This is a genomic window from Kitasatospora sp. NPDC034035, assembly GCF_055575755.1.
The window spans coordinates 112,854-286,837 of sequence record NZ_JBVISA010000010.1 but is presented as its reverse complement, the minus strand read 5'-3'; the positions used below and the strand labels follow the sequence as shown (position 1 = coordinate 286,837).

The 173,984-nt window shown below is 74.0% G+C and carries 143 protein-coding genes and 3 pseudogenes (1 of these 146 only partly in view); 73 read left to right on the top strand and 73 right to left on the bottom strand.

Annotation, left to right across the window (positions count from 1 at the left end):
* Window positions 1-312: 312 nt before the first annotated feature.
* Window positions 313-780, bottom strand: a complete 468-nt coding sequence (locus ACZ52J_RS17295) for a hypothetical protein (protein WP_465619676.1) — start codon at window positions 778-780, stop codon at window positions 313-315.
* 117 nt (window positions 781-897) lie between these two features.
* Window positions 898-1,476 (bottom strand): MarR family winged helix-turn-helix transcriptional regulator, encoded by a 579-nt coding sequence (locus ACZ52J_RS17290; protein ID WP_465619658.1) that lies wholly within the window; start codon window positions 1,474-1,476, stop codon window positions 898-900.
* 232 nt (window positions 1,477-1,708) lie between these two features.
* Here ACZ52J_RS17290 and ACZ52J_RS17285 point away from each other — a divergent pair, with 232 nt between their 5' ends.
* The 3 genes from ACZ52J_RS17285 (at window position 1,709) to ACZ52J_RS17275 (ending at window position 4,549) form a co-directional block, all read left to right on the top strand.
* Window positions 1,709-2,908, top strand: coding sequence for a cytochrome P450 (locus ACZ52J_RS17285; protein ID WP_465619656.1), 1,200 nt, complete (start codon window positions 1,709-1,711; stop codon window positions 2,906-2,908).
* Between the two features lie 232 nt (window positions 2,909-3,140).
* Window positions 3,141-3,338, top strand: a complete 198-nt coding sequence (locus ACZ52J_RS17280; protein ID WP_465619654.1) for a ferredoxin — start codon at window positions 3,141-3,143, stop codon at window positions 3,336-3,338.
* Entirely contained in the window at window positions 3,335-4,549 is a 1,215-nt protein-coding gene (locus ACZ52J_RS17275) for an NAD(P)/FAD-dependent oxidoreductase (protein ID WP_465619652.1), read from the top strand. The genes ACZ52J_RS17280 and ACZ52J_RS17275 overlap by 4 nt, the downstream gene beginning before the upstream one ends.
* Window positions 4,550-4,634: 85 nt before the next feature.
* Here ACZ52J_RS17275 and ACZ52J_RS17270 read toward each other — a convergent pair whose 3' ends face one another.
* The 4 genes and pseudogenes from ACZ52J_RS17270 to murQ all read right to left on the bottom strand — a co-directional run bounded on the left by ACZ52J_RS17270 (window position 4,635) and on the right by murQ (window position 9,148).
* Window positions 4,635-5,150 carry a MarR family winged helix-turn-helix transcriptional regulator gene (locus tag ACZ52J_RS17270; RefSeq protein WP_465619650.1) on the bottom strand — a complete coding sequence of 172 codons (516 nt, stop codon included), beginning with the start codon at window positions 5,148-5,150 and terminating at the stop codon, window positions 4,635-4,637.
* Window positions 5,147-6,952, bottom strand: a pseudogene (locus ACZ52J_RS17265) (MFS transporter). The gene ACZ52J_RS17270 and the pseudogene ACZ52J_RS17265 overlap by 4 nt, the downstream one beginning before the upstream one ends.
* A 244-nt stretch (window positions 6,953-7,196) precedes the next feature.
* Window positions 7,197-7,766, bottom strand: coding sequence for a hypothetical protein (locus ACZ52J_RS17260; RefSeq protein WP_360491299.1), 570 nt, complete (start codon window positions 7,764-7,766; stop codon window positions 7,197-7,199).
* A gap of 383 nt (window positions 7,767-8,149) precedes the next feature.
* Entirely contained in the window at window positions 8,150-9,148 is a 999-nt protein-coding gene (gene murQ, locus ACZ52J_RS17255) for an N-acetylmuramic acid 6-phosphate etherase (RefSeq protein ID WP_465619647.1), read from the bottom strand.
* 60 nt (window positions 9,149-9,208) lie between these two features.
* On the opposite strand from murQ, the gene ACZ52J_RS17250 reads away from it, so the two are divergent.
* Window positions 9,209-9,832 (top strand): endonuclease, encoded by a 624-nt coding sequence (locus ACZ52J_RS17250; RefSeq protein ID WP_465619645.1) that lies wholly within the window; start codon window positions 9,209-9,211, stop codon window positions 9,830-9,832.
* Between the two features lie 61 nt (window positions 9,833-9,893).
* Here ACZ52J_RS17250 and ACZ52J_RS17245 read toward each other — a convergent pair whose 3' ends face one another.
* Both ACZ52J_RS17245 and ACZ52J_RS17240 read right to left on the bottom strand, forming a co-directional pair.
* Window positions 9,894-10,574: a DUF6445 family protein gene (locus tag ACZ52J_RS17245; RefSeq protein ID WP_360491290.1), complete on the bottom strand. Its 681-nt coding sequence runs from the start codon at window positions 10,572-10,574 to the stop codon at window positions 9,894-9,896.
* 179 nt (window positions 10,575-10,753) lie between these two features.
* Entirely contained in the window at window positions 10,754-11,401 is a 648-nt protein-coding gene (locus ACZ52J_RS17240; protein WP_465619643.1) for a TetR/AcrR family transcriptional regulator, read from the bottom strand.
* A 193-nt stretch (window positions 11,402-11,594) separates the two neighbouring features.
* Between ACZ52J_RS17240 and ACZ52J_RS17235 the strand changes: the two genes are divergently transcribed.
* Window positions 11,595-13,043: an MDR family MFS transporter gene (locus ACZ52J_RS17235; RefSeq protein WP_465619641.1), complete on the top strand. Its 1,449-nt coding sequence runs from the start codon at window positions 11,595-11,597 to the stop codon at window positions 13,041-13,043.
* 71 nt (window positions 13,044-13,114) lie between these two features.
* Entirely contained in the window at window positions 13,115-14,020 is a 906-nt protein-coding gene (gene mca, locus ACZ52J_RS17230) for a mycothiol conjugate amidase Mca (protein WP_465619639.1), read from the top strand.
* A 13-nt stretch (window positions 14,021-14,033) separates the two neighbouring features.
* Here the strand turns inward: mca and ACZ52J_RS17225 are convergent, their stop codons facing one another.
* From ACZ52J_RS17225 to ACZ52J_RS17180, 10 genes are all read right to left on the bottom strand, one after another.
* The gene (locus tag ACZ52J_RS17225; RefSeq protein ID WP_465619637.1) at window positions 14,034-15,032 is read right to left on the bottom strand and encodes a YdcF family protein; all 999 of its coding nucleotides are present in this window, start codon (window positions 15,030-15,032) and stop codon (window positions 14,034-14,036) included.
* Between the two features lie 76 nt (window positions 15,033-15,108).
* Entirely contained in the window at window positions 15,109-16,062 is a 954-nt protein-coding gene (pip, locus tag ACZ52J_RS17220) for a prolyl aminopeptidase (RefSeq protein ID WP_465619635.1), read from the bottom strand.
* 199 nt (window positions 16,063-16,261) lie between these two features.
* A complete protein-coding gene (locus ACZ52J_RS17215) occupies window positions 16,262-17,137 on the bottom strand; it encodes a lysophospholipid acyltransferase family protein (RefSeq protein WP_465619633.1) in 876 nt (291 codons plus the stop codon).
* Window positions 17,134-17,997, bottom strand: coding sequence for a GNAT family N-acetyltransferase (locus tag ACZ52J_RS17210; RefSeq protein ID WP_465619631.1), 864 nt, complete (start codon window positions 17,995-17,997; stop codon window positions 17,134-17,136). Before ACZ52J_RS17210 ends, ACZ52J_RS17215 begins: the two co-directional genes overlap by 4 nt.
* 311 nt (window positions 17,998-18,308) lie before the next feature.
* Window positions 18,309-19,694, bottom strand: a complete 1,386-nt coding sequence (locus ACZ52J_RS17205) for a serine hydrolase domain-containing protein (RefSeq protein WP_465619674.1) — start codon at window positions 19,692-19,694, stop codon at window positions 18,309-18,311.
* Window positions 19,695-19,854: 160 nt separating this feature from the next.
* The gene (locus ACZ52J_RS17200) at window positions 19,855-21,219 is read right to left on the bottom strand and encodes a M1 family metallopeptidase (RefSeq protein ID WP_465619672.1); all 1,365 of its coding nucleotides are present in this window, start codon (window positions 21,217-21,219) and stop codon (window positions 19,855-19,857) included.
* On the bottom strand, window positions 21,216-25,106 hold the full coding sequence (locus ACZ52J_RS17195; protein WP_465619629.1) for a Pls/PosA family non-ribosomal peptide synthetase: 3,891 nt from the start codon (window positions 25,104-25,106) through the stop codon (window positions 21,216-21,218). Before ACZ52J_RS17195 ends, ACZ52J_RS17200 begins: the two co-directional genes overlap by 4 nt.
* Before the next feature lie 415 nt (window positions 25,107-25,521).
* Complete coding sequence (locus tag ACZ52J_RS17190) at window positions 25,522-26,388, bottom strand: NmrA family NAD(P)-binding protein (RefSeq protein WP_465619627.1); 867 nt, start codon at window positions 26,386-26,388, stop codon at window positions 25,522-25,524.
* On the bottom strand, window positions 26,385-26,873 hold the full coding sequence (locus ACZ52J_RS17185; protein ID WP_465619625.1) for a hypothetical protein: 489 nt from the start codon (window positions 26,871-26,873) through the stop codon (window positions 26,385-26,387). The genes ACZ52J_RS17190 and ACZ52J_RS17185 overlap by 4 nt, the downstream gene beginning before the upstream one ends.
* A gap of 185 nt (window positions 26,874-27,058) precedes the next feature.
* Window positions 27,059-27,580 (bottom strand): MarR family winged helix-turn-helix transcriptional regulator, encoded by a 522-nt coding sequence (locus ACZ52J_RS17180; RefSeq protein WP_465619623.1) that lies wholly within the window; start codon window positions 27,578-27,580, stop codon window positions 27,059-27,061.
* A 108-nt stretch (window positions 27,581-27,688) separates the two neighbouring features.
* On the opposite strand from ACZ52J_RS17180, the gene ACZ52J_RS17175 reads away from it, so the two are divergent.
* The gene (locus ACZ52J_RS17175) at window positions 27,689-27,844 is read left to right on the top strand and encodes a hypothetical protein (RefSeq protein ID WP_465619621.1); all 156 of its coding nucleotides are present in this window, start codon (window positions 27,689-27,691) and stop codon (window positions 27,842-27,844) included.
* Window positions 27,845-27,893: 49 nt separating this feature from the next.
* Here the strand turns inward: ACZ52J_RS17175 and ACZ52J_RS17170 are convergent, their stop codons facing one another.
* The gene (locus tag ACZ52J_RS17170; protein ID WP_465619619.1) at window positions 27,894-29,099 is read right to left on the bottom strand and encodes an FAD-dependent monooxygenase; all 1,206 of its coding nucleotides are present in this window, start codon (window positions 29,097-29,099) and stop codon (window positions 27,894-27,896) included.
* A gap of 493 nt (window positions 29,100-29,592) precedes the next feature.
* Here ACZ52J_RS17170 and ACZ52J_RS17165 point away from each other — a divergent pair, with 493 nt between their 5' ends.
* Window positions 29,593-30,183, top strand: a complete 591-nt coding sequence (locus ACZ52J_RS17165) for a TetR/AcrR family transcriptional regulator (protein ID WP_465619617.1) — start codon at window positions 29,593-29,595, stop codon at window positions 30,181-30,183.
* A gap of 4 nt (window positions 30,184-30,187) precedes the next feature.
* Here the strand turns inward: ACZ52J_RS17165 and ACZ52J_RS17160 are convergent, their stop codons facing one another.
* Entirely contained in the window at window positions 30,188-30,862 is a 675-nt protein-coding gene (locus tag ACZ52J_RS17160; protein WP_465619615.1) for a TetR/AcrR family transcriptional regulator C-terminal domain-containing protein, read from the bottom strand.
* A gap of 129 nt (window positions 30,863-30,991) precedes the next feature.
* Between ACZ52J_RS17160 and ACZ52J_RS17155 the strand changes: the two genes are divergently transcribed.
* From ACZ52J_RS17155 to ACZ52J_RS17145, 3 genes are all read left to right on the top strand, one after another.
* Window positions 30,992-31,324 (top strand): hypothetical protein, encoded by a 333-nt coding sequence (locus ACZ52J_RS17155; RefSeq protein WP_465619613.1) that lies wholly within the window; start codon window positions 30,992-30,994, stop codon window positions 31,322-31,324.
* Between the two features lie 290 nt (window positions 31,325-31,614).
* The gene (locus ACZ52J_RS17150) at window positions 31,615-33,231 is read left to right on the top strand and encodes an alpha/beta hydrolase (protein ID WP_465619611.1); all 1,617 of its coding nucleotides are present in this window, start codon (window positions 31,615-31,617) and stop codon (window positions 33,229-33,231) included.
* A gap of 419 nt (window positions 33,232-33,650) precedes the next feature.
* Window positions 33,651-35,198 (top strand): FAD-binding oxidoreductase, encoded by a 1,548-nt coding sequence (locus ACZ52J_RS17145; RefSeq protein ID WP_465619609.1) that lies wholly within the window; start codon window positions 33,651-33,653, stop codon window positions 35,196-35,198.
* A 180-nt stretch (window positions 35,199-35,378) separates the two neighbouring features.
* On the opposite strand, the gene ACZ52J_RS17140 is transcribed toward ACZ52J_RS17145, so the two are convergent.
* Complete coding sequence (locus ACZ52J_RS17140; protein WP_360491228.1) at window positions 35,379-36,116, bottom strand: ABC transporter ATP-binding protein; 738 nt, start codon at window positions 36,114-36,116, stop codon at window positions 35,379-35,381.
* 407 nt (window positions 36,117-36,523) lie between these two features.
* On the opposite strand from ACZ52J_RS17140, the gene ACZ52J_RS17135 reads away from it, so the two are divergent.
* From ACZ52J_RS17135 to ACZ52J_RS17125, 3 genes are all read left to right on the top strand, one after another.
* Window positions 36,524-39,733: an FtsX-like permease family protein gene (locus tag ACZ52J_RS17135; protein ID WP_465619606.1), complete on the top strand. Its 3,210-nt coding sequence runs from the start codon at window positions 36,524-36,526 to the stop codon at window positions 39,731-39,733.
* Window positions 39,730-42,555 carry a hypothetical protein gene (locus ACZ52J_RS17130; protein WP_465619604.1) on the top strand — a complete coding sequence of 942 codons (2,826 nt, stop codon included), beginning with the start codon at window positions 39,730-39,732 and terminating at the stop codon, window positions 42,553-42,555. The genes ACZ52J_RS17135 and ACZ52J_RS17130 overlap by 4 nt, the downstream gene beginning before the upstream one ends.
* A 115-nt stretch (window positions 42,556-42,670) precedes the next feature.
* Window positions 42,671-43,672 carry an ABC transporter ATP-binding protein gene (locus ACZ52J_RS17125; protein ID WP_465619602.1) on the top strand — a complete coding sequence of 334 codons (1,002 nt, stop codon included), beginning with the start codon at window positions 42,671-42,673 and terminating at the stop codon, window positions 43,670-43,672.
* Window positions 43,673-43,696: 24 nt separating this feature from the next.
* Here ACZ52J_RS17125 and ACZ52J_RS17120 read toward each other — a convergent pair whose 3' ends face one another.
* Complete coding sequence (locus ACZ52J_RS17120; protein ID WP_360491216.1) at window positions 43,697-43,879, bottom strand: hypothetical protein; 183 nt, start codon at window positions 43,877-43,879, stop codon at window positions 43,697-43,699.
* A gap of 151 nt (window positions 43,880-44,030) precedes the next feature.
* The gene (locus ACZ52J_RS17115) at window positions 44,031-45,584 is read right to left on the bottom strand and encodes an AMP-binding protein (RefSeq protein WP_465619599.1); all 1,554 of its coding nucleotides are present in this window, start codon (window positions 45,582-45,584) and stop codon (window positions 44,031-44,033) included.
* Between the two features lie 228 nt (window positions 45,585-45,812).
* On the opposite strand from ACZ52J_RS17115, the gene ACZ52J_RS17110 reads away from it, so the two are divergent.
* The 7 genes from ACZ52J_RS17110 to ACZ52J_RS17080 all read left to right on the top strand — a co-directional run bounded on the left by ACZ52J_RS17110 (window position 45,813) and on the right by ACZ52J_RS17080 (window position 52,860).
* A complete protein-coding gene (locus tag ACZ52J_RS17110) occupies window positions 45,813-46,433 on the top strand; it encodes an AAA family ATPase (RefSeq protein ID WP_465619598.1) in 621 nt (206 codons plus the stop codon).
* A 261-nt stretch (window positions 46,434-46,694) separates the two neighbouring features.
* A complete protein-coding gene (locus tag ACZ52J_RS17105; protein ID WP_465619596.1) occupies window positions 46,695-47,447 on the top strand; it encodes a thioesterase II family protein in 753 nt (250 codons plus the stop codon).
* A gap of 96 nt (window positions 47,448-47,543) precedes the next feature.
* Entirely contained in the window at window positions 47,544-48,788 is a 1,245-nt protein-coding gene (locus ACZ52J_RS17100; RefSeq protein ID WP_465619594.1) for a styrene monooxygenase/indole monooxygenase family protein, read from the top strand.
* Window positions 48,789-48,889: 101 nt separating this feature from the next.
* Window positions 48,890-49,345, top strand: a complete 456-nt coding sequence (locus tag ACZ52J_RS17095; protein ID WP_360491201.1) for an archease — start codon at window positions 48,890-48,892, stop codon at window positions 49,343-49,345.
* A gap of 72 nt (window positions 49,346-49,417) precedes the next feature.
* Window positions 49,418-50,854 (top strand): RtcB family protein, encoded by a 1,437-nt coding sequence (locus ACZ52J_RS17090; protein ID WP_360491198.1) that lies wholly within the window; start codon window positions 49,418-49,420, stop codon window positions 50,852-50,854.
* A 159-nt stretch (window positions 50,855-51,013) separates the two neighbouring features.
* A complete protein-coding gene (locus tag ACZ52J_RS17085; RefSeq protein WP_465619591.1) occupies window positions 51,014-52,027 on the top strand; it encodes an ABC transporter ATP-binding protein in 1,014 nt (337 codons plus the stop codon).
* Window positions 52,024-52,860 (top strand): ABC transporter permease, encoded by an 837-nt coding sequence (locus tag ACZ52J_RS17080; RefSeq protein ID WP_465619589.1) that lies wholly within the window; start codon window positions 52,024-52,026, stop codon window positions 52,858-52,860. The genes ACZ52J_RS17085 and ACZ52J_RS17080 overlap by 4 nt, the downstream gene beginning before the upstream one ends.
* A 130-nt stretch (window positions 52,861-52,990) precedes the next feature.
* Here the strand turns inward: ACZ52J_RS17080 and ACZ52J_RS17075 are convergent, their stop codons facing one another.
* Window positions 52,991-53,917 (bottom strand): LysR family transcriptional regulator, encoded by a 927-nt coding sequence (locus ACZ52J_RS17075; protein ID WP_465619587.1) that lies wholly within the window; start codon window positions 53,915-53,917, stop codon window positions 52,991-52,993.
* A 174-nt stretch (window positions 53,918-54,091) separates the two neighbouring features.
* Here ACZ52J_RS17075 and ACZ52J_RS17070 point away from each other — a divergent pair, with 174 nt between their 5' ends.
* Window positions 54,092-54,763: a type 1 glutamine amidotransferase domain-containing protein gene (locus ACZ52J_RS17070; RefSeq protein ID WP_465619585.1), complete on the top strand. Its 672-nt coding sequence runs from the start codon at window positions 54,092-54,094 to the stop codon at window positions 54,761-54,763.
* A 73-nt stretch (window positions 54,764-54,836) separates the two neighbouring features.
* Here the strand turns inward: ACZ52J_RS17070 and ACZ52J_RS17065 are convergent.
* Window positions 54,837-54,965: pseudogene (locus ACZ52J_RS17065) on the bottom strand (hexameric tyrosine-coordinated heme protein); the annotation flags it as partial.
* A gap of 197 nt (window positions 54,966-55,162) precedes the next feature.
* Between ACZ52J_RS17065 and ACZ52J_RS17060 the strand changes: the two are divergent.
* Window positions 55,163-55,381 carry a hypothetical protein gene (locus tag ACZ52J_RS17060; protein WP_465619583.1) on the top strand — a complete coding sequence of 73 codons (219 nt, stop codon included), beginning with the start codon at window positions 55,163-55,165 and terminating at the stop codon, window positions 55,379-55,381.
* Here the strand turns inward: ACZ52J_RS17060 and ACZ52J_RS17055 are convergent.
* Window positions 55,359-56,892 (bottom strand): annotated as a pseudogene (locus ACZ52J_RS17055) (carboxylesterase/lipase family protein). The gene ACZ52J_RS17060 and the pseudogene ACZ52J_RS17055 sit on opposite strands and share 23 nt — an antisense overlap.
* Before the next feature lie 113 nt (window positions 56,893-57,005).
* Here ACZ52J_RS17055 and ACZ52J_RS17050 point away from each other — a divergent pair.
* From ACZ52J_RS17050 to ACZ52J_RS17025, 6 genes are all read left to right on the top strand, one after another.
* Window positions 57,006-57,602, top strand: a complete 597-nt coding sequence (locus tag ACZ52J_RS17050; protein WP_465619581.1) for a TetR/AcrR family transcriptional regulator — start codon at window positions 57,006-57,008, stop codon at window positions 57,600-57,602.
* Window positions 57,603-57,816: 214 nt separating this feature from the next.
* On the top strand, window positions 57,817-58,863 hold the full coding sequence (locus ACZ52J_RS17045) for a TIGR03617 family F420-dependent LLM class oxidoreductase (protein WP_465619579.1): 1,047 nt from the start codon (window positions 57,817-57,819) through the stop codon (window positions 58,861-58,863).
* Between the two features lie 300 nt (window positions 58,864-59,163).
* Window positions 59,164-59,592 carry a hypothetical protein gene (locus ACZ52J_RS17040; RefSeq protein ID WP_465619577.1) on the top strand — a complete coding sequence of 143 codons (429 nt, stop codon included), beginning with the start codon at window positions 59,164-59,166 and terminating at the stop codon, window positions 59,590-59,592.
* Complete coding sequence (locus ACZ52J_RS17035) at window positions 59,589-61,505, top strand: GMC family oxidoreductase (RefSeq protein ID WP_465619575.1); 1,917 nt, start codon at window positions 59,589-59,591, stop codon at window positions 61,503-61,505. Before ACZ52J_RS17040 ends, ACZ52J_RS17035 begins: the two co-directional genes overlap by 4 nt.
* A complete protein-coding gene (locus ACZ52J_RS17030; protein ID WP_465619573.1) occupies window positions 61,502-62,344 on the top strand; it encodes a hypothetical protein in 843 nt (280 codons plus the stop codon). Before ACZ52J_RS17035 ends, ACZ52J_RS17030 begins: the two co-directional genes overlap by 4 nt.
* 103 nt (window positions 62,345-62,447) lie before the next feature.
* Window positions 62,448-62,912 carry a hypothetical protein gene (locus ACZ52J_RS17025; RefSeq protein ID WP_465619571.1) on the top strand — a complete coding sequence of 155 codons (465 nt, stop codon included), beginning with the start codon at window positions 62,448-62,450 and terminating at the stop codon, window positions 62,910-62,912.
* Here ACZ52J_RS17025 and ACZ52J_RS17020 read toward each other — a convergent pair.
* The 5 genes from ACZ52J_RS17020 to ACZ52J_RS17000 form a co-directional block, all read right to left on the bottom strand.
* Complete coding sequence (locus tag ACZ52J_RS17020) at window positions 62,878-63,942, bottom strand: bile acid:sodium symporter family protein (protein ID WP_465619569.1); 1,065 nt, start codon at window positions 63,940-63,942, stop codon at window positions 62,878-62,880. The genes ACZ52J_RS17025 and ACZ52J_RS17020 overlap by 35 nt on opposite strands.
* Before the next feature lie 101 nt (window positions 63,943-64,043).
* Window positions 64,044-64,358, bottom strand: coding sequence for a hypothetical protein (locus ACZ52J_RS17015; RefSeq protein ID WP_465619567.1), 315 nt, complete (start codon window positions 64,356-64,358; stop codon window positions 64,044-64,046).
* Window positions 64,355-65,224 (bottom strand): isocitrate lyase/PEP mutase family protein, encoded by an 870-nt coding sequence (locus ACZ52J_RS17010; RefSeq protein WP_465619670.1) that lies wholly within the window; start codon window positions 65,222-65,224, stop codon window positions 64,355-64,357. Before ACZ52J_RS17010 ends, ACZ52J_RS17015 begins: the two co-directional genes overlap by 4 nt.
* A gap of 750 nt (window positions 65,225-65,974) precedes the next feature.
* Window positions 65,975-66,841 carry a class I SAM-dependent methyltransferase gene (locus tag ACZ52J_RS17005; protein ID WP_360491156.1) on the bottom strand — a complete coding sequence of 289 codons (867 nt, stop codon included), beginning with the start codon at window positions 66,839-66,841 and terminating at the stop codon, window positions 65,975-65,977.
* A gap of 197 nt (window positions 66,842-67,038) precedes the next feature.
* Complete coding sequence (locus tag ACZ52J_RS17000) at window positions 67,039-67,572, bottom strand: PadR family transcriptional regulator (RefSeq protein WP_465619565.1); 534 nt, start codon at window positions 67,570-67,572, stop codon at window positions 67,039-67,041.
* 224 nt (window positions 67,573-67,796) lie between these two features.
* Between ACZ52J_RS17000 and ACZ52J_RS16995 the strand changes: the two genes are divergently transcribed.
* Both ACZ52J_RS16995 and ACZ52J_RS16990 read left to right on the top strand, forming a co-directional pair.
* Complete coding sequence (locus ACZ52J_RS16995; RefSeq protein ID WP_465619563.1) at window positions 67,797-69,176, top strand: MATE family efflux transporter; 1,380 nt, start codon at window positions 67,797-67,799, stop codon at window positions 69,174-69,176.
* Between the two features lie 98 nt (window positions 69,177-69,274).
* Window positions 69,275-69,802, top strand: coding sequence for a DinB family protein (locus ACZ52J_RS16990; RefSeq protein WP_465619561.1), 528 nt, complete (start codon window positions 69,275-69,277; stop codon window positions 69,800-69,802).
* On the opposite strand, the gene ACZ52J_RS16985 is transcribed toward ACZ52J_RS16990, so the two are convergent.
* Window positions 69,789-71,171: an MFS transporter gene (locus ACZ52J_RS16985; protein WP_465619559.1), complete on the bottom strand. Its 1,383-nt coding sequence runs from the start codon at window positions 71,169-71,171 to the stop codon at window positions 69,789-69,791. The genes ACZ52J_RS16990 and ACZ52J_RS16985 overlap by 14 nt on opposite strands.
* Window positions 71,168-71,758 carry a TetR/AcrR family transcriptional regulator gene (locus tag ACZ52J_RS16980; protein WP_465619557.1) on the bottom strand — a complete coding sequence of 197 codons (591 nt, stop codon included), beginning with the start codon at window positions 71,756-71,758 and terminating at the stop codon, window positions 71,168-71,170. Before ACZ52J_RS16980 ends, ACZ52J_RS16985 begins: the two co-directional genes overlap by 4 nt.
* Before the next feature lie 73 nt (window positions 71,759-71,831).
* Between ACZ52J_RS16980 and ACZ52J_RS16975 the strand changes: the two genes are divergently transcribed.
* Window positions 71,832-72,026, top strand: coding sequence for a hypothetical protein (locus tag ACZ52J_RS16975; protein ID WP_465619555.1), 195 nt, complete (start codon window positions 71,832-71,834; stop codon window positions 72,024-72,026).
* Window positions 72,027-72,126: 100 nt separating this feature from the next.
* On the opposite strand, the gene ACZ52J_RS16970 is transcribed toward ACZ52J_RS16975, so the two are convergent.
* Window positions 72,127-72,306: an antitoxin gene (locus tag ACZ52J_RS16970; RefSeq protein WP_360491135.1), complete on the bottom strand. Its 180-nt coding sequence runs from the start codon at window positions 72,304-72,306 to the stop codon at window positions 72,127-72,129.
* Between the two features lie 250 nt (window positions 72,307-72,556).
* Between ACZ52J_RS16970 and ACZ52J_RS16965 the strand changes: the two genes are divergently transcribed.
* On the top strand, window positions 72,557-74,071 hold the full coding sequence (locus ACZ52J_RS16965; protein ID WP_465619669.1) for a M28 family metallopeptidase: 1,515 nt from the start codon (window positions 72,557-72,559) through the stop codon (window positions 74,069-74,071).
* 303 nt (window positions 74,072-74,374) lie between these two features.
* Complete coding sequence (gene lpdA / locus ACZ52J_RS16960) at window positions 74,375-75,781, top strand: dihydrolipoyl dehydrogenase (protein WP_465619553.1); 1,407 nt, start codon at window positions 74,375-74,377, stop codon at window positions 75,779-75,781.
* A 179-nt stretch (window positions 75,782-75,960) separates the two neighbouring features.
* Here lpdA and ACZ52J_RS16955 read toward each other — a convergent pair whose 3' ends face one another.
* The 3 genes from ACZ52J_RS16955 to ACZ52J_RS16945 form a co-directional block, all read right to left on the bottom strand.
* Window positions 75,961-76,296 carry a GNAT family N-acetyltransferase gene (locus tag ACZ52J_RS16955; protein WP_360491129.1) on the bottom strand — a complete coding sequence of 112 codons (336 nt, stop codon included), beginning with the start codon at window positions 76,294-76,296 and terminating at the stop codon, window positions 75,961-75,963.
* 109 nt (window positions 76,297-76,405) lie between these two features.
* Entirely contained in the window at window positions 76,406-77,461 is a 1,056-nt protein-coding gene (locus ACZ52J_RS16950) for an AI-2E family transporter (protein WP_360491126.1), read from the bottom strand.
* A 363-nt stretch (window positions 77,462-77,824) separates the two neighbouring features.
* The gene (locus ACZ52J_RS16945) at window positions 77,825-78,391 is read right to left on the bottom strand and encodes a DUF6328 family protein (RefSeq protein ID WP_465619667.1); all 567 of its coding nucleotides are present in this window, start codon (window positions 78,389-78,391) and stop codon (window positions 77,825-77,827) included.
* A gap of 213 nt (window positions 78,392-78,604) precedes the next feature.
* Between ACZ52J_RS16945 and ACZ52J_RS16940 the strand changes: the two genes are divergently transcribed.
* On the top strand, window positions 78,605-78,841 hold the full coding sequence (locus ACZ52J_RS16940) for a DUF6296 family protein (RefSeq protein WP_360491120.1): 237 nt from the start codon (window positions 78,605-78,607) through the stop codon (window positions 78,839-78,841).
* A gap of 142 nt (window positions 78,842-78,983) precedes the next feature.
* Here the strand turns inward: ACZ52J_RS16940 and ACZ52J_RS16935 are convergent, their stop codons facing one another.
* The 11 genes from ACZ52J_RS16935 to ACZ52J_RS16885 form a co-directional block, all read right to left on the bottom strand.
* Window positions 78,984-79,208 carry a hypothetical protein gene (locus ACZ52J_RS16935; RefSeq protein WP_465619551.1) on the bottom strand — a complete coding sequence of 75 codons (225 nt, stop codon included), beginning with the start codon at window positions 79,206-79,208 and terminating at the stop codon, window positions 78,984-78,986.
* A gap of 396 nt (window positions 79,209-79,604) precedes the next feature.
* A complete protein-coding gene (locus ACZ52J_RS16930; RefSeq protein WP_465619549.1) occupies window positions 79,605-81,431 on the bottom strand; it encodes an alkaline phosphatase family protein in 1,827 nt (608 codons plus the stop codon).
* 281 nt (window positions 81,432-81,712) lie between these two features.
* Window positions 81,713-83,251, bottom strand: coding sequence for a complex I subunit 5 family protein (locus ACZ52J_RS16925; RefSeq protein WP_465619547.1), 1,539 nt, complete (start codon window positions 83,249-83,251; stop codon window positions 81,713-81,715).
* Between the two features lie 51 nt (window positions 83,252-83,302).
* A complete protein-coding gene (locus ACZ52J_RS16920; protein WP_465619545.1) occupies window positions 83,303-83,971 on the bottom strand; it encodes an MnhB domain-containing protein in 669 nt (222 codons plus the stop codon).
* Window positions 83,968-84,237 carry a Na(+)/H(+) antiporter subunit B gene (locus tag ACZ52J_RS16915; RefSeq protein WP_465619543.1) on the bottom strand — a complete coding sequence of 90 codons (270 nt, stop codon included), beginning with the start codon at window positions 84,235-84,237 and terminating at the stop codon, window positions 83,968-83,970. The genes ACZ52J_RS16920 and ACZ52J_RS16915 overlap by 4 nt, the downstream gene beginning before the upstream one ends.
* Window positions 84,234-84,533 carry a monovalent cation/H(+) antiporter subunit G gene (locus tag ACZ52J_RS16910; RefSeq protein ID WP_465619541.1) on the bottom strand — a complete coding sequence of 100 codons (300 nt, stop codon included), beginning with the start codon at window positions 84,531-84,533 and terminating at the stop codon, window positions 84,234-84,236. Before ACZ52J_RS16910 ends, ACZ52J_RS16915 begins: the two co-directional genes overlap by 4 nt.
* Window positions 84,533-84,790, bottom strand: a complete 258-nt coding sequence (locus tag ACZ52J_RS16905) for a monovalent cation/H+ antiporter complex subunit F (protein ID WP_360491099.1) — start codon at window positions 84,788-84,790, stop codon at window positions 84,533-84,535. The genes ACZ52J_RS16910 and ACZ52J_RS16905 overlap by 1 nt, the downstream gene beginning before the upstream one ends.
* Entirely contained in the window at window positions 84,787-85,269 is a 483-nt protein-coding gene (locus ACZ52J_RS16900; RefSeq protein ID WP_465619539.1) for a hypothetical protein, read from the bottom strand. Before ACZ52J_RS16900 ends, ACZ52J_RS16905 begins: the two co-directional genes overlap by 4 nt.
* Before the next feature lie 221 nt (window positions 85,270-85,490).
* Window positions 85,491-85,685: a hypothetical protein gene (locus ACZ52J_RS16895; RefSeq protein ID WP_360491093.1), complete on the bottom strand. Its 195-nt coding sequence runs from the start codon at window positions 85,683-85,685 to the stop codon at window positions 85,491-85,493.
* A gap of 91 nt (window positions 85,686-85,776) precedes the next feature.
* A complete protein-coding gene (locus tag ACZ52J_RS16890) occupies window positions 85,777-85,950 on the bottom strand; it encodes a CsbD family protein (RefSeq protein WP_360491090.1) in 174 nt (57 codons plus the stop codon).
* 87 nt (window positions 85,951-86,037) lie between these two features.
* Entirely contained in the window at window positions 86,038-86,676 is a 639-nt protein-coding gene (locus ACZ52J_RS16885) for an SRPBCC family protein (RefSeq protein ID WP_465619536.1), read from the bottom strand.
* Between the two features lie 160 nt (window positions 86,677-86,836).
* On the opposite strand from ACZ52J_RS16885, the gene ACZ52J_RS16880 reads away from it, so the two are divergent.
* Window positions 86,837-87,508 (top strand): TetR/AcrR family transcriptional regulator, encoded by a 672-nt coding sequence (locus tag ACZ52J_RS16880; RefSeq protein ID WP_465619534.1) that lies wholly within the window; start codon window positions 86,837-86,839, stop codon window positions 87,506-87,508.
* A gap of 150 nt (window positions 87,509-87,658) precedes the next feature.
* Here the strand turns inward: ACZ52J_RS16880 and ACZ52J_RS16875 are convergent, their stop codons facing one another.
* From ACZ52J_RS16875 to ACZ52J_RS16865, 3 genes are all read right to left on the bottom strand, one after another.
* On the bottom strand, window positions 87,659-88,675 hold the full coding sequence (locus ACZ52J_RS16875; RefSeq protein WP_465619532.1) for an SDR family oxidoreductase: 1,017 nt from the start codon (window positions 88,673-88,675) through the stop codon (window positions 87,659-87,661).
* Window positions 88,676-89,123: 448 nt separating this feature from the next.
* Entirely contained in the window at window positions 89,124-90,077 is a 954-nt protein-coding gene (locus ACZ52J_RS16870) for a TIGR03557 family F420-dependent LLM class oxidoreductase (protein WP_465619530.1), read from the bottom strand.
* 122 nt (window positions 90,078-90,199) lie between these two features.
* Window positions 90,200-90,610 (bottom strand): nuclear transport factor 2 family protein, encoded by a 411-nt coding sequence (locus ACZ52J_RS16865; RefSeq protein WP_465619528.1) that lies wholly within the window; start codon window positions 90,608-90,610, stop codon window positions 90,200-90,202.
* Window positions 90,611-90,878: 268 nt separating this feature from the next.
* Between ACZ52J_RS16865 and ACZ52J_RS16860 the strand changes: the two genes are divergently transcribed.
* Window positions 90,879-92,417 (top strand): threonine/serine exporter family protein, encoded by a 1,539-nt coding sequence (locus ACZ52J_RS16860; RefSeq protein WP_465619526.1) that lies wholly within the window; start codon window positions 90,879-90,881, stop codon window positions 92,415-92,417.
* A 139-nt stretch (window positions 92,418-92,556) separates the two neighbouring features.
* Window positions 92,557-92,712, top strand: a complete 156-nt coding sequence (locus ACZ52J_RS16855; RefSeq protein ID WP_360491069.1) for a DUF6131 family protein — start codon at window positions 92,557-92,559, stop codon at window positions 92,710-92,712.
* 118 nt (window positions 92,713-92,830) lie between these two features.
* Here ACZ52J_RS16855 and ACZ52J_RS16850 read toward each other — a convergent pair whose 3' ends face one another.
* Together ACZ52J_RS16850 and ACZ52J_RS16845 are read right to left on the bottom strand one after the other, a co-directional pair.
* Window positions 92,831-93,124 (bottom strand): helix-turn-helix transcriptional regulator, encoded by a 294-nt coding sequence (locus tag ACZ52J_RS16850; RefSeq protein ID WP_465619523.1) that lies wholly within the window; start codon window positions 93,122-93,124, stop codon window positions 92,831-92,833.
* Window positions 93,125-93,225: 101 nt separating this feature from the next.
* Window positions 93,226-93,567, bottom strand: a complete 342-nt coding sequence (locus ACZ52J_RS16845; protein ID WP_360491063.1) for a hypothetical protein — start codon at window positions 93,565-93,567, stop codon at window positions 93,226-93,228.
* A gap of 206 nt (window positions 93,568-93,773) precedes the next feature.
* On the opposite strand from ACZ52J_RS16845, the gene ACZ52J_RS16840 reads away from it, so the two are divergent.
* The 3 genes from ACZ52J_RS16840 to ctaF all read left to right on the top strand — a co-directional run bounded on the left by ACZ52J_RS16840 (window position 93,774) and on the right by ctaF (window position 96,701).
* On the top strand, window positions 93,774-94,415 hold the full coding sequence (locus ACZ52J_RS16840) for an L-threonylcarbamoyladenylate synthase (RefSeq protein ID WP_465619520.1): 642 nt from the start codon (window positions 93,774-93,776) through the stop codon (window positions 94,413-94,415).
* 190 nt (window positions 94,416-94,605) lie between these two features.
* Window positions 94,606-96,309 carry an aa3-type cytochrome oxidase subunit I gene (ctaD, locus tag ACZ52J_RS16835; RefSeq protein ID WP_465619518.1) on the top strand — a complete coding sequence of 568 codons (1,704 nt, stop codon included), beginning with the start codon at window positions 94,606-94,608 and terminating at the stop codon, window positions 96,307-96,309.
* A complete protein-coding gene (gene ctaF, locus ACZ52J_RS16830; protein WP_465619516.1) occupies window positions 96,306-96,701 on the top strand; it encodes an aa3-type cytochrome oxidase subunit IV in 396 nt (131 codons plus the stop codon). The genes ctaD and ctaF overlap by 4 nt, the downstream gene beginning before the upstream one ends.
* Here the strand turns inward: ctaF and qcrB are convergent.
* The 3 genes from qcrB to ACZ52J_RS16815 all read right to left on the bottom strand — a co-directional run bounded on the left by qcrB (window position 96,667) and on the right by ACZ52J_RS16815 (window position 99,617).
* Window positions 96,667-98,376: a cytochrome bc1 complex cytochrome b subunit gene (qcrB, locus tag ACZ52J_RS16825; RefSeq protein WP_465619514.1), complete on the bottom strand. Its 1,710-nt coding sequence runs from the start codon at window positions 98,374-98,376 to the stop codon at window positions 96,667-96,669. The two genes, ctaF and qcrB, sit on opposite strands and share 35 nt — an antisense overlap.
* Before the next feature lie 127 nt (window positions 98,377-98,503).
* Window positions 98,504-98,923, bottom strand: a complete 420-nt coding sequence (locus ACZ52J_RS16820; RefSeq protein WP_465619512.1) for an SsgA family sporulation/cell division regulator — start codon at window positions 98,921-98,923, stop codon at window positions 98,504-98,506.
* 190 nt (window positions 98,924-99,113) lie between these two features.
* Window positions 99,114-99,617, bottom strand: coding sequence for an N-acetyltransferase (locus tag ACZ52J_RS16815; RefSeq protein WP_465619510.1), 504 nt, complete (start codon window positions 99,615-99,617; stop codon window positions 99,114-99,116).
* A 105-nt stretch (window positions 99,618-99,722) separates the two neighbouring features.
* Here ACZ52J_RS16815 and ACZ52J_RS16810 point away from each other — a divergent pair, with 105 nt between their 5' ends.
* On the top strand, window positions 99,723-100,298 hold the full coding sequence (locus tag ACZ52J_RS16810) for a hypothetical protein (RefSeq protein WP_465619508.1): 576 nt from the start codon (window positions 99,723-99,725) through the stop codon (window positions 100,296-100,298).
* A 51-nt stretch (window positions 100,299-100,349) separates the two neighbouring features.
* On the opposite strand, the gene ACZ52J_RS16805 is transcribed toward ACZ52J_RS16810, so the two are convergent.
* Window positions 100,350-101,264: a hypothetical protein gene (locus tag ACZ52J_RS16805; protein ID WP_465619506.1), complete on the bottom strand. Its 915-nt coding sequence runs from the start codon at window positions 101,262-101,264 to the stop codon at window positions 100,350-100,352.
* Window positions 101,265-101,465: 201 nt separating this feature from the next.
* On the opposite strand from ACZ52J_RS16805, the gene ACZ52J_RS16800 reads away from it, so the two are divergent.
* The 18 genes from ACZ52J_RS16800 (at window position 101,466) to ACZ52J_RS16715 (ending at window position 121,412) form a co-directional block, all read left to right on the top strand.
* Complete coding sequence (locus tag ACZ52J_RS16800; protein ID WP_360491039.1) at window positions 101,466-102,599, top strand: FAD-dependent oxidoreductase; 1,134 nt, start codon at window positions 101,466-101,468, stop codon at window positions 102,597-102,599.
* A 164-nt stretch (window positions 102,600-102,763) separates the two neighbouring features.
* Window positions 102,764-104,455, top strand: a complete 1,692-nt coding sequence (locus tag ACZ52J_RS16795; RefSeq protein WP_465619504.1) for a hydrogenase maturation protein — start codon at window positions 102,764-102,766, stop codon at window positions 104,453-104,455.
* 133 nt (window positions 104,456-104,588) lie between these two features.
* On the top strand, window positions 104,589-105,635 hold the full coding sequence (locus tag ACZ52J_RS16790; protein ID WP_465619502.1) for an NADH-quinone oxidoreductase subunit B family protein: 1,047 nt from the start codon (window positions 104,589-104,591) through the stop codon (window positions 105,633-105,635).
* Window positions 105,636-105,717: 82 nt separating this feature from the next.
* A complete protein-coding gene (locus tag ACZ52J_RS16785; protein WP_360491030.1) occupies window positions 105,718-107,502 on the top strand; it encodes a nickel-dependent hydrogenase large subunit in 1,785 nt (594 codons plus the stop codon).
* Complete coding sequence (locus ACZ52J_RS16780; protein ID WP_465619500.1) at window positions 107,499-107,966, top strand: thioredoxin; 468 nt, start codon at window positions 107,499-107,501, stop codon at window positions 107,964-107,966. The genes ACZ52J_RS16785 and ACZ52J_RS16780 overlap by 4 nt, the downstream gene beginning before the upstream one ends.
* A complete protein-coding gene (locus ACZ52J_RS16775; RefSeq protein WP_360491024.1) occupies window positions 107,963-108,610 on the top strand; it encodes a DUF5947 family protein in 648 nt (215 codons plus the stop codon). Before ACZ52J_RS16780 ends, ACZ52J_RS16775 begins: the two co-directional genes overlap by 4 nt.
* Window positions 108,607-109,251, top strand: a complete 645-nt coding sequence (locus ACZ52J_RS16770) for a DUF6084 family protein (RefSeq protein ID WP_360491021.1) — start codon at window positions 108,607-108,609, stop codon at window positions 109,249-109,251. The genes ACZ52J_RS16775 and ACZ52J_RS16770 overlap by 4 nt, the downstream gene beginning before the upstream one ends.
* The gene (locus ACZ52J_RS16765) at window positions 109,248-110,654 is read left to right on the top strand and encodes a hypothetical protein (RefSeq protein WP_465619497.1); all 1,407 of its coding nucleotides are present in this window, start codon (window positions 109,248-109,250) and stop codon (window positions 110,652-110,654) included. The genes ACZ52J_RS16770 and ACZ52J_RS16765 overlap by 4 nt, the downstream gene beginning before the upstream one ends.
* On the top strand, window positions 110,651-111,157 hold the full coding sequence (locus ACZ52J_RS16760) for a hydrogenase maturation protease (protein ID WP_465619495.1): 507 nt from the start codon (window positions 110,651-110,653) through the stop codon (window positions 111,155-111,157). Before ACZ52J_RS16765 ends, ACZ52J_RS16760 begins: the two co-directional genes overlap by 4 nt.
* Window positions 111,151-111,255: a DUF6893 family small protein gene (locus ACZ52J_RS16755; protein ID WP_396287881.1), complete on the top strand. Its 105-nt coding sequence runs from the start codon at window positions 111,151-111,153 to the stop codon at window positions 111,253-111,255. Before ACZ52J_RS16760 ends, ACZ52J_RS16755 begins: the two co-directional genes overlap by 7 nt.
* A 166-nt stretch (window positions 111,256-111,421) precedes the next feature.
* A complete protein-coding gene (hypA, locus tag ACZ52J_RS16750) occupies window positions 111,422-111,799 on the top strand; it encodes a hydrogenase maturation nickel metallochaperone HypA (protein WP_360491012.1) in 378 nt (125 codons plus the stop codon).
* Window positions 111,800-111,804: 5 nt separating this feature from the next.
* Entirely contained in the window at window positions 111,805-112,623 is an 819-nt protein-coding gene (hypB, locus tag ACZ52J_RS16745; RefSeq protein ID WP_465619493.1) for a hydrogenase nickel incorporation protein HypB, read from the top strand.
* The gene (gene hypF / locus ACZ52J_RS16740; RefSeq protein ID WP_465619491.1) at window positions 112,620-114,938 is read left to right on the top strand and encodes a carbamoyltransferase HypF; all 2,319 of its coding nucleotides are present in this window, start codon (window positions 112,620-112,622) and stop codon (window positions 114,936-114,938) included. Before hypB ends, hypF begins: the two co-directional genes overlap by 4 nt.
* Before the next feature lie 6 nt (window positions 114,939-114,944).
* Entirely contained in the window at window positions 114,945-115,352 is a 408-nt protein-coding gene (locus tag ACZ52J_RS16735) for a HypC/HybG/HupF family hydrogenase formation chaperone (protein WP_465619489.1), read from the top strand.
* A complete protein-coding gene (hypD, locus tag ACZ52J_RS16730; protein ID WP_465619487.1) occupies window positions 115,349-116,473 on the top strand; it encodes a hydrogenase formation protein HypD in 1,125 nt (374 codons plus the stop codon). Before ACZ52J_RS16735 ends, hypD begins: the two co-directional genes overlap by 4 nt.
* 103 nt (window positions 116,474-116,576) lie before the next feature.
* On the top strand, window positions 116,577-117,566 hold the full coding sequence (hypE, locus tag ACZ52J_RS16725) for a hydrogenase expression/formation protein HypE (protein WP_465619665.1): 990 nt from the start codon (window positions 116,577-116,579) through the stop codon (window positions 117,564-117,566).
* Between the two features lie 222 nt (window positions 117,567-117,788).
* A complete protein-coding gene (locus ACZ52J_RS16720; RefSeq protein ID WP_465619485.1) occupies window positions 117,789-120,458 on the top strand; it encodes an Ig-like domain repeat protein in 2,670 nt (889 codons plus the stop codon).
* Between the two features lie 225 nt (window positions 120,459-120,683).
* Window positions 120,684-121,412, top strand: a complete 729-nt coding sequence (locus tag ACZ52J_RS16715; protein WP_360490994.1) for a hypothetical protein — start codon at window positions 120,684-120,686, stop codon at window positions 121,410-121,412.
* Between the two features lie 57 nt (window positions 121,413-121,469).
* On the opposite strand, the gene ACZ52J_RS16710 is transcribed toward ACZ52J_RS16715, so the two are convergent.
* The gene (locus ACZ52J_RS16710; protein ID WP_465619482.1) at window positions 121,470-122,309 is read right to left on the bottom strand and encodes an ATP-grasp domain-containing protein; all 840 of its coding nucleotides are present in this window, start codon (window positions 122,307-122,309) and stop codon (window positions 121,470-121,472) included.
* 183 nt (window positions 122,310-122,492) lie between these two features.
* Here ACZ52J_RS16710 and ACZ52J_RS16705 point away from each other — a divergent pair, with 183 nt between their 5' ends.
* Window positions 122,493-122,984, top strand: coding sequence for a signal peptide protein (locus tag ACZ52J_RS16705; RefSeq protein ID WP_465619480.1), 492 nt, complete (start codon window positions 122,493-122,495; stop codon window positions 122,982-122,984).
* Between the two features lie 29 nt (window positions 122,985-123,013).
* Here ACZ52J_RS16705 and ACZ52J_RS16700 read toward each other — a convergent pair whose 3' ends face one another.
* The 7 genes from ACZ52J_RS16700 to ACZ52J_RS16670 form a co-directional block, all read right to left on the bottom strand.
* On the bottom strand, window positions 123,014-124,108 hold the full coding sequence (locus ACZ52J_RS16700) for an LLM class flavin-dependent oxidoreductase (RefSeq protein ID WP_465619478.1): 1,095 nt from the start codon (window positions 124,106-124,108) through the stop codon (window positions 123,014-123,016).
* Between the two features lie 40 nt (window positions 124,109-124,148).
* Entirely contained in the window at window positions 124,149-125,174 is a 1,026-nt protein-coding gene (locus tag ACZ52J_RS16695) for an LLM class F420-dependent oxidoreductase (RefSeq protein ID WP_465619476.1), read from the bottom strand.
* 73 nt (window positions 125,175-125,247) lie between these two features.
* Complete coding sequence (locus ACZ52J_RS16690; RefSeq protein WP_465619474.1) at window positions 125,248-126,864, bottom strand: ABC transporter substrate-binding protein; 1,617 nt, start codon at window positions 126,862-126,864, stop codon at window positions 125,248-125,250.
* Between the two features lie 69 nt (window positions 126,865-126,933).
* Window positions 126,934-127,887: an ABC transporter ATP-binding protein gene (locus tag ACZ52J_RS16685; RefSeq protein ID WP_465619472.1), complete on the bottom strand. Its 954-nt coding sequence runs from the start codon at window positions 127,885-127,887 to the stop codon at window positions 126,934-126,936.
* Window positions 127,884-128,666: an ABC transporter ATP-binding protein gene (locus ACZ52J_RS16680; RefSeq protein ID WP_465619470.1), complete on the bottom strand. Its 783-nt coding sequence runs from the start codon at window positions 128,664-128,666 to the stop codon at window positions 127,884-127,886. The genes ACZ52J_RS16685 and ACZ52J_RS16680 overlap by 4 nt, the downstream gene beginning before the upstream one ends.
* The gene (locus ACZ52J_RS16675; protein WP_465619468.1) at window positions 128,663-129,556 is read right to left on the bottom strand and encodes an ABC transporter permease; all 894 of its coding nucleotides are present in this window, start codon (window positions 129,554-129,556) and stop codon (window positions 128,663-128,665) included. Before ACZ52J_RS16675 ends, ACZ52J_RS16680 begins: the two co-directional genes overlap by 4 nt.
* Before the next feature lies 1 nt (window position 129,557).
* Complete coding sequence (locus tag ACZ52J_RS16670) at window positions 129,558-130,502, bottom strand: ABC transporter permease (protein ID WP_465619466.1); 945 nt, start codon at window positions 130,500-130,502, stop codon at window positions 129,558-129,560.
* Between the two features lie 716 nt (window positions 130,503-131,218).
* On the opposite strand from ACZ52J_RS16670, the gene ACZ52J_RS16665 reads away from it, so the two are divergent.
* The 7 genes from ACZ52J_RS16665 (at window position 131,219) to ACZ52J_RS16635 (ending at window position 139,020) form a co-directional block, all read left to right on the top strand.
* Window positions 131,219-132,136: a LuxR C-terminal-related transcriptional regulator gene (locus ACZ52J_RS16665; RefSeq protein WP_465619464.1), complete on the top strand. Its 918-nt coding sequence runs from the start codon at window positions 131,219-131,221 to the stop codon at window positions 132,134-132,136.
* A 261-nt stretch (window positions 132,137-132,397) separates the two neighbouring features.
* Window positions 132,398-133,297 (top strand): hypothetical protein, encoded by a 900-nt coding sequence (locus ACZ52J_RS16660; RefSeq protein WP_465619462.1) that lies wholly within the window; start codon window positions 132,398-132,400, stop codon window positions 133,295-133,297.
* Between the two features lies 1 nt (window position 133,298).
* Window positions 133,299-135,134, top strand: coding sequence for an asparagine synthase (glutamine-hydrolyzing) (gene asnB, locus ACZ52J_RS16655; protein WP_465619460.1), 1,836 nt, complete (start codon window positions 133,299-133,301; stop codon window positions 135,132-135,134).
* Window positions 135,131-135,697 (top strand): flavin reductase family protein, encoded by a 567-nt coding sequence (locus tag ACZ52J_RS16650; RefSeq protein WP_465619458.1) that lies wholly within the window; start codon window positions 135,131-135,133, stop codon window positions 135,695-135,697. Before asnB ends, ACZ52J_RS16650 begins: the two co-directional genes overlap by 4 nt.
* Window positions 135,694-137,193, top strand: coding sequence for a 4-hydroxyphenylacetate 3-hydroxylase family protein (locus ACZ52J_RS16645; RefSeq protein WP_465619456.1), 1,500 nt, complete (start codon window positions 135,694-135,696; stop codon window positions 137,191-137,193). The genes ACZ52J_RS16650 and ACZ52J_RS16645 overlap by 4 nt, the downstream gene beginning before the upstream one ends.
* Window positions 137,190-138,032, top strand: coding sequence for a class I SAM-dependent methyltransferase (locus ACZ52J_RS16640; protein WP_465619454.1), 843 nt, complete (start codon window positions 137,190-137,192; stop codon window positions 138,030-138,032). Before ACZ52J_RS16645 ends, ACZ52J_RS16640 begins: the two co-directional genes overlap by 4 nt.
* Window positions 138,033-138,144: 112 nt before the next feature.
* Window positions 138,145-139,020, top strand: a complete 876-nt coding sequence (locus ACZ52J_RS16635) for a helix-turn-helix transcriptional regulator (protein ID WP_465619452.1) — start codon at window positions 138,145-138,147, stop codon at window positions 139,018-139,020.
* A gap of 18 nt (window positions 139,021-139,038) precedes the next feature.
* Here the strand turns inward: ACZ52J_RS16635 and ACZ52J_RS16630 are convergent, their stop codons facing one another.
* The 5 genes from ACZ52J_RS16630 to ACZ52J_RS16610 all read right to left on the bottom strand — a co-directional run bounded on the left by ACZ52J_RS16630 (window position 139,039) and on the right by ACZ52J_RS16610 (window position 143,367).
* A complete protein-coding gene (locus tag ACZ52J_RS16630) occupies window positions 139,039-140,358 on the bottom strand; it encodes an MFS transporter (protein ID WP_465619450.1) in 1,320 nt (439 codons plus the stop codon).
* A gap of 211 nt (window positions 140,359-140,569) precedes the next feature.
* The gene (locus ACZ52J_RS16625) at window positions 140,570-141,004 is read right to left on the bottom strand and encodes a lasso peptide biosynthesis B2 protein (protein ID WP_465619448.1); all 435 of its coding nucleotides are present in this window, start codon (window positions 141,002-141,004) and stop codon (window positions 140,570-140,572) included.
* Window positions 141,001-141,258 carry a lasso peptide biosynthesis PqqD family chaperone gene (locus tag ACZ52J_RS16620; RefSeq protein ID WP_465619446.1) on the bottom strand — a complete coding sequence of 86 codons (258 nt, stop codon included), beginning with the start codon at window positions 141,256-141,258 and terminating at the stop codon, window positions 141,001-141,003. The genes ACZ52J_RS16625 and ACZ52J_RS16620 overlap by 4 nt, the downstream gene beginning before the upstream one ends.
* A 109-nt stretch (window positions 141,259-141,367) precedes the next feature.
* Window positions 141,368-143,071, bottom strand: coding sequence for an asparagine synthase-related protein (locus ACZ52J_RS16615; protein WP_465619444.1), 1,704 nt, complete (start codon window positions 143,069-143,071; stop codon window positions 141,368-141,370).
* Between the two features lie 146 nt (window positions 143,072-143,217).
* Window positions 143,218-143,367: a keywimysin-related RiPP gene (locus tag ACZ52J_RS16610; RefSeq protein ID WP_465619442.1), complete on the bottom strand. Its 150-nt coding sequence runs from the start codon at window positions 143,365-143,367 to the stop codon at window positions 143,218-143,220.
* A gap of 445 nt (window positions 143,368-143,812) precedes the next feature.
* Between ACZ52J_RS16610 and gltX the strand changes: the two genes are divergently transcribed.
* Window positions 143,813-145,183, top strand: coding sequence for a glutamate--tRNA ligase (gene gltX, locus ACZ52J_RS16605; protein WP_465619663.1), 1,371 nt, complete (start codon window positions 143,813-143,815; stop codon window positions 145,181-145,183).
* Window positions 145,184-145,290: 107 nt separating this feature from the next.
* Here gltX and ACZ52J_RS16600 read toward each other — a convergent pair whose 3' ends face one another.
* The 3 genes from ACZ52J_RS16600 to ACZ52J_RS16590 are packed head-to-tail and all read right to left on the bottom strand — an operon-like array spanning window position 145,291 to window position 158,776.
* Window positions 145,291-146,439 (bottom strand): nucleotide disphospho-sugar-binding domain-containing protein, encoded by a 1,149-nt coding sequence (locus ACZ52J_RS16600; RefSeq protein WP_465619440.1) that lies wholly within the window; start codon window positions 146,437-146,439, stop codon window positions 145,291-145,293.
* The gene (locus tag ACZ52J_RS16595; RefSeq protein WP_465619438.1) at window positions 146,436-148,229 is read right to left on the bottom strand and encodes a condensation domain-containing protein; all 1,794 of its coding nucleotides are present in this window, start codon (window positions 148,227-148,229) and stop codon (window positions 146,436-146,438) included. Before ACZ52J_RS16595 ends, ACZ52J_RS16600 begins: the two co-directional genes overlap by 4 nt.
* Window positions 148,226-158,776: an amino acid adenylation domain-containing protein gene (locus ACZ52J_RS16590; protein ID WP_465619436.1), complete on the bottom strand. Its 10,551-nt coding sequence runs from the start codon at window positions 158,774-158,776 to the stop codon at window positions 148,226-148,228. Before ACZ52J_RS16590 ends, ACZ52J_RS16595 begins: the two co-directional genes overlap by 4 nt.
* 652 nt (window positions 158,777-159,428) lie before the next feature.
* Here ACZ52J_RS16590 and ACZ52J_RS16585 point away from each other — a divergent pair.
* The 4 genes from ACZ52J_RS16585 to hppD all read left to right on the top strand — a co-directional run.
* Window positions 159,429-160,670: a cytochrome P450 gene (locus tag ACZ52J_RS16585; RefSeq protein ID WP_465619434.1), complete on the top strand. Its 1,242-nt coding sequence runs from the start codon at window positions 159,429-159,431 to the stop codon at window positions 160,668-160,670.
* Between the two features lie 90 nt (window positions 160,671-160,760).
* Complete coding sequence (locus tag ACZ52J_RS16580) at window positions 160,761-173,630, top strand: amino acid adenylation domain-containing protein (RefSeq protein ID WP_465619432.1); 12,870 nt, start codon at window positions 160,761-160,763, stop codon at window positions 173,628-173,630.
* The gene (locus ACZ52J_RS16575; protein WP_465619430.1) at window positions 173,627-173,860 is read left to right on the top strand and encodes an MbtH family protein; all 234 of its coding nucleotides are present in this window, start codon (window positions 173,627-173,629) and stop codon (window positions 173,858-173,860) included. Before ACZ52J_RS16580 ends, ACZ52J_RS16575 begins: the two co-directional genes overlap by 4 nt.
* On the top strand, window positions 173,857-173,984 hold the start of the coding sequence (gene hppD, locus ACZ52J_RS16570) for a 4-hydroxyphenylpyruvate dioxygenase (protein WP_465619428.1). Its footprint extends 919 nt past the window's final position; 128 of the gene's 1,047 nt are visible here — the first part of the coding sequence; the start codon lies at window positions 173,857-173,859; its stop codon lies off the right edge, out of view. The genes ACZ52J_RS16575 and hppD overlap by 4 nt, the downstream gene beginning before the upstream one ends.

Genomic DNA, 173,984 nt, shown 5'->3' with positions numbered 1-173,984 from the left:
CCCGTACTGGGAACAGCCCCTCGAACTGGGCATCGACGAAGACCGGCCCGAGTCTGTCCCGCACCCGCATCGCCAGACAGCCCTTCGGGAACACCGCGCGAGCCACCCGCACCGTCTCCAGCGGAATCTCCGCCAGCTCCACCCCACGCAACGACACCGGACCCCACCCCTGAACACGACAACGGCCTGCACAACCCCAACGGGGTCGTACAGGCCGACGTCACGCAGGCCCTCACCGATTAACCAACAGCATCCGCTGAGCGGTCGGGGCCTTCTTCGGCGCGCCGTTGGCCGTGCGCCGTGGGCCGTGGGTCAGCGCACGGTGACGGTGAAGACCGGGGAGGCGCTGTCCCCGCTGGTGATGCGCAGCTCGTTCAGGCCCTTGAGGCCGAGCTTCACGCCGAGCGAGTAGGAGCCGTCGCGGGTCGTGTGGACGGAGGCGGGCAGCGTGACCCAGCTGCCGTGCTGCTTCTGCTGCAGGGTCACCGTGCTGCCCGCCTTGAGGCCGGTGGTCGTGCCGGTGACGCGGAACAGCTGCCACGCCGGGACGGCGGAGACCGACGGCTTGGCGGTGATGGCGGCGTGCGCGGCGGCCGGCTGGGTGGCGGCCGACTGCACGATGCCCTGCTGCACGATGCCCTGCTGCACGATGCCCGGCTGTGTGGCGGCCGCGGGCTGGAGGGCGGGGGCGGCGGCCATGGCGGTGCCCGCCAGCCCGAGGGAGATCACGCTGAGGGTGGTCACGGCGGCCAGGCGCAGGGAGTTCCGCTTGGAGACGATCACGGGTGCACCCCTTTCGAGGGGAGGTGATTGTTTCGGCCCGAAGGCGGATGCCGCGCTTCGGGCTCTGCCATCTCCAAGGACGCCCTGTTCGGCGGATCGGTTGTGGACGGATCGTCACTGGCTGGTAACGGTGGGCGATGTGGCTGGATCCGGGTCGGCGCGGTCGGCCGCTCCGGTTTCCTCGGCCGGTCCGTCCGGGGGAGTGTCGTCCTCGGACAGTGCCGAGGTCCGGACCCGGTGGACGTAGCGGTCGATCAGGTGGCGCAGCACGGTGACGGTGGCGGCGACGTCCGACTCCGGGATTCCCTCCAGCGCGTCGGCGAGCCCGGCGATGTTGGCCCGTTTCAGGCGGTCGAGCATCGCCCGCCCCTCGGTGGTCAGTTCGATCTGGCGGGCCCGCCGGTCCGCCGCGTCCGGGGTGCGCTCCACCAGCTGTTGGCCCTGCAACCGGTCGATCTGCCGGGTGACGTGGGAGGGCTTGACCATCAGCCGGGTGGCGAGGTCGCCCACCCGGCTGGCGCCCTGCCCGTCGGCGAGCGCGCGCAGCAGGTAGACGTCCGAGCGGGCCGCTGTGATGCCCGCCCGGGCGGCCTGGCGTTCGTGCTCCTGGGAGCGGGTCAGCAGGTAGGCCAGCGAGGCCAGCACGGCCTCCAGGTCGGAGGTGGCGGTCCGATGATCGGTGGCGTCCGGCATGGGGGAACTGTAGCGATCCGGTGCGGGGCGCGGTGGCGCTGCGGGTCCCTGACCGGTTTTCGGACAGATCCGACCGTCGCCCGGTGAGCCCTTTCATCGCCACGGATCGCGAGTTAGCGTGACGGTGAGTTAGTTGCTTAGGGCATGTAAATGGTCCGGAACTGCTCCGCGGTGCCGCGGGCCCACCCGCCCGACGCCGTCGGCACCCGAAGCTCCGAGAAGGGAGCCCATGATGGCCACAACCGCTCAGACCCCCCGGTTCGCCCACCCCGCCGCCCGCGGTGGCTGCCCGTTCGACCCGCCGCCCGCCTACCGGCAGGCCCAGCAGGAGGAGCCGATCAGCCGCGTCTCCCTGTGGGACGGGGCCCCCAGCTGGCTGGTCACCCGCCACGAGGACGTCAAGGCGGTACTCGGCGACGCCCGCTTCAGCTCGGACGCCACCCGCTCCGGCTTCCCGTTCATCAGCGCCGGCGCCCGGCAGCTGAGCAGCGGTCAGCCCACCTTCATCAGGATGGACGGCCAGGAGCACGCCCGGCTGCGCCGGATGCTCACCGGGGAGTTCATGATCAAGAAGGTCGAGGCGCTGCGCCCCGAGATCCAGCGCATCGCCGACGACCTGCTGGACCGGATGACCGCCGGGCGCACCCGTGCCGACCTGGTTCGCGAGTTCGCCCTGCCGCTGCCCTCCCTCGTCATCTGCCTGCTGCTCGGAGTCCCGTACCAGGACCACGACTTCTTCCAGGAGTGCAGCCGGATCCTGCTGCGCCGTGACTCCTCGGCCGAGGAGGTGGGCGCCGCCCAGCAGAGACTGGCCGACTACCTGGTGAAACTCGCCGAGGCCAAGCGCGCCGAGCCCGACGGGAGCATCCTCAGCCGGCTGGTCGAGCGCGGCGAGCTGGACACCGAGGAGATCGGCGCGATGGGCCGGCTGCTCCTGGTGGCCGGGCACGAGACCACGGCGAACATGACCGCGCTCTCCGTCCTCGCCCTGCTGCAGAACCCCGACCAGCTCGCCCACCTGCGCGCGCACCCGGAATCCGTCGCCGGCGCGGTCGAGGAACTCCTGCGCTACCTGACCATCGTGCACTCAGGCCTGACCCGGGTCGCCACCGAGGACGTCACCGTCGGCGGGGTCCGGATCGGGGCCGGGGAGGGCGTGATCTGCATGATCAACACCGCCAACCGGGACGCGCGGGAGTTTCCGGACGGCGACGCCCTCGACCTGTCCCGTGACGCCCGCCTGCACCTGGCCTTCGGCTTCGGCGTCCACCAGTGCCTGGGGCAGCCGCTCGCCCGGCTGGAACTGCAGATCGCGCTGAACACCGTCCTGCGGCGGCTGCCCCGACTGCGCCTGGCCGTTCCGTTCGAGGACGTCCGCTTCCGCGGCGAGATGCTCATCTACGGCGTCCAGGAGTTGCCCGTCGGCTGGTGACCGACGGCTGGTGACTGAGGCTCGGTGCCCGACGGCTGGTGACTGAGGCTCGGTGCCCGACGCCTGGTGGCCGACGCTCGGTGCCCCGCGCTTGCTGGCCGATGCCTGGTGATCGTCGGCACCGCGACCGGGACGGGCCCCGGGCCCTGTCGGCCACCCGCCGCAACAGCCAACCACCCCAGTGCAGTTCGCCCCCGGCAGGCCGATCCTGCCGCGTCCCGAAAGGAACCCCATGCTCGTCCAGATCGACCAGGAGAAGTGCTGCGGCGCCGGACACTGCGTGCTCGCCGCCCCCGAGGTCTTCGACCAGCGCGACGAGGACGGCATCGTCGTCCTGCTCGACGCCCAGCCCCCGGCCCAGTCCCACCAGGCCGTCCGGGACGCCGCCGCGGTCTGCCCGGCCGCCGCGATCCGGCTGAACGAGGCGTGAGCACACCGCGCGCGGTGGCCGTCGTCGGCGCGGGCGCGGCGGGACTGCACACCGCCGAGGCGCTGCGCCGCGCCGGGTACGACGGCCGCCTCACCCTGATCGGGGCCGAGGAGGAGCCGCCGTACGACCGCCCGCCGCTGTCCAAGCAGCTGCTCGCCGGGCAGTGGCAGCCGGAGCGCCTGGCGCTGCGCGGCCCGCAGGCGCTGGACGAGCTCGGCCTCGACCTGCGCCTCGGGGTGCGGGCCGAACGCCTCGACCGGCGCGAGCGGACGGTGGAACTGTCCGACGGTCGGCGGGTGCGGTGCGAGGCCCTCGTCCTGGCCACCGGGGTCCGGCCGCGCCGGCTTCCGGGCGCCGACGCCACCACGCCCGGCGCCCACGTGCTGCGCACGCTCGCCGACGCGCTCGCGCTGCGCGCCGAACTATCCGCGGGCGTCCGGCTGTTGGTGGTCGGAGGCGGGCTGCTCGGCGCGGAGGCGGCGGCCACCGCCGTCGGGCTCGGGGCCGAGGTGACCTGGCTGACGTCCACCGCCACACCCCTGGCCGCCGTGCTGGGCACCGAGTCGGCCGCGCTGCTGACCGCCCTGCACCGCGAGCACGGGGTGCGGATCCGGCAGGGCGTGGCCGCGGCGGTCGTCCGGCGCGGCGACCGGGCCGCCGGGGTGCGGCTGGCCGACGGCACCGAACTGTCGGCCGATGTCGTGCTGATGGCCATCGGGTCGGTGCCGGACACCGAGTGGCTGGCCGGCAGCGGCGTCCGGCTGGACGACGGCGTGGTCTGCGACGCCCACTGCGCCGCGGGCCCCGGCATCTGGGCGGCGGGCGACGCCGCCTCCTGGCCTGACCCCCGCACCGGCCGTCGACGGCGCCTGGAACAGCGCACCAACGCCACCGAGCAGGCCCTGTGCGTCGCCCGGAACCTGCTGGCCGGCCAGGACGGCGGGCGACAGGCGTACGAGCCGGTCCCGTACCTGTGGACCGACCAGTACGGGCTGCGGGTCCAGGCCTTCGGCCGCCCTGGCGGCGCCGACCGCTTCGAGGTCGTCGACGGCGGCCTCGAGGAGCGCCGCTTCGCCGGCGCCTGCGTACGGGACGGGCTGGTCGTCGGCGCGGTGGGCATCGCCTCCGCCCGGGCGCTGCGGCAGTTGCGTGCGCAGGTCGCGGCGTACGGCCCGTGGCAGGGTGCGCCGTGGCAGGGCGTTCCGGCCTGAGGCGAGGCGACGTTCGAGGGGGCCGCCGCCGGAGCCCGTCGGCGGCCCCCGGCTGTCGGCGGCCCCTCCAGCCGTCCGCAGCCCCTCAGCTGTCCGCGTCTCCTCCGTGGGTGGTGGGCGGTTCGGCCCTCGGTGGGTGCGGGGGCGGCTCGGGTGTTCCGGGCTCGTTCAGCAGCAGTTCCAGCAGCGGGAGCGCCGCCTCCAACTCCCGGCACTGGCGCGCGCTGAGCCGGGTGCTGCGGCGGGCCAGGAGCGCGGAGCGTTCCCGACGGATCCGGGACAGCGCCTCCTCGCCCTGTGGCGCCAGGGCCAGCAGTTGGGACCGGCCGTCCAGCGGGTCCGGTGTCTTGGCAATCAGCCCGGCCGCGGTCAGCGGCGCGAGCGTGCGGACCATGGAGGGGACAGCCACCCCCTCGCGCGCCGCCAACTCCCCGAGCCGTAGCGGGCCGTGCTGCTCCACCCGGGCCAGCGCGGAGAGTTGGGCGGCGGTCAGGTCCTGGTCGTCGGCGGCGCGGGCCATCTGCCGGTTGAGCCGGCCGATCACCAGGCGCAGCCGGACCACCGCCTCGGCGGGGAGTCCGGCGCCGTCCGCCCCGGTCACGTCGCGTCCGCCGTGGTCGGGTCCGCCTTCGCTTCGGCCGCGTCGGCGTCCGCCTCGGCGGCGGCGACGGCGGCGGGCCGGGGGCGTTCGCGGGCCAGCGAGACGGCCGCCGCGACCAGCGACATCGCGATCGCCAGCCAGAAGACCACGACCAGGCCGTCGTGGAAGGGCCCGGAGATCAGCTGCGGGAAGAACTCCCGGCCGGTCAGCGTCTGCGCGTTGCCGGGCGGGAGCTGCCCGAGCACGTGCGGGCCCAGCAACTGCTGGATCGGGTTGTAGCCGAGGAAGGCGGCGAAGAGGGTGCCGACCGGTGGCAGGGCGGCGATGGCCCGGGCGTCGCCGACGGGGACGCCTTGCGCGGTCAGTCCCGCGGTGAGCGTGTGCGGAAGCGACCCGGCGAGGCCCGCCACCATCAGCGAGAAGAACACGCCGATCGACAGCACCATGCCGGCGTTCTGGAAGGTGGCCCGCATGCCGGAGGCGGCGCCGCGCGCCTCCGCGGGCACGCTCGACATGATCAGCGCGGTGTTGGGCGCGGCGAACAGGCCGCCCCCCAGACCGTTGAGGAACACCAGGACGGCGAACCAGGGGTAGCCGAAGTCGGTCGGCAGCAGAAGCAGTCCGGCGAAGGACAGCGCCATCACCACCAGCCCGCCGGAGGCGAACCGCCGGGCCCCGGCGCGGTCCGAGAGGTACCCGGAGGCCGACCCCGCGGCCAGGAAGCCGACGGTCAGCGGGACCAGGTAGATGCCGGCCCACAGCGGGGTGTCGGCGTAGTCGTAGCCGTGCAGCGGCAGCCAGATGCCCTGCAGCCAGATGATCAGCACGAACTGGAGCCCGCCGCGGGCGATCGAACCCAGCAGGGTGGCCGCGTTGCCCCCGGTGAAGACCGGGGCGCGGAAGATCCTCAGCGGGAACATCGGCTCGGCGACCCTGGATTCGACCAGGCAGAACACGGCCAGCAGCGCGACCCCGCCGATCAGCCCGGCCGGCACCCACGGGTTGGTCCAGCCCATGGTGCGGCCGCCGTACGGCTGGATGCCGTAGGTGATCGCCGCGAGCAGGACGGTCAGGCCGACCGCGAAGGTGACGTTGCCCCACCAGTCGACCCGGGCGGGCCGCCGTACCCCCGTGTCGCGCAGCGAGCGGTAGGCCCAGACCGTGCCGAGGACGCCGATCGGCACATTGACCCAGAAGATCGACCGCCAGTTCCACTCGGCCAGCAGACCGCCCAGCACCAGGCCGATGAAGGACCCGGCGATGCCCGCGACGATGTTCACCCCCAGCGCCGTCCCCCGGCGGTTCGGCGGGAACGCGTCGGTCGGCGGAGTTCGCCATCAGCATCGACCCGCCGACCGCCTGCACCACCCGCCAGACGATCAGCCACAGCGCCCCCGCCCCGCCGTGCAGCGGATCGAGGGAGAGCGCCACCGAGGTGAGGGTGAAGATCAGGAACCCGGCGTTGTAGATCCGCACCCGGCCGTGGACGTCGCCGAGCCTGCCGAGCGTCACACCAGCACGGCGGTGACCAGCATGTACCCCATCAGCATCCAGAGCAGGTAGCTGACGTTGCCCGGCTGCAACGGGTCCAGCCCGATGCCGTGGAAGATCGCGGGCAGCGAGATCAGCACGATCGACGCGTTGATGGTGGCGATCAGCGTGCCGAGGGTGGTGTTCGACAGGGCCACCCACTTGTACCGGGGGTGGTCCGGTTCCACACCGCCGCGGACCCGGCGGACGCGTCCGGTCCTGCCGCCCCCGGAAGTCGAGTCGCCACCGCTGCCTCCTGGTGAGGGGCCCATCGGGCCGCCGGGGTCGGAGAGGGGGATTTCGATAGCTTCCGCCAGCTAACGATAGGCCGACCGGGGTCGGGTCGGTAGGGCCCGGGAACACGCGGGGCGCGACCGGGGCACGGGCCGTACCCCCGCCGTCGCTGGGGCGCCAGGGGTACGGGCCGTGCTTACGGGCCCAGGCGTGCGGTCGTCCGAGTGGCAGGTGTGTGGGCCGGGCTCAGGTGCCCAGGCGTGCGGTCGTCCGGGCCGGGGGTCAGCTCGGGAACGGCCAGGTCGGGCACCACGGCCAGGTGACCTGACCCGGGTAGGGCGGGCCCCACGGTGGGCACGGGGGCAGGGTCGGCGTCGACTGGACGCTGCTCCACAGGGCCTTGCCGTTCAGCTGGACCGCGATGGCGCCCTCGTTGTAGATGACCAGCTCGGCGCCGGGGTGGCCGCCGGTGTTGCTGGCCCACAGCGGGGTGTTGTCGGCGGCGTACACGACGAGGTTGCCGTCGTCCTGCATGACCAGGATGTTGCCGTTGGGGATGGCGCCCTTGGCCACCCAGATCGGGGTGGTGCCGCGGTACAGGACGACATTGCCGTCGCCCTGCATGGCCAGCATGATCTGGCCGTTCGGCGAGTACCAGGCCTGGTTGCGGTTCAGCAGGCTGTTCATCGGGATGTGGGTGGGCTCGGTCAGCGCGGCGGCCGCGGCCGGAGCAGCAGCAGGAGCGGTGGCCGGAACAGCCGGGGCGGCGTCGGCGGTACCCGTGGTGAGGGCGCCGAACCCGATCGTGGCGAGGGCGGCCAGAGCGGCGACCCGGGAGCGGAGTCTGGACATGGGTGGGTGTGAAGTCCTTCCGTGTGAACGGGAGTTGACGGCGTAGCGGGGTTTCCTGTGGCGCCTCGCCGGTGTGTCCGGCGCCGCACCTCACGCTAGGGTCGCGGCGCGATGCCGAGCGGCAGGTCCACCGGCAGCTTCCGTCCCGACGCTTGCCGCCTGCCCCGCACGCTTGCCGCCTGCCCCGCACGCCTGCCGCCTGCCTCGCACGCCGCCTGCCCGCGCCTCGGCCGGAGGCGGGGCGGTCGAACGGGGCGACGACTGCTTTCCCGGCTCCGGCGAAGACCTTCGAGGTGGCCCGGTTTTCCGTTGACCGCGACAGCGGTGACCAGCTGTTCTCCGAGCTCGGCGATCCCCTCCTGGCCGTCGCCGACGGGCTTGGATCAGCCGTTGCGGGCTGCCTCCAGAGCCTCGCGCAGTCGACCGTTCGCGGCGGTGAGCAGCCGGGCGGCGGCGGGCGCGTCGATGTCGGCGAGCAGGAGCAGGATCGCGTCCTTGGCCCGCCCGTCGGTCGCGGTGAGGGCGCGACGGATGCTCTGGTCGTCGGCGCCGGTGGCCTCGGCGACGATCCGCCGGGCGCGCTCGCGCAGCTTGCTGTTGGTGGCCCGGACGTCGACCATCAGATTTCCGTACGTCCGCCCGAGGCGGACCATCACGGCCGTCGACAGCATGTTGAGCACCAGCTTCTGCGCGGTCCCCGCCTTGAGCCGGGTCGAGCCGGCCAACACCTCGGGGCCCACCTCCACCTCGACGGCCAGTTCGGCGGCGGCCGCCAGCGCCGAACCGCGGTTGCAGGCCAGCCCGACGGCCAGCGCGCCGGTGGCCCGTGCGGCCCGTACGGCCGCCACCGCGTACGGCGTGCGGCCGGAGGCGGAGACGCCGACCAGGGTGTCGGCGGGGGTGAGGGCGAGCACGGCCACGTCGGCCTCGGCGAGGTCGGGGCGGTCCTCGGCGCCCTCGGCGGCCTCCGTCACGGCCGTCCGCCCGCCCGCGATCAGGCCGACGACGAGTGCCGGGTCGGTGCCGAAGGTCGGCGGGCACTCGGCGGCGTCCAGCACCCCGAGCCGGCCGGCCGTTCCCGCCCCGGCGTAGACCAGCCGTCCGCCGCGCGCCATCCGGGCGGCCACCGCGTCGACCACGGCGGCGATCCGCTCCAGCTGTCCGCCGACGGCGGCGGCGACCGTGCGGTCTTCGGCGTTCATCAGACGGAGCAGCTCGGCGGTGGGCAGTTCGTCGATCGCGGCCCAGTCGGGGCGGATCGCCTCGGTCGGTGGGACGGTGGGTGGCACAGCCGGTGGCGCGGTGGGTGGCACGGGGGGTGGTGCGGCCGGTGGTACGGCGGGCCGGTTCGGGCGGGTGTGGTCCGTGGGGTCCTGGTCCATGCGGCGAGCGTCCCCTGGTGCGAGGGGCCCGAATCCGGGCAGGCGTGGGGGGAGGAGGTGATGACCGTGCAAGCAACCGTTTCCGAGTTGCTGGACCGGTTCGGCCGCACCTACGCGGAGGAAGCCGGGATCACGCTGCGCGACAAGCCCTCGCCGCTCTACCGGCTGCTCGTCCTGACCGTGCTGTGCTCGGTGCGGATCAGCGCCGACACCGCCACGGCGGCGGCGCGCGAGCTGTCGGCCGCCGGTCTGCGGACTCCACGCGCGATGGCCGACGCCCGGCGCGGCACGCTGATCGCCGCGCTCGGCCGGGCCCACTACGTGCGCTACGACGAGAGCACCGCCACCGCGCTCGGCCGGGGCGCCGAGCTGCTGCTCGACCGCTGGCACGGCGACCTGCGGCGGCTGCGGGAGGAAGCGGGCGGCGAGCCGGAGCGGATCGGCGAGCTGCTGCGGGAGTTTCCCCGGATCGGGCCGGTCGGGGCCGGGATCTTCCGGCGGGAGGCGCAGGCGGTCTGGCCGTCGCTGCGGCCGTACTTCGACGAGCGGGTACTGGAGGAGGCCCGGACGCTGGGGCTGCCGGCGAGTCCGGCGGGCCTGGCGCAGCTGGTCGCGGCGAAGGACCTGGCCCGGCTGGCGGCGGCGCTGACGCGGGCGAGCCTGGCGCACGTCGGGGCGGCCTGAGCTGCCCGGCGGCGCCGCCCGCCGCGTCGTCACGGCGTCACGTTGTCACGGCGTCGTGGCGTCAGGCCATCCAGAAGAACACCGCCGTCATCCGGCGCTCCGCCAGCTCGTCGCCGTAGTAGCCGGTGGCGCTGTGGATCAGATTGGCGTTGTAGAGCAGCAGTTGGTTGTAGCGGTTGGGGACGCGGACGTCCTCGACGAAGTGGTCGGCGGGCACGCGGCGGGTGCCGAGCGCCTCGACCAGATTGTTGTGCGGGGCGTCCACCACGTTGCCGCCAAGGCGACCACCGGGGAACTGCTGGCGGTAGAAGCTGGTGCCGGCGTCCTTGGGTGCGCCCGGGCTGAGGTAGAGCACGGCGGCGAAGCGGCAGAGGGCGCGCGAGTCGGTGTGCGGGCGGGACTCTGACTCCCCGGCGCCGACGACCTGGACGCAGTTGTGGTTGAGCGTGCCGCCGCCCGGGGTGCTCTGCACCCAGAGTCGGGAGGCACCGGTCGCCTTGCGGACCTGGGACTCGACCCGGGCCAGCTCCTCGGGCTCCAGGCCCGGCATGGTGCGCAGTCCGGGCCAGGTCTCGGGGCGGTGCGGGTAGCCCTCGGTCCACTCGCCGCGGGCCAGGCAGCGTTCGCGGACGGCGTCCGGGTCGGGCAGGACGTCGTTCAGGACCCAGTAGTCCCGGCCCCGGGTGGGCTTGCGGTACGGCAGGACCGGCAGCGCGGTGGGCCTGATGGGCTGTGAGGGCATGGGCCGACGATAGAGGCGGTGATCGTCAACCTTCTGCCGTGAGCAGGTCAACCTTTCGTCAAGGGTGCTCTGTCCCGGGTGGACCGTCCTGTGCGGTGGACCGTCCGGTGCGGGGTGTTCTGCCCTGTGCGGGCTGTTCTGCGCGGATCGTCCCGAGTGGCTCGTCCTGGGTGGGATCGCTAGGCCTCCCGTACGGCGAAGCCGCCCAGGGCGCCCTCCAGCCGGTCGTAGGCGCGGACGGCGGAGGGCCGCACCGCGGCGGCGATCGCGGCGTGGTCCTCGTCGGCCAGGGTGTGGCGGAGCACCTCGGCGAACACCGCCCGGTCGACGGCGCCGAACAGCGCGGCGGCGACCCGGCTCTCGAAGCCGACGGGTCTCTCGTGCACGGCCTCGGCCAGCGCCTCGGCGAGGGCGGTCTCGCTCTGCTCGTGCACCTCGCGCAGCCGGGCGACCAGGGCCGGACTGTCGAAGACCGTGCGGGCGAAGGCCGGGCCGGAGAAGCCGAGCCGTGGGTCGTGCCGGTCGATCCTGGCCAGGCAGTCGCGGCGCAGCGCGGCGAGCGCGGACTCACCCGGCGCGCGCTCGGCGACGGCCCGGGCGAGCCGGCCGACGAGCTCCTCGTGCAGGTCGAAGAAGAGGTCCTCCTTGCGCGGGAAGTGGTTGGTGACGGTCATCTTGGCGACGCCCGCGGCGGCCGCGACCTCGGCGATGGTCGTCCGGTCGAAGCCCTGCTCGATGAAGAGCCTGGTCGCGGCGTGCGAGATCGCCTCGCGGGTGCGGCGCTTGTTGAGTTCGCGCAGGTTGGGCGCGGTCCCGGTCTCGGTCATGGCGGGAGCCTAGCGCAGGTCGCTGGGTCGAGCACAGTAATTAGGCTTGACCCAGCAAGTGGGTCCGTCCTAAGTTCTTCTCGGGCGGTCGGAACGGCTGCCGGAGGGCCGTCGGAGCGATCGCCACAGTGATCGCCGGGGTGGCTACAGGGCTCGAGGGCGACTCGCCCGAGGGGCGACCAGGGGAGGGCGCATGACCACATCCGTCACTGCGAAGGGCCGGCGAGGGGGAGTCCGGGAGGGGGAACCGGAGGCGATCCCGTCGAGCCTGTGGAAGATGGCCTCGGTGCTCGCGCTGGGTCCGGTGCTCGCACTGCTGGACACCACGATCGTCAACGTCGGCATCGACTCCGTCGGCCGCGATCTGCACAGCTCGATCGCCGCGGTGCAGTGGGTGGCCACGGGGTACCTGCTGGCGATCTCGCTGACGATGCCGCTCTCGGGCTGGGCCGCTGGTCGCTTCGGGGCCCGGCGGGCGTGGCTCGCCTCGGTCGTCCTGTTCGTGCTCGGGTCGGCGCTGTGCGGTCTGGCCTGGTCGACGGGCAGTCTGATCGCCTTCCGGGTGCTGCAGGGGATCGGCGGCGGGATGATTCAACCGCTCGGCCAGGCGATCATCATACAAGCGGCCGGGCCGTCCCGGATGGGGCGGGTGATGGGCACCCTGATGCTCCCGATCAGCCTGGCCCCCGTCCTGGGGCCGATCCTCGGCGGGCTGGTGCTGGAGCACCTCGACTGGCGCTGGATGTTCCTGCTGAACGTTCCGGTCGGGCTGTTGATTCTGCTGTCGGCCGCCCGCTGGCTGCCGGCTGACGAGACGTCGGACGCGCCGAAGCCCCGGCTGGACGTGACCGGCCTGGTGCTGCTCTCGCCCGGCCTGACCGGGCTGGTCTACGGGCTCTCGACGATCGGTGGCGGCGGAGCGGCCGGCTGGGCCGCTCTCGGGGCGGGCGCGATGCTGGTGGCGGTCTACGGCTGGTACGCGCTGCGGGTGGGGCGCGGTGGTGTCCGGACGCCGCTGATCGACCTGCGGCTGTTCGCCCGGCGCGGCTTCACCGTGGCGACGGCGAACAGCTTCCTGCAGGGCGCCGCGCTCTACAGCTCGATGTTCCTGGTGCCGCTCTACTACCAGCAGGTGAAGCACGCCGGGGCGGTGGAGGCCGGCCTGTTGCTCGCACCGCAGGCCCTCGGCACGGCGGTCACCGCGATGCTGGCCGCCCGAATAACCGACCGCCTCGCGCCGCGTCCACTGATCATGATCGGCATCGCCTGCTCCCTCGTCGGCACGCTCGCGTTCACCCAGTTGGGCAGCGGCTCCGACCCGGCCGACTGGCTGATCGCCGGCTCGCTGGCGCTGCGCGGCGCGGGCATGGGGCTCATCGCGATCCCCGGCCTGGCGGCGGTGTACGGGAGCGTCGAGAAGGCCCAGGTGCCGGCGGCCGCGGGTGCGGTCAACGTGCTGAACCGGATCGGCGGGGCGCTCGGGACGGCAGTGCTGACGCTGGCCCTCCAGCAGGCACAGCACGGCCACCCGGACCGTCCGGGCGCGGCCTTCGGGGAGACCTTCTGGTGGGGGCTGGTCCTGTCCGCGCTGGCGATCGGGCCGGCCTGGCTCTACCCGAACACCCGCAAGAACGCTGCCTGACCGGGCCGTCGGTTCTTCGACCGCCAGCTCTTCGACCGCCACTTCCTCGATCGACGCTCACGGAGGTATCCATGTTCACCAAACACCCCGGCGGCCTGCGCCTGCTCACCGTGCACGCGCACCCCGACGACGAGTCCAGCAAGGGCGCGGCCACCCTCGTCCGGTACGCCTCCGAGGGGGTGGAGGTCCTGGTCGTCACCTGCACCGGCGGTGAGCGCGGCTCGGTGCTCAACCCGGCGATGGACCGTCCCGAGGTCCGGGCCGACATCGCCCGGATCCGGCGCGAGGAGATGTCGGCCGCCCGGGAGATCCTCGGGGTGCGCCAGCAGTTCCTCGGCTTCGTCGACTCCGGCATGCCGGGGCCGGACGAGCCGCTGCCCGAGGGCTGCTTCGCTTCCCAGCCGGTCGAGGCCGCGGCGGCGCCGCTGGTCGCACTGATCCGCGAGTTCCGCCCGCACGTGGTGATCACCTATGACGAGACCGGCGGGTACCCGCACCCGGACCACGTGATGACCCACCAGGTCACCGTGGCGGCCTTCGAGGCCGCCGCCGACCCGGGGCGCCACCCCGAAGCGGGCGAGCCCTGGCAGGCGTCCAAGCTCTACTACCACGTGGTGCTCTCCCGGGCCTGGTTCCAGACCCTGCACGACGCCATGACGGAGCGCGGCGTCCCCTCGGCCATGGGCGAACTGCTCGCCGGGTGGCCCGACACCCCGCCCGTCCTGACGACCACCACCCGGATAGCGTGCGCCGAGCAGTTCGCCGTACGGGACGCGGCGATGCTGGCGCACGCCACCCAGGTCGCGCCGGGGGTCGCGTTCATGGCCCACCCGCGGGACATCGAGCGCGAGGTCTGGCCGACCGAGGACTACCACCTGGCCCGGAGCCTGCTGCCCGTGGCCGGTGGAGCAGGCGGGGCGGCCGGGGCGGGCGGGGTTGAGAACGACCTGTTCGCCGGGCTCAGGCCGGAGGGGTAGGTGACATGGGCGCTCAGAGCGCCGCGAGCACCCCGCAGAGTGCGAGGAGGCCGCAGATCCCGAAGTTGACGAGCTTGTGCGAGAGGAACACCGCCGCGAACTCGCGGATGGTTGCGGTCGGCCAGTAGTACCGGGCGGTGGGCGAGCCGAAGACGTGTCCGTTGACACCGGTCTTGCGGGCGAGGAGCGCCGCCCGGAAGGCGTGGAAGTTGTTGGTGACCACGACGCAGCGGTAGTCGGGCTTGGCCTGTTCCATGATGGCCTTGCTGAAGAGCAGGTTCTCCTCGGTAGTGCGCGAGCGGTCCTCCCGTTCGATGTGTTCGGCCGGGAAGCCGCGCTCGGTCAGGTAGTCGGCCATCGCATGGGACTCAGGCAGCTTCTCGTCCGGTCCCTGGCCGCCCGAGGTGATCAGTACCGGCGGATTGCCGTGCGCGGCCTGCTTCTCGTACGCCTCGCGGCCCCGGTTGAGCCGGCTGGCCAGCAGCGGCGGGACGCGCTCGCCGCCGATCAGCCCGGAGCCGAGCACGACCACGAAGTCGACGTCCCGGCGAGGCCGGTGGCGGCTGTACAGGAAGGCGTAGCCGACGAAGCAGACGAACAGGAACGAGACGTAGAGGACCACCAGGACGGCGGTGCCCGCCAGGATGGCCAGCCGCCGCGAGCCGGTGGCGAGGGCGGCGAGCAGCAGCACGATGACGGTGATGATGCCCAGCCCGGCGAGCAGCGACAGCAGGTTGGCGGGTCGTCTGCCCTCCTTGCGGATCATGGTGAGCCCGTTGGAGAGCAGGAACCAGACCAGGGCCGCCGTGCCGAGGGCCGGCAGCAGGATGATCGCCGCCGCGACGATCTCCACCACCGTGGTGGTCGTCCTGCGGAGTTCGGTGAGCAGGGCGAGGGAGAGGAGCGAGACGGCGATACCGAGGAGGACGGCGTTGCTGAACTGGCGGCGGTCGCGCAGTACCCCGATCCCGAACAACAGGAAGAACAGGGCGGCTGGGGCGTAGGCGATCATGCATCGTATCGTAGGGGTTCATTGGAATGGGCCACTTGTGACGAACGGTCCAACTGCCCGTGCGGAGCCCGGGTGTTCAGGCTAAGCGCTCGATCGCGGCCACGACCGCCTCCGTCATCCTCGGGCTTCCGGTGTGCCCGGACTCGTCGATGACCGTCAGACGGGCGTCCGGCCAGGCCTTGGTCAACTTCCAGGGAATGCCGAGCGGTGCTCCGAGGTCCAGCCGGCCGTGGATCAGCTCGGCCGGGATCCCGGCCAGTCGTCCGGCGTCGCGCAGCAGTTGGCCGTCCTCCAGGAAGGCCTGGTGCGAGAAGTAGTGCGCGGTGATCCGGGTGAAGGCCATCAGGGCGTCGGAGGGGCGGTCGGTGTAGGCGTTCGGCTTGCCCAGGGCCTCGTGCGAGATGACCGCGTCCTCCCAGGTGGCCCAGGCGGTGGCGGCGGCTCGTCGGACCGTCTCGTCGGGGCTGTTGAGCAGTCGGCTGTAGGCGGCGAGGAGGTCGCCGTTGCGGTCGGCGGTCGGCAGGAAGTCCCGGAACTCCTCCCACGGCCCGGGGATCAGCCGGCCGACTCCCCGGTAGAGCCAGTCGAGTTCGTCGGTGTCGGTCATGGTGACCCCGCAGATGACGATCCCGGACACGCGCTCGGGGTGGGCCTGGGCGTACGCGAGGATCAGCGTGGATCCCCACGAACCGCCGTACAGCAGCCACTTGTCGATGCCGAGGTGTTCCCGAAGTCGCTCCATGTCGGCGATCAGGTGACGGGTGGTGTTGTGCTCCATCCCGGTCGACGGGTCGGCTGCGTGCGGCCGGCTCTGCCCGCAGCCGCGCTGGTCGAACTGGACGACGTGGTAGCGCTCCGGGTCGAAGTACCGTCGGGCGCCCGGACTGTGGCCGGACCCGGGCCCGCCGTGCACCACCGCGGCCGGCGTGCCCGCCGGGTTGCCGGAGGCGTTCCAGTGCATCCGCTGCCCGTCGCCGACATCCAACAGGCCTTGCGCGTACGGTTCGTAGAGGGGGTACGTGTCGGGCATCGGTGACTCCTCCGTGGTCGTACGGGCCGGGGTGCCCGGCGAGCCTATCCCGCGGCCGGGGAGCCGGTGGGGCCCTCGGGTGCCTTGGGCCGGGCCCGACCGGGGTCGTCCCGGGTGGTGCCGTCGGCGCGCGGCGACCGCACCCGGCGGCGTCGGCCGAGGCCCACCGAGCTTGACCGGCCGCCGTCGTGGCGGCCGGTCAGTGGATCCCTTCCACCGCCGCCTGCGCCGTCCGGGCCAGTTCGCGCCGGGCGTCCGCCCGGGTGGACGCCCGGGCGGGTCGCGGGGCGGGCGGCGGGATCGGCGGCAGGAACGTCACGTCGGCGACCAGCCCGCGGGCCGCGACCACCCGGGCGAGGGAGGTGAGCAGCCCGTCGTCCCCGACGAAGGCGGGGACGCTGGTCGGCCGTCCGTCCGCCAGCCGGTAGCGGATGGTCACCGGCTGGACGAAGGCGCGCGCCTCCACCGCGGCCTGGAACAGCGCGGGCCGGAACCGGCCGCTCTCCCGCCCGCACCAGGTCGAGCCCTCCGGGAAGACGATCACCGGGCGTCCGGAGCGCAGCACCTCGGCTACCGCCGCCACGGTGTCCGGCAGCGTCCGCAGCCGGTCGCGGTCCAGGAAGACGGTGCCGCCCCAGGCGACCAGCCGGCCGAGGACCGGCCACTGCCGGACCTCGGTCTTGGCCAGCGACCGGCCCGGACGTCCGGCCGCGAGCAGCGGGATGTCCAGCCAGGACACGTGGTTGGCCACCACGAGCACCCCGCCGCCCCCGCCCCCGGCCGCACCGACAGGCCCGCCCCCGCCCCCGGCCGCACCGACAGGCCCGCCGTCGGGCCCGGCGAGGTGGACGGTCACCCCGAGGGCGCGGAGCAGAATGCGCGCCCAGAGCCGGATCAGCCGCTCCCGGCCGCCGTACGGGAGCAGGCGGACCGGCGGGATGAGCGCGACGCCGACCACGACCGCCGCCAGACAGGCCGTCAGCCGCAGCACCCGCCGGGGGTGGGAGACATGCGGTGCGGGGCCGGCCAGGCAGGTCTCGGGCCGGCAGGTCGCCGTGGGCAGCCAGACGCTCATGCCGCGGTGCCCAGGCCGGGCAGCCCGGAGAGGAAGTGCCGCAGGTAGCGCGGGTCGGTGCGCTCCAGCGAGAGCAGTACGTACAGATCGGCGCAGTGGAAGTCCGGGTCGTACGCGGGCTCGCCGCAGACCCAGGCGCCGAGCCGCAGGTAGCCGCGGAGCAGGGCCGGCAGCGCACCCCGCTCGGCGCGCGGCACACCGGTGGCGTCCCAGCGGCGGCGCGGGGCGACCCGGTACTCCGCGGGCGCCAGGTGTTTGGCGCTGACGGTGTCCCAGACCCGGGCGGCGGTGGCGCCGCCGTCCTCCAGGCCGATCGAGCAGCAGCCGCCGACCCAGGTGTTGCCGGTGTCGGCGAGGTAGCGGGCGATGCCGCCCCACATCAGGTTGATGACGGCGCCGTTGCCCCGGTGGTCCGGGTGGATGCAGGAGCGCCCGAGCTCGACCAGGCCCGGGCGGACCGGCGCCAGGGCCGACAGGTCGAACTCGCCTTCGGAGTACAGCCGTCCGGCCCGCCGGGCGGCCTCGGGGCGCAGCAGCCGGTAGGTGCCGACGACGGTGCCGTGCTCGCCCTCGCGGACCAGGAGGTGGTCGCAGTACTCGTCGAACGGGTCGACGTCCAGGCCCGCGACCGGGCTGTGCAGGACGGCGCCGAGCTCGGCGGCGAACACCTGGTGGCGCAGCCGCTGGGCGGCCCGCACGTCGTCCTCGTCGCGGGCGAGGGAGACGGTGTAGGCGGGGGTGGCGAGGGAGGCGGGGGCGGACGCGGACACCGGCGCGGGCCGGTGGCGCGGGGCGGGGACCGCCGGGGTGTCGTGGGCGGGGGCGACTGCGGACGGAGTGTACGTGGGGACGGTGGTCATGGCGGACCCTCCAGGGCAGCACGATCGGCGGTGCCGTGGATCGCCAGGGCACCGTCCCGGTCCGCAGGTGGTTGGGCATGGACGCGAACCGGTCTCGGTATGTCTCTCCGAGTCGGTTGGCATCCACGTTGCGGCACGGCGGAGCGCAGATGTGCACCTGCTGAATGGGACCACCCGTGGCCTGCCGGTCATCTGCCCGGCACCGGGCGCTCGTTCGCAGGGGGTGGACAACGGGGGCGTGCGGCTGCACCGTACGCCCCCGCGGTCGCGGTCACCCCACCCGGGCCACCCGGCTCACGTGCCGACCCGGCTCACATGGCCCGCCAGCCCGCCGGGTCGACGCCGCCCGGGACGGCGTCGGCCGGTCCGTACGGTTCGCGGGTGTAGACGAAGGAGCCGACGTCCAGGTGGCTGACCGTGCCGTCGGCGCCCCGGACCACCCGCAGGGTCTCGCCCGCGTAGTAGTTGTCCAGGCCGGTCCAGGTGCCGTCCGCCTCGGGCCGGAAGCACGAGCCGCGGCCGCCGCCGGCGCCGGCGAGCGGCGCGAGCTCCAGCACCCGGCCGGCCCGTAGCCGCAGGGCGTTCGGCGCGGCGCCCCAGTACCAGGGGCCGGTCAGCTCCAACAGCTCCTCGTCCACCTCGTTCAGCGGGCGCCACGGCTCGGGCAGCCGCGGCTCGTGCTCGGCGGTGAGCGCGATCAACCGGGCGGCCAGCTGCGCGGTGTCGGCACCGCTGGTGGCGTTGGAGAGGGCGAACGCGGCCAGGCCGTCGGCCTCGCTGATCCACAGGCCCGCCGTGAAGCCGGGCATCGAGCCGGTGTGCCCGGCCAGCAACCGGCCCCCGTGTCGGCGCAGTTGCAGGCCGAGGCCGTACGCCTTGGTCCACCCGGCGTCCTCCGGGGCGACGGCGGGGCGGCGCATCTCGGCGAGGGTGTCGGCGGACAGCACCTTGTCGTCGCCGACGGCGAGGAAGGCCGCCCAGCGGGCCAGGTCGGCGCCGGTGGACCAGAGTTGGCCGGCCGGGCCCATCAGGCCGGTGTCGGTGAGCGGCTCGGGCTGCATGACGTCGGCCCACGGGTGGACGGCGAAGCCCCCGGCGTGCGGGTGCTCGGGCAGCAGCGTGGTGCGGTCCATGCCCAGCGGCGCCAGCACCTCGCGGTGCAGCACCTCGCCCCAGGGCTCGCCGCGCAGCTTCTCCACCAGCGCGCCGAGCAGCGCGTAACCGGGGTTGGAGTAGTGGTGGAGCCGGCCGGCCGGGTGCTTGAGCGGACGTTCGGCCTCCAGGAGGTCGCCGAGGCCGGGCCGCAGCGAGCCCTCGGTCCGCTCCCACCACGGGCCGGGGGTCTCGGCGGCGAGCCCCGCGGAGTGCGAGAGCAACTGGGCGATCGTCGCGCCGCCGGCCGGGGTGCCGGGCAGGTGGTGGGAGAGCGGGTCGGCGAGGTCGAGCAGGCCCTCGTCGCGCAGCCGCAGCACCAGCACGGCGACGAAGGTCTTGGTGAGCGAGCCGATCCGGTACTGGACGTCCGGGGTCGGCGCGTGGCCGTCGATCATGCTGCGGGCGCCGCTCCACACCAGCCGCCCGCCGCGCACCACGCCGGCGACGATCGAGGGCGTGCGCCCCTCGGACTGGGCGACGGCGAGCCGGTGCAGCAGGGCGCGGCGGGTGGTGGGGAGCAACTCGTCGGGCAGGTCGGTCATGTGGTCTTCGAAACTCATCGACATGTGACGGACAGTAGTCCAGCCCGGCCCCGCCTCCGACCGGATAAACCGCCCCGCCTCCGACCGGATAAACCGCCCCGCCTCCGACCGGATAAACCGCCTCTCCGCCGACCGGACGACCGGCTGTCCCGACGCGCGGTCAGCCCGGCAGCGGCGGGAGCTCCGGCCGTTCCAGCCAGGCCTCGAAGAGCGGACCGAGCGGGGTGGCGACGTACCGGGAGGCGTGCGCCCGCAGGTCGGCGGTGTCGACCACGCCGTGCCGGTTGATGCTCGTCCAGTCCCGCAGCATCGCGAAGAACGCGTCGTCGCCGAGGGCCCGCCGCAGCGCGTGCACGACGAGCCCGCCGCGCTGGTACAGCCGGTCGTCGAACATCAGCTTCCGGCCCGGGTCGCCGAGCGTCAGGTCCTGTGGCAGCCCGGACAACAGCGCGTGCGCGGCGGCGGCGTGGGTGGCCGCGGCCGGGCCGCCGGCGTGCTCGGACCAGAGCCACTCCGCGTACTTGGCGAAGCCCTCGTTGAGCCAGATGTGCCGCCAGTCGGCGATCGTGACGCTGTTGCCGAACCACTGGTGGGCCAGCTCGTGCGCGATCAGCCGTTCGCGCTCCCAGCCGCCGCCGAGGTGGTTGGTGCCGAAGGTGGCGATGCCCTGCGCCTCCACCGGGACGTCCAGTTCCTCGTCCGCGAGAACGACCGCGTACTCGCCGAAGGGGTACGGCCCGAAGACCTCGCCGAAGTAGGTCGTCATCTCCGGCTGCCGGGCGAAGTCCCGGGCGAACCCGGTGGCCAGCCGCTCCGGCACGTACCCGGTCTGCGGCACGGCCGGCCGCGCGGCCAGCGGCACCGGCCGGTAGTGGCCGATCGACACCGTCACCAGGTAGGTCGAGGTCGGCGCGCTCTGCTCGTACACCCAGGTGGTGCTGGACGCCTGGGTGGTGCGGGTCAGCAGCCGGCCGCTCGCCACCACGGTGAACGGGGACGGCGTGGTGACCGCGATCTGGTAGGTCGCCTTGTCGGCGGGCCGGTCGTTGCACGGGAACCAGGACGGCGAGCCGACCGGCTGGCTGGCCACCAGCGCGCCCTCGGTCAGCTCCTCCCAGCCCAGGCCGCCCCACGGGCTGCGCACCGGGCGCGGGTTGCCGGTGTAGTGCACCTCGACGGTGAACGCCGCGCCCGCCGCGAGCGGCTTGGCCGGGCGGATGCGCAGCTTGCCGGCGCGGTGGGTGTAGCGGGCGGCCCGGCCGTCGACCAGCACCCGCCCGATCCGGAACTCGGCCAGGTCGAGCGCGAACTCCGCCAGCACCGTGTCCGCCACCGCGCTCAGCCGGGCCGAACCGGCCAGCCGGTTGGGCCCGGGCCGGTAGTCCAGCGTCAGCTCGTAGCGGTGCACCCGGTAGCGGTGGTCGCCGCTGGTCGGGAAGTACGGGTCCGGGGCGCCGGCGGCCGCCGGGGCGTGCTTGGGCTTCACGGGGACGGGGGCTTCCTGCGGGCCGGGACGGGTGGTCATGACGTGGTCTGCCACGCCTCGATGGGGTTGCCCAGCCACCGCGTGTCGTCGGGGACGGACTCGGCGCGCATCACCAGCGAGGCCGGGCCCAGCGTGCTGCGCGCGCCCACCGTGCTGCCGGGCAGCACGATGCCGCCCGGGCCCAGGGTGGCGCCCTCGCGGAGGACCACAGTATCCATCCGCATGATCCGGTCGTGGAAGAGGTGGGTCTGTACGACGCAGCCCCGGTTGATGCTGACCCCGTCGCCGAGGGTGACCAGATCCGCTTCCGGCAGCCAGTAGCTTTCGCACCAGACACCGTGCCCGACGTGCGCGCCGAGCGCCCGCAGCCACAGGTTCAGCACCGGCGTGCCCGGCACCGCACCGACCAGCCAGGGCACCGCCAGCATCTCCACGAAGGTGTCCGCCAGCTCGTTGCGCCACACGAAACCGCTCCACAGCGGGTGCTCCACCGCCCGGAACCGCCCGACCAGCAGCCACTTCGCCGCCACCGCGACCACGCAGGCCACCGCGCCGGCCCCCAGCAGCACCACGCCCGACAGCAGCGCGGCGGTCAGCGGCGAGCCGGCGGCCAGCCAGGACAGCGCCGCCACGGTCAGCAGGCCCAGTGCCCCCGAGGCCAGCACCGGCACCACCCGGGCCAGCTCGACCAGCCCGCGCGCCCACAGCAGCCGGGCCGGCGGCTCGTAGGTCAGGCTCTGATCGGCCCGGTCCGCCGAGCGCGGCAGCCGCATCGGCGGCATGCCCAGGTACGAGCCGCCCTTCTTCGCCTTCGCCGGCGTCGCCGACAGCACGCCCACCAGGCCGCGCTTGGGCACCGACCGGCCCGGCGCGGTCATCCCCGAGTTGCCGAGGAACGCCCGCTCGCCGACCTTCGCCTCGCCGAGCCGCACCCAGCCGCCGCCCAGCTCGTACGGCGCCATCAGGGTGTCGTCGGCCAGGAACGCGCCGTCCCCGACCGTGGTCAGGCTGGGCAGTGCCAGCACCGTGGACACCTCGGCGCCCCGGCCGACCCGCATCCCGAGCGCCCGCAGCCACAGCGGCGTGACCAGCCCGGCGTAGAGCGGGAACAGCACCTCCCGGGCGCGGTCCATCAGCTGGGTGACCGTCCACGCCTGCCAGCCGACCCGGCCGTGCAGCGGGTGCAGCCCGGGCACCAGGCCGATGCTCAGCAGCCGGACCAGCACCAACAGCTGCGCCGCGTACACCGCGCCGTACGCCAGGGTGGCCGGCAGCAGGCCGAGCAGCGCGCCGCCGAGCGCGGGCCCGAGGGAGTCGCCCTGGTGGACGAAGCGGGCGAACACGGCCAGCCCGGCGAGGGCCGGCAGCGCCGGGAGCAGGCCGAGCACGGCACCGCCGGCGCCGTACATCGCGGCCCAGCGGGCCCGGCGCGGCGGGCGATCCTTGGGCCAGGTGCGCTCGGCACGGCCCAGCTTGACGGCGGGCGCGCCGCCCCAGCGCTGGCCGGTCGGCACCTGGCCGGTGACGCTGGAGCCGGCCACCACCTGGGCGCGCTTGCCGACCCGGGCACCGGGCAGCAGCGTCGAGCGGGTGCCGACCACGGCGCCGGAGCCGACCTTGACCTGGCCGATCAGCAGCCGGTCGCCGTCCAGCCAGTAGCCGCACAGGTCCACCTCGGCCTCGACAGCGCAGCCGCGGCCCAGCTTCAGCATCCCGGTGACCGGCGGCAGCGAGTGCAGGTCCACGTCGGGCGCGACCTTGCAGCCCAGCGCACGGGCGTAGCGCACCAGCCAGGCGCCGGACAGCGAGGTCGCACCGCTCAGCTCGGCGAGCCGCTCGGCCGCCCAGAGCCGCAGGTGGACCGCGCCGCCGCGTGGGTGGCTGCCGGGGCGCAGGCCGCGCAGCAGCAACCGGGCACCGCCCGCCGAGACCGCCAGCCGCCCCGCCGGGGTGTACAGCGCGAGCGCGCCCGCGCCGACCCACCACCAGGAGGCGGTGGGCGCCCACGGATAGTCCCCGAGGTGCGTGAGCAGGTTGCCGGCGGCCAGCAGGGCGACCGTCCAGCGCAGGCCGACCACGGTGAACAGCGGGATCAGCGTGAGCAACTGCAGCAGCTTGGCCCTGGTCGGCACGAGGGTCACCGTGCGGGCCTCGACGCTCTCGGCGGCGGTGCCCTCCAGGTGCCGGGCGAGCTTGCGCAGTGTCGGGTGCTGGTAGATGTCGAGGACGGCCGCGCTGGGGTAGCGGCTGCGCAGCAGGGTGGTCAGCCGGGCGGCGGCCAGGCTGCCGCCGCCGATCGCGAAGAAGTCGTCGCGCGGGCCGCCGACCGTGATGCCGAGGATCTCGGACCACTGCTCGGCCAGCCAGGCCTCGGTGCCGTACAGCTGCTCGGTCGGTCCGGCGGCCTCCAGCTCGGGCAGCGGCCAGGGCAGGGCGTTGCGGTCCACCTTGCCGGAGGTCCGGGTGGGCAGGGTCTCGACGGTCGCGAGCAGCGGGACGAGGGCGGCGGGCAGTTCGGCGCGCAGCCGCTCGACGGCCCGCTCCCGGTCGAAGCCGTCCTGGACCACCAGGTAGCCGACCAGCAGCTGGTTGCCGCCGCGCGCGGTCCGGACGGCGGCGGCCCCGCCCGCCACACCGGGCAGGGCCTGCAGCGCCGCGTCGACCTCGCCGAGCTCGATGCGGCGGCCGCCCAGCTTGATCTGCTCGTCGGTGCGGCCGAGGAACAGCAGACCGGCCGGGTCGGCCTGGACGAGGTCGCCGCTGCGGTAGGCGCGCTCCCAGCCCAGCGAGGACAGCGGCGCGTACTTCTCGGCGTCCTTCTCCGGGTCGAGGTAGCGGGCCAGGCCGACGCCGCCGATCACCAGCTGACCGGTACCGCCGGGGGCGACCGGCTCGCCGGCCTCGTCCACCACGGCGAGGTCCCAGCCGTCCAGGGGCAGGCCGATCCGCACCGGGCCGTCGCCGGTCAGCAGCGCGGCGCAGGCGACCACGGTGGCCTCGGTGGGGCCGTAGGTGTTCCACACCTCGCGGCCCTCGGTGACCAGGCGCTGCACCAGCTCGGGCGGGCAGGCCTCGCCGCCGAAGATCAGCAGCCGTACCTCGTTGAGTGCCTCGGCCGGCCACAGCGCGGCCAGCGTCGGGACGGTGGAGACCACGGTGATCTCCTGCTCGGCCAGCCAGGGGCCGAGGTCGGCGCCGCTGCGAACCTGGGAGCGGGGGACCGGCACCAGGCAGGCGCCGTGCCGCCACGCCAGCCACATCTCCTCGCAGGAGGCGTCGAAGGCCACCGAGAGGCCGGCCATCACCCGGTCGCCCGGGCCGATCGGCTCGTCCTGGAGGAAGAGCGCGGCCTCGGCGTCCACGAAGGCGGCGGCGTTGCGGTGGGTGACGGCGACGCCCTTGGGCTTGCCGGTGGAGCCGGAGGTGAAGATGATCCAGGCGTCGTCGGCGGGGGTGGGGCGGCGGTCGGGCGCGGTCGTCGGCTCCGCCGTCGCGGTCAGGGCGCGCCCGGAGCCGAGTACGGCGGCGACCCCGGCCTCGCCGAAGACCAGCTCGGCGCGCTCGTCCGGGTCCTCCGCGTCCACCGGGACGTAGGCGGCCCCGGCGGCGAGCACGGCGAGGATCGAGACGTACAGGTCGTTGGTGCCGGAGGGCACCCGCACGCCGACCCGGTCGCCCGGGCCGATCCCGGCGGCGGCCAGCCGGCGGCGCAGCTGCTCGACCTCGGCGGCCAGCGCGCGGTAGCTGAGCACGGTGCGGCCGTCGTCCAGGGCCGGCTCGTCGGGGTGGGCGCGCACAGTGGCGTCCAGGACGTCCACCAGGGTGCGCGGCGCGGCGGCCGGGCGGCCCGGGAACAGGGCGCGCGACGGCGCGGCGATCTGCTGCGGCCGGCTGGGCTCGTTCGGCTGGCTCGGTTCAGCTGTCATGGCAGCCCGTGCGCTCCTCGTCCTCGCCCCGTTCCGATCGATGCCCGGCCCCTGGGGGCGGTGGGAGCACTCGCCGTAACCGGGTGACCCCACTCCGGGGCCGGAGCGGACAACCCGACCGATGGTAGCTCCGGTTGACCGGCGGCGTAGGGGGCCGCGCTCGACCCAACTCGACCCAACTCGGCCGAGAGTGAAAGAATCTGACGAAGCATCAGTCGACAACTGGGGCCCTCTGGGCTTGATGTGACGGTAAATCAGTCGAATTGACGGATCGTCAGACCGGATTTCGGATCGTGATCCACACCACAGCGAATACTGCTCCCTTCGGGTGGCGGGCCCGGCGTTTCGGCCGTTTCCGGAGCTCTTTCGGCCCCGCGGCCCGGGCCGGTCCGGGCCCGCCACCCGGTCGGGACGGTCAGCGGAAGCGGTGCAGGTGCTCCCGGAGGAAGGCTTCCAGTGTGCGCGGAGTGCGCCCGGTGACACGGGCGAAGGCGTCGTCGGGCGTCTCCCGGCGGACCACCGCGAGCTGCTGGATCTCCACCACGTGGGCGGCGAGCCAGTCCGGCATCCCGGCCCGCCCGACCAGGTGGCCGTGCAGCTCGGCCGGGGAGAGGTCGACGTAGCGGACCGGCCGGCCGAGCAGCTTGCCCAGCAGCGCGGTGAGCTCCGGGTGGCTGTAGGCCCGCCCGCCGGTGAGCGGATAGCTGCCGGCCGCCGGCTCCGCGCGGGTGAGCACGTCGGCGGCGAGGTCGCCGATGTCCCGGACGTCCACGTAGTTGCAGCGCGCCTGCCCCGTCGCGCCGTGCACCACCCCGGCGGCGGCGATGCCGGGCGCCAGGAGCAGCAGCTTCTGCATGAACGCGTACGGACGCAGCACGGTGGTGGTGACGCCGGAGGACCGCAGGCGCTCCTCGATCAGGTGGTGGCCCCGGGAGACCGCGACGGGGGAGTCCGGCTCGGCGGCGGGAGCGGAGACCTTGACGATGTGCCCCACCCCGCAGTCGAGGGCCGCGTCGATCGCGTTCAGCTCGTACCGGACCTGATCCGGACTGTTGGCCATGGTGAGGAAGAGCCGGTCGGCGCCACGGAAGGCCGTGCGAAGGGACGCCGGGTCGGCGGCATCGGCCGGGAACGGCTCGGTCCGCGCGAGCGTCCGCTCGTCCAGCCCGGCGGCGAGGCGGGCGGGATCGCGGCTGAGCGCGCGGCTCGGGGCGCCGAGGGCGGAGAGGCTGCGCAGGGTGGCGCCGCCGGTGGCGCCGGCGGCGCCCATGATGACGATCATGTCGTCTGTCCTTCGGGTCGGGGTGCGGTGTGGAGGTGCTGCTGCGGTTCGCGGATGCGGCGGCTGCCGCGCCAGCGCCAGGTGGTGATGGTGGCGGCGATGGCGGAGGAGACCGGCAGGTCGACCGGCAGCCGGTGCGGCCAGGAGCTGTCGGCGAGGATCGGGACGTGCGGGAGCCAGCGCGCGGCGGCCAGGCCGACGGCGAGGCCGAGCGCGGCGGCGACCAGACCGAGGACGGCTGCCGCCAGCGCGCGAGGCGTCCGGGCGGGCCTGGCGCGGACCGGGCGGCGGCGCAGGACGGCCCCGAGCACGGCGGCCACGAGGGCCGAGGTGCCGCCGATGGTGGTGAGGGCGGCGACCACCAGCGGCTGCTGTCGGGTGGCGGCTCCGCCGAGGCCGGCCATCACCGCGGGCATGGCGTAGGCGGCCAGGACCTCGCGCCACAGGACGAACGGCGGCGGAGCGCCGGGGGCCTTCTTGCTCATGGGTTGTCTCACCTTCGGGTTCGCGGTTCCGGTGGAGCCGATTAGGCGCCTAATTATTTGTGATTAGGTGCCTAACTAATGGGGTTGAGAGGAGGCGGGCCGTCCGGGGGCCCGCCTGGGGGTGCGGTAGTCGGTGCGCGGTCGATGTGCGGCCGGTGCGCAGTCGGTGCGTGGCCGGTTCGTGCTCAGTCGGCGGTCAGTGCGTCGATGCCCGCGACCACCCGGGCCAGCAGAGCGAGGAAGGTGGCGCGCTCCTCGACGGAGAGGCCGCCGACCATCGCCTGCATCCGGGCGAAGTGCTCGGGCGCCAGGTCGCGCAACTTGTCCGCGCCGCGCGCGGTCAGGATCACCACATTGCCGCGCCCGTCCTCGGTCGACGGGCGGCGGGCCACCAGGCGCTCCCGTTCCAGGCCGTCGACCAGGCCGGTCACGGTCGCCCGGGACACGCCCAGGCTCGCCGCGAGCTGGGATGGCGACTTCTCGCCGCCGTCGTCCTCCAGGTCGGCCAGCAGGCGGTAGCGGCCGGTGGAGAGCCCGAAGCGGCCGAAATGCACCTCGCCGGCCTGACCGATCCGCGCCCCCGCCGTCATCAGCCGGGCCGCGACCAGAACCGCCTGCGGGTCGGCCGGAAGGCCGTAGCGGGCAATCTGGCGGCGGGCCTGATCGAGGGTCGGGGCGCCGGGGTCGGGCTCGGAGTGCTGCGTCACGAAAAGTAATATGGCGCCTCATCAGATTCCCCGTCAAGCCCCGCTCGGCGATTCCGGGCCGAAAGTCGCTGGGGAGCGATCGACTGTGCGCGGGAGACGATCCCGCGCATGATGAGTCCTCGCCGGCTCCGGGCCCTCTGCACCGTGTCCGTCCTCCTGTCCGCCATCCCGGGACCGAGCGTGCTGATCGGCGGCACGGGAGGACTGGCCGTGATCGGCCCGGGCGCCACCGTCGCTGCCACCGGCCGCGCCGACACCCGTTGACTGCGGCAACCCGGCGAGCGTCTGTGGGCCGGCCGCGGGTGCCGAGATCCTAGACGGCGCGGGGTGTGATCCGGGGCGGCGTCCAGTCGGCGTGCTTCAGGACGGTCCGGACCATCACGCCCGGCGGGGTCAGCCGGATCGCGGTGTTGCGCAGACCGACCGCCAGCGGGTTCGTGAGCTGCTGACCCATCCGGCCGGCCCGCCGGGCATCGCGGACGACGGTCTGGCTGCGCGGACGGCGCACCGCGTCGTAGCGGGCGAGCGCACCCTCGATCGACCGCCCCTCGATCGACCGCCCCTCGACCATCCGCACCTCGGCGAGCGCGGCCGCGAGGGTCACCGCGTCCTCCAGGGCTTGGCAGGCGCCCTGGCCGAGGTAGGGCGTCATGGCGTGCGCGGCGTCGCCGAGCAGGGCTATCCGACCCGCGACGTACGAGGGCAACGGGGTGACCAGCTCGTTCACGTCGTGGTGCAGCACCGCCTCCGGGCGGGTCGCGGCGAGGAGCGCGGGGATCGGCTGGTGCCAGCGCGCGAAACGGCGGCGGACCTCCGTCAGCGGGTCCCGGTAGCGGAGCCCGGCCGGGGCGTTGACGACGGCGTGCCACTCGGCCGTACCGTCCGGGAAAGCGATGTGGCCGAACTCGGCGCCGTGGCCCCAGGTCAGCTCGAAGTCGGCCGTCAGCCCGTCGATCGGGCGCTCGGTGATCGCCCGCAGGACCGTCGAACCGCTGTACACCGGCCCGGGATGGGCGGGGAAGAGGCGGTGCCGGAGGCGGCTGTTGATCCCGTCGGCCGCGACGACGAGGTCGGCGTCCAGCGTGGTGTCCCCGGCGGTGACCCGGACCCGGGAGGGATGTGTGGTGTCCACATCGGTCACCTCGGTGCCGATCACCAGGGACTCCGCCGGCAGCGCCTCGCGCAGGATCCGATGCAGGTCCGCGCGCCGGATGCCCACGATCGGCGCGCCCAGCTGCCGCTCCAGCGCCTGCCCGTCCATCGCCGCCAGCCGGCGGCCGTCCGGCGTACGGGTGCCGCCGGTGTACTGACGGCGCGAGGCCGCCTCGACCGCCTCGCCGACGCCCAGGGCGGTGAGCGCGCGCATCCCGTTGGCGGCCAGCGAGATGCCGGCCCCCGCGTCGTCCAGAACGGCCGCCCGTTCGACCACGGTCACGCCCCACCCCGCCAGCCGGAGCCCGATCGCGGCCGCCAGCCCGCCGATCCCGCCCCCGACCACCACCGCGCTGTTGCCACCCATGCCCGGTCCTCCCGTGTCGCCCAGTTGGTTTCTACAGATGTAGAAGGACCGTACTACGGGCTTATACGGGCTTGGGGCCGGAGGGGCCCGCTACAGCTCCCACCCCGCTCGCCCTGCCCCGCACTCCGCAGGGCCGATCACCCCGGCGGCATCGCGGCCCCGGCCACCCGTCCGTACTCTCCTCCACCCCGATGCCTCGGCGCTTCGCAGGGACGCGGCGCCCTCCGGCCGGCGTGTGGCCGGGCTGGAGGTGTGGAGGCGCGCCGAGCGCGGTCCTGGGCCTGGGGCTGTCGGAAGTGACCGGCGGGCTGGGCGGGGTGGGCGCGGCGGAGGAGGCGGTCGGGCCGGGGGTGTGCCGTCCGGTGGGGGTGGGTCGATCGGAGGCCGGCTGCTCGGGAGCGGTTGGTGGGCCGTGGTTTCCAGGCAGCTGGGCAGGGGCTGAGCCGCTGGTGCCGGTGGGTGGTCCGGGGGCTGCTGCCGGTAGAAAGGGGGGATGCGGCGAGATGAGGAGCAGGGGCGGCCGGATCGGCGGACGGTGTTGGCGGACGCGGCGATCGGGGTGCTGGCGGACCTGGGGGTGCGGGGGCTGACGCACCGGGCGGTGGACGCGGCGGCGGGGCTGCCGGTGGGGACCACCTCGGCCTACCTGCGGACCCGGCAGGCGCTGCTCACCACGCTGGTGCGCCGGCTCGTGGAGCTGGACCAGGGGGAGCTGCAGGTGATGGGGGAGTCGGTACCCGTCCGCTCGGTGGAGGAACTGGTCGACGGTATCCACGAGTTGATGCTTCGTCGGCTGAGCGGCGAGGGGCGGCGCCGCTCGCTCGCCCGGTACGCGTGCGCGGTGGAGAGCGTGCGCGATCCCGAGCTGCGGGAGATCCTCGTGCCGCGGGAGAACGCGGGGCGCGCCGCCGTCCGGGCCTTCCTGGCGGAGCGGGGCGCGCCGGACCCCGATGGGCGGACCGGCACGCTGCTCGCCTGCATCGACGGCCTGCTCTTCGACCGCCTGGTGGGCGGGGGAGAGCCCGGAGTCGACGAGATCGAGGGGCTGGTGGCGGCCGCCCTGCGCGGGGCGAGCGGGAGTTAGCCGGTCACGACCGCCTCTCCCGGGTGGGCTCCAGTTCGGCGGCGTAGCCCGCGAGCAGGATGCGGAGCGTGCGCTGGAAGCACTGCTCGGAGTCGAGGCCTTCGCCGGTGGCGAAGGCCTTCGCGAGCTGGGGGTAGGTGTTCCGGTCCAGGGCGGCGAACTGCTCGGGCTCGGGCTCGGTGCCCTCGTGGTGGGGGGTCTCGCCGACCTCGCCGAGGGTGTGCCCGATGGTCCACCGGACGACGGAGTTGAGGACGTCGAGTGCGTCGCCGAGCGGGACGCCGTCCTCGTGGAGCACGGTGATGCCGCGTTCCAGCAGGGCGAGGGCGCTGGGGGTGGCGGCGGGGCGGGTGGCCAGGACGGTGAGCATGGCAGGGTGGTCGAGCAGCAGTCGGCGCAGTTCGACGGCGAATTCGCGGACGACCTCGGTCCACGGGCCGCTGGGCTCGGCGAAGAGGTCTCCGGCGGACAGCTCCAGCAGGCGCTCGACCATGCCGTCGAGGAGCGCGGCCTTGCTGGGGACGTAGTGGTAGAGCGTCATGCCCTCGACGCCGAGTGCCGCGCCGAGTTTGCGGTTGGAGAGCGCGGCGAGGCCGTGTTCGTCCACGTAGGCGAGGGCGGCGTCGATGATCTTCTCGCGGGTCAGGCCCGTTCTCGGGCGGGTGCGCCGGTTCGGCATCTGCTCCTCCTGGGCTCCGGGTGTCACCGGGGCGGTTCCGGTGGGACCTTGACAACTCTTGCAGTGCAAGAAAAGAATACTCGACGTCAACTTCTTGCACTGCAAGAAACGAAGTCCGGGGAGGATGTCATGCAGCTCGTCGCCGTCATGGTGCGCAAGCTCAACGAGGGTGTGGAGTACGGGGAGTTCCGCAAGGCGTGGATCCCGGACGAGGTGTTCCCGGACGACCCGCGCACCCGGGTGATCAGTGCCACCGCGTTGGAGGACTCGCGGGAGATCATCACCATCGCGCTCATCGAGGGCGACCACGGGCCGGAGTCCATGCAGGCCTGGATGGAGCGGCTCACCCCGGTCGAGGAGCGCCGCTTCGAGCGGATCAAGGACCTGGTGGGCCCGCCGACGCTGAACGCCGTCTACCAGGTGGTCGCCGAGGACAACCTGGCGCAGCCGATCGCGAAATAGGGGCGCCCCTGCCGCGGATCCCACCGGCGACCCGCCACCCGTCACCCGTCACCCGTCACCCGCCACCCGCGACCTGACCCGACTCGGCCGGGCCGGCCGTCGGGTGAGAGCGTCTGGAGGATCGGCGGCAAAATGACTGACCGTTAGGTCAATCAGCCGTCAAGTTGGTTCATTCACAGAATATTCCGCCGAGTTCGGCATGATGCGCGGACAATATTCCGCTGCTCCGAGGTCTTCACACGGAGATCTCCGGCTGACAGTCTGGGGCAGCCCTTTACCAAGGAGGTTCCTTGTCCCGCATATCCACGATGGCCGGAGCAGTCGCCTGCGCCCTCGCCCTTGTCACTGGTTCCGCCGTCGCCGCCTCGGCGGCGCCGATCGACCAGGCCCCGGGTCTGGCCGAGGCGAAGGTCGACCCTGTCGCCTGGACGCCGTGCAACCCCGATCCGAGCAAGCCGGACCCGGGCATCTATGACTGCGCCGTCTACCCCGTGCCGCTGGACTACGACAACCCGTCGGGCGAGAAGGTCGGCATCGCCATGATGCGGCGGCGGGCGAGCGACCCGTCGAAGCGGATCGGCTCGCTGTTCCTCAACCCGGGCGGCCCGGGCGGCAGTGGCTACCTGTGGGCGACGACCAGCCGCTTCGGCCCCGAGGTGCAGTCCAAGTTCGACCTGATCGGCTTCGACCCCCGTGGCGTGGCCCGGAGCAACCCGCTCAAGTGCTTCAAGACCCAGGAAGAGGCCGACGCGGTCAACAACCGCATGGTCGCGGTGCCGGTCGCCAAGGCCGAGGTCAACGAGACGCTGGACGCGGACCAGGACTACACGGACGCCTGCAGCAAGAACGCGGGCCCGCTGATCGAGCACATGTCGACCATCAACGTGGTGCGCGACCTCGACCGGATGCGCCGTGCCGTCGGTGACGCCCAGCTCACCTTCGCCGGTTTCTCCTACGGCACCCTGATCGGTTCGACGTACGCCAACATGTACCCGAACAAGGTCCGCGCGATCATCATCGACGGCAACGTCGACCCGAACCTGCGCCTGCACAACGGCCTGGAGTACGACCGTCAGCGCGCGGGCGGCTTCGAGCTGGCCCTGGACGAGTTCCTGAAGCGTTGCCAGACGGCCGGCGCCCCGCGCTGCGCGTTCGGCGAGGGCGACACCCGGGCCAAGTTCGACGGGCTCCGCGACCACCTGCGGACCAGCCCGATCACGCTGCCGAACGGCTCCCAGGTGACGCTGAGCAGCTTCACCAGCGAGGTCGCCGGCGCCCTGTACTCGCAGGCGAAGCTGGCCCCGCTGGCCAAGTCGCTGCAGGCCACCTACCAGGTGCTGCAGAAGTCGAGCGCCGCCACCCTGCTGGCGCCGAAGGCGAACGTCGCGGAGGAGGACGCCAACCTCCTCTCGGTGAACGTGCCGCGGGCGCTGCGGGAGGCCCCGGTGGACTCCGAGTACACCGCGGACGACTCCTACATGGGCGTCAACTGCCAGGACAAGCCGTACCCGTCGAACGACCGGGTGTTCGCGAACGTGGCCAAGACCTGGGAGCAGGAGTCGCCGACCTTCGGCCGCTACCAGGCCTTCGACGCGCCCGCGTGCGCGAGCTGGCCGGCCCCGGCCCGGGACGCCGAGCGCTTCTCCGGCCCGTGGAACAAGAAGACCTCCAACACCGTGATGGTCATCGGCAACCTCTACGACCCGGCGACCCAGTACAAGTTCGCCCAGCGGATGCAGCAGGAGCTGGGCAACGCCGTGCTGGTCAGCGTCGACTCGATCGAGCACTGCGCCGTCGGCCGCAGCACGGCGCTGAACGGTCTGGTCACCCGCTACCTGGTGGACGGCACCGCGCCGAAGTCGGGCCAGCTGCTGAAGCCGGACGCGGAGATCTTCCCGGCGGTCTGACGGCCCGGCCCTCGGGCGCCTGACGGATGAGACGACGGTTGTGGTGGTCGGCGGTGTTGCCGGCCACCACAACCGTGTTTTCCGGCCGACTTCCCGGAGCGCGCGGGGAAAGCGAAAGAAGATCGTCATCGAACCTCCAGGGGAGTGGGTTCCGTCGAGTTGTCGGTGACCGTAGTCGATGCCACTGACAATGGGGTTCGCTGGGGCGCCGGGCGTCAGCATTCGGATAGGTCACCGAAAATGACGTACTGTCACACTTTTTATAAATTATTTCCCACCGTCGAATGCCCGTGTTAGCGTGCGGTCAGCCGGCTTCTCTCGAATCGAGAAAGTGGGGACGGAGCATGAAGGGCGAATCCTCCCGGCGGGGATTCCTGGGCGGTGCCGGCGCGGCGGCAGCCGGGATCACCGTCGGTTCCATGAGTGCGGCGGCGGCCGGCGGAGTGCCCAGGGAACTGCCGAAGGGGCGGTCGATCCTGCCGGGCGATCCCCGGTACCAGACGCTCGGCCAGGGCTTCAACCAGCGGTGGAGCAGCAGCCCCGCCTACATCCGGCTGGTGGGCAACGAGGCCGACGCCGTCGCCGAGTTGAACCGGGCCCTGGACCGTGGACTGCGGCCCACGGTCCGCGGGGGCGGGCACTGCTACGAGGGCTTCGTCGACAACGACCGCGGCGTCATCCTCGACCTCAGCACGATGCGCGGCGTCGCCGCCTCGACGGACAAGTTCGGCCGGCCCACCTACTGCGTCGAGGGCGGCGCGACCAACTGGGACGTCTACACCACACTGTTCCGGGAGTACGCCGTCACCCTGCCCGCCGGGTCCTGCTACTCGGTCGGTGTGGGCGGGCACATCTGCGGCGGCGGGTTCGGTCTGCTCTCCCGGCGGCACGGGCTCACGGTGGACCACCTCGTCCAGGTCGACGTGGTCACCGTCCGGGGCGGCACCGCCGTGGTGACGGAGGCGCACCGCGACGACGCGAAGGGCTCGCCGGAGCAGGACCTCTTCTGGGCCCACACCGGCGGCGGTGGCGGGAACTTCGGGGTGGTGCTGCGCTACCACTTCGCGACGGAGGCACCCCAGCCGCCGCCCCGGGTCTGGCTCAGCAGCGTGGCCTGGCCGTGGGCCGAACTGCTCGAGCGGCCCGCCGACTTCGAGACCCTGGTGCGCAACTTCGGCACCTTCATGGCGGAGCACAGCGGCCCGCAGGAGTCCGTGTACCAGGGGCTGTTCGCCATCCTGAAACTCACCCACCACTCCAACGGGAACGTCGTCCTGTTCAGCCAGTGGGACGGCGACGACCCGGCGTCCCTCGACGCCTTCGTGGCGGCCGTCGAGCAGGGGATGGCCACCCGCTCGGTGGTCCAGACCCGCGCCGCCGGCGGACTGTTCCTGCCGTACCCGGAGAAGCGACGCCAACTGCCGTGGTTCCAGGCCACCATGACACTCAACCCCTCGGGCGACAACCAGCGCGGCAAGTACAAGTCCGCCTACCACCGGGAGCCGTTCGGCCCGGCCCAGATCGCCACCTTCTGGGACTGGCTGGTGCGGGACGTCGAGGGGGCGGACCTCTCGAAGACGCTGGTCCAGATCGACTCCTACGGCTGCCGGATCAACACCCGTCGGCCCGAGGAGACCGCCGTCCCGCAGCGCGACTCGGTCATGAAGCTGCAGTACCAGACCTATTGGACCGATCCTGCGGAGGACACCGCCCACCTGACCTACCTGAGCGGCTTCTACCGCGACGTCTACCGGGAGACCGGAGGCATTCCGGAGATCGACACCGCGACCGACGGCGCCTACGTCAACTACCCCGACGTCGACCTGGGCACGGCCAACCAGCCCGACCCGGCCTACCCCCGGCTGTACTACAAGGACAACTACGCGCGGCTGCAGCGGGCCAAGGCGTACTGGGACGGCGAGGAGGTGTTCCACCACGCGCAGTCCATCGTCCCGGCCAAGGCCTGACCGTCCTCCCACCCGCCACGCGGCGGAGCCAGAAAGACGCGAGGAGGCGCGAGGAGGCAGGAGGAGGCACAGGAAAGCACGGAAAGGCAGGGGTAAGCGCGGAAAGGTGTGAGGACGCACCCCGCATCCCCGCGCCCCGTCATGCCGCACCGGCCCGGGCGAGCGGGCCGCTCGCTTCGGCTACGCGGCCTGCTCCGCCCCCTCCTCGACGATCCGCCCGTCCCGGAGCTCGATCACGCGGTCGGCGAGCCCCATCAGCGTCGGGTCGTGGGTGGCGACCAGCACCGTGACGCCTTCGCTGCGCACCACCGCGCGCAGCAGCTCCATGATCGAGCGGCCGGTCTCCGAGTCCAGCTGACCGGTGGGCTCGTCGGCGATGATCAGGCCGGGCTCGTTGGCCAGCGCACGGGCGATGGCGACGCGCTGCTGCTGGCCACCGGAGAGCTCGCCGGGGCGCTGGTTGGCGTGGTCGGCCAGGCCGACCAGCGCCAGCAGGGTGTGTGCACGCTCCTCGCGCTCGGCCGGCGGGACTTTGCGCAGCCGCATCGGCACGCCCACGTTCTCGGCGGCGGTGAGCATCGGGATCAGCCCGAAGGACTGGAAGACGAAGCCGATCCGCTCGCGCCGCAGGGCGAGTCGGCCGTCCTCGTTCAGTCCGGCGAGGTCGATGCCGTCGAGGGAGATGCTGCCGCCGGTCGGGGAGTCCAGGCCGCCGACCAGGTTGAGCAGGGTGGTCTTGCCTGAGCCGGACCGGCCCTTGAGCGCGGCGAGTTCGCCTCGGCCGACGGCGAAGGAGACGCCGCGCAGGGCGTGCACCGTCCGCTCGCCGGTACCGAAACTGCGTCGGAGGTCGGTCACGGCCACCATTGGTTCGGTGGTCGTGGTGGCGATGGCGGTGGCGGCCTGATCCTGCGTCATGCGGCGTCCCCCCTGTGGGCGTGGCGACTCGGTCCTATCCGGTGTCTACGGATGCGGTGGCTCCGTCGGTTCACGTTCCCGATGGGGAATCCGGAAAAGCGGAGTCCCCGGCCAAAGGAGCGCAGTGGAGCCAGAGTTGTGAAGTGTGCATGGCATTCCAGCGGTACAGCCTCGGCCGGGATGCTACCAATGGAAAGAATTTGCTCATTACTTACTTGATTCGCGCAAGTCCCTTCCGTTCCTGGATCGCATCTGACAGCATCGTCCGCTATCCGGTGATCGAATGCCGGTGATCAATGCGCCGGTGTGTCCTCGATGTGTCCATCCGTGGCCGATTTGTGCCCGGGTCGGGTCGGTGGGCGGGGTCGGCGGACGCTACCGGGGACGTCATCCGGGGGAGGAACTTGATGCTCGGCTTCGTCGTGCGCCGGCTGCGCGGGCGACTGCCGCTGGCTGCTGCCGTTCTGCTGACGGTACTGATCACCACGGCGGTGCTGACCGCCTTGGTGACCTTCAACAGCAGTGTCGGTCAGGCCGGCCTGCGGCAGGCGCTCCAGGGCCCCGGTCACACCCGGACCACGGTGGTGGTGACGGCCGAACACGGGCCGGACCAGCGGTCGAAGGACGAGGAGGCGCTCGCCTCCTACCGGCAGAAGCTGTTCGGCGACCTGCCCGTGCGCACCGACAGCATGCTGCGCAGCCGCTCCTACGGTCTGCCGACCGGCGACGCGGCCGGAACGACGGGTGTGGCCGGAACGGCGGGTGCGGCCGGAACCCCTGCCGCGGCCGGAACCCCTGCCTCGCCCATCGCGCCCGCCGCGGCCAAGGTCGACCTGACGGTCCTCGCCGATATCGACCGAGGCCGCGTCCGGCTGCTCGCCGGGGCGTGGCCGGGCGCCGCCGCAGGGCCCGTCCAGTCCGCCGCCCCGCAGGTGGCGGTACCCCACACCGTGCTGGCCCGCCTCGGCCTGACGGAGCAGGCGCTGCCCGCCGATGTGCAGCTCGCCGACCGGTTCGACGGCAAGCCGCTGACCGTGCGGGTCACCGGTGCCTACCGGGCCGTCGACCCGTTCGACCCGTACTGGCGGATCGACCCGGTCGGCGGTCACGAGGTCGAGGTCGGCGACTTCACCACCTTCGGTCCGATGATGGTCGACCAGAGCGCCTTCACCGTGGGCGGTCTGCTGCAGAGCAGCCGCGGCTGGCTGCTCGACGCCGACTTCGCGGGCGTCGGCCAGGACACGGCCCAGGCCATCGGCGACCGTTCCCAGGGCCTCGCCGACGACCTGCGGAAGACCGCGTCGCTCAGCGCGAAGACCGAACTGGCCGACGTCATGCGCGAGTTGTCGGCCGGCATGATGGTCGCCCGGTCCACCCTGCTGATCGGCGCCCTGCAGCTGGCCGTCCTCGCCGCAGCGGCACTGCTGCTGGTGGTCCGTCTGATCTCGACCCGTCAGGAGTGGGAGAACGAGCTGCTCGCGGCCCGTGGCGCCTCCGGCACCCGGCTCGGTGCCCTCACCGCGCTGGAACTGGTGCTGCTCGCGGCCCCGGCGGCGGTGTTCGCGCCGCTGCTCACCCCGTTCCTGGTCCGCGTCCTGGCGGGCCTCGGCCGGTCCCACCAGGTCGCCCTGGACACCGGCATCAGCGCGGCGCTCTGGCCGGTGGCCGCGCTCGGCGCCCTCGCCTGCATCGTGCTGGCCACCGTGCCCAGCCTGCTGCGCGGTGCCGGCGCGGCCCTGCGCCGCCGGACCGGCCGCCGCCAGGCCGTGGTCTCCGGCATCGCCCGCAACGGCGGCGACCTCGCCGTGCTCGTCCTGGCCGCCCTCGCCTACCAGCAGCTCGACCAGTACGGCGGCGGGCTCTCCACGGACTCCTCGGGCAAGCTCGGCGTCGACCTGCTGCTGGTCGCCACCCCCACTCTGGCGCTGTGCGCGGGCACCCTGGTGGTGTTGCGTCTGCTGCCGCTCGCCGCCCGGCTGGGTGCCCGGGTGGCTGCCGGGGGCCGCGGCCTCGGCCCGGCCATGGTCGGCTGGCAGCTGGCCCGTCAGCCCGCGCGGGCCACCGGCCCCGTGCTGCTGCTCGTGATGGCGGTGGCCACCGGCGTCCTCGCCCTCGGCCAGCAGGCCACCTGGACCGCCTCCCAGCGGGACCAGGCGGCCTTCGAGACGCTCGGCGGCCTGCGGATCTCCGCCTCGCACGGCTCGCTGATGGGCCAGGCCGGCCGCTACGGCGCCCTGCCGGGCGGCGACCGGCTGGTCCCCGTGGTGCGGGATGAGCAGCAACTGCCGTCCGGCGCCGGACAGGTGCTCGCCGTGGACACCGCCGCTTTCGCCGACCGTGTTCCGGTGCGCGGCGACCTGCTGGACGGGTACACCCGGGACGAACTGTTCCGCCCGCTCGCCCAGCCCGCCCCCGCCGGAACGGAGGACGGGTTGCCGCTGCCCGGCCACCCGTTGCGGATCGACGCCGACATCTCCACCGACCAGGCCGGGTACCCGGCTTCCGACCAGGCCCTGCGGGTGACGTTCCTCCTCCGGGACCGCTTCGGCATCGTCTACAAGGTCCCGTTCAGCGGTGTCCCGGCCGACCACGACCTCCGGGGCTCGGCCCCGCTGAGCACGCTGGTCGACGCCCCGATGGGCTCCGCCGCCGCGCCGCTGACCGTGATCGGGGTGACCGCGTCCGCCGGCAACAAGGGCGAGCGGGCGGCCCTCGTCCGCCGGCTGGCCGTGTCCGACACCGCCGACGGGCCCGCGACCGCCGTCCCGGTGCCGTCCGGTGCCGCCTGGTCGGGCGCTCAGAGCGCCGGCGCGGCGGCCGGGACGAGCACGCCCACGACCGTGCGGGGCGTCGCCACCCGTGACTACCTGAAGGCGACCGGCTCCTCGGTCGGCGACACCGTCCGGGTGCCGTTCAGCGGGACCATCCTCCCGATCAAGGTCACCGCGTCCGTCGAGGCCCTGCCGGTGGCGGGCCGCAGCGCGGTCCTCGTCGACCTCGCCACCACCGCGCGCGTGCTGGCCGCCCAAGGCCGCACGGTGTCCGGCAGCGCCGAATGGTGGCTGCCCGCCGCAGGCCCGGGCGACCGCGTCCCGGCCCGGGCCGCCGCCGCGCTCCGGACGGGACCCGGTTCCCAGGACGTCCGGCTCTACGACGAGGTGGCCGAGGGCCTCCTCGGCGACCCGGTCGGCGCCGCCCCGCAGAGTGCGCTGACGGCCATCGCGGTCGTCACCGCCGTCCTCGCGGCGATCGGCTTCGGCGCCGCCGTGGCCGGCTCCGCCCGCCAGCGCTCCCAGGACTCGGCCCTGCTGCTCGCCCTGGGCGCGCCCCGTCGGCTGGTCTCCCGCACCAGCGTGGCCGAGCCGGCTCTGCTGGTCGTCCTCGGCGGTGCCGTCGGCGTGGGGCTCGGGGCCCTGCTCGTCCATCTGATCGTGCCGTTCGTCGTGCTGACCCCCGCCGCCCGCCGGCCGCTGCCCGAGGCGGTGGTCGGGCTGCCGGTGGGCCGGGCGCTCCTGCTCGCCGCCGCGATCGCCGTCGTCCCGCTGCTGTCGGCGTTCCTCGTCGGACGCCGCCGTAGGAATGTGGCCACCCGGCTGCGCCTCGTGGAGGAGATGTGACCACCCAGGCCGGCACCCCCGTGCCCACCCCCGACACCGCCCACCAGCCCGCCCACCGCCCCGCACGCTGGGTCCGCACCAGGCTGCGCGCCAGTCCGATGGCCGCGCTGCTCATGGCGGCCCTCGCGCTCGTCACCGTTTTCCTGGCGGCGGCCTTCCCGCGGATCGCGGACCGGGGCGCGGACGCGGCCCTGCGGGACTACGTGGGCCAGCAGGGCCTCAACCTGACCAGCCTGCAGAGCGCCACCAGGACCCGCCTGACCGACACCGCCGCCGCCCTCGACACCGTGCACCGGAGGATCACGGAGCGCGTCGGCCGGGAGCTGACGCTGTCGCAGACCGGCGAGGCCTACGGAGTCAGGGCCGAGGCCTCAGGCGCCATGCTCAACCAGGGCTACGCCCGGCTCTCCGACAACGCGCCGCCGATGATGACCCTCCTCTACCTGCACGGCCTCGAGGACCGGGTGACCCTGACCGACGGCACCTGGCCGACTGCCGCGCCCGCCGCCCTCGGTGCCCCGCTGCCGATCGTGCTGAGCAAGAAGGCGGCCGAGACCATCGGCGTCAAGCTCGGCGACACCATCGACAACGACGGCGGAGGACCCGCGTCGCAGCGTCGCAGCCTGGTCGTCGGCCTCTACCGGGTGAACGATCCGCAGGACCCGTTCTGGGACGACCTCGGCTGCCCGGCCCGCGCCTGCCTGTACTCGCTCAAGGGCACCAACTGGTGGCAGACCACCGGCTTCGTGGACGGCGCGAGCGTGACCGCGCTGGCCGTCTGGGGCTCGGGCGGTGAGAACTTCTGGCGGCTGCCCGTCGCCCCCGGCTCCCTGCGCGCCGACCAGCTCGACCGCACCCGCGCCACCATCGCGTCCTTCCAGACCGGGCCCGGTGCCACCGCGCTGGTCGACGCGACCGAGCGCGCCGACCTGCACACCTCCTCGAACCTGACCGACGTGCTCAACCGGGCGGACGCCCGCTACCAGGCCGCGATGCCGCTGAGCGCGATCGGCCCGGCCGGCGTCGCGGGCGTCGCCGTGGTGGTGCTCTGCCTGGCCGCCGCACTGAACACCGACCGGCGCACCGCCGAGATCCGGCTGCTCCAGGCCCGCGGCGGTTCGCGCGGCGGGGTGCTGGGGCGGCTGCTCGGCGAGGGCGCGGCGACCGTGCTGCCCGCCGCCGTGCTGGGCACGGTGCTCGCCGTGGTGCTGCTGCCCACCCCCCGGTGGGGCTACACGGTCCTGGCGGCGCTCGCCGCGATGCTGCTCGCCCTGCTGGCCTTCCCGGCCCGGGCCGCCCTGTTGTGGTCGCGCACCCGGGGCCCCGGCGGCTGGCGCCGGACGATCGGCGAACTCGCCGTCCTGGCGGTCACCGTCGCGGCCGTGGCGGAGGTCCGGCGCCGTGGCGTCGGCCACTCCGGCACCGGCGTGGACCCCCTGCTGGTGGCCGCCCCGCTGCTGCTCGCGGTGACCGGCGGGCTGCTGCTGGCCCGGATCGAGCCGGTGGTGGTCGGCTGGCTGGCCGCGCTGGCCGGCCGCGGCCGAGGCCTGATCGGCTTCCTCGGCCTGGCCCGGGCGGCGCGCGACACCTCGGGTCGGCGCCGGCCGTCCGCGCTGCCGCTGCTGGCGCTGCTGATCGCCGTCACCACGGCCGGATTCGGTGCCACCGTGCTCGACACGGTGGAGCACGTCCGGACCCGTGCCGCGCGCATCGCGACCGGTGGCGATGTCTCCGTCGTCATCCCGGACTACGCCACCCTGTCCGAGTCGTTCACCGAAGCCGCCGGAAAGCTGCCCGGAGTCCGGGCCGCGACCGGGGCCCGGGTGGAGCCCAAGGCCCTGTTCATCGGGGCGGACAAGGAGTACACCGAGGCGATCCTCGTGGTCGCCGAGCCGACGGCGTACGCGGAGATCGCCCGGACCGTCGGTGCCGGGGAGTTCGACCCGGCGAAGCTGGCCGGTACGCCCGGCGGCCCGGACACCCCGGTGCCCGCGCTGTTCAGCCGAGACCTGGCCAAGCGGCTGGCCGCGGGCACGCCGCAGGTCCGTACGCCCAGTGGGAACCAGCTGCGCACCACCGTCGCCGGGATCGTCACCGCGACGCCTGCGCTGCCGGATCCGGGCAAGCCGTTCGTCGTGGTGCCCGCCGGCCCCGCCGCGGAACGCCTGCCGGAGCTGAAGCGGATGAACAAGTGGTTCGGGGTCGGCGACCCCGACCCCGAGCAGGTCAGGGCGACCCTCCGGGACGGCGGCGTGACCCAGCCGACGGGCCTGGCCAAGCTGTTCGCGGACGAGGCCGCGGCCACCGGAAAGGCCACCCACGGGCTGCCCGCCGGATACACGGTGCACAGCAGCCGGGAGGCCGCCGCCGCACTCGCCGACGACCCGCTGCAGCACGCCGCCGGACGGCTGTTCTGGTACGCGGCCGCCGCCGGAGCCGGGTTCGCCCTGCTCGCGGTCCTGCTGACGCTGTTCCGGGCCGCGCCCGACCGCACCGCCGTCCTCGCCCGGCTGCGGACCATGGGCCTGCGACCCCGGCAGGGGCTGGCGCTGATCATCGCCGAGGCGCTGCCACAGACCCTGGCGGCGGCGGTCGGCGGCGGCCTGGTCGCCGCGGCGGCGGTCGGCCTGCTCGGGCCCGCCTTCGACATCTCCACACTGGTCGGCGCCAAGGTCGGCGACGCCCTGACCCCCACCCTGATGCCGGTGCTGCTGCCCACGCTGGGCCTGGCGCTGCTGGTCTGCCTCGGGGTGGTGGCGGAGACGCTGGTCGCCGGCCGGCGCCAGATCGCCACCGAACTGCGCGCGGGGGAGCCGCAATGACGGGGGAACCGGACGGACGGGCCGTGACGGCGGCGAGGGCCGCCAGGACAGCGGAGACCGGCGCGATGAAGCAGAAAGTACGAGTAGTGCGGACCGTCGAGACAGGAGACGAGCGGTGAACAGCACCCCCCAGGGGCAGGCGGTCGTCGAGGCCCCCAGCCTGCAGGAGCTCCGGCAGCGGGCGCTGGCCGCCGCCTCGCCCACGGCGTACGGCGAGGGCGCGGCCATCGTCTGCGACCGGCTGGTGCGGATCTTCAGCGCCGAGGGCGTCGAGGTCCAGGCGCTGCAGGGCCTGGAGCTGACCATCCGGCAGGGTGACCTGGTCGCCCTGGTCGGCGCCTCCGGCAGCGGCAAGTCCACCCTGCTCACCATCCTCGCCGGGCTGGACGTGCCGACCGCCGGCACCGCCACCGTGGCCGGCTGCGACCTGCTGGAGATGTCCGCCAAAGAGCGGCTGCGCTACCGGCGCGAGGTGGTCGGCTTCATCTGGCAGCAGACCGCCCGCAACCTGCTGCCCTTCCTCACCGCCGCCGAGAACATCGCCCTGCCGATGCAGCTGCGCGGCCGCGGCCGCGGCCGCGGCTCGGGCGCCGGCGGCGCGAAGCAGCAGGCGGCCCGGGCGGCCGAGCTGATGGAGGCCCTGGAGATCGGGGAGCTCGCCCACCGGCGCCCCGACGAACTCTCCGGCGGCCAGCAGCAGCGGGTCGCGATCGCGGTCGCGATGGCCAACAACCCGCCGGTCCTGCTCGCCGACGAGCCCACCGGCGAGCTGGACTCCGAGACCGCCGGGGTGATCTTCGAGTCCTTCCGCACCGTCAACCGCGAACTCGGCACCACCGTCGTGATCGTCACCCACGACCCGATGGTCGCCGGCGAGGTCCGCCGCACCGTCGCCATCCGGGACGGCCGCACCAGCAGCGAGGTCCTGCGCCGCACCGTGACCGACGAGCACGGTGAGGAGTCGGTGAACGAGCGCGAGTACGTGATGCTGGACCGCACCGGGCGGGTGCAGCTGCCGGTCAAGTTCCTGGAGGCGCTGGGCATGGAGCACCGGGTGGCGGTCGACCTCGCGGCCGACCACATCGAGGTCCGCCCGGACGACATCGCCGGACACTGACCCGGTTCCGGCGGGCGGGCGGCGTCAGCTGTCGCCGTCCATCCGCTGGAAGAGGCCGCTGGCCTCGGCGTCCGTACGGAGGTCCGGTGGCGCTCCCTCCGCGGCGCGCTCACCCCGGGAGGTGGCGGTGCAGAGGGCGAAGACGAGCAGGGCACTGGCCGCCACGGCGAGGATGCCCAGTGCGGTCAGGACGCGTAGCCAGGTCAAGGTAGTGCCTCCTGGGGGACGGTGCGGGGAAGGCCGCCGGGGGAGGTATCGGCAGGTCGGGCCGCACGGTCGAGTGCCCACGGACGGTTTTCCCGCTGGGGGCCGCGCGAGAGGTCGCCCGCGTGGGCGCTCGAAGCACTGACGGGGCGCGTCACACCCCTTTGCGCGCCCCTGCGGTGGCGGCGGCCCGGCCGGTGCCGTCGTCCACCAGGGCGCGCAGGAGACCGAGGTCCGGCTTTCCGAGGCCGTTCAGCGGGATCGCGGGCAGGAGCTGGATCGTGTCCGGAGCGCACCGCGTGCCGCAGTGCTGCAGGCTCCAGCGGTGCAGCTGCTCCACCGTCGCCCGGGCGCCGGGTCTGAGCGCCACCGCGGCGTGGACGCGCTCCAGCCGGTCCGGGTCGGTGGTCGTGAACACCACCGCCTCCCGGACGTCCGGATGGGCGCGCAGCGGCTCCTCGATCTCGCGGGGGAACACATTGTGCCCCTCGACGATGGCCATCGGGTCCCACCGCCCTGCCACCGTCAGATAGCCCGCCGCGTCCAGGCTGCCCAGGTCGCCGGTGTGCAACCAGCCGTCCCGCAGCACCCGCGCCGTCAGCTCAGGATCGCGCCAGTACCCGGCCATCGCGGTCGGCGTGCGGACACAGATCTCCCCCGTCCGGCCCGGCGGCAGCGGCGCGCCGTCCTCGTCCAGGATCCGCACCCCGGTGTCCGGGAACGGGCGGCCGGCGGTCGACAGCAACCGCGGGTCCAGGTGCTCGTCCGGGCCCAGCCGGGCGACCGGCCCGCACTCCGTCAGGCTGTAGGTCTGGTGCAGCACCCGGCCCAGCCGCCGGGTCGCCTCCGCCAGCCGCCGCGGCGAGGGCGGGCAGCCGGTGTAGCCGACCCGGCGCAGACTGCCCGTGTCGGTCGAGGGCAGCAGCGGGTGGTCCAGCAGCCGGTAGAGCAGGTGCGGCGGCAGGTACATCCGGGAGACCCGGAACCGCTCCACCGCCGCCAGCACCGCCTCGGCGTCGAACCCGTCCTGCAGCACCACCGTGCCGCCCGCCGCCAGTGCCAGGTCCGCCGTCGTACCACCGCCGTGGCAGAGCGGGGTGCACAGCAGGAAGGTCGAGCCGGACAGCAGCGGCGGGCGCGGCGGCCGGGCGAAGCGGCGCAGCACGCCCTTCGGCCGTCCCGTCGTGCCGCCGGTGAACCGCACCGCCATCACGTCCTCCGGTGCGTACCGGGGTCCGAGCGGGGCGGGGGAGCAAGCGGCGGCGAGCTCCAGGAGGTCCACCCCGAGCCCGAGCGGCGCCGGGCCGAGGGAGAGCAGGACGGCCCCGGGCACCGCGCGTGCGATCCCGTCGGCCGCGGCCGAGCAGCGCAGGGGGTCGAAGACCAGCGCCGACGTCCCGGCGAACTCCGCCAGTGCCACCTGCTCCGCCACCGGCCCGTCCGGGTACGGCATCGCCACCCGACAGCCCAGCAGGTTCGCCGCCAGCCGCACCAGCAACGCCTCCGGCCGACTCCCGGCCAGCACCGTCACCCCGTCCCCGCGCCCCAGCCCGATCCGCTCCAGCGCCCGGGCGGTGCGGTGGACCGCGTCCAGACAGTCCTGCCCGGTCAGGGTGCCGTCGTGCCCGTACCGGACCGCCACCCGCCCGGGCTCCCGCGCCAGCCCGCCCAGCACCAGCCCGGTGTACGTCGGACCCGCCTCAGCCATGACCTGCCTCCTGTCTGACGGAGCGTCAGCCTAATGGAAGAGCGGCCCCAGGGATGTCCTGCGGTCGCCCCGGACCACAGGAGCACCGCCGGCCGCAGCCCGGACCGAGGACCTTCGGGCGGATTCCGGCCCGCCTGGACGACCTCGCCCTCGGGGTCATGCCGCGCGGGGTTGTTAGGGTTCCCGGTCGGACGTGAACGGGGGAAACGGGTGGGCGGCAGGGTGGATGTGGATGCGGTCGTGGCGCCGTGCGGGGTGGTGGACCTGCGCGGTGCGGCCGGGGCGGGGTTCGTCGCGGCGTACCCGGCCGATGCCGTGGTGGTGGTATCCGGGCTGCCGGGCGCCGGCAAGAGCACGCTGCTGCGCCGGTGGTCCGGGACGACGGTGCGCACGGTGGACCCGCGGACGGTGCACGAGGCCTGCGAAGCGGTGATGCCGGCCCGCCTGCCGTACGCCGTGTACCGGCCGTGGGCGCGGCTGGAGCACTTCCGGCTGCTGCGCGCCTCGGTGCGGGGCGGCGGGCCGCTGCTGGTGCACGACTGCGGCAGCCGCGCCTGGATGCGGCGCTGGCTGGCCCGGGAGGCGGGCCGCCGGGGCCGGGAGCTGCACCTGGTGCTGCTGGACGTCGGCGCGGCCACCGCGCTGGACGGCCAGCGGGCCCGCGGCCGGCATGCCTCCGCCCGGGTGTTCGCCCGCCACCGCCGGGGCCTGGACCGGCTGTTGGCCACCCTCACCCGGCACGTGCGGTCGGACGGGCCGATGCCGACGCCCGAGGCCTCGTCCGTCCTGCTGCTGGACGCCGCCTCCCGCTCCCGCGCGGAGACGGTGCGGTTCGGAACGGAAGGCTGAAATTCGGCGGACCGAAGCCGGCGGACCGGACTCGGCGAGCTGAACTCGGCGGACTGAACTCGGCGGGCCGAAGGTCGGGGGCCCGCGCTCAGCGGTCGGCGCGGCGTTCGGCCTCGGCATGACCGGAGACTCCGCGGGTGTCCCAAGTCCCGGGCGGTGGCGGCGGACCGCCGCGCGTGATCACCACAACACCCCGTGGCCACTCCCGCGCTGCCAGACTGGGACCAGCACAGTCCGTCACGGAGAGAGGCCACACCCCGCATGCCCAGCAGCGCTGCCGTCGACAACCCGTGGTTCCGCCGGTTCAACCCGTCCGACTCCGCGCCGGACCGGGTCGTGATCTTCCCGCACGCCGGCGGCTCGGCCAGCTACTACCTGGAGTACGCCAACACGCTGGCGCCGCACGCCGATGTGCTCGCCGTCCAGTACCCGGGCCGGCAGAACCGCTTCCTGGAACCGCCGATCAGCTCCGTCGGAGAGCTCGCCGAGCAGCTGTACCGCGAGCTGCGGGACTGGACGGACCGGCCGCTCACCTTCTTCGGCCACAGCATGGGCGCGGCCGTCGCCTTCGAGACCGCCCGGCGCTTCGAGCGCGACGGCGTGAAGGGCCCCGAGCGGCTGTTCGTCTCGGCCGGCCGCGCGCCCTCGCTGCCCCGGGACAGTGAGATGCACAAGCTGCCGGACGACGAGCTGCTCGCCAAGATCGTCGAACTCGGCGGCACGGACGAGCGGATCCTCGAGCTCCCCGCACTGCAGGAACTGATCCTGCCCGCCCTGCGGGCCGACTACACCGCCATCGAGACGTACCGCTGCGCCCCGGACGCGACGGTGTCGGTGCCGATCACCGGCCTGGTCGGGGAGACCGACCCGAACGCCACGGTGGAGCAGGTCGGCCAGTGGGACCGGCACACCACCGGCGGCTTCGACCTGCGGGTCTTCCCGGGCGGGCACTTCTACCTGGCCGACCGGACCGCCGAGGTCGTGGAACTGCTCACCGCCCGCCTGCGCGGCTGAGCCCGCCCGGCCCGCCGTCCGCACTGGTGACCGAGCCCGTCCGCTCGGCTACTGTGCCTGCTTGACGAGTCGTCAGCAAACCACCGGGAGGCCGAGTTGCGCCGGATCGCCGTCGTCGGAGCGGGCCAGGCCGGCCTGCAGTTCGCGCTCGGGCTGGTGGCGGACGGGTACGAGGTGACGCTGGTCGCCGAGCGCACCCCGGAGCAGGTCCGCGGCGGGCGGGTGCTGTCCACCCAGGCGATGTTCGGCCCGGCGCTGCGGCTCGAGGCGGCGGCCGGGCTGGACCTCTGGGCGGACCGGGCGCCGGCCGTCTCCTCGGTCGAGGCGGTGCTGGCGGCGCCGCCCGCCGTCCGGGCACTGGAGTTCACCATGACGCTCGACGAGCCCGCCCAGTCGGTGGACCAGCGGCTCAAGCTGGCCGGCTGGCTGGAGCTGCTGGCCGAGCGCGGAGCCCGGGTCGAGTACTGCGCGCTGGACCGGGACGGGCTGCGCGAACTGGCCCGGCAGCACGAGCTGACGGTGGTCGCGGCCGGTCGCGGCGAACTCGCCGGGCTCTTCGGCCGCGACGCCGCCCGCTCGCCCTTCGACCGGCCGCAGCGGGCGCTGTCCTGCCTGTACGCGCACGGCGTCGGCGCGCCCGACCCGGCCGCCGGGCCCAAGGCGCGGATGCACGCCCTGCCCGGCCTCGGCGAGCTGTACCTCCAGCCGGCGCTCACCCTCTCCGGCCCCTGCGCGATCCTGCTGTGGGAGGCGCTGCCCGGCGGTCCGCTGGACGCGTTCGGCGACAGCCCCGAGCCGGACGTCCAGCTGGCTCGGATCCGCACCCTGTTGGGCGAGTACCTGCCCTGGGAGGCGGAACTCTGGTCGGAGGCCGAGCCGACCGACGCCGGGGCCGGGCTCTTCGGCGCGGTCACCCCGACGGTCCGGCATGCGGTGGCGGAGCTGGGCTCGGGCGTGGACGCCGTCCACGTGCTGGGCCTCGGCGACGCGGTGGTGGTGAACGACCCGATCACCGGCCAGGGCGCCAACAGCGCCGCCCGCGCGGCGGAGGCCTACCGGCGGGCCGTCGTCGAGCACGGCAACGCCCCGTTCACGGCCGACTGGATGTGCCGCACCGCCGAGCGGTTCTGGCAGCAACACGCCCGCCACACGGTCGAGTTCACCGCCGCGATGCTGACCATGCCGGACCACCTGCAAGGTGTGTTCGCGGCTGCCGCCGAGCACGAGGAGGTCGCCCGCCGCCTCGCCAACACCTACGTCGAGCCGAGCGACCACGCCGCCTGGCTGGCCACCCCCGAGCTTGCCGCCGCGTACCTCGCCTCGCTGGGACGTACGCGGTAGGACTCTCCCGGCGGCCGGCCCGGGACGGCCGCACTTGCCCCCGGGCCGCTCGCGGGACGACGCTGGAGTGAGGACGGCAACGGGTTCGGGAGGCGTCACTCGTGGACGGACACGAGCCCGCGGGCCCGTCCGACAGCGGTCACCGGAGCGTGCCGCACACGGCGGACCTGCGGGTGGAGGCCTGGGCGCCGACGGCCGAGGGCTGCATCGGCGAGCTGGTGCGCGCCGTCGTGGACAGTTTCGCCGAGCTGAGCGGCGCGCGGATCGTCGGCGAGCGCGGCTGCACCGTCCTCGGGGTGAGCGACGCGGACCTGCTCGTGGGCGTCCTGGAGGAGGTCATCTACCGGATGGACGCCGACGGCGAGCTGCCTGTCGCGCTGGCGATCGGCCGTATCCAGGGGCTGGACGGCGCCCGGACCGTGGCGATCCGCTTCCGGATGGCCGAGGCGGCCACCGCCGCGCTGGTCGGCGCCGTGCCGAAGGCCGTCTCGCTGCACGACCTGGACCTGCGCGCCGGGCCGGGCGGCTGGACCTGCCAGGTCACCGTGGACGTCTGAGCGCCGATGAGTGCCGATGAGCGCCGAAACGCGGGAACACGGGAAAGTGGGGGCACAGGAGCGCGGGAGCGGGTGAGCGAGGTGGAGATCGCACTGACCGCGGCGGGCCGCCACCGCTGGCGGATCGAGCCGCGCCCGCCGATGCGGGTGCCCGGCGTGGTGTTCGCGTCCGACGCGCTGCTGCCGCAGGCCGCCGGCGACAAGGCACTGGAGCAGGTGGCGAACGTGGCGACGCTGCCCGGGATCGTCCGCGCCTCCTACGCGATGCCCGACGTGCACTGGGGCTACGGCTTCCCGATCGGCGGGGTCGCCGCCACCGACGTCGACGAGGGCGGGGTGGTGTCCCCCGGCGGGGTGGGCTTCGACATCTCCTGCGGGGTCCGGCTGCTGGCCGCCGGCGTCGACCGCGACGAACTCGACCACGAGCGGATCCGCCGCCTCATGGACCTGCTGGACCGCACCGTCCCGCGCGGCCTCGGCCGGGGCGGCCTGTGGCAGCTGTCCGGACCGGAGGAACTGGACGAACTCCTGCTCGGCGGCGCCCGCTACGCCGTCGAGCACGGCCACGGCGTGCCCCGCGACCTGGAACGTTGCGAGGACTACGGGGTCCTCGACGGCGCGGCCCCCGGCGAGGTGAGCACCCGCGCCGTGCAACGGGGGCTGCAACAGGTCGGCAGCCTCGGCTCGGCCAACCACTTCCTGGAAGTACAGGCCGTCGACCGGGTGCACGACCCGGCCACGGCGGCCGCCTTCGGACTGCGGCCCGGCCAGGTCTGCGTCATGATCCACTGCGGCTCGCGCGGCCTCGGCCACCAGATCTGCACCGACCACGTGCGCGCCATGGACCGCGAACTGCACCGCTACAAGATCGACCTCCCGGACCGCCAACTGGCCTGCACCCCGGTCGACTCGCCCCGCGGCCGCGCCTACCTGGGCGCGATGACCGCCGCCGCCAACTACGGCCGGGCCAACCGGCAGCTGCTCTCCGAGGCGGCCCGCCGCGCCTTCGCCACCGCGCTCGGCATCGGCCTGGAGCTGGTCTACGACGTCTCGCACAACCTCGCCAAACTGGAGACCCACGAGGTGGACGGCGTACCCCGGAAGCTCTGCGTCCACCGCAAGGGCGCCACCCGCGCACTGCCGCCCGGCGACCCCGACCTGCCCGCCGACCTCGCCGCGGCCGGGCAGCCGGTCCTGGTGCCGGGCACCATGGGCACCGCCTCGTACGTCATGGTCGGCCTGCCCGACAACGAGGCCTTCCGCTCCGCCTGCCACGGCGCCGGGCGGCTGCTCAGCCGGCACCAGGCGCTGCGCACGGTGCGCGGCGAGCAGCTGAAGAGCGACCTGGAGGCGCGCGGCATCGCGGTGCGGCCCGCCTCGTGGCGGGCCCTGGCGGAGGAGACACCCGAGGCGTACAAGGACGTCGACGCGGTGGCCGCCGTCACCGAGGCCGCCGGGCTGGCCCGGCAGGTCGCCCGCCTGGTGCCGCTGGGCGTGTGCAAGGGGTGAGCCGCCCGCCCGCCCGCCCGCACGCACGGCGCGAGCCGTCACCCGCCCGCACGGCGCGAGCGGGTAACCGTCCCGGCCGCGTCTCTCGACTACTCCGGCCGGGCGCGCTTTGATGTCGGACGCATCCGTCGCCAGAGCAGGAGCGAGCAGGAGGTGGCCATGCCGCAGAACGGGGACACCCACGGACCGGACGACGGCACCGGCCCGGTGATCGAACTGCGCTCGCTCACCAAGCGGTACGGCAGCACGGTCGGCATCGAGGGGCTGGACGTGTCGGTCACGGCCGGCGAGGTGTTCGGACTGCTCGGCCCCAACGGCGCCGGAAAGACCACCACCCTGCGCTGCCTGGTCGGACTGCTCGGCCCCACCGACGGGCAGGTGCGGGTGCTCGGCCTCGACCCGGTGGCCGACCACCGCCGGCTCGCCCCCTCGATCGGCTACCTGCCCGGCGAACTGCGGCTCTACCCCGAGCTCACCGGGCAGCAGACCCTCGACCTGCTCGCCGCCCTCCAGGGCGCCCCCGTACCGCGCCGGCGCGAGCTGTGCGAGCGGCTGAAGCTCTCCCGCGCCGACCTGGCGCGCCCGGTCGGGGAGTACTCGCGCGGCATGAAGCAGAAGCTCGGCCTCGTCCAGTCGTTCCAGCACCGGCCGCCCGTGGTGGTGCTGGACGAGCCGAGCGAGGGGCTGGACCCGCTGCTCCAGGAGACCTTCTACGAACTGCTCGCCGAGGAGGCCGCCGCCGGGCGGACCGTACTGCTCTCCAGCCACGTGCTGCCCGAGGTGCAGCGCACCTGCGGCCGGGTCGCCATCGTGCGCCACGGCCAGCTGGTGACCGTTCGCTCGGTGGCCGAACTGCGCCAGGCCCGGGCCCGCCGGGTCCGGCTGGTCTTCGCCGACGAGCGGGGCGCCCGGCCACTGGGCGCCGCCGAGCGGTGGTCCCCGCGCTGGGACGGCCGGCGGGTCGAGCTGCTGGTGCCGCCGGACGAGGTGGTCCCGGCCGTGCGCACCCTGCTGGCCGAACTTCCGGTCACCGACCTGACCGTGGAGGAGGCGGGCCTGGACGAGGCCTTCCTCGACCTCTACCGCTCGGACGAGGACCGCCGCTTGCCCGACGACCGCCGACCGGAAGCCGAGGATCACGACCAGCGGCCGGAAGCCGAGGAGAAGCCGTGAACCCGGGCACCGTCAGCCGCCGCCTCCCCCTGGTCTGGCTCGCCCTGCACCGGCGGCGCCGGATGCTGCTCTCACTGCTGCTCGGCATGGTCGTCTTCGAGACCCTGATCGTGGTGATCGCCGGGACCGTCCCGCCCGGCGATCTGTTCGGAGCCGCCCGCCGCAATCCGCCCGGCGCGTTCCGGGCCTTCAGCGGCTCCAACGGCGACATCTCCATCGCCAGCTACCCCGGCCTCCTCGGCGCCGGGCTCACCCACCCGTTCTGGATCGCCCTCCACCTCACCGTGATCGGCTCGCTCGGCGCCGCCGCCGTCGCGGCCGACGTCGAGTCCGGCACCATCGAGCTGCTGATGACCCGCCCGGTCTCCCGGCGCCGGCTGCTCGCCGAACGGGCCGGCGCCCTGGTCGCCGCCTCGGTGCTGCTCAACGCCGCCGCCACACTGACCGTCGCGCTCGGGGTCGCGTTCTCCCCGAAGCTGCGCGACGCCGTCCCGGAGAGTGCGGTGCTCACCGCCGGACTGCTCGGCTGCGCCCTCGCGTTCTGCCTGACCGGCCCGGTGCTGGCGGTGTCCGCGCTCAGCCGGCGGCGGGCGTACGTGATCGGCGCGGCCGTCGTCTTCGGCGCGGTCGGTTTCGCGCTCAACTTCGTCGCGCTGGCCTGGTCCCCGGCCAGGCCGCTGCGCTACCTCAGCCCGTTCCACTACTACGCCCCGGGCGACGTGCTCGGCCACGGCGGTGTGCCGTGGGCGGCGCTGGGGGTGCTCACCGGCGTCGGCCTGCTCGGTCTGCTGGCGGCGTTCCGCTTGCTGGAACGGCGAGATCTCGCGATCTAGTACCGGTCCGGCACCCGGCTCGGCCCGGACGACCGCGCGGCGCAACGAGGATCCGCGCGGCGCAACGAGGATCCGCGCGGCCTTCGACCGGACCCGCGCCTCGCCGACCCGCGCGACGCTCCGTAGGGCCTCAGCCCCAGGCGCGGGCCACGGCCAGCAGGTGATCGCGGACCAGGGCGACGTGCGGGTTGGCCGAGCCGGCCGGGCGCCGGACCAGGTAGGCCGTGTTGATCGGCGGATCGGCCGGCTTGTGCAGCAACCGCAGCGCCCCGGAGGCGAGTTCGGCCCGGCACAGGTAGCCGGGCAGCACGCTCCAGCCCGCGCCCGCCGTCACCGCCGCGAGCACCGCCCGCAGGTCCGGCACGGTGAGCGCCGCCCGGGCGTGCAGCCGCCGGTCGAAGACGTGGCGCCAGTAGCGGCGGGCGATCGGCAGGTCCTCGGCGTAGCTGAGCAGCGGCACCTCGGCCAGGGCCTCGGGCAGCTCCCGGCCGGCCAGCTCCCGGGTGGCCAGCCGCTCGGCCCACACGGGGGCGGCGACCAGGACGAACTCCTCGTCGGCCAGCGGCTCGGCGAGCAGCGTCCGGCCGCGCGGGCGCCGGGTGGCGACCACCAGGTCGTGCCGCCCGGCCCGCAGTTCCTCCAGCAGCGGGTCGGTCAGCCCACTGGTGACCCGCAGCTGGACGCCCTCGGCGACCAGTGGCGCCAGCTTCGCCAGCAGGACGGTGCCGAGGAACTCCGCCGGCCCGGCCAGGTGGACCGGCTCCGGCACGCCGCCGCCGCGCCCGTCGGCGAGGCCCGCCAGCTGGTCCAGCGGCACCGCGAGGCGGGCCGCGAGGTCGTCGGCGTACGGCAGCGGGCTGACCCCGCGTGCCCGGCGCTCGAAGAGCTCCCGGCCGAGCCGCTGCTCCAGCGCGCGGATCTGCGCGGTCACCGTGGACTGGGAGAGGCCCAGCAGGTGCGCGGCCGCCGTGAAGGAGCCCGCGCGGTGCACGGCGAGGAAGGTCCGCAGTTGGTTGAGGTCCAGCGGGCCGGAACCCGGCAGCAGCCGATCGCTCATGCCGCGAGCCTACGGGATTCCGATGGCTGGGCCGCCCGTGCGAGACATCGGGATTCCGATGCCTCGCATCGCGTGGCCCATTGGTTCCTGTGGGCTCGCCGGGTCTAGCGTCGACGGTGTGAGCGCCGCGACGGGATCGTCGCGGCAGGGACCGCACCACTGGAGGCACCCACCATGGCCGACATCCTGTTCGTCCTGACCGGCTCGGACGTCTGGACGCTGAAGGACGGCACCAAGCACCCGACCGGCTTCTGGGCGGAGGAGGCCGTCGTCCCGTACCAGGCTCTCACCGCCGCCGGCCACCGGGTCACCGTCGCCACTCCGGGCGGCGTCGTCCCGGTCGCCGACCGGGCCAGCCTGACCGACCCGGCGATCGCCGAGGCGCTGGAGGCGATCGACGAGTTCCGTCGGCCGCTGGTACTGGCCGAGGTCGACCCGGCCGACTACGACGCCGTGTTCTACCCCGGCGGCCACGGCCCGATGGAGGACCTGGCGGTCGACGCCGACTCCGGCCGGCTGCTCACCAAGGCGCTGACCTCCGGCCGTCCGCTCGGCGTGGTCTGCCACGGCCCGGCCGCCCTGCTCGCTGCCCGCACCGAGGACGGCGGCTCGCCGTTCGCCGGGTACCGGCTGACCGGCTTCACCAACGACGAGGAGACCCAGGCCGGCCTGGCGGACCGGGCGCCCTGGCTGCTCCAGGACCGGCTGGTCGCACTCGGCGCGGACTTCGAGGAGGGCGCGCCCTGGGCGCCGCACTCGGTGGTCGACCGCAACCTGGTGACCGGTCAGAACCCGGCCTCCTCGGCCCTGGTGGCCGCCGAGCTGCTCAAGCTGCTGCAGGCGTAGCGGCGGCGTCCGCCCCGGAGCGGGCCTGCTTCCGCCCCGGCGGCTGCGGGTCCGGCCGCCGGGGACGGCCAGGTCAGCGCCAGTAGTCGTTGGCGGCCGCGATGGTGGCGAACTCGATGGCGACCACGTGGGCCACGGCGACGAGCGAGTCGGGGTCCTCGGCGTATTCGGGGCGCAGTCGCTTGCGGACCTCGTCGTCGGGCTGGGTCGCCCTGTGGACGACCGGGGTCCATTCCGTGGCCTCCTCCCAGCGCGGGGCGTCAGCCGGTGCCGGTGCCGGTGCCGGTGCCGGGTGTCGGGGGCCTCTCTGCGCTCCCTGGGGCTTGCTCGCGGGCTCGGACGGCGACGCGCCTCTCGTCGTACAGGTGCACGGTCCGCACGGGCGGTTCCACCGGCCCGGTGCCGCGCAGCAGGGCGACGTCGGTCCTCGCCGCTGTCACCGTCCACGCCGTCCACGCCGTCCACGCCGTCCACGCCGTCCACGCCGTCCACGCCGTCCACGCCGTCCACGCCGTCCACGCCGTCCACGCCGTCCACGCCGCTGTCACCGCCCTCGCCGAGCGGATCGGGCCCGGCGTGGGCGGCGCCCCCTGCGTCAGTGGAGGTCGTAGGCGGTGAGGGGGTGCCCGGCCCAGATCTCGCGGGCGGCCTGCTCGGGGTAGCGGACGGTCTCCGAGCGGGCGTCGAGGACCCGGGTGAGCTGCGCGTCCGGATCGAAGGAGGGCCACCCCGGGTCGCCGGTGGTGGCGAACCGGATCCAGGCCCGCTGCAGCTCCTGTGAGACCCGCACGACCTCCGGGGAGGGCGGGTCGCCGAGGAACTGCCGACCCGTCGGGCTGCCCAGGGTGCCGAAGGCGAGCGGGACGTCCAGCCCGTGGCAGGCGCCGAGCGCGCCGCCCATCGCGGGGGCGGGGAGGGCCAGTTCGAAGAGGTACGAGGTGCCGCCGGCCGTGGCGTTGGCCTCGGCGAGCTGGAGGGACGGCATCCGGAAGAGGGCGTCGGAGCTGACCGCCTCGAGCAGGTCCGAAGCGGTGGCTCCCGGGTACGCGGCGCGGTAGTCGTCCGGGCCGGACGGTGCCGGGGCGAACAGCTCCAGCGCGAGGCGGGCCTCCTCGTCAGTGAAGGTGCCGTGTCGGCCGCTGAGGACGCTGAACAGGCGGAACTCGTCGCGGGTGTGACCGATGAGTAGGTCGATGCCCTCGGCCCGGCCGGTGGCCAGGACGGACCAGGGCGCGCCGGGCAGGACCTCGCCGTCGACGACCGGGAGGGTGGCGATGCCGCTCTGCGCGAGCCGCCCCCAGCGCGCGAGGTGCTGGGGGAGCGCCGCGCCGAGGTCGGTGACCGTCGCGGCCAGGCGCCAGGGGTCGACCTCGGCCAGGGCGGCGGCCGTGGGGGCGGTGCCGACCAGCTTCGCGAGTTCGGCGGTGACTTCGGCGGCCAGGGCCGGCGTGCAGAGGGTGCCCGGGACGGTGTGGGCGACGGCCCGCCGGAACAGGCCGCGCGCCTCGCCCATGGTCAGCAGCGCGGCGATCGAACCGGCGCCCGCGGACTGGCCGGCGACGGTCACCCGGTCCGGGTCGCCGCCGAACCGGGCGATGTTGCGTCGCACCCACTCCAGGGCCGCGATCTGGTCGAGGAAGCCACGGTTGGCCGGGGCGCCCTCCAGCAGCGCGAAACCCTCCGCGCCCACCCGGTAGTTGACGCCCACCACGACCAGGCCGGCCAGGTCGAGCCCGGCCCGGGCGAGCTCGACCGGGTCGTAGAGCGGGTCGCCGGAGGTCCCCGACATGTACCCGCCGCCGTGGATCCAGACCAGCACCGGCAGCCCCGCCCGGCCGGGATCCGGGGTGCAGACGTTGAGGGTGAGCCAGTCGGTGCCCTCGGACGGCTCCGCCTGCAGCGGACCGGACTGCGGGACGACGGGGGCCGAACTCGAAGGCCTCGCGGACGCCGTCCCAGCGCTTGGGCGCGGCGGGAGCGGCGAAGCGGAGCGGTCCGACCGGCGGCTGGGCGTAGGAGATGCCGCGGAAGACCGCGAACCCCCGGTCCGGGAAGCCGCGGACGGTTCCCTCGGTGGTGTGGGCGACGGGCCGCGTGAGCGTGTGGGCTCCTCCCTCGGATGCCTCCAGCGTTATAGGTCAGGTGTATTATGTCAAGCGTATGGGAACGTTCCGCGGGAATGCCGGACCAGGAAGCCGCGCGGGAACGCGAGCGGGAACGGGATTCGGAGGTGTGGCAGGGCATGCCCAGACAGGTGGACCACCAGGAGCGCCGGGAGGCCATCGCCCGGGCACTGTGGCGGGTGGTGGAGCGGCGCGGCGCCACCCACCTGACGATGCGCGAGGTCGCCCAGGAAGCGGGCATGTCGCTGGGGCAGCTCCAGCACTACTTCACCTCCCGCTCGGCGATGCTCGCCTTCGCCATGGACTTCGCCGGCGAGCAGAGCGCACTGCGCGTCGGCCGAGCGCTGGCGGAGCTCGGCGACCGGCCGCACCCGCGCGCGGTGCTGCGGGCGATGCTGGTCGAGATGCTTCCGCTGCACGCCGACGCGCGGGCGACCAGCCGGATGGGCGCCGCCTACGTCCTGGAGGCGCTGCACGACGAAGAGGTGCACGCGCGGGCGCGGGGCGGGCTGCTGCAGGGGCGGGCCATGGTGGAGCAGGTGGTCCGGCAGGCGGTCGCGGACGGGCGGATCGCGGCCGACCGCGACCCGGTGGTGGAGACCGACCTACTGCTGGCGCTGACCGGGTTCGCCACCCTGCTGGAGCTGAACGTGGTCGAGCCGGCCGCCGTGCTCACCGCCGTGGACCGGCACCTGGACCGGCTGTTCGCGGCGTAGCGCGGGGGCGGGGCCGTCGAAGGGAGCCAGGCGAGGACGGGCCGGGCCGGTGCGGGGTCGCATCGGTCCGGGGTCGCGTCGGTGCGGGTCGATGGTGGGCCGGGCCGGGTCGGGTCGAGGGCGGGCCGGGTCGGGTCGAGGGCGGGCCGGGTCGGTGCCGAGGGCGTGGCAGGCTACCCGGGTAGCACCGCAGCCCCCGACCAGGAGCACCGCCATGGACCGACCCGCCGCCTTCCGCCTCGACGCCACCGCCTCCGGCCACCCGGCGGGCATCCTGGACGCCGCCGAACGCGCCGAACGCCGGGGCATGGACCGGCTGGTGGTCGCCGAGACCGCGTACGACCCGTTCCTCCAGCTCGCCCGCGCCGCCGACCGGACCACGTCGATCGAACTGGCCACCGGCATCGCGGTGGCCTTCGCCCGCACCCCGATGACGTTGGCCTACCAGGCCTGGGGGCTGCACGCGGCCTCCGGCGGACGGGCCGTCATCGGGCTGGGCTCGCAGGTCAAGCCGCACATCGAGAAGCGCTTCGGGATGCCCTGGGACCGTCCGGCCGCCCGGATGCGCGAGTACGTGCACGCCGTGCGAGCGATCTGGGACAGCTGGCAGACCGGTGAACGGCTGCGCTTCCGGGGCGAGTTCTACACCCACACGGTGATGACCCCGGTGTTCTCGCCCGACCCCGTCCCGGCCGGGGTGCCGAGGATCCTGCTCGCGGGCGTCGGGCCGCTGATGACCCGCACCGCCGGGGCGGTGGCCGACGGGTTCCTGAGCCACCCGTTCTCCTCCACCGCCTACCTGGCCGAGCAGGTGCTGCCCGGGCTGGCCGAGGAGCGGGCGCGGGCCGAGCGGGAGGGGGCCGCGTGGACGGCACGGCCGTTCGAGATCGCCGGCAACGTGCTCACCGCCGCCGGGCGCACCGAGCAGGAACTGACGGCCAATCGGGCCGCGACGCGTGAGCGGCTCGCCTTCTACGCCTCCACCCCGGCCTACCGCCCGGTGCTGGCGCAGCACGGCTGGGAGGGGCTGCAGGAGGAGCTGCACACCCACTCGGTGCGCGGACGCTGGGCGGAGATGGCCGCGCTGATCGACGACCGGGTGCTCGACGCCTTCGCCGTGTCCGGGTCGGTCGAGGAGGTCGCCCGGGAGATCCGCCGCCGGTACGCGGGCCTGGTCACCAGAGTGTCCGTCAGCCTGCCCGAGGACGCCGACCCGGAGCTGGGCCTGGACGTGCTGGACGCGGTGCGCGCCCTGGACTGACTGCCGAGGACTGATCGCTGAGGACTGACCGCCGATGACGATCGCCGACCTTCGATGATCGAAAGCTGGCGTCATATGGGCGAACTGGGTGGGTGACCGGTCGGCAGGTGATCAAGTCCGGGCAGATTCGGGCAACGGGTTTCCGGTGGTGAGTGCCGGCGGCAGGATCGCGGTGGCAGTTCCGGCCGTGCAGTGAGGCATGGGCGCTCCGGACCTGTCATGTCTTGGCCATCCGACTGGCCATTCGTTTCCCGGCCACCGGTTCCGTGGCCGTCCGCTGTCGATCGTGGGGGTGCCCGCGTGTCCGTGTCCGACGATCGTCCGGCCGACTTCGACCTGGCGCAGCACTGGGACCCCGTCGAGGCCGACGAGGCCGACGAGCTGGCCGACCCGGAGGAATTCCTGCGCGTCTGCGCCGAGCTGACCGGCTTCGACGTACCCGAGCTGCGCGCCACCGGCATGGCCGAGGAGCACCACCGCACCGTGCTGGCCCACTGGGTCCGCGACGAGCACGCCCTCGTCCACCTCTGGTACGTCGGTGCCTGGCCCGGCGAGGCACCCAGCTCCGCCCGTGCCCACGACCAGGGCCTGGTCTGGCGGACCTTCCGGGCCACCCCGCCCGGTGCTGCTGCGCCCGGGCACGGCAGCTGGGCCGGGGCACCCCGGAGCGGGGCGCCCCGGGCCGAGGCGCTCCTGGTCGAGGCACCCCGACGAGGCGAGGCCCGATGACCGCGCGCTGGGACGCCGTTGTCGTCGGCGCGGGCTTCGCCGGAACCCTGGTCGCCCACCACCTCGGCGCGCAGGGCTGGCGGGTGCTCGTCCTGGAGGCCGGCCGGGCCGCGCCCACCGGCGCCGAGGTCTCCGCCGCCCACCGCGCGGCCGGCGGTGGACCGCCCACCTCGCCCTACCCGCACAACCCCGAGGCGCCGTCCCCCGATGTCACCGACCTCACCGGTCTGCCCGACGGCGGCTTCACCGCCACTGGCCACCTGCGCCAGCACGGGCCGCTGCCGTACGCCAGCGGCTACCTGCGCGCCAATGGCGGCACCGGCCTGCTGTGGACCGGGCTCACCCCGCGCATGCACCCCGAGGACTTCCGCACCGGCGACCTCGGCCACGGCCGCAACTGGCCGATCGGCTACCACGACCTGGAGCCCCACTACCGCGCCGCCGAGCACGAACTCGGCGTCGCCGCCGACGCCGAGGCGCAGCGCAACGCCGTCGGACTGCCCATCCCGGACGACTACGCCTTCCCGATGCGCGCCATCCCCGCCAGCTTCCTCGACCGGCAGCTGGCCGACGTGTTCGACGGCCGGACCGTCCGCGACCCCGCGATGCCCGGTCCCGCCCGGCTCGCCGTCACCGCCACCCCGCACGCCCGCAACGGGGTGCCGACCGACGTGGTACCGGCCAGCGGGGTACCGACCCGCCCGGGCTCCGGCGACGGACCGCTCTGCGCGGGCAGCGCCGGCTGCGTCCCGGCCTGCCCGACCGGGGCCAAGTACACCCCGCTGCGCACCCAGGCCCGCTGGGCGGCCGGAGTGGAGCTACGCACCGAGGCGGTGGTCAGCCGGGTGCTCGCCGACCCGGAGAGCGGGCGGGCCGGGGGAGTCGAGTACCTGTCCGGCGGCACGGCCCACCGGGTGGAGGCGGACCTGGTGGTCCTCGCCGCACACGCGATCGAGAACGCCCGGCTGCTGCTCCTCTCCGGCCTGGCCAACCGCAGCGACCAGGTCGGCCGGAACCTCATGGACCACCCGGCCCTGCTCACCTGGGGCCTGATGCCCCGCCCGGTCGGCCCCTACCGGGGACCCGGTTCGACCAGTGGCCTGGAGGCCTTCCGCTTCGGCCCGGGCCGTGACCGCCGGGCACCGTTCCGGATCGAGATCGGCAATTGGGGCTGGTCCTGGGCCGGCGGTGCGCCCGAGGCCGAGGCGGCCGCGCTGATCGCCGGCGGCCCGCACGGCAGGGGACTGCGCGGCAAGGAGCTGCGCGAGAGCCTCGGCGACCGGCTCGGCCGCCAGTTCTCGCTCCAGTTCGAGCTGGAACAGCCCGCCGACCCGGCCAACCGGGTCACCCTCGACCCGGCGCGGCGCGACCCGCTCGGCCTCCCCGCACCGGCCGTCCGCTACGACCTCTCCGATTACGTCCGCGAGGGCATGGCCTCCGCCCGGGCCGTCTCCGACCAGCTCTTCGCCCTGCTCGGCGCCGAGGACCACACCACCTACCCGGCGGGCGCCTGGCCGGGCCGGCTGGAACACCGGGGAGCCGTCCACGGCTACCGGGGCGCGGGCCACGCCGGCGGCACCCACATCATGGGCGACTCGCCCGCCACCTCCGTCGTCGACCACTGGCAGCGCTGCTGGGACCACCCCAACCTGTACGCCGTCGGCTGCGGCTCGATGCCCTCGCTCGGCACCTCCAACCCCTCGCTCACCATGGCCGCGCTCGCGCTGCGCAGCGCCGAGCGGATGCACCGGGACCTGCTGGAGCTGCACCGCCGGGCGGTGGTGGCACCCCCGCCGGCCGTCACGCCCCCGCCCGCCGTCACACCCCCGGCTGTGGTCACGCCCCCGACTGTGGTCACGTCCTCGGCCAACGCCCGTACCCCCGAACCTCCTTCGCCCTCGGAGCCCTCATGACCGGCCTGCCGCTGCCGCCCGTACCGGAGCCCTACCACCTGCCCTTCCACTACGGCGCGCTGCACAACATCGGCGTCGACTACCTGGTCGATCGCGAACGGGCGCGCGAACTGCTCGGCAAGCGCCACCCCGGGCTGAACGCCGCCGCCTTCGACGGCGGGGCGTGCGTGTCGCTCAACTACCAGCTCTACTTCGCCCAGTACCCGAACGGCGGCGGTATCACCCAGGAGCTGGAGATCAACCTGGTCGCCCACCCGGTGTTCGCCGAAGACCGGATCCCGGCCGTCAACTACGGCCAGTACGCCCGGGGTTACGACCAGACCAAGCTGCTCGGCATCGCCCGCCTGCACGTGCTCTGCGACAACCCGCTGGCCATCGACGCCGGACGCCGGCTCTACGCCGAGCCCAAGCACCCGGGCTGGTTCGAGACCACGCTGCCCTCCCTCAACGCGCCCGCCGTGCGCGAACGCTGGTCCGTCTCCTGCCGCCGCGCCACCCTCGGGCCTGACGGTCTGGACCGCCACGACGAGGAACTCCTCGCCCTGGACGTCAACCTGGTCGGTCTCACCGCCGAACCGGTCAACAACACCCCGATCACCGGCTACGGCACCGACGACGAGGGCAAGCTGCTCGCCGGTCCGCTCAACGTCTACCAGCCCTACCGCTACTACGCGCTGGACGACCGCACCGCCGACCGCGTCCGGCTCGACCTCGGCAACCCCGCCGAGGAGTCCGCCCGCGACCTCGCCCACCTGATCGCCGACGCCCCGGCCGCCGGGGTCTGGACCTACCAGTCCCCGCCGGTCGCCGCCCACAACCGCGCCTACTACGTCCGATGACGACCGACCACGTCACCATGGCCATGGTCATGGTGACGTGGTCGGCCCGGCGTCTCGGCCGGGAGCCTGAGGGCCGGTCGGCCTGTTAGGGTCGCGCCTCGACATGGACGACACCCATCAGCAGGACGACGTCGAGGCGCTGCGCCGGCTGCACGACGGCGGGGACTACCGCCGACTGGCCGAACGGACCTCGAACCCGGACGTGCTGCGCCAAGTGGCCAGGGGCGAGTACCCGTTCGTCTGGCATGCGATCGCCCGGAACGCCGCCGCGCCAGCCGACCTGTTGGCCGCGCTCGCCCTCCGACGGCACAGCACCTGGAACGACAACCACCTGCTGCTGTTGCTCGCCGTCCACCCCGCCCTCACCGGTGCGGCCCTGGACGGGCTGGTCGACCTGGTGGCCGAACGGCTGAGGGAGGGCGACCGCCCGTACGCGGCGGTGCTGGAGCTGACCCGACGGCCGGAGCTGCCGGCCGAGCGGCTGCGCCGACTGGGACACCTGCCCGGGGCCTCGACCCGGCTGCGCCGGGGGATCACCCGGGCGCTGGCGGCGCGCCCGGACCGGTGAGCGCGGCCGGCGCCTGCCCGTTGAGTGGAGCTGTGGCGGCAGTGGTGGCAGTGGCAGTGGCAGTGGCTACGGCGGGGGCCCGGGACCAGTGCCCGGCGAGGACCGTGCCGACGACCAACTGGAGCTGGTGGTAAAGCATCAGCGGCAGCACCAGTACCCCCGCCTCCGGCCCGAACAGGACGGTGGCCATCGGCAGCCCGTTGGCCAGGCTCTTCTGCGAACCGCATAGCACCGCCGCGATACGGGCCGCCCGGTCGAGCCCCAGCAGTCGCGCCCCGAGCCCGGTGGCGGCCAGGGCGGCGGCGAGCAGGGCGAGGAGCACCGCGAGGAGCCCGAACAGGGCGGCGGGAGTGGCCAGGCTCCAGATGCCCCGGGCCACCGCCGCGCTGAACGCCGTGTAGACCACGAGCAGGATCGAACCGCGATCCACCGGGGTCAGCCCCCGTTTGTGGCGGGCCAGGAAGCCGCCGATCCACGGCCGCAGCACCTGCCCCAGCAGGAACGGTGCGAGCAGTTGCAGCCCGATCCGCAGCAGCCCGTCAGCGGACAGCTCGGCGTGTGAACCCAGCAGGCAGGCCGCCAGCAGCGGGGTGAGGACCAGCCCCGCGAGGCCGGAGTAGGTGCCCGCGCAGATCGCCGCCGGGACATTGCCCCCGGCGCTGCCGGTGAGCGCCACCGAGGACTGCACCGTCGAGGGCACCAGGCAGAGGAACAGCACCCCGGTCTGCAACTGCCCGGTCAGCGGCACCGGCGTGAGCAGCGTGGTGGCCAGCCCGAGCAGGGGAAAGAGGCCGAAGGTGGCGGCCAGCACCAGCCCGTGCAGCCGTAGGTGCCGCAGCCCGGCCAGCGTCTCGCGCGTGGAGAGACGGGCGCCGTAGAGGAAGAACAGCAGCACCACCGCGAGGTCGCAGGCCGCCTCGGCGACCCGCGCCGACCCGCCCGAGGCCGGGAAGAGCGCAGCCAGGCCGACCGTCCCGGCCAGCGCCGCCAGGTACGGATCGAGCCACCGAGGCCGCAGCCGACGTGGCACCGCCCGACGTGGCACCGGCCGACGCGCCCGAAGCCCGTTCCTCCGTCCCCCGGGCGGTCGTTCCTGCCGTCCCTGCCGCTTCGAGTCGGCCGGACGGTCGCTCACGGGCCGCCTCCCGCCACTGGGCGGAGCGCGGGCCCGGCCGACGAACCCGGCCCCAGGACACCGCCCACCAGCGAGCCCGCGCCGTCGTGGTCGCTGCCCGCCGAGCCGCTGCCGTTCTGGACATTGGCCGTCCGGTCGATCTCGAGCCAGGAGTCCGCGTGGGAGTTGTCCACGACCGTGATCAGACTGCCGGCGGCCGCGGGTGCGACCCCGCCCGCGAGCACAGCGCACGCCCCGGCCAGCCCCAGCGCGCCGGCCCGCAGGACGGCAGCCGCCGAGGGCGGGGCGGGCCCGCGAGGCCCGGCCCTCACGCCGTCACCGCCGTCAGCCCCCGGGAGCGGGAGATGTTCCGCTCCAGCAGCTCGGTGGACTCCCGCACGCCGATCTGCCGGCTCTCCTCGGCTGCGGCGGGCAGTCGCCCATCGGCGACCTTCAGCCCGGCCAGCGCCTCCTCCATCGCCCGGTGCGCGGCGAACAGACAGGGCGTGCTGTAGATGGCCACGTCCACCCCCAGCTCCGTCAGCTCCGAGAGCGAGAGCCGGGGGGACTTGCCGCCGCCGATCTGGTTGAACAGCAGCGGCTTGTCGCCGACCACCGCGCGGATCCGGCGGATCCACGCCTCGCTGCGCACGCCGTCGACGAGCACCACGTCGGCGTCCGTGGCGGCGAGCGCCCGGGCACGGCGCAGGATGTCGTCCTCCTCGGTGGCGTCGGTGCGGGCGACCACCACGAGGTCCGTCCGGTTGGCGAGGACGAGCTCCAGCTTCGCCAGGTACTCCTCCAGCGGGAGGACCTGCTTGCCGTCCGCGTGACCGCAGCGGCGCGGCCGCTTCTGGTCCTCCAGGATCACGCCCGAGGCGCCGATGCGTTCAAGCCGGCGCACGACATGGCAGGCCACCTCGGGATCGACGTACCCGTCGTCGATGTCCACCAGCAGGTGGTGCAGGGGGAACGCGCCGCGCAGCCGCTCGACGAAGGCGACCATGTCCGGCCAGGCGATGAAACCGATATCGGGCAGCCCGTAGTAGGAGGCCGCGAAGCCGAAGCCGGAGACGAACATGCCGTTGTAGTGCTCGGCCGCGATGGAGGCCGAGTACATGTCGTAGACGCCGATCAGGGGCGTGGTGCCGGGGCCCGCGATCTCCTCGCGGAGCCGCTGCCCGGGGGCGTCCGCCATCGTGATTCCGTGGAACAAGGCCTTCTCCTCACCTGGGATGACTTTGCCTGGACTTGGTGTTCGCTAGACCAAACTGAGGTGTCATCACTATGCGCCCTTTAATGTTCCGTGGGCAAATCTTTAAAGGAGATTCCCCCGTTGGAGTGAAGGCCTTTTGAAAATACGTCAGTCGTAAAAGAAGCTCATCGGCCCTCCGCCCAACCCTCCGCCCAGCCCTCCGCCCAGCCCTCCGCCCAACCCTCCGCCCACCCACTCATCCGTCACCACGGGACCCGTTCGAGCGGCAGCAGGGCGCCCGCACGCTGCAGGCCGGATTGGACGTGCGCTCCTCGGCCGCTACGGGCGCGCGGCCGGGCCGGCGCCGACCGGTGTCGGCGTCCGTCTGATGGGCCCCGGCGATGGGTGCGGCGGTGTTCGCGGCGCTGCCGCCGGAGCGGGCGGGCCTGGCCGTCGGGGTCGTGGCGACGTTCCGTCAGCTGGGGCAGGCCCTGGGGGTCGCGGCGTTCGGCGTGCTGTTCCGGCAGGGCGGCGCCGCGCCGTTCGAGGGCCTGAACCTCCTCCTGGTGGCCGCCGCGGCGGCCGGGATCCTCGGCTCGGTCCTCGCCTACGTGTTCGTGCCGGCGTCGGCGGCACCGGTGTGGCAGCCGACGCCGACGGCGGAGCGGGCGCCGACCCCGGCCCGCCCCCACTGGGCGGCGGACGTGGCGGACGGGACAGCAGGAGTGAAACGGATGGCCGGCCCGTCGGGGCTCAGGCGCGTGGCGGCGGCACGGCACGCCGCTCGCGCAGCGTCCGGAGCATCCGGCGGGTCGCCTTGGTGGCGACGGGGGGCAGCAGCTCCAGTGCCAGTCGGCGCGAGGCGGAGCGCTGGACGGGGGCCTTGACCCGGTAGTTGAGGCGCGGCACGCGTGCCCCGGCGATGGTGTCCTCGTCCACCGTGTAGCCCTCGGCCCGCCAGTCCCGCTCCAGGAGGACCTGCCGGGCGGCCGCGGCGTCGCCCCAGGTGCCGTAGAACTTCATCGGGGTGAGCAGCACCGGCTGCAGTCCGCCGGTGAAGACCGCCTCCCAGACCGCGGCCGAGACGCCCGGGGTGTGCTCGGAGCGGTAGTCGTCCAGGGCGATCAGGCCGTCCTGGGTGAGCGCGGCCCGCGCCACGGTGATGTCCCCGGCGACGTGTTCGTACAGGTGGGAGGCGTCGACGTGGACGAACCGGCAGCTGCCCGCCGGGATCCGGCCGTCGGCCAGCGCCGAGGTGGGCGCCTGCACGATCTCGGGCAGCTCGTGGTGGAAGGCCAGGTAGTTGGACTCGAAGGCGCTGCGGGTCAGTGTCTTGCGGTAGGACATGGCCATCTCGGCGGCGTTGTCGTCGTCGCCCGCCTCGGAGTCGAACAGGTCGCAGACCGTCAGCCGTTCGCCCGGCCGCAGGTGGTCGCCGAGCAGGACGGCGCTGCGGCCCAGGTAGCTGCCGAGTTCCAGGATGTCGCCGGTGACGCCGGCGGCGCTCTGGGCGGACAGCAGATGGCTGAAAGCAGCCCGATCGAGACTGAAGAACCAGCCGGGGATGTCGTCGCGCTGCAGCGGCACGGGACGGGCGGTTGCGGTCTCGGCAGTGGGCACGGCGGCCTCCAGGGGGACGGCGGGGCGCGGTGGCGGGTCACGCCGCGGAGGGACGCCGAGGACGTGAGGCGGATCATCATAGCCACGCCGGGGCCCGGTGGAACCAGGTCCGGAGGAACCTGATTCCGGTTGTTCGCTCGGTCGTTCGAGCGGGTGGGGCTGTGGGGGCTATGGGGGCTGCCAGGGGCTGCGGGGCGCTACCGGGGCTCTTCCAGCTCCGCGATGGTCTCCTCCAGCCAGGTCCGTTCGGCCGCCGAGGAGGCCCGGGCGACGAGCAGCATCCCGCGCCGGAAGGGGTTGGGCTCGCGCTCGGCGGTGACCGGTCGGCCGTCGCCGTCGTAGAAGAAGCTGCTCGGCGCGGCCAGGAAGGCCAGTCGGCGGCGGAGGACGGCGGCCTGCCGGGGTGGGTCGGCGAGGTGGTGCAGGAACGTGGTGAGCGTGAAGAAGCGGATCTGGTCGGTGATCTCGACCTGCTCCGGGTCGGCCAGCCGCCGGAGCAGTTCGGCCCGGCCGTCCTCGGTCGGCTCCAGGGTCTGGCGCGGCGCGGCACCGGTGCCCGGTTCGGTGCGGCGGGACAGCAGGCCGGCCTTCTCCAGTCGTGCGATGGCGGGGTAGAGCGCGCCGTCGCTGACCGGGCGGATGTGGCCGGTCAGGCCGGTGATCCGGGACTTGAGCTCGTAGCCGTGCAGCGGCTCGTCGTACAGGAAGCCGAGGATCGCGAGGGTCAGCACGGTCGAAGCCCTTCCGTCGAAGTGCGCCCGGTGGAGCGGCCATGCTACCTCTTGCCGATATACCTCGATCCGATGTATCTCTATTCGAGGTTGCCGCCCAGGCCTCCGGTCCACGCCTCCGGTCCACACCCGAGGCCTCCGCACCAAGCCCGAGATCCCGGACCATTCCGAGGCCCCGGCCCAGGTCCGGGCGCGGCTTCGGGCGGCGGAACAGGGGAGGAATCATGCGCGGGCATCTGTCCCGACTCACGGCGCTCGCCGTACCCGTCTACGCGGAACTGCTGTCCGGGGTGATCGCCTCGGTGATCGGCACCCTCTGGGTGGCCGGCCTCGGCGGGGCCGCGGTCGCCGCCGTCACACTCGCCGGAACCGTCGAGAACCTGCTGCTCGGGCTCGTCCTGGTGGTCGGCTCCGGTACCAGCGTCCGGCTCTCCCACGCCCTCGGCGCGGGCGATCACGCCGAGGCCGCCCGGACCACCCGGGCCGCCTGGCGGCTCTGTACCGCCGGAAGCCTCGCGCTCGCCGTCCCCGGCTTCCTGCTGCGCGACCGGCTGGCGGGGGCCTTCCTGGACGGCGAAGCCGCCGCCCGCGCCGCCGAGTACCTCGCCGTGGCCCTCCCGGCCTTCCCGCTGTTCTTCGGCCAGCGCGTCGCCGACGAACTGTTCAAGGGGGCGGGCGACACCCGCACCCCGATGCGGATCGCCCTGCTCTCCAACGCGCTGCTGCTCGCCCTCGACCCCCTGCTGATCCTCGGCGCCGGCCCGCTGCCCGGCCTCGGTGTACCGGGCGCGGCGCTGGCCCTGACGGCCTCGCGGGCGATCGCCTTCGCCGTCACGCTGCGCCTGCGGGTACGCCTGCCGGAACGCCTGCCGGGACGGCCGGCGCCGTCGCCGTCGGCGCGGACCGCCGGTCTCGCCGGGGGAGTGCGCGCGGCGGCGGTGCGGATCGTGCGCGCGGGAGCGCCGTTCAGTCTGGACTTCACGGCCCGGATGGCCGTCGGTGCGGCCCAACTCGGGCTGGTGGCGGGCTTCGGCGTCGCGGCGGTGGCCGGGTACGGTGTCGGCTACCGCGTGCTGCTCGTCGTCACCATGGCCTTCTACGCGCTGCGCCAGGCCGCCGCGATCGAGGCCGCCCGTCTCACCGGCGCGGGGGAGACCGGCGCGCTGCGCACCCTGCGCCGCGACACCGGACGCCTCGCCGCGCTGCTCGGTGCCGTGGCGGCGCTGCTGTCCGCGACGCTCGCCGCCCCGCTGACCGCGCTCTTCACCGACGACCGGGCGGTGGCGGCGCAGTCCGTCGGCTTCCTGCGGATGGCAGCGCTCTACCTCCTTCCGTACGCCCTGGTGGTGGCCCTCGGCGGCGTCCACCAGGCAGCGGGCGCCGGCCGCCCGCTGGTGCTCTCCGTGCTGCTCGGCCTCGGCGCCCAACTCGCCACCTCGGCGGTGCTGTCGGGGCCGATGGGGGTGTCGGGCGTGTGGCTCGGCCCGGCAGTGGGCGCGGCGCTGCAGCTCGCGCTCCTGTCGGCCCTCGTGGGGCGTCGGGCGGCGTCGGCGCCGGCCCCGATGGCGGCCGACGAGCCGCAGGTGCGTCAGCCGGTCGAGTGAAGGGCGGCGGCGTGGACGCTCGTCAACTCGCCGCCGTGGCCGGCGCGGAGGGCCCGTGCCGGGTGTGGTCCCCCGTCGGCTGTGCCAGAGTGGCGGGCATGGGTTCCACTCCGGACGGGCGGCCGATTCCGCCCGCGCACGCTGACGAACGCGCCATGCTGGAAAGCTGGTTGGACTTCCAGCGGGCCACGCTCGGCCGGAAGGTCGCCGGGCTCGACGACCGCCAGGTGCGGCGGGCGGCCGTGCCCCCGTCGACGATGACCCTGCTGGGCCTGGTGCAGCACCTCGCCGAGGTCGAACGCACGTGGTACCAGCGGGTGTTCGCGGGCCGGGAGGTGCCGCCGGTGTACGGCGCGGACAATCCGGACGGGTACGGGCTGGACCAGGCGCGGGGGTTGGCCGAGGCGCTCGCGGACTGGCAGGCGGAGGTCGAGTACGGGCGCAAGCTGACCGCGGGAGCGTCCCTGGACGCGGCAGGCCCGCTCATCGCGCAGGCGGCGGCGGTGATCGGTTCGGAGACCGTCTCGCTGCGCTGGATCCTGTTCCACCTGATCGAGGAGTACGCCCGCCACAACGGCCACGCCGACCTGCTCCGCGAGTGCATCGACGGGGTCACGGGCGTGTGACGAACTCCCGTTCCCGGTCGGTCGGTTGGCCGGGAAGTCGGGCGGCGAGCAGCGTTCCCGCCGCCGCCACGGCGGCCATGGCCAGCGCGGCGGGCGCCGGCGCCGTGCCGGGCTCGGTGCGGCCGGCGGCGGTGGTGGCGAGCGCGATGCCCAGAGCCGGGCCGATGTTCAGCGCGGTCTGCTGCAGGCCGCCCGCGACGCCCGCCTCGGCGGTGGGTGCGCCCCGGACCACCATCGCGGTGGCCGTGGCCATCACCGCGCCGAAGCCCGCACCCGGCAGCAGGAAGCAGACGGCGATGGCGACGGTCCCCGAACCGGGGCCGAGCCGGGCGGTCAGCAGCGCGCCCGACGTGACCAAAGACATCCCCACCAGCACCACGGTCCGCTCACCGTGACGCTTCGCCAGCCGGGCCGAGGCCGCAGCCGCGAGGATCATCGCCATCGCGAGCGGCGCCGCCCGCAGGGCGCTCTGCAGCGGGTCGAGCCCCAGGACGTCCTGCAGGTAGTACGTCGCCGGGAAGAGCGCGCCCTGGAGCGCCGCCGAGGCCGCGAGCAGGACGCCGAGCGGCGGCGCGACCGCCGGTGAGCGGAGCAGAGCGGGCGGCAGCAGCGGACGGGCGGTGCGCCGCTCGTGCCGGGCCAGCGCCACGGCGAGGGCGGCGGCCGCCGCGAGCCCGAGCGCCGTGGTCGCCGACCACCCGGAGTCGGGCAGGGCGACCAGGGTCTGCACGAGGCAGGCCAGAGCCAGTGCGAGCAGCGCCGCGCCCGGCAGGTCGAGCCCGCCGTCCCGTACGGCCGCCTCGGGGCGTTCCGTGGACGGCACCGCGAGGACCGACAACAGCGCGGCCCCGGCGGGCAGCAGGCCGAGCAGGAAGACCGACCGCCAGCCGAAGTGCGCGGTGAGCGCCCCGCCGACCAGCGGTCCGGCCGCCGCCGCGAGCCCGATCGCCGCCGTGCGCACCGCGATCGCGCCGGCCAGCCGCTCGGCGGGCCAGGCGGCGCGCAGCATGCCGAGGGTGGCCGGCTGCAGCAGCGCACCCGCCACGCCCTGGACCACCCGCAGGGCGATGACCCAGCCGATGCCGGGCGCCAGGGCGATCCCGGCCGAGCACGCGGCGAAGCCCGTCACGCCGAGGGTGAAGACCCGCCGGTGCCCGTAGCGGTCGCCGACACGCCCCGCGAAGACCAGCAGCGCGGAGACGGTGACGAGGTAGCCGGTGCCGGTCCACTGGACGGCGGCGACGGAGGCGTGCAGGTCGTGCTGGAGGACGGGCCGGGCGACGGTCAGCACGGTGCCGTCGAGGGCGACCAGCGCGGCACCGGTGATGCTCGCGGCGAGAGTGAGCCGACGGCGCGGCCGCGCCGTCACCGGTCGGCCGGGCCGAGGTGGGCGTCCAGGGCGGCGCGCAGCAGCGGCTCGATGTCCTCGCTGCCGGTGATGAGCCGCAGGCTGCCCCAGGCGCGCAGTTGGGCGAGGCCGTGCAGGTTGGACCACAGGGCGGCGGTGGCGGCGGCCGGATCGTCGCAGTCCGGGTGCACCTCGGCGACCAGGCCGACGAAGGTGAGGAACAGCGGCACGGTGGTGCGGCGCAGCTCCGCGCCGCTGCCCTCCAGCAGGTCGTGACGGAACATCAGCTCGAACATGCCGGGGCCGGCGGCCGCGAAGCCGAGGTAGGCGCGGGCGAGCGCGTCGAGGCGGCTGCGGGCATCGGCCCCGGTGGCGGCGGCGAGGGCGTCGGCGCCGGCCAGGGTGTCGGTGAGCCTGCCGAAGCCCTTTTGCGCGATGGCGGCGAGCAACTCGCGGTGGGTGGGGAAGTAGCGGCGGGGCGCTCCGTGCGAGACCCCGGCGTGGCGGGCGATCTCGCGCAGGCCGAGCGCCTGGACGCCCCCGGTGGCCACCAGTTCGACGCCTGCGGCCACCAGTCGGGCCCGGAGGTCCCTTTCCTGATCAATCATGGACACTGTCTACCAGTCGGCTGTAGACAGTGTCTACTCGCCTTTGTGGGGGTGCCCGGGCAGAATCGGCGGCATGGACGAAGGCGGCGAATCGGCCTGCTGGCTGGACCGGGTGTGCCCGGAGTGCGGACGGCTGCTCGAGCGGCCCGGGCCGGAACCGTGCGAGAACTGCGCCGCCACCGAGGACGACACGCCGCGCGAGGACGAGACACCGCGCGAGGACGAGACACCGCGCGAGGCGGTGCGGCCCGAACCCCGCGACCGCTGACCCTGCGAACGGCGAACCCCGGGCCGGCCGACGAGCGGCCGGCCCGGGGTGGTGGACACGGAGGGGGCCGGGGCCCGGTCCGCGTGTCGGCTCCGGCCGGCTACTGGGGCGGCGGCTGGTCGCGGAACTGGTTCTTCGCCTGCTCCTGGGCGGCGTCCACCTGGCCGCTGTACTTGCCCTGGGTGCGTTCGTCGACGGTGTCACCCGCGTGGTCGACGGCCTTGTCGGCTTGCTCCTCGTGGCCTTTCAGCAGGCTCTTGAGCTTATCCATCATGGACATGTGGTCACACTCCTGGATGAGACGGCCCCACTCCTCCAATATCACCGTGCATCCCCTTCCGCGCATCCCGCGGGGTGCGCGGCGGGCTTGGCAACGCGATTCCGGTCCTGTCAAATCGTGAGTTCACGGCCCGTCGGAAGGAGTCGCCTTGAAGCTGCGCACCCGTCGCTCGACCACCCCGCTCGACCGCTCCACCCGGTACGACCGCACCAACCGGCTCGACAGCGCCACCCCGTTATCGCGCCCGCGGATCGCCGCCACCCGCCGCGGTGCGGGTGCCGCGCTGACCGTCGCCGCCCTGGTCGGCCCGCTGCTGCTGGCCGGTGCCGGGAGCGCCGCCGCCGACCCGGACCCGGCGCGCAAGGGCGCCAGGCTGGCCGCCCGGCTGGTCGAGGCGAGCGATGCGGAGAGCGCCCGCGGCACCCTGGCCGCGCTGCAGCGGATCGCCGACCGCAACGGCGGTACCAGGGTGGCCGGTTCGAAGGGCCACGAGCAGTCCGCGCAGTACGTCTACGAGCAGGCGCGGCGCGCGGGGCTCAAGGTGTCCAAGCAGGAGTTCGAGTACACCTTCTTCGAGGCCGGTACGCAGCGCCTCGACGTGGTGTCCCCGAAGGCCGAGTCCGTGCCCGTGGTCGCCATGACGTACTCGGTGAGCGGCCCGGAGGCGGGCCTGACCGCCGAGTTGGCGGTCTCCCCGGTCAGCGCCACCACCGGCTGCGCACCCACCGACTACCCGGCGGGCGGGTTCACCGGCAAGGTCGCCCTGATCCGGCGCGGCGGGTGCAGCTTCGCCCAGAAGCAGGCCGCCGCGGCGGCAGCGGGCGCGGTCGGGGCGCTCATCTACAACAACGCCGTGGGCGACCTCAGCGGGACCCTCGGGGACCCGACGGCCGGGAAGGTCCCGACCGGCGGGATCACCCAGGCCGCCGGCGAGGCCCTGGCCGCCGAGGCAGCCGCCGGGCCCGTCCGGGTGACCCTCGACATCCGCACCGTCATGGAGCCGCGCAAGACCTGGAACGTCATCGCCGAGACCCGCGGCGGCGACCCGAACAACACCGTGATGGTCGGAGCGCACCTCGACTCCGTCCCGGCCGGGCCCGGCATCAACGACAACGGCTCCGGCTCGGCCGGCATCCTCGAGGTCGCGCGCAACCTCACCGTCCACCCGGTGAAGAACAAGGTCAGATTCGCCTGGTGGTCCGCCGAGGAGTTCGGCCTCAAGGGCTCCGAGGCGTACGTGAAGTCACTCTCCGAGGCGGACCAGAAGAAGATCCGGCTCTACCTCAACTTCGACATGATCGCATCCCCCAACTACGCGCAGTTCGTCTACAACGGCTCCGGCAGCGCCGGTGGCGGCGCCGGCCCCGACGGCTCGGCGCAGATCGAACGGGACATCACCGGCTACCTGGACGGCCTCGGCCTGCCGCACGACCCGAGCGCCTTCGACGGCCGCTCCGACTACGGTCCGTTCATCGACGCGGGCATCCCGGCCGGCGGCACCGACACCGGCGCCGAGAAGATCAAGTCCCCGGAGCAGGCGGAGCGTTACGGCGGCACGGCGGGCACCGCCTTCGACTCCTGCTACCACAAGGCCTGCGACAACCTGGGCAACATCGACATGGACGCCTTCGACGTCAACATCGACGTGATCGCCCACGCCGTCGGCACCTATGCCTGGGACCTCTCCTCGCTACAACGGCCCGTACCGGCCGGGAAGGCGGCGGCCGCCGGCGCGAGCGGCCACACCCACGGCGTGACGGCCTGACGCCCGGGTGGGCCCGCTGCCGTCCTCGGGCGGCGGGCCCACCCGCCCGCCGTACCCACCGTGCCTGCCGCGCCTGCCGTGCATGCCGCGCCCGAATTCGCCATCGGCCCCCTCCCCTCCGTCATCACCCCTGGTGGACGTCGGTGCGGTCACCGTAGCGGAGACCACTGACAATCCGGCCCCGCGGCCTGTACGGTGCCGCGCGGAGCGCATCCACCGAGACCCGGTGGGTGCGCCGCGCAAGGTCCTGCCACCATGGGACCGAGATCACGACACCGTGACACCCTCGGAGGAGTCAGCAACATGAGCACGCACTACGACGTCGTCGTCCTCGGCGCGGGCCCCGGCGGCTACACCGCCGCCGTCCGCTCGGCCCAGCTGGGCCTCAAGGTCGCGGTCATCGAGGCCAAGTACTGGGGTGGCGTCTGCCTCAACGTCGGCTGCATCCCCTCCAAGGCCCTGCTGCGCAACGCCGAGCTGGCCCACATCTTCACCAAGGAGGCCAAGACCTTCGGCATCAAGGTCGAGGGCACGGTGACCTTCGACTTCGGCGAGGCCTTCCGCCGCAGCCGATCGGTGGCCGACGGCCGGGTCAAGGGCGTCCACTACCTGATGAAGAAGAACGGCATCACCGAGTACGACGGCTGGGGCACCTTCGTCGACGACCACACCCTGCAGGTCGCGCTCAGCGGCGGCGGCTTCGAGGTCGTCACCTTCGACCACTGCGTCATCGCCGCCGGCGCCACCACCCGCCTGCTGCCCGGCACCAGCCTCAGCGACCGCGTGGTCACCTACGAGGAGCAGATCCTCACCGAGCAGCTGCCGGAGAGCATCATCATCGCGGGTGCCGGCGCGATCGGCGTCGAATTCGCCTACGTGCTGCACAACTACGGCGTGAAGGTCACCATCGTCGAGTTCCTCGACCGCGTGGTGCCGCTGGAGGACGTCGAGGTCTCCACCGAACTCGCCAAGCAGTACCGCAAGCTGGGCATCGAGGTGCTGACCTCCACCCGGGTCGAGTCGATCGACGACAGCGACCCGAACGCCAAGGTCCGCGTCACCGTCACCAAGGACGGCGAGCAGAAGGTGCTGGAGGCCGACAAGGTGCTCCAGGCGATCGGCTTCGCGCCGCGCGTCAACGGCTACGGCCTGGAGAACACCGGGGTCAAGCTGACCGACCGCAACGCCATCGCGGTGGACGGCCGCGGCCGCACCAGCGTCGACCACATCTACGCGATCGGCGACGTCACCGCCAAGCTGATGCTCGCGCACGCCGCCGAGACCATGGCCGTCATCGCCGCCGAGACCATCGCCGGGGCGGAGACCATGGAGGTCGACTTCGCCATGATCCCGCGCGCCACCTACTGCCAGCCGCAGATCGCCTCCTTCGGCTACACCGAGGCGCAGGCCCGCGAGCTGGGCTACGACGTCAAGGTCGCCAAGTTCCCGTTCACCGCCAACGGCAAGGCCCACGGCCTCGGCCACCCGATCGGCTTCGTCAAGGTCATCAGCGACAACAAGCACGGCGAGCTGCTCGGCGCCCACCTGATCGGCCCCGAGGTCACCGAGCTGCTGCCCGAGCTGACGCTGGCCCAGCAGTGGGACCTGACCGTCCACGAGGTCGCCCGCAACGTGCACGCCCACCCGACCCTGGGCGAGGCGGTCAAGGAGGCCATCCACGGCCTCGCCGGTCACATGATCAACATGTGACCGACCGCTCCTGACACCCGCCGCGCCCCGTCGAGCGACTGCTCGATGGGGCGCGGCAGGTCCGGGGCGGGGCCGGGGAGGTTGCTGCTCAGGGCCAGGCCAGGCAGACCAGGGAAGGCCAGGCCAGGGCCAGGGAAGGCCAGGCCAGGCCAGGCCCGCCCGCGTACTGCGTGGGCCCGTCAGTAGAGCTCGGTGCGCAGCCAGCTCTTGACCTCGGGGGTGACCGGGTCGGTGATGTCGGTGAACTCGTCGTGCTTGGTGAGGAACTTGGCGACGTACGGGCAGATCGGCACGATCCGCTTCCCGGCCGCGCGCACGTCGCTCAGTGCCTCCTGGACGAGGCGGGAGGCGAGGCCCTGGCCGGCGAAGGCGTCGTCGATCTCGGTGTGGAAGAAGACGCGCTGCTCCTCGTGGTCCCGGTACTCGGTGAAGCCGGCGAGCTTGCCGTCCACGAGGATCTCGTACCGGTGCCGCTCGTCCGCGCGCTCGACGACGGTGCTGGTGGGAGTGGTCACGGTGGGGCCCTTCGGTCGTGCGGAATGTCACTGAAGTCGATCATGGGCATCCTGTCAGGCCACCCCCGCGCGGGCCATCCCCCCGCGCTCCCGGGCTGAGCCCTGCGGGTCAGCGCCCGCGGGGGCGGTGGCTCCGCTGTTCGCGCAGTTCGCCGATCACCGCCCAGGCGACCGACACCACCGGCACCGCCACCACCGCGCCCAGGACGCCGGCCAGCACGGCGCCGCCGATCACCGACAGGGCGATGACGACCGGGTGGATCCGCACCGACCAGCCGAGCACCAGCGGGTGCAGCAGGTGGCCCTCGATCTGGCCGATGATCACGATCAGGGCCAGCACCAGCAGGGCGATCACCGGGCCGCGGGCCGCCAGGGCGACCAGGGAAGCGATGGCCAGGGCGATCGGCGAGCCGATCAGCGGAACGAGCGCCGCCACGAACTCCAGCACCATCAGCGGCAGGACCAGTGGCACCCCCAGGATCGCCAGGGCGATGCCGACCAGGATCGCGTTGGTCGCCGCCACGATCAGCACGCCGCGGGTGTAGCCCGCGAAGGTGCGCCAGGCCGCGCGCCCGGCCCCGTCCCAGACCGAACGGCTGCGGGCCGGCAGCTGCCGCTGGGCCCAGGACCACATCCGGTCGCCGGAGTGCAGGAAGAACACCGAGCAGAACACCGCGAGCGCGAGCCCGGTGACCAGTTCGACGGCCCGGCCGGCGCCGCTGAGCGCGGTGCTGACCAGCGTCGAGCGGTGGGCGGCGATGAAGTCGCCGATCTTGGACCGCAGGTCGGTGACGGTGCCGGGCCGCAGGTGGAAGGGGGCGCCGGTCAGCCAGCGGTCGATCCGGCCGAGGCCGCCGCGCAACTCGTTGCCGAGCCGACTCCACTCGTCGGCGACGGTCGTCCCGACCAGCGTCAGGACCCCGCCGATCACCGCGAGGGTGACGAGGAAGGCGAGCAGGACGGCCAGCGAGCGGGGCATCACCCTGGCCAGCAGGTCGACCAGCGGGCGCAGGACCGAGGTGATGACCAGAGCCACGAACAGTGCGATGACCGGTACTTCGAGCCGGGCGAGGACGTCGACGGCCAGGTAGGCACCGACGCCGAGCAACCCCAGCCGCCAGGTGTACCCGGCGGCCGTCCGCAGCCCGGCGGGGACGCGGTCCACGGAGGGCGCGTTCCCGGGCGGCCCGGCCGGGCCGCTGCGACGCCGCGCCACCCGAGGGCGGCGGCTGCCGAGCGGTACGGCCCGCCGAGGGCGGGGGCTCACCGGCTCCTCACCCCGACGACCCGGTCATGCGGCCTGCTCGTGCTGGACCCGCAGCGGCCGCGGGCATCGCACCGCGGGCTCGTCGCGCTCATGGAAGCCATCCCGGATGGAAGTCCTGCTCCCGGCGTCCCTCTCGGCATCTCTCTCCCAGCGTCTCTCCGGCAGCGTCTCTCTGGCCGGGGCCTTCGTGCACCTGTCGCATTCCGCATGCCTGCCGGACGCCTGCCGTACGCGGCCCGTGTGCCGCGGTCCGTACCCACGTCACTGCGGGGGGTCGCGCGGGGGCCGGTCGGCCCCGGGTTCGGCAGACGGCGGGCCGGGCGCCCCGTTGTGGCGGTGCAGGTGCAGGACGGGGAGGAGTAGCCAGGAGGACGCGAACCAGAGCATGACGGCGCCCGCGATCCAGCCCGAGGAGGCCGAGTCGCCGGTCGCGACCCGGAGCAGGAGCAGCAGCGCGGAGCCGATGGTCAGCGCCAGCAGGACCAGGCCGGTGGCCACCAACCGGGCGGCTGCGTCCACCAATTGGGGTTTGAGACGGCGACCGGCGAAGATCCGGTGGTAGGCGACCGGGGCGGTGAGCGCGCCGGTGGCGAGGGTGCCGAGGATGACGGTGGCCACGTACAGCCCGTGGTCGAAACCGCCGAGCTGGGCGAAGCGGGGCATGAAGACCACGCTCAGCAGGAAGCCGAAGAGCACCTGCGAACCGGTCTGGGCGACGCGGACCTCCTGGAGCAGGTCGCTCCAGCGACGGTCCGCCCGTTCGTCGGGCGACTCCTGCCGACCGGTCCGGGGTCGGCCGACGCGGCCGTTGGCGCTGGTATCCGGCATGGTCATGGGATCGCCTCCGCCTCCTGTCCACCGGTGCGTGTAGCCGCGCCAGGCCGGGGCAAACGCGGAGCGGGATCCACCGGTCGTCCCGTGAGACCGACGTCTGTCCGCAGGCGCAGTCCCGGCACCCGCCCGCGGACCAATGGTGCGCATACAAGCGACCTGGTCGGGAGGACAATCGGTGACACAGGGTGGGGAGAGAAGGAGGCCGTGATGAGAAGCCTCACGCGCCACTACGCGGTGACGCTCCCCGGCCCGATCGGCGCGCACGCTCCACCGGCCGTCGTCGTCGTTCACGAGACGCACGCGGTGGGGCCCGACGGAGGCCTCGTCTGGGAGAGCGCGGACGGCGGACTCCGGGTGGAGATCACCGGAGAGGTGGCCACCGTCCTCGCGGCTCCGGGAGTCGACAGCCGGCACCCGTGCCTGCCGGCCGTGCCGCTGCCGTGACGGACGAACGCCATGACGAGGACGGTGACGGGCGGTGACGGACCAGGACCGTGACGGGCGAGGACCGCGACGGACCAGGACCGCGACGAGTGACGCATGACGAGCGACGCGTGACGAGCGTGACGAATGCCGCAACGGACCGTTACCGGGCGCTGGCCGCCAAGGCCTCGCGCACGGTGACCAAGCAGGGATCGCAGTACCGGTCCGGCTCGGCCGAACCGGTACCGTCCCCCGCCGGGACGACGCGCTGGGACGGTTCGAGGAACCGCCCGCACAGCGACGATGTCGCGTCGTCCTTCGCCACCACGTGCCACACCACGGCGGGCGGGGACACCGCCGGGTCGTGCTCGGCCCACATCTCGTACACGGCGTTACCTCCGGATCGCTGGGGCTCGGTCAGTCCATGCAACCTCGGAGCCTCCCGAACGGCCACCGGGCCAGACCCGGTGGGATGGTTGTGGCGCCGGTGGAGCCGGACGCCGGTCCCCGCGTCGGATGCCCGGCCCGCGTTGTACGCCGTGGCGGCCCCCGGACGGAGCAACCGGTCCGCCGCCGCCCGCGTCCACGCCCCGTTCGACGGCGGCACCCGCCCGGCCGGGCCGCGCCGCTTCGCGCGGGGTCCGAGCCGCAGCCGTACGGCCGGCTGGGGCCCTTGTTCCTCGCGGCCCGAGTTCATGACCGCCTGACCACCCTGGGAACGCGAACACCGCCGGGCCCTGTCGAGGGCCCGGCGGTGCCGGGGTGATGCGGGCCGGGCCGGGTGTCAGGCGCGGCGGCCGCGCCTGCGGCGGGTGACGAACACCGCGCCGCCGCCGACTGCGAGCAGTGCCACGGCCGTGACCGCGATCGGCAGGGTGTTGGAGTCCGCACCGGTCGTGGCCAGCGCCGGGCCGGACGCGCTGCTGGTAGGCGCCGCGACGGCGGTGCCGGAGCCGGTGCCGTCCGTCGGGCCGGCCGGGGCGGAGGTGGTGGTGCCGCCGGTGGGCTGGCCGGTCGGGGTGGCCGCGCCGGCCGGCTGGCCGGTGGCCGGGTCGAGCAGGAGAGTGGCCGACTGCGGGTTCTTGAAGTCGAACAAGCCCTCGATGGAGCCGGCGTGCTCGTCGAAGGAGGCGTCGCCGATCCGGCCGGTCTTCCAGTTGTCCTCGACGAAGCGCAGGATCGAGGTCTGGTCGGTCAGCGTGTGGTCGACGAAGTTGGCCTTGGCGTACGGGGACGCGACCATCAGGGGCAGGCGCGGGCCGTAGCCGCAGCGGTCGGCGTACCCGCCCCAGCCGCCGTCCTTGCCGCACTGACCGGCGCCGCTCAGGCTGTCGTTGGCGGCGTCCCGCGAGCCGTTGACGGGCTCGGCGAACTTGTGGTCGTACCAGCCGTCCGAGTCGTCGTAGGCGATGACGACGGCGGTGGAGGCCCAGTCCTTCGACTTCTGGAGCTTGTTCAGGGTGTCGACGACGAACTGCTGCTCGTCCAGCGGGTCGGAGTAACCCGCGTGGCCGTCCTGGTAGTTGGCGGCCTTGAGGTAGCTGACGGCGGGCAGGTTGCCGTGCTGCACCGCGGCGTCGAAGTCGGTCAGGTCGTACTGGTGGTTGGCCTGGCCGGCGTGGCCGATCTCGTCCACGTCCTTGGGCGCCAGGTGCTTGGGGTTCGCCGTGGACTTGTAGTACTGGAACGGCTCGTGGTGCGGGTTGTAGTCGGTCTGCGACGCACCCACGATGTTGTTGTGGGTGGCCCCGCAGACGGCCTTGCCGTCCTTGTTGTCGGTCGGCTTGAAGCCGCCCTGGAACCAGCCCCAGCTGACGCCCTTGTCGTTCAGCAGGTCGCCGACGTTCTTGCCGGTCATCACCAGCTGGTTGTGCTGGGAGCTGGAGCAGTCGTCGTAGCCCGGGTCGGGGTCGTTGATGACGGTGCCGACGCCGTTGGCGTCCGGGGAGGAGACCGCGTAGGCGTCGGTGGTCTTCTGGCCGGTCTTCGGGTCGACCGGGTAGCCGCCGTGGGTCTGGCCGGCGATCAGGTTGAGTGCGCCGGGGGTCGACGGGCCGTAGGTGGTGCCGAAGAAGCTGTCGCTCATCGAGAAGCGCTGGGCGTAGTTCCACAGGGCGGTGACGGTGTTGCCGTCGTAGTAGTCCATCACCAGGCCGGGCTGGGTGAACATCGGGGCCTTGCAGCTCTCGACGTCGGTGTGCTCGACGAACTTGTCCATCTTGCCGCCGTCGAAGGCGAGCTGCTCGTCCTTGTAGGTGTGGTCCTGGTCGCACGTGACGGCCTGGGCCGGGCTCAGCCGCTTCGGGTTGGTCCCGTTCGGGTTGTGGTGGAGCAGGTCGTCGGAGAGGCCGTCGACCTTGGGGGTGCCGGGCTTGGCGGTGAACTTGACCTTGTCGTCGGCGGTGTTGGCCGCGTTCGGGTAGGTGCCGAAGTAGTGGTCGAAGGAGACGTTCTCCTGGAATATCACCACCAGGTGCTTGATCGGGGTGGCGGTCTGCGGGCCGTCGGCCGCGAAGGCCGCGGGCGCGCCGCCGAAGGCCGCCAGCGAGACTGCGCCGAGCAGGCCGGCGCCGGAGCGGAGCCACCGTGTGCGGGTGGGGAATGCGTGCATGGTTGGTACCTCGAACGTCAGGTCATTTTTGTCAGAGTTGGGGCCCGTCGCGTGGATCTTGTGGCGACGGGGCGCCATGAAACTAGACGGGCGAGGTGAACGTTATTTACATGCACATGTGAATTCAAGGTGAACCAGGGCGGGCCGGGGCGGAGCGTTCTGGCTTCTAATCGGTTCGGGTGCGTCGGATGGTTGACCAGCCGTCAGTCGGGTGCCACCTTCTGCGGTGGTCAAAGCCGCATGGTCGTCAAAGCCGCGCGGTCGTCAAAGCCGCATGGTGGTCACAGCTGCGCGGTGAGCGCGACCAGCAGCGCCGCGAGCCCCACGGCGAGCCACGCCACGTAGTCCCCGAGGAGCCCGGAGTGCAGGCGGCGCAGCGGCAGCACGACCGCCCGGTGGAGCCCGCCGCTGCCGCGCCGGGGGTCCTGCCGGACGGCGGTGGTGGCGAAGCCGGCGGCCAGCAGGGCGGAGAGCACGCCGAGCCCGACGCCGGAGGCCGTCCACCAGGCCTCGGGCGGTGCCGCCCCGGGTTCGGTCAAGGCAGGCGCGGTCGACGCAGGCGCGGTCGATGCGGGTGAGGTCGCCTGCCCGAGGGCGTCGGCGAGGTAGCCGGCGCGGTCGCTGAAGGCCGCCGCCCCCGCCGCGAGCGCCCGGCCGACGCCGGGCAGCACGCCCACGGCCAGACAGCCCGCCAGCAGCAGCCCGGGCACCAGCACCATCGGCGGGGGCAGCCGCCGCTCCGGGGCGCGGATCTCGGGCTCCTCGCCCTCGCCGGTGGTGTCGGCCACCTCGGGGTGCTCCTTCGGCGGCGCGCCGAGCCCGCCGAAGACCCGCAGGCCCGCGCGCAGCACCGCCCCGCCGGTCAGCGCCGCCACCAGCACGAACACGGCGGGCAGCCAGGCCAGTTCGTGTCCGGCCGCCTCCTCGGCGACGGCCTTGCCCAGCCCGGTGCCGAACGGCGGCAGCCCGGCCAGCGCGAGCGCGCCCAGCCCGAACAGCAGCCCGGGCAGCCGGAGTTCGCGGGCCCGGCCGTGCAGCCCGTGCTCGTCCACCGAGCCGTACCGGTCGAGCAGGACGCCGGTGAGCCCGAACAGGGCGGCCTTGGCGCCCGCGTGGCCGGCCACGTACACCGCCGTGCCGGCCAGTCCGGCCGGGGTGAGCAGGGCCGTGCCGATCAGGAACAGGCCGATGTGTCCGACCGTGGAGAACGCCAGCATCCGCTTCAGGTGCCGCTGCTGCCAGCACATCACGGCCCCGACCAGTGCGGTCAGCACCCCGGCGGCCAGCAGGGTGTCCCGGACCACGGCGTCGGGCAGGCCGCCCGCGCCGGAGAAGACCACCCGGTGGATCCGGGCCACCCCGTACACGCCGAGTTCGACCATCACCCCGGACAGCAGCATGCACACCGGGCTCGGCGCGACCGCGTGCGCGTCCGGCAGCAAGAAGTGGAACGGCGTCACGGCGGCCTTCACCAGCGGACCGGCCAAGACCAGGACGAAGGCGAGCACCAGCAGGGCGTCCGGGCCGCGCCCGGGCGCGGCGAGCCGGTCGAGTTCGGCGCCGATCTGGGCCAGGCCGAGCTCGCCGGTGCGGGCGTAGAGCAGGCCGGTGCCGAGCAGTGACAGGTAGGCGGCGGCCGAGTTGACCAGGCCGAAGGCGAGCGCGCCGTGCAGCGGGCGCGGGTCCTCGATCCGGTAGCCGGTCAACGCGTAGGCGACGGCGCCCATCAGCTCGAAGAAGACGAAGGCGTCGAAGAGGTCCCCGGTGAGGGCGAACCCGCACATCCCGGCCTCGAAGAGCAGCACCAGCGCGGGGAACATCCCGCCGTGCTCGCCGGAGGGCTCGTCGAAGGTGGCGCTTGCGCAGTTGGATCACCAGGGCGAGGAGCAGCGCGGTGACGGTGGCGCCGACGACGAGGTCGGTGAGGAGAGCTGGTTGAAGGTGCCGAGCGGCAGCGTGTTGGCGAGGTAGCCGGCCCCGGCCGCGAGACCGACCAGCCCGAGCGCGGCGAACGCCCCGGCGGCCAGCGCGTCCGCGACGTCCAGTGCGGCGAGCGGGCGGATCCGCTTGAGCACCCGGTAGTCGGCGGCGACGTACGCCAGGTGCAGGGCGGTGGCGAGCGCCACGCCGCCCTGGAAGCCGCCGCTCGGGCTCAACGCGCCGTGCGCGACGAGGTATCCGCCGGTCAGCACGGTGACCGGCAGCAGCGTGGCGCCGAACAGCCGCGTGGTGGGCAGCACCGGCTCGGCGGCGGCGCGGCGCTTGTGCTCGTCCCGGGCCAGGCGTAGCAGCATGCCCGCGCCGAGCACCGAGCCGAACAGGATCGACTCCTCGCCGAGGGTGTCGAAGGCCCGCTGGTCGAAGTTGACGGAGGAGACGATGTTGGCCGTTCGCCGCTCCAGTCCGGCCGCCACCGCACGCTCGCCGTACGGGTGCCGGAGCCCGCCGAAGCCGGGCAGTCGGCCCGCGGCGGTGATCAGCCCGGCGGCGAGCACGGCGGCGGCGACCAGGAACAGCCGCAGCCGGGTGTTCCGGTTCACTCGGAGCGGTCCGGGTGGTCGTCGGAGTGCTCCTCGCGGCGCACCCGGCGCACGGTCAGCAGGATGAGCAGCGGGGTGATCGCGCTGCCGACGCCGAGCTGGGAGAGCGCGACGTCGGGGGCCTGGAGCACGGTGAAGAGGACGGCGAGGCAGAGCCCGAGCAGGGCGAGGACGGCGGCCTGCCGGACCGGGTCGCGGGTCAGCGCGGCCGCCGTGGCGGTGAGCCCGGTCAGCAACAGGGCGATCACGATCAGGGCATCGGTCACCGCTCGGCCTCCCGGGCGGCCTCGACACGGACGGTGGCACGGGCGACGGCCATCGTGGTGACGGTGCCCCCGACCGCCGACAGCAGCCCGATCACCAGCAGTTTGACCGCCGCACGCCCCGGCCCGGTGTCCACCGCGAGGGCGAGCGCGACCAGCGGCGCGCCGAGCGCGGCGGCGGGGGAGAGGGCGTGCAGGCGCAGGTACGGGCCGGGCAGCACGGCCAGCGCGAGGGCGGCGAACAGCAGGGCGGCCGTGCCCGCGCACAGCAGCACCAGGGCGAGGACGTGACGGTCCATCAGTGCTCCTCGCCGGCCAGGAAGCGGGTGAACACCAGCGTCCCGGCGGGTGCGAGCACGGCCAGGTCGAGCGCCAGGTCGGTGTACGAGCTGCGGCTGAAGCCCTGGGCGAGCAGCAGCAGGACGGCGGAGGCCACCGTCGCGGCGAGGTTCAACCCGGCCAGCCGCCGCTGCGCCTCGCCGCGCAGCCCGAGCAGCAGGCACGGCCCGATCCCGCCGACGGCCAGGAAGGCCGCCGCGAGCAGCCAGGCGTTCACTCGGCGCCCGCCGTCGGGGTGTCCGCTGTCGAGGTGTCCGGGTCGGCCGTCAACGCGCGCTCCAGGGAAGAGGCTTGTCGACCGAGCGCGTGCACCGTGAGGGTGCCGTCCGCGGCCTCGACGGCGTACGCGCCGGGGGTCGAGGAGAGCAGCGCGGCCGCCCAGGCGGGGCCGGTGCCGTGCGCGAGCCGGACGGTGCGGAAGCCGGCCTGCCGACGCCCGGGCGAGACCACGGCGAGGGCCAGCCGACCGGTGTCGGCCAGCAGCGTCCACGGGAAGGCCCACAGCGCGGCGGCTAGGCGGGCCGGACCGCCCGGGGAGGCGCCCGAGGCGAGCCGCACGGCGACCGCGCCGACCGCCCCGAGCAGGGCGACGCCGCCGCCCACGGCCACCTCCAGTGGCGACACCGAGCTGATCAGCACGGTGTTGAGCAGCAGCAACAGTCCCCACCAGAGCAGGAGTTCGGCCGCCCTCCGCATCTCGTCACCCCCGTCCCGGTCGCCTGTCCCGGTCGTCTGCGCAGCGCCGCGGGTGCGGCGAGCGGCCCCAGGTGTACCGCCCGGCGGGTGACGGCGTCCCGCGCGCAACGCCGCCGCGCGTGGGATCGCCGCGCCGGACCACCCGTTCGCCGGAGCGCGCGGCCGAAACCTCCGATCAGCCGACAGCTCGGATCATCGGTCGAACTGTCCGCGAGGGCTGGTCAGTCGGTCGGCTCGTCGGGCGCCGGTTCGCGGGCCGGTTCGGTGGTGTCGAACTCGGGGCCGTCCTGCGGACCCTTCTCCTCCTCGTGCTCGGGCGGCGGGGAGCCTTCGCCGGTCATCCGGGACTCGGGAGTCTCCACGGGAACCCGAGGGTCCCTGGGCACGGGCTTGTCCTGGTCGGTCATGGGATGCATGCATGCCTCCTCGGCCGGGTGCGCCGTAGGGCGCGGAGCGTGCGCGACAAGCGGAACCCGGGGCCGTCTCCGGACGGCCCCGGGTTCCGGGTCAGTGCTTCCCCGCGTCCTTGATCTTCTCCCCGGCCTGTTTCAGGTCGCTCTCCACCTGTTCGGCCTTGCCCTTGAGCTCGGTCGAACGGTCGCCGGTGGCCTTTCCGGCGGCTTCCTTGACCTTGCCGCCGGCCTTCTCCGCCATGTTGCGCATCTTGTCGTCGGTGCCCATGGAAGGCGCTCCTCTCGTCGACGGGGCTCGGTTCGGCCCCGGGCGGCGTCTGCCCGGGCGGCGGGGTTCCATGCGCCGGCTCCCGGTTCAGTTCGCCTGCTGCTGCGCCGCGCCGGCCTCGGCGGTGGTCTTCAGGTCGTGCAGCCAGCCCTCGAGGCCCTGGCGGAGGATCTCGGTCGCGGCGGGCACGTTCGCGTCGACCTGGGGGCCGGTGTGGGTCTCCTCGGTGCGCACCAGCACGCCGCCGTCGACCTCGGTGAAGTTCCACACGTGGACGCCGTCGATGTGCAGCCCGTCGGCGACGGCCGGGCCGGTCCAGCGGATGCAGGAGCCGGGCCGCAGCTGCCGGACGGTCGAGGTGATGTCCAGGCCGGTGGCGGTGGTCGCGGGGTTCGGGGGCAGCGGGGTGGTCCACCGGAACACCGAACCCCGGTGCAGCGGGCCGTGGTCGAGGCGCGCCGCGCTCTGCACGGCGGTCTGCCAGGACGGCCAGCCCGCCACGTCGGTCTGCAGCTTCCAGACGGTGCGCAGCGGCGCGTGGATCACGGCCTCGGTCCGGTACCGGACCCGGGCGTCGGGGTCGACACCGGCCCCGCGGCAGGTGAGGGACGTGTCGTGGCGGGAAGCGGCGGCCTCGGCCGGCGCGGCGGAGGTGCCGAGCAGGCCGAGGACGAGCGGAACGGTGAGGAGGGCGGCGCGGACGCCGGTGCTGCGGATGCCGGACATGGAACTCCCCTTCGCTGATGGGCCGTCGAGTGTGGCGCTAGAGGTTCACGCCTTCGTAAGAAGTTGTAACCCGACGACAAGGAGGGAGTCAAGACCTTTCGTGATAACCTCTAACAAAAGCGTGAGCATGTAGGTCTACGACTCGGGGAGCGGGCAGGACATGGCGAGGACAGGCGCGGACACCCCGCGCGAGCGCTACCGGGCCCAGCTGCGCGAAGAGGTCAAGAAGCACGCCTGGGAGCAGATCGCCACGGCGGGCGCCTCCGCGCTCTCACTCAACGCGATCGCCAAGCAGATGGGCCTGAGCGGCCCCGCGCTCTACCGCTACTTCGCCGGCCGCGACGAGCTGATCACCGAACTCGTCCGGGACGCGTACCGGAGCCTCGCCGACACCCTGGGCGCGGTCGCGGTGGGCGGCGCCGACCTCGCCGCGCTCGCGCGCGCCCTGCGCGGCTGGGCCCTGGCGGACCCCCAGCGGTACTTCCTGATCTACGGCACCCCCGTCCCCGGGTACCACGCGCCTGCGGACACCACCGCCATCGCCGACGAGATCATGCGCATGCTGGTCGACGCCTGCGCCGCACTGACTCCCGAGGTCGCCGGGGCCTCCGAGACCCCCGGGGCATCGTTCGGCGCCCACCTGGAGGCCCACCGGGACTGGGCCGGCGACCACCCCGCCCCGTCCGGGGTCCTCCACCGCTTCCTGGTCGTCTGGACCCGCCTGCACGGCGTCCTGTCCCTGGAGCTCGCCGGTCACTTCACCGGCATGGGATTCCACCCGGACCTGCTCTTCGAGGCCGAGCTGGACGGCCTGCTGGCTCCCTGGTTCTGATCCGGTCCTGGCTGGCCTAACCGGTCTGACCGGGCCTGACTGGGCCTGACCGCGCTCCTGGGTCCGACCGTCCGCTCCCTGGGTCCGACCGTCCGCTCCCCGGTTCCGACCGCCCGCCGAGGCCAGCCGAGGCCGGCCGGCGCCCGCGAGTCACCGCCTCCGGGCGGCCGCGCCCGCCACGGCGCCGAGCAGCGCCGCCCCGCCGACGGCGAGCAGCCCGTGGTGTCGGGACGCCCACAGCTGGGCGCTGCGCTCGTGGGCCTCGTCGTCGAACCGGCCGTGCGCGCCGTGGTCCTCGGTGGAGTCCAGGGGCGCCCACAGGTTGGACTGCTCGTCCACCCGCCGGGGCCGGTCCTCCTGCTGGGCGTCGATGCCCGTGCGGGCCAGGTAGCGGTCGAGCAGGCCGGGCGCCACGGCGTTGGCGATCAGGGTCGCCACGGTGCTGCCGCCCACCCAGTACTCCCGGCGCCCGGGGTGGTCGGCCGCGAACCGGACGGCGCGCGCCACCACCTCCGGCTGGTAGACGGGCGCGACGGGCCGGGCCCGCCCGCGCAGGCGGTTGAGCACCCAGTCGAACTGCGGGGTGTTGACGGCCGGCAGCTGCACCATGGTCACCCGCACCCCCGACCCGCTGGCGAGCAGTTCGCAGCGCAGTGCCTCGTGCCAGCCCTGGATGGCGTGCTTGGCGCCGCTGTAGGCGGTCTGCAGCGGGATGCCCCGGTAGGCGATCGCCGAGCCGACCTGCACGACCGTGCCGTGGTCGCGGGGCAGCATCCGGCGCAGCGCGGCCCGGGTGGCGTTGACGTACCCCAGATAGGTGACATCGGTGACCCGCCGGAACTCGTCGGGGGTGATCTCGGTGAAGGGCGCGAAGACCGAGGCGAAGGCGTCGTTGACCCAGACGTCGATCGGCCCGAACTCGGCCTCGGCGCGGTCGGCGACGGCCTCGCAGGCCTCCGGATCGGACACGTCGGCCAGCACGGTGCGCACCTCGGCGCCGGCGGCCTGCGCCTCGGCCGAGGCGGCGCGCAGCCCGGCCAGGCCCCGGGCGACCAGCACGAGGCGGTCGCCCCGGCCGGCGAAGGCGCGGACGCAGGCCCGGCCGACCCCGGCGGTGGCGCCGGTGATGACCACGGTGCGGGTGTGGGAACGCGTGCGGATCGTCATGGCGGGCGTCTAGCCGGGCGGGCCCCGCCGAAACGTCACGCCGAAACGTCACCGGGGACCCGCGAGCCGTCAGGCCTGCCCGGGGTGCGGTTCCGGAGGCGGCGCCGGATCGGGGTCGGGGAACGGCGGGACCGGCGGCGGTATCGGATCGGGCGGCTGGCCGGGACCGGGCGCCGGGTACGGGTGGGGGATCGGCTGGGTGTCCGGGTCCGGGGGTGTCGGAATGGTCATCGGGAACCTTCCTCGGTCGGGGTCCTTGCGCAGGTGCGGGTACCCGGCGGGATCACTCCGAATCCGCCGGCGCCTGAAGTTCCCGCTGCCCGGACCGTTTTCGCGCAGGCTCCAGGGCGGGTAGGCCTTCACGGCCCGCTCCTCGAAGTCACGGCCGTCGGTGCCACGGCCCTCGACGCCACAACCCTCGGTGTCACGACGTTCCCCGGCTCGGCGCTCAGGCCACCAGCGGCAGGATCTGCTCGCGGTAGAAGTCGAAGAACCCCTCCTGCTCCGGGCCGATCTGGCCGACGTACACCTCGTCGAACCCGGCGCCGACGTACGCGCGCAGTCGGTCCGCATGCTGTTGCGGATTGTCGCCGCAGGTCACCGACCGGGCCACCATCTCCTCGGTGACCAGCTCGGTGGCCTGCTCGAAGTGGCTCGGCGTGGGCAGCACCTGGGCGAGTTCGCCGGGCAGCAGCTCGCTCGGCCAGAGCCGGTGGACGGTCTTGACCGCCCGGTCCGAGTCCTCCGACCAGCAGACCTTCACCCCGCCGATGACCGGCCCGGTGCCGCCGGCCGTTCGGTAGCGGCCGATCAGCTCGGTGTCCGGGCTCATGGTGACCAGCCCGTCCGCGAAACCCGCCGCCAGCTCGGCCGCCTTGGGGCCGAACGCCGAGGCGTACACCGGCAGCCGGCCCTCCTTCGGGGGCGTGTAGAGCCGGGCGTTCTCGACCGTGTAGTACGTGCCGTGGTGGGAGACCTCGCCGCCGGTGAACAGCTCGCGCATCACCGCCACGGCCTCCTCCAGCATCTCCGCCCGCAGGTCGAACGGCGGCCAGCGGTCACCCAGCACGTGCTCGTTGAGCGCCTCCCCGGTGCCCACCCCGAGCCGCAGCCCGCCGTCCAGCTGCACGTCCGCCGTGGCCGCCGCCTGCGCCGTCACGGCGGGGTGCAACCGGACGGTCGGGCAGGTGACCAGCGTGGTCACCGGCAGCCGGGTGACCTGCGACAGCGCGCCGATCACGCCCCAGACGAACGGGCTGTTGCCCTGGGCGTCGTTCCACGGGTGGTAGTGGTCGGAGATCGCCAGCCGGGTGAAACCGGCCCGCTCCGCCAGCCCGGCCTGTTCGACCAGTTGGGCGGGGGTGAACTCCTCACAGGACAGGAAGTAGCCGAACGCGGTCATGGCAGCCTCGGTTCGTCGATCGGCCCGGTGGCCCTTCGCCGGAGCGGCTAACCGGACCGGGCCTCCCGAAACCTCCGCCTCCGCTTCAGCCGTCGCACCACTCCCGCCTCGCACCACTCCCGCTACGACGCCTCGCCCGGGTCCGGGAAGGAATGGTGCTCGTGCGCGACCAGCCAGCGCCCGTCCTCCTTACGCAGCCCGACGGTCAGCCGCAGCCGCTGCGCCGGACGGTCGGCGAAGTCCTGCGGCGTGCCGCAGCGCAGCAGGGCGTGCGCGAAGGCGACGTCCGCACCGGCGGTCACGTCCAGCGACTCGATCTCGAACGCCGCGCCCTGCGCCTGCCACTCGAAGAACGGCGGCCAGGTCTCCCGGTACGCGTCGAGGCCGCGCACCCCCTCGTACGGCGGCGGCACGTCGAACATCACGATGTCCGCCGCGTGGTCGGCGACGACCCCGTCGAGGTCGCCCGCGTGGACCGCGGCGGCCCAAGTCCGGATCAGATCGGCGATCTGCTCCTCGTCACTCTCGGCCATGGTCAGGATCGTAGGTCTGATTCCACACTCCGGCCTGGCCTGCGCGTCCGTTCGCACCAGGCACCAGGCACCAGGCACCAGGCACCAGGCACCAGGCACAAGGCACCGCGCCCCGTGCGCCACCGGCACGCCCGTCGCGGTGGGGCGTGTACGGTCCGTCGCGCTCCGCCGGGGAGCGCGTGCCGGGCGCCGGAGTGTTCGCGGGCATGTCACCCCGGGTAGTTGATCAGGCGCAACGAGTGTGTGGGGGGTGGTCCAGGGAGTCGCGATGTCGGAACACGATCCGCTCGGCACGCGTGCCGGTTCGGAAGGGCGTCCGGTGCGGCCCGGCAGGGTGCCGCCCCAGCTGCCACCGCCCGCGAGCGCGGCCGGGCAGGGCGCGGCCGGGCAGGTCCCGGAGGGGCCCGAGGACGCCGACTCCGCCGGCCCCTGGCCGGACCGGATGCTGCCACTGCTGCGTATGCCTGCCGCGGATCGCCGGCTGGCGTCGGGGTCCTCCGGGGTGGGGCAGCCCGGAACCGTCGAGCCGGCGCGGGTGCTGGCCCTCGCGCTGCTGGTGGGGGAGCTGCTGCTGGCGAGCGGCGAGGCGGCGGAGGACGTCGAGGCGGCCATGCTCGCCGTCGCCCGGGCCTACCGCGTCCATCCGTGCGATCCGCAGGTCACCTTCACCCGGGTGGCGATCTCCTACCAGCCGGGCTCGCCCGAGCCGTCGCTGACGGCGGAGTGCTCCGTACGCCGCCCCGCCGGGGACTACGCGCGGCTGGCGGCCGTCTTCCGGCTGGTCACCGAGATCGCGGCCGGCGGCATCGGCGTCCGCGACGCGCACGAGCGACTGGTGGCCGTGCACCGGCGCGGCCGCCGCTACCCCGGCTGGCTGTTCGTGCTGTGCTGCGGGCTGCTGGCCGGAGCCGCGACGCTGCTGGTCGGCGGCCGGACGGACGCCCGGGCCTGGCTGGTGTTCGCCAGTGCCGTCGTCGCGGCCCTGGCGGGCAACCGGCTCTCGGCCCTGGTGGCGCGCCACGACCTGCCGGCCTTCTACCAGTTCGTGGTGGCCGCGGTGCCGGCGGCCGTGATCGGCATCCTGCTGTCGTTCAACGGGCTGCACCTGCGCGGGTCGGTGGTGATCACCGGTGGACTGTTCGCGGTGCTGCCGGGCTGGCCCATGGTGGCGGCGGCCCAGGACGGCCTGGCGGGTTTCTACCTGACCGCCGCCGCGCGCCTGCTGGAAGCGATGTACCTGATGGCCGGCGTGGTGATCGGGGTGATGACGGTGCTCTACGTCGGCGTCAACAACGGTGCGGACCTGGCCGCCCAGGACGCTCCGGCCGGGGCGGTGAACCCGCCGCTTCAGCTCGCCGCGGCGGTGCTGCTGACCCTGACCTTCGCGGTGCTGTTGAACACCGAGCCGGGCTCGCTGCCCGCAGTCCTGCTCAACAGCGCGGCCGGCTGGACGACGTACGGGGTGCTGGCCAACGCCGGTGCGGAGTCGATCCTGGCCACCGGGCTCGCCGCCGGGCTGGTGGGCCTGTCCGGCCAGCTGATGGCGCGCTACCGGGGCAGTCCGGTGCTACCGCACGTCACGGCGGCCCTGGGACCGCTGCTGCCCGGGTCGGTGCTGTACTTCGGGATGCTCGCCTTCGTCCGGGGCCAGCCCGAGGTCGGGCTGAGCGGCATCGGGCGGGCCGCCGCGATGGCGATGGCCCTGGCCATCGGCGTGAACCTGGGCCGCGAGCTGGCCCGGCTGTTCCTGCCCGTCGCGCGCACGGCCCCGCCGGCCCGCCGGCAGGGCGGCCGGCACCGCCGGTGACGGGGATCGAACCGGTGGCGGCGGTTCGGTTTGCCCGGCCGCCGGAGAGGTAGACGCCGACCTGTGAACCGGGCGAGAACGGGTGGCTCCGAGGCCGCCCGTTCGGTACCCGTCCCCTCGTCTACCCGGGAGGCTTCCCGTGATCGTCCTCGGTGTGATCCTGCTCATCATCGGCTTCGTCACCGGCATCGCGATCCTCTGGACCATCGGCCTCGTGCTGGTCGTGATCGGTCTGGTCCTGTGGGTCGCCGGCGCGCTCGGCCACGCCATCGGCGGACGCCGCCACTACTACTGAACCGAGGACCGCTGAATCTGATCCCCGCTCAGTCCTCCGCACTGAAGGCAGTACTCCGCACTGAAGGCAGTACCCGTGGAAGGCAGTACTCCGTGCTGAAGGGGCCGGCTACGACCCCTCAGCGCAGCAGCACGGCGAGCAGCTCGGCGATGGTCGGACCGGCGTCGGCCGGGTGCCGCAGCTGCTTGCTGTCGATGACGCTGTAGTGGTTGGCGCGGCCGCGCCGCTCGTGCGTGAGGTAGCCCGCCTCCTCGAGATCGACGATGATCCGCTGCACGGCGCGCTCGGTGAGCAGGCACTTCGCGGCGATGTCGCGCACCCGGATGCCGGGGTCGCGGGCGATCTGGACGAGAACGCGGGCGTGGTTCGTCAGGAAGGTCCACTGCCGCGGCGTGGCTTGGCCGTTTTCCACAGCTCAAGGATAGGGTCGCGGGCTGTGCTCCGATACCGCCGCCGGGCGGTTCCGTACCTTCGGCCCCGCGTATTCGGCTCCGCCTCTTCAGTCCCGCACTGTCAGGGGCAGTCCTCGTGGAGCCCGCAGAGCCAGGCCAGCGCCTGATGGGCGCCGAGGACGTAGGCGTGCTCCGTCCCCTGGGTGAGGGCCCGGCGCAGGCGTACGGCGGCGGCCTGGCACTCCGCCAGCAGCTGTGCCCGGCACGGTTCGGCCGCGCCGACCGCGGCGGTGGCGGTGACCGGCGCCGCGACCTGGGCCCCGGCGGCCCACCGGTAGGCCCCCAGCACGCCGTGCTCGAAGCCGGTCCAGGGCCGGGGCCGCCGGTTGGCCGTGTCGATCGCGGCGAACACCTCGTCCAGCGGGCGCACTCCCACGGCCGGGATCGTCTCGTCACTGGTCATGTCGGCAACCTACGTCCGCCCGGTGCCGTCCGCCCCCGGTGGCGGCGGTCCGGCGCGGACGGGCGGCGGCGAGGTCCACCCGGGCGGCGGAGGGCCCGGCGGGGAGCGGGGGTCCGCCCGGTAGTCTGACCGGGTCGTGCCCGGCCGGTGAGGTGGCCGGGCCGGATGAACGGTGCGGGCCGGCGGCCCGCTGGTGGAGATCTTTGATGACTCGTCGTTTTGACTGCTCGGACGCGTCCGAGCGCGCAGCCGGGCTGCGCGAGGCCGTGGCCGCGGTGCGCCGCGGCGAACTCGTCGTGCTGCCCACGGACACCGTGTACGGGGTGGGCGCGGACGCCTTCGCGCCGGAGGCGGTCGCGCGTCTGCTGGCGGCCAAGGGCCGGGGACGGAACATGCCCTCGCCGGTGCTGGTCGGCTCCCCGGAGGACCTCGACGGCCTGGTGGAGGTGTCGCAGCGCGCTCGGGACCTCGTGGCGGCGTTCTGGCCGGGCGGGCTGACCGTGGTCGCCCGTCACCTGGAGTCGGTCGAGCTGGACCTCGGCGACACCCGGGGAACGGTCGCGGTGCGGATGCCCGCGCACCCCGTGGCCATCGAACTGCTCAACGCCACCGGGCCGTTGGCCGTCTCCAGTGCCAACCTGACCGGGCAGGAGTCCCCGCAGGACTGCGACGCCGCCCAGGGCATGCTGGGCGACTCGGTGGCCGTGTACCTCGACGGGGGCCCGACGGCGGCCGCCGTGCCGTCCTCGATCGTGGACGTCACCGGCGAGGTGCCGGTGCTGCTGCGCGCGGGCGCGATCGGCGCCGAGCGGCTCCGCGAGGTCGTCCCCGACCTGCTGGAGCGCTGAGCCGCCCGGACCGGGACGCCGCTCGACCCGGGACGCCGCTCGACCCGGGGCGCCGCACCGCGTGGCGCCCCGGCCGGTCGGACGGCCGCCGCTAGGGTCGGCGATGGCGCGCCGGGGCGGGCCCTCCGGCTCGCGCGGAGGGTGTCGGCGACGCCACCGGGGGCGTCGTCGGCTCCGCTGCGGAGGTTCCATGAGCGCCACGTCCACCGCGTCGCGTCGTACCCAGGCCCGGGTCCGTCGGGGCAGCACGCTGCTGCGCTGGCTGTTCACCACCGACCACAAGGTCATCGGGAACCTCTACCTGGCGACGGCGTTCGGCTTCTTCCTGGTCGGCGGCGTGCTGGCGTTGCTGATGCGCGCTCAACTGATGGGGCCGGACACCGGGATCCTGTCGAACGAGCGCTACAACCAGATGTTCACCATGCACGGCACGATCATGCTGCTGCTGTTCGCCACCCCGACCTTCGCCGGGTTCGCCAACGCGATCATGCCGCTGCAGATCGGGGCGCCGGACGTCGCCTTCCCCCGGCTGAACGCCTTCACCTACTGGGCCTTCCTGCTCGGCGGGCTGATGGTCCTGAGCGGCTTCCTCACCTCCCAGGGCGCGCCCGCCTTCGGCTGGTTCGCCTACGCGCCGCTGAACGGGCCGCTGTTCTCGCCGGGGCAGGGGGGAGACCTGTGGGCGTTCGGCCTGGTCGTGGCCGGCCTCGGCACGATCCTGGGCTCGGTCAACTTCATCACCACCATCACCTGCCTGCGGGCGCCCGGCATGACGCTCTTCCGGATGCCGGTCTTCACCTGGAACGTGCTGTTCACCTCGATCATGGTGCTGCTGGCCTTCCCGGTGCTGACGGCCGCGCTGCTCTGTCTGGAGGCGGACCGGAAGTTCGGCGCGCACGCCTTCGACGCGGCCAACGGCGGGGCGATCCTGTGGCAGCACCTCTTCTGGTTCTTCGGCCACCCCGAGGTCTACATCGTCGCGATCCCGTTCTTCGGCATCGTCAGCGAGATCATCCCGGTGTTCAGCCGCAAACCGCTGTTCGGCTACTACGGCATGATCGGTGCGACCATCGCCATCACCGCCCTGTCGATGACGGTGTGGGCGCACCACATGTTCGCGACGGGCCAGGTGCTGCTGCCGTTCTTCTCGATGATGTCGTTCCTCATCGCCGTGCCGACCGGGGTGAAGTTCTTCAACTGGGTCGGGACGATGTGGAACGGCTCGCTGTCCTTCGAGACCCCGATGCTCTGGTCGATCGGCTTCATGGTGACCTTCCTGTTCGGCGGGTTGAGCGGGGTGCTGCTGGCCGCGCCGCCGATCGACTTCCACGTCACCGACAGCTACTTCGTGGTGGCCCATCTCCACTACGTGCTGTTCGGCACGGTGGTGTTCGCCACCTTCGGCGGCTTCTACTTCTGGTGGCCGAAGCTGACCGGGAAGATGCTCGACGAGAAGCTCGGGAAGGTGCACTTCTGGATCCTGTTCGTCGGGTTCCAGACCACCTTCCTGGTGATGCACTGGCTGGGCGCCCAGGGGATGCCGCGCCGTTACGCGACCTACCTGGCGGTGGACGACTTCACGGCGCTGAACGTGTGCGCCTCGATCGGCTCCTTCCTGCTCGGGGTCTCCAACCTGCCGTTCTTCTACAACGTCTGGACCACCACCCGGCACGGCGCCCGGGTCACCGAGGACGACCCGTGGGGCTGGGGCCGCGGGCTGGAGTGGGCCACCTCCTGCCCTCCGCCGAAGCACAACTTCCACGCGCTGCCCCGGATCCGCTCCGAGTCGCCGGCCTTCGACCTGCACCATCCGGAGGTGCCGACGGAGGAGTCGTCGGGCGGAGCCTCCGGCCGGTCGTCCGGCCGTACGGGCGAGCGGGGGAGCGGGCGATGAAGGCGGAGGGCTGGCTGTTCGCCGTCATGACGGTGTTCTTCGCGGTGACCGGGCTGATCTACGGGTTCTGGGCGCGGGAGCCCGCCGGCAAGGCGATCCTGGCGGTGGCGTTCCTGATGTCGGGTCTGATCGCGCTGTTCTGGTTCCTCCAGCACCAGCGGCGGGGCGGCGGACGGCCGCAGGACCGCAAGGACGCCGAGATCGCCGAGGCGACGGGCCCGGTGGGGTTCTTCCCGGCCCGCAGCGGCTACCCGGCGCTGACGGCGCTCGGCCTGACGGTCTTCGTCCTCGGCCTGGTCTTCGCCCGCTGGCTGATCGTCACCGGTGCCGTGGTGCTCGCGTTCGCCGTGTTCGGGTTCATCTTCCAGTACGACGACGACGGCGACGGATGAGGCCGCGGAGCAGCCGGCGGACCGGGCCGGTTTCCGGCGGGCCGGTCGGCCGGTCCGCCGGTCCGGCGGGGTGCGAGGGGGCGGTGAGGACACCTGCGAGGCGCTCCGACTCCCCTTCGGTGGCCGGGAGTTCGACCCGGTCGCGGTAGAACCAGGAGCTCGCGGCGGCGCGCACGTGTTCGTGGCGCGGCGCCCCGTCCGGGGCGGGGAGCGGGTCCGGCGCGGACCGGGCCAGCAGCACGAACCGCTCGTCCGCGGGCACGGGGCGGTGGTGGCCGGTGAAGCCGCCGTCGTGGCGCTGGTCGATCCGGCCGGTCTCGTCGCCCTTCAGCAGCCGGTCGCGGTCATGGGCCTGGAGGGCCAGGCAGAGCCGCCGGGTGAGCAGGAACGCCGCGGGTGGCAGCACGATCAGCCCTGCCCGCAGCACGTCCGTGAGCGCGTTGACGGAGATGCCGAAGGCGTACGCGATCACGTCGTTGCCGCCGGCGATCAGCAGCACCGCGTAGGCGGTGATCCCGGCGACGCCCAGCCCGGTGCGGGTGGGCTTGTTGCGCGGGCGGTCGCACAGGTGGTGCTCGCCGCGGTCGGGGTCGAGCCAGCGTTCGGCGAAGGGGTAGGCGTACAGGACCGCGAAGAGCAGGCCGGGCACCACCAGGGCCGGGAGGAAGACGTTCCACGACACCGTGCGCCCGAACAGGTCGGTCTCCGCGGCGGGCATCAGCCGCAGGGCGCCCTCGATGAACCCGATGTACCAGTCCGGCTGGGCTCCGGCCGCGGCCACGTCGGGCCGGTAGGAGGCGTAGCGCCAGATCGGGTTGATCTCCGCGAGGAAGGCGGACATCGCCATGACGCCGGCCACCGCGAAGGTCAGGCCCACCGTACGGGTGAGGAACTGGGGGAAGAAGGGCATCCCGACGACATTCCGGTTGGTGCGGCCGGGGGCGGCCCACTGGGTGTGCTTGAGCACCACCACGAGCGTCAGATGGGCCCCGATCAGGGCCAGCAACAGGCCGGGCACGAGGAGGATGTGCAGGGTGAACAGCCGGGGGATGATGTCGTGGCCGGGGAACTCGCCGCCGAAGGCGAAGAAGGTGAGGTAGGTGCCGACCAGCGGCACCGAGAGCAGCACGCCCTCGGCGATCCTCAGCCCGGTGCCCGAGAGGGTGTCGTCCGGCAGCGAGTAGCCGGAGAACCCCTCGAGCAGCGCGAGGTTGAACAGCGTCACCCCGATGACCCAGTTGAGCTCGCGCGGACGGCGGAAGGCCCCGGTGAAGAACACCCGCAGCAGGTGCACGCCGATCGCCGAGGCGAACAACAGTGCCGACCAGTGGTGGATCTGACGGATCACCAGACCACCGCGCACCTCGAAGCTGATGCGCAGCGTCGACGCGTACGCCTCGGACACGGGGACGCCGCGCAGCGGCAGGTAGGCGCCGTCGTAGACGACCTCGCTCATGCTCGGGTCGAAGAAGAAGGTCAGGTAGACGCCGGTCAGCAGCAGGACGACGAAGCTGTACAGCGCGAGTTCGCCCAGCAGGAACGACCAGTGGTCCGGGAACACCTTGCGCAGCAGTTCCCGGCCCGCCTCCATGACCGGCAGCCGCCCGTCCAGCCGGGTCGCGACACGTTCACCGGCGGACGGCTCGCGCCCGTTCGAAGCCTTGGTTGCCTCCACGCAGGCAACCTAGTGGGAGGTGCTCCGCGCGGGGCGGCCGAGAGCTGCGGGTCCCGTGGCGCCCGGCGGCAGATCACTCCGACGGCGGAACATGCGCGGTCCTCCGGCGGCGCCGGGCGGGCTCCGGTCAGTCGCCCGGGAGCAGCAAGGCGAGCGCGGCGTCGACGTCGAGGTGCTCGGACTCCGATCCGGCGGGCACCAGGGAGAAGGAGTCCGAGAGGAAGGCCGATACCTCGGCGGCGGGGGCGCTGAGGACGGCCTTTCCGGAAGGCCCCCGCAGAGTGATGAGCACCTCACCGTCGGGCCCCGGGCTCACACTGACGTCACCGCTGCCGGCGGGGGCGTGCCGGCCCTCGTTCAGCAGCTCGCGGCTGAAGTACCAGCACACCTGGGCGTCCACGGTCACGCACTCGCACGGGGTCAGCGGGAACGCCAGGCATGCCGCGTACGGCAGGTCCGGGTCGAACCGCAGCTCGGCGGTGACCGGGACGTCGGGCAGTGGGCTGTCGGGGAAGGTGACGGGCATCGAGTGGGCGGGCATCTGCATCGAACGACCCTCCTAAGGTCCGGACGCGCCGCCCCGCTCGGGCGGGCGCCCCGTCCGGCGCCTACCCGGTGCCCCCCGGTACAGTCCGGGTCCGCGAAACTTTCACAACGTCCGTGCAGGCATGGGTACTTCCCCCGCCGCCCGGCCGCCCGGCCGCCCGGAGCCCGGCCGCGAGTGCGCGGCCGTCGGCTCAGGCGCGGGCGGCCGCGGGCCGGGCCAGCCACTCCTGCCAGGAGACCTCGTGGCCGATGAGGCAGGGCCGGCGGAACGGCCACGCGTCGGTGATCCACCGGGGGACGAGCGCGTCCAGCGCCCGCTCCAGCTCGGTGCCGACCCGGTCGTCCACCACCCACCAGGAGATCTCGGCGTCGGAGCCGGCCTTCTGGGGCGGGTCGATGTAGACGCAGCCGAGCAGGGCCGTCTCCGCCTCGTCGAACAGCGCGTAGTTGAACGACTCGTGGGCGGCGATCTCCCGCTCGTGCCGGACCAGGTCGTCGAGGTCCTGCTGGTAGGTCATGGTGGCGATGGGCCAGCCCCAGGCCTCGCCGTAGATCGACCAGAGGCGCTCGCGGGAGCCCATCACGGCGGGGTAGTCGAGCTCGGTGTCGGTCCCGGCGATCGGGCGCAGGTGGTGGCTGCCACCGGGGAGCGGCACGTGGACGGGGTGGACGAAATCGGCAGGCAGCCAGGTCATGGGCCTGGAGCCTAGCCGAGGCAGGCTCCGGGCCGCCCGGATTATCGGCGCGGGGCCTGACCGGCCGGGATGACGCCGGGCCCGCCGCCGGGGCATGATCACCGGATGACGATGATCAGGACCAGGTGGGGGCGCCTCGGGATACCGGCGGTGGCGGCCCTGGCCGTACTGGCGGCGGGGTGCGGGACGAAGCACGCGGACGCGCCCGGCGGCACGGGGGCGGGGGGCGCGACGGCGGCGGTGCCCACCCTCGCGGCCGACTTCCCCTGCCCCGGCGAGACCCCGACCAGGACCCCGACGCCGACCGCGAGCGGCTCGGCCCAGGCCACCGCGCCCGTCGACCACTACGCGGAGAACCACGGCTTCAAGGTGCCCATCCCGCTGCACGGTCAGCGGCGCTGCGACGGCCTGGACGCCGTGCGGCGGATCAAGGGCGCGCTCGAGCCCCTCCGCGCCCGGGGCGACTTCGCTCCGGACAGCACCCGTGGTCTGCTCACCGGTCTCGGCTACCCGGCCGCCAAGGTGAAGGTCGCCCCGAACGGCCCGACCGGCGTCAGTTTCCTGGTCGACGCCACCCCGTTGTGCCTGGAGGGCACGATGAGCAGCGCCACCACCGCGGCGGACGCCTTCGCGGGCTACCCGGACGGCACCGGCTGCGAGGAGCCCCGCGGCGGCCACTGACGGCCCGCCCGGGCCGCGCCCGGTGGCGCCGCTACTCCATGAGCATGCAGCTCAACGGGCCTGCGGCTCCCGGCCGTTGTCGCTCGCGGCTTTGTCGAGCGACAGCGGCGGCCGGGCGGCCTCCGCCGCCGGCGACCGGGTGCTCTCCACCTCCGGCGGCTCCGGGTCGTTCTGCTCGATGCGGTTCAGCAGCCGGGCGACGGCGTCGGTGCGCTCCCGCAGGGCCGCGACCCGGGCGGCGTCGGTGGGCTCGGCGAGCTGTTCGGCGGGCAGGACCGGGATACCGCGGCTGCGGGCGGTGGCGATCAGGCTCTCGCCGGTCCGGGCGGTGACGACGAGCGTCGCGGCGGCGAACACGCCCGCGTCCAGGGTGCGCTGGCGTCCCAGCAGACCGCGGTGGACGATCCGGGCCGGGACGGTCAGTTCGTCCAGGCGCTGGTCGACCGAGCCGCGTTCGAGGGCCGCGAGGACGACGGTGGCCAGCGCCTCGCCGGCCCTGGTGACGACCCACTTGCGGCCGGGCACCGGCGGCAGGAACTCGCGGATCCGGTCCACCTCGTGCTCCAGGGCGGTGGTGGTCAGCACCTCGAAGGCGTTGCGGGTGCGGATCTCGACGACCTTGTCCCACTCGATCTCCTCGCCGTCGAAGCCGACCTGCGACGGCCCGAGGTGGACGGCGCCGAGGCCGTCGAGGAGCCCGAGCAGCTTGTGCACCACGGCCGGGGTGCGGGGGTGGCGGCCGATCAGGGTGCCCACCGACAGCTTCCACGGCTCGGTGGCGGGAACGGGCGGCCGTTCGACGGAGCCGAGGGCCGTGAGCGCCCACCGCCCGCCGGCGGCCGCCCGGCCGCCCCGCAGGACGGCCTGCCGCCCGGCCTCGCCCAACCCGGCCGCGGCTCCCGCGGCAGCTCCCGCCGCCGCCCCGACCAGTCGCCCCAGACCGCCCACCAGCTCGCCCCCGCGCACGTCCCGTTCCTTTCGTCCCACCGCTCGTTCCAGAGGCCGCCATGGTACGGCCCGTCCGCGCCACGCGTTCCGCCGCAGGTCGCCGGTGACGTTCGAAGCGGTGACGTTTGTCATACGGTTCCGGCCACAAAGCTCACTGACACCGGGTCGGCTCCCTGCGGCAAGATCGACTCCGGCGGGGAGACGAACAGGGGAGTGGACATGAAGGTACTGGTGGCCGGGGCCGGACTCGGCGGGCTCTGCCTCGCGCACGGACTGCTGCGGGCGGGCGTGGACGTCCGGGTGCTCGAGCGGGAGGACGGCCCGCACAGCCGCTACCAGGGCTTCCGGATCGCCCTGAACGCGCACGGCCTGGCGGCTCTGCACGCGTGCCTGCCGGAGCGGCTGCACGCCCTGCTGGCGGCCGTCTCCGGGCCGATGGCGGGCGAGCGACGGGTCGTCGACCAGCAGTTGCAGGAGATCCGCCGGCTCGGCACCGCGGACGAGGGCACGGCCGCCGACCGGTACGTGCTGCGCCAGTTGCTGCTGGCCGGGCTCGGCGACCGGGTCGAGTTCGGCAAGCCCGTGGTCGGCTACACCGAGCGGGCCGACGGCACGGTCGAGGCGCACCTTGGCGACGGGAGCAGCGCGGTCGGCGACCTTCTCGTGGGCGCGGACGGCGTGGGCTCGGCGGTGCGCCGCCAACTGCTGCCCGGGGCCGAGGTGGTCACCCTCCCCGGCAGCGCCGTCCTGGGACGCACCCCGCTCACCGAGCGGTTCGCCGCCCTCGTCCCCGGCTTCGGCACCGTGGTGCACGGCACCGGCGCGAGCCTGCTGCTCGGCCGGATGGAGTTCCGTCGGCCGCCGAGGCTCGCCGCCGCCGAGCTGGCGCCCGACGTCCGGCTGCCCGACACCGGGAGCTACCTGCGCTGGGTGGTGATGCCGACCGGCGACCTTCCCGCCGGGCCGAGGCCCTGGGAGGCCGTCCGGGGCGACCTGCTGGACCTGCTCGACGGCTGGCACCCGGACCTCGTCGAGCTCGTCCGCCAGGCCGACGTCGTCAACAGCTCCCCCCTGACCGTCCGTTACGCCGAGCCCGTACCGCACTGGAGCGGCACTCGCCGGGTCACCCTGCTCGGGGACGCGATCCACACCATGCCGCCGAGCGGCGGCCAGGGCGCCAACACGGCCCTGCGCGACGCCGCCCTGCTCGCCCGCACGCTCACCGCCGTCCAGCGGGGCGCGGCCGAACTCCCGGACGCCGTCGAGCAGTACGAGCAGCAGATGCTCGAGTACGGCTTCGCCGCCGTCGCCGAGAGCCTGGACCGCCTGCCGGACTTCACCCCCGCACGGTGACCGCCGGCCGCTGACACCCGCGCGGTGACCGCCGCAGGCCGGCCCCCGCGGGTGACCGCCGCACGGGTGAACGGGCGGCGCGGCATGCCGCACCGGCCGGGGGTCCGTCGGACCGGGGGTGATGATCGCCGGGTTCCCGGCCGCCCGCACCCCCGGAGGCAGACATGCGGATCCTGCTCCTCGCCAGCGCCTTCAACAGCCTCAGCCAGCGCCTCCACGCCGAACTGCGGGACCGGCGGCACACCGTGGACGTCCTGCTCGCCGGGGACGACGAGGAACTGCGGGCGTCGATCCGCCGCCGGTCGCCGGACCTGCTGCTGGCGCCCATGCTGCGCACCGCGATCCCCGAGGACGTCTGGTCGGCGCTGACCTGCCTGGTCGTCCATCCCGGCCCGCCCGGCGACCGGGGCCCCTCCTCCCTCGACCGGGCGATCCAGGAGGGCGCCGCCGACTGGGGCGTGACGGTGCTGCAGGCCGAGGCGGAGATGGACGCCGGGCCGGTCTGGGCCCGGGAGCCCTGCCGACTGCCCGGGCTCGGGAAGAGCGACCTGTACCGCAACGAGGTCTCCGACGCCGCCGTCCGGGCCGTGCTGGCCGCCGTCGAGCGTTTCGCCTCCGGCTCGTACGCGCCGCAGCCGCAGCACGGCCCGTCCTGGCGGGAGCCGGTGCGGGTGCGCCCCTTCCTGCGCCAGGCGGAGCGCCGGATCGACTGGGCGGCCGACCCCACCGCCACGGTCCTGCGCAAGCTCCGCGCGGCGGACTCCCAGCCCGGGGTGCTCGACACGCTGGGCGACGACGAGTGGTACCTGCACGGCGGGCACCCGGAGCCGCTGCTGCGCGGCCGCCCGGGCGAGCTGATCGCCACCCGGGCCGGGGCGGTGTGCCGGGCCACCGCGGACGGCGCGGTGTGGATCCCGGAACTCCGGCGCCGGCGCCCGCCCGGCGGGCGCGCGACCGTCAAGCTCCCGGCGGTGACGGCGCTCGGCGCCCTGCTGCCCGCGCTGCCGGAGGTGGCGGCGCCGCTGATGACGGGCGCGGGCGGGCGGTCCACGTGGACGGACCTGGAGTACCGCGAGGAGGGCCCGGTGGGCTTCCTGCGCTTCTCCTTCCCCGGGGGCGCGATGTCCACCGACCACTGCCGCCGCCTGCTGGACGCCTACCGCTTCGCGCTGCGCCGGCCGACCTCGGTGCTGGTGCTCGGCGGCGGCCGGGACTTCTTCTCCAACGGCATCCACCTCAACGTCATCGAGGCCGCGCCGGACCCGGCCGCCGAGTCCTGGGCCAACATCACCGCGATGGACGACCTGGTCGCCGAGGTGCTCACCACCACCGACCGGCTGGTGGTCGCCGCCCTGGGCGGGAACGCGGCGGCCGGCGGGGCGATGCTCGCCCTGGCGGCGGACGAGGTGTGGTGCCGGCGGGGCTGCGTCCTCAACCCGCACTACCGGCTGATGGGGCTGTACGGGTCGGAGTACTGGACGTACACCCTGCCGCGCCGGGTGGGGCCGGCGCAGGCCGAGCGGCTGACCCGGCAGGCGCTGCCGGTGTCCGCGGCGTCGGCCGAGCGGATCGGCCTGGTGGACCGGGTCGTCGACTGCGGGCCGCAGGAGTTCGGGCCGGTCGCGGCCCGCCTGGCCGGGCTGCTCGCCGCCTCGCCCGCCGTCCAGCGGCGGATCGCGGGGAAGAAGGCCGCGCGCGAGGCCGACGAGGCGGCCAAGCCGCTCGCCGCCTACCGGGAGGAGGAGCTGGCGGTGATGCACCGGCAGTTCTTCACCCCCGAATCGCCGTACCACGCGCTGCGGTCCGCGTTCGTCCGCAAGCGCCCCGCCCCCGCAGGGCTCCTCGCCGAGACGTGACCCGAACGGCCCGGCCGGCTTGCGCTCCCGGGGGTGACCCCGTCGGGTCCGTGGAACGGCGACCGGTCCGGACTGTTGCTATGACTGTGTTTGAGCCATTTCGTCCGGCTCCCATCCCCGAGGAGGCATCCTCATGGGTGCTGCAACAACCGACACCGACGTGGTGCACATTCTCTGGATCAACGCCGGCCTCAGCTGTGACGGCGACTCCGTCTCGCTGACCGCCGCGATGCAGCCCAGCATCGAGGAGATCGTCACCGGCGCGCTGCCCGGCCTGCCCAAGGTCGCCGTGCACTGGCCGCTGATCGACTTCGAGTGCGGCCCGGTCCAGGGCGCGGACAACTTCGTCGAGTGGTTCTTCAAGGCCGAGCGCGGCGAGATCGAGCCGTTCGTCCTCGTCGTCGAGGGGTCCATCCCCAACGAGAAGATCAAGAAGGAGGGCTACTGGTGCGGCTTCGGTGACGACCCCGCCACCGGCCAGCCCATCACCACCAGTGAGTGGCTGGACCGGCTCACCCCCAAGGCGACCGCCGTGGTCGCGATCGGCACCTGTGCCACGTACGGCGGCATCCACGCGATGGCCGGCAACCCGACCGGTGCGATGGGCGTGCCGGACTACCTGGGCTGGGACTGGAAGTCCAAGGCCGGGCTGCCGATCGTCTGCGTGCCGGGCTGCCCGATCCAGCCCGACAACTTCGCCGAGACGCTCACCTACCTGCTGTACCAGTTGGCCGGCTCGGCGCCGATGATCCCGCTGGACGACAAGCTGCGGCCGACCTGGCTGTTCGGCGCCACCGTCCACGAGGGCTGCGACCGCGGCGGCTACTACGAGCAGGGCCAGTTCGCCACCGACTACGGCACTCCCGAGTGCCTGGTGCGGCTCGGCTGCTGGGGCCCGGTCGTCAAGTGCAACGTCACAAAACGCGGCTGGACCAACGGCATCGGCGGCTGCCCGAACGTGGGCGGCATCTGCATCGCCTGCACCATGCCGGGCTTCCCGGACAAGTTCATGCCCTTCATGGACCCGCCGCCCGGCTCGCGCGTCTCCACCGGAGCCAGCAGCGCGTACGGCGCGGTGGTCCGCCGGCTGCGCGCGATCACGCTGAAGACCGTCGACAAGGAACCGAAGTGGCGCCACACCGGGCGCCACCTGACCACGGGTTACCGACCGCCCTGGTGACGCCGAAGGGCCGCACGCCCCCGTGGTGTGCGGCCCGTCGCCGACGCCTCCGCCCCCTGCAGAGAAGGACACGACAGACACGATGGCAACACCGACGACCAGGGCGGCCGGCGACGGCAGCGGCCTGACCGAGATGTCCTGGGACCCGATCACCCGGATCGTGGGCAGCCTCGGCATCCACACGAAGATCGACTTCAAGCAGAAGCGCGTCGCGGAGTGCTACAGCACCTCCTCGGTCTTCCGCGGCTACAGCGTCTTCATGCGCGGCAAGGACCCACGCGACGCGCACTTCATCACCAGCCGGATCTGCGGGATCTGCGGCGACAACCACGCCACCTGTTCGGTCTACACCCAGAACATGGCGTACGGGGTGAAGCCCCCGCACCTCGGCGAGTGGATCATCAACCTCGGCGAGGCCGCCGAGTACATGTTCGACCACAACATCTTCCAGGAGAACCTGGTCGGGGTCGACTACTGCGAGAAGATGGTCCGCGAGACCAACCCGGGCGTGCTGGAACTGGCCGAGCGCACCGAGGCGCCGCACGCGGGCGACCACGGGTACAAGACGATCGCCGACATCATGCGCTCGCTCAACCCGATCGAGGGCGAGTTCTACCGCGAGGCGCTGCAGGTCAGCCGGTACACCCGGGAGATGTTCTGCCTGATGGAGGGCCGCCACGTGCACCCCTCCACGCTCTACCCTGGCGGCGTCGGCACGGTCGCGACCGTGCAGCTGTTCACCGACTACCTCACCCGGCTGATGCGCTACGTCGAGTTCATGAAGAAGGTCGTGCCGCTGCACGACGACCTCTTCGACTTCTTCTACCAGGCGCTGCCCGGCTACGAGGAGGTCGGCCGGCGGCGGATCCTGCTCGGCTGCTGGGGCAGCCTCAACGACCCGGACCACTGCGACTTCACCTACCGCAACATGACGGACTGGGGACGCAGGATGTTCGTCACCCCCGGCATCGTCGTGGACGGCAAGCTCGTCACCAACGACCTGACGCAGATCAACCTCGGCATCCGGATCCTGCTCGGCAGCTCCTACTACGAGGACTGGCAGGGCAAGGAACTCTTCGTCACCCACGACCCGCTGGGCAACCCGGTCGACCCCCGGCACCCGTGGAACCAGCACACCATCCCGCAGCCGCAGAAGCGCAACTTCGACGACAAGTACAGCTGGGTGATGTCCCCGCGCTGGTTCGACGGCAAGGACCACCTCGCCCTGGACACTGGCGGCGGCCCGATCGCCCGGCTCTGGTCCACCGCGCTGTCCGGGCTGGTCGACATCGGCTACATCAAGGCCACCGGCCACAGCGTGCAGATCAACCTGCCCCGCTCGATGACCAAGCCCGAGGTCACCTTCGAGTGGAAGATCCCGCAGTGGAGCAACGCCCTCGAACGCAACCGGGCCCGCACCTACTTCCAGGCCTACGCGGCCGCCGCCGCCCTGCACTTCGCCGAGAAGGCGCTCGACGAGGTCCGGGCCGGGCGCAGCCAGACCTGGGAACGCTTCGAAGTGCCGGACGAGTCGATCGGCTGCGGATTCACCGAGGCCGTGCGCGGCGTGCTCTCGCACCACATGGTGATCCGCGACGGCAAGATCGCCAACTACCACCCGTACCCGCCCACCCCGTGGAACGCCAGCGTCCGCGACAGCTACGGCACGCCCGGCCCGTACGAGGACGCGGTGCAGAACACCCCGATCTTCGAGGAGAACTCCCCGGAGAACTTCAAGGGCATCGACATCATGCGCGCGGTGCGCAGCTTCGACCCCTGCCTGCCCTGCGGCGTGCACATGTACGTCGGCGGGCGCACCGTACAGACCATGCACGTGCCCACCGGCCTGAGCGGGCTCACCGCATGACGGCCGAACAGACCGGGCTGCGGATCCAGGAGGCCCTGGACGCCCTGACCGGCAGCGGAGCCGAGCAGGCGGGCGAGCAACTGGTCCGCGACCTGATGGACTTCTACGGCCAGGGGCTGGCCAGGATCGTCCCGGCGCTGCCCCCGCCCGCCCTGGAACGGATGCTCGACGACCCGGCGGTGGCCGGGCTGCTGCTCCTGCACGACCTGCACCCCGAGTCCGTCACCGCCCGGATCGACCGGGCGCTCGCGACCCTGCCCGAGCGGGTCGAGGTGCTCGGCTTCGACCCGGGCACCGGCGTCCTGCGGCTGCGCCGGACCGCCTCCGGCTGCGGCAGCGCGGAGGGCGACGTGGAGGCCGTCCTGGCCTGCCACGCCCCCGAGGTGACGGCCCTGGAGCTGGCCCGCGACCCGCAACTGCTGCAGATCGCCACCCGCCCGCCGCAGACCGCGGAGGCGCGATGAACACCCGCCGGATCTCCCGCGACGGAACCGCCCTGCTGCGCCGACTGCGCGAGCCGGCGCCGCCGCGCCCCGAGCAGTGCGGTTTCTGCGGCCGGGACCTGCCGGCCGGCCACCGCCACCTGGTGGACGTCGAGGAACGGGCGCTGGCGTGCACCTGCACCGCCTGCGGCCTGCTGTTCCAGCAGCCGGCCGCGGCCGGCGGGCGCTTCCGCACCGTACCGGACCGCTACCTCGCCGACCCGGACGGCGGGTTGGACGAGCGGGCCTGGTCGGTCCTGGGCATCCCGGTCGGCACGGCGTTCCTGTTCCGCAACGCCGTCCTGGACCAACTGCTCGCGTTCTACCCCGGCCCGGCCGGCGCCACCGAGAGCGAAGTGGACGAGGAAGCCTGGGAACGCGCCCTCGGCGGCAGCCGGCTGGCCGCCGCTCTGGAACCGGACGTCGAGGCGCTGCTGCTGCGCCGCACCGACCGGCGCGTCGAGTGCTTCCTGGTGCCGATCGACATCTGCTACGAGCTGGTCGGCCGGCTGCGGCGGTGCTGGCACGGCTTCGACGGCGGGGCCGAGGCGCGAGCCGAACTCGACGCGTTCTTCGAACGGTTGGCCGCCCGGGCCCGCCCGCTGCCCGCGACGGTGACGGCATGACGACGCTCGGCTTCTCATGCACCGGCGTGCGGTCCGACCCGTACGCGGCCGTGCCGACCCTGGTGTTCCGGCTGCGGATCACCGCGCCGGCCGACACCCGGGTGCACGCCCTGGTGCTCCGGTGCCAGCTGCGGATCGAACCCGGCCGCCGGTCGTACGCCGAGCCGGAGGGCGAGCGGCTGACCGACCTGTTCGGCGAGCGGCAGCGCTGGGCGAGCACGCTCCACCCGATCCAGTTCGCCACCGTGCCGCTGCTGGTGCCCGGCTTCACCGGCGAGACCGAGACCGACCTCGCCGTGCCGTGCAGCTACGACCTGGAGGTGGCCTCCGCCCGCTACTTCCGGGCGCTCGACGGCGGGGACGTACCCCTGCTGCTGCTCTTCTCCGGCACCGCCTTCGCCGGCCCCGGCGGCTTCCAGGTCACCCCGGTGCCCTGGGACAAGGAGGCCCAGGTGCGGATGCCGGTACGGGTCTGGCGGGAGGCGATCGACCAGCACTTCCCCGGCTGCGGCTGGCTGCGCCTGCCCGACGAGGTGATGGACGCGCTGCTGGCCTACCGCTCCCGGCAGGCCCTGCCCTCCTGGGAGGCGACCGTGCGTGAGCTGCTGACGGCCGCCGCGATCGAGGAGGTGGCCCGGTGAGCGCCTTCCCGGCCGGGATCGAACGCGGCTTCGCGGCCGCCCGGCAGATCGCCGACGCGGTGCTGCTGGAGGGCTACGTGCTCTACCCGTACCGCGCCTCGGCGGCGAAGAACCGGCTGCGCTGGCAGTTCGGCGTCCTGGTGCCGCCCGAGTACACCGCGCAGGGCGGCGAGCACTCGCACCAGCGCACCGAGTGCGTCATGGAGGCACGTCGGGAGGACCGGCTGGCCGTCGAACTGCGCTTCCTGCGGGTCCAGCGGCGCACCGTCGAACAGGCCACCGACTCCGGCGGCTTCGAGCCGGTGGAACGCCTGGAACTCGCCGACCGGGTGCTCGTGGAGTGGGACGAGGGCGTCGAGGAGCGGATCGAGCTCCTGCTCTCCGTCGACGAGTTGATCGGCGAGGGGGTGCAGCGGGCGTTCCGGCTGCCGGGCGTCGGCGAGACCGAGCTGCTCCGCGAGCACGGCACCGCCGTCGGACGGCTGGTGCGGCGCCGCGAACAGGTCGACGGCCTGGTGCGGTTGACCGTCGAGGAACTGCCCGGCCCGTACCGGGCGCAGCGGCTGAAGGCGGTGGTGGAGAACGTCTCCGCCTGGGTGCCGCCCCGGCGGGCGAGCCGTGAGGAGGCGCTGCCGCGCTCCCTGGTCTCCGCCCACCTGCTGCTGGGGCTGGAGCACGGCCGGTTCGTGTCGGCCACCGACCCGCCCGAGTGGGCCCGGTCGGCCGTCGAGGGCTGCCGCAGCCGGCACACCTGGCCCGTGCTGGCCGGACCGGACGGCGAACGCGGGGTGGTGCTGTCCTCGCCGATCATCCTGGAGGACCACCCGCGCGTCGCCCCGGAGAGCCTCGGCACCCTCTACGACGCGACCGAGATCGACGAGATCCTGGCGCTGCGGACGGCGGCCCTGACCGAGGAGGAGAAGCGGGAGGCCCGGGGCACCGACGAGCGGGCCGCGGCCGTGATCGACCTGGCGGACTCCATGCCACCGGAGGTGCTGGAGCGCCTGCACGGCGCCATCCGCGGGCTGCGCGACCTCACCGGCGCCGATGCCGACACGGAGCAGCCCTGGTGGGACCCGGGCAGTGATCCGGCGGTCGACCCCGAGCGGGACCGGGTGCTCGTCGACGGCCGGTCGGTCGGCGCGGGCAGCCGGGTCCTGCTGCGGCCCGGACGGCGGCGCACCGACGCCCAGGACCTCTTCCTCGACGGGCGCACCGGCGTGGTGGAGGCGGTGCTGCACGACGTCGACGGCTCGGTGCACCTGGCCGTCACGCTGGAGGACGACCCGGGCGCCGACCTGTGGCGGGCCCAGGGCCGGTTCCGCTACTTCCAGCCCGACGAGGTCACCCCGCTGGACGGCGCCGATCCGGACGGTGCCGTCCGGGACGGGGTGGGCGCATGAGCGGCGGGACGGTCCTGGTCGCCGGGGTGGGCAACATCTTCCTCGGTGACGACGGGTTCGGCGTGGAGACCGTCCGGCGGCTGGCCGCGCACCCGCTGCCGGACGGCGTCGAGACGGTCGACATCGGCGTGCGCGGCGTGGACCTGGCGTACCGGCTGCTCGACGGCTACCGGACCGCCGTCCTGGTGGACGCCACCTGCCGCGGCGGGGCGCCCGGGACGGTCTACCTCATCGAGGCGGCCGCCGAGCCGCTGGAGGCGCCGATCCTGGACGGACACCGGATGGGACCGGACGCGGTGCTGGCGCTGCTCGCCACGCTCGCCGCCGGCACCGGCGGCGAGCCGCCCGGGCGGGTGCTGGTGGTCGGCTGCGAGCCGGAGTCACTGGAGGAGGGCATCGGGCTCAGCGCCCCCGTCGCCGCCGCCGTCGAGGAAGCGGTCCAGGTGGTCCTGCGGGTCCTGGACGAGGCCACACAGTCGGAGAGGGAGACAACACCATGCTGAGGAAACTGTTCTGCACGGCCCTGCTGGCGGGGCTCGGCGCACTGGTCTGGCAGAGCCTGCCGGACCTCAAGCGGTACCTGCGGATCTCACGGATGTGAGCCGCGAATTGCTGCGAACGGTGCAGCCCCGGGCGCGGTGGCGGCGCGGCTTCGAGCCGTCGCCGCCATCGCGCCTTGTAATGGGGCGCGCCTTGTCGGGAGGCCCGCCTGGTCGTGGGCCCGCCTGGTGGTGGGCGCGCCGACCGCCCGCCGTGGGAAGGGACCGATGCACGAGATGTCGATCGCCGCCGCCGTCGTCGAACAGGTCGACGCGGCCGCGCGTGACCACGGGGCCGCCGGGGTGGCCCGGGTGCGGCTGCAGGTGGGCGAGCTGGCGGGAGTCGTCCCCCAGGCCCTCGACTTCTGCTTCGAACTGGCCTGCGCCGGAACGCTGGTGGAGGGCGCGGTGCTGCACACCGAGCCGGTCGCGGCGCGGGCCCGGTGCGTGCCCTGCGACACCGAGTGGGCCGTCGGCATGCCGCCGGACCTCGGCTGCCCCAGCTGCTCCGGCGGCGGCGTCGAGCTGCTGTCCGGGCGCGAGCTCCAGATCCTCGACGTCGAGTGGGCCGAGCGCCCGGACGTCCCGGCCGAACAGAAAGGCTGATGCCGATGTGCCGCACGGTCGACCTCCGCCAGGCGGTCCTCGCCCGCAACGACGACAGCGCCCGCGAGCTGCGGGCGGCGCTGGCCGCCCGGGGGACGGTCGCGGTGAACCTGCTCTCCAGCCCCGGCAGCGGCAAGACCGCCCTGCTGGAAGCCGAGTTGGGGCTGGCCCGGCGGCGCGGGGTGCCGGTCGCCGCGCTGACCGCCGACCTCGCCACCGAGAACGACGCGCTACGGTTGGCCCGCTCGGGCGCGCCGGTCAAGCAGGTGCTCACCGACGGGCTCTGCCACCTCGAGGCACGGATGCTCGCCGGACACCTGGACGGCTGGCTGCCGCAGGACTGCCGGCTGCTCTTCGTGGAGAACGTCGGCAACCTGGTCTGCCCGGCCTCGTACGACCTCGGGGAGTCGCTGCGGGTGGTGCTCGCCTCGGTGACCGAGGGCGAGGACAAGCCGCTCAAGTACCCGACCGCCTTCGGGCTGGCCAACCTGGTGCTGGTGACCAAGACCGACCTCGCCGTGGCGGCCGATTTCGACGAGGCCACGTTCACGGCGAACATCCGCCGGGTCAACCCCGGGGTGGAGGTGGTGCACACCTCGGCCCGCACCGGGCAGGGCGTCGGGGCGCTGCTGGAGCGGGCACTGGCCGTCCTGGACGGCGCCGAGCCGCACCGGCCGGTGATGGCTGCCACCCCCCATGAGCACGGGCACGAGCACAGGCCTGAGCACGAGCACGAGCACGGGCACCGACACGAGCACGGGCACGAGAACAGGCACGAGCACGAGAACGGGCACGAGAACGCGGTGGTCGGGGAGGCCCCGTGACGGTCGGTCCCCGCGCACTCGACCGCGAGCGGCGGCAGGTCACCGTCCGCGGCCTCGTCCAGGGGGTCGGCTTCCGGCCCTTCGTCTTCACCCTGGCCGGTGAACTCGGCCTGGCCGGCAGCGTCACCAACACCGGCGAAGGCGTCCTGGCCGAGGTCGAGGGCAGCCCCGAGGCGGTGGAGGCGTTCTGCCGGCGAGTGGCCGGCGACGCGCCGCCGCTCGCGCACGTCGCCTCCGTCGAACACGCGCCGCTCACCGCCACCGGCGCGACGGGCTTCGCCATCACCCCGTCCCGGACCGACGGGCCCCGGGCCACCCTGATCCCGCCCGACGTCGCCGTCTGCGCCGACTGCCTCGCCGAACTCGCCGACCCGGCCGACCGCCGCCACCGGCACCCCTTCATCAGCTGCACCAACTGCGGCCCCCGGCACACCATCGTCACCGGCCTGCCCTACGACCGCGCCAACACCACCATGGCCGGCTTCCCGATGTGCGCGGACTGCGCCCGGGAGTACACCGACCCGGCCGACCGCCGCTTCCACGCACAGCCGGTCGCCTGCCACGCCTGCGGGCCGCGGCTCGCGCTGACCGTGCCCGGGCACGCCGACCTCGCCGGGGAGGACGCGCTCACCGAGGCCCGCCGGCTGCTGGCCACCGGGACGGTCCTCGCCGTCAAGGGCATCGGCGGCTACCACCTGGCCTGCGACGCGCGCGACGCCGGCACCGTCGCCCTGCTGCGCCGCCGCAAGCGGCGCGGCGACAAGCCCTTCGCGCTGATGGCCCGTGACCTCGCCACCGTCGAGGGCCTGCTGCCGCTCGGCCCGGTCGAGCGGGAACTGCTCACCGGACCGGTACGGCCGATCGTCCTGCTGCGCCGCACCGGAGCGCCGTCGCCCGAGTTCGAGGCGGTGGCCCCACGCAGCCCCGACCTCGGGGTGATGCTGCCCTACACGCCGCTGCACCATCTGCTGCTCGCCGCACCGGGGCCGGACCTGCTGGTGATGACCAGCGCCAACCTCTCCGGCGAGCCGATCGTCACCGACGACCGGGAGGCCCTGGAGAAGCTCGCCCCGCTGGTCGACGGTTGGCTCACCCACGACCGGCCGATCCACGTCCCGTGCGAGGACTCGGTGGTGCGGGTGGTGGACGGCGAACAGCTGCCGCTGCGCCGCTCACGCGGATACGCGCCGCTGCCGCTGCCCCTGCCGGTGCCCGTCCGCCCGGCGCTCGCGGTCGGCGGCGACCTGAAGAACGCCTTCGCGCTGGCCCGCGAGGGCTACGCCTGGCTGTCCGGCCACATCGGGGACATGGACGACCTTGCCACGCTGCGCGCCTTCGACCGCGCGGTCGACCAGCTCGGCACGGTCACCGGGGTGCGCCCCGAACTGCTGGTCACCGACCGGCACCCCGGCTACCGCTCGGTCCGGCACGCCGAGCGGACCGCCGCCGGCCGCCCGGTGCGCCAGGTGCAGCACCACCACGCGCACATCGCCGCCGTGATGGCCGAGCACGGCCTGGACGGCAGCCGGCCGGTGCTCGGCCTGGCCTTCGACGGCACCGGCTACGGCGAGGACGGCGCGATCTGGGGCGGCGAAGTACTGCTGGCCGACTACGACGGGTTCCGCCGCCTCGCCCACCTCGGCTATGTGCCGCTGCCCGGCGGGGACACGGCGGTCGAACGCCCGTACCGGACCGCGCTGGCGCACCTGCGCGCCGCCGGGCTGCCCTGGACCGCCGGGCTGCCGCCGGTCGCGGCCTGCCCGGCGGAGGAACTTCGGCTGCTGGAGCGGCAGTTGGAGCGCGGCCTGAACTGCGTGCCGACCTCCAGCATGGGCCGGCTCTTCGACGCGGTCTCCTCGCTCGCCGGGATCTGCCAGCGGGCCGGGTACGAGGCCCAGGCGGCGATCGAACTGGAGGCGGCCGCCGCCGAGTTCGGTGCGGTGGCGGGCTACGGATTCGGGCTGCCCGCCCGGGCGGACGGCTGGCTCGCCGACCCCGGGCCGGTGCTGGCCGCGGTGGTGGCGGACGTGGCCGCGGGCGCGCCCGTCGGGTTGGTCGCCGCACGCTTCCACGCCGCGGTGGCCGACCTGGTCCGCCGGGTGTGCGCGGCCGTCCGGGAGCGGTACGGCACGACCACGGTGGCGCTCAGCGGCGGCGTCTTCGCCAACGCCCTGCTCTCCTCGGCCTGCGCGCGCGGCCTCGGGGAGGACGGCTTCACCGTGCTGCGGCACCGCCGGGTGCCGCCCAACGACGGAGGGCTGGCGCTCGGCCAGCTGATGGTGGCCGCCCGCTCGGCGGCCACCCGGGAGGAGTGAGAGCGGATGTGCCTGGCGGTACCCGGCAGGGTGACGGAGATCGGGGAGCGGGACGGGACCCGGATGGCGGTCATGGACTTCGGGGGGGTGATCAAGGACGTGTGTCTGGAGTACCTGCCCGACCTCGCGGTGGGCGACTACGCGATCGTCCACGTGGGCTTCGCGCTGCAGCGACTGGACGAGGAGTCGGCCCGGCGCACCCTCGCCCTGTTCGAGGAACTCGGGCTGCTGCAGGAGGAGTTCGGCGACCCGTGGGAGGCGGCGGGCGAGTTCGCCGCGGGGGCGTTCGCAGCGGTGCCGGAGCAGGACGCGGCGGCGGAGCAGGACGCTGTGCCGGAGCAGGACGCGGTGGCGGGGCAGGACGCGGTGGCGGGGCAGGACGCGGCGCGAGCGGCTGAGGAGGCCGGACGGTGAAGTACCTGGAGGAGTTCCGCAACCCGGAGCTGGCCGAGGGCCTGCTCGCGGACATCAGGGCCACGGTCACCCGGCCGTGGGCGCTGATGGAGGTGTGCGGCGGTCAGACGCACAGCATCATCCGGCACGCCATCGACCAACTCCTGCCGGAGGAAGTCGAGTTGATTCACGGGCCGGGGTGCCCGGTGTGCGTCACCCCGCTGGAGATGATCGACCGTGCGCTGGCGATCGCCGCCCGGCCCGAGGTGATCTTCTGCTCCTTCGGGGACATGCTGCGGGTGCCCGGCACCGACCGCGACCTGTTCCGGGTCCGCGGCGAGGGCGGCGACGTCCGGGTGGTCTACTCGCCGCTCGACGCGCTGCGGATCGCGCGGGAGAACCCGGACCGGGAGGTCGTCTTCTTCGGCATCGGCTTCGAGACCACCGCGCCGCCGAACGCGATGGCCGTCCACCTGGCCAGGAAGCAGGGCCTGCGGAACTTCAGCATGCTGGTCTCGCACGTCCGGGTGCCCCCGGCGATCGACGCGATCATGGCGTCGCCGGACTGCCGGGTCCAGGGCTTCCTCGCCGCCGGTCACGTGTGCAGCGTGATGGGCACCGACGAGTACCCGGCGCTCGCCGACCGCCACCGGGTGCCGATCGTGGTCACCGGCTTCGAACCGCTCGACATCCTGGAGGGAATCCGGCGCACCGTACGGCAGTTGGAGCGCGGGGAGCACACCGTCGACAATGCCTACCCGCGGGCCGTCCGGCCGGAGGGCAACCCGGCGGCGCGCGCCATGCTGGAGGACGTCTTCGAAGTGGCCGACCGCCCCTGGCGCGGCATCGGCGTGATCCCGCAGAGCGGCTGGCGGCTCGCGCCGCACTACCGGGACCACGACGCCGAACACCGCTTCGACGTCGCGGGGATCACCACATGTGAACCCGCCGCCTGCCGCAGCGGCGAGGTGCTGCAGGGACTGCTGAAGCCCCACCAGTGCGAGGCCTTCGGCACGGTCTGCACCCCGCGCACCCCCCTCGGCGCCACCATGGTCTCCAGCGAGGGCGCCTGCGCCGCGTACTACCTCTACCGGCGGCTGAGCGCGCCGGTCGCTGCTCAGGAGGCGAGCCCCGTTGGCTGACACCGAAATCCTCACCGGGGCCGCGGCCCCCGACGCCCCGCCCGCGCCCGACTTCGCCGGCTGGAGCTGCCCGCTGCCGCTGCGCGACCACCCCCGGGTGGTGATGGGGCACGGCGGCGGCGGGGCGATGTCCACCGAACTGGTGGAGAACCTTTTCGCGCCGGCGTTCGGCGGCCCGGCCCTCGCCGGGCTCGGCGACTCGGCCGTCCTGGAGCTCGGCGGGGCCCGGCTGGCCTTCTCCACCGACTCCTACGTCGTCCGGCCGCTGTTCTTCCCGGGCGGCAGCATCGGCGACCTCGCCGTCAACGGCACGGTCAACGACCTCGCGATGAGCGGGGCCCGGGCGGCGTACCTGTCCTGCGGGTTCATCCTGGAGGAAGGGGTGGAGATGTCCGTGGTCGACCGGGTGGCCCGGGCGCTCGGCACCGCCGCCCGGACCGCCGGGGTCGAGGTGGCCACCGGGGACACCAAGGTGGTCGAGGCCGGGCACGGCGACGGCATCTACCTGAACACCGCCGGCATCGGCCTGGTGCCCGCCGGGGTCGACATCCGGCCGCAGCGGGCCGTCCCCGGCGACGTGGTGATCGTCAGCGGGCCGATCGGGTTGCACGGGGTCGCGATCATGAGCGTCCGGGAGGGCCTGGAGTTCGGGGTCGAGGTGCGCAGCGACTGCGCGGCGCTCGGCGGCCTGGTCGAGGCGATGCTCGCCGTCACCCCCGACCTGCACGTGCTGCGCGACCCCACCCGCGGCGGGCTGGCGGCGGCGCTCAACGAGATCGCGGCCGCCGCCGGAGTGGGCGTGACCATCAGCGAGCGGGCCGTCCCCGTCCCCGACGCGGTCGCCAACGCCTGCGCACTGCTGGGCCTGGACCCGATGTACGTCGCCAACGAGGGCAAGCTCGTCGCCTTCGTGCCGCGCCGGGAGGCGGACGCGGTCCTCGCCGCCATGCGCGCCCACCCGCTCGGCGCGGAGGCGGTGGTGATCGGCGAGTGCGTCGGGGAGCACCCCGGCATGGTCGTCGCCCGGACCGGTTTCGGCGGCACCAGGGTGGTGGACCTGCCGATGGGCGAACAGCTGCCGCGGATCTGCTGACGCCACGTCAGTCCTGGCGCCGTGCGCGTCCTGACGCCGTGTGAGCCCTGCCGCCCCGGGAGACCGCTCCCGGGGCGGCGGTGCGTTCCGGGGTGCGTCGCTCGTCCGAAGGGGGTGATTCGGTGGGCGAACGAGTGTACGGCGCTCGCGCCCGACGATCGTCCGGGTTCCGGCCTCCACACACTGTGACCACTCTGTGTGCTCGTTCGAAAGGAACCGCCGGTGGAACCCGTAAGACCCCGACCACGACCGGACCTGTTCAGACGGTCGCTCGGCGCGGCCCTGGCGCTGTCCCTGGCCGCCGGTCCGGCCCTGGTGTCGGCGCACGCGTGGGCGGCCGAGAGCCCGTCGGCACCCTCGGTCCAGGACGGCAGCGACCAGCCGCCGGACCGTTCGCCACGCACCGTCCCGACGAGCCCCAGGAGGGTGCGGCCGGCGGTCAGGACGCCGGGCGTGTACGTCGTCGACGCGGACGCGGCCGTCGGCGCCACCACGTTCGGCGAGGCCTCCGTCGCGATGAACCCCGCCAACCCCCAGCAGGTCGCCATCACCCGCTTCACCTTCCCCTGGAACGGCAACGCCGACCTGCTGTACTCGGCGGACGGCGGGATCACCTGGAAGGACGAGGCCACCATCCCGCCGCCCCCGGGCGTGGCGAACACCTCGGGCGGCCCGAACGACCAGACGATCGACTTCGGCCGCAACGGCACCCTCTACGCCACCTTCCTGACCGGCGGGAACCAGATCGTCACCGGCTCGACCACCGACCCGACCAAACTGGCGTCGTGGAGCTGGAACAACCCGACGCCCACCACCACCCAGATCACCAGCGCCACCGGCACCAACGCCGACCAGCCCTGGCTGATCGTCAACCGCGACACCGGCACGGCGAGCCAGGACAACGTCTACGTCGCCTACCAGGACTTCCGCGGCGGCGTCCCGCACGACCGCGTGAACGTCTCCCACAACGCCAACAACACGCCGCCAGTCAACTTCGACCGGGACAACGTGGCCGGCACCGGCGCGCTCAGCGGCGGCGTCATCAACGGCGGGCTCCGGCTGGCCGCCGACCGGCGCAACGGCACCATGTACGCCCTCTACCAGCAGGGCGGCGGGACCACCCAGCCGGAGAACGTCACCCTGATGCTCAACCGGTCCACCGACGCCGGACAGAACTGGACGCTGGGCGGGAGCACGGACGGCATCGCCGTCTCCACGGACAACACCCGCCAGGGCAACGCCGGTTACAAGTTCGGCGGGGTCAACTCCCTCCAGGGCGGCGTCGACCACGTCGCCGTCGACCCGACCAACGGCGACGTCTACGTGGCCTACGGCGCGGACGTCTCCGGCAACAACCAGATCCGGATCCGCCGGCTCACGGACAACGGCACGGGCGGCATGAACGTCGGCGGCGCCGTCAACGTCTCCGCCTCGACCAACGCGGCGCTGCCCTCCGTGGCGGTCCTCAACGACGGGACGGTCGGGGTCCTCTACCTGACCAACGACGGCACCAACGCCGGCGGCTTCCCCGAGTTCACCGCCCACCTCGCCCGCAGCACCGACCACGGCGCGACCTTCACCGACACCGTCCTGCAGTCGTACACCACCAAGGTCGGCACCGCGAGCAACCCCAACGAGCGGCTCTTCGGCGACTACCAGCAGCTCAAGGCCGTCGGGAACACCTTCTACGGGGCGTTCATCGGCAACCTCAACGGCCTCGGCCAGACCACCGCGCAGCCGACCGACACGATCTTCTTCAGCGTCCCGCAGTTCACCAAGTCGACGCTGTCCTCCTCGTCCAACCCCTCGCTGTACGGCCAGCCGGTGCACTTCACCGCGACCGTCGTGCCCGTACCGGACGGCGGCACGGTCACCTTCGCGGTGGACGGCACCCAGCTCGGCAGCCCGGTTCCCGTCGACACCACGACCGGCACGGCGACCTCCGACGACATCGCCTCCCTCAGCCCCGGCCCGCACAACGTGGACGCCACCTACAGCGGCGACCCGAACTTCGTGGGCGACACGGCGATGACCCTCGTCCAGAACGTCGAGAAGGCACCGGTCGACACGACCCTCACGCCATCGGCGAACCCGTCGCCCTTCGGTCACGCGGTGACCTTCACCGACACCGTGTGTCCGGCGTTCCCCAGCACCAACCCGAGCCTGCCGCCCACCGGGACCGTCACCTTCCGGGACGGCACGACCCTGCTCGGCACCGGCACGCTGACCCCCGGCGGCGGCACCAACTGCGGCCGCACCCAGGTGAGTTTCGCGAACCTGCTGCCGGGCACCCACACCATCACCGCCCAGTACAGCGGCGACGGGAACTACCTGGCGGGCAGCCTGGAGTCGATCACTCAGACGGTGAGCTGCACCAGGACCATCACCGGGACCGTCGGCGACGTGGTCGCGACCGGTGACAGCACCTGCGTCGTCGGCGCCACCGTCAACGGCACCGTCCACAACCCGGGCGGCGGCGCGCTGTTCATCAGCGGCTCCACCGTCCACGGGGCCGTCCTGTCCTCCAACGGCACGCTCTTCGCCCTGTGTGGAAGTACGGTCGGCATCACGACCAGCGTCTACAGCTCGACCGGCTTCGTGCTCGTCGGCGACCCCGGTGACGACGGCTGCGCCGGCAACCGGCTCAACGGCTCCCTGCTGCTCGGCAGCAACCACGGCGGCCTGGAGGTCATCGCCAACCAGGTGACCGGATCGGTCCAGGTCCAGGGCACGACCGGCACCGGTCCGTTCCCCGAGGACACCCGCGCGGAGATCGAGAGCAACACCATCGGCGGGATGCTCTCCTGCGCCGGCAACACCCCGCCGCCCACCAACGACGGACACCCGAACACGGTGACCGGGCCGAGGCTCGGGCAGTGCTCCAACCTGTAGTCCTGTTCCCGCAGACCGAGTGATCGCGAAGGGGCCCGCCCGTGCGGGCCCCTTCCGCTTGATCCGGATACGCTGGGCAGTAGAGGCCCCGGGCCCGTCCGACCGCCCCGGGCAGATCAGCGCGGCATGGTGCGGAGGTGCGTGGTGCCGGAGGGTAACGGGCCGCGACGGCGCGAGTGTTGCGGAGCACACGCCCCGCACGGCCACTGACGGGACGCCGCGGCCGTGGGCTCCGCGGACACCGAGGTCGAGGTGGTGGTGACCGTGCCCAACCACGGCATCGGCCTGTGGATGGTCGGTGCGTTCGTGCTCACCTTCGTGGGCACCCGGGTGGTCACCCGGCTGATCCGGGCCGGGCGCGGGCCGTTCCGCAACGTCGAGGTCGGCGGCACCCATGTGCACCACCAGGTGTACGGCATCCTCGCGATGCTGGTGGCCGGCGCGATGGAGTTCGCCTACCGCCCGGACACCCCCGGGGTGCAGGTCCTGGCCGCGCTGTTCGGCGCCGGCGCCGCGCTCACCCTCGACGAGTACGCGCTGTGGCTGCACCTGGAGGACGTCTACTGGACGCGCGAAGGCCGCAAGTCCGTCGACGCGACCTTCCTGGCGGTGGCGGTCGGACTGCTGCTGGTCGCCGGGTTCAGCCCGTTCTCCGACACCGGCCAGGGCGCCGCCGCCCATCTGACCTTCGCCGTGCTGCTGCTGGTCAACCTGCTGTTCTCCGTCGGGGCGATCCTCAAGGGCAAGACGGCGGTCGGCGTGATCGGGCTGCTGGTGCCCCTGATCGCGCTGGTCGCCTGCCTGCGGCTGGCCAAACCCGACTCGCCGTGGGCCCGCTGGCGCTACCGGCCGGGCTCGCGCCGGGCCGAGCGCTCGCTGCGCCGCTACCCGCCCGGGCGGCGGACCCGGATGGACGCCTTGAAGGACTTCGTCGGGGGCGTCCCCCGGCAGTGAGGCCCCGGGGCAGCCCGTCCGTCGGTCCGCCCGTCCGTCGGTCCGCCTGTCCGTCGGTCAGCCCGGCAGAGCCAGGAATCGGCGCAGCGAGCCGGCCATGGCCCGGACGAAGCGCTCCCGGGTCTCCTCGGGGACCAGGTCGAGGGACAGGTAGGGGTTGAGGTCCTCCAGCTCGACCAGGAGCAGGCGCCCGTCGGGCGCCCGGCAGGCGTCCACCCGCTGGATCCCGTGCTCGAGCGTGTTCCAGTCGACGAAGCGCCGGGCGAACCCGAGGTCGGCCGGGCTCGGCTCGTACGGCTCCAGCACCCAGCGGCGGGCCGGGTCGGGGGCGTGCAGGGCGTACTGGAAGGCGTCGTCCACGAAGTAGAACGAGACCTCGTACCGGAAGTCGATCCGCGGCTGGACCAGCACCTCGCCCCACGCGGGACCGTCCGGACCCTCCAGCTCTTCGGGGGCGAGGAAGCGCAGGCCTATGCTGTCGGCGCCCTCCTTGGGCTTGACCGCGTAGCGGTCGGCGGCGGGCAGCCGGGCGAGGTCCTGCGGCCGGTCGACGGTGGGGATGACCGGGTGGCCGGTCTCGGTCAGGTCCAGCAGGTACTGCTTCCCGGCCATGTCCCCCCGCCCGGTCAGCGGGTTGTAGACCCGCACGCCGTCGGCCAGGGCCCGGTCCCGGAAACGGGCGTACTCCTCCCGGTAGTGCAGCACCGGCCCGCTGTTGCGCACGACGACCGCGTCGAAGCGAGCCATCAGGGCCCGGGCGTCGAGCGGGTGGCACAGGGCCAGGTCGAACCACTCCCGCAGCCGGGAGGTGAGGAAGACGTCCTCGTCGCCGTAGCGGCGGCCGCGGGCCGGGTAGGCCAGGTCGGTCACGTACAGCAGGCTGGGCCGGGCGGGCACGGGCGCTCCCTCGGGTGGTGGTGGGGGACCGAAATCTACCGGTCCACCGGCCCCGTCGGCCGTGGACCCCGGGGGCCGCCGGTCCGGCGCGGATGCGCGTTGCGCCATCGGAGTGCAGGGTGGACGGGTACGGTCCGGCCGGCGGACTCCCGGGGGACCCGAGAACGATCGAAGGAGGCCGCCATGCCGACCAGGAAGATTTTCGGCCGGGCCCTGGCCCTGACCGCCCTCGCCGCCCTGCCGGCCGCCGCTTTCACACTGCCCTCACCGGCGGCCGCCGCCGTGGCCTCCGCCCCGCAGGCGGTCGCCGTCGCCGCGCCGACCTCCTTCGTCGACCTGCCCAACAGCCCGCTGCCGTCCGACCACGCGGCGCACCGGATCACCGTCACCTACCGCAACCCCACGGGGGCGGACCAGACCATCGCCCCGCAGATCCTCGTCGAGTCACCCGACAACGGGCCCTTCCTCACCCCGGGGAACATCAAGCTCGAGATCCTGGTCGGCGGCGCCTGGAAGACCGTGCCACTGGCCAGCCAGACCGGCACGCTGTACACCGGCCTCACCTCGGCGAAACTGGTCCTCCACAGCCACCACACGCTGACCCAGTACTACCGGCTCACCGTGCTGAAGGCCTCCCCGGGCACGGTCCAGCCGAGGGTGGCGCTGTACGGCTGAGGCGGTCCGGGGTCCGGGCGGTGGCGTGTTCACCAGTCGCGGCGGTCGGCCGGGGTGCCGAGGCCGGCGCGGAGGTGGCGGACGAGGGAGCGGCGCAGCTCCCGGTCGTGGTCGGTCTCGACGGCGAGGTCGAGCTGGACGATGTCCACGCCCGCCGAGCGGAGGAGCCCGATCCGGGCCGCGACGGCGGCCGGGGAGCCGGCGTAGGCGGCGCTGAGGGAGCGGCGGACGTAGGCGGCCACCTGCTCGTCGCCGTGGGCGGGGTCGGAGTGGCCGCGCTCGCGGTCGCGGTCGAGTTGGACGGCCTCCCGCCAGCGGCCGCCGGCGCCGCCGGAGGTGAGGCGCAGGGCGTCCCGGCGCAGTCGGCGGACCCGGTCGCGGGCCTCCTCGTCGGTGTCGGCGAGGACGACGGTGACGTGCCGCCAGATCCGCAGGGACCGGCCGTGGACGGCGGCCGCGGCGCGGGCCTGGGCGATCCGCCGCCGGGTGTCGGGCAGCGGCAGCGGGCTGACGGCGTACACCTGCGCGTAGCGGGCCGCGAGGTCGAGGCCCTGCGGTGAGGAGCCGCCGAAGGAGAGCAGCTCGCCGCCCGGTCTCGGGTGCAGGCCGGGGCGGGCGGCGGCCACGGTGTAGAACTCGCCCTTGTGGTCGATGTCCCGGTCGGCGGTCAGGTAGCGGGTGAACAGGTCGAGGTACTCCTCGGCCCGGCGGTAGCGCTCCGCCTTGTCGAGGAGGTCGCCGTCGCGGGCCGTGTCGCGGTCGCTGGAGCCGATGATGACGTGTGCCGCCGCCCGTCCGCCGGAGAGGCGGTCCAGGGTCGCCAGGGAACGGGCGGCGACGGTCGGCGCGGTGGTGCCGACCCGGTGGGCGACGGCGATGCGCAGCCGGGTGGTGGCGGCCAGCGCCCAGGAGGCCACCAGCCAGGGGTCGGGCCACGAGCTGGACTGCACCACCAGGGCGCTGTCCAGCCCGTCCTCCTCGTTCTCGCGCGCGGTGCGGGCGACATACGCGGGGTCGGCGGTGCGGTCGCGGCCGTCGGGGGCCCAGCGCAGGGCCTGGCGCTCCTGCGGGGTGTCGCCGGGGACGGGTGCGGCGCGGACCCCGCCGCGGATCTCCAGGGGCACGGGCTCTCCTCGGATGGGAATCGGACGGAACGGCGGCGGGTCAGCGGGCGGCCGGGCCGAGCCGGGCCAGGGTGTCGAGCAGCTTGGCCCGGCTGACGAACACCTCGGGCGGCAGCGACACGTACAGCTGGATGGTGGTGACGCCCGGGCGGTGGTAGGCGAGGATGCGTTCGCGGCACTCCTCGGGGGAGCCGCTGACGAAGAGTCCGTCGACGACCTCGTCCGGCAGGGCCTTCTGGGCGCCCTCCGGATCCCCCTCGGCCCACCGGCGGTGGGTCTCGGCGAGCAACTCGCCGTGGCCCAGCCACTCGTGGAACTTCCGGTACGGCTCGCGGTTGAGGATCCAGGCGAGGAAGGGCCGGCTGGCGCGGTGGGCGTAGTCGGTGTCCTCGGTGGGGCAGACGAAGACCTTCACCACCAGCTCCTTGCCTGGCGGCTGCGGGCCGACGGTCTCAAGGATCTTCGGCACGTCGTGCGGGAACAGCAGGTTGGTGATGGCGCCGTCCCCCTCGGTGAAGCCGAGCCGGAGCATGTTGGGCCGCAGCGCGCCCAGGATCACCTTGACCGGGTCGGCGGGCGGGTGCGGCAGCCGGTAGCCGGTGATGTCGAAGGTGTCGAACCCGCCGGTGACGTACTCGCCGCGCAGTGCCCGGGTGACGAAGCGCAGCACGTCCCGGGTGCGCTTGAACGGCTCGTCGAAGGGGATGCCGTTGATGTCGGTGACGTGCGCGGGGACGGAGGCGCCGATGCCCAGCAGGAGTCGTCCGGGGGCGAGTTGGGCGAGTGTCGCGGCGGTCTGGGCGAGCACCGCCGGGCCGCGGGTGTGCACCGGGACGATGCCGGTGGCGATCCGCAGGGACGGGGACCACGCCGCCGTGGCGGCCAGCGGGGTGAAGGCGTCGGTGCCGCCGCCCTCGGCGCTCCACACGTCGGTGTAGCCGAGGTCGGGCAGCCGTTCGACCAGGAAGCGGTGCCGGTCGATGGTCAGGCCCGGCAGGGGCAGGGTGATGCCCCACTTGGGCGGCTCGGTGTCGGTGTGGTGGTGCGGCGGGTGCGGGGTGGTCATCGGACGGTTGTCCTTCCAGTGGTGCTCGGGGGTGGTGCTGGGGGTGGTGTCGGAGAGGGGACGTCGGTCAGCCTCAGCCGACCCGGACCGTGGTCAGGTCGAGGAACCAGGACTGCGGCTGCACGAGCCCGTGGACCTTCGGCGAAAGGGCCCGCGGGTTGCGGTCGTTGACCACGAACAGCCAGGGCGCGTCCTGGGTGACGAGGGTGAGGGCCCTGCGGTAGCCGGCCTGCCGGGCGGCCTGGTCGGCGTCGGCGGCCGAGGACGCGAGCAACCCGTCGACCTGCGGGTTCGCGTAGTGGCCGGTCCAGAACGGGCTCGTGGAGCCGATGAACAGCGGCAGCAGTGCCTCGGACTGGAACAGCGTGGTGGACTGGGCGACGGCGTCGGAACCGAGCGCGACCTGGCCCTTGGCCTCGGCGCCGATCAGGGTGGTCCAGTCGGTGGTGCGCAGTTCGACCTTGATGCCGACGGCGGAGAGGTCCCGCTGGATGGCCTCGGCGATCGGCACCGGCAGCAGGTTGCCGCTGCCGCCGGTGGGCACCGTGACGGAGGTGCCGAAGCCGTTCGGTACGCCGGCCTCGGTGAGCAACTGCCGGGCCTTGGCCGGGTCGTAGGAGTAGGCGTCGCCGGCGGGGTCGTAGGCGGCGGTGGCGCGCGGCGCGGCCTGGTAGGCCGGGTCGGCGGTGCCGTGCAGCAGATTGTCGGCGATGGCTTTGCGGTCGATCGCGTAGTTGGCGGCCTTGCGGACCAGCGGGTTGTTCCAGGGGGCCTTGGAGGTGTCCAGGATCCAGTACCAGAGGTGGTCGTAGCTGTTGGTGGCGATCGTGACGCCGTCGGCCTTGAGGCTCTCGATGTCGTCCGGGTTCGGGTACTCGATCCAGTTCGCGCCGCCCGAGCGCAGGGCCGCGGTGCGGGCGGCGGCGTCCGGCAGCGCCTTGATCACGAGGCGGTCGAGCTTGGGGGCGCCGCGCCAGTAGTCCTTGTTGGCGGTGAGCTCGATCTGCTGGCCCTCGGTCTGCGAGACGAAGGAGAACGGGCCGGTACCGACCGGGTGTTGGGCGAAGTTCGCCGAGCCGGCCTTGCGGACGGCGGTGGGACTGGCGATCAGGACGTGCGCGAGGTCCTCGGGGAAGTGGCCGTTGGGTTCCTTGGTGACCAGTTCGACGTGGTCGGCGTCGGTCTTGCGGTAGGAGGCGATGTCGCCCGCGTACTCCGCGGCGGCGGCGCCGAGGGCGTCGGTGTACTCGGGGCTGCCCTTGTCGAGGTAGCGCGCCAGGTTGAAGACCACGGCGTCGGCGTCGAAGGGGGTGCCGTCCTGGAACTTCACGCCCTGGCGGAGGGTGAAGGTCCAGGTCCTGCGGTCGGCCGCGACCTGCCAGTCGGTGGCGAGGGCGCCGGTGACGGTCGGCGGCTTGTCGGTGCCCTTGAGCAACTCGTAGCGGGTGAGGCCCTCGTAGAGCTGGAAGGAGACCAGCCGCTTGCCCTCGAAACCCGCGCCGCCGATCACGGTGTCGGTGTTGGGCAGCTTGCCGGTGGCGCCGATGACCAGGGTCCCGCCGCGGCCGTCGCCGCCGCCCGCCCCGGTGGAGCCGCCGCCGGACCCGGCGCAGCCGGCGGCCGCGGTGAGCAGGACGGCGGCGGCCGACAGGGCGACGGCTCTGGAACGGGTACGGGCGGTGCGCGTCATGGTGTTTCCTCGTCGGTTCGGTGGTGCGGAGCGCGGAGCGGTGTCGGTCAGGGCGGGGAGCGGTGTCGGTCAGGGCGCGGAAGGGGCTGTGCCGGTGGCGGAGGGGACGGTGCCGGTGGCGGCTTCCAGCAGCGCCCGGGTGTACGGGTGCGCGGGGGAGTCCCAGAGGCGGTCGACGGGCCCCTCCTCGACCACCCGGCCGTGCCGCAGCACCAGCACCCGGTGGGCGAGGTGGCGGACGACGGCGAGGTCGTGGGAGATGAACAGGTAGGCCAGGCCGGTGCGTTCGCGCAGCTCGGTGAGCAGGTCGAGCAGTCGGGCCTGCACACTGCGGTCCAGGGCGGAGGTGGGCTCGTCGCAGACCAGCAGCTCGGGCCCGGTGGCCAGGGCCCGGGCGACGGCCACCCGCTGCAGCTGCCCGCCGGACAGCTCGCGCGGGTAGCGGGCGGCGAGCGGGGGCTCCAGACCGACCTGGGCGAACAGCCGGGCGACGGTTGCGGCACGCCCGGCGCGCCCGGCACGCCCGGCGCGCCCGGCACGCCCGGCGCGCGGGGCGCCGTGCAGCCGCAGCGCGAAGGCGACCGCCTCCCCGGCCCGCAGGCTCGGGTTGAGCGAGCCGCGCGGGTGCTGCGGGACGAACTGCAGCCGGCCCCGCAGCGCACGGTCGGCGCGGCCGCGCAGCCGGTACGGGTCGCGGCCGTCGAAGCGGACGCTGCCGGAGTCGGGGGCGAGCAGGCCGAGGGCGAGGCGGGCCACGGTGGACTTCCCGGAGCCGGACTCGCCGACCAGGGCGACGGTCTCGCCGGGGGCGATGGTGAGGCTGACGCCCTCCAGCGCCGTCCGGCCGCCGTAGCGCTTGCCGACGGCGTCGAGGGTGAGCAGGGGGCGCGGGGGCGTCTCGGCGCCGGGGACGGTGTGGTGGTCGGACGTGCCGTGGCGGTCGGGCGTGTCGCGGTGGTCGGGCGTGTCGCGGTGGTCGGTCGTGCCGTGGAGGTCGGGCGTGTCGCGGTGGTGCAGGCTCATCGGCGGGCTCCCGGTTCGGCGGCCACCAGGGCGGCGGTGAAGGCGTGGCCGGGCTCGCCCAGCACCCGTTCGGCCGGGCCGAGTTCGACGATCCGGCCGGCCCGCATGACCGCCACCGTGCCGCCGATCCGGCGGGCCACCGCGAGGTCGTGGGTGACCAGCAGCAGCGCGATGCCGCAGTCGGCGCGCAGGGTGGCGAAGAGGTCCAGGATCCGGCCGCGGACCAGGGCGTCCAGCGCGGTGGTCGGCTCGTCGGCGATCAGCAGTTCCGGGCCGCAGCAGATCGCGAGGGCGATCGCGGCGCGCTGGCGCAGGCCGCCGGAGAGCTCGTGCGGGTACGCCCGGGCGACCCGCCCCGGATCCGGGACGCCGGCGGTGGCGAGCAACCTGGGGACGGCGGCGCGGGCGGCCCGGCGGCCGTCGGCGATCCGGTGTCGGCGCAGCACCTCGGCGAGTTGCGGGCCGATCCGGCGCAGGGGGTCGAGCGAGGCGCTCGGGTCCTGCGGCACGTAGCCGATGCGCCGGCCGCGGACGTCCGAGAACGCGCGTTCGTCGAGTGCCCGCAGGTCCGTCCCGGCGAGCCGGACGCTCCCGGTGACGGCGGCGCCGCGCCCGGGCAGGCCGAGCACCGTACGGGCGACGGTGGTCTTGCCGCTTCCGGACTCGCCGAGCAGCACCAGGGCGCCGCCGGCCCGCAGGGTGAGGGAGACCCCGTCGACGGCCCGGACGCCTCCGGGGTACTCGACGCCCAGACCGTCGATCTCCAGCAGTGGGCTCATCGGATCACCTGCTTGGCAGTTCGTCGCGTCACGGCCTGGGTGGCGTGTGGCAGATGGGCCGCGGCGTCGCCGACCCGGGTGCGCAGCGCCTCGCCGAGGGTGTTGAACACGACCGAGACGGCGAGGATGACGAGGGCCGGCAGCACCGCCACCCAGGGGTGGGTGAGCAGCGAGGGCCGCAGCTCGTCCAGCATCGCGCCCCACTCGGCGGTGGGCGGGGCGACCCCGAGCCCGAGGAAGGACAGTCCGGCGGCGTACACGACGGCGAGCCCGACCAGCGAGGAGGAGTACACCAGCACCACCGGAGCCACCACGGGGGCGACCTGCCGGAGCACCAGCGCGCCCCAGCCGGCGCCGCTGACCCGGGCCGCCTCCAGGTACTCGGAGGTGCGGATCCGCCGGGTCTCGGTGAACGCGACCCGGGCCACCGCCGGGGTGAGCACCACGGACAGCGCGAGCACGGTCGCGCCCAGGCCGGGGGTGAGCAGCGAGGCGACGGCGATCGCCAGCAGCACCCCGGGGAAGGCGTAGAGCACGTCCAGGGTGCGCAGCAGGGCCTGTTCGGTGAACCGGCCGCCGAGGCCGGCCGTGATGCCGAGCAGGGTCCCGGCGACGGCGGCGACGGTGACCGGCACGAGCCCTCCGGTGAGCGAGGCACGCCCGGCCCAGATCAGCCGGCTCAGCAGGTCGCGGCCCTGCCCGTCGGTGCCCAGCGGGTGGCCGGGGCTGCCGGGGTCGAGCAGCCGGTCCGCGAGCCGCCCGGCGGCCGGGTCGTACGGGGCGACCAGCGGCGCGGCGAGGGCGAGCAGGACGAGCAGCACGGCGAGGCCGCCGGGGACGACCAGGCCGAGGTTCCGGCTGGTCCGTCCGGTCCACGGGGTCGACGTCATGTCAGGTCCTCACTCGCGGGTCGATCGCCGCGTGCGCCGCGTCCACCAGGATGTTGACGCCGACGAACGCCACCGCCACCACCAGCACCCCGCCCTGCACCAGGGGCAGGTCACGGGCGGTGAGCGCGTCGTACAGCAGCCGGCCGACGCCGGGCCAGGCGAACAGGGTCTCCACGAAGACCACCCCCTCCAGCAGGTAGGCGAGTTGCAGGCCGCCGATGGTCAGCAGCGCGGGCGAGGCGTTGTGCACGCAGTGCCGCAGCACGGCGGCCGGGCGCAGGCCGCGGGCCCGCAGCGAGTCGGCCAGCTCACCGGCCAGGACGGTGCCCAGCGACGCCCGGAACACCCGCGCGGTGAGCCCGAGCGGCACGAGCGCGGCGGCGACCGCCGGCAGGACCAGGTGGCGGGCCAGGTCGGCCGGACCGCCGGAGCCGAACGCGTCGTGCGTGCCGCCGGCCGGCAGCCAGCGCAGCCCGACCGCGAAGACGGCGATCAGCAGCAGCGCCACCGAGTACTGCGGGGCGGACACCGCGAGGGTGGACAGCGCGCCGGAGATCCGCCCGCCGGGGCCGCGCGGACCCACCGCACCGAGGGCGCCGAGCGCCACCCCGCCGACCAGCACCAGCAGGAACGCGGCCGCCGTCAGGGTGAGCGTCTGGCCGAGCGCGGGGAGCAGCAGGTCGGCGACCGGGCGCTGGCCGGAGATGGACGTGCCGAGGTCGCCGGTGAGCGCGTGGCCGAGCCAGTCCGCGTAGCGCACGGGCAACGGCTGGTCCAGGCCGAGCCGTTCGGTGAGCACCCGACGGGCCTCGGGCGGTGCGCCCGGGCCGAGGAAGGCGGCGACCGGGTCGCCGGGGACGAGCGCCACGGTCGCGAAGACGACGGCGGTGACGCCGAGCAGCGTCGGGACGGCCAGCAGGAGCCGGCGCACCAGGAACCGGGTCACCGGTCGACCCTCCGGGGCGGGGCGCCGGACGGGCCGACGGCGGGCCGGTGGGGCGGGGCGGGCATGGCGCTGCTGCTCCTTCGGGAGTCGTGCGGGAGTCGTGCGGGACTTCTGCCGGAGTTCTGCCGGAGTCCTGCGGGAGTTCTCGGACGGGGGTTCGGGGATGCCGGGCCGTCATCTCGGCTGCGTGGCAGCGGCGTTCGGAGTGCGGGCGGGGCTGCCCCTGCGACGTCGGGACACCGTCGCCGCGACGGCCGAGGTCGCTTGGAGGAGCGTTGCGGACGCACGGCCCCGACAGCCAGTCAGGTCCTGATGCTGTTACCTCCGGTCACAGGATCCGCGGTGGCCGGAGTGACACTGCCCCGGCCGCCGAGGCCCGGTCCCGTCCTTGACCTGCACAAGGAACCGGACCTAGGGTTTCCCGCATGGCTATTCGGCGGACCGACTTCACCTTGGTCGGGATCGGCGGCTCGTGGCACCGCAGGTGCTTCGACGAGTTCTGTCGATCGCGCGCACCGCGCTGACCGCCCCCGGTCCACACCCGCCGCGGTCGGCGCTCCCTCCTCACCCCGGATCCCTGCCCGACGCCCGTCCGCGTCGCCGGCGGATCCCTGTCGCAGCACATCGCGTCCACGGGGCCGACCAGCCACCAGCTAGGGGGACCGCATCGCCATGCCCTACCACAGACGTCCAGCCTCCGCTCCCGGAGGTGCCCGATGGCAGCAGTGAGCACCTTCGCCGCCCCGGCCGGCCCGCGCGGCCGCCGGCTTCCCGCCCGCCGCGCCGCCTGTGGCGGCACCGGCCCGGGGGACGCGCCCGCCACGGGACCGGCCCGCCCGCACGCCGAGATCGACAACCCGCTCGACCTGATCGCCGGTCACCAGCTGCTGGCCGAACCGGCACCGCCGGCCCCGGGCCGGGTGGACGCCGGGTGCGGCTGCGGCCACCCGAGTTGCGTGGACGAGGAACGCGACCGCACCGCGCTCGCCCGGGTGTTCCTGGTCGAACGGCACTCGGTGGCCAGCGCCGGGCTGCGCAGCGTGCTGGCCACCGCGCCCGGACTGACGGTGGTCGGCTCCACCGGCGACCCGCTGCGCGCCGTCGCGGCCGTGCACCGCATCGCCCCCGACATCGTGCTGCTCGGCCGCGGCGCGAGCCTGGAGGAGGACCTGGCGGCCGTGGTGGCGCTGCGCGGACCGGACGGGGCCCCCGACGCCCGGGTCCTGCTGCTGCGCCGGGCCGAGTCGACCGCCGAGGCGAGCCGGATGCTGCTGGCCGGAGCCGGCGGCTGCTTCCCGCTCGACCTGGCCGGGGAGCGGATCATCGGCGCGGTCCAACTCGTGGCAGCCGGCGGGTCGGTGTTCCTGCCGGCACCGCCGCCCGCCCGGATCCACGCGGCGGCTCCCGGGCGGCACCTCGGCGAGCTGCCGCCGCAGCAGGCCGGGCTGACCGAACGCGAACGGGAGGTGCTGGTCAAGCTCGGGCACGGGCTGAGCAACGCCGAGATCGGGCGCGAACTGGCCCTCGCCGAGGCCACCGTGAAGAAGCACCTCACCCAGGCCATGCGCAAGATCGGGCAGCCCGACCGGCTGCGCGCCGCGCTCTACGCCCACCGGCACGGGCTCGCCGGGTAGTTCCGTCGCCGTACACGTCCGTCGCCGCACACGCACCGCCCGAGGGCGGGCCCCGCCAGGACGCGGGGCCCGCCCTTCGTCGTGCCCGGGCTCCTGGCGGGTGCGGTGCGAGGCGACCTTCGGAGCATCCGAACGGCGACGATCGGCGCCCTGACCGGCGCCGTTCGGGGCTACCGGGGCGCGCGGACCGCTTCGTAGCGTGGCGGGAACGACGACGACACGACGGTCCGACGGATCGTTCAGCCGAAGGGAGATGGCCCGATGGGGGGTGTGTCCGACGGGACCGGCGGTCCGACCGGCGCCGGTGGCCTGGGGGGTGGCCGGGCCGGTGGCCGGGCGGCCGGCGAGGCCGGCCCGCGTACGGTGGTCCTGCCCGCCGGGAGCCGAAGCCCCGGCCCGGAGCAGCCGAGGTCCCCGTACCGCGCGATGCCGGACGCCGAGCGGTCCGCGCTCTGGCGGCAGCGGCTGCACGAGGCCGAGGCCGGGCTGACGCGGTACCTGGTGTCACGCGGGGACGAACTGCACCTCACCGACTGGTTCGTCCTGCAGTCCGAGCTGTTCGCCGACCTGCCCGAGCCGGACGCGCCGGCCGTCGAGTGGCAGCGGGTGTTCTTCCGCGACCAGGCCCTGATGGAACGTTTCCTCGTCGTCCGCTACGGCGAGCAGGTGCTCGGGGACTGGGCCCGGTCCAACGCCGAGGTGCACCGCGACGTCGAGCCCGACCACGGCCGGGGCGCCGCCGACCCGATCCACCGGATCGCCCGGCAGGCCGAACTGTACGGATCAGACTACGAGTTCGACGACGACGCACCGCCCGGACCGGAACGCGCGGCGCTCACCATCACGCACTGCGCGATCTGGGACTACCGCGAGAAGGCCCGGCGCTCGGGCGTCCGGCTGACCCTCGCCTCGCCCTGCACCTACTGCACCGAGGCGCTGTCCGCCAACATCCGCGCCAAGGGCTACCGGCCCGCGCACCGCCTGACCCACGGCCCGACCGGCCACGGCTGCCGCTGGGAGTCCACGACCGCGACCGGCCCCGCTGAGATCGCCGGGCCCGCCGAAGCCACCGAAGCCACCGAGCCCGCCTCGACGGACGCGACCGCCGAGCCCACCGGGCCCGCCGCGCCCACCGCCACCGACGAACCCGGGGAGTCCTGACATGTGCGGCATCACCGGCTGGATCGACTGGGACACCGACCTGCTCCACCAGGCGCGGACCGTCCGGGAGATGACCGCCACCCTGGCCTGCCGCGGCCCGGACGCGGACGGCGTCTGGCTCTCCCGGCACGCCGCCCTCGGCCACCGCCGGCTGTCCGTGATCGACCCGGACGGCGGCGCCCAGCCGCTCGCCGACCGCCCCGGACCGGACACCGCGGCCGTCCTGAGTTACAACGGCGAGCTCTACAACCACCGCGAGCTGCGCACCGAACTGGAGGCCCTCGGGCACGTCTTCCGCTCCCGCTCGGACACCGAGGTGGTGCTGCGGGCCCACCTCCAGTGGGGCAAGGACGCACCGGCCAGGTTCAACGGCATCTTCGCCTACGCCCTCTGGGACGCCCGGCGCGAGGAACTGCTGCTGGTCCGCGACCACCTCGGCATCAAACCGCTGTACTGGCACGCCCACCGCAGCGGCGTCCTGTTCGGCTCCGAGCCGAAGGCGGTGCTCGCCAACCCGCTGTTCCGCGCCGAACTGGACGCCGAGGGCATCGCCGAGCTGTTCGCGCTGCCCGCCGCGCCGAGCGCCGGCCACGGCGTCTTCCGCGGCCTCCACGAGGTCCGGCCCGGCCACCTGGTGGTCGTCGGCCGCGCCGCCACCCGGGAAGTGCGGTACTGGCGGCTGGAGTCCGCCGAGCACCGGGACGACGCCGCGACCACCCGGGCGACCGTCCGGGAACTGCTCGCCGACGCCGTCGAACGGCAGCTGATCAGCGACGTGCCGCTGTGCACCCTGCTCTCCGGCGGCGTCGACTCCAGCGCCGTCACCGCGCTGGCCGCCGCCGCCCGCGAACGGGCCGGCCAGGGCAAGATCACCAGCTTCTCCGTCGACTTCCCCGGCAGCGCCGAACGCACCCCCGACGCCTGGCGGACCACCCGCGACGCCCCCTACGTGGAGGCCGCCGCCGAGCACATCGGCACCCTGCACACCACCGTCCTGGTCCCCGACGACGACCTGCTGGACGCCCGCGACGCCGTCCTGCGCGCCCGCGACCGCCCCGGCTGGGGCGAGATGGACGCCTCCCTGCACCTGCTCTTCCGCGAGGTGCGGCGGCGCTCCACCGTCGCGCTCTCCGGCGAGGCCGCGGACGAGATCTTCGGCGGCTACCCCTACTTCCACGACGCCGACGCCCTCGCCGCCCCGACCTTCCCGTGGCTGCACGGCAGGGCCACCCCGGCGGACCTGCTGCGCCCGGACGTCCGGGCCGAGGTGCGCCCCGAGGAGTACACCGCCGCCGCGTACCGGCGCTCGCTCGGCGAAGTGTCGCGGCTGCCCGGCGAGTCGGCCCGCGACGCCCGGATCCGCGAGGTCTTCCACCTCGCGCTCACCCGCTGGCTGCCCCCGCTGCTGGACCGGGTGGACCGGGTGTCGATGTCGGTCGGCCTGGAGGTCCGGGTGCCGTTCTGCGACCACCGCCTGGTGGAGTACCTGTGGAACGTCCCGTGGGCGCTCAAGGCACCGGACGGGCGGGCCAAGGGGCTGTTCCGCGACGCCGTCCGGGACCTCCTCCCGCCGCAGGTCGCCGACCGGCCCAAGAGCGGCTACCCGTCCACCCCCGCCGTCCGCTACACCGAGGTGCTCACGGCCCGGGCCCACGAGCTGCTGGCCGACCCGAACGCGCCGGTCTTCGAGCTGGTCGACCGCGACCTGGTGCGCCAGCTGCTCGCCGGGGGCCGACCGCTGCCCAGCCCGCGCACCGCGCCGAACCCGGTCGGCGGCCTCGACCACCTGGTCCAGGTCGACGAGTGGCTGCGCGCCTACCGGGTGGGGCTGCGATGAGCGGCGCCCTGACCCGAGCAGCCGGGAAAGCCGCCGGGCACGCCACCGACCAGGCCACCGAGGAGGAGTTCCGGGCCGCCTCCCGCGGCTGGACCAGCGGGGTCGCGGTCGTCACCACCCGCGCGGGCGAGGAGGTCTTCGCCAAGACGGTCTCCTCCTTCGGCACCCTCTCCCTCGACCCGCCGCTGGTCACCGTCGCGATCGGCCGGCACAGCCCGCTCGTGGCCGCCGCCCGGGCCTCCGGGCGGTTCGGCCTCTCGATCCTGACGGACCGTCAGGCCGCCGTGGCCCGGCGGTTCGCCACCCCCGGGGCCGGACGCGCGCTCGGCGCCTTCGCCGCCGTACCGATGCGGACCGCCGCCACCGGCGCCCCGCTCGTCGAGTCCGCCCTGGCCTGGTTCGACTGCCGGCTGCACGCGGCCCTGCCCGGCGGCGACCACACCATCCTGGTCGGCCGGGTCGCCGCCGCGGCCCGCGATGACGGCGAACCCCTCCTCTACCACGACGGCCAGTACCGCCTACTGGCCCCGAAACCCTTGAACACCACCGGAGTTGGCGCATGACACTGCTGGACACCGCCGCCGGTCGCGGCGCGCCCGCCACCGCCCGAGGCCTGCTCACCGGAGACCGCTACCGGGCCGGACTCGACGACGGACGTGAGCTCTACCTCGACGGCCGACGGATCGCGAACCCCGCCGAGCACCCCGCGTTCCGCCCGGCCGTGGACGAGCTGTCCCGGCTGCTCGACCTCCAGCACGACCCCGACCACCGCGACCTGCTCACCTGGCAGGACCCGGACAGCGGCCTGCGGCTGGCCCGCGCCTACCAGCCCCCGCGCACCCTCGACGACCTCCGACTCCAGCGCCGCAGCGCCGAGTTCTGGCACGCCGAAGCACTCGGCCAGCAGGGCCGCTCGCCCGCGTTCATGGCCTCCATCGCCGTCGGCGTCTACGACTTCCGGCACCGGCTGGCCGGGGCCGACCCGCGCTTCGGCGCCAACGCCGAAGCCTGGTACCGCCACTGCGCCACCAACGACCTCGTCCTGTCGCACGCCCTCGGCGACCCGCAGATCGACCGCTCCGCCGACCCGCTCGACGACCCCGACCTCGCCCTGCGCGTCATCGAGGAGAACGACCGGGGCATCGTGGTCCGCGGCGCCAAGCAGCTCACCACCCTCGCCCCGCTCGCCCACGAGGTGCTGGTCTACCTCTCCGCCTCCTTCACCGAGGGCCGCGGCGAACAGTTCGTCACCTGGTTCGCCCTGCCGCTCAACACCCCCGGACTGGTCACCCTCGCCCGCGAGCCGCTCGGCAGCGCCCCCTGGGGCCACGCCCACCCCCTCGGCGCGCGGTACGACGAGCAGGACGCGATGCTCTTCTTCGACGACGTCCTGGTGCCCTGGGACCGCGTCTTCCTGCTGCGCGACGCCGGCCTCGCCCGGCTCGGCCTCGGCCGGATCAACGCCTGGAGCGCCTACATCGGCCACATCCGCTACCGCGAACGGCTGCGCACCCTGCTCGCCACCGCCACCCTCGTCGCCGAGTCGATCGGGGTGGACGGCTTCCGCAACATCCAGGAGGACCTCGGACGCCTCGCCGGGTACGCCGAACTGACCGAGTACTTCCTGGACGCCGCCGAAGCCCGCGGCGGCCCCACCGACGGCGGCCTGTTCGCCCCCGGCGACACCGCCGCCTCCCGGGTCTGGTCGGCCGAGGTGGCCGGCAGCGCCGTCGAGATCGTCCGCCGGATCGGCGCCTCGGGCCTGCTCATCCAGCCCACCGCCGCCGACCTCGCCCACCCCCGGCTGCGCCCGCACCTGGACCGCTACATGCGCGGGCGCGGCATCGACGCCGAACGCAAGTCCCGGCTGTTCCGGATCGCGTGGGAGCTCACCGGCGACGGCTTCGGCCAGCGCCAGGACCTCTACGAGTACGTGCACCGGGGCGACCTGACCCGCAACCGGATCAACATCTTCAAGCGGTACGACCAGAGCGAGGCCCGCGAGCGCCTGCTGCACCTGGTCGACCGGCCCGCGAGCGCCGAGGAGAACCAGTCGTGAGCACGTCCGCCGTCGAGATCCAGTCCCGAACCCTCGCCGGGTACGCCGACGCCAGCCGGCTGCGCCAGGTCCAGGACCGCGACTGGGTGCTCGACCAGGTCACCGGAGCCCCCGAGACCCTGATCGACCTCGGCAGCGGGATCGGCCAGCTGCTGCAGGCCGCCCTGGAACGGTTCCCCACCCTGCGCCGTGCCGTCGGCCTGGAACGCTCCGAACACCGCATCGCCGAGGCCGCCGACCGGCTCCGGCCGTACGGCGAGCGGATCGCCCTGCACCGGGCCGACCTCACCGCGCCCGAGCCGCTGCCCTTCCGGGCCGAGGTGATCACCCAGACCTCGGTGCTGCACTGGCTGTACCCGGACGAGGAACGGATCTTCGCCTGGGCCGCCGCCCACCTCGCCCCCGGCGGCAGGTTCCTGCTCACCAGCTACCACCCCGCCCGCGACGAACACGGCCTCGGCGGCGAGGACGAACTGGTCCGCGACGCCCTGGTGGCCCTCGGCACCCCGGACGACGAGGTGCCCGGCGCCTTCGCGCGCGGCGGCGTGCTGCCGATCGCCACCCGCACCAGGACCGTCGAGGACCTCGCGGCGGTGATCGGCCCGCACCTCGCGGTGGCCGGCCACCTGGAGCGCGACGCCGTCGTCACCGTCGACAGCGCCGAGCAGTACGAGCACTTCCACGCCGCCACCTTCGGCGACTACTACAGCCGCCTGGTACCGGCCGACCGGCGGGCCGCGTTCTTCCGCGCCGTCGGCGAGAGCGCCTGGCGCCGGCAGCGGGAGCGCGGACACGTCAGCCACATGGCCGTCCGGCTCTGGACGCTGACCCCCCGCTAGCCCGCTTCCGTTAACAGCATGTGTAGCCCGCCGCTCACCCCTGGGACGAGCGGCGGGCTGCGCCTACGCTGGGGCCATCACCCCCGAGAAGACGAAGCCGAGGAGCCCACCCGTGTCAACTCCCCCCACCGGACGGGAACTCGGCGCCTTCCTGCGCGCCCACCGCGAACTCCTCAAGCCCGCCGATGTCGGCCTCACCGCCACCACCCGCCGCCGCACCCCCGGCCTGCGCCGCGAGGAGGTCGCCTCCCTGTCCGGGGTCGGCCTGGCCTGGTACACCTGGGTCGAGCAGGGGAGGGTCGCCGCGTCCCGGCAGGTGCTGGAGGCGATCGCCCGCGTGCTGCGACTGGACGACGCGGGCCTGCGGCACGCCCTGCGCCTGGCCGGCTACCACGAGCCCGCCCCGGCCGCCGGCCCGGGCGGCGCCGACCGGATCGCCGAGGCCATCCAGCCCGTCCTCGACTCCTGGCCCGCCAGCCCCGCCGTCCTGCTGGACCGCCACTTCGACCTGCGCGGCTGGAACGCCGCATGGGCGGCGCTCTGGGGCTCGCCCGAGTTCGTCCCCGCCGACCGGCGCAACCTGATGTGGGTGATGGCCGCCCACCCGCGGGTGCGCGCGGTGCTGCGCGACTGGGAACCGCTCGCGATGAACGTCTTCCAGCACTTCCGCGCCCAGGCGGGCCCCGCCCTCGCCGCCCCCCGCACCCGTGAGGTCTACCGGCACCTGGACGAGGACGCGCCGGAGCTCCGCCACTGGTGGGGATGCCACTCGGTGGCGGAGCTGACCGTCCGCACCGTCACCGTCGAACCGGTCGGCCTCGGGCCGGTCCGGCTGACCCTGTCCTCCTTCCACCCGGTGGACGACCCCTCCGCGACGGTGCTGCTGTTCACCCCGACCGACGCCACCGACCGGGCGCGGATGACCGAACTGGTCGAGCATCCGTTGCGCGCGGTCGGCGGCGTGGAGGGGGAGCGCCGGGTCGGCTGAGCCGGACCGGCCGGTGTCTCAGGCCTTCGGTGCGGTGGGGGCGGGGGAGGCGCTGGTGGCTGTGGCTGTGGCTGTGGGGGAGGTGCCGGCGGTGGTGGCGGCGTGGCGCATCCCCAGGCTGACCGCCAGACCGCCGAGCGCGGCCAGCAGCGCGAGACCGGCGCCGATGAGTAGCGTGCCGTCCGCGACGTCGCCGAACGTACCCACCGCCCAGGCGCCGAGCCCGGTGCCCGCGTACATGGTCGACGTCAGCCATGCACTGGAGGTCGCACGCAGCTCCGGGGCGATGGTGCCCGCCAGCGTCTGCTGGTCCGTCACGAAGCCGCCCGAGGCCAGGAACCACACCGTCACCCCGGCCAGGGCGAGCACCAGGCCAGGCCCCTTGGCCGCCACCGCGATGCCCACCGCCAGCAGGACGCCCCACAGCGGCAGCAGCGGCAGGTCGGACCGCCCGGCGGTCCTGGCCCGGTCGCCGAGCCGCCCGCCGACCAGCGAGCCGGCCACGCTGCCCGCACCGACCAGCACACCCACCAGGCCGAGCGCCTGGACCGACAGGTCGAAGCGCTGCACCAGCACCGCGCCGAGGAAGGTGTAGGCGCCCAGGTTGGCCGCGTTGAACACCGTGTTGACCAGCAGGGCGCGGCGCAGCGTCGGATCGGCCCAGCCCGCCAGGATCGCCCGTACGGCCCCCACCCGCGGCGCGGGCGCCTGCGCCGTACGGTCCCTGACCTGGCGCAGCAGCAGCGGCACCGCCGCGGCGGTGCCGACGGCCAACGCCCAGAACGCCGAGCGCCAGCCCGCCAGCCCGGCCAGGAAGCCGCCGAGCGGCACACCGATCACCTGCCCGCAGGAGAACAGCGCCATCCCGAGGCCCAGCGCCCGCCCGCGCACCGCCTCCGGCGCGGTCTCGGCGATGTGCGCCCAGATCGCCGGCCCGGCCGCGGCCGCCGCCAGCCCGGCCACCGCACGGGACACGACCAGCAGCGTCAGCCCGGTGGACAGGGCCGCCGCCGCGTTGGACAGGACGAACAGCAGGGTGCCCACGACGAGGGTGCGGCGGCGGCCGAACCGGTCGCTCAGCAGCCCGAGGAAGGGCGCCGCGACGGCGTACACCAGCACGTAGGCGGTGACGCTGGAGGCGGCGGCGGCCTCACTGGTGTGGACCGAGTCCGCGATGGTCGGCAGCAGCGGCGAGACCAGGAAGGTCTCCGTGCCGAACAGGAACAACAGGAGGAACACCCCGGCGTAGCGCCACCGGTCGAAGCCCCGCGCGGCCGTGTCCAGGGGCGGGACGTCCTCGGCCCGGTCGGGCAGGGGCGGGTCGGAGATGCTGCTCACGGCGAAGTACCACCTTCACGTACGGTGGCGCGGCCGGGCCCTCGGACGGCGGGCGGAAGCGGCCGCGCGACGGCTGACAGGACGTCCGATAGGGCCATCCTGCGGACCGTCCCGAGGCCCAGCCAGACAGGCGGTGATCCTGTGACTCCAGCTCACAGGCTCGGCCCGGCACGCGGCTCCGGCGGGTGCGGTGGAACAGCACCGGCGGGGGCTACGCCTGGCCGTCGGGCGTGCCGACGGTGAGGAGGCTGCGGAAGTACGAGGGGTCCACCCCCTCGTCCACCATCCGCCCCTCGGCCTCCACCCAGGCGTGCGCGCCGAACGGCGGCCGGGCCCGGACCCCCACCACCCAGGTGGGCCAGGTGCCGTGGGCCCGGCAGATCAGGACCGTCGCCAGTGAGCGTGGCAGGCAGCCCTCGAAGGCCGCGCAGCGCAGGCTGACCGCGACGACGGCGTTGCGGGCCGCCTCCGCCTCGGCGTAGCTCGCCGGGCGGGCGCCCTTGCCCAGCCGGGTCAGCAGTGCCCGGATCCTGGCCGGCGGCTTGCGGGCGAGCAGCCGGGCCAGGCCCACGGCCACCTTGGCGACGAGTTTCTGGCGGACCGTCAGCTTTGGTCCCGTCCTGGCGGGCACCACCGTGTCGCTCACGCGACCACGACCTTGAGCGTCACCAGCTTGGTGACCAGCCGCTCGACGTCCTGCCGGGCCCGGTCCGATGCGACGTCGAAGGTGGCCGTCAGCCGCTCGGCGGCCTGCGCGACGGTGCCGCCGTCCACCAGCGCCTGGAAGGCCGCGGCGGCGGTCCCGTTGAGCTGGAAGTAGCGGCCGTCCCGGCCGTCCAGCAGCACGATGCCGTACTCGGTGTCGGCGGTGGACACGTCCGGGTGAAGCGTGAAGGTCATGCTGGTCTCTCTCGTCGTGGTCGGGCGCGTTCCGGCGGTCGGGCGCGTTCCGGCGTTCCGGCGGGGCGGAGGGCGGCGGTTCCGGCAGGGCTGGCTGGGCGGAGCGGGCTCAGGCGAGCCGGTCCCTGGCCCAGAGTTCGGTGCTCAGAGCCACGGGCATCCGCCCCGCGTGCGTGGCGCTCGCGTACGGGCGGCGGCACAGTTCGCGCAGCGGGGCCGGGTCGACCAGCCCCAACTCCGCCAGCCGGGAGGTCTGCCAGAGCCGGTCGAGTTCGAGCCGGTGCCGGGCGAAGCCCTCGGCGGCGATCATCGCGCCGTCCGCCTTGGTGCGCCGCTCCAGCACCCGCCGGGGCAGCACGCCGGCCATGGCACTCTTGATCAGCGGCTTGAACTCCCAGGGCGTGACCCGCTCTTCGGGCCGCGCCGCGAGGCAGGCCGCGATCACCCGGTCGTCCAGGAACGGCGAGGAGCCGCTGTACCCCGGCTGGGCGACCACCTGGTGCAGCGACCGGACCAGCAGCCCGGCGTCCTGGATCGCGGCCAGGTCGCTGTGCCGGCCGCGGCTCGGGTCGAGCGGGCGGGCGCGCTCGGCGGCGGCGCGCAGTTCGACGGTGACCAGCTCCGCCGCTTCGGGCGTCAGCCAGTCGGGGAAGGCCGGTCCGCCGCCCCAGTCGAAGACGCGGTTGCGGCGCCGGACCCGGCCCGAGGTGAGCGCGTTCAGCTCGGCCGTGAACCAGGAAGGGTAGGAGCTGCCGTCCAGCAGGGTGCGCAGTGAGGCCCCGAGGTCCAGCCGGCTCAGCTGGCGGATGGTCCGGAGCCGCCGCAGGGCCATCAGCGGATGCCGGCGCAGCAGGTCGTGGTAGTAGGCGAAGTGGCCGGTCAGCGTCTGGTCGCCGCCCAGTCCGTCCAGGTGCAGGGTGGATCCGTGCTCGACGGCGAGCTCCCGCATGGCCCGCAGTCGGGGCGTGCTCAGCAGGGCGACGCTGGGCTCGTCGGTGACTGCCTCGAGGTCGGTCAGGCCCGCGAAGAAGCCCGGCACCTCGTGGCTCCCGAAGACGACGTGCTTGAGGTGGGGCAGTTCGGCGGCGGCGAGCTCGGCCCAGTGGAGGTCGTCGTCGGCCTGGTCGTCGTTGGCCATCGTGAACCCGACGACAGGCGTGTCCTGCGCGGCCAGCGCGAGCAGCGAGGTGGAGTCCAGGCCGCCGGAGAAGTCACCGGTCAGCCGGGTGGTGAGGGCGAGCCGTGCGTCGACGGCGGCGGCCAGTTCCGTGCGCAGCGCCACCGCGGCCTCGGCCAGGGAGAGTTCGGCCTGCGGTGACCGCCACCAGGGGTGCACCGTGGCACCCCGGCCGTCCGCCGGTACCGACAGCCAGCTGCCGGGCGGGACGGTTTCGACGCCCTGCCAGAGCGAGCGTTCGGGCAGCGGGTGGGGCAGGTTCTCCAGCAGGCGCAGCGCGAGTGCGCCCACATCCGGTGTGGGGCCGATCAGTTCGGCCAGCAGGTCGGTCCGGTCGGCGGCGATGGTCAGCCCGTCCAGGCTGCCGTGGCTGATCCGGCGCAGCCCCGAGGCGGTGCCCTGTACCCGCAGTCGCCCGCCCACCGAGGCGATCAGGTGGTAGCTGCCCGACCAGCGCAGTGACAGCTCGTCCAGCTGGGCCGGGTCGGTGATGCGCTCCACCTGGGCGTCCAGGTCGGCCTGGGTGGCGGAGCAGACACCCACGACGGCGAGAACGGTGTCACCCGCCTCGGCCTTCAGGAACTGTCCCGCGCTGATCCGGCCGGCCAGACAGGGCCGGCCGGATCGGTGCGACATGAGCGGCGTGGCATCCGGTGGAAGCCGGTCGGCGGCGGCGACTGCCCTCTGCTGGTCCGGGAGGACCACGAAGTACTGCTCACCAAAATCCACCGAACCGGCTCCCCCTTGACGGATTGGCGCGCCACGTCACTCATGGCGCGGATTTACCAGAAGCTACGCGGGATGGTGGTCACCCACGGTTCGCCGCCGACGAAACCCAAGTAGCCGGTGTCCTCGGCGAAAGAGCCCACCTCGAAGACCTCGGGGGTCTCGTAGGCCTGGAGCTCAGGGGTCTCCACGGAATTGTTGTCCATGACAGTCTCCTCCCTCATGATGCGAAACACGTCCGGGTGGGACAGAACGCTCGGAGAGCGTTCCTTGTTCGCGGGGGTCGGTAGTGCGGCGGCCGAGGTCAGAGCACATGCAAGGCGGCAAATCGACCGATAGCGCCCGATGCTGCTCACCCAAGGACCGGAGCCGACGACAACCGATGTCCAGTCAGCTGGTGCGAAATGCTTTCAGGACCATTTTCACCCCCGTGACGGTCTCCCTGACGCGGATCCGACAGTACCCACGAGATCTTCGGTAGGCAACCGTCAACATGGTGAGTTGACGTCACATCAGGTTCTCGCGGCGGCTCGTCCCGGAGGCCGTGCGGGGGAAATTCGCTCTCGGTGACGGCCCCGCTGCCTCTACCCTGCCTCCATGACCGAGGTATCCCGTCCCGTCCGTGTCCGATTCGCTCCGAGCCCCACCGGCATGTTCCACGTCGGCGGTGCGCGCTCGGCTCTGTACAACTGGGCGACGGCACGACAGCGGGGCGGCACGTTCGTCCTGCGGATCGAGGACACCGACGCCGCCCGCAACAAGCCCGAGTGGACCGCGGGCATCGTCAGCGCGCTCGCCTCGATCGGCATCCACCAGGGCGATCCGGCCTTCGAAGGCCCCTCCTTCCAGTCCGCCGCCGTCGAGCGGCACCGCGCGGCCGCGGAGAAGCTGTACGCCGCCGGGCGGGCCTACTACTGCGACTGCACCCGCGAGCGGCTCGCCGAGCGGACCGGCTCCGCCCAGCTCGGGTACGACGGGTTCTGCCGGGAGCGGGGCCTGGGCTTCGAGGCGGGCCGGGCGCTGCGCTTCCGCACGCCGGACGAGGGCGTCACCGTCGTGGTGGACCTGATCCGCGGGGAGCCGGCCTTCCCGAACTCCGCCCTCGAGGACTTCGTGATCGCCCGCGGCGACGGCAGCCCGGTGTTCCTGCTCGCCAACGTCGTCGACGACCTCGAACAGGGCATCAGCCAGGTCATCCGCGGCGAGGAGCACCTGTCGAACACGCCGAAGCAGCAGCTGCTGTGGGAGGCGCTCGGCGCGACCCCGCCGGTGTGGGCGCACCTGCCCGTGATCGTGAACGAGAAGCGGCAGAAGCTGTCCAAGCGCCGCGACAAGGTGGCCCTGGAGGACTACCTGACGGAGGGCTACCTGCCCGAGGCGATGGTGAACTACCTGATGCTGCTCGGCTGGGGGCCGAAGGACGACGTCGAGATCCGCCCGTACGCCGAGCTGGAGCAGCTGTTCCGGGTGGAGGACGTGAACGCCGCCTCGGCGTACTTCGACGTGGCCAAACTGCGGGCCTTCAACGGCGAGTACCTCCGGGCCATGGGGGTGGCGGAGTTCACCGCGGCGTGCGGGCCGTGGCCGGCCGCGCCGCGGGCGCCATGGCCGGCCGACGCGTTCGACGCGCGGGCCTTCGCCGCGCTCGCCCCGCTCGCGCAGTCCCGGATCGCGGTCCTGGGCGAGATCGTCGAGCAGGTCGACTTCCTGTTCCTGTCCGAGCCCGTCCGCGACGAGCCCTCCTGGGCGAAGGCCATGAAGGACCGGGGGAGTGCCCTCGCCCTGCTGCGCACCGCCCGGGAGCGGCTCGCCGCGGTGGCGGCCTGGGAGGCGGCGGCGCTGAAGGAGGAGCTGGCGGCGGTGGCGGCCGAGCACGGGCTGAAGCTCGGAAAGGCACAGGCGCCGGTACGGGTGGCGGTGACCGGCCGGACGGTGGGCCTGCCGCTGTTCGAGTCGCTGGAAGTCCTGGGCCGTGAGCGGACATTGGCCCGCCTGGACGCCGCCGTCGAGCGCCTGGCCTGAGGTGCCTGACTCCGACCGCTCGCCGACGTCGCGCGGAAGGGCCCGTCAGTCGGGTCCTTCCGCGCGACGCGCTCGGGCGGTCCGGTGAAGCGCGCCGGTCGAGCCGGTCAGTGCCCGGCGACCAGCTCCTCCAGTCGCGTGACCAGTGCCGCCGGGCTGGGCCGGGAGGCGATCTCGGCCTGCACCTCGCGGGCGGCCTGTCGGTGGTCCGGCGCGTCGAGCAGCCGCAGCAGGCCGTCCTTCACGGCGGTCGCGGTCGCCTCGTGCGGGGCGAGGGCCAGGCCGACGCCCCGGGCCGCGATCACGGCGGCGTTCGCCGGCTGGTCGGCGAGCCGCGGCACGACCAGTTGCGGGACGCCGTGGACCAGCGCGGTCAGCGCGGTGCCGGCTCCGCCGTGGTGGACGATGGCGGCGCAGGTCGGCAGCAGCGTACTGAGCGGCACCCAGCCGGCCACCCGCACGTTGTCCGGCACCGGGCCCAGGGCCGCCGCCTGGTCCTCTCCCATGGCGAGGATGAGTTCGACGTCCAGGCCGCCGCACTCCTGCAGGAACGCGCTGAGCTCGTCGAGCTCGCCGGAGAGCGGCAGCACACTGCCCAGGGTCAGGCAGACCCGCGGCCGGGACGGCGCCGCCAGCGCCCACTCGGGCAGCAGCCGGCTCTCGTTGTAGGGCACGTACCGCATCGACCACTCGGCCGCGTCGTCGTGGCCTCCCATGCTCGGCGGTCGGACGTCGATCGCCGCGGCCGCGGCGGCCGGCTCGTCCAGGCCCAGCTTGGCCCGCGTGGGTTCCAGGTACTGGGCGATGGACCGGCGGTACGTCGTCGCCTGCTCGTCGCTGCCAGCCCAGGCCAGCCGGACGCTCTGCTCCACGTACGGGACGCCGAGCGCGGTGGCCACCAGCGGCCCGGCGCCCTGCTCCAGGGTGGACAGCACGAGGTCGGGCCGGAACTCCTCGGCGACCTTCAGCAGGCCCTCGGCCATCTCCTCGCCGAACAGTCCGAGCCCGCCGCGTCGGGGCCGCGGTTCGCCGGGCGGCGTCATGTTGATCGCGTGGCTGGCCGCCATGAACTCGCCGAACACGTCGCGGCCGGGGCACACGTCGACCGCCGGGAGTCCGGCCGCGACCAGCGTTTCGGCGGCCTGGCCGTTGTTGGCGACCAGGACCTCGTGCCCGGCGGTCCGCAGCGCCCAGGCGAGCGGCACGGTGGGCAGGAAGAGGCCGGAGCCCGGGGCGGCCATGGACAGTACTCTCATTGCAGGTTCCCTTCCGAAGCGTGCGCGTCGTCGACGAGCAGCCGGGGCGTTCCCGGGCTGCTGCCGTCGAGGCGTTCGACGAGGCCGGTCGTGGTGATGAGCAGGGCGGGACGCGCATCGGCGAGCATGAATGCGATGCGTTCGGCCGGATAGCCGGGGTCGATCGGCAGGTAGGCCGCGCCGGTCTTCAGGACGGCGAGCATGGCCACCACCATCTCGGTCGACCGCGGCACCGCCAGGGCGACGATGGCCTCGGGCCCGATGCCCCGGCCGCCGAGGTCGGCCGCCAGTCGGTTCGCCCGGTCGTCCAACTCCCGGTAGGAGGTGGCCTGCTGACCGTAGCGGACGGCGACGCTGTCCGGTGTGGTGGCGGCCTGTGCGGCGAACAGCTCGGCCACCGAGCGGTCCGGCACCGGACGGGCCGTGTCGTTCAGCCCGACGATCAGCCGGTGCCGTTCCTCCGCCGTCAGCACGTCGATGTCGCCGACGGCGGCGTCCGACGCACCGGTGGCGAAGCCGCCGAGCAGGTGGACGAAGCGGTCGGCGACGCGCCGGGCCGCGGCGCCGGTGAGGAGGTCCGGGCGGTAGCCGAAGCAGAGCACGAGGGTCTCGCCCGGGTGGGCGATCAGGCTCAGCGGGTAGTGGATGCTGTTGTGCGCCTCCGTGCCCGTCACGCGCACGCCGGCGACGGAGTCGACGGTCCGGTCCAGCGGGTAGTTCTCGAACACCACGAGCGAGTCGAAGAGGTCACCGTCGATGTCCGACAGGCCCTGGATCTCGGTCAGTCCGAGGTACTGGTGGGCGCCGAGCCGGGACTGCTCCTCCTGGAGCCGCGCGAACAGTCCGCCGAGGGTCTCCCGCGGGTCGATCCGGACCCGCACCGGCACGGTGTTGACCAGCATCCCGACCATGGCCTCGACGTCGCGCAGCTCGGGTGCCCGGCCGGCCACCGTGGTACCGAAGACGACGTCGTCACGGCCCGTCAGACGGGACAGCAGCAGGCCCCAGGTGCCCTGGACCACCGTGTTGACGGTCAGGCCCAGCAGCCGGGCGCGTTCGGCGACGGCCGCGGTCAGGTCCCGGGGCACGGTGACCAGCACCTGCTCGGTCGGCACTGCCGTACGGCTGTCCGCGTTCGGCGCCACCCGGGTGGCCTCCTCCAGGCCGGTCAGCGCCGCGCGCCACGCCGCCCGGGCCTGCGGAGCGTCCTGGTGGGCCCGCCAGGCGAAGAACTCCTGCAGCGGCACGGCGGCCGGCAGCGCCGACGCGCCGCCGCCGGCGCCGTAGACCTCGAAGAGCTCGCGCAGCAGCAGCCCGGTGGACCAGCCGTCCAGCACGGCGTGGTGGTTCGTCAGCACCAGCCGGAACCGGTCGGACCGGCGCCGGATCAGCGTGAACCGCAGCAGCGGGGCCGCGGCCAGGTCGAACCGGCGGGTGCGGGCCTCCCGGGTGATCCGTTCGACCTCGGCCTCCCGGTCGCCGTCGGCGACCGCGGTGAGGTCCGCCTCCTCCCACGGCAGCGGCACCTCCGACTGGACCACCTGCACGGTGTCGCCGGTGGCCCGGCGCCGGAAGCTCGCCCGCAGGGTCGGGTGGCGCCGTACCACGGCCTCCACCGACCGCCGCAGCACGGCGGCGTCGAGCGGTCCTTCCAGGTCCAGCACCACCTGGACGTTGTACAGGGCCGATCCGTCCTCGTCGTACGCCGCGTGGAACACCAGTCCTTCCTGGACGGGCGTCAGCGGTAGGACGGTCTCGATCCTGGGCGTGCGCTTCGTTGCCGTTGTCACAGGTCCCCCTCCAGGGCCAGTTCTTCCTGAAGCTGGTCGATCTCGTCCTGGGAGAGCGAGACCAGTGGCAGGTCGGAGGGGCTCTGGCCCCCCGAGTCGGGCCGCTGGGCATGGTCGACCAGGGCCCGCAGGACGCGGAACCAGGTGGCTCCCAGGTCCTCGACCTCCGCGGCCGTGAACAGCTCAGCCGCCCAGGACCACTCGGCCACGAGCACCGGCTCCGCGCCGTCGTCCTCCCGGACGAGCGTGTTGACCTCCACCGCGTGCGCCAGCGGCAGGCCCGGGTCGGCGCCGCCGGTGAACCCGCCGACCTCGTGCGCCGGCGCCCACGCGCCGGACCCGGCGGGCGTGCCGAACCGGCCGAGGTGGTTGAAGCCGATCTGCGGCACCGGCAGCCCCGCGAGCGCTTGCCGGGTGCGCGGGTTGAGGTGGCGCAGCAGGCCGTAGCCCAGACCGTGGTCGGGGATGGCGGCCAGCTGCTCCTTGACCCGCTTCAGCACCCGTCCGGTCTCGGGCCCGGCCGCCCACAGGTCCGGCCACTCGACGGCGCCCGGGTCCAGCCGGACCGGGTGGACGGTGGTGAACCAGCCCACGGTGCGGGACAGGTCCACGCCGCCGACCGCGTCCTCCTCCCGGCCGTGGCCCTCGACGTCCACCAGCACCGGCGCGGCGGGACGGCCCCGCCGACGGGACCAGTCCTGCACGGCCAGGGCCACCGCGGTGAGCAGGACGTCGTTGACCGTGGCGTGGAAGACGGTGGTCACGTCGGTCAGCAGCGCCTTGGTGGCGTCCGCCGGCAGCGTCAGCTCCACGGTGCGCCGGGAGGCCACCACGTCCCGGGCCGGGTCCGGCGCCCGGCGGCCGAGCGGCGCGTCGGCGCCGTCCAGCATCGCCGTCCACAGGCCGAGTTCCGCCGTCCGCCGGTCGCTGCCGGCCTCCTCGGCGAGCAGCCTCGACCAGCGGCGCAGCGAGGTGCCGACCGGGGCCACCGCGGTGTCGGCGCCGCGCCGCAGCGCGTCGGCGGCCTCCGCCAGGTCGCCGAGCAGGATGCGCCAGGAGACGCCGTCCACCGCGAGGTGGTGCACGGCCAGCAGCAGGTGTCCGGGCGCGGCCGGCCCGGCGTCGAGCCACACGGCCTGCCACACGGTGCCGTGCTCGGGGGCCAGCCGGTCCCAGGCGCGCTCGGCCTGGCGCCGGGCGGCCTCGCGCAGCGCGTCCCCGGTCAGCCCGGCGACGTCGTGGCGGGCGAACCGGTCCGCGAGGTCTTCGCCCGGCTCGGTGATCTCCAGGTCCCAGCGGGTGTCGTCGTCCTTGCGGTGCAGCCGCAGCCGCAGGGCCTCGTGACGGTCCACCACCGACCGCAGCGCCGCCGTGAGCGTCGGCTCGTCGATGCCGGCGGGCAGCCGGACGAACATCGACTGGTTGAACCGGTCGACCGGGCCGCCCAGTTCGCGCAGCCACTCCATCACCGGAGTCGGTGCCAGCGGCCCCGGACCGGCCTCGGTGTCCTCCTCGGCCACCGGGTCGGCCTGCTCGCGCGCCACCCTGGCCAGGTTCGCCGGGGTGCGGTGGTCGAAGACGTCCCGGGGGGTGAACTCCAGGCCCTGGCGCCGGGCCTGGCTCACCAGCTGGATCGAGGTGATGCTGTCCCCGCCGAGCGCGAAGAAGCTCTCGTCGGGCCCGACCAGCGGCACGCCCAGGGTCTGTGCGAAGAGTCCGCACAGCAGTTCCTCGCGCGAGGTCCGCGGGGCCCGGCCGGTGTCCGGAGCGTGCTCGCCCGGGTCGGCCGCCGGCAGGGCGGCCCGGTCCAGCTTTCCGTTGGCGGTGACCGGCAGCCGCTCCAGGAGGACGTAGCCGGCCGGGACCATGTAGCCGGGCAGCTCGCTCGCGGTCCGCTCCGCGAGGTCGGTGACGTCCGGTTCGGCGCCGGGACGCGGGACCACGTAGGCGATCAGCCGGGTGGTGCCCGCCGAGGTGTCGCGGGCCAGCACGACGGCCTGGGCGACGTCCGGATGGCGGGCCACCACCGCCTCGATCTCGCCGAGTTCGATCCGGTGGCCGCGGACCTTCACCTGGGTGTCGGTGCGGCCCAGGTAGTCCAGCGCGCCGTCGGGCAGCCGACGGGCGAGGTCGCCGGTGCGGTACATCCGGCTTCCCGGCGCGCCGTACGGGTCGGCGACGAAGCGGTCGGCGGTCAGCGCGGGCCGGTTGAGGTAGCCGCGCGCGACACCGGTGCCCGCCAGGTACAGCTCGCCGGGCACCCCGGCCGGGACCGGGCGCAGCCAGCGGTCCAGCACGTAGGCCCGGGTGTGCGGCAGCGGGCGGCCGATGGGCGGGGCGAGCACCTGGTCGTCGGCGCACGTCCAGTCGGTGGCGTACACCGTCGCCTCGGTCGGCCCGTAGAGGTTGACGATCTCCGTACCGGGCAGCGACTGCCGGATCCGCCGCACCAGGGGCTCGGGCAGGGCCTCACCCGCCAGGACGAGCCGCCGGGCCGCGAAGGTCGGCGACGGGTCGGCGAGCAGCGCGGCCAGCGCCGACGGGACGCCGCTGATGAGCGAGCCCTGCCAGGGCCGTTCGGCCAGTTCCAGCAGATCGCGGACGATCTCCAGCTGCCCGCCGGCGGCCAGCGGGGCGAACAGCTCGAACACCGAGACGTCGAAGGAGAGCGAGGTGGCGGCCAGGACCCGCTGCAGTCCCTCGCCGCCGAAGCGCTCCACCGCCCAGCCCACCAGCGCGTTCATGGCCGCGCGCGACACGGCGACGGCCTTGGGGCGGCCGGTGGACCCGGAGGTGTAGATGACGTAGGCGAGCGAACCGTCGGGCGCGGACGGGAGGGCGCCGGACGGGACGGCCGCGTCGCCGGGCGTGCCGGGGTCGTCCAGCGCGAGCCGCGCCAGTCGGTCCGCCGGCGGCAGCCCCGGCACCTCCTCGCCGCTGGTGAGCACCAGCACCGGCGCGGCGTCTCGGACCATGAACGCGGTCCGCTCGGCCGGGTGCCGGTGGTCCAGCGGCAGGTAGCCGGCGCCGGTCCTGAGCACGGCCAGCAGCGCGACCATCAGTTCGGCCGAGCGCGGCACCGCCACCGCGACCAGGTCCTCCGGTCCGATGCCGCGGGCCCGCAGGTGCCGGGCCAGCCGGTCGGCCCGCTCGTCGAGCTCGCGGTAGGTCAGCGTTTCGGCCGCGCCGACCACCGCGATGCGGCCGGGTTCCCGCGCCGCCCAGTCCCGTACGGCCTCGGCCACGGCGACCGGGGCCACCGGGCGGCCGGTGTCGTTCCACTCCTCGGTGAGCTGCCGTGTCTCGGCCGGCTCCAGGGCCTCGATCCGGTCCGCCCGGGTGTCCGGGCCCGCCTCGGCGATCTCCCGGAGCAGCCGGGTGTAGCGCCGCACGATCTGCTCGGCGTCGGCGGCCGCGAACAGGTCCGGCCGGTACGTGAACTGCAGGTCGAGCGAGGGGCCAGGGGTGGCGATCAGGGCCAGCGGGTAGTGCACGTCGTTGTGCGTGCGGACGGCGCCCACCCGCAGGCCGGTCCGCGCGCCGCGGTTCAGGGCGTCCGGGTCCAGCGGGTAGTTCTCGAACACGGTGAGCGTGTCGAAGAGTTCGCCGTCGACGCCGGTCAGGCGCTGGATCTCGGCGATCCCGAGGTGCTGGTGGGCGGCGAGGCGGGACTGCTCGTCCTGCAGCCTGGCCAGCAGCGCGCCGATCGGCTCGTCGGGGCGCAGCCGCAGCCGCACCGGGACGGTGTTGATGAAGCAGCCGATCATCGTCTCGGTGCCCGGCAGCTCGGGCGGCCGTCCGGAGACGGTGGTGCCGAAGACGATGTCCTCGCTGCCGGTGAGTCGGCTCAGCAGGAGCCCCCAGGCGGCCTGCACGACCGTGTTGAGCGTGACGCCGTACTCCCGGGCCCGCCCGGTCAGCGCGGCGGTGACGGATTCGGGCAGCCGGACGGAGCGGGAGTCGGGCTGGACGGAGGCGTGCACGTCACCGTGCGGAGCCAGCCGGGTCGGCGCGTCGAGTCCGCCGAGCGCCGCCTGCCACGCCTGCTCGGCCGCGGTACGGTCCTGGCCGGCCCGCCAGTCCAGGTAGGTGCGCCAGGAGCCGGCCGGCCGCGCCGGTGCGTCGGCGCCCCGGGTGCCGTAGTGGGCGAACAGCTCCTGCAGCAGCAGGGGCATCGACCAGCCGTCCAGGACGATGTGGTGGTTGGTCACCGCGAGGGTGTGGCGGCCTTCGCCGAGGCGCAGCAGCGTCAGGCGCAGCAGGGGTGCCTCGGCCAGGTCGAAGCGGCGGCTCAGGTCGTCCCGGAGCGCCGCCTCGGCCTGGGCGGCCCGCTGCTCGGGGTCGAGCCCGCTCAGGTCCAGGTACCGCCACGGCACCGGGACCTCGGCCCGGACCACCTGGACCAGGCCGCCGCTCGCCCGGTGCCGTACGCAGGTGCGCAGCACCGGGTGGCAGAGCAGCAGGGCCTCGGCGGCCTCGCGCAGCGTCCCGGGATCGATCTCGCCGTCCAGGTCGAGGGCGATCTGGACGTGGTAGACGTCCGGCGCGTGGTCGTCGTACGCGGCGTGGAAGGCCAGGCCCTCCTGGAGCGGCGTCAGCGGCAGGACGTCCTCGACGTCGGGGCAGACGGCCTCGATCTCGTCGATGTCCTGCTGGTCGAGCCGGGTGAGCGGGAAGTCGGACGGCGTGTGGCCGCCGGCGCCCGGTCGGCGGGCGTGGGTGGCCAGCGCGCGCAGGGCGGTGGACCAGGTGTCGGCAAGGTCGCGGACCTCGTCCTCGGTGAGCAGGTCCGCGGGCCAGGACCACTCGGCGGACAGCCGGGGGCCGTTCTTCCCGTTCTCCCCGTCGTGCCCGTCGTGCCCGTCCTTCCGGCCCTCGCCGTCCTCGCCGTCCTCGTGGACGAGCGCGTTGATCTCCAGCGTGTGGGCGAAGGGCGTGCCGGGGTCGGTGTGTCCGGCCAGTGCGCTGCCGTCGCGCACCGGAGTCCAGGTGCCCCGGCCGCGGGTGGTGAGGGAGCGGCCGAGGTAGTTGAAGAGGACGTCCGGGCTGCCGAGGTCGGCCAGGGCCGTGGCGGCCTGCGGGTTGAGGTGGCGCAGCAGCCCGAAGCCCAGTCCCTTGCCGGGCACCGCCGCCAGCTGCTCCTTGACCGAGCGCAGCGCCGTTCCGACGGCCTGGCCAGTAGCCCAGGTCTCGGCCGGTTCGGTCACGCCGGGGTCGAGGCGCACCGGGAAGAGGCTGGTGAACCATCCGACGGTGCGGGACAGGTCGGCTCCCGGGACGGTCTCCTCCTCGCGGCCGTGCCCCTCCAGGTCGACCAGCACCGGCGCGGTCTCGTGCCCGCGCCGCCGGCGCCAGTCCTGCAGGGCCAGGGCCAGGGCGGCGAGCAGGACGTCGTTCGCGCCGGCGTGGAAGGCGGTGGTCACCTCGGTGAGGAGCGCCGCGGTGGTGTCGGCGTCGACGGAGGACACCAGGGTGCGCCGGGTGGCGAGGACGTCCCGGGTGGGATCGAGCGCGCGTGCGCCGAGCGGGGCGGTGGCGCCGGAGAGCGTCTCCCGCCAGTGGTCGAGCTCGCCGACCACGTCGGCGGTGCCGGCCCGCTCGGCCAGCTGCTGCGACCACTGCCGCAGCGAGGTGCCCACCGGGGCGGGTGCGGGGCGCCCGCCCTCGGCGAGGGCGGCGTAGGCGTCGGCCAGGTCGGGCACCAGGACGCGCCAGGACACCCCGTCCACGGCCAGGTGGTGGACGGCCAGGAACAGCCTGCCGCGGCGGGTCGGGCCGGCGTCGAACCAGACGGCCTGCACCAGGACGCCGCGCTCGGGGTCGAGCCGGTCGAGGGCGGCTTCCTCCCAGGTCCGCAGCTCCGCCTCGGTGGGTTCGCCGGTCTGGGTGACGGCCACCCGTTGCAGGCACCCGGCGGCGTCGACGGCGCCGGCCGGCCGTACCGTCAGCGACCACGCGTCGTCGACGTCCCGGTCCAGCCGCAGGCGCAGCGCGTCGTGGTGGTCGAGCACGGTCTGCAGGGCGTCGCCGAGGGTCTCCAGGCGCAGTCCGGCGGGCACGTCGAGACGCATCGACTGGCTGAACCTGCCGACCGGGCCGCCGAGTTCACGCAGCTGGTGGACGATCGGCAGCAGCCGAACGGGACCGACTCCGGTGCCGGGCACCGGGGCCTGGGTGTCCTGGGTACGGGCCACCTCGGCGAGCCGGGCGACCGTCCGGTGCTCGAAGACTTCGCGCGGGGTGAACAGCACTCCGGCGCCGCGCGCGCGGCTGACCAGCTGGATCGCGCCGATGCTGTCGCCGCCGTGGTCGAAGAAGCTGTCGTCGGCACCGATGCCGGGCAGGCCCAGGACCTCGGCGAACAGCCGGCTCAGCAGTTCCTCGCGCGGACCCCGGGCCGGTCGGCTGCCGCCGGTGGCGCGGAACTCCGGTGCGGGCAGGGCGCGTCGGTCCAGCTTCCCGTTGGCCGTGGTGGGCAGCGCGTCGAGCACCATGACGGCGGCCGGGACCATGTAGTCGGGCAGGTTCTCCCGCAGGTGCTCGCGCAGGGCGGCGGCGAGCCGGCCGGCCTCGCGGCCGACCGCGGGGTTGTTGGTCAGGGCCGGCGGCGCCGCCGCGGCCGGGAGGAAGACGTCGGTCAGGGCCGCGGTGGCGGCGTCCGTCCGGGAGCTCAGGAAGAGCACGTCGAGTTCGCCGTCGGAGCCCTCGCCGGACCAGGTGACCACCGTGCGGTAGCCGAGGTCTTCGCCGAGCGCGTGGAAGGCCTCGGGCAGCGGGCCGGCCGGGACGTCGCCGTCCACCGCCTGCCGGACGTCCGCCATCGGCGCCCCGGCGAACAGCTGCCGGGTGGCGGAGACCTCGGGCGCCAGGCAGGCGTTGGGCACGCCGGTGATCCGCAGCCGGGCCGGCGCGTCGGTGGCGAGCCGGTGCCGCAGCGCGGTCAGGTCGGCGACCTCGGTGCCCCAGTCCGCGTCCGGCACGTCGAGCAGCGAGACGGGCCGGTGCTCCGAGCGCTTGTGCAGGACCACGTCGTAGCGGTAGCGGCTCAGTTCGGTGTCGTAGTCGCCGCGCTTGACCCGGATGTCGACGCCGGCGAGGTCGTCGGTCTCCTGCTGGAGCGCGGTGAAGAACCGCGGGTCGACCAGGAGTTCGTTCTCCTGCCGGGTCCGCTGTTCCACGGCCCGGCGCACGGCCTGCGGGTCCGCGTCCGCCGGGCTGTGCGCGAGTTGCACACCGGTGGCGAGGTACTGACGGAGCCTCAGATCGCGGACGTCTCCGAGGAACACGGCGCCGCCGGGGCGCAGCAGGCCGAGCGCTCCGCGCAGGACGGTCCCGAGGTACTCCGCGGTGGGGAAGTACTGCGCCACGGAGTTGATGACCACGGTGTCGAAGAAGTCCTCGGGCAGCCCGGCCGGGTCGTCGGCCGGCTGGGTGCGCAGCTCCACCCGCCCGGCCAGGTCCGGCCGGGTGTCGAGGTGCCGGCGCAGCGCGGCGATCGCCGCGGGGGAGAAGTCGGTCGCCCAGTACCGCTCGGTGTCCGGCGCGAGCCGGGCGAGCAGCAGGCCGCTGCCGACGCCGATCTCCAGTACCCGGCGGGGCCGGAGGGCGCGGATCGCCTCCACCGTCCGGTCGCGCCACTGCCGCATGTCCTCCAGCGGCAGCGGGCGGTCGGTGTAGCTGCTGTCCCAGCCGGCGAACTCCTCGCCGAAGGCGGCCTCGGACTGCGCGCCGTACATCGACTGGTACAGCTGCTGCCACTGGTCGACGTGCTCGCCGTGGGTCCGCTCCTGCACGGAGGCGAGGCGGTTGCGCTCGGGCACCACGTAGCCGACGAGGTACTTTCCGGACGAGCGGTCGTCGCGGGCCACCACCACCGCCTCGCCGACCTCGGGGTGCTCGCCGAGGACCGAGGCGATCTCGCCGGGTTCGATCCGCACGCCCCGGATCTTCACCTGGTCGTCGGTCCGGCCCAGGTAGGCCAGCTGCCCGTCGGCGTCCCACCGGGCGAGGTCGCCGGTGCGGTACATCCGCTCACCGGGCCGGCCGAACGGGCAGGCCACGAAGCGCTCCGCGGTGACGGTGGGCCGGCCGAGGTAGCCGCGCGCGAGGCCGGTGCCGGCCAGGTAGAGCTCGCCGGGCACGCCGTCGGGCACCGGCTCCAGGGCCTGGTTCAGCACGTACACCCGGGTGTTGGCGATCGGGAGTCCGATCGGCGGGGCGCCGGTGCGTGCCGGGTCGCACTGCCAGGACGTCACGTCGATGGACGCCTCGGTCGGTCCGTACAGGTTGTGCAGCTCGCAGTCGAGGACGGCGAAGAACCGGTCGGCGAGTTCGGCGGGCAGCGCTTCACCGCTGCAGATCACCCGGCGCAGGCCGGTGCACCGGGCGGTCTCGGGCTCGGCCAGGAAGGCCTGGAGCATGGCGGGGACGAAGTGGACGGTGGTGACCTGCTGTTCGCGGATCACCGCGGCGAGGTAGCCCGGGTCGCGGTGCAGCCCGGGGTCGGCCATCACCAGGGTCGCGCCGCTCACCAGGGGCCAGAAGAACTCCCAGACGGAGACGTCGAATCCGCAGGACGTCTTCTGCAGCACCCGGTCCTGCGCGGTCAGCCGGTAGCGGTCCTGCATCCACTGCAGCCGGTTCGCCAGGCCGGCGTGGGTGTTGACCGCTCCCTTGGGCCGGCCGGTCGAGCCGGAGGTGTAGATGACGTAGGAGGGCGAGTCCGGCGTGAGCGGGCGCGGGCGGTCGGCCTGGGTGACGTCCCGGCCGGGCGCCGCTTCCAGGGCCGTCGCCGGCTCGGCGTCGTCGAGCAGCAGCTGCGGGGTGGCCGTGGCATGGGGCAGCCGGGGCACGGTGTCCTGCGTGGTGATCAGCAGCGCCGGCCGGGCGTCGTCGAGCATGTACGCGATGCGGTCGGTCGGGTAGTCCGGGTCGACCGGCAGGAACGCGGCACCGGACTTGACCACGGCCAGCAGGGCGGTGACCAGGTCCACGGACCGCGGCACCGCGAGCGCGACGACGTCCTCCGGGCCGAGGCCGCGGGCGAGCAGCAGCGCCGCGAGCCGGTTCGCCCGCTCGTTCAGCTCCCGGTACGAGAGGCCGTGCGGCCCGTGCACCACGGCCGGGGCGTCCGGGGTGGCCGCCACTCGGGCCTGGAACAGGTCGACGACCGTCTCGGGGCCGGTCGGCCGCCCGGTGTCGTTGCGGCCGACGAGTAGCCGTTCCAGGTCGTCGGTCCGGAAGACGTCGAGCTCGTGGCACGGGGTGTCCGGGTCCGCCTCGGCCATCTGTTCCAGCAGTCGCAGCAGGCCCTGGCCGTGCACCCGCAGATCGGCGCGGCGGTAGAGCTCGGTGTTGCCGTCGACGTCGATCCGTCCGCTTCCCCGCCGGACGTCTCCGTAGAACACGAAGGCCAGGTCGTCGACCGGTCCGTTGGTCAGGTTGTGGATCGTCGTCGCGCATCCGGCGAGATCCACGTCCTGGTCGAAGAACTGCAGGTTGACGTGCGGCCCGACCAGCGGGCTGCTTTCCTCTCCCGCGCCGAGGTCGTTGCGCAGATCCTCATATCGGTAGCGCTGGTGCCGAAGGCCGAGCAGCATTTCCGCGGAGACGTTCTGCAGCAATCCGGACAGCGGCAGCTCCGGTCCCGCCATAACGCGCAGCGGCACCACGTTGGACATCATTCCGGGAATACCGCGTATGGCCTTGCCGAACCGGGCGGTAACGGGCAGCCCGAGCACGACGTCCGTTTCACCGGTGAGTCGTGCGGTGTAACGGGCGGCGGCCGCGGCGTAAACGGCCGCAGGTGTCACGCCGCAACGCTGCGCCAGTTTGCCGAGTGCCTCGCTCAGCTCGCTCTCGATTTCCACCGTCTCGCGGGTCCGGCCGCCCTGACGATTCGGCTCGGCCTGTCCGAAGGTCGCCGGCGCCGGGCTGTCCGCCAGTTTCTCCATCCAGTACGCACGGTCCGTGTGGAATGCCGCGGACTCGCGATAGGCACGATCCGAGCGCAACATCTCCCCGAAATGGCCAAGGCCGTTCACATCGGCCCGGCCGGTCGCCAGCGCGGTGTACCGGGAGGCGGCTTCCCGTACGAACAATGCGCCGGAGAAGCCGTCGATGGCCACGTGGTGGGCCCGCAGGTACCACAGGTGACGGTCCTCGCCGATCCGCAGCAGCGCGAAGGAGTACATCCGGCCGCTGTCCGGGGCGAGCGGCACGGCGAGCTCGTCCTCCATCCAGGCCATCGCCGCCCGGTGCGGCTGCTCCTGGTCGCGCAGGTCCAGGCAGGGCATGACGAGTTCGGCCGAGTCGTCGACCACCTGCACCGGCTCCGGGCCGGACGCCACGATGCGGGCCCGCAGGGTCGGGGTGTCGGCGAAGGTCCCGCGGGCCGCCCGCACCAGCAGGTCGACGTCGAGCGGGCCGACGATGTCGGCGTACAGCGCGACGCTGTAGTCGAGGCCGTCCCGCGCGAAACGCTGGGCCAGCCATATTCCGGTCTGCGCGGAAGTAAGAGCGAATTCTTGACGCGCTGTTGCGGGCATGCAGAGTCCTTCGCAAAGCTGTTGGCGGTTGCAGTCAACTCACGAACAGGCGAGGTCCCGAGGATTGGATGGCGGTACCGCGTTGCGGCGGGCGCGCGCGTCCGGCTGTTTCCTTCGGGATCTCCGCGAGTTCCAGCGAAGCTTCAGCGCGAAGGCCCGGCGCGGTCCCAGCATCGACAAAACTGCACGATCACGTGCACATCCCCCGTCCCCCGTGTCTCGTGCCGTGCGTCCCGTTCCTCGACGTTCTCGAACAACAGTCCCGCAGGCACCGTTCCGCAGCGTACCCCGGCCAATAGAGTTCGCAAAGGCCTGGCCGGAACGCCGCCCTCCTGGCCGGAACCGTGCCCTCCGGTCGGGAAATCGGCGAAGACGGCACCGTCGGCGCCGTTCTCCCAGGTCAGACGACCCGTACCGACGCGCGGTCCTGACGTACCGTCGAAGATCACTCTTGACACTGCCGAGACAGGCTACCTAGGCTCCAGTTCCGTTGGCGTCAATTCGGGCTGCCCCTTCCGGTACTCGAATTCGACGATTCAGGGCGGTACGGGGGACTCCGTCTGAGTGGCCAGGCAAGCACGGCAGCCGGCCACTTTCAGCTCCTTTCGTCGCCGGCCCTCGTTAACCATTTCCTGCTCGCGGGGGCTATCTCATGACCGATCTCGCAGCTTTGACGAGCCTTTCCTACGACCAGCGCACCAAGGCGTTCCTGGAGTACCTGGACCGCGGTCGCGCCGCCGGCCCGGTGGCCAAGAGCTACCAGCCGGGTGTGTGGGAGGTGTTCGGCTACGACGAGGCACTCCAGGTGCTCGGCGACCACCGGACCTTCTCCAGTGACATGAACGACATGATCCCCGAGGACGAGCGGGAGCTGGCCAGCGCCGCCCAGGGCAACTTCCTCGGCGTCGACCCGCCCCACCACACCCGGATGCGTGAACTGGTGCGGCGCGCGTTCACGCCCAACGTCATCGCGAGTCTCGAACCGATCATCATCGAGACCGCGAACGAACTGCTGGACCAGATCGAGCTGTCGGCCGACGGCACCGGCACCTTCGACGTGGTGGCCGAGTACGCCGCCCCGCTGACCGCCCGGGTGATCGCCAAGCTCTTCGGCATCCCCGAGAAGGACCACGGGATGTTCACGGTCTGGGCGGACGCCCTGCTCGGCGCCAGGCCGGCCGGTGAGCTCGGCCGGGCCGACGAGTCCGCGGTGCGCGAACTGGGCGAGCTCGTCCGCTTCGCCTCCGCCTACCTCCTCGAGATCATCCACCAGCGCCGCGCCGAGCCCCAGGACGACCTGATCAGCGCCCTGGCGCAGGCGGAGGTCGACGGACGCTCCCTGGACGACCACGAAATCGTCGGCGTCATCGGCATGTTCGTGATCGCCGGACACCTGCCGTCCTCCGTGCTCGTCGGCAGCACCGTGATGAGTCTGGACAGCCACCCCGATGTCCTCGCCGAGGTCCGCTCCGACGTGGACCTCCTGCCCAAGGTCGTCGAGGAGGTGCTGCGCTGGCGCCCGCCGCTGGTGCGGGACCAGCGGGTGACGGCGTGTGAGACGGAGCTCGGCGGGGAGCGCATCCCGGCCGGCGCGGTGGTGTGCGTGTGGCTGCTCTCCGCCCAGCGCGACGCCGCCCACTTCGGCCGGGCCGAGGAGTTCGACATCCACCGGCCGAACCAGGGCCGGCACGTCGCCTTCGGCAAGGGCATCCACTACTGCCTGGGCGCGCCGCTGGCCCGCATGGAGGCGCGTATCGCGCTCACCGCCCTGCTGCAGCGCTTCGAGCAGATCGAGGTGCTGCCGGAGTCCGGCATCCAGTTCCACCCCTCGATCGGCGTCCTCGGCCCGGTCCGGCTGCCCGTCGCCGTGCGCCGCGCCACCCAGGCCGGCTGACCTCGCCGGGCCCGGGCCGCGACCGGCCCGGGCCCGGCGACCTCCGCACCGCTCTGTGCTCCACCCTGCCGTCCTCAGCGAGGGATCCCCATGGCGAATGACCGTCCCGCCCGCCCGCACCCGCTCAGCCCCGCGTATGTGATCTACACATCCGGCTCGACCGGACTGCCCAAGGGCACGGTGATCCCGGGCGAGAACCTCGTCAACCTGCTGACGGACTTCCAGCAGCGGCTGGACTTCGGCCCCGACGACCGCATGCTCGCGGTCACCACCTTCGGCTTCGACATCGCCAACCTGGAACTGCTGCTGCCGCTGCTGTCCGGCGGCGAACTGGTCCTCGCGGGGCAGGACGGCGCGCACGACCCGCAGACGCTCAAGCAGCTGATCACCGACGCCGGAGTGACGGCCGTCCAGGCCACGCCCACACTGTGGCGCAGCATGCTGGACCACGGTCCGGACGGCCTGGCGGGGCTGAAGGTGCTGGTCGGCGGCGAGGCGCTGCCCGAGGGCCTGGCCCGGGAGCTGGGCGAGGCGGCCGCCGAGGTCACCAACGTCTACGGCCCGACCGAGACCACCATCTGGTCGACGGCGGCCACCGTCGACCCCGGAACTCCCGGCCGTCCGCCGATCGGACGCCCGCTCGCGAACACCCGCACCTACGTGCTCGACCGCGCGCTGCGCCCCGCGCCCACCGACGCCACCGGCGAGCTGTTCATCGCGGGCGCCGGCGTGGCCCGCGGGTACCTGAACCGGCCCGGGCTGACCGCCGAACGCTTCGTGGCCGACCCCTTCGGCCCGCCCGGATCCCGGATGTACCGCACCGGGGACCTGGTCCGCCGGCGCGACGACGGCAGCCTGGAGTACCTCGGCCGGACCGACGGCCAGGTCAAGGTCCGGGGCTTCCGGATCGAGCTCGGCGAGGTCGAACACGCGCTCACCGACCACCCCGAGGTGGCCCAGGCCGCCGTCGTGGTCCGGGACCTCGGCTCCGGCGGGCCAGTCCTGACCGGCTACGCGGTGCCCGTCCCCGGCACCGCCCCGGACCCGGCCGTGCTGCGCGACCACCTCGCCCGCCGGCTGCCCGGCCACATGGTCCCCACCGTCCTGACCGTCCTCGACGCGCTGCCGCTGACCCCCAACGGCAAGCTGGACCGCAAGGCGCTGCCGGCCCCCGACCTCGGCCCGGCCGGGCCCGGACGCCGGCCGCGCACCCCGCAGGAGGAGATCCTCTGCGAGCTGTTCGCCGAGGTCCTCGAAGTTTCCCGGGTGGGACTGGACGACGACTTCTTCCAGCTCGGCGGCCACTCCCTGCTCGCCACCCGCCTGGTGAACGCCCTGCGCTCGCGACTGCGCGTGGAGATCCCGGTGCGCACCCTCTTCGAGGCGCCCACCGTCGCCGCCCTCGCCGCGCGGATCGACGGCTCGGCCGGCGCGCGCACGCCCCTCGCCCCCGCGGCACGACCCGCGCGGATCCCGCTGTCCTTCGGGCAGCGCCGGCTCTGGTTCATCAACCGGCTGGCGGACGACGGCTCCGCGTACCACATGCAGAGCGTGCTGCGGCTGCGCGGCGAACTCGACCGCACGGCGCTCGCGGCGGCCCTCGCCGATGTCGCCGCGCGCCACGAGGCCCTGCGCACCGTCTTCCCCGAGGTCGACGGCGAGCCCCACCAGCTCGTCCTCGACCCGCAGGAGGGTCGCCCCGTCCTGACCGTGACGGAGAGCGGCGAGGCGGACCTGCCCGGCCGGCTGCGCGCCGCCGCGGCCGAGGCCTTCGACCTCACCCGCGAAGCCCCCCTGCGCGCCCACCTGTTCGCGCTGTCGCCGACCGAGCACGTGCTGCTGCTCGTCCAGCACCACATCGCCGCCGACGGCTGGTCCCTGACCGTGCTCGCCCGTGACCTCGCCGCGGCCTACCGGAGCAGGAGCCGTGGCCAGGAGCCCGGCTGGCGTCCGCTCCCGGTCCAGTACGCGGACTACACCCTGTGGCAGCGCGAGGTCCTCGGCCGGCCCGACGACCCGGCGAGCGTCCTCGCGGCGCAGACCGGCTACTGGCAGGACGCGCTGCGCGCACTGCCCGAGCAGACCGTGCTGCCCACGGACCGGCCGCGCCCGCGCGAGGCCGGCTTCCACGGCGAGACGGTCGCCCTCAGCCTGGACGCCGAACTCCACCGGCAGCTGCTCGACCTCGCCCACCGGCACAACGCCAGCCTCTTCATGGTGCTGCAGGCCGCGCTGGCCGCCCTGTGCACCCGGCTCGGCGCGGGCACCGACATCCCGATCGGCTCGCCCATCTCGGGGCGGACGGACGCCGCCCTCGAGGACCTGATCGGCTTCTTCGTCAACACCCTGGTGCTGCGCACCCGTACCTCGGGCGACCCCCGCTTCACCGAACTGCTGACGGCGGTCCGGGACAACGCCCTGGCCGCCTACGCCCACCAGGACCTTCCCTTCGAGCGCCTGGTCGAGATCCTCAAGCCGGAGCGCTCGCTGTCCCAGCACCCGCTCTTCCAGGTCTTCCTCGCGCTTCAGAACACCCCCGACGCCGACCTCCGCTTCGCCGACCTGGACGTGACCCTGGCCGAGGAGCCGCTGCCGTCGGCCAAGTTCGACCTGGCGTTCAACCTCTCCGAGCGCTTCCGCGAGGGCCGGCTGGCGGACGGCGTCCAGGGCACCGTCGAGTACCGCACCGACATCTTCGACCGTGCCACCGTCGAAACCGTCGTCGAGCGGCTGACCCGCTTCCTCCGGGCCGTCGCGGCCGACCCGCGCCGGCGGATCGGAGCCGTGGAGATCCTCGGCGAGGACGAACGCCGTCGGCTGCTCGCCGGTACCCCCGCGCAGGTCACCGGCGCCGAGGAGGTGCTGCACGTCCGGTTCTCCCGCACGGCCGCGGAGCACCCCGACGGGGTCGCCCTGCGCGCCGGGGACCGGGAGCTGACGTACCGGGACGTGGACCGGCGGGCCGACGCGTTGGCCCGCTCCCTGAGGGCTCAGGGCGTCGGACCGGAGAGCCGGGTCGCCGTCTTCCTGGAGCGCTCCCCGGAACTGGTCGTGTCGATGCTCGCCGTCTGGAAGGCCGGTGGGGTCTGCGTCCCGCTGCACGAGGCGTACCCGGCGGAGCGGCTCGAATACGTCATGGCGGACACCGCGGCGTCCGTGCTGCTGACCGACCGGGCCATGCTCGCCCGGGAGTTCCGGCACGAGGCGCGGGTCGTCGTGGTGGAGGCCGGCCGGGTGCCGGCGGATGCCGCCGCGACCGGCCCCGACCTGCCGGTCGTCCACCCGGACCAGCTCGCCACCATCATGTACACCTCCGGCTCCACCGGTCTGCCCAAGGGCGTGGCCGTCGCGCACCGGGACGTGGTGGCCCTCGCCGACGACCCGTGCTGGGACTCCGGCAACCACGAGCGCGTGCTCATGCACGCCCCGTACGCCTTCGACATCAGCGACTACGAGTTGTGGGTGCCGCTGCTGGCCGGGAACGAGGTGGTGCTCGCCCCGCCCGGACCGCTGGACACCGCCGCCATCGCCCGGCTGATCGCGGACGAGAAGATCACCGCCGTGCACTTCACCGCCGGGCTCCTGCGGGTCGTGGCCGAGGACGCGCCCGAGTGCCTGGCCACCGTCCGCGAGGTGCTCACCGGTGGCGACGTCGTCTCGCCGATCGCGGTCCATCGCGTCCTGGAGCACGCGCCCGGAGCGGTCGTGCGCCAGCTGTACGGGCCCACCGAGATGACGCTGTGCGCCACCCACCACGAGTTGCGGTCGCCGTACACCGCCGACGTCCGGGTGCCGCTCGGGCGGCCGCTGGCCGGCACCCGGGTCTACGTGCTGGACGAGTGGCTGCGGCCGGTCCCGCCGGGAGTGACCGGCGAGGTCTGGCTGGCCGGGACCGGTCTCGCCCGCGGCTACCTCAACCGGGCCGGCCTGACCGCCGAGCGGTTCGTCGCCGATCCCTTCGGGGCGCCCGGAAGCCGGATGTACCGGACCGGCGACCTCGCGCGCTGGAACGGCAGCCGGCAGCTGGAGTTCATGGGCCGCGGCGACGACCAGGTCAAGATCCGCGGCTTCCGGGTGGAGCCCGGAGAGGTCGCCGCGGTGCTGGCGGACCACCCCGAGGTTTCCGAGGCCGAGGTGCTGGCACGCACCGACCACCGCGGCGAACGGCAACTGGTCGCCTACGTCGTCGCCGGCGGCCTGCGGCCCGCCGAACAGGAGGCCGGGGCGGTCCAGCACGTCGCCGAGTGGCGGCAGATCTACGACGGCATGTACGACGGCGCCCGCTCCGCCGCCTTCGGCTCGGACTTCTCCGGCTGGGAGAGCAGCTACGACGGCCGGCCGATCCCGCTGGACGAGATGGACGAGTGGCGCCGCTCCACCGTCGAGCGGATCCGCGAACTGCGCCCGCGGCACGTGCTGGAGGTCGGGGTGGGCAGCGGCCTGATCCTGTCCCAGCTGTACGACGAGTGCGAGTCGTACTGGGCCACCGACTTCTCCGAGCAGGCGATCCGCACGCTCCGCGCCCACCTGGGAGCCCACCCCACCGTACGGTTGAGCACCCAGACCGCCGACGACCTCACCGGCCTGCCCGCCGGGCACTTCGACACGATCGTCATCAACTCGGTGGTGCAGTACTTCCCCGACGCCGACTACCTGCGGCGCGTGCTGACCGCACTCACCACCCTGCTCGCCCCCGGCGGTTCGCTGTTCGTGGGCGACGTGCGGAACCTGGACCTGCTGCACACCTTCCACACCGGCGTCGAACTGGTGCGCGCCGACGACGCCGAGGACGCCTCCGAACTCCGGCGCCGGGCCCGGCGCCGGGCGGAGCGCGAGAAGGAACTCCTGGTGGCGCCCGGCTACTTCCACAGGTTCGCCCGGGCCGCCGACGGCCTCGCCGGCGCCGACGTCCGCGTCAAGCGCGGCCACGCCCACAACGAACTGACCCGCTACCGCTACGACGTCGTGCTGCACGCCGCCGTGGACGCGCCGGTGCCGCCGGTCGAGGCGACCACCCTGCGCTGGACGCAGGACGTCACCGACCTGGCGGACCTCCAGGCCCACCTCGCGCAGCACCGGCCGGCGAACCTGCGGGTGACCGGCGTGCCGGACGGCCGTACCGGGCCGGAGACGGCGGCCGCCGCCGCCCTGGACGCGGGCGAGCCGCTCGCCCGGGTGCGGGCCCGGCTCGCGCAGGCCGTCGGAGTCGACCCCGCGCTGCTGTACGAGCTGGGCGACCGGCTCGGCTACCGGACGGCCGTCACCTGGTCGCCGTCCGGCCCCGGCGGCCTGCTCGACGTGCTCTTCGCCGACGCCTCCGGGCCCACCGGCCCGGTCCTGCCGACCGGATGGGCCGAGCCCGCCACCGAGGACGAGACGGCCCGCGACACCAACGCGCCGCTGCTGTTCCAGCAGGCCGGGCGGCTCGCCAAGGCCCTCCGGGCGCACGTCGGCACCCGGCTGCCGGCGTACATGGTTCCGGCGGCGTTCATGGTGCTGGAACGCCTTCCGGTCACCGCGAACGGCAAGCTCGACCGTGCGGCCCTCCCGGAACCCGACCGGGAGGTGCAGGCCGGTTCGGGCGCGCCGCGCTCGCCGCGCGAGGAGACGCTCTGCGCGCTGTTCGCCGACGTGCTCGGGCTGCCCGAGGCGGGCATCGAGGACGACTTCTTCCAGCTCGGCGGGCACTCGCTGCTGGCCATCCGGCTGGTCAACGCGATCCGTTCCGCGTTCGGCGCCGAACTGGACGTGCGGACCGTGTTCGAGGCCCCCACCGTCGCGGCGCTCGCCGAGCGGCTCGACCGGGCCGCCCCGGCGCAGGCCCCGCTGGTCCCGATGGACCGGCCGGACCCGCTGCCGGTGTCGTTCGCCCAGCGCCGGCTGTGGTTCCTGCACCGGCTGGAGGAACACGGCGGCGCCTACAACATTCCGATCGCGCTGCGGCTGTCCGGCCCCGTGCGGGAGCGCGAACTGCGCCTGGCCCTGCACGATCTGGTGGTGCGACACGAGTCGCTGCGCACGGTCTTCGCCGAGGTGGACGGCGAACCGGTGCAGCGGATCCTGGACCCGGCGCAGGCGCGGCCCGACCTCGCCGTGGTGGACACCGACGCCGACGCGCTCGAACGGTCGCTGCCGGCCGAGGCCGCCCGCGGCCACGACCTCGGCGCCGAACTCCCGTTGCGCGCGACGCTCTTCCGACTGACGCCCACCGATCACGTGCTGCTCGTGGTGCTGCACCACATCGCCGGCGACGGCTGGTCGATGGACCCGCTGGCCCACGACCTCGGCACCGCCTACGCGGCGCGCCTGGCCGACCGGGCACCGGAGTTCCCGCCGCTGCCCGTCCAGTACGCCGACTACGCGCTGTGGCAGCGTGCCGTGCTCGGCAGCGAGCAGGACCCGGACAGCCGGATCAGCGGCCAGATCGCCTACTGGCGCGACAGGCTGGCCGGGCTGCCGGAGGGCCTGGAGCTGCCGACCGACCGGCCGCGGCCGCCCGAGTTCAGCTACCGGGGCGCGGAGGTCGCCTTCCGGCTGCCGGCCGAACTGCACGCGGACCTGCTCGGCCTGGCCCGCGAGCACGGCGCCACCCTCTTCATGGTCCTGCACGCCGCCCTCGCGGCGCTGCTGACCAGGCTGGGAGCCGGCACCGACCTGCCGATCGGCACCCCGGTCGCCGGGCGCGCCGACGCCTCGCTGGAGCGGCTCGTCGGTTTCTTCGTCAACACCCTGGTCCTGCGCACCGACACCGGCGGCAACCCGGTCTTCGGCGACCTGCTCCGGCAGGTGGCCGCGGACGACCTGGAGGCCTACGCCCACCAGGACGTCCCGTTCGAGCGGTTGGTCGAGGTGCTGGCGCCGCCGCGGTCCTTGGCGCGGCACCCGTTGTTCCAGGTGATGCTGGCGCTGCAGCCCGGCGGCGGCGACGCGGTGACCCTGCCGGGGCTCGACGTCACCGGGCAGCGGATCCCCCAGCGGACGGCCAAGTTCGACCTCGACGTCCAGTTGCGCGAGACCCGCTCACCGGCGGGCGAACCGGCCGGTGTCGAGGGCACCCTGGGCTACTGCGCGGACCTGTTCGACGCGGCGAGCGCTGCCGCGCTGGCCGACCGGCTGATCCGGTTCCTGAGCGCGGTGGCCGGCGACCCGGCCCTGCCGATCGGGGACGTCGACATCCTGACGCCCCAGGAGCGGCCCCGGCCCGCCGACGCGCAGCCGTCCGGCCCGGCGCACTTCGACCCGGTGCCGCTGCGCTTCGCGGCGCAGGCCCGGCGCACGCCCGCGGCGCCCGCGGTCAGCTCTGCGGGCCGCACCCTGTCCTACGCCGAACTCGACGCCGAAGCCGACCGCCTGGCCCGGCTCCTGGTCGCCGGCGGCGCCGGTCCGGAGCGCGTGATCGCCGTGGCGCTGCCGCGCTCGGAGCGGATGCTGGTCGCGGTGCTCGCGGTGCTGAAGTCCGGCGCGGCGTACCTTCCGGTGGACCGTGCCCAGCCGGCCGAGCGGATCGCCTTCGCCTGCGCCGACGCCCGGCCGATCCTGATGATCACCGAGGGCGAGCCGGTGCCGGGGATGCCCGAGCCGTCCGTGCTGCCCCGGGTCCGGCTGGACGACCCCGCGGTTCTGGCCGCCCTCGCCGACGCGCTCTCCGCCGACGCCGACGCCCGCTCCGCCGTGGAGCGGTGCGCGGCGATCGCGGCGGACTCGCCCGCGTACGTCATCTACACTTCCGGCTCCACCGGGCGGCCCAAGGGCGTCGTGGTTCCGCACGGCAGCATGGCCCGGCTGCTGGACTGGGCGGCGGACCGCTTCGGGGCCGAGGGACTGGCGGACGTCCTGGCCGCCACCTCGCTCTCCTTCGACGTCTCGGTGTTCGAGCTGTTCGCGCCACTGCTGACCGGCGGTCACGTCGAGATCGTGCGCGACCTGCTGGAACTGGCCGAACGGCCCTGGTCGGGCAGCCTGGTCAGCGGCGTGCCGTCGGTGTTCGCCGCGCTGCTCGCCGGTGGCGAGGTCGCCTTCTCCGCCCGGACCCTGGTGATGGCCGGCGAGGCACTGCCGGAGCACCTGGTCCGGGAGGTGCGCCGCCTGCTGCCCGGCACGCGGCTGGCCAACATCTACGGCCCGACCGAGGCCACCGTCTACGCGACCGCCTGGTACTCGGAGGACGAGGAGGCCACCGGCGAGGAGACCGCCGCGCCGCCGATCGGCCGGCCCCTGCCGCACGTGCGCGCCCACGTCCTGGACGAGCGGCTGCGACCGGTCCCCACCGGGGTCCGCGGCGAGCTGTACCTGGCGGGCCCGGGTCTGGCCCGCGGCTACCTCCGCCGTCCCGCGCTGACCTCCGAGCGCTTCGTCGCCGACCCCTTCGGCGGGCCGGGCGCCCGGATGTACCGCACCGGCGACCTGGTGCGCCGCCGCCCGGACGGCGCCCTGGACTACCTCGGCCGCACCGACGACCAGGTCAAGGTGCGCGGCTTCCGGATCGAACTCGGCGAGATCGAGAACGTCCTGACCCGCCACCCGGCGGTGACCGCCGCCGCGGTCAGCGCCGTGGCCGACCCGGCTGGCGAACGGCGCCTGGTGGCCCACGTGGCCGTGCGCCCGGGCAGCGGGGCGACCGGCGCGGAACTCGCCGCGCACGCCGCCGCCGCGCTGCCGGAGTACATGGTGCCGACGGCGTTCGTCCTGCTGGACGCGCTGCCGACGAACGCCAACGGCAAGCTCGACCGCAACGCCCTCCCGGCCCCGGACCTCACCGCCCGCGCCGCCGGCGGCCGGGCGCGCGACCCGCGCGAGGAGCTGATGGGCGAGCTGTTCGCCCAGGTGCTCGCGGTGCCCTCGGTCGGCCCGGACGACGGCTTCTTCGCGCTCGGCGGGCACAGCCTGCTGGCCACCCGGCTCGGCAACGCCGTCCGCTCCGCGTTCGGGGTCGAACTCCCGCTGCGCGCCGTCTTCGAGACGCCGACCCCGGCCGGCCTGGTGGCTCGGCTGGACACCGCGGACAGCGCCCGCCCGGTGCTCGTCCCCGCCGACCGCCCCGCGGTGATCCCGCTGTCCTACGCCCAGCAGCGGCTGTGGTTCCTCAACCGGCTCGACGGCGGCTCGGGGGCGTACAACATCCCGCTGGCCCTGCGGCTGTCCGGGGAGCTCGACCCGGCGGCGCTGGACGCCGCACTGCGGGACGTGGTGGAACGGCACGAGGCCCTGCGCACCGTCTTCCCGGACCACGACGGCGACCCGCACCAGCGGATCCTCGCCGCCGAGGACGGCCCGGTCGCCCTCGTCACGGTGCCGGTCACCGACGCGGAGCTGCCCGCCGTGCTGACCGCCGCGACCCGCGCCGGCTTCGACCTCGCCGTCGAACCGCCGCTGCGCACCGCGCTGTTCCGGCTCTCGCCGACCGAGCACGTCCTGCTCCTGGTGCTGCACCACATCGCCGGCGACGGCTCCTCGTACGCCCCGCTCGCCCGCGACCTCACCACCGCCTACCGGGACCGCTCGGCGGGCCGGGCCCCGCAGTGGGAGCCGCTGGCGGTCCAGTACGCGGACTACACGCTCTGGCAGCGGGACCTGCTCGGCACCGAGGACGACCCGGACAGCGCCATCGCCCGGCAGCTCGCCCACTGGCGGAACGCCCTGGCGGACCTGCCGGAGGAGCTGACGCTGCCCGCCGACCGTCCGCGCCCCACGGTGCCCGGCCACCGGGGCGGCCACGTGCCGCTCGACCTGGACGCGCGGCTGCAGCGGAAGCTGACCGAGCTGTCCCGGCGCGAGGGCGTCACCACCTTCATGGTCTTCCAGGCCGCGCTCGCGGCGCTGCTCACCCGGCTCGGCGCCGGGACGGACATCCCGATCGGCAGCCCGCTGGCGGGCCGCGGCGACCAGGCGCTCGACCAGCTGGTGGGCTTCTTCGCCAACACCGTGGTGCTGCGCACCGACACCTCCGGCGATCCGGACTTCGTCACGCTGCTGCACCGGGTCCGCACCGCCGCGCTGGCCGCCTACGCCCACCAGGACGTGCCGTTCGAGCGGCTGGTCGAGGTGCTGAGCCCGACCCGCTCGGTGTCCCGGCACCCGCTCTTCCAGGTCCTGCTGGTGCTGCAGAACACCGAGCCGCCGCGGTTCGACCTGGACGGCCTGACGATCACCCAGCCGGAGGTGGACCCCGGCACTGCCAGGTTCGACCTGGACGTCTCCCTCGGCGAGAGCCACACGCCGGAGGGCCTGGCGGCCGGCGTGCGGGGCAGCATCCGGTACAACGCGGACCTGTTCGACGAGGCCACCGTGACCGCGCTGGCCGGCCGCCTGGTGGCCCTGCTGGCCGCCGTGGCGGACGACCCGCGGGCGCCGATCGGCTCCCTGGACGTGCTGCTGCCGCCCGAGCGGCTCGACCTCGAGCGGTGGTCCGCCGCTCCGGAGCCCCCGGTCCCCGCGCGGACGATGCCGGAGCTGTTCCAGGGGCAGGTGGCGCGCACGCCGGACCGTACGGCGCTGCGCTCCGGCGACGACACCCTGTCGTACGCGGAGCTGAACCGCCGGGCCAACCGGCTGGCGCACCACCTCCGTTCGCTCGGGGTGGGCCCGGAGAGCACCGTGGCGCTGCTGCTGCCGCGCTCGCCCGAGCAGGTGACCGCCGTGCTGGCCGTGCTCAAGGCGGGCGGTGCCTTCCTGCCGGTGGACCCGGACTACCCGGCCGAGCGGATCCGGCACATGCTGGCCGACGCCCGGCCGTCCCGGGTGCTCGCCCTGCGCTCGACGGCCGACCGGCTGCCGGAGCCGGCCGCCGCGCTGGTGCTCGACGACCCGCTCACCGCGCGGACGCTCGACGCGGCACCGGACACCGACCCGGCCGACCAGGACCGCACCACCGCGCTGCTGACCGCCCATCCGGCGTACGTCATCCACACCTCGGGCTCCACCGGCCGCCCGAACGGGGTGGTGGTGACCCACGAGGGCATCGCCAACCTGGCGGCTCGGCAGATCGACCGGTTCCAGGTCACCGCGGCGGACCGGGTGCTGCAGTTCGCCTCGCCGAGCTTCGATGCGGCCTTCTCCGAACTGTGCATGGCGCTGCTGTCCGGTGCCGAACTGGTGCTGGCCACCAGGGAGGAACTGATGCCGGGCCGCCCGCTGGCCGAGCTGATCGCCCGGCACCGCATCACCCACGTGACCCTGCCGCCGGTGGCGCTGTCGGTCCTGCCGCCGGACGGGCTGGCGACGGTCCGCACCCTGGCCGTGGCCGGCGACGCGATGCCCGCCGACGCGGTGCGCCGCTGGGGCTCCGGACGGCGCCTGATCAACGCGTACGGGCCGACCGAGACGACCGTGTGCGCCACCATGAGCGAGCCGCTGACCGGCCAGGACCGCCCGTCGATCGGCCGTCCCATCGGCGGCGCCGGCGTGCGGGTCCTCGACGAGCGGCTGCGGCCCGTGCCGCCGGGAGTCGCCGGGGAGCTGTACGTGAGCGGTCCCGGCCTGGCCCGCGGCTACCTCGGCCGGCCCGGGCTGACCGCGCAGCGGTTCCTGCCCGATCCGTTCGGCCCGCCGGGCTCGCGGATGTACCGCACCGGTGACCTGGTCCGCTGGGACCGCGAGGGCCGCCTGCACTTCCTCGGCCGCGCCGACCACCAGCTCTCGGTGCGCGGGTTCCGGGTGGAGCCGGGCGAGATCGAGGCCGCGCTGCTCGACCATCCGGCCGTCGCCCAGGCCGTGCTGACCGTCCGCGAGGACGGCCGGGGCGAGCCGCGGCTGATCGGCTACGCCGTACCGCACGGTGACGCGCCGGACCCGGCCGCACTGCGCGCGCACGCGGCCGAACTGTTGCCCGCCCACATGGTCCCGGCCGCGGTGATCGTCCTGCCGGCCCTTCCGGTCACGCCGAACGGCAAGCTGGACCGGGCCGCGCTGCCGGAGCCGGACTTCTCCGGACAGCCGGACCGCGCCGCACGCAGCCCCCGCGAAGCCGTCCTGCGCGAGCTCTTCGCGGAGGTCCTCGGCGCCCCCGCCCTCGGGGTCCACGACAGCTTCTTCGACGCCGGCGGCCACTCCATGCTGGCCGCCCGGCTGATCGACCGGGTCCACACCGCGCTGGGCCTCGACCTCGGCCTGCGGCTGCTGTTCGAGTCCCCGTCGGTCGCGGAGCTGGCGGCCGCCCTGGACGCTGCCGCGGACGGGTGCCGGCGCGGCGACGACTGGGATGTCCTGCTGCCGCTGCGGCCGGACGGCGCGGGCGCCCCGGTGTTCTGCGTCCATCCGGCGGCCGGCCTCGGCTGGTCCTTCGCCGGACTCGCCCGGTACCTGGACGCCGGGCACCCGCTGTACGCGCTGCAGTCGCCGGGGCTGGACGGCGGCCCGGACCACCTCCCGGCGACGGTGGCCGACACGGCGGCGGCGTACGTCGCCGAGATCCGCCGGGTCGCTCCGCAGGGTCCGTACCACCTGCTCGGCTGGTCGGCGGGCGGTCTGATCGCCCACGAGATGGCCGTGCAGCTCCAGGCGGCCGGCGAACAGGTGGGTCTGCTCGCGGTGCTGGACGGCTACCCGCTGGCCGACCTGGCCCCGGTCGCCGCCCCGTCGCCCGAGGAGGTCGCCGAGGCGGTACAGCGGGAGACCGCCGGCCTGCAGCTCGACGACCGGGTCCGGGACAACCTGGCGGCCGTGTACCTGGGCGTCGCCCGGGCCGCCCAGGCGTTCACCCCGGGCGTCTTCCACGGGGAGCTGTTGCACTTCGCCGCGACGCAGGACCGGGATCAGGGCCGAGGTCAGGACGGGGATCAGGACCGACTCGAGGCGAAGCTCTGGGAGCCGCACCTCGACGGCCCGCTGCGACGGCACGAAGTCGCCTGCGGGCACGAGGAGATGACCCGGCCGCAGGCCCTCCGCGTGATCGGCCCGGCACTCGCGGACCGGCTCCGGGAACTCACCGCATCCGCACACCACACAGGGGGAACCAACCGATGACCAATCCCTTCGAGGACGACGACGCCACCTACCTCGTGCTGCGCAACGCCGAGGGCCAGTACTCGCTGTGGCCCGCGTTCGCCGAGGTGCCGGCCGGCTGGGAGGCCGTCCACGGCGAGGCCGACCGCCAGTCCTGCATCGACCACGTGAACGAGCACTGGACCGACATGCGTCCCGACAGCCTGATCGCGGCGATGGACGCCGCCGCGAGTGGGAGCGCCGCGCTGTGAACACCGACCGCAGCCACTTCGAGAACCTGACTGTCGATCACATCCGGTTCTGCGTCGACGACCTGGACGCCCGGACCGCCGAGTTCGTCCGCGGCTACGGGCTGACCGTCACGGACGAGCCGGA

What these genes read in the sequence shown, in the direction of transcription:
- ACZ52J_RS17290 (WP_465619658.1), bottom strand. Translation starts at nt 1,476, where the DNA reads ATGCCGGACGCCACCGATCATCGGACCGCCACCTCCGACCTGGAGGCC.
- ACZ52J_RS17285 (WP_465619656.1), top strand. Translation starts at nt 1,709, where the DNA reads ATGGCCACAACCGCTCAGACCCCCCGGTTCGCCCACCCCGCCGCCCGC.
- ACZ52J_RS17280 (WP_465619654.1), top strand. Translation starts at nt 3,141, where the DNA reads ATGCTCGTCCAGATCGACCAGGAGAAGTGCTGCGGCGCCGGACACTGC.
- ACZ52J_RS17260 (WP_360491299.1), bottom strand. Translation starts at nt 7,766, where the DNA reads ATGTCCAGACTCCGCTCCCGGGTCGCCGCTCTGGCCGCCCTCGCCACG.
- murQ (WP_465619647.1), bottom strand. Translation starts at nt 9,148, where the DNA reads ATGGACCAGGACCCCACGGACCACACCCGCCCGAACCGGCCCGCCGTA.
- ACZ52J_RS17250 (WP_465619645.1), top strand. Translation starts at nt 9,209, where the DNA reads ATGACCGTGCAAGCAACCGTTTCCGAGTTGCTGGACCGGTTCGGCCGC.
- ACZ52J_RS17245 (WP_360491290.1), bottom strand. Translation starts at nt 10,574, where the DNA reads ATGCCCTCACAGCCCATCAGGCCCACCGCGCTGCCGGTCCTGCCGTAC.
- ACZ52J_RS17240 (WP_465619643.1), bottom strand. Translation starts at nt 11,401, where the DNA reads ATGACCGAGACCGGGACCGCGCCCAACCTGCGCGAACTCAACAAGCGC.
- ACZ52J_RS17235 (WP_465619641.1), top strand. Translation starts at nt 11,595, where the DNA reads ATGACCACATCCGTCACTGCGAAGGGCCGGCGAGGGGGAGTCCGGGAG.
- mca (WP_465619639.1), top strand. Translation starts at nt 13,115, where the DNA reads ATGTTCACCAAACACCCCGGCGGCCTGCGCCTGCTCACCGTGCACGCG.
- ACZ52J_RS17225 (WP_465619637.1), bottom strand. Translation starts at nt 15,032, where the DNA reads ATGATCGCCTACGCCCCAGCCGCCCTGTTCTTCCTGTTGTTCGGGATC.
- pip (WP_465619635.1), bottom strand. Translation starts at nt 16,062, where the DNA reads ATGCCCGACACGTACCCCCTCTACGAACCGTACGCGCAAGGCCTGTTG.
- ACZ52J_RS17215 (WP_465619633.1), bottom strand. Translation starts at nt 17,137, where the DNA reads ATGAGCGTCTGGCTGCCCACGGCGACCTGCCGGCCCGAGACCTGCCTG.
- ACZ52J_RS17210 (WP_465619631.1), bottom strand. Translation starts at nt 17,997, where the DNA reads ATGACCACCGTCCCCACGTACACTCCGTCCGCAGTCGCCCCCGCCCAC.
- ACZ52J_RS17205 (WP_465619674.1), bottom strand. Translation starts at nt 19,694, where the DNA reads ATGACCGACCTGCCCGACGAGTTGCTCCCCACCACCCGCCGCGCCCTG.
- ACZ52J_RS17200 (WP_465619672.1), bottom strand. Translation starts at nt 21,219, where the DNA reads ATGACCACCCGTCCCGGCCCGCAGGAAGCCCCCGTCCCCGTGAAGCCC.
- ACZ52J_RS17195 (WP_465619629.1), bottom strand. Translation starts at nt 25,106, where the DNA reads ATGACAGCTGAACCGAGCCAGCCGAACGAGCCCAGCCGGCCGCAGCAG.
- ACZ52J_RS17190 (WP_465619627.1), bottom strand. Translation starts at nt 26,388, where the DNA reads ATGATCGTCATCATGGGCGCCGCCGGCGCCACCGGCGGCGCCACCCTG.
- ACZ52J_RS17185 (WP_465619625.1), bottom strand. Translation starts at nt 26,873, where the DNA reads ATGAGCAAGAAGGCCCCCGGCGCTCCGCCGCCGTTCGTCCTGTGGCGC.
- ACZ52J_RS17175 (WP_465619621.1), top strand. Translation starts at nt 27,689, where the DNA reads ATGATGAGTCCTCGCCGGCTCCGGGCCCTCTGCACCGTGTCCGTCCTC.
- ACZ52J_RS17170 (WP_465619619.1), bottom strand. Translation starts at nt 29,099, where the DNA reads ATGGGTGGCAACAGCGCGGTGGTGGTCGGGGGCGGGATCGGCGGGCTG.
- ACZ52J_RS17165 (WP_465619617.1), top strand. Translation starts at nt 29,593, where the DNA reads ATGCGGCGAGATGAGGAGCAGGGGCGGCCGGATCGGCGGACGGTGTTG.
- ACZ52J_RS17160 (WP_465619615.1), bottom strand. Translation starts at nt 30,862, where the DNA reads ATGCCGAACCGGCGCACCCGCCCGAGAACGGGCCTGACCCGCGAGAAG.
- ACZ52J_RS17155 (WP_465619613.1), top strand. Translation starts at nt 30,992, where the DNA reads ATGCAGCTCGTCGCCGTCATGGTGCGCAAGCTCAACGAGGGTGTGGAG.
- ACZ52J_RS17145 (WP_465619609.1), top strand. Translation starts at nt 33,651, where the DNA reads ATGAGTGCGGCGGCGGCCGGCGGAGTGCCCAGGGAACTGCCGAAGGGG.
- ACZ52J_RS17140 (WP_360491228.1), bottom strand. Translation starts at nt 36,116, where the DNA reads ATGACGCAGGATCAGGCCGCCACCGCCATCGCCACCACGACCACCGAA.
- ACZ52J_RS17135 (WP_465619606.1), top strand. Translation starts at nt 36,524, where the DNA reads ATGCTCGGCTTCGTCGTGCGCCGGCTGCGCGGGCGACTGCCGCTGGCT.
- ACZ52J_RS17115 (WP_465619599.1), bottom strand. Translation starts at nt 45,584, where the DNA reads ATGGCTGAGGCGGGTCCGACGTACACCGGGCTGGTGCTGGGCGGGCTG.
- ACZ52J_RS17105 (WP_465619596.1), top strand. Translation starts at nt 46,695, where the DNA reads ATGCCCAGCAGCGCTGCCGTCGACAACCCGTGGTTCCGCCGGTTCAAC.
- ACZ52J_RS17085 (WP_465619591.1), top strand. Translation starts at nt 51,014, where the DNA reads ATGCCGCAGAACGGGGACACCCACGGACCGGACGACGGCACCGGCCCG.
- ACZ52J_RS17075 (WP_465619587.1), bottom strand. Translation starts at nt 53,917, where the DNA reads ATGAGCGATCGGCTGCTGCCGGGTTCCGGCCCGCTGGACCTCAACCAA.
- ACZ52J_RS17070 (WP_465619585.1), top strand. Translation starts at nt 54,092, where the DNA reads ATGGCCGACATCCTGTTCGTCCTGACCGGCTCGGACGTCTGGACGCTG.
- ACZ52J_RS17050 (WP_465619581.1), top strand. Translation starts at nt 57,006, where the DNA reads ATGCCCAGACAGGTGGACCACCAGGAGCGCCGGGAGGCCATCGCCCGG.
- ACZ52J_RS17045 (WP_465619579.1), top strand. Translation starts at nt 57,817, where the DNA reads ATGGACCGACCCGCCGCCTTCCGCCTCGACGCCACCGCCTCCGGCCAC.
- ACZ52J_RS17035 (WP_465619575.1), top strand. Translation starts at nt 59,589, where the DNA reads ATGACCGCGCGCTGGGACGCCGTTGTCGTCGGCGCGGGCTTCGCCGGA.
- ACZ52J_RS17030 (WP_465619573.1), top strand. Translation starts at nt 61,502, where the DNA reads ATGACCGGCCTGCCGCTGCCGCCCGTACCGGAGCCCTACCACCTGCCC.
- ACZ52J_RS17025 (WP_465619571.1), top strand. Translation starts at nt 62,448, where the DNA reads ATGGACGACACCCATCAGCAGGACGACGTCGAGGCGCTGCGCCGGCTG.
- ACZ52J_RS17010 (WP_465619670.1), bottom strand. Translation starts at nt 65,224, where the DNA reads ATGGCGGACGCCCCCGGGCAGCGGCTCCGCGAGGAGATCGCGGGCCCC.
- ACZ52J_RS16995 (WP_465619563.1), top strand. Translation starts at nt 67,797, where the DNA reads ATGCGCGGGCATCTGTCCCGACTCACGGCGCTCGCCGTACCCGTCTAC.
- ACZ52J_RS16990 (WP_465619561.1), top strand. Translation starts at nt 69,275, where the DNA reads ATGGGTTCCACTCCGGACGGGCGGCCGATTCCGCCCGCGCACGCTGAC.
- ACZ52J_RS16980 (WP_465619557.1), bottom strand. Translation starts at nt 71,758, where the DNA reads ATGATTGATCAGGAAAGGGACCTCCGGGCCCGACTGGTGGCCGCAGGC.
- ACZ52J_RS16975 (WP_465619555.1), top strand. Translation starts at nt 71,832, where the DNA reads ATGGACGAAGGCGGCGAATCGGCCTGCTGGCTGGACCGGGTGTGCCCG.
- ACZ52J_RS16970 (WP_360491135.1), bottom strand. Translation starts at nt 72,306, where the DNA reads ATGTCCATGATGGATAAGCTCAAGAGCCTGCTGAAAGGCCACGAGGAG.
- lpdA (WP_465619553.1), top strand. Translation starts at nt 74,375, where the DNA reads ATGAGCACGCACTACGACGTCGTCGTCCTCGGCGCGGGCCCCGGCGGC.
- ACZ52J_RS16945 (WP_465619667.1), bottom strand. Translation starts at nt 78,391, where the DNA reads ATGCCGGATACCAGCGCCAACGGCCGCGTCGGCCGACCCCGGACCGGT.
- ACZ52J_RS16940 (WP_360491120.1), top strand. Translation starts at nt 78,605, where the DNA reads ATGAGAAGCCTCACGCGCCACTACGCGGTGACGCTCCCCGGCCCGATC.
- ACZ52J_RS16930 (WP_465619549.1), bottom strand. Translation starts at nt 81,431, where the DNA reads ATGCACGCATTCCCCACCCGCACACGGTGGCTCCGCTCCGGCGCCGGC.
- ACZ52J_RS16925 (WP_465619547.1), bottom strand. Translation starts at nt 83,251, where the DNA reads ATGTTCCCCGCGCTGGTGCTGCTCTTCGAGGCCGGGATGTGCGGGTTC.
- ACZ52J_RS16910 (WP_465619541.1), bottom strand. Translation starts at nt 84,533, where the DNA reads ATGGACCGTCACGTCCTCGCCCTGGTGCTGCTGTGCGCGGGCACGGCC.
- ACZ52J_RS16900 (WP_465619539.1), bottom strand. Translation starts at nt 85,269, where the DNA reads ATGCGGAGGGCGGCCGAACTCCTGCTCTGGTGGGGACTGTTGCTGCTG.
- ACZ52J_RS16895 (WP_360491093.1), bottom strand. Translation starts at nt 85,685, where the DNA reads ATGCATCCCATGACCGACCAGGACAAGCCCGTGCCCAGGGACCCTCGG.
- ACZ52J_RS16890 (WP_360491090.1), bottom strand. Translation starts at nt 85,950, where the DNA reads ATGGGCACCGACGACAAGATGCGCAACATGGCGGAGAAGGCCGGCGGC.
- ACZ52J_RS16885 (WP_465619536.1), bottom strand. Translation starts at nt 86,676, where the DNA reads ATGTCCGGCATCCGCAGCACCGGCGTCCGCGCCGCCCTCCTCACCGTT.
- ACZ52J_RS16880 (WP_465619534.1), top strand. Translation starts at nt 86,837, where the DNA reads ATGGCGAGGACAGGCGCGGACACCCCGCGCGAGCGCTACCGGGCCCAG.
- ACZ52J_RS16875 (WP_465619532.1), bottom strand. Translation starts at nt 88,675, where the DNA reads ATGACGATCCGCACGCGTTCCCACACCCGCACCGTGGTCATCACCGGC.
- ACZ52J_RS16870 (WP_465619530.1), bottom strand. Translation starts at nt 90,077, where the DNA reads ATGACCGCGTTCGGCTACTTCCTGTCCTGTGAGGAGTTCACCCCCGCC.
- ACZ52J_RS16865 (WP_465619528.1), bottom strand. Translation starts at nt 90,610, where the DNA reads ATGGCCGAGAGTGACGAGGAGCAGATCGCCGATCTGATCCGGACTTGG.
- ACZ52J_RS16860 (WP_465619526.1), top strand. Translation starts at nt 90,879, where the DNA reads ATGTCGGAACACGATCCGCTCGGCACGCGTGCCGGTTCGGAAGGGCGT.
- ACZ52J_RS16845 (WP_360491063.1), bottom strand. Translation starts at nt 93,567, where the DNA reads ATGACCAGTGACGAGACGATCCCGGCCGTGGGAGTGCGCCCGCTGGAC.
- ACZ52J_RS16840 (WP_465619520.1), top strand. Translation starts at nt 93,774, where the DNA reads ATGACTCGTCGTTTTGACTGCTCGGACGCGTCCGAGCGCGCAGCCGGG.
- ctaD (WP_465619518.1), top strand. Translation starts at nt 94,606, where the DNA reads ATGAGCGCCACGTCCACCGCGTCGCGTCGTACCCAGGCCCGGGTCCGT.
- ctaF (WP_465619516.1), top strand. Translation starts at nt 96,306, where the DNA reads ATGAAGGCGGAGGGCTGGCTGTTCGCCGTCATGACGGTGTTCTTCGCG.
- ACZ52J_RS16820 (WP_465619512.1), bottom strand. Translation starts at nt 98,923, where the DNA reads ATGCAGATGCCCGCCCACTCGATGCCCGTCACCTTCCCCGACAGCCCA.
- ACZ52J_RS16815 (WP_465619510.1), bottom strand. Translation starts at nt 99,617, where the DNA reads ATGACCTGGCTGCCTGCCGATTTCGTCCACCCCGTCCACGTGCCGCTC.
- ACZ52J_RS16810 (WP_465619508.1), top strand. Translation starts at nt 99,723, where the DNA reads ATGACGATGATCAGGACCAGGTGGGGGCGCCTCGGGATACCGGCGGTG.
- ACZ52J_RS16800 (WP_360491039.1), top strand. Translation starts at nt 101,466, where the DNA reads ATGAAGGTACTGGTGGCCGGGGCCGGACTCGGCGGGCTCTGCCTCGCG.
- ACZ52J_RS16795 (WP_465619504.1), top strand. Translation starts at nt 102,764, where the DNA reads ATGCGGATCCTGCTCCTCGCCAGCGCCTTCAACAGCCTCAGCCAGCGC.
- ACZ52J_RS16790 (WP_465619502.1), top strand. Translation starts at nt 104,589, where the DNA reads ATGGGTGCTGCAACAACCGACACCGACGTGGTGCACATTCTCTGGATC.
- ACZ52J_RS16785 (WP_360491030.1), top strand. Translation starts at nt 105,718, where the DNA reads ATGGCAACACCGACGACCAGGGCGGCCGGCGACGGCAGCGGCCTGACC.
- ACZ52J_RS16780 (WP_465619500.1), top strand. Translation starts at nt 107,499, where the DNA reads ATGACGGCCGAACAGACCGGGCTGCGGATCCAGGAGGCCCTGGACGCC.
- ACZ52J_RS16775 (WP_360491024.1), top strand. Translation starts at nt 107,963, where the DNA reads ATGAACACCCGCCGGATCTCCCGCGACGGAACCGCCCTGCTGCGCCGA.
- ACZ52J_RS16770 (WP_360491021.1), top strand. Translation starts at nt 108,607, where the DNA reads ATGACGACGCTCGGCTTCTCATGCACCGGCGTGCGGTCCGACCCGTAC.
- ACZ52J_RS16760 (WP_465619495.1), top strand. Translation starts at nt 110,651, where the DNA reads ATGAGCGGCGGGACGGTCCTGGTCGCCGGGGTGGGCAACATCTTCCTC.
- ACZ52J_RS16755 (WP_396287881.1), top strand. Translation starts at nt 111,151, where the DNA reads ATGCTGAGGAAACTGTTCTGCACGGCCCTGCTGGCGGGGCTCGGCGCA.
- hypA (WP_360491012.1), top strand. Translation starts at nt 111,422, where the DNA reads ATGCACGAGATGTCGATCGCCGCCGCCGTCGTCGAACAGGTCGACGCG.
- hypB (WP_465619493.1), top strand. Translation starts at nt 111,805, where the DNA reads ATGTGCCGCACGGTCGACCTCCGCCAGGCGGTCCTCGCCCGCAACGAC.
- ACZ52J_RS16735 (WP_465619489.1), top strand. Translation starts at nt 114,945, where the DNA reads ATGTGCCTGGCGGTACCCGGCAGGGTGACGGAGATCGGGGAGCGGGAC.
- hypE (WP_465619665.1), top strand. Translation starts at nt 116,577, where the DNA reads ATGGGGCACGGCGGCGGCGGGGCGATGTCCACCGAACTGGTGGAGAAC.
- ACZ52J_RS16705 (WP_465619480.1), top strand. Translation starts at nt 122,493, where the DNA reads ATGCCGACCAGGAAGATTTTCGGCCGGGCCCTGGCCCTGACCGCCCTC.
- ACZ52J_RS16695 (WP_465619476.1), bottom strand. Translation starts at nt 125,174, where the DNA reads ATGACCACCCCGCACCCGCCGCACCACCACACCGACACCGAGCCGCCC.
- ACZ52J_RS16690 (WP_465619474.1), bottom strand. Translation starts at nt 126,864, where the DNA reads ATGACGCGCACCGCCCGTACCCGTTCCAGAGCCGTCGCCCTGTCGGCC.
- ACZ52J_RS16685 (WP_465619472.1), bottom strand. Translation starts at nt 127,887, where the DNA reads ATGAGCCTGCACCACCGCGACACGCCCGACCTCCACGGCACGACCGAC.
- ACZ52J_RS16680 (WP_465619470.1), bottom strand. Translation starts at nt 128,666, where the DNA reads ATGAGCCCACTGCTGGAGATCGACGGTCTGGGCGTCGAGTACCCCGGA.
- ACZ52J_RS16675 (WP_465619468.1), bottom strand. Translation starts at nt 129,556, where the DNA reads ATGACGTCGACCCCGTGGACCGGACGGACCAGCCGGAACCTCGGCCTG.
- ACZ52J_RS16665 (WP_465619464.1), top strand. Translation starts at nt 131,219, where the DNA reads ATGGCAGCAGTGAGCACCTTCGCCGCCCCGGCCGGCCCGCGCGGCCGC.
- ACZ52J_RS16660 (WP_465619462.1), top strand. Translation starts at nt 132,398, where the DNA reads ATGGGGGGTGTGTCCGACGGGACCGGCGGTCCGACCGGCGCCGGTGGC.
- asnB (WP_465619460.1), top strand. Translation starts at nt 133,299, where the DNA reads ATGTGCGGCATCACCGGCTGGATCGACTGGGACACCGACCTGCTCCAC.
- ACZ52J_RS16650 (WP_465619458.1), top strand. Translation starts at nt 135,131, where the DNA reads ATGAGCGGCGCCCTGACCCGAGCAGCCGGGAAAGCCGCCGGGCACGCC.
- ACZ52J_RS16645 (WP_465619456.1), top strand. Translation starts at nt 135,694, where the DNA reads ATGACACTGCTGGACACCGCCGCCGGTCGCGGCGCGCCCGCCACCGCC.
- ACZ52J_RS16620 (WP_465619446.1), bottom strand. Translation starts at nt 141,258, where the DNA reads ATGACCTTCACGCTTCACCCGGACGTGTCCACCGCCGACACCGAGTAC.
- ACZ52J_RS16615 (WP_465619444.1), bottom strand. Translation starts at nt 143,071, where the DNA reads ATGTCGCACCGATCCGGCCGGCCCTGTCTGGCCGGCCGGATCAGCGCG.
- ACZ52J_RS16610 (WP_465619442.1), bottom strand. Translation starts at nt 143,367, where the DNA reads ATGGACAACAATTCCGTGGAGACCCCTGAGCTCCAGGCCTACGAGACC.
- gltX (WP_465619663.1), top strand. Translation starts at nt 143,813, where the DNA reads ATGTTCCACGTCGGCGGTGCGCGCTCGGCTCTGTACAACTGGGCGACG.
- ACZ52J_RS16600 (WP_465619440.1), bottom strand. Translation starts at nt 146,439, where the DNA reads ATGAGAGTACTGTCCATGGCCGCCCCGGGCTCCGGCCTCTTCCTGCCC.
- ACZ52J_RS16590 (WP_465619436.1), bottom strand. Translation starts at nt 158,776, where the DNA reads ATGCCCGCAACAGCGCGTCAAGAATTCGCTCTTACTTCCGCGCAGACC.
- ACZ52J_RS16585 (WP_465619434.1), top strand. Translation starts at nt 159,429, where the DNA reads ATGACCGATCTCGCAGCTTTGACGAGCCTTTCCTACGACCAGCGCACC.
- ACZ52J_RS16580 (WP_465619432.1), top strand. Translation starts at nt 160,761, where the DNA reads ATGGCGAATGACCGTCCCGCCCGCCCGCACCCGCTCAGCCCCGCGTAT.
- ACZ52J_RS16575 (WP_465619430.1), top strand. Translation starts at nt 173,627, where the DNA reads ATGACCAATCCCTTCGAGGACGACGACGCCACCTACCTCGTGCTGCGC.